This window comes from Streptomyces sp. NPDC090083, assembly GCF_044747445.1.
Lineage (GTDB): Bacteria > Actinomycetota > Actinomycetes > Streptomycetales > Streptomycetaceae > Streptomyces.
This window is the reverse complement of the sequence record NZ_JBIVED010000001.1, coordinates 859,516-1,090,201: the sequence shown is the minus strand read 5'-3', so window position 1 is coordinate 1,090,201 and position 230,686 is coordinate 859,516. Positions and strand designations below refer to the sequence as shown.

General features: G+C 71.9%; 188 protein-coding genes and 3 pseudogenes (2 of these 191 running past the window's edge). 78 read left to right on the top strand and 113 right to left on the bottom strand.

Features of this window, described 5'->3' with window-relative positions; translation table 11 throughout:
- The 6 genes from ACIPTO_RS04580 to zapE all read right to left on the bottom strand — a co-directional run.
- On the bottom strand, nt 1-344 hold the beginning of the coding sequence (locus tag ACIPTO_RS04580; RefSeq protein WP_401189427.1) for a polyphosphate kinase 2 family protein. The gene continues 610 nt to the left of window position 1, outside the view; only the first 344 of its 954 coding nucleotides appear in the window; its start codon is at nt 342-344; the stop codon falls past the left edge of the window.
- A gap of 81 nt (nt 345-425) precedes the next feature.
- Nucleotides 426-1,211, bottom strand: coding sequence for a slipin family protein (locus ACIPTO_RS04575; protein ID WP_366312314.1), 786 nt, complete (start codon nt 1,209-1,211; stop codon nt 426-428).
- 138 nt (nt 1,212-1,349) lie between these two features.
- Complete coding sequence (locus ACIPTO_RS04570) at nt 1,350-2,855, bottom strand: SulP family inorganic anion transporter (RefSeq protein WP_401189424.1); 1,506 nt, start codon at nt 2,853-2,855, stop codon at nt 1,350-1,352.
- Between the two features lie 8 nt (nt 2,856-2,863).
- Nucleotides 2,864-3,445, bottom strand: coding sequence for a carbonic anhydrase (locus ACIPTO_RS04565; RefSeq protein ID WP_366312310.1), 582 nt, complete (start codon nt 3,443-3,445; stop codon nt 2,864-2,866).
- A gap of 86 nt (nt 3,446-3,531) precedes the next feature.
- The gene (locus ACIPTO_RS04560) at nt 3,532-3,930 is read right to left on the bottom strand and encodes a hypothetical protein (RefSeq protein ID WP_401189422.1); all 399 of its coding nucleotides are present in this window, start codon (nt 3,928-3,930) and stop codon (nt 3,532-3,534) included.
- Between the two features lie 154 nt (nt 3,931-4,084).
- Nucleotides 4,085-5,188, bottom strand: a complete 1,104-nt coding sequence (zapE, locus tag ACIPTO_RS04555; RefSeq protein ID WP_401189421.1) for a cell division protein ZapE — start codon at nt 5,186-5,188, stop codon at nt 4,085-4,087.
- A 37-nt stretch (nt 5,189-5,225) separates the two neighbouring features.
- On the opposite strand from zapE, the gene ACIPTO_RS04550 reads away from it, so the two are divergent.
- The 4 genes from ACIPTO_RS04550 (at nt 5,226) to msrB (ending at nt 8,616) form a co-directional block, all read left to right on the top strand.
- Complete coding sequence (locus ACIPTO_RS04550; RefSeq protein ID WP_401189419.1) at nt 5,226-6,020, top strand: pyrimidine reductase family protein; 795 nt, start codon at nt 5,226-5,228, stop codon at nt 6,018-6,020.
- 155 nt (nt 6,021-6,175) lie between these two features.
- On the top strand, nt 6,176-6,649 hold the full coding sequence (locus ACIPTO_RS04545; protein ID WP_366312302.1) for an indole-3-glycerol phosphate synthase: 474 nt from the start codon (nt 6,176-6,178) through the stop codon (nt 6,647-6,649).
- Nucleotides 6,650-6,803: 154 nt separating this feature from the next.
- Nucleotides 6,804-8,195 carry a UDP-N-acetylmuramate--L-alanine ligase gene (gene murC, locus ACIPTO_RS04540; protein WP_401189417.1) on the top strand — a complete coding sequence of 464 codons (1,392 nt, stop codon included), beginning with the start codon at nt 6,804-6,806 and terminating at the stop codon, nt 8,193-8,195.
- Between the two features lie 13 nt (nt 8,196-8,208).
- Complete coding sequence (msrB, locus tag ACIPTO_RS04535; RefSeq protein WP_366312298.1) at nt 8,209-8,616, top strand: peptide-methionine (R)-S-oxide reductase MsrB; 408 nt, start codon at nt 8,209-8,211, stop codon at nt 8,614-8,616.
- Nucleotides 8,617-8,742: 126 nt separating this feature from the next.
- On the opposite strand, the gene ACIPTO_RS04530 is transcribed toward msrB, so the two are convergent.
- Entirely contained in the window at nt 8,743-9,492 is a 750-nt protein-coding gene (locus tag ACIPTO_RS04530; RefSeq protein ID WP_401189416.1) for an SDR family oxidoreductase, read from the bottom strand.
- Between the two features lie 198 nt (nt 9,493-9,690).
- Nucleotides 9,691-10,596, bottom strand: coding sequence for an AraC family transcriptional regulator N-terminal domain-containing protein (locus ACIPTO_RS04525; protein WP_401189414.1), 906 nt, complete (start codon nt 10,594-10,596; stop codon nt 9,691-9,693).
- Nucleotides 10,597-10,747: 151 nt separating this feature from the next.
- Between ACIPTO_RS04525 and ACIPTO_RS04520 the strand changes: the two genes are divergently transcribed.
- A complete protein-coding gene (locus ACIPTO_RS04520) occupies nt 10,748-11,065 on the top strand; it encodes an antibiotic biosynthesis monooxygenase (RefSeq protein ID WP_366312292.1) in 318 nt (105 codons plus the stop codon).
- Nucleotides 11,066-11,200: 135 nt separating this feature from the next.
- Entirely contained in the window at nt 11,201-12,154 is a 954-nt protein-coding gene (locus ACIPTO_RS04515; RefSeq protein WP_401189413.1) for an alpha/beta hydrolase, read from the top strand.
- Between the two features lie 96 nt (nt 12,155-12,250).
- On the opposite strand, the gene ACIPTO_RS04510 is transcribed toward ACIPTO_RS04515, so the two are convergent.
- Nucleotides 12,251-12,673, bottom strand: coding sequence for a VOC family protein (locus ACIPTO_RS04510; RefSeq protein WP_366312288.1), 423 nt, complete (start codon nt 12,671-12,673; stop codon nt 12,251-12,253).
- A 122-nt stretch (nt 12,674-12,795) separates the two neighbouring features.
- Between ACIPTO_RS04510 and ACIPTO_RS04505 the strand changes: the two genes are divergently transcribed.
- Nucleotides 12,796-13,797: a helix-turn-helix transcriptional regulator gene (locus ACIPTO_RS04505; protein WP_401189411.1), complete on the top strand. Its 1,002-nt coding sequence runs from the start codon at nt 12,796-12,798 to the stop codon at nt 13,795-13,797.
- A 100-nt stretch (nt 13,798-13,897) separates the two neighbouring features.
- On the opposite strand, the gene ACIPTO_RS04500 is transcribed toward ACIPTO_RS04505, so the two are convergent.
- A complete protein-coding gene (locus ACIPTO_RS04500; RefSeq protein WP_401189410.1) occupies nt 13,898-14,926 on the bottom strand; it encodes a thaumatin family protein in 1,029 nt (342 codons plus the stop codon).
- Nucleotides 14,927-15,105: 179 nt separating this feature from the next.
- Between ACIPTO_RS04500 and ACIPTO_RS04495 the strand changes: the two genes are divergently transcribed.
- Both ACIPTO_RS04495 and ACIPTO_RS04490 read left to right on the top strand, forming a co-directional pair.
- Entirely contained in the window at nt 15,106-17,016 is a 1,911-nt protein-coding gene (locus ACIPTO_RS04495) for a sigma-70 family RNA polymerase sigma factor (protein WP_401189408.1), read from the top strand.
- A gap of 375 nt (nt 17,017-17,391) precedes the next feature.
- Nucleotides 17,392-18,654 carry an alpha/beta hydrolase-fold protein gene (locus tag ACIPTO_RS04490; protein ID WP_366312280.1) on the top strand — a complete coding sequence of 421 codons (1,263 nt, stop codon included), beginning with the start codon at nt 17,392-17,394 and terminating at the stop codon, nt 18,652-18,654.
- A gap of 80 nt (nt 18,655-18,734) precedes the next feature.
- Here ACIPTO_RS04490 and ACIPTO_RS04485 read toward each other — a convergent pair whose 3' ends face one another.
- The gene (locus ACIPTO_RS04485; RefSeq protein WP_401189705.1) at nt 18,735-21,530 is read right to left on the bottom strand and encodes a LuxR C-terminal-related transcriptional regulator; all 2,796 of its coding nucleotides are present in this window, start codon (nt 21,528-21,530) and stop codon (nt 18,735-18,737) included.
- A gap of 271 nt (nt 21,531-21,801) precedes the next feature.
- On the opposite strand from ACIPTO_RS04485, the gene ACIPTO_RS04480 reads away from it, so the two are divergent.
- The 3 genes from ACIPTO_RS04480 (at nt 21,802) to ACIPTO_RS04470 (ending at nt 25,346) form a co-directional block, all read left to right on the top strand.
- The gene (locus ACIPTO_RS04480; RefSeq protein ID WP_401189406.1) at nt 21,802-22,470 is read left to right on the top strand and encodes a LuxR C-terminal-related transcriptional regulator; all 669 of its coding nucleotides are present in this window, start codon (nt 21,802-21,804) and stop codon (nt 22,468-22,470) included.
- A 177-nt stretch (nt 22,471-22,647) separates the two neighbouring features.
- Entirely contained in the window at nt 22,648-23,331 is a 684-nt protein-coding gene (locus ACIPTO_RS04475; protein WP_366312275.1) for a DUF4255 domain-containing protein, read from the top strand.
- Nucleotides 23,328-25,346: an ATP-binding protein gene (locus tag ACIPTO_RS04470; protein WP_401189405.1), complete on the top strand. Its 2,019-nt coding sequence runs from the start codon at nt 23,328-23,330 to the stop codon at nt 25,344-25,346. The genes ACIPTO_RS04475 and ACIPTO_RS04470 overlap by 4 nt, the downstream gene beginning before the upstream one ends.
- Nucleotides 25,347-25,359: 13 nt before the next feature.
- Here the strand turns inward: ACIPTO_RS04470 and ACIPTO_RS04465 are convergent, their stop codons facing one another.
- On the bottom strand, nt 25,360-26,781 hold the full coding sequence (locus ACIPTO_RS04465) for a hydrolase (protein WP_366312271.1): 1,422 nt from the start codon (nt 26,779-26,781) through the stop codon (nt 25,360-25,362).
- A gap of 259 nt (nt 26,782-27,040) precedes the next feature.
- Between ACIPTO_RS04465 and ACIPTO_RS04460 the strand changes: the two genes are divergently transcribed.
- The 4 genes from ACIPTO_RS04460 (at nt 27,041) to ACIPTO_RS04445 (ending at nt 29,822) form a co-directional block, all read left to right on the top strand.
- Nucleotides 27,041-28,633 carry a phage tail sheath family protein gene (locus ACIPTO_RS04460; RefSeq protein ID WP_401189404.1) on the top strand — a complete coding sequence of 531 codons (1,593 nt, stop codon included), beginning with the start codon at nt 27,041-27,043 and terminating at the stop codon, nt 28,631-28,633.
- 78 nt (nt 28,634-28,711) lie between these two features.
- On the top strand, nt 28,712-29,155 hold the full coding sequence (locus ACIPTO_RS04455; RefSeq protein WP_266773613.1) for a phage tail protein: 444 nt from the start codon (nt 28,712-28,714) through the stop codon (nt 29,153-29,155).
- Nucleotides 29,155-29,667, top strand: a complete 513-nt coding sequence (locus ACIPTO_RS04450) for a hypothetical protein (protein ID WP_366312266.1) — start codon at nt 29,155-29,157, stop codon at nt 29,665-29,667. Before ACIPTO_RS04455 ends, ACIPTO_RS04450 begins: the two co-directional genes overlap by 1 nt.
- Nucleotides 29,664-29,822 carry a DUF6760 family protein gene (locus tag ACIPTO_RS04445; RefSeq protein WP_200716683.1) on the top strand — a complete coding sequence of 53 codons (159 nt, stop codon included), beginning with the start codon at nt 29,664-29,666 and terminating at the stop codon, nt 29,820-29,822. The genes ACIPTO_RS04450 and ACIPTO_RS04445 overlap by 4 nt, the downstream gene beginning before the upstream one ends.
- Nucleotides 29,823-31,420: 1,598 nt before the next feature.
- On the opposite strand, the gene ACIPTO_RS04440 is transcribed toward ACIPTO_RS04445, so the two are convergent.
- Entirely contained in the window at nt 31,421-31,879 is a 459-nt protein-coding gene (locus ACIPTO_RS04440) for a hypothetical protein (protein ID WP_401189401.1), read from the bottom strand.
- Nucleotides 31,880-32,957: 1,078 nt separating this feature from the next.
- Here ACIPTO_RS04440 and ACIPTO_RS04435 point away from each other — a divergent pair.
- The 8 genes from ACIPTO_RS04435 to ACIPTO_RS04400 all read left to right on the top strand — a co-directional run bounded on the left by ACIPTO_RS04435 (nt 32,958) and on the right by ACIPTO_RS04400 (nt 41,092).
- Nucleotides 32,958-33,416: an extensin gene (locus ACIPTO_RS04435; RefSeq protein WP_401189399.1), complete on the top strand. Its 459-nt coding sequence runs from the start codon at nt 32,958-32,960 to the stop codon at nt 33,414-33,416.
- A gap of 65 nt (nt 33,417-33,481) precedes the next feature.
- Entirely contained in the window at nt 33,482-33,904 is a 423-nt protein-coding gene (locus ACIPTO_RS04430) for a phage tail protein (protein WP_366312260.1), read from the top strand.
- A gap of 18 nt (nt 33,905-33,922) precedes the next feature.
- Nucleotides 33,923-34,645: a peptidase M23 gene (locus ACIPTO_RS04425; protein ID WP_401189397.1), complete on the top strand. Its 723-nt coding sequence runs from the start codon at nt 33,923-33,925 to the stop codon at nt 34,643-34,645.
- Nucleotides 34,645-36,552, top strand: a complete 1,908-nt coding sequence (locus tag ACIPTO_RS04420; RefSeq protein ID WP_401189395.1) for a VgrG-related protein — start codon at nt 34,645-34,647, stop codon at nt 36,550-36,552. Before ACIPTO_RS04425 ends, ACIPTO_RS04420 begins: the two co-directional genes overlap by 1 nt.
- An 85-nt stretch (nt 36,553-36,637) precedes the next feature.
- Nucleotides 36,638-37,081 carry a GPW/gp25 family protein gene (locus ACIPTO_RS04415; protein WP_366312255.1) on the top strand — a complete coding sequence of 148 codons (444 nt, stop codon included), beginning with the start codon at nt 36,638-36,640 and terminating at the stop codon, nt 37,079-37,081.
- A 3-nt stretch (nt 37,082-37,084) separates the two neighbouring features.
- Complete coding sequence (locus ACIPTO_RS04410; protein WP_366312253.1) at nt 37,085-39,043, top strand: putative baseplate assembly protein; 1,959 nt, start codon at nt 37,085-37,087, stop codon at nt 39,041-39,043.
- 31 nt (nt 39,044-39,074) lie between these two features.
- Entirely contained in the window at nt 39,075-39,641 is a 567-nt protein-coding gene (locus ACIPTO_RS04405) for a phage tail protein (RefSeq protein ID WP_366312251.1), read from the top strand.
- The gene (locus ACIPTO_RS04400) at nt 39,638-41,092 is read left to right on the top strand and encodes an NADase-type glycan-binding domain-containing protein (protein WP_401189392.1); all 1,455 of its coding nucleotides are present in this window, start codon (nt 39,638-39,640) and stop codon (nt 41,090-41,092) included. The genes ACIPTO_RS04405 and ACIPTO_RS04400 overlap by 4 nt, the downstream gene beginning before the upstream one ends.
- A gap of 43 nt (nt 41,093-41,135) precedes the next feature.
- Here ACIPTO_RS04400 and ACIPTO_RS04395 read toward each other — a convergent pair.
- A pseudogene (locus tag ACIPTO_RS04395) lies at nt 41,136-41,420 on the bottom strand (cupin domain-containing protein); the annotation flags it as partial.
- A 209-nt stretch (nt 41,421-41,629) separates the two neighbouring features.
- Here ACIPTO_RS04395 and ACIPTO_RS04390 point away from each other — a divergent pair.
- Nucleotides 41,630-42,244: a TetR/AcrR family transcriptional regulator gene (locus ACIPTO_RS04390; protein ID WP_401189390.1), complete on the top strand. Its 615-nt coding sequence runs from the start codon at nt 41,630-41,632 to the stop codon at nt 42,242-42,244.
- A 104-nt stretch (nt 42,245-42,348) separates the two neighbouring features.
- Here ACIPTO_RS04390 and ACIPTO_RS04385 read toward each other — a convergent pair whose 3' ends face one another.
- Complete coding sequence (locus ACIPTO_RS04385; RefSeq protein ID WP_401189388.1) at nt 42,349-43,380, bottom strand: YbhN family protein; 1,032 nt, start codon at nt 43,378-43,380, stop codon at nt 42,349-42,351.
- A gap of 304 nt (nt 43,381-43,684) precedes the next feature.
- Between ACIPTO_RS04385 and ACIPTO_RS04380 the strand changes: the two genes are divergently transcribed.
- Entirely contained in the window at nt 43,685-45,163 is a 1,479-nt protein-coding gene (locus ACIPTO_RS04380; RefSeq protein ID WP_401189386.1) for a glycoside hydrolase family 3 N-terminal domain-containing protein, read from the top strand.
- 30 nt (nt 45,164-45,193) lie between these two features.
- Here ACIPTO_RS04380 and ACIPTO_RS04375 read toward each other — a convergent pair whose 3' ends face one another.
- A complete protein-coding gene (locus tag ACIPTO_RS04375) occupies nt 45,194-45,316 on the bottom strand; it encodes a hypothetical protein (RefSeq protein WP_401189385.1) in 123 nt (40 codons plus the stop codon).
- An 8-nt stretch (nt 45,317-45,324) separates the two neighbouring features.
- Here ACIPTO_RS04375 and ACIPTO_RS04370 point away from each other — a divergent pair, with 8 nt between their 5' ends.
- On the top strand, nt 45,325-46,323 hold the full coding sequence (locus tag ACIPTO_RS04370; protein WP_401189383.1) for an N-acetylglucosamine kinase: 999 nt from the start codon (nt 45,325-45,327) through the stop codon (nt 46,321-46,323).
- A gap of 63 nt (nt 46,324-46,386) precedes the next feature.
- Here ACIPTO_RS04370 and ACIPTO_RS04365 read toward each other — a convergent pair whose 3' ends face one another.
- A complete protein-coding gene (locus ACIPTO_RS04365) occupies nt 46,387-47,271 on the bottom strand; it encodes a MurR/RpiR family transcriptional regulator (protein ID WP_366312239.1) in 885 nt (294 codons plus the stop codon).
- 118 nt (nt 47,272-47,389) lie between these two features.
- Between ACIPTO_RS04365 and ACIPTO_RS04360 the strand changes: the two genes are divergently transcribed.
- Nucleotides 47,390-48,154 carry a sugar isomerase domain-containing protein gene (locus ACIPTO_RS04360; protein ID WP_401189381.1) on the top strand — a complete coding sequence of 255 codons (765 nt, stop codon included), beginning with the start codon at nt 47,390-47,392 and terminating at the stop codon, nt 48,152-48,154.
- Nucleotides 48,155-48,361: 207 nt separating this feature from the next.
- Here ACIPTO_RS04360 and ACIPTO_RS04355 read toward each other — a convergent pair whose 3' ends face one another.
- The 6 genes from ACIPTO_RS04355 to ACIPTO_RS04330 are packed head-to-tail and all read right to left on the bottom strand — an operon-like array spanning nt 48,362 to nt 63,234.
- Nucleotides 48,362-49,459, bottom strand: coding sequence for a class I SAM-dependent methyltransferase (locus tag ACIPTO_RS04355; protein WP_401189380.1), 1,098 nt, complete (start codon nt 49,457-49,459; stop codon nt 48,362-48,364).
- The gene (locus tag ACIPTO_RS04350; protein ID WP_401189378.1) at nt 49,456-50,655 is read right to left on the bottom strand and encodes a glycosyltransferase; all 1,200 of its coding nucleotides are present in this window, start codon (nt 50,653-50,655) and stop codon (nt 49,456-49,458) included. Before ACIPTO_RS04350 ends, ACIPTO_RS04355 begins: the two co-directional genes overlap by 4 nt.
- Nucleotides 50,652-51,461: an alpha/beta fold hydrolase gene (locus ACIPTO_RS04345; RefSeq protein ID WP_401189376.1), complete on the bottom strand. Its 810-nt coding sequence runs from the start codon at nt 51,459-51,461 to the stop codon at nt 50,652-50,654. The genes ACIPTO_RS04350 and ACIPTO_RS04345 overlap by 4 nt, the downstream gene beginning before the upstream one ends.
- A 3-nt stretch (nt 51,462-51,464) precedes the next feature.
- Nucleotides 51,465-51,767 carry an acyl carrier protein gene (locus ACIPTO_RS04340; protein WP_401189375.1) on the bottom strand — a complete coding sequence of 101 codons (303 nt, stop codon included), beginning with the start codon at nt 51,765-51,767 and terminating at the stop codon, nt 51,465-51,467.
- Entirely contained in the window at nt 51,764-56,314 is a 4,551-nt protein-coding gene (locus ACIPTO_RS04335) for a beta-ketoacyl synthase N-terminal-like domain-containing protein (RefSeq protein ID WP_401189373.1), read from the bottom strand. The genes ACIPTO_RS04340 and ACIPTO_RS04335 overlap by 4 nt, the downstream gene beginning before the upstream one ends.
- Before the next feature lie 2 nt (nt 56,315-56,316).
- The gene (locus ACIPTO_RS04330) at nt 56,317-63,234 is read right to left on the bottom strand and encodes an SDR family oxidoreductase (protein WP_401189371.1); all 6,918 of its coding nucleotides are present in this window, start codon (nt 63,232-63,234) and stop codon (nt 56,317-56,319) included.
- 366 nt (nt 63,235-63,600) lie between these two features.
- Between ACIPTO_RS04330 and ACIPTO_RS04325 the strand changes: the two genes are divergently transcribed.
- Nucleotides 63,601-64,206, top strand: a complete 606-nt coding sequence (locus ACIPTO_RS04325) for a GPP34 family phosphoprotein (protein WP_366312222.1) — start codon at nt 63,601-63,603, stop codon at nt 64,204-64,206.
- Between the two features lie 144 nt (nt 64,207-64,350).
- Here ACIPTO_RS04325 and ACIPTO_RS04320 read toward each other — a convergent pair whose 3' ends face one another.
- Together ACIPTO_RS04320 and ACIPTO_RS04315 are read right to left on the bottom strand one after the other, a co-directional pair.
- Nucleotides 64,351-65,802: a sensor histidine kinase gene (locus ACIPTO_RS04320; protein WP_401189370.1), complete on the bottom strand. Its 1,452-nt coding sequence runs from the start codon at nt 65,800-65,802 to the stop codon at nt 64,351-64,353.
- Nucleotides 65,799-66,488 carry a response regulator transcription factor gene (locus tag ACIPTO_RS04315; RefSeq protein WP_401189369.1) on the bottom strand — a complete coding sequence of 230 codons (690 nt, stop codon included), beginning with the start codon at nt 66,486-66,488 and terminating at the stop codon, nt 65,799-65,801. Before ACIPTO_RS04315 ends, ACIPTO_RS04320 begins: the two co-directional genes overlap by 4 nt.
- Nucleotides 66,489-66,638: 150 nt before the next feature.
- Between ACIPTO_RS04315 and ACIPTO_RS04310 the strand changes: the two genes are divergently transcribed.
- Genes ACIPTO_RS04310 through ACIPTO_RS04300 form a run of 3 tightly spaced genes read left to right on the top strand, consistent with a single transcriptional unit; the run spans nt 66,639 to nt 69,172 of the window.
- Nucleotides 66,639-67,976, top strand: coding sequence for a ferric reductase-like transmembrane domain-containing protein (locus ACIPTO_RS04310; RefSeq protein WP_401189703.1), 1,338 nt, complete (start codon nt 66,639-66,641; stop codon nt 67,974-67,976).
- 10 nt (nt 67,977-67,986) lie between these two features.
- Entirely contained in the window at nt 67,987-68,430 is a 444-nt protein-coding gene (locus ACIPTO_RS04305; protein ID WP_366312213.1) for an FMN-binding protein, read from the top strand.
- Nucleotide 68,431: 1 nt separating this feature from the next.
- Entirely contained in the window at nt 68,432-69,172 is a 741-nt protein-coding gene (locus tag ACIPTO_RS04300; protein WP_401189367.1) for an FAD:protein FMN transferase, read from the top strand.
- 76 nt (nt 69,173-69,248) lie between these two features.
- Here the strand turns inward: ACIPTO_RS04300 and ACIPTO_RS04295 are convergent, their stop codons facing one another.
- From ACIPTO_RS04295 to ACIPTO_RS04235, 13 genes are all read right to left on the bottom strand, one after another.
- Nucleotides 69,249-71,327 (bottom strand): ArnT family glycosyltransferase, encoded by a 2,079-nt coding sequence (locus ACIPTO_RS04295; protein ID WP_401189365.1) that lies wholly within the window; start codon nt 71,325-71,327, stop codon nt 69,249-69,251.
- Nucleotides 71,324-71,770: a hypothetical protein gene (locus ACIPTO_RS04290; RefSeq protein WP_401189363.1), complete on the bottom strand. Its 447-nt coding sequence runs from the start codon at nt 71,768-71,770 to the stop codon at nt 71,324-71,326. Before ACIPTO_RS04290 ends, ACIPTO_RS04295 begins: the two co-directional genes overlap by 4 nt.
- 153 nt (nt 71,771-71,923) lie before the next feature.
- A complete protein-coding gene (gene fxsT, locus ACIPTO_RS04285; RefSeq protein ID WP_401189361.1) occupies nt 71,924-75,256 on the bottom strand; it encodes an FxSxx-COOH system tetratricopeptide repeat protein in 3,333 nt (1,110 codons plus the stop codon).
- A complete protein-coding gene (locus tag ACIPTO_RS04280) occupies nt 75,253-76,554 on the bottom strand; it encodes a CHAT domain-containing protein (protein ID WP_366312203.1) in 1,302 nt (433 codons plus the stop codon). The genes fxsT (ACIPTO_RS04285) and ACIPTO_RS04280 overlap by 4 nt, the downstream gene beginning before the upstream one ends.
- 113 nt (nt 76,555-76,667) lie before the next feature.
- Entirely contained in the window at nt 76,668-78,581 is a 1,914-nt protein-coding gene (locus tag ACIPTO_RS04275) for a magnesium chelatase (RefSeq protein WP_401189359.1), read from the bottom strand.
- On the bottom strand, nt 78,578-79,519 hold the full coding sequence (locus ACIPTO_RS04270) for an AAA family ATPase (RefSeq protein WP_401189358.1): 942 nt from the start codon (nt 79,517-79,519) through the stop codon (nt 78,578-78,580). The genes ACIPTO_RS04275 and ACIPTO_RS04270 overlap by 4 nt, the downstream gene beginning before the upstream one ends.
- Nucleotides 79,516-79,887, bottom strand: coding sequence for a CU044_2847 family protein (locus tag ACIPTO_RS04265; protein WP_366312197.1), 372 nt, complete (start codon nt 79,885-79,887; stop codon nt 79,516-79,518). Before ACIPTO_RS04265 ends, ACIPTO_RS04270 begins: the two co-directional genes overlap by 4 nt.
- A gap of 78 nt (nt 79,888-79,965) precedes the next feature.
- Entirely contained in the window at nt 79,966-81,171 is a 1,206-nt protein-coding gene (locus tag ACIPTO_RS04260; protein ID WP_401189701.1) for an FxsB family cyclophane-forming radical SAM/SPASM peptide maturase, read from the bottom strand.
- A 5-nt stretch (nt 81,172-81,176) separates the two neighbouring features.
- The gene (locus tag ACIPTO_RS04255) at nt 81,177-81,386 is read right to left on the bottom strand and encodes a YxD-tail cyclophane-containing RiPP peptide (protein WP_366312193.1); all 210 of its coding nucleotides are present in this window, start codon (nt 81,384-81,386) and stop codon (nt 81,177-81,179) included.
- Between the two features lie 107 nt (nt 81,387-81,493).
- Nucleotides 81,494-84,478 carry an FxSxx-COOH system tetratricopeptide repeat protein gene (gene fxsT, locus ACIPTO_RS04250; protein ID WP_366312191.1) on the bottom strand — a complete coding sequence of 995 codons (2,985 nt, stop codon included), beginning with the start codon at nt 84,476-84,478 and terminating at the stop codon, nt 81,494-81,496.
- Nucleotides 84,479-84,568: 90 nt separating this feature from the next.
- Nucleotides 84,569-85,828, bottom strand: a complete 1,260-nt coding sequence (locus tag ACIPTO_RS04245; RefSeq protein WP_401189355.1) for an FxsB family cyclophane-forming radical SAM/SPASM peptide maturase — start codon at nt 85,826-85,828, stop codon at nt 84,569-84,571.
- Between the two features lie 35 nt (nt 85,829-85,863).
- Nucleotides 85,864-86,103, bottom strand: a complete 240-nt coding sequence (locus ACIPTO_RS04240) for a YxD-tail cyclophane-containing RiPP peptide (RefSeq protein WP_401189353.1) — start codon at nt 86,101-86,103, stop codon at nt 85,864-85,866.
- A gap of 11 nt (nt 86,104-86,114) precedes the next feature.
- Nucleotides 86,115-87,146 (bottom strand): hypothetical protein, encoded by a 1,032-nt coding sequence (locus tag ACIPTO_RS04235; RefSeq protein ID WP_401189352.1) that lies wholly within the window; start codon nt 87,144-87,146, stop codon nt 86,115-86,117.
- A gap of 256 nt (nt 87,147-87,402) precedes the next feature.
- Here ACIPTO_RS04235 and ACIPTO_RS04230 point away from each other — a divergent pair, with 256 nt between their 5' ends.
- Genes ACIPTO_RS04230 through ACIPTO_RS04220 form a run of 3 tightly spaced genes read left to right on the top strand, consistent with a single transcriptional unit; the run spans nt 87,403 to nt 89,905 of the window.
- Nucleotides 87,403-88,533, top strand: a complete 1,131-nt coding sequence (locus ACIPTO_RS04230; protein ID WP_401189350.1) for an ABC transporter ATP-binding protein — start codon at nt 87,403-87,405, stop codon at nt 88,531-88,533.
- Complete coding sequence (locus ACIPTO_RS04225) at nt 88,530-89,240, top strand: ABC transporter permease subunit (RefSeq protein ID WP_366312183.1); 711 nt, start codon at nt 88,530-88,532, stop codon at nt 89,238-89,240. Before ACIPTO_RS04230 ends, ACIPTO_RS04225 begins: the two co-directional genes overlap by 4 nt.
- Nucleotides 89,237-89,905: an ABC transporter permease gene (locus ACIPTO_RS04220; RefSeq protein ID WP_366312181.1), complete on the top strand. Its 669-nt coding sequence runs from the start codon at nt 89,237-89,239 to the stop codon at nt 89,903-89,905. Before ACIPTO_RS04225 ends, ACIPTO_RS04220 begins: the two co-directional genes overlap by 4 nt.
- A 70-nt stretch (nt 89,906-89,975) precedes the next feature.
- On the opposite strand, the gene ACIPTO_RS04215 is transcribed toward ACIPTO_RS04220, so the two are convergent.
- Genes ACIPTO_RS04215 through ACIPTO_RS04200 form a run of 4 tightly spaced genes read right to left on the bottom strand, consistent with a single transcriptional unit; the run spans nt 89,976 to nt 94,034 of the window.
- Entirely contained in the window at nt 89,976-90,575 is a 600-nt protein-coding gene (locus ACIPTO_RS04215) for an ATP/GTP-binding protein (protein ID WP_366312179.1), read from the bottom strand.
- Nucleotides 90,562-91,017 (bottom strand): DUF742 domain-containing protein, encoded by a 456-nt coding sequence (locus tag ACIPTO_RS04210; protein WP_401189347.1) that lies wholly within the window; start codon nt 91,015-91,017, stop codon nt 90,562-90,564. Before ACIPTO_RS04210 ends, ACIPTO_RS04215 begins: the two co-directional genes overlap by 14 nt.
- Nucleotides 91,018-91,053: 36 nt before the next feature.
- On the bottom strand, nt 91,054-91,530 hold the full coding sequence (locus ACIPTO_RS04205) for a roadblock/LC7 domain-containing protein (RefSeq protein WP_366312175.1): 477 nt from the start codon (nt 91,528-91,530) through the stop codon (nt 91,054-91,056).
- Complete coding sequence (locus ACIPTO_RS04200; protein ID WP_401189345.1) at nt 91,527-94,034, bottom strand: ATP-binding protein; 2,508 nt, start codon at nt 94,032-94,034, stop codon at nt 91,527-91,529. Before ACIPTO_RS04200 ends, ACIPTO_RS04205 begins: the two co-directional genes overlap by 4 nt.
- A 364-nt stretch (nt 94,035-94,398) precedes the next feature.
- Here ACIPTO_RS04200 and ACIPTO_RS04195 point away from each other — a divergent pair, with 364 nt between their 5' ends.
- A complete protein-coding gene (locus tag ACIPTO_RS04195; protein WP_366312171.1) occupies nt 94,399-95,361 on the top strand; it encodes an ABC transporter substrate-binding protein in 963 nt (320 codons plus the stop codon).
- 79 nt (nt 95,362-95,440) lie between these two features.
- Here the strand turns inward: ACIPTO_RS04195 and ACIPTO_RS04190 are convergent, their stop codons facing one another.
- From ACIPTO_RS04190 to ACIPTO_RS04165, 6 genes are all read right to left on the bottom strand, one after another.
- Nucleotides 95,441-96,838 carry a glycoside hydrolase family 43 protein gene (locus tag ACIPTO_RS04190; RefSeq protein ID WP_401189343.1) on the bottom strand — a complete coding sequence of 466 codons (1,398 nt, stop codon included), beginning with the start codon at nt 96,836-96,838 and terminating at the stop codon, nt 95,441-95,443.
- Nucleotides 96,839-97,039: 201 nt separating this feature from the next.
- A complete protein-coding gene (locus ACIPTO_RS04185) occupies nt 97,040-97,975 on the bottom strand; it encodes an ROK family protein (protein ID WP_366312167.1) in 936 nt (311 codons plus the stop codon).
- Nucleotides 97,972-99,633, bottom strand: a complete 1,662-nt coding sequence (locus tag ACIPTO_RS04180) for a dipeptide ABC transporter ATP-binding protein (RefSeq protein ID WP_401189340.1) — start codon at nt 99,631-99,633, stop codon at nt 97,972-97,974. The genes ACIPTO_RS04185 and ACIPTO_RS04180 overlap by 4 nt, the downstream gene beginning before the upstream one ends.
- Nucleotides 99,630-100,451 (bottom strand): ABC transporter permease, encoded by an 822-nt coding sequence (locus tag ACIPTO_RS04175; protein WP_401189700.1) that lies wholly within the window; start codon nt 100,449-100,451, stop codon nt 99,630-99,632. The genes ACIPTO_RS04180 and ACIPTO_RS04175 overlap by 4 nt, the downstream gene beginning before the upstream one ends.
- A 77-nt stretch (nt 100,452-100,528) precedes the next feature.
- Nucleotides 100,529-101,488 (bottom strand): ABC transporter permease, encoded by a 960-nt coding sequence (locus tag ACIPTO_RS04170; RefSeq protein WP_366312160.1) that lies wholly within the window; start codon nt 101,486-101,488, stop codon nt 100,529-100,531.
- A gap of 3 nt (nt 101,489-101,491) precedes the next feature.
- Nucleotides 101,492-103,249 (bottom strand): peptide ABC transporter substrate-binding protein, encoded by a 1,758-nt coding sequence (locus ACIPTO_RS04165; RefSeq protein ID WP_401189338.1) that lies wholly within the window; start codon nt 103,247-103,249, stop codon nt 101,492-101,494.
- A 180-nt stretch (nt 103,250-103,429) separates the two neighbouring features.
- Here ACIPTO_RS04165 and ACIPTO_RS04160 point away from each other — a divergent pair, with 180 nt between their 5' ends.
- A complete protein-coding gene (locus ACIPTO_RS04160; RefSeq protein WP_401189336.1) occupies nt 103,430-104,629 on the top strand; it encodes an ROK family protein in 1,200 nt (399 codons plus the stop codon).
- Between the two features lie 74 nt (nt 104,630-104,703).
- A complete protein-coding gene (locus ACIPTO_RS04155) occupies nt 104,704-106,212 on the top strand; it encodes a M81 family metallopeptidase (RefSeq protein ID WP_401189334.1) in 1,509 nt (502 codons plus the stop codon).
- Here the strand turns inward: ACIPTO_RS04155 and ACIPTO_RS04150 are convergent.
- From ACIPTO_RS04150 to ACIPTO_RS04125, 6 genes are all read right to left on the bottom strand, one after another.
- Nucleotides 106,193-106,810, bottom strand: a complete 618-nt coding sequence (locus tag ACIPTO_RS04150; RefSeq protein WP_366312152.1) for an ATP/GTP-binding protein — start codon at nt 106,808-106,810, stop codon at nt 106,193-106,195. The genes ACIPTO_RS04155 and ACIPTO_RS04150 overlap by 20 nt on opposite strands.
- On the bottom strand, nt 106,797-107,156 hold the full coding sequence (locus ACIPTO_RS04145; protein WP_366312150.1) for a DUF742 domain-containing protein: 360 nt from the start codon (nt 107,154-107,156) through the stop codon (nt 106,797-106,799). The genes ACIPTO_RS04150 and ACIPTO_RS04145 overlap by 14 nt, the downstream gene beginning before the upstream one ends.
- A 1-nt stretch (nt 107,157) precedes the next feature.
- Nucleotides 107,158-107,589: a roadblock/LC7 domain-containing protein gene (locus tag ACIPTO_RS04140; RefSeq protein ID WP_266773724.1), complete on the bottom strand. Its 432-nt coding sequence runs from the start codon at nt 107,587-107,589 to the stop codon at nt 107,158-107,160.
- Nucleotides 107,590-107,600: 11 nt separating this feature from the next.
- Entirely contained in the window at nt 107,601-109,973 is a 2,373-nt protein-coding gene (locus ACIPTO_RS04135; RefSeq protein ID WP_401189331.1) for a nitrate- and nitrite sensing domain-containing protein, read from the bottom strand.
- A gap of 39 nt (nt 109,974-110,012) precedes the next feature.
- Nucleotides 110,013-111,020: a substrate-binding domain-containing protein gene (locus ACIPTO_RS04130; protein WP_366312145.1), complete on the bottom strand. Its 1,008-nt coding sequence runs from the start codon at nt 111,018-111,020 to the stop codon at nt 110,013-110,015.
- A 263-nt stretch (nt 111,021-111,283) separates the two neighbouring features.
- A complete protein-coding gene (locus ACIPTO_RS04125; RefSeq protein ID WP_366312143.1) occupies nt 111,284-111,739 on the bottom strand; it encodes a TerB family tellurite resistance protein in 456 nt (151 codons plus the stop codon).
- Nucleotides 111,740-111,899: 160 nt separating this feature from the next.
- Between ACIPTO_RS04125 and ACIPTO_RS04120 the strand changes: the two genes are divergently transcribed.
- Both ACIPTO_RS04120 and tatA read left to right on the top strand, forming a co-directional pair.
- Nucleotides 111,900-112,256 carry an ArsR/SmtB family transcription factor gene (locus ACIPTO_RS04120; RefSeq protein WP_401189328.1) on the top strand — a complete coding sequence of 119 codons (357 nt, stop codon included), beginning with the start codon at nt 111,900-111,902 and terminating at the stop codon, nt 112,254-112,256.
- Between the two features lie 130 nt (nt 112,257-112,386).
- Nucleotides 112,387-112,629 (top strand): Sec-independent protein translocase subunit TatA, encoded by a 243-nt coding sequence (gene tatA / locus ACIPTO_RS04115; protein ID WP_366312139.1) that lies wholly within the window; start codon nt 112,387-112,389, stop codon nt 112,627-112,629.
- Between the two features lie 66 nt (nt 112,630-112,695).
- Here tatA and ACIPTO_RS04110 read toward each other — a convergent pair whose 3' ends face one another.
- Together ACIPTO_RS04110 and ACIPTO_RS04105 are read right to left on the bottom strand one after the other, a co-directional pair.
- Nucleotides 112,696-113,136: a DUF6114 domain-containing protein gene (locus tag ACIPTO_RS04110; RefSeq protein WP_401189326.1), complete on the bottom strand. Its 441-nt coding sequence runs from the start codon at nt 113,134-113,136 to the stop codon at nt 112,696-112,698.
- Nucleotides 113,136-113,819, bottom strand: coding sequence for a DUF6230 family protein (locus tag ACIPTO_RS04105; protein ID WP_366312135.1), 684 nt, complete (start codon nt 113,817-113,819; stop codon nt 113,136-113,138). The genes ACIPTO_RS04110 and ACIPTO_RS04105 overlap by 1 nt, the downstream gene beginning before the upstream one ends.
- Nucleotides 113,820-114,514: 695 nt before the next feature.
- Here ACIPTO_RS04105 and ACIPTO_RS04100 point away from each other — a divergent pair.
- Complete coding sequence (locus tag ACIPTO_RS04100; RefSeq protein ID WP_401189324.1) at nt 114,515-115,168, top strand: Tat pathway signal sequence domain protein; 654 nt, start codon at nt 114,515-114,517, stop codon at nt 115,166-115,168.
- A gap of 69 nt (nt 115,169-115,237) precedes the next feature.
- On the opposite strand, the gene ACIPTO_RS04095 is transcribed toward ACIPTO_RS04100, so the two are convergent.
- Nucleotides 115,238-116,188 (bottom strand): lytic polysaccharide monooxygenase, encoded by a 951-nt coding sequence (locus ACIPTO_RS04095; RefSeq protein ID WP_401189322.1) that lies wholly within the window; start codon nt 116,186-116,188, stop codon nt 115,238-115,240.
- Between the two features lie 304 nt (nt 116,189-116,492).
- On the opposite strand from ACIPTO_RS04095, the pseudogene ACIPTO_RS04090 reads away from it, so the two are divergent.
- From ACIPTO_RS04090 to ACIPTO_RS04080, 3 genes and pseudogenes are all read left to right on the top strand, one after another.
- Nucleotides 116,493-117,971, top strand: a pseudogene (locus ACIPTO_RS04090) (S8 family peptidase); the annotation flags it as partial.
- A gap of 336 nt (nt 117,972-118,307) precedes the next feature.
- Nucleotides 118,308-118,955 (top strand): ScbR family autoregulator-binding transcription factor, encoded by a 648-nt coding sequence (locus ACIPTO_RS04085; RefSeq protein WP_401189321.1) that lies wholly within the window; start codon nt 118,308-118,310, stop codon nt 118,953-118,955.
- Between the two features lie 22 nt (nt 118,956-118,977).
- On the top strand, nt 118,978-120,153 hold the full coding sequence (locus tag ACIPTO_RS04080; RefSeq protein WP_401189319.1) for a damage-control phosphatase ARMT1 family protein: 1,176 nt from the start codon (nt 118,978-118,980) through the stop codon (nt 120,151-120,153).
- 56 nt (nt 120,154-120,209) lie between these two features.
- On the opposite strand, the gene ACIPTO_RS04075 is transcribed toward ACIPTO_RS04080, so the two are convergent.
- A complete protein-coding gene (locus ACIPTO_RS04075; RefSeq protein WP_401189317.1) occupies nt 120,210-121,457 on the bottom strand; it encodes an endonuclease/exonuclease/phosphatase family protein in 1,248 nt (415 codons plus the stop codon).
- A gap of 168 nt (nt 121,458-121,625) precedes the next feature.
- Here ACIPTO_RS04075 and cyc2 point away from each other — a divergent pair, with 168 nt between their 5' ends.
- Nucleotides 121,626-123,779, top strand: a complete 2,154-nt coding sequence (gene cyc2, locus ACIPTO_RS04070; protein WP_401189315.1) for a germacradienol/geosmin synthase Cyc2 — start codon at nt 121,626-121,628, stop codon at nt 123,777-123,779.
- 41 nt (nt 123,780-123,820) lie between these two features.
- Here cyc2 and ACIPTO_RS04065 read toward each other — a convergent pair whose 3' ends face one another.
- Together ACIPTO_RS04065 and ACIPTO_RS04060 are read right to left on the bottom strand one after the other, a co-directional pair.
- Nucleotides 123,821-125,353: a hypothetical protein gene (locus tag ACIPTO_RS04065; protein WP_401189313.1), complete on the bottom strand. Its 1,533-nt coding sequence runs from the start codon at nt 125,351-125,353 to the stop codon at nt 123,821-123,823.
- Between the two features lie 229 nt (nt 125,354-125,582).
- Nucleotides 125,583-126,296 (bottom strand): annotated as a pseudogene (locus tag ACIPTO_RS04060) (hypothetical protein); the annotation flags it as partial.
- Between the two features lie 117 nt (nt 126,297-126,413).
- Between ACIPTO_RS04060 and ACIPTO_RS04055 the strand changes: the two are divergent.
- From ACIPTO_RS04055 to ACIPTO_RS04040, 4 genes are all read left to right on the top strand, one after another.
- Nucleotides 126,414-127,280, top strand: a complete 867-nt coding sequence (locus ACIPTO_RS04055) for a LysR family transcriptional regulator (protein ID WP_401189311.1) — start codon at nt 126,414-126,416, stop codon at nt 127,278-127,280.
- 197 nt (nt 127,281-127,477) lie between these two features.
- On the top strand, nt 127,478-128,062 hold the full coding sequence (locus tag ACIPTO_RS04050; protein WP_401189309.1) for a PDZ domain-containing protein: 585 nt from the start codon (nt 127,478-127,480) through the stop codon (nt 128,060-128,062).
- A 177-nt stretch (nt 128,063-128,239) separates the two neighbouring features.
- Nucleotides 128,240-129,367 carry a M24 family metallopeptidase gene (locus ACIPTO_RS04045; RefSeq protein ID WP_401189307.1) on the top strand — a complete coding sequence of 376 codons (1,128 nt, stop codon included), beginning with the start codon at nt 128,240-128,242 and terminating at the stop codon, nt 129,365-129,367.
- Nucleotides 129,368-129,410: 43 nt separating this feature from the next.
- Entirely contained in the window at nt 129,411-130,379 is a 969-nt protein-coding gene (locus ACIPTO_RS04040; protein WP_401189306.1) for a phosphotransferase family protein, read from the top strand.
- A gap of 181 nt (nt 130,380-130,560) precedes the next feature.
- On the opposite strand, the gene treZ is transcribed toward ACIPTO_RS04040, so the two are convergent.
- The gene (treZ, locus tag ACIPTO_RS04035) at nt 130,561-132,306 is read right to left on the bottom strand and encodes a malto-oligosyltrehalose trehalohydrolase (RefSeq protein WP_401189304.1); all 1,746 of its coding nucleotides are present in this window, start codon (nt 132,304-132,306) and stop codon (nt 130,561-130,563) included.
- A 173-nt stretch (nt 132,307-132,479) separates the two neighbouring features.
- Between treZ and ACIPTO_RS04030 the strand changes: the two genes are divergently transcribed.
- The 3 genes from ACIPTO_RS04030 (at nt 132,480) to ACIPTO_RS04020 (ending at nt 135,188) form a co-directional block, all read left to right on the top strand.
- On the top strand, nt 132,480-133,031 hold the full coding sequence (locus ACIPTO_RS04030) for an FHA domain-containing protein (RefSeq protein ID WP_401189302.1): 552 nt from the start codon (nt 132,480-132,482) through the stop codon (nt 133,029-133,031).
- Nucleotides 133,032-133,224: 193 nt separating this feature from the next.
- Nucleotides 133,225-134,706, top strand: a complete 1,482-nt coding sequence (locus ACIPTO_RS04025) for a M14 family zinc carboxypeptidase (protein ID WP_401189698.1) — start codon at nt 133,225-133,227, stop codon at nt 134,704-134,706.
- Complete coding sequence (locus tag ACIPTO_RS04020; RefSeq protein WP_401189300.1) at nt 134,703-135,188, top strand: SSI family serine proteinase inhibitor; 486 nt, start codon at nt 134,703-134,705, stop codon at nt 135,186-135,188. Before ACIPTO_RS04025 ends, ACIPTO_RS04020 begins: the two co-directional genes overlap by 4 nt.
- A 42-nt stretch (nt 135,189-135,230) precedes the next feature.
- On the opposite strand, the gene ACIPTO_RS04015 is transcribed toward ACIPTO_RS04020, so the two are convergent.
- A complete protein-coding gene (locus ACIPTO_RS04015) occupies nt 135,231-136,523 on the bottom strand; it encodes a M14 family zinc carboxypeptidase (RefSeq protein WP_401189299.1) in 1,293 nt (430 codons plus the stop codon).
- Between the two features lie 433 nt (nt 136,524-136,956).
- Between ACIPTO_RS04015 and ACIPTO_RS04010 the strand changes: the two genes are divergently transcribed.
- Nucleotides 136,957-138,051, top strand: a complete 1,095-nt coding sequence (locus tag ACIPTO_RS04010) for a cytochrome P450 (protein ID WP_401189297.1) — start codon at nt 136,957-136,959, stop codon at nt 138,049-138,051.
- Here the strand turns inward: ACIPTO_RS04010 and treY are convergent.
- Nucleotides 138,048-140,405, bottom strand: coding sequence for a malto-oligosyltrehalose synthase (gene treY / locus ACIPTO_RS04005; RefSeq protein WP_401189296.1), 2,358 nt, complete (start codon nt 140,403-140,405; stop codon nt 138,048-138,050). The genes ACIPTO_RS04010 and treY overlap by 4 nt on opposite strands.
- Nucleotides 140,406-140,482: 77 nt before the next feature.
- A complete protein-coding gene (gene glgX / locus ACIPTO_RS04000; protein ID WP_366312098.1) occupies nt 140,483-142,600 on the bottom strand; it encodes a glycogen debranching protein GlgX in 2,118 nt (705 codons plus the stop codon).
- Nucleotides 142,601-142,797: 197 nt separating this feature from the next.
- Here glgX and ACIPTO_RS03995 point away from each other — a divergent pair, with 197 nt between their 5' ends.
- The 4 genes from ACIPTO_RS03995 (at nt 142,798) to ACIPTO_RS03980 (ending at nt 147,162) form a co-directional block, all read left to right on the top strand.
- Nucleotides 142,798-143,607 (top strand): Tat pathway signal sequence domain protein, encoded by an 810-nt coding sequence (locus tag ACIPTO_RS03995; protein ID WP_366312096.1) that lies wholly within the window; start codon nt 142,798-142,800, stop codon nt 143,605-143,607.
- A 59-nt stretch (nt 143,608-143,666) separates the two neighbouring features.
- Nucleotides 143,667-144,983 (top strand): copper amine oxidase, encoded by a 1,317-nt coding sequence (locus ACIPTO_RS03990; RefSeq protein ID WP_366312094.1) that lies wholly within the window; start codon nt 143,667-143,669, stop codon nt 144,981-144,983.
- A gap of 104 nt (nt 144,984-145,087) precedes the next feature.
- Nucleotides 145,088-146,329, top strand: coding sequence for an SAV2148 family HEPN domain-containing protein (locus ACIPTO_RS03985; protein ID WP_366312092.1), 1,242 nt, complete (start codon nt 145,088-145,090; stop codon nt 146,327-146,329).
- A 110-nt stretch (nt 146,330-146,439) separates the two neighbouring features.
- Nucleotides 146,440-147,162, top strand: coding sequence for a 3'-5' exonuclease (locus tag ACIPTO_RS03980; protein WP_366312090.1), 723 nt, complete (start codon nt 146,440-146,442; stop codon nt 147,160-147,162).
- Between the two features lie 137 nt (nt 147,163-147,299).
- On the opposite strand, the gene ACIPTO_RS03975 is transcribed toward ACIPTO_RS03980, so the two are convergent.
- Complete coding sequence (locus tag ACIPTO_RS03975; RefSeq protein WP_401189294.1) at nt 147,300-148,163, bottom strand: phosphotransferase enzyme family protein; 864 nt, start codon at nt 148,161-148,163, stop codon at nt 147,300-147,302.
- Nucleotides 148,164-148,346: 183 nt separating this feature from the next.
- Here ACIPTO_RS03975 and ACIPTO_RS03970 point away from each other — a divergent pair, with 183 nt between their 5' ends.
- The 3 genes from ACIPTO_RS03970 to ACIPTO_RS03960 are packed head-to-tail and all read left to right on the top strand — an operon-like array spanning nt 148,347 to nt 151,398.
- Nucleotides 148,347-149,282 carry a carbohydrate ABC transporter permease gene (locus tag ACIPTO_RS03970; protein ID WP_401189292.1) on the top strand — a complete coding sequence of 312 codons (936 nt, stop codon included), beginning with the start codon at nt 148,347-148,349 and terminating at the stop codon, nt 149,280-149,282.
- Complete coding sequence (locus ACIPTO_RS03965) at nt 149,279-150,112, top strand: carbohydrate ABC transporter permease (protein WP_401189290.1); 834 nt, start codon at nt 149,279-149,281, stop codon at nt 150,110-150,112. The genes ACIPTO_RS03970 and ACIPTO_RS03965 overlap by 4 nt, the downstream gene beginning before the upstream one ends.
- On the top strand, nt 150,112-151,398 hold the full coding sequence (locus ACIPTO_RS03960; protein WP_401189288.1) for an ABC transporter substrate-binding protein: 1,287 nt from the start codon (nt 150,112-150,114) through the stop codon (nt 151,396-151,398). Before ACIPTO_RS03965 ends, ACIPTO_RS03960 begins: the two co-directional genes overlap by 1 nt.
- A 38-nt stretch (nt 151,399-151,436) precedes the next feature.
- On the opposite strand, the gene ACIPTO_RS03955 is transcribed toward ACIPTO_RS03960, so the two are convergent.
- Nucleotides 151,437-152,327: a helix-turn-helix transcriptional regulator gene (locus ACIPTO_RS03955; RefSeq protein WP_401189286.1), complete on the bottom strand. Its 891-nt coding sequence runs from the start codon at nt 152,325-152,327 to the stop codon at nt 151,437-151,439.
- 187 nt (nt 152,328-152,514) lie between these two features.
- Here ACIPTO_RS03955 and ACIPTO_RS03950 point away from each other — a divergent pair, with 187 nt between their 5' ends.
- Complete coding sequence (locus ACIPTO_RS03950) at nt 152,515-153,276, top strand: SDR family oxidoreductase (protein WP_401189284.1); 762 nt, start codon at nt 152,515-152,517, stop codon at nt 153,274-153,276.
- 132 nt (nt 153,277-153,408) lie between these two features.
- Here ACIPTO_RS03950 and ACIPTO_RS03945 read toward each other — a convergent pair whose 3' ends face one another.
- The gene (locus ACIPTO_RS03945; protein ID WP_366312076.1) at nt 153,409-155,655 is read right to left on the bottom strand and encodes an MMPL family transporter; all 2,247 of its coding nucleotides are present in this window, start codon (nt 155,653-155,655) and stop codon (nt 153,409-153,411) included.
- 413 nt (nt 155,656-156,068) lie between these two features.
- On the opposite strand from ACIPTO_RS03945, the gene ACIPTO_RS03940 reads away from it, so the two are divergent.
- The 3 genes from ACIPTO_RS03940 to ACIPTO_RS03930 all read left to right on the top strand — a co-directional run bounded on the left by ACIPTO_RS03940 (nt 156,069) and on the right by ACIPTO_RS03930 (nt 158,058).
- The gene (locus ACIPTO_RS03940; protein WP_401189282.1) at nt 156,069-156,617 is read left to right on the top strand and encodes a DUF1697 domain-containing protein; all 549 of its coding nucleotides are present in this window, start codon (nt 156,069-156,071) and stop codon (nt 156,615-156,617) included.
- A 108-nt stretch (nt 156,618-156,725) separates the two neighbouring features.
- A complete protein-coding gene (locus tag ACIPTO_RS03935) occupies nt 156,726-157,349 on the top strand; it encodes a TIGR03086 family metal-binding protein (RefSeq protein ID WP_401189280.1) in 624 nt (207 codons plus the stop codon).
- 79 nt (nt 157,350-157,428) lie between these two features.
- Nucleotides 157,429-158,058 carry a DsbA family protein gene (locus ACIPTO_RS03930; protein ID WP_366312070.1) on the top strand — a complete coding sequence of 210 codons (630 nt, stop codon included), beginning with the start codon at nt 157,429-157,431 and terminating at the stop codon, nt 158,056-158,058.
- 231 nt (nt 158,059-158,289) lie between these two features.
- Here the strand turns inward: ACIPTO_RS03930 and ACIPTO_RS03925 are convergent, their stop codons facing one another.
- From ACIPTO_RS03925 to ACIPTO_RS03830, 20 genes are all read right to left on the bottom strand, one after another.
- Complete coding sequence (locus tag ACIPTO_RS03925) at nt 158,290-159,024, bottom strand: sirohydrochlorin chelatase (protein ID WP_401189696.1); 735 nt, start codon at nt 159,022-159,024, stop codon at nt 158,290-158,292.
- Nucleotides 159,025-159,038: 14 nt separating this feature from the next.
- On the bottom strand, nt 159,039-159,917 hold the full coding sequence (locus tag ACIPTO_RS03920) for an ABC transporter permease (protein ID WP_366312066.1): 879 nt from the start codon (nt 159,915-159,917) through the stop codon (nt 159,039-159,041).
- A complete protein-coding gene (locus ACIPTO_RS03915; protein WP_366312064.1) occupies nt 159,904-160,710 on the bottom strand; it encodes an ABC transporter ATP-binding protein in 807 nt (268 codons plus the stop codon). Before ACIPTO_RS03915 ends, ACIPTO_RS03920 begins: the two co-directional genes overlap by 14 nt.
- A gap of 13 nt (nt 160,711-160,723) precedes the next feature.
- A complete protein-coding gene (locus ACIPTO_RS03910) occupies nt 160,724-161,830 on the bottom strand; it encodes an aliphatic sulfonate ABC transporter substrate-binding protein (RefSeq protein ID WP_366312062.1) in 1,107 nt (368 codons plus the stop codon).
- Between the two features lie 235 nt (nt 161,831-162,065).
- Entirely contained in the window at nt 162,066-163,400 is a 1,335-nt protein-coding gene (locus tag ACIPTO_RS03905; RefSeq protein ID WP_401189277.1) for a sulfate adenylyltransferase subunit 1, read from the bottom strand.
- Between the two features lie 2 nt (nt 163,401-163,402).
- Nucleotides 163,403-164,341 carry a sulfate adenylyltransferase subunit CysD gene (gene cysD / locus ACIPTO_RS03900; RefSeq protein WP_401189275.1) on the bottom strand — a complete coding sequence of 313 codons (939 nt, stop codon included), beginning with the start codon at nt 164,339-164,341 and terminating at the stop codon, nt 163,403-163,405.
- Nucleotides 164,338-164,874, bottom strand: a complete 537-nt coding sequence (cysC, locus tag ACIPTO_RS03895; RefSeq protein WP_401189274.1) for an adenylyl-sulfate kinase — start codon at nt 164,872-164,874, stop codon at nt 164,338-164,340. Before cysC ends, cysD begins: the two co-directional genes overlap by 4 nt.
- A gap of 23 nt (nt 164,875-164,897) precedes the next feature.
- Entirely contained in the window at nt 164,898-165,608 is a 711-nt protein-coding gene (locus ACIPTO_RS03890; protein ID WP_366312054.1) for a phosphoadenylyl-sulfate reductase, read from the bottom strand.
- Nucleotides 165,605-165,784, bottom strand: coding sequence for a hypothetical protein (locus ACIPTO_RS03885; protein ID WP_033281522.1), 180 nt, complete (start codon nt 165,782-165,784; stop codon nt 165,605-165,607). The genes ACIPTO_RS03890 and ACIPTO_RS03885 overlap by 4 nt, the downstream gene beginning before the upstream one ends.
- Before the next feature lie 30 nt (nt 165,785-165,814).
- Complete coding sequence (locus ACIPTO_RS03880; protein WP_366312052.1) at nt 165,815-167,512, bottom strand: nitrite/sulfite reductase; 1,698 nt, start codon at nt 167,510-167,512, stop codon at nt 165,815-165,817.
- A gap of 129 nt (nt 167,513-167,641) precedes the next feature.
- Nucleotides 167,642-167,725, bottom strand: coding sequence for a putative leader peptide (locus ACIPTO_RS03875; RefSeq protein WP_309500612.1), 84 nt, complete (start codon nt 167,723-167,725; stop codon nt 167,642-167,644).
- Nucleotides 167,726-167,866: 141 nt separating this feature from the next.
- Nucleotides 167,867-168,439, bottom strand: a complete 573-nt coding sequence (locus ACIPTO_RS03870; RefSeq protein WP_366312050.1) for a GNAT family N-acetyltransferase — start codon at nt 168,437-168,439, stop codon at nt 167,867-167,869.
- Nucleotides 168,440-168,484: 45 nt separating this feature from the next.
- Nucleotides 168,485-169,744, bottom strand: a complete 1,260-nt coding sequence (locus ACIPTO_RS03865; protein ID WP_366312048.1) for a hypothetical protein — start codon at nt 169,742-169,744, stop codon at nt 168,485-168,487.
- A gap of 200 nt (nt 169,745-169,944) precedes the next feature.
- Nucleotides 169,945-171,246 carry a GAF domain-containing protein gene (locus ACIPTO_RS03860; RefSeq protein WP_401189271.1) on the bottom strand — a complete coding sequence of 434 codons (1,302 nt, stop codon included), beginning with the start codon at nt 171,244-171,246 and terminating at the stop codon, nt 169,945-169,947.
- Nucleotides 171,247-171,452: 206 nt separating this feature from the next.
- Nucleotides 171,453-173,087 carry an acyl-CoA dehydrogenase family protein gene (locus ACIPTO_RS03855; protein WP_401189269.1) on the bottom strand — a complete coding sequence of 545 codons (1,635 nt, stop codon included), beginning with the start codon at nt 173,085-173,087 and terminating at the stop codon, nt 171,453-171,455.
- Nucleotides 173,088-173,177: 90 nt separating this feature from the next.
- Nucleotides 173,178-174,161: a 2,3-diaminopropionate biosynthesis protein SbnA gene (gene sbnA, locus ACIPTO_RS03850; protein ID WP_401189268.1), complete on the bottom strand. Its 984-nt coding sequence runs from the start codon at nt 174,159-174,161 to the stop codon at nt 173,178-173,180.
- A 32-nt stretch (nt 174,162-174,193) separates the two neighbouring features.
- Nucleotides 174,194-175,222 (bottom strand): 2,3-diaminopropionate biosynthesis protein SbnB, encoded by a 1,029-nt coding sequence (gene sbnB, locus ACIPTO_RS03845; protein WP_366312040.1) that lies wholly within the window; start codon nt 175,220-175,222, stop codon nt 174,194-174,196.
- A complete protein-coding gene (locus tag ACIPTO_RS03840) occupies nt 175,219-176,223 on the bottom strand; it encodes a TauD/TfdA family dioxygenase (protein WP_401189265.1) in 1,005 nt (334 codons plus the stop codon). The genes sbnB and ACIPTO_RS03840 overlap by 4 nt, the downstream gene beginning before the upstream one ends.
- 55 nt (nt 176,224-176,278) lie before the next feature.
- Nucleotides 176,279-178,366: an amino acid adenylation domain-containing protein gene (locus ACIPTO_RS03835; protein ID WP_401189264.1), complete on the bottom strand. Its 2,088-nt coding sequence runs from the start codon at nt 178,364-178,366 to the stop codon at nt 176,279-176,281.
- A 43-nt stretch (nt 178,367-178,409) separates the two neighbouring features.
- Nucleotides 178,410-180,860: a Pls/PosA family non-ribosomal peptide synthetase gene (locus tag ACIPTO_RS03830; RefSeq protein ID WP_401189263.1), complete on the bottom strand. Its 2,451-nt coding sequence runs from the start codon at nt 180,858-180,860 to the stop codon at nt 178,410-178,412.
- Nucleotides 180,861-181,388: 528 nt separating this feature from the next.
- Here ACIPTO_RS03830 and ACIPTO_RS03825 point away from each other — a divergent pair.
- Nucleotides 181,389-182,561 carry a YihY/virulence factor BrkB family protein gene (locus ACIPTO_RS03825; protein ID WP_366312034.1) on the top strand — a complete coding sequence of 391 codons (1,173 nt, stop codon included), beginning with the start codon at nt 181,389-181,391 and terminating at the stop codon, nt 182,559-182,561.
- 97 nt (nt 182,562-182,658) lie between these two features.
- Here ACIPTO_RS03825 and ACIPTO_RS03820 read toward each other — a convergent pair whose 3' ends face one another.
- Nucleotides 182,659-183,501: an NmrA family transcriptional regulator gene (locus ACIPTO_RS03820; protein WP_401189261.1), complete on the bottom strand. Its 843-nt coding sequence runs from the start codon at nt 183,499-183,501 to the stop codon at nt 182,659-182,661.
- 81 nt (nt 183,502-183,582) lie between these two features.
- On the opposite strand from ACIPTO_RS03820, the gene ACIPTO_RS03815 reads away from it, so the two are divergent.
- Both ACIPTO_RS03815 and ACIPTO_RS03810 read left to right on the top strand, forming a co-directional pair.
- Nucleotides 183,583-184,518 carry an AraC family transcriptional regulator gene (locus tag ACIPTO_RS03815; protein WP_366312030.1) on the top strand — a complete coding sequence of 312 codons (936 nt, stop codon included), beginning with the start codon at nt 183,583-183,585 and terminating at the stop codon, nt 184,516-184,518.
- Nucleotides 184,519-184,560: 42 nt separating this feature from the next.
- Entirely contained in the window at nt 184,561-185,250 is a 690-nt protein-coding gene (locus tag ACIPTO_RS03810) for a helix-turn-helix domain-containing protein (protein ID WP_401189259.1), read from the top strand.
- On the opposite strand, the gene ACIPTO_RS03805 is transcribed toward ACIPTO_RS03810, so the two are convergent.
- Both ACIPTO_RS03805 and ACIPTO_RS03800 read right to left on the bottom strand, forming a co-directional pair.
- A complete protein-coding gene (locus tag ACIPTO_RS03805) occupies nt 185,230-185,640 on the bottom strand; it encodes a VOC family protein (RefSeq protein WP_401189258.1) in 411 nt (136 codons plus the stop codon). The two genes, ACIPTO_RS03810 and ACIPTO_RS03805, sit on opposite strands and share 21 nt — an antisense overlap.
- Before the next feature lie 77 nt (nt 185,641-185,717).
- Nucleotides 185,718-186,353 (bottom strand): VOC family protein, encoded by a 636-nt coding sequence (locus ACIPTO_RS03800; RefSeq protein WP_401189256.1) that lies wholly within the window; start codon nt 186,351-186,353, stop codon nt 185,718-185,720.
- A gap of 207 nt (nt 186,354-186,560) precedes the next feature.
- Between ACIPTO_RS03800 and ACIPTO_RS03795 the strand changes: the two genes are divergently transcribed.
- Nucleotides 186,561-187,214: a ThuA domain-containing protein gene (locus tag ACIPTO_RS03795; RefSeq protein ID WP_401189254.1), complete on the top strand. Its 654-nt coding sequence runs from the start codon at nt 186,561-186,563 to the stop codon at nt 187,212-187,214.
- A gap of 24 nt (nt 187,215-187,238) precedes the next feature.
- Here ACIPTO_RS03795 and ACIPTO_RS03790 read toward each other — a convergent pair whose 3' ends face one another.
- The 7 genes from ACIPTO_RS03790 to ACIPTO_RS03760 all read right to left on the bottom strand — a co-directional run bounded on the left by ACIPTO_RS03790 (nt 187,239) and on the right by ACIPTO_RS03760 (nt 195,697).
- Nucleotides 187,239-188,303, bottom strand: coding sequence for a LacI family DNA-binding transcriptional regulator (locus ACIPTO_RS03790; protein ID WP_401189253.1), 1,065 nt, complete (start codon nt 188,301-188,303; stop codon nt 187,239-187,241).
- A 220-nt stretch (nt 188,304-188,523) separates the two neighbouring features.
- Nucleotides 188,524-190,116 (bottom strand): family 43 glycosylhydrolase, encoded by a 1,593-nt coding sequence (locus tag ACIPTO_RS03785; protein ID WP_401189251.1) that lies wholly within the window; start codon nt 190,114-190,116, stop codon nt 188,524-188,526.
- Nucleotides 190,113-191,018 carry a carbohydrate ABC transporter permease gene (locus tag ACIPTO_RS03780; RefSeq protein WP_401189249.1) on the bottom strand — a complete coding sequence of 302 codons (906 nt, stop codon included), beginning with the start codon at nt 191,016-191,018 and terminating at the stop codon, nt 190,113-190,115. The genes ACIPTO_RS03785 and ACIPTO_RS03780 overlap by 4 nt, the downstream gene beginning before the upstream one ends.
- Complete coding sequence (locus ACIPTO_RS03775) at nt 191,018-191,902, bottom strand: carbohydrate ABC transporter permease (RefSeq protein WP_401189247.1); 885 nt, start codon at nt 191,900-191,902, stop codon at nt 191,018-191,020. Before ACIPTO_RS03775 ends, ACIPTO_RS03780 begins: the two co-directional genes overlap by 1 nt.
- A 10-nt stretch (nt 191,903-191,912) precedes the next feature.
- Nucleotides 191,913-193,244 (bottom strand): ABC transporter substrate-binding protein, encoded by a 1,332-nt coding sequence (locus ACIPTO_RS03770; RefSeq protein WP_401189245.1) that lies wholly within the window; start codon nt 193,242-193,244, stop codon nt 191,913-191,915.
- A gap of 219 nt (nt 193,245-193,463) precedes the next feature.
- Nucleotides 193,464-194,564 (bottom strand): LacI family DNA-binding transcriptional regulator, encoded by a 1,101-nt coding sequence (locus ACIPTO_RS03765; protein WP_366312010.1) that lies wholly within the window; start codon nt 194,562-194,564, stop codon nt 193,464-193,466.
- A 119-nt stretch (nt 194,565-194,683) separates the two neighbouring features.
- On the bottom strand, nt 194,684-195,697 hold the full coding sequence (locus ACIPTO_RS03760; protein WP_401189243.1) for a hydroxyacid dehydrogenase: 1,014 nt from the start codon (nt 195,695-195,697) through the stop codon (nt 194,684-194,686).
- Between the two features lie 341 nt (nt 195,698-196,038).
- On the opposite strand from ACIPTO_RS03760, the gene ACIPTO_RS03755 reads away from it, so the two are divergent.
- Both ACIPTO_RS03755 and ACIPTO_RS03750 read left to right on the top strand, forming a co-directional pair.
- Nucleotides 196,039-197,637, top strand: a complete 1,599-nt coding sequence (locus ACIPTO_RS03755) for a carboxylesterase/lipase family protein (RefSeq protein ID WP_401189241.1) — start codon at nt 196,039-196,041, stop codon at nt 197,635-197,637.
- Nucleotides 197,638-197,824: 187 nt separating this feature from the next.
- Nucleotides 197,825-198,877, top strand: coding sequence for a LacI family DNA-binding transcriptional regulator (locus ACIPTO_RS03750; protein WP_401189239.1), 1,053 nt, complete (start codon nt 197,825-197,827; stop codon nt 198,875-198,877).
- A 16-nt stretch (nt 198,878-198,893) separates the two neighbouring features.
- Here the strand turns inward: ACIPTO_RS03750 and mmuM are convergent, their stop codons facing one another.
- Nucleotides 198,894-199,823: a homocysteine S-methyltransferase gene (gene mmuM / locus ACIPTO_RS03745; RefSeq protein WP_401189237.1), complete on the bottom strand. Its 930-nt coding sequence runs from the start codon at nt 199,821-199,823 to the stop codon at nt 198,894-198,896.
- A 52-nt stretch (nt 199,824-199,875) separates the two neighbouring features.
- A complete protein-coding gene (locus ACIPTO_RS03740) occupies nt 199,876-202,008 on the bottom strand; it encodes an autotransporter (protein ID WP_401189235.1) in 2,133 nt (710 codons plus the stop codon).
- 161 nt (nt 202,009-202,169) lie between these two features.
- On the opposite strand from ACIPTO_RS03740, the gene ACIPTO_RS03735 reads away from it, so the two are divergent.
- On the top strand, nt 202,170-203,582 hold the full coding sequence (locus ACIPTO_RS03735) for an RICIN domain-containing protein (protein ID WP_366311998.1): 1,413 nt from the start codon (nt 202,170-202,172) through the stop codon (nt 203,580-203,582).
- A gap of 114 nt (nt 203,583-203,696) precedes the next feature.
- On the opposite strand, the gene ACIPTO_RS03730 is transcribed toward ACIPTO_RS03735, so the two are convergent.
- Nucleotides 203,697-205,376, bottom strand: a complete 1,680-nt coding sequence (locus tag ACIPTO_RS03730; RefSeq protein WP_366311996.1) for a rhamnogalacturonan lyase B N-terminal domain-containing protein — start codon at nt 205,374-205,376, stop codon at nt 203,697-203,699.
- Between the two features lie 188 nt (nt 205,377-205,564).
- Between ACIPTO_RS03730 and ACIPTO_RS03725 the strand changes: the two genes are divergently transcribed.
- Entirely contained in the window at nt 205,565-206,608 is a 1,044-nt protein-coding gene (locus ACIPTO_RS03725) for a rhamnogalacturonan acetylesterase (RefSeq protein ID WP_401189232.1), read from the top strand.
- Nucleotides 206,609-206,686: 78 nt separating this feature from the next.
- The gene (locus ACIPTO_RS03720) at nt 206,687-208,393 is read left to right on the top strand and encodes a DUF2264 domain-containing protein (RefSeq protein WP_401189230.1); all 1,707 of its coding nucleotides are present in this window, start codon (nt 206,687-206,689) and stop codon (nt 208,391-208,393) included.
- Between the two features lie 17 nt (nt 208,394-208,410).
- Here the strand turns inward: ACIPTO_RS03720 and ACIPTO_RS03715 are convergent, their stop codons facing one another.
- On the bottom strand, nt 208,411-208,983 hold the full coding sequence (locus ACIPTO_RS03715; protein WP_366311990.1) for a WHG domain-containing protein: 573 nt from the start codon (nt 208,981-208,983) through the stop codon (nt 208,411-208,413).
- A gap of 124 nt (nt 208,984-209,107) precedes the next feature.
- Here ACIPTO_RS03715 and ACIPTO_RS03710 point away from each other — a divergent pair, with 124 nt between their 5' ends.
- Nucleotides 209,108-210,385 (top strand): YhgE/Pip domain-containing protein, encoded by a 1,278-nt coding sequence (locus ACIPTO_RS03710; protein ID WP_401189228.1) that lies wholly within the window; start codon nt 209,108-209,110, stop codon nt 210,383-210,385.
- Between the two features lie 39 nt (nt 210,386-210,424).
- On the opposite strand, the gene ACIPTO_RS03705 is transcribed toward ACIPTO_RS03710, so the two are convergent.
- The 10 genes from ACIPTO_RS03705 to ACIPTO_RS03660 form a co-directional block, all read right to left on the bottom strand.
- The gene (locus ACIPTO_RS03705) at nt 210,425-211,231 is read right to left on the bottom strand and encodes an ABC transporter permease (protein WP_401189225.1); all 807 of its coding nucleotides are present in this window, start codon (nt 211,229-211,231) and stop codon (nt 210,425-210,427) included.
- Nucleotides 211,231-212,034, bottom strand: a complete 804-nt coding sequence (locus ACIPTO_RS03700) for an ABC transporter permease (RefSeq protein ID WP_401189223.1) — start codon at nt 212,032-212,034, stop codon at nt 211,231-211,233. Before ACIPTO_RS03700 ends, ACIPTO_RS03705 begins: the two co-directional genes overlap by 1 nt.
- A 1-nt stretch (nt 212,035) precedes the next feature.
- On the bottom strand, nt 212,036-213,046 hold the full coding sequence (locus tag ACIPTO_RS03695) for an ATP-binding cassette domain-containing protein (RefSeq protein WP_401189220.1): 1,011 nt from the start codon (nt 213,044-213,046) through the stop codon (nt 212,036-212,038).
- Between the two features lie 34 nt (nt 213,047-213,080).
- Nucleotides 213,081-214,244, bottom strand: coding sequence for an MFS transporter (locus tag ACIPTO_RS03690; RefSeq protein ID WP_401189694.1), 1,164 nt, complete (start codon nt 214,242-214,244; stop codon nt 213,081-213,083).
- Nucleotides 214,245-214,249: 5 nt separating this feature from the next.
- The gene (locus ACIPTO_RS03685; RefSeq protein ID WP_401189218.1) at nt 214,250-217,117 is read right to left on the bottom strand and encodes a glycoside hydrolase family 2 TIM barrel-domain containing protein; all 2,868 of its coding nucleotides are present in this window, start codon (nt 217,115-217,117) and stop codon (nt 214,250-214,252) included.
- A gap of 29 nt (nt 217,118-217,146) precedes the next feature.
- The gene (locus tag ACIPTO_RS03680; protein ID WP_366311978.1) at nt 217,147-218,019 is read right to left on the bottom strand and encodes a carbohydrate ABC transporter permease; all 873 of its coding nucleotides are present in this window, start codon (nt 218,017-218,019) and stop codon (nt 217,147-217,149) included.
- Nucleotides 218,016-218,981: a sugar ABC transporter permease gene (locus tag ACIPTO_RS03675; RefSeq protein WP_366311976.1), complete on the bottom strand. Its 966-nt coding sequence runs from the start codon at nt 218,979-218,981 to the stop codon at nt 218,016-218,018. The genes ACIPTO_RS03680 and ACIPTO_RS03675 overlap by 4 nt, the downstream gene beginning before the upstream one ends.
- Nucleotides 218,982-218,997: 16 nt before the next feature.
- Nucleotides 218,998-220,263, bottom strand: a complete 1,266-nt coding sequence (locus tag ACIPTO_RS03670) for a sugar ABC transporter substrate-binding protein (RefSeq protein ID WP_366311974.1) — start codon at nt 220,261-220,263, stop codon at nt 218,998-219,000.
- A gap of 286 nt (nt 220,264-220,549) precedes the next feature.
- A complete protein-coding gene (locus ACIPTO_RS03665) occupies nt 220,550-221,833 on the bottom strand; it encodes an ROK family transcriptional regulator (RefSeq protein WP_401189215.1) in 1,284 nt (427 codons plus the stop codon).
- Nucleotides 221,834-221,948: 115 nt separating this feature from the next.
- Nucleotides 221,949-223,193 carry an FAD-binding protein gene (locus ACIPTO_RS03660; RefSeq protein ID WP_401189213.1) on the bottom strand — a complete coding sequence of 415 codons (1,245 nt, stop codon included), beginning with the start codon at nt 223,191-223,193 and terminating at the stop codon, nt 221,949-221,951.
- Between the two features lie 240 nt (nt 223,194-223,433).
- Here ACIPTO_RS03660 and ACIPTO_RS03655 point away from each other — a divergent pair, with 240 nt between their 5' ends.
- The 3 genes from ACIPTO_RS03655 (at nt 223,434) to ACIPTO_RS03645 (ending at nt 227,472) form a co-directional block, all read left to right on the top strand.
- On the top strand, nt 223,434-224,093 hold the full coding sequence (locus tag ACIPTO_RS03655) for a pyridoxamine 5'-phosphate oxidase family protein (RefSeq protein ID WP_401189211.1): 660 nt from the start codon (nt 223,434-223,436) through the stop codon (nt 224,091-224,093).
- A 336-nt stretch (nt 224,094-224,429) separates the two neighbouring features.
- On the top strand, nt 224,430-225,749 hold the full coding sequence (locus tag ACIPTO_RS03650) for a radical SAM protein (RefSeq protein ID WP_366311967.1): 1,320 nt from the start codon (nt 224,430-224,432) through the stop codon (nt 225,747-225,749).
- Nucleotides 225,750-225,963: 214 nt separating this feature from the next.
- On the top strand, nt 225,964-227,472 hold the full coding sequence (locus ACIPTO_RS03645) for a cellulose-binding domain-containing protein (protein ID WP_366311965.1): 1,509 nt from the start codon (nt 225,964-225,966) through the stop codon (nt 227,470-227,472).
- Between the two features lie 136 nt (nt 227,473-227,608).
- Here ACIPTO_RS03645 and ACIPTO_RS03640 read toward each other — a convergent pair whose 3' ends face one another.
- A complete protein-coding gene (locus ACIPTO_RS03640) occupies nt 227,609-229,048 on the bottom strand; it encodes a hypothetical protein (RefSeq protein ID WP_401189207.1) in 1,440 nt (479 codons plus the stop codon).
- Nucleotides 229,038-229,670, bottom strand: a complete 633-nt coding sequence (locus tag ACIPTO_RS03635) for a DUF4157 domain-containing protein (protein WP_401189205.1) — start codon at nt 229,668-229,670, stop codon at nt 229,038-229,040. Before ACIPTO_RS03635 ends, ACIPTO_RS03640 begins: the two co-directional genes overlap by 11 nt.
- Before the next feature lie 473 nt (nt 229,671-230,143).
- Between ACIPTO_RS03635 and rsgA the strand changes: the two genes are divergently transcribed.
- Nucleotides 230,144-230,686 carry the start of a ribosome small subunit-dependent GTPase A gene (gene rsgA, locus ACIPTO_RS03630; RefSeq protein WP_401189202.1) on the top strand. It continues 552 nt past the right edge of the window, so only the first 543 of its 1,095 coding nucleotides appear in the window; it begins with the start codon at nt 230,144-230,146; its stop codon lies beyond the right edge, outside the window.

Genomic DNA, 230,686 nt, shown 5'->3' with positions numbered 1-230,686 from the left:
TTGCCGCTGGTGTCCATGCCCTGGAGGACCAGGAGGAGACGTCGGCCGTCGCCGGCCGTGCTCGCCGCCCAGAGGCGTTCTTGCAGGTCGGCGAGGTGTTCGCCCATCCGGGCGGTGTCCTTGAGGCCGGCGGCCTTGTCGGCGGGGCCGGCCGGGGTGGCCCTCGGGTCGTAGGAGGAGAGGTCGACCGGGCGGCCGGCGGGGACGCGCAGCTCGGCGGCCAGCGCGCCCGCCTCGTCGCGGGAGGCGTGCGCCGTGCCCCGCTTCTTCCGGCCCCCGTCCTTCTCCGCGCCCTCGCCCCTGCTCTTCTTCCGGTCCGCGCTCTTCGAGGCCTTCTTGCTCATGGGCCGTCCCTTCCGGTCGGGTCCCTCGATCCTGCGGGGTGGGCGCGGGACTCGCCAGTCCGTGGCGGCCGGCACCGGGCGTCACTTCTCCACGGGCGGCGGGGGAGGAGGCGCGGCCCGCTCCAGGAACCGCAGCAGCTCGACCGGGAACGGCAGCACCAGCGTGGAGTTCTTCTCGGCGGCGACCGCCACCACCGTCTGCAGCAGCCGGAGTTGGAGTGCTGCGGGCTGTTCGGACATCTGCTCGGCGGCCTCGGCGAGTTTCTTCGAGGCCTGCAACTCGGCGTCCGCGTTGATGATCCGGGCCCGCCGCTCACGGTCCGCCTCGGCCTGCCGGGCCATCGACCGCTTCATCGTCTCGGGCAACGAGACGTCCTTGATCTCGACGCGGTCGATCTGGACGCCCCAGCCGACCGCCGGGCTGTCGATCATCAACTCCAGCCCCTGGTTGAGCTTTTCGCGGCTGGAGAGCAGATCGTCGAGGTCGCTCTTGCCGATGATCGACCGCAGCGAGGTCTGCGCCATCTGCGAGACGGCGAAGCGGTAGTCCTCGACCGTGACGATCGCGTCGGACGCGTTGACGACCCTGAAGTAGACGACCGCGTCGACGCGCACCGTCACGTTGTCGCGCGTGATGCCCTCCTGCGCGGGCACCGGCATCGTCACGATCTGCATGTTGACCTTGCGGAGCCGGTCCACGAACGGGACGACCATGGTGAAGCCGGGCGCCCGGACGTCACCGACCACCCGCCCGAGGCGGAAGACGACCCCGCGCTCGTACTGCTTGACCACCCGCGCCGCCGCGGCGACGTACACCAGGCACGCGGAACCGGCCGCCGCGCCCGCCACCAGCAGGTCCTGGAGCATCCTGACCCCCTCACAGAGAGGCCGTTCTGTCTACTTCTGCAAGGGTATGCCCGGCACCTGTCCTGAGGCCACGATCACGCCGGTGCCCGCCCCGGGGCCACCATCACCCCGGAGCGGGCACCGGCACCGCCGCCTCGCCTATGCCGTCCGCTGGGTCGCGGGGATCTTCACCGCCGTGACCTTCACCGGCTCGGTCCCGACCGCGCTGTGCCGCTCGGCCCAGTTCTCCAGCGCCGTACGGCAGGCGTGGTCGAGGTGGTGCAGACCGGAGAGGTGGAGTTCGACCGGGCGGTCCTGCGGGAGCGCCTCCAGGCTGTCGAGGATCTTCGGCAGCCGCAGGAAGGTCGCGTTGCCCGACAGATAGGCCTGGACCGGGCCGGCGCCCTTGTCGACGACCTCCAGCTTGATGTGGGAGGCCTCCCACGCCGTCTTCACGACGGCCAGCGCGAGGCCGATGAGGACGCCCTCGAACATGCTGACCGCCACGATCGACAGCGCCGTGACGACCAGGATCAGCGCCTCGCCCCGGTGCTCGCGCCACAGCGACACGATCGCCCGGACGGGGATGAGCTTGGCACCGGCGTGCACCAGGACACCCGCCAGGGCCGGGATCGGGATGTACGCGAGGACGCCCGGCAGCAGCGCCGCGAACAGCAGCAGCCACACGCCGTGCATGACCCGGGACGCCTTCGTCCGCGCACCCGCCTGCACGTTGGCCGCACTGCGCACGATCACCGCGGTCATCGGCAGCGCGCCGAGGATCCCGCACAGCGCGTTGCCCACGCCCTGCGCCACCAACTCCTTGTTGTACTCGGTGCGTCGGCCGGAGTGCAGCCGGTCGACTGCCGCCGCGCTGAACAGCGACTCGGCGGACGCGATCAGCGTGAACGCGACGATCGTGCCGAGCAGTCCGATCCGCGCCAGCCCGCCGAACTCACTCAGCGGCGGCGGCTGCAACGAGCCCAGCAGCCCCTGCACTTCGACCGTCGCCACCGGCAGCCCGAACACGAGCGCGGCGAGCGTCGCCAGTCCTACGGCGGCCAACGGACCCGGAACCGTACGGACCTTGGCCGGCAGCCGCTTCCACAGCACCAGGACGGCGACGGTGGCGGCGCCGAGCGCGAGCGAGGCCAGAGCCTCCGTCTTCCCGACGGCGTCGACGAGCGCGCCGGGCAGCCCGGCTATCTTGTCGACACCCGAGGCGGGGGCCTTCGCCCCCGCGACCGAGTACAACTGCCCCGCGATCAGAACCAGTCCGATGCCGGCCAGCATGCCCTCGACGACCGAGACCGAGATGGCCCGGAAGTAGCGCCCCAACTTCAGGACGCCCATGAGGACTTGGAGCACGCCGGTGATGAGCACGATGACGCCGAGGGCGGGCAGTCCGTACTCCCGCACCGCCTCGAAGACCAGCACGGTCAGACCGGCGGCGGGCCCGGACACCTGGAGGCTGCTGCCCCGCATGAGTCCGGTGACGATCCCGCCCACGATGCCGGTGACCAGGCCGAGTTCGGCCGGTACACCGGAAGCGACGGCCACGCCCACGCAGAGCGGGAGCGCGACCAGGAACACGACGAGCGAGGCGGCGAAGTCCTGCCGCAGATGAGGGAACCTGGTCTTCTTCGGGGTCAGGTCATTGTCCATGGCGCGACTCACAGGGACTCGAACTGGTCGGTGTCCGCGCTGTGTTCGAGCACGGCACCGGTGTGGACCTCGTAGTACCAGCCGTGCACCCGCAGCCGCCCGTCCGCCAGCCGCCGCTCCACACAGGGGTAGGAGCGCAGGCGCAGCAACTGGGCGAGTACGTGGTTCTGCACGGCTCCGGCGACCGTCGGGTCGGCGGTGTCGCTCGGCGCGGGTTCGTCGGCGGCGTGCGCGAGCCAGTCGCGTACGGCCGGCACGGCGGCGAGGTCGTCGCCGCGCACCAGGGCGCCGACGGCACCGCAGTGGGAGTGGCCGCAGACGACGACGTCCTGGACGCCGAGCACCTCCACGGCGTATTCGATGGTGGCCGCCTCGCTGGTGGGGTTGCCGGAGGCGTACGGCGGGACGATGTTGCCCGCGGTGCGCAGTTCGAAGAGCTGGCCGGGGCGGGCGCCCGTGATCAGGGCCGGGACGACCCTGGAGTCGGAGCAGGTGATGAACAGGACCTGTGGGGACTGGCCTGCGGCGAGTCCGGCGAACTCCTCAGGGCGTTGTCCGAACGTCCGGGCGTTGTCGATGAGGGGCTGCATGACGTGTGTATTCCTCCTGGCGCGCCCTCTGGGCGCGTCGGGCTTGCATGACAGTGTGGTGGGGGACGTGACTGCCTGCCGGTCTCTCAGCAGCGGAAGACCTGAAGTGCCGCCGGAGAGTGCGCTGTCGAGGATCTTGACGTGCGATGGTGCGCCGCGCCCGGCGCCACCGAGGTGCTGACGGCCGCCGGGTCCTGCGCCAGCAGGGGCCGCTCGGGCGCCTCGGGCCCGCAGTCGGCGACGCGGTAACGGTCGCGCAGGCGCAGCGGGGCGGTGGGGGTCCCGGCGGCGCCGCAGTCGCGGAAGGTGATGGTCTCGGTGCGCAGGGCCTTGCCGCCGAGCGTGAGCACCGGCTGTGCTTTGGCCTCTGCGTGACGCGCCGTATGCGCGGATGCGAAGGAAGTGGTGGGTGCGAAGAACTGGAGGGCGAGCAGGGCGGTGGTGATCAGTGCGAGCACGGTCCGTGCCGTCTTACCTCGCAACATGCGCCCCCCCTCAGACACTTCGCATCTCTTGTACAGACCAACGACTGGTCAATGGTTGGTCAAGAAGTACGGTAGCCCAGCTGAGTTGTTTGCAAGGTTAACGCAGCGTTTCCGATGAAAGAGAGCGTGAAAAGCGTGCCTGTGCTGGCGTGAACTAGGCGGTTTCGACGAGGCCCTTGGCGTCCCGGGCCAGCGCGGTGAGGCGGGAGATCGCGCGGAAGTACTTCTTGCGGTAGCCGCCGTTCAGCATCTCCTCGCTGAACAGCCGGTCGAAGGGCAACCCCGAGGCGAGGACGGGCACTTCACGGTCGTAGAGCCGGTCCGCGAGGACGACCAGGCGCAGGGCCGTCGACTGGTCGGGCACCGGCTGGACGTCGGTGAGGCAGACGGCCCTGAGGTCGTCGGTGAGGGCGCCGTAGCGGCTGGGGTGGACCTTGGCGAGGTGGGCCAGCAGGTTCGGGAAGTCGTCGAGGGAGGCGCCGGGGGTGGTGTACGCCGCCTTCGTCACCTGCTCGTCGGAGAACGGTGCCGGGGCCTCCGGGAGGCCGCGGTGGCGGTAGTCCTCGCCGTCGATGCGCAGCGAGCGGAAGTGCGCGGACAGGCCCTGGATCTCGCGCAGGAAGTCGACGGACGCGAAGCGGCCCTCGCCGAGCTTGCCCGGCAGCGTGTTCGAGGTGGCGGCGAGTGCCACACCGGCGTCGACGAGCTTGCCGAGCAGGGTCGAGACGAGGACGGTGTCGCCCGGGTCGTCCAGCTCGAACTCGTCGATGCACAGCAGGCGGTGGCCCGAGAGCGTCCGGACCGTCTGCTGGAAACCGAGGGCGCCGACCAGGTTGGTCAGCTCGACGAAGGTGCCGAAGGCCTTGAGCGCGGGCTCGGCCGGGGTGGCGTGCCACAGGGAGGCCAGGAGGTGGGTCTTGCCCACGCCGTAGCCGCCGTCCAGGTAGACACCGCGGGGTCGCGCCGGGGTCTTCGCCTTCCCCTTGCCGAAGCCCAGGAAGCCGCGCTTGCCGGCGCCGGCCGCGTGTGCCCCGCCGAGTCCGGCGGCGAAGGCCTCCAGGACGCCGACCGCCTCGGTCTGGCTGGGCTGGTTCGGGTCCGGGATGTACGTGGCGAAGCGCACCGAGTCGAAGCGCGGCGGCGGCACCATCTCGGCGACCAGCCGGTCTGCGGGGACGTACGGCTCGCGGGCGCACAGGGACAGCGGGGCCGCGTCTGCTATCGGGCTGGTCCCGGGGGCGGCTGAGGAGGACGACACGGTTCACCACTCTAAGGGCCGTGCCACACTGCACGACATGCGACGCCTGATCCCTGTGACCGACGAAACAGCAGCCCAGGCCTCGGACGGGGCCCCTGACGCGGGTGGGACGGACCGTGAGTGGGGACTCGCGGACCTCGCGGAGGCGTACGCCTACCCGGCCGCCGACGGCCCCTGGCTGCGCGCCAACATGGTCTCCACGCTCGACGGGGCCGGTCACCACGAGGGCCGCTCGCAGCCCATCTCCGGGGACGCGGACATGCGGATCTTCGGCACTCTGCGGGCGCTGGCGGACGTCGTGATCGTCGGCGCGGAAACGGTACGCCAGGAGGGCTACCGACCCGCACGCGCGCGTGCCGAGTTCGCGGAGGCACGCACGCGTGCCGGGCAGGGACCGGCCCCCGTGATCGCGGTCGTCACCGCGAGCCTCGATCTGGACTTCTCGCTTCCGCTCTTCGTCTCGCCCCTGGTGCCGACGCTGGTCCTCACGGGCGCCCAGGCGGCACCGGACCGGGTCGCGGCCGCGGAGAAGTCGGGCGCCCGGGTGGTCGTCGCCGGTGACGGCGTCGGCGTCGACCCCGCACGGGTCGTGGAGGCGCTCGCCGCGCTGGGGCACACCCGGCTGCTGACCGAGGGCGGGCCGCGGCTGCTGGGGCAGTTCGTGGCCGCCGGGGCACTCGACGAACTGTGTCTGACCCTCTCGCCGATGCTCGTCGCGGGGGAGGCGCAACGGATCGCGGGAGGGCCGTCGGTTAAGGTTCCCCAGCGCTTCGAACTGGTGTCCCTGCTGGAAGAGGCCGGGTTCCTGTTCGGTCGTTACCGTCGGTCGTGAAAACGGGGCGGAATCATCCGTTCCGTTTAGCTTTCGGCGGGCACACTAAAACCGGCAGTACCCGTGCGATCACGGGGCAGGATGGTTTCCGCAGGGCCTGGCAGGCCCACGGAGGAGAGAGGGCCCGAGGGCCCTCGAAGGAGAAAGGGCGCCTGGTGTTCACAAGCGTACTGATGATCGAGAAGGCCCTTACGTCCGCCGACGTGGAGTTCGTCACCACCTTGCACGGTGACGAGACCGTCTCCTTCCACGTATTGCTCCAGCCCCGCGGCGACCAGGCGGACCGCCTGCTGCGGGCCATCGACGACGTCGCCCTCGGCGAACTCGACGAGGCGGCGCACGAACGGGAGACCCCCGAGGGCAAGGACGCGGCGGCGCTCGGCGCACAGGCCCTCCAGGTGTCCCTGGACGCCCTGCGCGCCGCGGGCAGCGCGGCCGAGGGCCGGCTCATCGAGGACCACCCGCTGGACGCGCTGAAGACCCTCGTCGAGGAGACCGGCGCGGACGAGGTCATCGTGCTGACCGACCCGCACTACGTGGAGGAGTTCTTCCACCGGGACTGGGCGTCGCGCGCGCGTCACAAGGTCGGCGTACCGGTCCTGAAGCTGTTCTCGCACAGCAAGGAGTAGCGGGAACAGAGCGAGAAGCAGGGCGGGGAGCGGAGCGAGGCGCAGCGGCGGCGGGACGGCCGACGGCTGTCCGTGATTGTCGGTGGCACCGCATAGGCTTGCCGCTGAACGTCCGCCGTACCCGTACGGAACCAGCACGCACAGGGAGACACACATGGCACCCGGCCTTCCCACCGCCATGGACCGACCGCACTTCATCGGCATCGGCGGGGCCGGGATGTCGGGGATCGCCAAGATCCTCGCGCAGCGCGGGGCGAAGGTCGCCGGCAGCGACGCCAAGGACTCCGCGACCGCCGACGCCCTGCGCGCCCTGGGCGCCACGGTCCACATCGGACACGCGGCGGAGCACCTCGCCGACGACGCCACCTGCGTGGTCGTGTCGTCGGCGATCCGCGCGGACAACCCCGAGCTGGCCCGCGCGGCCGAGCTCGGCATCCCCGTCGTCCACCGCTCGGACGCCCTGGCCCGTCTGATGGACGGCCTGCGCCCGATCGCCGTGGCCGGCACGCACGGCAAGACCACCACGACCTCGATGCTCGCGGTGTCGCTCTCCGCCCTGGGCCTGGACCCCTCGTACGCGATCGGCGGCGACCTGGACGCCCCCGGGTCGAACGCGCTGCACGGCGACGGCGAGATCTTCGTCGCCGAGGCCGACGAATCGGACCGCAGCTTCCACAAGTACGCCCCCGAGGTCGCGATCGTCCTCAACGTGGAGCTCGACCACCACGCCAACTACGCGTCCATGGAAGAGATCTACGAGTCCTTCCAGACCTTCGCCGACCGGATCACCGAGGGCGGCACCCTGGTGATCTCGGCGGACCACGAGGGCGCCCGGGAGCTGACCCGGCGGGTCGCCTCGGACGCGCTGAGGACCGTGACGTACGGCGAGGCGGAGGACGCCGACGTCCGCATCCTGTCCGTCGTGGCACAGGGCCTGAAGAGCGAGGTGACCGTCCTCCTGGCCGGTGAGGAACTCACCTTCACCGTCTCGGTCCCCGGCCGGCACTACGCGAGCAACGCGGTCGCGGCCCTCGCCGCAGGCGTGGCGCTCGGTATCCCGGCGGCGGACCTGGCGCCCGCGCTGGCCGCGTACACCGGAGTCAAGCGACGCCTCCAGCTCAAGGGCGAGGCGGCCGGCGTCCAGGTGATCGACTCCTACGCCCACCACCCCACGGAGATGACGGCCGACCTGGAGGCGATGCGCGCGGCGGCGTCCACCTCGCGGCTGCTGGTCGTCTTCCAGCCCCACCTCTTCTCCCGCACCCAGGAGCTCGGCAAGGAGATGGGCCAGTCCCTCGCCCTCGCCGACGCCTCGCTGGTCCTGGACATCTACCCGGCCCGCGAGGACCCGATCCCCGGCGTCACCAGCGACCTGATCATCGAGGCCGCGCGCGCCGCGGGCGCCGACGTGACCCCGGTCCACGACAGGGCGGACGTGCCCGAGGCCGTCGCGGGAATGGCGAAGCCCGGTGATCTGGTTCTCACCATGGGAGCGGGCGATGTGACTGACCTCGGCCCGCGGATCCTGGACCGTCTCGCGAAGTAAGGGGCTGAGCTTCATGTCGTACGACGTCGAAAAGCCGGACGAGGAATGGCGTGCCGAGCTGAACCCGGCCGAGTACGCGGTGCTGCGACAGGCCGGCACGGAGCCGGCCTTCGTCGGTGAGTACACCGACACCAAGACCAAGGGCGTCTACGCCTGCCGCGCCTGTGGCGCCGAACTCTTCACCTCCACGGAGAAGTTCGAGTCCCACTGCGGCTGGCCGTCCTTCTACGACCCGAAGGACACCGACGCGGTCGAACTGATCCAGGACCGCTCGCACGGCATGGTCCGCACGGAGGTGCGGTGCGCCCGGTGCGGTTCGCACCTCGGGCACGTCTTCGAGGGCGAGGGCTATCCGACGCCCACGGACCAGCGGTACTGCATCAACAGCATCTCGCTGCGGCTGACACCCGACGAGAGCTGACCCGGGCACCTTGCCCACCGGGCAGGACGGCCCAGCGGCTTCGTCACAGGCCGGGAGCCGGCCTCGCGCACCTGCGCGGGGCCGGCTCCCGGCGTCGTGGCGGGGTTCCGTCCCCCGCCGGTCGGATCACTTCGCCTGCGCGAGCAGGACCGCGTCGGGACCTGCCGGGAAGCGCAGCTGGCCGGTCGTGTCGTGCGCGGCGCGCCACACGGTCTCGGCGACGTCGCTCTCCTCGGTGAACAGGTCCTGGTCCGTGAAGGAGTCCATGGGCCTCTTCGCCCAGGCCGCGTAGGGCGCCGGGACCAGCTCTTCCACCGGGGCGCCGTTGGTCGCGGAGGCGGCGAAGTTGGTCGTCAGACAGGCGCCCGGCTCGACGGTCTTCGCCTGCACGCCGAAGGGCGCGAGTTCGAGCGAGAGGGAGGCGGTGAACCCCTCGACGGCCATCTTGCTCGCCTTGTAGACGGCCGAGAGGGGCATGTGGCCCAGCACCACGCTGGAGGTCACGTTGATCACCACGCCGGAGCCCCGCTCACGGAACTGGGGCAGCACGGCCCGCGTCGTCGCCATCACCCCGAACGTGTTGGTCTCGAAGACCTCCCGCACCCGGTCCATCGAGGTGCCCTCGAACACGCCGATCGACGGGACGCCCGCGTTGTTGACCAGGACGTCGATGGGGCCCGCAGCCTCCAACGCGGCGGCGATGGTCCCGGGGTCGGTCACGTCCAGCGCGAGGACCCGCAGCCGGTCCGACTCGGGCAGGACGCCCGGGCGGGGCGTGCGCATCGTGGCGATGACGTGCCACCCCTGCGCGTGGAAGTGGAGGGCGGTCGCCCGGCCGTATCCGGATGAGGCGCCAGTGAGCAGGACTGTCTTCATGCTGAGATCCTCGCGAGGTCGTGGGAGCCGCATCGAGTAGGCATGTTCCTACTCGGCGGAAGAACTTCTGATCCCAGTACACGGCTCTCACCTGCGGATACGGTAGAGGCATCCTCTCCCGTACATGCACGATCCTCTACGGCGCCCTCATGTGCCTGCTCCGGTCCCGCTGCTCCCGGCCTGCTGCTCCGGTTCCGGTCAGGGCAGGACGCTCGCCGGGGTGAGCGCGATGTTCCGCAGACGGACCGCGTCCCGGCTCGGGGGCTCGCCGAACTGGCGGCGGTACTCGCGGCTGAACTGCGACGGGTTGTCGTAGCCGACGCGCTGCCCGACCCCCGTGACGTCCCCGGGGTGGGTGGCCAGCAGCAGCCGGGCCTCCTGGAGGCGGATCTGCTTCTGGAACTGGATCGGGCTCATCGCGGTCACCGCCTGGAAGTTGCGGTAGAACGCCGAGACGCTCATGCCGGACAGGCGGGCCACGTCCTCGACCCGGAACGGCTGCGCGTAGTGCTCGCGGATCCACCGCACGGCCCGGGAGACATGGCTGAGCCCGCTGTCGGCCAGACCGAGCTGCCGTACCGTCGCGCCCTGTTCGCCGGTGATCAGCCGCCACAGGATCTCGCGCTTGGCCAGCGGTGCCAGTACGGCCCGGTCGCGCGGTTCGTCGAGCAGGCGCAGCAGGCGGACCACCGCGTCGAGCAGGGCGGCCGGGGCGTCACTGACGGCGATCCCCGACGGCGTGGCTCCGCCGCCGCGGGGGAGGTCGCCGGAACCGGCCTGCAACAGGAGTTCGGCCACGGCGGACGGCTCCAGAGTGAGGCCGAAGCCGAGGGCCGGCCGGTCGGGGTCGGCCTGGGTGAACTGCCCGGTGACGGGCAGGTCGACGGAGGCGACCAGGTACTGCCCGGGGCCGTACTCGTAGACCCGCTCGCCCAGCGCGAGGCGTTTGGCGCCCTGGGCGATGACGGCGACCACCGTGCCGGACATGGAGGGCGCGGGCGGATCCGGCCGGTCGACCTTCGAGATCAGGACACCGTCGATGGCGGTGGTCCAGTCGGGCCGTGCGTGCCGGTCCAGCAGGGTTCGGAACTCATCCAGGGACATGCGTCCATTGCAGCACCTCGCTGCCACCCCGCTCCCGACATCGCGAGGATCGTGCAAGCACCCGCGAGCATCGATCTAACGTTTACGCAGGTCAGAAGCGTTGAATGGAATCAGTCCAGTCCACCGCTCCACCACCGCGAAGGAAGAATCCATGCGTGCCGACTACGGCTTCAACGCCACCCTGACCGCCAGGCCCGGGATGGGCACCCACCTGGTCGACCTGCTGTTGACCGGCCTGGACGAGGGCAGTCCCGGCGCGAGCGAACACTGCGTCGTCTACCTCGTCTCGCGTTCCGCGTCCGACCCCGACGTCGTCCACGTCACCGAGGGCTGGACCAGCGAGGAGGACCACCACCGGATCTTCGCCGGGGAGGCGGCCCAGGCCATCGTGGCGCGGATCGCCGGACTGCTGGCCAAGGAGTCCGAGTACACCGACTACGTCCCGGTCCTCGGCAGGGCGGCGTTCTGAACGTCCGGTCGATCGGCTCACCAGCTCACCGACTGACCGGTTGACCGGCCGGACGTCATCCGCCCGCCGCCCCCGTCCTCGTCGCCGCACTCGTCCTCCGTCCCACCCGGCACCACACCGCGAAAGGCCCACGCCATGACCCGTCCCGCTCTGGACCCCCAACTGCGCGAGCTGCTGGCCGACATGCCGCTCATGTCCCGGCTCACCCCGGAGATCCTCGCGCAGGTGCGACAACTCCCCACGGAGCCCGTCGACTTGCTCCTGGCCGGCCGGCGGATCGACAGGCGCGAGGTCACCGTGCGGGCCGAGGACGGTGCCCGGATCAAGCTGTCGGTCCTCAGCCCCGCGGACACCGGGCGCACGACGGCCGCCCCCTGCGTCTACTGGATCCACGGGGGCGGGATGGTCATGGGCGACCGCTTCTCACAGCTCGACATCCCGCTGGAGTGGCTCGACGGACTCGGCGCGGTCGTCGTCTCCGTCGAGTACCGGCTCGCACCGGAGGCCACCGGCACCACCCTCGTCGACGACTGCTACCAGGGCCTGCTCTGGACCGCCGAGCACGCCGAGGAACTCGGCATCGACCCCGCCCGGATCATCGTCGCGGGTGCCAGCGCCGGCGGCGGTCTCGCGGCGGGCGTCACGCTCCTGGCCCGCGACCTCGGCGCCCCGGCCGTCGCCGCGCAGGTGCTGATCTGCCCCATGCTCGACCACCGCAACACCACCACCTCCAGCCGCCAGTACTCCGGCGTGCCCGGCGTGTGGACCGGCGAGATGAACGAGTTCGGCTGGCGAGCCGTCCTCGGCGACCTCACCGACGACGAGGTGCCCGCGTACGTCTCGCCGTCCCGCGCCGAGAACCTCTCAGGCCTGCCGGCGACCTACATCGACACCGGTTCCGCCGAGGTCTTCCGCGACGAGGACACCGACTACGCCACCCGCATCTGGGCGGCCGGCGGTCAGGCCGAACTCCACGTCTGGGCAGGCGGGTTCCACGGCTTCGACGCCCTGTGTCCCCAGGCGGACATCTCGGCCACGGCCCGCCGGACCCGCACCGACTGGCTCACCCGGCTCCTGCGCGACAGCTGATCGCGGGACGGCGGCCGGGCGGCCGGTGGTGGGCGCCGTCGACGGGCCGGCCGCCGTCCTGGGGCCGGCCCGGAGCACCGTCGGCAGCCCGGCCGCTCAGCCGTTGTACGGAGCGGCGACGTCCAGCACCCAGGTGACCCCGAAGCGGTCGGTGAGCATGCCGTACAGCGGGGCCCACTGCGCGGGCGCCAGCGGGCTCACGATCGTCGAGCCCTCGGCGAGCCTGTCCCACAGGGCGCTGATCTCCTCGGTCCCGTCGCCGCGCACGGAGACGAAGAAGGCGTTCTCGCCCTGGTTCCACGGCAGTTGGGACGGCACGTCGTAGGCCATGACGTGGAAGCCGTTGTCTCCGGCCACCTCGCCCCACATCACCCAGTCCGCCTCGCTCTCGTCGCGTACGGCGCCCGCGTCCTTGTAGGTGACCGTGACCGTGCGTCCGCCGAAGACGGACTGGTAGAAGTCCAGCGCCGCGCGTGCGGTGCCCCGGAAGTTCAGGTGGGTGGTGGTCGTGACGGACATGACCTGCTCCTTGCCTCTGTGCCTCTGTGACACATGTGTGTCGACGCGTGTGCGTGACGTGGGACCACACTGGCAGCGGTAGAGGACAGGGTGTGTCCGCTACTTCCGGGAGGATGGGTGGCATGCAGAAGACGTCCGCCCGGTTGCTCGCGCTGCTCTCGCTCCTCCAGACGCCCCGGGACTGGTCCGGGGACGATCTCGCCGAGCGTCTCGGGATCACCTCGCGCACGGTCCGCCGGGACATCGACCGCCTGCGCGAACTCGACTACCCGATCAGGTCCGTCAAGGGACCCGCCGGCGGCTACCGCCTGGAAGCCGGTACCCGTCTGCCGCCGCTGCTCTTCGACGACGCGCAGGCCGTCGCCCTCGCCGTGGCGCTGCGGACCGGGGCCGCCGGTACCACCGTCGCCGAGGACGCCTCCCGCGCGCTGGCCACCCTCCGCCAGGTCATGCCGCCCCGGCTGCGCCACCGCATCGACCTGGTGCGGGTCACCGCGGTCCGCCCGCCGGCGGAGGCGGACGGCACCCCTCAGGCCGACGCCCAGGTCCTGATGGAGCTGAGCCGTGCCGTGCGCGCCCACGAGGAGCTCCGCTTCGCCTACGTCCCGGGGCCGGGCACCACGGGCGACGGCGTCCGCCGCGTGGAGCCCCATCACCTGGTCACCTGGCGTCACCGCTGGTACCTGGTGGCCTGGGACCTCCACCGCGAGGACTGGCGCACGTTCCGCGTCGACCGTATCCGGCCCCGCACTCCCACCGGTCCCCGCTTCGCCCCGCGCGACCTGCCCGGCGGCACCGTCTCCACCTTCGTCACCGGCCGGTTCCGGGGCAACGACGGCACCACCACCGACTGGCCGTGCCAAGGCGAGGTGATCCTCCACCTCCCCGCCACCGAGGTCGCGCCCCACGCCGGGGACGGGATCGTCGAGGAACTCGGGCCCCGCCGCTGCCGGTTGACCCTCGGCTCCTGGTCATGGAACGGACTCGCCGCCGCCCTCGGCCGCTTCGACACCGACATCGAGGTCGTCGGCCCGCCCCAACTGGCCACCGCCTTCGGGGATCTCGCCGCCCGCTACGCCCGCGCGGCCCGCCCCACGGAACCGGAGACCACCCCGGAGCGGTGACGGCGACGGGGCCGGCCTGAAGACACTGCTCGCCCAACCGAGCGCATCCGTAGGCCAGTTACTCGGACCCGCAGCGCGTGCTACGACACCGCACCGCGCGCTACGACCCCGTCGTCCCGAAGGTCACCCGGTAGTAGCAGGCCCCCTTGCACGGCATCGTCGCCCCGTCGTCGAAGGCGTACGAGTAGGCGTAGGGCGCCGCCCGCTTGAAGACCTGGGTGTAGTCGACCGGCCACTTCGCGGGGACGCAGTGGTCGCGGCCCGCCCAGGCGCCGCGACAGCAGTACGTGTCGCCGCCGAACGCCGCGCAGGGCGGCTCGCAGCCGACGACCTGCCCGCCCGAGGTCGCCCGCATCGCGGCCGGGCAGTCGACGTCCGAGGTGCAGACGCCCTTGTAGCAGCCCGAGGAGCTGACCGGGTCGACGGTCGTGGTGTGCGAGATGTTGATGTACATCGGCAGGTTCGAACCGTCGACCATGCTCACGTCGTAGAAGTCCATCCCGGCATACGCGTCGAACGTGAACTCCCCCAGTGTGGTGGGCGGGTTGGCGCCCTCGCACACGCTGGTGCAGTCGCCGGTCGCGCAGTGGCCGGCGGCTGTCGAGGTGCATCCCGTACGGCCCCAGATCCGGCCGCCCCAGTGGTCGGCCACGGTCACCGACACGCTCTGGCCCGGCGCGAGCCGGCGGCCCGCCGGGTAGAGGGCGGTGTCGGTGACGATCGCCCAGACCGTCTGCGGGGTGCGGTTGACGACCGTGATCAGGCGCTTGCCCGCGGGCGCGGTGCCGGGTTGCGGCGCGGGTGCGGCGGATGTCGTGGTCGGCTTGCGGGTGCTCCGCTGCGACGCCTCGGGGGTGGGGGAGGCGGTGGCACTGTGGCCCGACGAGGGCGACGGCGAGGGAGAGAGGGAGGGCGAGGGCGACGTGGTGCGCGAAGCCGACGGACGTGCGGCCGTGTCCGCGTCCTGGTGGGCCGTGGCGCGGCTGCCGGCCGTCCCCGACGGGGTCCACGCGCCGTAGGCGATCAGTACGGTCGCCGTCGTCGCGAGGGCGGCGAGCCCGGCGAACCACCACCGGCGGCGGCGCGGTGGTCGGGGTCCCGCGCCGAGTCTTCTGCGTCCTCGTGCCATCGTTCTCGTGCCTTCCTGATGCTCTCCGGATGTGTGCTCGCGTATCGGTGACCTTCTCGGCGGCGGCTCGACAACATAAATTCCGAGCCGACCGGCCGATTTCTGTAGTCCTCGCGCGCGTCGGCGGTCTCCGAATCAGGGACACAGCACGGCCCGACCACACGCGGAGGAACGACCAGATGCCCAAGAAGCCCAGAAGCGGACCCGATTCGGGCGTGGTGACGGCCGCGTGCGCGGGTGACCGGCAGGCCCTGGACCACCTGGTGACGCAGTGCCTGCCGCTGGTCTACAACATCGTCGGCCGGGCCCTGAACGGTCACGCCGACGTCGATGACGTCGTACAGGAGACGCTGTTGCGCATGGTGCGGGGACTGCCGAAGCTGCGGGATCCGGCCGCGTTCCGGTCGTGGCTGGTGGCCATCACCATCCGGCAGGTACGGGACCGCGAGCAGATACGGGCCGCCGACCGCGACCGCAGGGCGCACCTGGAGGACGCCGAGGCGATCACCGATCCCGCGCTCGACTTCGCCGGACTGACCATCCTGCGGCTGGGGTTGACCGAGCAGCGCCGCGAGGTCGCCGAGGCCACGCGCTGGCTCGACCCCGACGACCGGGAACTGCTGTCCCTGTGGTGGCTGGAGGAGACCGGCGAACTCGAACGCGCCGAGCTGGCCGGTGCGTTGGGGCTCTCGGACCGGCACGCCTCGGTCCGTGTGCAGCGGATGAAGAAGCAGATGGAGGTCTCGCGGGTCGTGGTGCGGGCGCTGGTCGCCGTCCCGCGCTGCGCGGAGCTGGACGAGACGGCCGCCGCCTGGGACGGAACCCCGAGTGCCCTGTGGCGCAAGCGGTTCGCCCGTCACATCCGCGGCTGCGCGGTGTGCGAGGGGATGGACGAGGGCCTGCTCCCGATGGACCGGCTGCTGAGCGGGCTCCCGCTGGTGGCGCTGCCCGGCGGGCTCGATCCGGCCCGGGTGCTCGACTTCGTGACGGGACACGGGGGTTCGGCCGCGCCCGCCGAGCACACAGCGGCGCCCGCACGGTCCGCGCGTCGCCGGCACGGCCGCCGCTCCGGCCAGGTCGGAAAGCAGGTCGTCGGCGGTTCGGCCGCGGTCGCCGTCGCCGTGGTGGCGGCGCTGGTCGCCCCGCGGCTGACCGGCGGTTCCTCCTCCACGGCGGCTGTCGCCTCCCCCTCCGTGTCGTCCTCCGCCGCCGCGTCGCACGCGCCGGTGGCGAGCGCCGCCCCGAGTCCCACTCCCAGCCCTTCGGTCCCGCCGAGCGCGTCCCCGACCCCGAAGGCCAAGCCGAGCCCCTCTCCGTCCCAGCACACCGCCGCGGCCCCCGCGCACATCGCCACGGGTGCCAAGAAGGGCGTCGGGGTGTGGTCGTTCGGCGGGGTCAGCCAGGCGCTGGCCGCGAGCGGGGCGAGCTGGTACTACACGTGGTCCACGCAGCACTCCGGCGTCACCACACCGTCGTCGGGGTCGTTCGTGCCGATGATCTGGGGTGCGTCGTCCGTCACCGACGCCTCGCTCGCGCAGGCGCGGTCGTACGGGCCGTATCTGCTGGGGTTCAACGAGCCGGACATGGCGCAGCAGTCCAACATGACCGTCGAGCAGGCGCTCGGGCTGTGGCCCCGGCTCATGGCGGCGGGCAAGGTCCTCGGCAGCCCGGCGGTCGCCTACGGCGGGGACACGGCGGGCGGCTGGCTGGACCGGTTCATGTCCGGGGCGCAGGCCAAGGGGTACCGGGTCGACTTCGTCACGCTGCACTGGTACGGCGGCGACTTCCGCACCCCGCAGGCCGTCGAGCAGCTGAAGTCGTACCTGGCCGCCGTCCACGACCGCTATCACAAGCCGATCTGGCTCACCGAGTACGCGCTGATCGACTTCTCCCAGGGGACCCGCTTCCCGTCCGCGCAACAGCAGGCCGACTTCGTCACCGCGTCCACCAAGGCGCTCGACGGGCTGCCGTACGTGCAGCGCTACGCGTGGTTCGGGCTGGGCGCCGACCCGGCCAAGCCGAGCAGCGGCCTGTTCACGGACGGTACGACGACGACGCCGGCCGGCCGGGCGTTCCAGTCGGCGGGCTGATCCACACCCCGCGGGGAACACCCCGGGGAACACCCGGGGGAGGCGGCCGTTTCCGGCCGATCTGCCGTGCCCGTCGGCCGAGTTGGCGCCCCTCCCCGGGCCGGACCGCGGGGCGGGGTCCGGCCGCCGCGAAACCTGCCGGGCAGGGTGGGGCCGGGCCCGGCGACGAGGCGTGGGGCGATCTCACGCGTGCGGGACGGACGCCCCGGCCGACAGCCGACGGGCGGTCGTAAACCTCGTATGAGCCCGTCCGTGGAAACCCGCACGGACCCGCTTCTTTGTCCTATTCGTGCTCGTTGAGGAACGCAGAAGGGTCCGTAGCCCTCCTTCTGTGTGAAGGAAACAGCACAGGCAAGAAACCGGGGACTGAGTGGCATGGGTTTGACCAGCGAGACTACCGTTTATGTGGTGGCGGCCGTGGCTGCCGTCTGCGTGGCGCTGCTGGTCTGGGTGTGGCCGCGGCTCGCCAGTCCGGGCGTGCGGCATGTGCTCGGGCGGCTCGCGGCCATTGGAGTGACGCAGGTCACCATCATCGCGGCCTTCGCGTGCTGGCTGAACTCCTCGTACCAGTTCTTCGGATCGTGGGGCGAGCTGTTCGGCAACGTCGACACAGCCCCGGTGGGCGTGACCCAGGCCGCCGACCACAACGGCGCGGGCACCGCGGCCGTCGCCGTGAAGGGCGCCCTGGTGCAGCCCGCGGGCGACGAGCAGCTGAGCCGGGTCAGCGGACTGCCCAGCGGCAACCCCGCGGTGAACGGCAAGGTGGAGTCCGTCAAGGTCATAGGGCGCCGCACGGGCGTGGTCGACCCGGCGTTCGTCTACCTCCCGCCGCAGTACTTCCAGAAGGCCTACGCCCGCCAGCGCTTCCCCGTCGTCGTCGCGCTCAGCGGCTACCCGGGCAGCATCTTCAACCTCGCGCAGTACCTGCGGGTGTCGCAGACCGCCGGGCAGCTGCAGAAGAGCGGACAGATGCAGCCGACCATCATGGTGATGATCCGGCCGACGATCGCCCCGCCGCGCGACACCGAGTGCGTGAACGTCCCGGGCGGCCCGCAGACCGAGACCTTCCTCGCCAAGGACCTCCCGCAGGCCCTCAAGTCCGTCTACCGCGTGGGCCACGACGCCAGTGCCTGGGGCGTCATGGGGTACTCCTCCGGCGGCACCTGCGCCCTCCAGCTCACGATGCGCAACCCGCACGTGTACACGACGGCCGGGGCGCTCTCGCCCGACTACAAGATCAAGGACGACCCCACCACCGGCAACCTCTTCGGCAGCGGACTCGGCCGTGTGAACCGGGTCAACGGGCATGACCTGATGTGGCGGCTGAAGCACCTGCCCGCGCCCCAGGTCTCCGTCCTGGTCGCCGACAGCAAGCACGGCGAGCGCGGCTACCCGCAGACCGTCGCCTTCATCAAGGCCGTCAAGGCCCCGATGCGCGTCGCGTCGATCCTGCCCGAGTCCGGCAGCCACAACTTCCCCACCTGGGTACGGGAGATGCCCGCGACCCTGAAGTGGATGAACCAGCAACTCACCTTCCCCCAGGACGTCGTGCCGCGCCACGTGCCCAAGAAGGGCCACAGCACGGTCCGCGCGGAGGGCACCGAGCCCAAGCCGACGGCCAGTACGCGGAAGAAGTAGCCGACGGCCGCCGCCACGCACAGGACGTGGCGGCGGCCGTCGTCGCGTGGCGGACGGGGTCAATGCCCGCCACGCGAAGGTCACTTCCCGCCCGTACGCCCCAGCACCCCGGACAGCTCGCCCCGCCGCTGGATGCCCAACTTCCGGTAGGAACTGGTGAGATGGGTCTCCACCGTGCGCCGCGCCAGGTGCAGCAGATCCGCTATCTCGGTGTTCGTCCGCCCCTCGGCGGCCAGCTCCGCGATCCGCCGCTCACTGCTCGTCAGCGACCGCGACCCGGTGCGCGCCGATGCCGTCCGCCGGGCACCGCTCTCGCCCAACGCCTCCTCCGCCAGGGCCCATTGGCGCGCCGCCCCCAGCCGCTCGGCCCGCTCGGCCGCCTCCCGCAGACAGGTCCTGGCCCGCCCCCGGTCCCCGACCGCGGTCAGCCCCCGCCCCTGCGCGATCAACGCCGACACCAACTCGGCCTCCGTCCCCGCCGCCCCGCCCCGCAGCAGCCGTACGGCCTCCTCCGCCAGCTCCAGGCCGCGCCTGCCGCCGGTCGCCTCGGCCAGCACGCGCAGCGAACGGCCCACCGTGCGGGGCGTGTTCCACACCCGGGCCAGCCGCAGCTCCTCCTCCGCCAGGGCGATGGCCTCCTGGGGGCGGCCCAGGGCCAGACGGCACTCGGCGGCGGCCGTCCGCCACGGGGTGACGATCGGACTGACCACCTCACGGGCCGACTGGCGGCGCCCGCACTCCAGGAAGTCGTGCAGCGCGCCCGCCGTGTCGCCGGTCGCGGCACGCGCCACCCCCCGCGCGTGGAGAAAACGGTTCAACTCCCAGGACTCGGGCGCCGACCGCAGATCGAGACCGTCCGCGAACCGCACGGCGCGCGCCTCCTCGCCGGTCGCCACGAGCGAAAGCACCATGTGGGCCTGCCGGTTGGAGGGCACGGAGCGCTCCGGGTCCCGCCCCCACGGCTCCGCCAGCAGCCGCGCGTGCTCGCCCCGGGCGGCCAGGATGTCGGCCCGTACGTTGGCCAGCGCCTCGTGCATCGGATGCAGCAGGTCCGGCCGCTGACCGACCAGGCCGGACTCCACCAGCCGCTCCGCTTCGGGGAGTTCGTCGGCCCACTGGGCGACCGCGGCGGCCGTACCGAGCAGGAACGGCTCGCTCTGCGGGTCGGCGGGCTGGGCCAGCAGCGCCCGCAGCCGTCCCATCGCCTCCGCGGCCGAGATCAGCCCGGCCGTCGCCTCGTGCCGTACGACCAGCGCGTGACCGGCCGTACCGACCAGCTCCGGCGCGTGCTCGGCGGCGTCGCACAGCCACCGGTACACCTCCTTGCGGACCGACGGGTCCTGCTCGGACAGCAGCACCGACGCGGTCTGGAGCGTACGGATCAGCTGCGGACGGTCCGTCAACTCGTCCTCCACCGTGCGCAGTACGTCCACGGCGGCCAGGGTCCTGCCCCGGCCGGCCAGTGCCGTACCGAGCGCGACGGCCGCGCGCACCGTGTCCTGCGGCGCGCCCGGCAGCCGTAACGCCTCGCTCAGGCGGGGGATTCCGGCCGAGGTCGCGTGCGCCTTGTACTCCAGGGAGCCCAGTTCGGTCAGCAGGCGCTGCCTGTGGGCGTCCGTCAGCGGCTCCCGCAGGGCGCGCCGCAGGAAGACGGCCGCGTCGTCCGTACGGCCGTCGCGCAGCGCGAGCGAGGCGGCCTCCTGGAGCGCGCTCGACGTCCAGGCCGCGCCCACGGGGTCGGACAGCAGCAACTGCCGGGCGACCGTGTCGGGTGAGGCGCCGTGCCGGTGCATCGTCTCGGCCGCCGCCGTGTGCGTGGCCCGCCGCCTGGCCGCGGGTACGCCGGTGAGGAACGCGTCGCGCAGGAGGGGGTGTGCGTAGCGCGGGCGTCCGTCGAGGTCGGGGCGCAGTACCCCGAGTCCGGTCATCGCGGTGAGCCAGCCGGTCACCCGCGCCGGGTCGGCGCCCGCCAACTCTGCCAGCAGGGAGGCCAGTTCATCGGAGGGTCGGGTCACGTCGGGGGCGGCGGCGCCGGTCGGCAGCTCTCTCGGGGCGTCCCCGTCCCAGCCCTCGTCCAGCGTGGCCAGCGCCCGCGCGACCTCACCCGTGCCGGGGCCCGCGCTGTCCAGCCACCAGGACACGGCGGCCGGATACGCGCCCGGGTACAGCGCGGCCGACGTCGTCGGTACGGTCGGATGCCGGCCGGCGCCGAGGTCGTCGAGCAGGGCCCGGAGAAGCGACGGATTGCCCGCGCCCGCCCGTACGCAGTCGTCGACCCAGGACGCGGAGGCGTCGGCGTGCGCCGAACGCACCAGCTCGGCGGCGGAGTTCGCGGTCAGCGGGGCCAGGGTGAGGGTGCGGACGAGGGCGGGGGACAGGGTGTGGGTCAGGCCCGGGGCCGGGGGATCGACGTCGTACTGGCTGCGCTCCGTGGCGACCAGCAGGATCCGTAATCGGTCGACGTGCCGGGCGGACTCGACCAGCCAGCGGTGCGAGGCCGGGTCCGCGAGATGGACGTCGTCCACCGCAATCAGCAGCGGCGCCCGGTCGGCGTACGCGTGCAGCACCCGCCGGAACAGCGCGGCACCCGCCCGGTCGTCCCCCGCGAACGACTCCTCCGTGAACTCCGGTAACGGCGCCATCAGTTGCAGCACGGTCGCGTACGGCGCCCCCCGGTCCCGCGGCGAACAGCGCGCCCGCAGCACCCGCATGCCGTGCGCCCGGGCATCCGCGACGGCCGCCTCCAGCACCGTGGTACGACCCGTCCCGGTGGCCCCGCGCAGCAGCACGAGCCGCCCGGCACCGGCCCTGGCCCACGCCGCCTCCACCGCCAACACCCGTGCCGCGTCGCGGTGTTCTGGCGGCAGCGCGGACATGGCGGCGTCCGACCTCGTCCCCGTCATCGTGGTCCCCTCGTCTGCGTCGTACCCGTCGTGCCCGTCGTGCCGATCGCTTCCGTCGTGCCGATCGCTTCCGCCGTTCCCACCGCTCACTCCGCGTGGTCCGCCGTACGTCCGATCTCGTGGTGCTGCTCGTGGTGCTCCACGATTGCGCGCACCCCGTCCGCCCCGTGAGGGTGAGGAGTACACGGCCGCCACCAGCGCGGCCGGGGCGGCATGTAGTTGGATGTGGATTCGAGGGAGAACGTTGCTCAGCTCATCGCGGCCCGCACACCCAGGTACGGGGGACCCCGCCGACCGGATACCCGTGGCGGTGCACGCCCCGGACCCGATCTCCCGCGAGGGAGCCCTCAGCCAGCTGCGCAGATACCCGGAGATCGACCTTCGCGAGGAGAGCGACACCGGCCCCGGCAGAGTCGCCCTGTTCATCGCCGACACCCTCGACGAGACCGCGCTCACCCGGCTGCGCCGCCTGGTGCGCAGCGAGGGCGGGCGGGCCGTGCTCGTCGTCGGGGCGCTGCGCGAGGCCGAGTTGCTCGATGTGATCGAGTGCGGGGTCAGCGCCATCGTGTGGCGCGGGGAGGCGACCGCACCGCGGCTGGTGCAGGCCGTGGTCGCCGCCGCGCGTGGTGACGGCGACCTTCCCGCCGACCTCATCGGACGGCTCGTCGAACAGGTCGGGACACTGCATCGCAGCGCGGCGGGCCGGTCCGGAATCCACCCCTCGGGGCTCGCGCCGCGCGAGGTGGACGTCCTGCGGCTGGTCGCCGAGGGGCTGGACACCGGAGAGATAGCCAGCAAGCTCTCGTATTCCGAACGCACCGTCAAAAACGTCATGCACGGACTGACCACACGCCTTCACCTGCGCAACCGGGCGCATGCCGTGGCGCATGCCCTTCGGGAAGGCTACATCTGACCGAACGGGCACTCGAAGGAGGACGCGCGGGCAGCATGTCGTGCCCCGCGTCCGTCCCCAAAACGCTTGCGGAGAACGGCGGTTCGGACGGGACGATCGGGGGACGGCCCACAGGGGCGTACCGGGCCCCGACGCGTACCGCGGGGCACGACAGCACGGCAGGGCGGGAGTTCGGCGGTGATCCACGAGGTGGACGAGGTCCTCAAGGACCTGATCGGCGGTGGCGCACTGACCGGTTCGGGCATCGAGGTCTCCTTCGACGCCCCGACCCGCGACTGGGCCGCCCGCCGCAACACCCCCACGATCAACACCTACTTGTACGACATCCGGGAGGACGTGGCCCGGCGCCAGCGCGGTCATCTCGCCGTACGCGACGAGCGGGACGTGATCGTCAAGCGCCGCCAGCCGCCGCGCTGGTTCCGGCTGTCGTACCTGGTGACGGCATGGACGAAACGGCCGCAGGACGAACACCGGCTGCTGTCCGCCGTGTTGGCCACCCTCATCCCGCGCGAACTGCTCGCCCCCGCCGAACTCCCCGGCTCACTCGGTGAGCTGGGCCTGACGGTGCCGATCTCGGTGGCCGGCATCCAGACCGAGTCACGCTCCCTCGCGGAGATCTGGTCCGCCCTCGGCGGCGAACTCAAGCCGTCCCTCGACCTCGTGGTCACCGCCCCCTTCCCGGCCTACCCCGAATACGACGCAGGCCCGCCCGTCACCGAGGGCGCCGCCGTCCGGCTCGGCGGCTTCGACGGCACCGAACCGGCACCGGAGGAGCGCACCCACCGCCCCCGGCAGGTCGCGGCGGTACGGCGGTCGCGCGAGGCCGCCCGGCGCAAGAGGACTCCGGGGACGCCGACATGACCGTCACGGACGAGGCGAGGAACACCGTGGGCCTCGCCGTGGAGCCGGAGACCGACGCCCTCCTCGCCCGCCTGGGCCGCCTCCGCGAGCGCGTCGCCCTGCTCGTCGACGGGCGGTCGGCCACCGACCCCACGGCCGGCGACCCGATGCGCGGCCTCTACCTCCCGGAAGAGGCGGTACGGCACCTGCTCCTGCGCACGACCGAACTCCCCGTGCCCGCACCGGAGTCGGGGCACGGCCCGGCCGACCGGCTCGCCGCCCTCCGGCTGACCGACCTCGACACCGCCCTTCTCCTCGTCGCCCTCGCCCCCGACCTGGACCGCACCTTCGAGCCCCTCTACGGCTACCTCAACGACGACGTCAGCCGCCGCCGCGCCACCGTAGGACTCGCCCTGGACCTGTGCGGCGTACCGGCCCACCGGGCCGACGGCCGGGCCAGGTTCCTCCCGGCGGCCCCGCTGTCCGCCCTCGGACTGCTCACCGTCGAGGAACCCGAACGCCCCTTCCTCAGCCGCTCGTTGCGCGTGCCCGACCGGGTCGTGGCCCACCTCCTCGGCGACGACGCCCCGGACACGGCCCTCACCGGGCACCTCCACCCGCTGCCCGCGCCCGGCGAGCCGTACGACGGACAAGAGACGCCCGGCGACCCGGAGTTCGCCGGATTCGTGGACCGGCTCGGCGCGCTGCTCGGCGAAGGCGCCACCCGCACCGTCTACCTGAGGGAACGTCACGAGGGCGACGGGCTCGTGTGCGTGGCCGCCGCGCTGCACGCGGCGGGGGTGGCCGCCGTCCGCTACTCCGGGCCCGTGGAGCGGGTGCCGGAGCTGCTGCGCGAGGCCCGGCTCACCGGCCGCGCCGTCGTCGTGAGCGGTCTGGCCGACCAACCGGGCCCGCTGGTGGCGGCGTTGACCGATGCCGCGGACGTCACCGTGCTGATCACCGGTGCACGACCGTACGACCCGCAGTGGTGCGAGAGCGATCCGCTGATCCTGGAGGCGCCCCGGCAGCGGGCCGCGGCGGTGCGGGCCTGGACGGACGCCGTCGGCGAGCAGAGCGGCTTCGACGTCCAGGCCACCGTCGCGCCCTACCACCTCGGCGCCGACCGGATCGCCCGCGCCGCCCGTGCGGCCAGGGGGCTCGCCCAGTTCGACGGGACCCCGCTGACCGCCGCCCATCTGCGGCTCGCCGCACGGCAGCAGTCGGCGTCGGGGCTCGAACAGCACGCCCGGCGGATCCGGCCCGCCGTCGACTGGCGCGACCTCGTCCTGCCCGACCGCTCCCTCGCCCAGCTGCACGAACTCGCCCTGCGCGCCCGGCACCGCGACCGGGTCCTCGGCGACTGGCGGCTCAGCGCGGGCGGCGGCCGGGGGCGTGGCGTGCTCGGTCTGTTCGCGGGGGAGTCCGGCACCGGCAAGACGCTGTCGGCGGAGGTCGTCGCGGCCGAACTCGGCCTGGATCTCTACGTGGTCCAGCTGTCGTCGATCGTCGACAAGTACGTCGGCGAGACCGAGAAGAACCTCGAACGGATCTTCACGGAGGCCGACCGCACCGACGCCGTGCTCCTCTTCGACGAGGCCGACGCCGTCTTCGGCAAACGGTCCGAGGTCAAGGACGCGCACGACCGGTACGCCAACATGGAGAGTGCCTATCTGCTCCAACGGCTGGAGTCCTTCGACGGGATCGCGCTGCTCACCACCAACCTGCGCGCCAACATCGACGAGGCGTTCACCCGCCGCCTCGACCTCGTCGTCGACTTCCCGTTCCCCGACCCGGTCCAGCGGCTCGCCCTGTGGCGGCACGGTCTGACCCATGTGCCGAGCGCATCGGACCTCGAACTGGCGCCGCTGGCCGACCAGTTCGAGCTGGCCGGAGGGTCCATCCGCAGCGCCGTGGTCACCGCCGCCTACCTCGCCGCCGGGCGCGGGGACACGGTCGGCGCGGCGGACCTCCTCGAAGGGGCCCGCCGCGAATACCGCAAGGCGGGGCGGCTGGTGCCGGGCGAGGGCACCTGGTAGCCGCCCCGGCGGGCTACACCGTGAACTTGACGGCCACCAGCCAGCGGGAGTTGTCGAGCGTGCCGCCGAAGATGAACTTGGGGCGCGCGTCCGTGCACCCCTGACCGCCCCAGTCCCAGCCGGTGTTGCGGGCCGTCTCGCAGACCTGGCCGCTGCCGATGTTGATGGCGAAGCCCGTCATGTACGGGGCGTCCTTCTTCGAGCTGCCGACGTAGTTGTCCTTGCTGTCGGCGATGATCGCCGACCACTGCGGTTCCCAGTGGCCGTTGCCGTCGGTCGAGTCGGGGTTGTGGATGAAGGCGTTGGCGGCCGAGCCGAGGGAACCCGACACCGCGATGTTCAGGGCCGTGATCTTCTTCGCGTCGTCGACCGTGCCGGTCGCGGCCCCGTCGCACACCGCGTCCGTCCAGCCGTCGCCCGCGATGAACGCGCGATAGCAGATGTGCCGCCCCGCGTCCTTCGCGGCCAGCTTCCGTACCGCGGTCGCCGCCGTCGCCGGTTTGGGCTTGGGCTTGGCGGACTCCTCCGAACCACCGCCTCCGCCGCCGCCCACCGCGGCGGCCGTCGAGGTCTCGGCCGCCGGCGGGGGAGCGGCGGCCGTCGCGACGGGCGGCGGCGGCACGCTGGCCGTCGGGGAGGGAGCGGGCGCGAGCGTGCTGACCCCCGCGTCCTTCAGCTGCTCGGTGGCGGTCGTCCGCACCTGCGGCTTGTACGCGATCCACAGCATGAGGAAGGTGAGGGCGAGCGCGGTGAAGACACCGAGGAAGGTCGCCAGCCAGCGCGGCAGGAACCCGCGCTGGAGGTAAGTCCCCTCCACCGGAAGGGGGTTGGCTCCGGACCGCAGCACGTTCAGCGTGTACGGCCGCTGCTCCTTCGGCCCGAACCAGATGATCTTCCGCGGCTTCAGCGACGCCTTGACGAACGCCGCCCGGCCCGGCTCGATCTGCACATTGCCCGGATGGATGTCGTACGACAGCTGGTCGCCGTTGTCGCTGCCGGTGATCGACGCCGTCAGCCTGGTGTTGCCGAGGTTGTCCACGGCGAGCTGCGGCCGGCCCCGGAAACGCCCCTTGACCGTCGGCGGCACCAGCTCCGCCCGCACCTCCGTGAACGGGGTGATGGTCAGATTGCCCTCGGGGACGGTGACCGCCTCCGGGTGCTCGGTCGGCGTGATCCGCACGGCGTACGGGTTCGGGCCCGCCGTCGCGTCCGGGGTGCGCGGCGGCGTGAACGTCAGGTCGACCGTGCCCGTCGTACCCGGATAGAGCCGCAGCGTCTGCGGCTCCACGGCGGTCCAGGGCGCGATGCCCCCGACCGGCTCGAAGCGGTACTCGTCCACGACGTCGCCGGTGTTGCGCAGCCGCAGCCGCACACGGGTACTGCCACCGGGATCGACGGTCGCGGACGCGGGCTCCAGGGAGGTCCACAGACTCATGGGCCGACGCTACGACGCATGGTGAGGGTGCGTCAGGAGTCGCCGGGGCAAGAGCGGTTGCCCAAAAGGGCCGCCCGCCAAACCCGCACCTGCCCCGCGACGACGGCGTCCGCCGCAGCGTGCCGCCCCTTCCGGGCGCCGGACTGCCCCTGAGGGCAAGAAAGTTGCCCCAAGGCAGGCACTCGGGGACGTTTCGGCGGCCGGGTCGCGCGCGTGACGCTTGAGGGCATCCTGTCTCGTACCCCGAGGAGAGCAGAGCATGCCGTCCTACCTGTCGCCCGGCGTCTATGTCGAGGAGGTGGCCAGCGGCTCGCGCCCGATCGAGGGGGTGGGCACCTCGGTGGCGGCCTTCGTGGGCCTGGCCCCGACCGGCCCGCTGAACGAGCCGACCCTGGTGACCAACTGGACGCAGTACGTCGCTGCCTTCGGTGAGTTCACCGACGGCTACTACCTCGCCCACTCGGTCTACGGCTTCTTCAACAACGGCGGTTCGGCCGCCTACGTCGTCCGCGTCGGCGGCACCGGCGAAGGCACCGCAGGGGAGACCAAGTCCCCCTCCGCGGTGACCGGTTCGGCCCCGCCGGCCGCGCTGACCGCGGGCGAGCCGGCCCAGCTCGGCACGTTCGCCGTGACCGCCCTGGCGCCCGGCGACCTGAGCGTCGAGGTGACCGACGCCGAGGGCGAGGGACCGGCCGAACGGTTCCGCCTGGTCGTCAAGGACGCCGGCAAGGACGTCGAGAGCTTCGACGTGACCGCCAAGAAGGGCGGCCGCAACTACGTCGTCACCCAGGTCAAGGAGCGCTCCAAGCTCATCTCCGTGGCCGAGACCGCGCCCGCCGCGCAGTTGGCCCGCCCGGAGAACCAGACGGTCGCCCTCACCGCGCCCGCCGCCGCCCCGGCCGCACCCGCCGTACCCGGCAAGGGAGATGACACCGCGTCACATCCCGGCCCGGCCACCTACCTCGGCGACTCCGCCGACCGCACCGGCTTCGGCGGCCTGGAGGCCGTCGACGAGATCTCCATGGTCGCGGTGCCCGACCTGATGGCCGCCTACCAGCGCGGCGCGATCGACCTGGAGGCCGTCAAGGCGGTCCAGCTCGGCCTGATCGCGCACTGCGAGCTGATGGGCGACCGGGTCGCCGTCATCGACCCGCCGCCGAGCCTGAACGCCCAGCAGATCCGCGGCTGGCGGCAGGACACGGCCGGCTACGACTCCAAGTACGCGGCCCTGTACTACCCGTGGATCAAGACCTTCGACCCGTCCAGCGGACAGTCCCGGCTGATTCCGCCGAGCGGCCACATCGCCGGCGTCTGGGCCCGCAACGACTCCGAGCGCGGCGTGCACAAGGCGCCCGCCAACGAGGTCGTACGCGGCGCGGTCGACCTGGAGACCCAGATCACCCGCGGCGAGCAGGACCTGCTCAACCCCATCGGCGTCAACTGCATCCGCGCCTTCCCGGGCCGCGGCATCCGCGTCTGGGGCGCCCGCACCATGTCCTCCGACCCGGCCTGGCGCTACCTCAACATCCGCCGGTACTTCAACTACCTGGAGGAGTCGATCCTGATCGGCACCCAGTGGGTGGTGTTCGAGCCGAACGACCACGCCCTGTGGGCCCGGATCCGGCGCAACATCTCGGCCTTCCTGGTCAACGAGTGGCGCAGCGGTGCCCTGTTCGGCCAGCGGCCGGAGGAGGCGTACTACGTCAAGTGCGACGAGGAGACCAACCCGCCGGAGTCGGTCGACGTCGGCCGGGTCGTCTGCGAGATCGGCATCGCGCCGGTCAAGCCGGCCGAGTTCGTGATCTTCCGGCTGGCCCAGTTCTCCAGCGGCAGCGGGGAGCTGGAGGAGTAGACGGGCCAGAGCCCGCCGCGGCTCCCGGTCGTCATCTCCCCAGGTCGTCTTCACCACCCCTAGAAGGACAGCGAATTCATGAGTCTCCAGCCGGGTGACGCCCTCACCTCACACAATTTCGGCCTGCAGATCGACGGCGTGATGGTCGAGTACCTCGCGGAGGTCAGCGGCCTCAGCATCGAGCAGGACGTCATCACCTACCAGCAGAACACCCCCAACGGCCAGAACGTGGTCAAGAACCTGCCGGGCGTGAAGAAGAACGGCACCTGCACGGTGGTCCGCGGCATGACCCAGTCCGCCTCGTTCACCCAGTGGATCAACGAGTCGATCTCCGGTCAGATGACCACCGCGCGCAAGAACGCGTCGATCATCATGATGGACTTCCAGAACAACCCGGTGAAGCGCTACCACCTGCGCAACGCCTGGTGCAGCAAGATCGACGCGAGCACGGTGAAGGCCGGCGAGGCCGCCGCCCTCACCGAGTCCGTGACCATCGTGTTCGAAGAACTGGTCATCGAATAATGCGCCGTTCGGGGGCTGCGGCGACGGTGCCGCCGGGTGCGGTCGCGACCGGCGCGGGCGCGGAGACGGCGGCCGTGGTGGGGGCCGGTCCGGTACCGGCTCCGGCCGCCGCCGCGGCGCCCGCACCGGCCGTCCGGCAGACGCTGCGGACCGAGTTCCCCTTCCAGCTGCCGCGCGGCTATGTCGACGAGTCCGGAACGGTCCACCAGGACGGTGTGATGCGACTGGCCACCGCACGCGACGAGTTGGTGCCGCTGCGGGACGTCCGCGTCCAGGAGAACCCGGCGTATCTGTCGGTGGTGCTGCTCGGCCGGGTGATCACCCGGCTGGGCACCGTCCCCATGGTCCACGACGGGATCGTGGAGAACATGTTCGCCTCCGACCTCGCCTTCCTCCAGGACTTCTACCGCCAGATCAACGCGGAAGGCCACACCCGGGCGACCGTTCAGTGCCCGCACTGCGCGGAGCCCTTCGAAGTGGAGCTCGGCGGGAGCCGCCTGGGGGAATCGTGACGTACGCGACCGACCGGCTGCACGAGGAGATCGCGTACGTCGCCTACCACTTCCACTGGAGCCTGGAGGACATCCTGGACCTCGAACACCACGACCGCCGCCGCTACACCGGCGAGATCGCGTCCCTGGTGACGCGGGCCGGGGCGGAGGGCTGACGCGTGGGGTTCTTGGACCGGTTGCGGGGACGGGCGCAGGGGCGGGAACCCTGGCCGGGCGAGGAGTCCGTCACCGGTGCGGACGTCGATGCCGGCGCCGGTGCGGGCACGGGCGCGGGCGGCGGTTCCGGCTTCGGTTCCGATGGGCCTGCGGTGGCCGTGGCCGCCTGGCCGGGGCTGCCGCCGATCCAGCGTGCCTCCGCCGCGCGGGGTACCGGAGTCGCCGACTCCGGGTTCGGCGCGCGGCTGCCCACGTGGCAGAACCCGTCGTTCACGGGGACCGGGTTCCGCTCGGTGCTCGACGCGGAACGGAGTGCCGGGATCGGGGGCTCGTCCGTGCCGCCGCCGTCTGCGGCACCGGCGCGCGCGGTATCGAGCCTTGGGCTGCCTGCGGGCGAACTCCCTGTGGCCGGACGGCCGTTGACCGCGCAGCAGGCGCCGGTCGTGCCCTTGCGGGCCAGTGGGAGTGCGGGGCCGGGGTCGGCTCCGGTCGTGCGGCGCGGGGGTTCCGGGTCCGTCGTGCAGCGGGCGGTGCGCCCTGTGGGTGCTGGGGCGGTACCAGCGGCCGATGCGGCCGAATCCGCTGGTGCCGTGGGTCCCGTTTCCGGGATCAGGGTCAGCGCGGTGACGTCGGAGCCGCCTCGGCCGAGGCCGGGGTCTGGATCGGGATCGGGATCGTTGACACGGTCGGGTTCCGTTGTCGCCGGGGTGCAGCGGCGGCTCGTCGCCCGGCCGAACTCCGGTGCTGCCCAGGGTGGTTCGGGGCAGGGTGCGGGTGGCGGCGCGAGTGGTGGACCCACGGTCGCGTCAACTGACGGGAACCGTGCGGAAGGTGAGCCGGCGGGGGCCGGTGAGGGTCCTCCGGCCGCGCCGTCGCCCGTCGCCCCTGCCGGTGCTCCGCTGACGGGCGTTACGCATGGCTCCACGGGAACTCCGCCTGCCGGGCCGGTCGTACAACGGCGATCGGTGACCGACGAGAGGCGAGCGCAGCCTCTTTCGGCTCAGCCCGCGACACAGCGGGCGGTGCCGAAGTCACTTTCGGCACCTGGTAGTTACGCACCCGCACTTCCCGGCGCACCCGAGCCGGAGAGCCGCCCCGGCGTACAGGGCGGCGAGCCTCCCGTCTCCGGTGACAGGACGGACGGCGTGCAGCGGGCGGTCGGCACGCCGTCGAGGCCGCACTCCGCGCAGCCGTCGGCCGAGTCGCCGTCCACGGTGAATCCCGTCCCCGCGCGGCCGACGACATCCGACACCTCCCGTGAAAGCGGCGCGGCCCGGTCGCAGTCCGCCGCACCGGACCTCCCTACCCGGACCGCCGACCCCCAGAAGAGCCCAACCCCCGCTCCTACGGCCCCTGCCGCACCCCAGATCCAACGCAGCGCCGCCCGACGCCCGCCCCGCGTACCTCTCGGTGCCCCCCTCACCACGCGCCCCGGCGAGACGCGGCAGGCCTCCACGCCGGTGCCCTCCGCGCGGGGCGGCATGCCCAACGCGGCTTCCCCGCAGGGCGGTTCGCTCCCCGCGCCGACAGCGGGCTCGCCGACAGCGGGCGGTCAGGCAGCGAGCGGTCAGGCAGCGAGCGGGCGGGCAGCGAGCGGTCAGGCAGCGGGTGCGCCGACATCCGCCCCGGCCACGCCCTCGCAGGCCTCCGGCTCTCCGACTCCGGCGCCCCCTGCCCGACGCCGTTCACCCCTGGGCGCCCCGGTCACCGCGATGCCTGCGGACGCGAGGCCCCTCGCCGGTGCCTCGGCGCCGCCGGACCGCGCTGGGCGTCGTACGGAACCGGGTGCGAGCCCGGTCCCGGGCGAGCCGCCGACGATCCAACGGAGCGTCGCCCGCAGCGCGCCTTCGCCGAGCCCGCTCACGCCCCCGGCCGCCCCGTACTCGCCGGGTGCGCCCGCGACCTCCGCGCACCCGACGGCCCCGTACCCGACCACCGCGCAGCCGCTGCCCACCCACCCGGCCGACGAGCACCTGCCCGCCGCGTCGCCCACGACGGTGCAACGGTCTGCGGCGACCCCGCCCACGGTTCCGTCATCGTCCGCGTATCCGACCACCGGGCATCCTCCCGCCGCGACCCCTGCCACCGGGCCCGAGCACCGAGCCGCCGCGGTGCAACGGTCCGCGGCGCAACCGTCCGCCGTGCACACGGCTGAGGGACACCGTCCCGCCGCCCGGTCGGCGACGGAGGGACGGCCCAGCGTCCGCCCGGCCACGGTTCAGCCTCCTGCCGAGCGTCCGGCCACCGAGCACGCGCCCGTCGCGCCCTCGGTCACGATGGAACGGTCCACCACCCGCCCCGCCACGGCCGAGTCGCCTGTCACGCGCCCGCCCGCCGTGTCGCCGACCGCGGTGCAACGCTCGGCCCTGCCCTCGACCGCAGCGCAGCCGCCTGTCACCGACCTGGCCACCGAGCAGGCGTCCACGGCGCTCCCCGCCCCTGTGCAACGGTCTGCCGCGCACCGGTCCACCTCGCAGCCGTCCGCCGCGCGCCCGGCCGACGAACATCGGCCCGCCGCGCCCTCGGTCACGGTGGAACGGCCCGGCGCCGGCCCCGCCCTGGCTGAGCCGCAGGCCACCCACCCGACCACCACGCTCCCGGCCAACGAGCACCAGCCGACCGGTTCGCCGGCCACGGCGGAACGGTTCAACGCGCCCCCAGCCACGGTTCAGCGATCCACCGAGCCTCTGTCCGCCGCGTACCCGCCCACCTCACCGCCGTCCACGGTGCAGCGCTCCTCCGCGCTCCCAACAGCCGTTCCCACACACGCCGTTCACGCCACGACCGCGCTTCCGCTCACCCCGTACCCGACCACCGCGCACCCACCAGGCACGCCCCGAACCGCCACAGGCCCCGCCACTCCCACGGCACAGACCGCCCCCGCGATGACGACGCCCCTCACCGCCACGACTCCCGGCGATGCCACGCCCCCGCCCGCTGCCGTGCCCCCGTCCAGCGCCTCGCTCCCGCGCCCCACCCCACCCCGAGCGCAACCCCTCACCACCCGGTCGCCCCTCGCCCCCGTACAACGTCACCCCCGTACGGCGCCTCTCACCCCCGCCGTCCGGACCACCCCATCCACCCAGGCCGCTCCCGCCACCCCCAACTCCCCATCGGCGAGCCCCACTCTGCCCGTGGCCCCCGTGACCCTCCCCACCATCCAGCGCAGCACCTACTCCTCCACGTCCCCCCTCCCCACGGTCCAGCGCAACGCCACCCCCGCCACGAACCCCGCCCCCCTGAACCACTCCCTCCCCACCTTCGCCAAAGCCCCGGCCGTCTCCGCGCCCTCCACGGTCGTCGCCCCCGCGACCCACCGCTCCACCTCGCCCCCGCCGTACACGCCTCCCACCTCCACCCCGCCTCCGGACCCGCCCCCTCCCTACTCCCCGCCGACGGCGTCCGCGCCCGGCACCCCGCCCCCGCCCGGCTACGAGGCCGTCCCCGCGGGCCAGTTCGACCCCCGTGACCTCACCGACTTCCAGCTCGACGAACTCGTGCACCGGATCATCGGCCGTATCACCCGGCTGATCCGCACGGAACTGCGCCTGGACCGCGAACGGATCGGCAAGCTCCGCGACCCCCGCCACTGACCGGAACCGGAACCGCACCGCGTCCCTTCAGCCCCTCCGCGCAACGAGAGAAAGGCCCACCTCCGATGTCCCGCCTCGACCCGGGCTCCACCATCTGGTTCACCCTCAGCATCGACGGCGAGAGCCTCGGCTACTTCAACGGGTGCGACGGGCTGTCGTCGACGGTGGAGGTCGAGCACCGGCAGGAGGGCGGCAACAACGGCTTCGTGTGGCAACTCCCCACCCGTGTCACCTTCTCCACCATCCGGCTGACCCGCCCGCTGACCCCGGACACCGCGAAGGTCGCCAAGTGGATCTCCTCCGTGCAGACCGGGATCAGACGGCCCACCGGGCAGATCGCGGCGCTGCGCGCGGACGGTTCGGAGGTCGCGCACTGGGGGCTGATCGACGTGCTGCCGGTGAGTTGGCAGGGGCCCTCCCTCGACCCGGCGGGGCCGGCGGTCGCCACGGAGGTCCTGGAGATCGCGCACCACGGATTCACGGACTGAGCGGGGCGGAGACCGACCATGGCCAGCAACAGCAGGGGCGCCGGCAAGAGCCTTGTCCGCGCCAGTCTCGCCATTCACGAGCCGCCGGTGGGAGGCAGCACCACGCCGGGCGGACTCATCAAGACGTTCGCCTTCGACTTCAACCCCGCGCAGCTCTCGCTCACCCGCCGCGCGCAGTGGAAGACCACCCCCGCGCAGATCGAACGCGACGGCTCCCTACCGGAGTTCATGGGATCGGAGCCCCGCCAGATGAGCGTGGAGATCTTCCTCGACTCCTCCGACGAACCGACCAGCAGCTCGGTGCTGAAGAAGGTCGAGTCGCTCCTCGCGTGCTGCGACGTGACCACCAAGTCCATTGCCGCCAAGCAGCCTTCACCGCCGTGGGTGGTGTTCCAGTGGGGGTCGTTCGCCACGGCCCGCTTCACTGCGTACGTCTCCTCCGTCGAAGCCGCCTACTCCCTCTTCGGGACCACGGGCGTGCCCATCCGCGCCACCTGCCGGCTGCAACTGCACGAGATTCCGAGCAACACCAAGGGCCAGAACCCGACGTCGGGCGCGCTCACCGCGCAGCGCGTCCACCGGGTGGTGGCGGGGGACTCGCTGCAGTCGCTGGCCTGGCGGGAGTACGGCGACTCGTCCGCGTGGCGCGCGATAGCCGAGGCCAACGGCATCGACGACCCGACCAAGCTCTCCAACGGTGTCGAACTCGTGCTGCCCGCCGCCGAGGAGGTGCGTTCCTGATGGTGAAGTCCGCGTTCTCCAACATCGTCGAGGTGAAGATCGGCGGCGCCAAACTCCCCTCGGAGTACGCCCGTTCGCTCGTCGACAGCTACGTCGACCAGGGCGTCGGCGTCCCGGCCGCGTTCCGGCTCACCTTCCGCGACCCCTACCGGCAGCTCCTCGGCAAGCTCGGCGTCACCTTCGGCACGAAGGTCGTCATCGCGCCGGTCGCCGACGGACAGGGCGCCTCCGATCCGCTGCTCACCGGTGAGGTCACGGGACTTGAGGCCGACTACGACGGCACCGGCACCTTCACCGTCGTCCGCGGCTACGACCTCGGGCACCGGCTGCTGCGCCAGCGCAGGGTCGCCGCCTACCGCAACCAGAGCGCGTCCGACATCGCCCGCAAACTGGCCGCCCAGGACGGCGTGCCGATCGGGAGCATCACCTCGACGCGGACGGTCTACGAGTTCATCTCCCAGTCCAACGTGTCGGACTGGGACTTCCTCGCCCGGCTCGCCGACGAGAACGAGATGGTGATGTCCGTCGACGCGGACGGCAGGTTCCAGTTCGTGGAGCCGAAGCCGTCCTCCGGCGCTCCCTCGCCCGAGACCGACGGCGACAAGAGCCCGTTCGTGCTCCAGGCCGGGCACGACATCCTGCGGCTGCGGGCCGCCGTGACCGCCGCGGACCAGGTCGGCACCGTCGAGGCGCGCGGCTGGGACGTCACCACGAAGAAGAAGCTCACCGCCACCTCGCCCGGCGACTCGAACCCGGCGATCGGCATCGGCACCACGCCGGGCGCCGCGGCCGGCAAGTTCAAGACGGCCAAGCTGGTCGAGACGGGCACGCCCTACGACAAGCAGACCGAGGTGAAGTTCGCCGCCGCCGCGCTCGCCGACGATGTGACGTCCTCCTTCGCCGAGCTGGAGGTCGTCGCCCGCGGAAATCCCAAGCTGCGCCCGGGAGTTCCGGTCGCGCTCGCGGATGTCGGCACGCCGTTCGAGGGCAAGTACACGGCCACCTCCGTACGGCACGTGTTCGGTGACGGCAAGCACTACGAGACGTGGGTGACGGTCAGCGGACGGCAGTGGCGTTCGCTGTACGGGCTCACCTCGGGCGGCTCGGAGACCGCGCCCCGGCTGCCCGGTGTCGCCAACGCCCTTGTCACGGACGTCAACGACCCGCTGAAGCAGGGGCGGGTGCGGCTGCAGTTCCCGTGGCTGGACGACACCTACGTCAGCGACTGGACGCGAACCGTCCAGTGGGGCGGGCTCGGCGGAGGCGGCATCTTCCCCATGGACGTCAACGACGAAGTGCTGGTCGCCTTCGACCGCGGGGCACTTGACCACCCCTTCGTGATCGGCGGGCTCTACAACGGCAAGGACAAGCCGACCGTGGTGGGCGATGTGCCGTTGCACGACGCCGTGCGGAAGAAGGCGAGCCGGCACACCGTCTCCGACCGGGACGGCAACCGGATGGACCTGCTCAGCCAGAAGACCGGCGGCCGCAAGCAGGGGGTCCGACTGGCCTCGGGGGACAAGCAGTTGACCATCACCCTGGACCGCACCAACACCGAGATCGTCGTGGACAGCAAGGGCGAGGTCACCATCAAGGGCAGCCGCTCGGTGTCCGTCGAGGCCGGTACCGACCTCACTCTCACCGCCCGGCGCAGCCTCTCCATCAAGAGCGGCGGGCCGCTGAACATCGAGGGCCGGGGGCTGGTCAACGTCAAGTCGACCACCGGCGCGGTCACGGTGGACGCGATGGGCGCCCTCACCATGAAGGCGCTCGGCAACGCGATGCTCACCGGCGGCGCCAGCGTGCAGATCAACTCCATCGCCAACGTGGGCATTCGCGCCGTGACCGTGCCGATCATGGGCGTGGTCACGCTCAACGGCCTGGTCCCGATGGTGATTCCGGCATGAGCCGCGCGACGGACCAGGACACGGGCAGCGCGGCGGGCCGGCACGTGCATGCCCCAACGGGCGGAGAAAAGGCGGGTGTTGCCTGATGGCCGAACAGTTCGTGGGCTCCGGCTGGTCGTTCCCGCTGCGCATCGGGCCGACCGGCGGCATCGCACTGGTCAGCGGCGAGCGCGAGGTCGAGGAGGCGATCCGGCTCGTCCTGTCCACGGCACCGGGCGAGCGGCCGATGCGGCCCGACTTCGGCTGCGCGATCCACGACCTGGTGTTCGCGCCGGTCAACGAGCAGACCGCGGGCCGCATCCAGCACGAGGTGCACGTCAGCCTCGACCGCTGGGAACCCCGTATCGAGGTCGACGACGTCGAGGTCACCGCGGGCGCCGAACAGAGCGTGCTGTACATCGACGTCCGCTACTCGATCCGCGGCACCAACAACCCGCGCAGCCTCGTCTTCCCCTTCTACGTCATCCCGTCCCACGACGAGCCGGACACCTCCGGCACGCCCGGCACGGCTGCTGAAAGCGACAACTGACCGATGGCCCTGCCCTCCCCGAACCTCGACGACCGCCGCTTCCAGCAGTTCGTCGACGACGCCAAGCGCTACATCCAGCAGCGCGCCCCGGAGTGGACCGACCACAACGTCTCCGACCCCGGCGTCACCCTCGTCGAGACGGTCGCCCACATGGCCGACCAGATCGTCTACCGCCTCAACCGGGTACCGGACAAGAACCACCTGGCCTTCCTCGACCTGGTCGGCATCACGCTCTTCCCGCCGTCCGCGGCCCGCACCGACGTCACGTTCTGGCTGTCGGCGCCCCAGGAGGAAGCGGTCCACGTGCCGTCGGGCACCGAGGTCGCGACCATGCGCACGGAGGGCGAGGAGGCGGTCGTCTTCGCCACCGAAGGCGAACTCACCGTCGTCTCCAGCGCGTTGAGGCATCTGGTCGTCCAGCACCGGGGCAAGCAGGTCGTCGACCGCACCCACGACCTCGCCGAGGGCAACCACGTCATGTGCTTCGCCGAATCGCCCGACCCCGGCGACTCGATGCTGTTCGGCCTCACCGCCGCCGTCCCGCACTGCGCCCTCGCCCTCGAACTCGACAGCCGTGTCGACGGAGTCGGCGTGGACCCGCGTCAGCCGCCCCTGGTGTGGGAGGCGTGGACCGCCGACGGCTGGCAGGCCTGCGAGGTGGACCGCGACGGCACCGGCGGCCTCAACCGGCCCGGCGCGGTCGTCCTGCACGTCCCCGCCGGCCACACCCTGTCCCGCAACGGCGGCCAGGAAGCGGGCTGGCTGCGCTGCCGCGTCACCGAGCCCCACCCCGACCAGCCCTTCTACACCACCTCGCCGACCGTCCGCTCCGCCGAGGCCTTCACCATCGGCGGCACCACCACCGTCGTCCACGCCGACACCGTCCACGACGAGGCCCTCGGCGAGTCCACCGGCCTCCCCGGGCAGCGGCTCCGCCTCGCCCACACGCCGGTCGTCGGCGACGCCGTACCCCTCCTCCTCCAGACCGCCGAGCACGACGGCTGGACGGACTGGCAGGTCGTCCCGCACTTCGCCGCCTCCGGCCCCGACGACCGCCACATCACCCTCGACGCGGCCACCGGCGAACTCGCCTTCGGCCCGGCCGTCCGCGAACCCGACGGCTCCCTGCGGCAGTACGGCATGGTCGCCCCCAAGGGCGCGGTGATCCGTGCCCGCCGCTACCGCACCGGCGGCGGCCGGGCCGGCAACGTGGCACGCGGCGCGGTGCAGATCCTGCGCAGCTCCATCCCGTACGTCTCCGAGGTCGTCAACCGCGAGGCCGCACGCGGGGGAGTGGACGGCGAGACCGTCCAGGAGGCCAAGACCCGCGCGCCGATCACCCTGCGCGCCCAGGAACGCGCCGTCACCCTCCGGGACTACGAGGAACTCTCCCGCCGGGCCGCCCCCGAGACCGCGCGCATCACCTGCCTGGAGGGCGACGAGGAGGAGCACGGGGCCTACGCGGTACGGGTGTTGGTCGTCCCGCAGGCCGTGCCCGACCCCGGTGGACGGCTGCGCTTCGAGCAACTGGTGCCCGGGGACGCCCTGTTGGACCGCATCACCCGGCATCTCGACGAACGGCGGCTGATCGGAACCCGGTTGGCGGTCGGCCCGCCGTTCTACCAGGGCGTCACCGTCGTCGCCACGGTCCACGCGTTCCGGGGCGTCGACACCGACCGGGTGCGCCGTCAGGCCCACGACGCGCTGTACCGCCATCTCGACCCGCTCGTCGGCGGAGCGGACGGCAAGGGCTGGCCGTTCGGGCGGCCCGTGCAGTCCGGGGAGGTGTTCGCGGTGCTCCAGCGCGTGCCCGGCGTCGAGCTGGTGGACGAGGTCGTACTGCACCCGGCCGACCCGCTCACCGGCAAGCGCGGCGACCCCACCGACCGGATCGACCTGGAGCGGCCGTCGCTGGTGTTCTCCTTCGACCACCGGGTCCGCGTGATCGGAGACGGCGCGTGAACATCTTCGACTCCTGCTGGGGAGGCTTGCGTTGAGAGGATCAGTGGACGGGCTCGGCTCGTCCGCGCCGATCGGCGCCATGCTGCCCGCCGTGTTCGCCGACGACGACCTCGCTCAGCGGTTCGTCGCCGGGCTCGACGAGGTCGTGGCGCCGATCCTGAGTGTGCTGGACTGCCTGGACACCTACTTCCGGCCGTCGCTCGCACCGCTCGACTTCGTTCAGTGGCTGGGGAGTTGGGTCGGCGCCGAGACCGACGGGACCGAGCCGGAGGCGCGGTTGCGGGCCGCCGTGGCGGCTGCCACGTATCTGCACCGCATCCGCGGCACCCGGCGCGGACTGGCCGAGGCCGTCCGGCTCGCGTTCGGTGCCGAACCGGAGATCACCGAGAGCGGCGCCGCCGACTGGAGCGCCCGCCCGCTCGGCCCGGTACCCGGCGAACGCACCCCCCGGCTCCACGTCCAACTGCGACTGCCCGCGCCGACCACCCTGGACACGCACCGCCTGGACGCCCTCGTGGCGGCCGCCCGCCCCGCCCACATGCCGTACACGGTGCAGGTCACCGCCGCCGTACCCGCCGAAAGGAACCCCGAGAGATGACGACCACCCAGAGCTGCGCCGAATGCGGAACCCGCGCGGAACCGGGCCAGTCGTTCTGCGACGCCTGCGGTGCCGTCCTGAGCTGGACGGACCGCGCGGGCGCCCGCACCGGAGCCCCTGCCGAGCGCGCCGAGGCGGCCGGCGGAGCCCCGGCCGCCGGCGGCGAGCCGGGCCGTGACGCCTTCTCCCCGTCCGGCGGCGCTGGCCTCCCGCACGCCAACCGCCCGCAGACACAGGCCAGGTCGGCCGACGAGGACCCGGCGGCCCGCCTCGACGCCCTGTCCCTGCGCCTGGACGCGCTGGCCGCGGGCGACTCCCACGAACCGGTCGGCGCGGCCACCCGCCAGGATTCGGCGCACGGCGACGCGTCCGCGAACGGCGCCACGATCCCGCTCACGTCCGGGAGTCCCACGACCCACCCCGCGCCCTACAGCACCGCGAACCCGGCCCCGCTCCCGGCCGCCCCCGCGCCCGACCCGAGGGCAGCTGTCCACACCCCCGCCACGACCGACACCGCCCCCACCGCACCGGTCCCCGCCGCCCCGGAACCGGAGTCCGAGGCCGAGCGTGCCCGGCGTCTCCTCGTCCCGGTCAACGACCCGGAGCCCCGCCAGGCACCGACCGTCGCGCCGGTGCTGCCCGGCCGCCCGGTCGCCGCGCGCCCCCAGTCCGTCCGGGCGCCCGGTGTCGACACCGGCGCCGTCGGCGGCATCCCGTGCCCCTGGTGCGCGACGGCCAACCGGCCCGACCGGCACTACTGCACCCGCTGCGCGATGCCCATGGCCGGCGAGGAGCGCACCCCCGGCCGACTGCCCTGGTGGCGGCGGCTCCTCGCCTACCGCACCGGCGAGATCCCGTGGGCGGGGGACCGGCCCCGGCTGCGCCGTACCTTCGACCGGATACTGACCTGGGTGGGCGCGGCGATCGTGCTGACCCTGCTGATCGTGCTCGCCGTGAACATCCCGCGGGGCGTCCAGGCGGCCAAGGACCACTTCGCCAAGCGGGCCCCGGTCTCGCCCGACCGCGTCACCGCGTCCCGGTCCTACCCGGGGCACAAGCCCGAGCTGGCGTTCGACAAGCTGAACAACACCTGGTGGGGGCCGGGGGTGAGCCAGTCCGGCGAGGGCCAGTGGCTGGAGGCGCGGTTCGACGAGCCGACCCGGCTGCTGGACGTGCTGATCACCCCGGGGGTCTCCACCCGTCCCGACCAGCTCGGCCAGTCGGCGCTCCCGCACCGGATCGAGGCCGAGATCACCACGGCCGACGGCAAGAAGACCGAGCGTCAACTGACCCTCGACCAGGGGGCGGGCGCCCAGCGCCGCGCCTTCCCGGTCGGCAAGGTCGTCGCCGTCCGCTTCACCGTCGAGTCGGCCTACGGGATCTCCGGGAAGAAGCAAGTGGCCATCGCCGAGATCGAGTTCTTCGGTCCGTCGAGCGGGGGCGGCTCCTGACGGACGGGACCCGGCGGCCACGGTCCCCTCGACTCGGCCTGGTTCAGGCGAAGTCGGTCGAGGGGACCGTGGCGTACCGGCTCATCACCTCGATCGTCGACCCGGCGTCGAGTTCCCGGCCGCCCGCGATCATGTCCCGCAGGTCACGGAAGTACCGCACGTACAGGTCGGGCGTGAAGGTGTTGATCATCACCGCGGGTTCGTCGCCGGGGTTGGCGAAGGTGTGCGGGGCGCCCGGCGGGATCATCGCGAGGGTGCCGGCCGGGGCGATGTGCACGGTCTCGCCGATGGTGAAGCGCACGGTGCCCGAGACGACGTAGAAGCCCTCGCCGGTCACCTCATTCAGCACCTCATTCGTCATCTCGTTCGTCACCTCGCTCGTCGCCGACTCCCCTCAGTTCGCGGCACGTTGTGGCCCTCCGGACCCCTAGGCCCGCACCTCTCGTCGTGCAAGTGGACTCTCATGACGAGAGTGTGGCGTGATAAAGTCGGCGGGACGGACGCCGACGACGAACGGGTACGGGGAGTGACGCACCGATGGCGACAGCGCAGACGGACACGGGCCGCAGCAACCAGAAGAAGCGCACCCGTACGGCGATCGTCGAAGCGGCCCGCGGCCTGATCGGCTCCGGCGGCGAGGTGACCATGCCCGAGGTCGCCCGCGCCGCCCTGGTCTCCGAGGCCACCGCGTACCGCTACTTCCCCGACCTGCCGTCCCTGATCGGCGAGGCCCTCGCGGGCGTCTGGCCCGACCCGATCGACGCGCTCGCCCCGGTCGCCGACTCCCGCGATCCGGTCGAACGGATCGCGTTCGCCTGCGAGTTCCTCCTCCGCGGCATACTGGCCCGCCAGGGCGGGGTGCGCGCGATGATGTCCGCGACGATCGTCCGCCCCGACACGGCGAACATGAGACCCGGCATCCGCTTCGGCCTCATCGACCACGCCCTCTCCCCCCTCGCGGCCACCCTTGGGACGACCGACCCGGACGCGCTCACCCAGCTCAAGCGGAGCCTCGCGGTGGTCATGGGCGCGGACGCCCTGTTCACCCTCACCGACCTGCTGGGCCTCTCCCCGGACGAGGCCGTCGCCAGCGCGGTCCGCACGGCGACGACCCTGACCGAGGCGGCCGTGCGGACGGCGGCGGAGTCCTGACACCGCGGTAGGGCCTCGCGAGGTGGAGCGGTCAGCTCGGACGTGCCATCAGACGTGCAACAGGCCCCTGCGCAAAGGGACTTCGACCTACCGGGGATTTCCGGTCACAGCACCTTCCGGTGCGCCAGTGCCGACAGCATCAGGGCTCCCGGCAGCAACGGCACCCACACCGTCAGGACCCGGTAGCCGATGACGCTCGCCGTGGCCAGTTCCATGGGCGCGCCGAACGCGACCATCGTGAACACGGTCGCCGCGTCCACCGGACCGATCCCGCCGGGGGCCGGCACCGCGCCGACCGCCGTGCTCGCGGCGAGGAACGCGAGGACGACCTGCGGCCAGGACAGCGGCATGCCGAGCGAGGCGCCGACCGCGAAGATCACGGTCGCCTGAAGCACCGGCGCGGCGGCGGCCCCGCCCCACAGGGCGAGAACACGGCTGGGCATGGTGTGCAGCTGCCGTACGTCGGTCAGGGCGGTCCGGAAGCAGCGCAGGACCGGGCGGCGCAGGGGGCGTACGACGGCCAGGAGCAGGGCGGCCGTGACGAACGCGGCGCCGAGGCCTCCGAAGGCGAGGACCAACGACCAGCCCTGGGGCACAAGTTGGCCGGAGCGCAGGATCTCGGGGAAGGACACCAGGAACACGAGCAGGACGAGCGTCTTCGCGATCGGTCTGACCAGGGAGTACAGGGCGAGCGAGGCGGTCGCGCGGGCGAGGGGGATGCCGCGGCCCTGGAGGAAGCGCAGCGTGACGGCGTGGGCGCCGATGCTGGCCGGAAGGGCGTGGTTGGCGGCACCGGCGGCGAACTGCGAGGCGATCAGCAGACCGGTCGGCAGCCGTTCCGGCACGGCACCCTGGCGGACCAGGGCGGCGGTGCCCCAGCCGAGGCAGGTGAAGAAGAACGCGGCCAGCAGCCACCAGGGGTCGGCGGAGGCGAGCCTGGTCGCGCCGTCGTACATGGCACGCCAGTCGACCGCCGCCCACACCGCGATCAGCAGCAGGGGCAGCAGGGTCAGCACCTTGGTGATGAGGCGTGCCGCGGACGGGAGCCGGAAGGGGGCGGGGGCAGGGGTGGGAGCGGGGCCGGCGGTGGAGGCGGGGAGCGGCCCGGGGATGTCTTCGAGCGGAAGCAGGGACACGAGGCGAAACGTTCCCCTCCGGTATGACGCCGCGGTGTCCGGAAGCGGAAGGCGCGCGGGCGGGTGGGCGACGCGGACGGCATACATGGCGTGAACGGCACGGTGGTCGCGGCGTGCGATGCGGGTGGGGCGTGGGGGAACACGCACCCGCACCACCTGTCCCGGCCCCGGGCCAGTCCTCTGTGTCATCCCCGCGCCGGGCCCGCGCCACTCCAGATCACCCGAGTTCATTCCAGTTCATTGCCTGAATCAACAATCCATCACTTTGTTGACTTCCGGCTTGTCGAACCATTTGAATTTCGTTATGACCCACGCCGAGCGTCCGTCCGCCGCCGCAGCCACCCTCCCCGTCGACCTCGACGAGGCGGCCCACCGCTGTCTGGTCGCCGGGTTCGACGGCACGACGGCCGTCCCGCACCCGCTCAAGCGGCTCATCGACCGCGGCCTCGGCGGGGTCATCCTCTTCACCCGCAACGTGCGCGACGCCGAACAGGTCCGCCGCCTCACCGACGAACTCCGCTCCATCCGCCCCGACCTGCTCGTCGCCATCGACAACGAGGGCGGCGGAACAGGCCACTTGGTGCGGGCCGACGCCCCGGAGGTCCCCGATTCCTACGCCCTCGGAGTCGCCGACGACCCGGCCCTGACCGCCCGTTGCGCCGACGCCCTCGCCGGCCATCTCGCCACGCTCGGCATCACCGCCTCCTACGCCCCCGTCGCCGACCTCCAGCACGAGCCGCGCAACCCGATCGTGCGCACCCGCTCCTTCGGCGCCGACCCCGTCCTGGCCGCCCGCCATCTGCGCGCCTGGATCGACGCCACCGACGCCCGCGGCGTCGCCTCGTGCGCCAAGCACTTCCCCGGCCACGGCGGCACCGTCACCGACAGCCACCACGGCATCGCGGTCGACGCGAGGCCCTACGACCGGCTCCTCGTCGACCTCGCCCCGTTCCGCGCCGCCATCGACGCGGGCGTGCCGATGCTGATGAGCGCCCACGTCGTCTTCCCGGCCCTCGACGCCAATCGCCCCGCCACCCTGAGCCGGCGCATCCTCGGCGATCTGCTCCGCCTCGAACTCGGCTTCGAAGGCGTCCTGGTGAGCGACGCCCTGGAGATGAAGGCCATCGCCGACGCGTACGGCGAGGCCGCCGGTGCCAGGATCGCCCTCGCCGCCGGAGCGGACCAAGTCATCGTCGCCGTACCGGACTTGGAGGTCACCCTGGCCTGCCGGGACGCCGTCCTCGACGCGCTGCACTCCGGCGCGCTGCCCGAGGAGCGGGTACGGGAGGCGGCCGGTCGTGTACGGCGGCTCGCCGAGCGGTACGCGACCCCGCGCCGGATGACCGCCCCCTGGGACGCGGACGCCGGCCTCGAAGCGGCCCGCCGCGCTGTACGCACCCGGGCCCTGCCCGCGCCGGTGCGCGGCGCCCACGTCGTCGACCTGTTCCCGGCCCCGCACCCCGCCCTCGACCGGCGCGGCGAGGACCTCCTCACCGAACTCCGTGCCTTCGACCCCGAGGCCACCGGCACGGCGCTCAGCGCCGAGCCGACGGACGAGGCCGCCCTCGTGGAGGGGATCGCGCGGACGGGCGCCCCGCTGGTCGTCGCCACCTCCGACGCCGGTCTGCACCCCTGGCAGGCCCGGCTGCGCGACACGCTGGCGGCCCGGCGGCCCGACGCCCTCCTGGTCGACACCGGCCTGCCGGAGGGCGGCGCCCTCTGCTCCTACAGGCGGGGAAAGGTCAACCTGCGTGCCGTCGCCGAGGTGTTGGCGGGCGCGTGAGCGCCGGACGCGGGACGGCCGCGCCGTTTGTCACTCCGGCCGTACGGCTTCCCTGAAGCCCCGCGCCGCCACGTACCCCGCGTCCGCCGCCCGTTCGACCGGCACCACCGCGGGCCGGAGTCCTTCCGTGCGCAGCCGCGTCCACTCCACCATGGTCAGCGATGAGCAATGATGTGAACCAGGAATGGGTGATCGGCCTCGACGCCGGAGGCACCCGCACCCGCGCCGTCCTCGCCACCGCCGAGGACGGCCGTCCCCTCGGCGAGGGCGCGGCCGGTCCCGGCAACGCCCTGACCGTGCCGGTCCCGCGCCTCACCGACCACCTGGCCGAGGCGATCGGCCAGGCCGTCCCCGAGGCGATGCGCTCCCGGGTGGTCGCCGTGTCCGGCGGCTTCGCGGGCGCCACGGCCGCCTCCACCGAGGATCCGGGACACGTCAACGCCCGCACCGCCCTCACGGCCGCGCTGCGGCGCCTCGGCGTCCCCACCGACCGGCTCCGCGTCTGCAGCGACATCGAGGCGGCCTTCGCCTCCGCCCCCGGCACCCCGGCCGACGGCCTCGCCCTGGTCGCCGGCACCGGAGCGGTCGCCCTGCGCATCACCGGCCGTCGCACCACGACCAGCGTCGACGGCGACGGCTGGCTCCTCGGTGACGACGGCAGCGGCTTCTGGATCGGCCGGAGCGCGGTACGCGCGGCCCTCCGCATGGCGGACGGGCGCGGCCCTGCGACCGTGCTGGCCAGGTCCGTCGGACAGGCGCTCGGAGTGCCGGCCGGCGAACTGCCCGGCGCCACCGACTGGACCCGCGCCCACCGCGAGGCCTACCGCATGCACGTCCTCCCCGCCGTCATGGCCGAACCCCCCGTCCGCCTGGCCCGGTTCGCCCCGCTGGTCGTCGCGGCGGCCGGGGACAAGGACCCCGTGGCGGAGGGCATCCTCGACGAGGCGGCGGAGCAACTGGCCGCCACCGTGCGGGCGTTGGGGCCGGACCCGGGCGAACGCATCGTCGCCACCGGCGGCCTGCTCGGTCCCCAGGGCCCGTTGACGGCCCGCCTCACCGCCCGCCTCCGCACCCTCGGTCTCACCCTCGACTGGGTACCGGACGGCTGCCGGGGCGCGGTCGCCCTCGCTCGCCTCGCCCACCACGGGGACGGCCGATGACCGACCCCACCGCCTCCCTCGACAGCCGGGTCCGCGGCCTCCTCGCCCGCCTGACCCCTGGGATCACCGGCCCCTGCGCTGCTTGGCCGTGTGCTCCCCGGCGATGTGGTCGGTCAGGGCGAGTGAGGCGCTCGCGCGCTGGTAGGAGAGCTGCGCGATGCGGACGTAGAGACAGTCGATGAGGACCAGGACGGAGTGGCGGGCGCCGATGATGCCGGTGGGGAAACTCGTCGCGGAGGACGAGGAGATGAGCCGGATGTCGGCGGCGCGGGCCAGCGGGGAGCGCGGGTCGGAGGTGAGCGCGACGGTGGTGGCGCCGCGCTCCTTGGCCAGTTCGAAGGGTTCGATGGTCTCGCGCGTCGAACCGGACTGGGAGATGCCGATCGCGACGTCCGCCGGGGTGAGCAGGGCGGCGGAGGTGGTGGCCGCGTGCACCTCGGTCCAGCCGCGCACCGCGCAGCCGATGCGGAACAGCCGGGTCTCGGTCTCCTGGGCGACGGCCCCGCTGCCGCCGATGCCGTAGACGTCGATCCGCCGCGCGCGGGCGGCGGCGGTGGCCGCGCGCTCCACCGCGTCGAGGTCGATCCGGTCGATCGTCTGCTGGACCGCTCGGAGGTCCGCGCTGCCCACGACCTGCACGACCCGTTCGAGATCGTCGTCCGGGGAGATGTCCGGGCCGATCTCGGCGGTGCCCCAGTCGGAGACCTCTCCCCGGCCGCGCTCCTGGGCCAGCTCGATCAGCAGGTGCTGGTACGAGTCGAGGCCGACCGCCCGGCAGAACCGGGTCACCGTGGCCTGCGAGGTGCCGGTGCGGCGGCCGAGTTCGGCGGCCGAGCAGTGGGTGACGGCGGCGGGGTCCTCCAGGATCAGTTCGCCGACCTTCCGCAGTGAGCCGGCCAGCCGGGGCAGCTCGGTGCGGATGAGGGCGGTGACGTCTGTCGGGGGCATGGGGAGAAGGTATCAGCCACCCCACAGGCCATCGGTTGAATACCAGGACCGCATATGGTTTATTGATTCATTGATCAAGAAGAAGAAGGTGGTTTGATCCACCGGTGGGGAGAGTCGCGTGTCCGCCGAGTCCGTGAGCGCCGAGACCTTCGCGCGCGAGAGCCTGGCCGTCCTCCGGCACATCACCGAGTCCAGCCGCGACACCGTGTCCCGCGCCGCCGAACTGATCGCGGACTGCGTCCGCACCGACGGCGTCGTCCAGGCCTTCGGCACCGGCCACTCCCAGGCCATGGTCCTCGAACTCGCCGGCCGCGCCGGGGGCCTGGTCCCCACCAACCGCCTCAGCATCGCCGACCTCGTCCTCTACGGCGGCGACGCCCCGAGCGTCCTCGACGACCCGCTGCTGGAGCGCCGGGCCGGGATCGCCGACCGCCTCTACGACCTCGCCGCGCCCCGCCCCGAGGATCTCTTCGTGATCATCTCCAACTCCGGTGTGAACAAGGTGATCGTGGAGATGGCCCTGCGGGTGAAGGAGCGCGGCCACCGGCTGCTGGCCATCACCTCGCTCGCCCACACCCGGGCCGTCCCCGCCGGTCACCCGAGCGGCAGGAAGCTCGCCGACCTCGCCGACGTCGTCCTCGACAACGCGGCCCCACCCGGCGACGCCCTCCTCGAACTCCCCGCCGGGGGTGCCGTGTGCGCCCTGTCCACGCTCACCGGCGCGATGCTCGTCCAGCTCACGGTCGCGGAGGCGGCGGCGCGGCTGATCGCCTCGGGAGACCGGCCGCCCGTGTACGTCTCGGCCAACGTGCCCGGCGGCTTCGAGGGCAACCTCGAACTGGAGAAGCGGTACGCGGGGCGAATCCGCCGTACCGCGAGCTGAGCCGGACCCTCGTGGGCGAGCGGCCGGAGCCCCCGGAACCGGGCCGCGGCTGCTCGCCGTCGCCACGCCCCCCGTCACGCCCACCGCCTTGGAGCGGAAGCCGGACGAGAATTGATGGAATCACCGAGTGATGCTAGACGCGGTGAATGCATCATTCAATGGGGGGACGGCCGGTACTCGGCCGGCCGGGTCCCGGAGCAAGGGGGCTCAGTCCCGTCGCGCCACCAGCCGGTAGGCGTTCGACACGCCCAGCCGGTGCGACAGCCGCTTCACGGCGAACCGGTCCAGGAGCGTGCCGAGGAGCAGTGCCGGGATGCCCGCGATCAGCACCGCCGCACGGCCCGCACGGGCCAGCCCGGTCGGCGGTCCCGGCAGCCACGGAAGGTCGTCGCGCGGAGCGGCCGTGTCCAGGGCCAGCCAGGTGCCGGCCAGCAGGTCGACCGGGTCGTGGGGTTCCGCGTGCTGCTCGGCCACGACCGTGAAGCCCAGGTCGGCCAGACGGCGGCGCAGGTTCCCGACCGGGATGAAGTGCAGGTGCTGCGGCTGGAGCCACGGCAGCCACCAGCGGCCGAGCAGCCGGGAGTAGCGGCTGTCGGGGTCCGGGACCTCGATCAGGAGGTGGCCGCCGGGACGCACGGCCCGGTGGGCGGCGGCCAGTTCGCGCTCCGGCTCGGTGCTGTGCTCCAGGTAGTGGAACATGCTGACGACGTCGTAGTGGCCCGCGAGATCCGGGGCCAGCTCCGGGAAGCTGCCCCGGTATCCGCGCTCCACCCGGCCCGCCCGCTCGGCGAGTTCGGCGCCGTCCGTGAAGTCGAGGCCGTCGAAGGTGGTGTCGGGGTAGACCGTGCGGGCCGACTCGCAGAAGTGGCCGTGGCCCGTTCCGACGTCCAGCCAGTTCTTCGGATCCGGCGCGTGCGGGAGCAGTGACTGCGCGCGCTGCTCGTACATCTTGGTACGGGCCGCGAACGTGTTGCCCAACTGCTTCTCGCCCAGGCCGTCGTAGAAGTCCCGGTAGTAGAACTCCAGCCCGGCCGGGCTCAGTCGGGGGTTCTGGAAGGTGTGCCGGCAGTCCTCGCACTGGTCCAACTCGAAGGTGCCCGGCTTGTGTTGGATCAGGTCCCTGGTGCGCAGCCTGGTGCGGAGCCGGGACGAGTCGCACCAGGGGCAGGTCTCGCGCCGGGGTTCGAAGAACCGGTCCACACCCTCGGCCAGGTCGGCCTGGTAGACGGGGCGCAGTGCGGCGACCTGTTCGGCGCGGCTCGGGGGCGTGGTCCGCCGCTCGTCGCTCACGGGCTCGTTGCTCACTGGTCCTCCTCGGGGGACGCGCCGGCCGCCAGCCGCTCCAGATGGTCCGCCGCCGTACGGGTGCCGCCGGCCGCGCGGAACGCCGTACGGACGCGGTCGGCGGCGGCGCGGTACGCGGGTTCGTGGAGTACGGCGTCCAGGGCCGCGCCGAGTCGGGTGGCCGTCACCCGGCCGAAGCGGACCCGGACTCCCGCACCGGCGCCGGTGACTTGGGCGGCCACGACGGGCTGGTCGTCGCGGATCGGGGCGACGACGAGCGGGACGCCGTGCCAGAGGGCCTCGCAGACCGTGTTGTGCCCGGCGTGGCAGACGACCGCGTCGACCCGTTCCAGAAGCGGGAGTTGGGGGACGGACGGGAGGACCAGCAGGTCCTTGTCCGGTCCGTCGGGTGAGCCCAGGGTCCGGCCCGGATCGACAACGACTGCCTGGGCGGTGTCGGTCCGGGCCCGCAGCGCCGTCACGCACTCGGTGAGGAAGCGCGCTCCCACGTCCGTGTTGGCGGTGCCGAGGCTCACCAGAACCGTGGCGCGGGACGGGTCCAGCCAGTCCCAGGGGAAGTCGGGCGTGGCCGGACGCGCGGCGATCGACGGGCCGACCCAGCGGATCGGAACCCCCGGCGGGCCCTCGGTCCCCGCGAGTTCGGGGGTGCTGAACGCCAGTACCAGGTGCGGGGAGAAGCGCGGGTCGGCGCTGCCCGTCGGGTCGCCGATGCCTGCCCGCAGCTCGCCGAGCAGCCCGTCGAGCCACTCCCCGACCTTGGGCATACCGGCCAGCGGGTCGGTGAACTCGGCCGTCGTGGTCGCCGAGGTCGCCCAGGGCACCCCCAGCCGCTCGGCCACCAGCCCACCGGCCAGGGCCTGTTGGTCGGCGACGACCACGTCGGGCCGGAACTCCGTCACGGCCGTCCCGACCCCCGGCGCCATCTCCACGGCCAGCGGCGCCAGGAAGCGTTCCCACAGGAACTTCAGCGCCTCCGGACCACGGATGTCCGCCGGGCGCGCGCCGGCCTGGTCACCCGGCACCGGACCGGCGCACGTGAACACGGTCGCGGCCTCGTCCGCGAGCCGCCGCACGAGTGCGGGGTCCGCGCACGCCCACGCCGACTCGTGGCCACGGGCGGTCAGTTCGGCGGCCACGGCGGCGGCCGGGTTGATGTGGCCCACCAACGGCGGGACGACGAACAGGAACCGGCTCACCGAGCCGCCGCCGCGGGCGTACTCGCCTGGATCAGGGACAGGACGTGGCCGCCGACCGTGCCCGCCGCCTCGACCAGCACGGAGTGCTCATGGCCGGGGACGACGACGGTCCGGCAGTCCGGCAGCGTGGACTCCAGCCACGGTGCGAGCAGGGCGAGGTCCGAGTCGCCGCCGTAGATGCCGAGCACCGGACAGCGCACCGCACGTATCTGACGATCCGTCAGCACCCGGCTGGCCGGGATGTCCTGGGAGAGGGAGGTCTCGCGGGCCAGGCGGGCGGCGCCCTTCGCGAGGCGGGCGGTGTTGTGGCCGCGGTGCGCGCTGATCCAGGCGATCGCGTCGTCCTCGTTGTGCGCCAGCTCGTGCAGCACACGGTCCAGGATGCCGCCGAGCTTCGGCGCCCAGGCCGTGGTCGCCGGTTCCGACTCGATCAGGGAGACACTGGCGGCCCGCTCCGGACGGCGGGCCGCGTAGCCGAACGCGACCGTCCCGCCGTAGGAGTTGCCGACCAGATGGACCGGTCCCGTCACCTCCAGGCGGTCGAGCAGCGCCTCCAGGTCGTCGATGTTGTCGTCGAGGGTGTAGCCCGTGGCCGGCCGCCCGCTGCGGCCGTGCCCGCGCAGGTCGTACATCACGACGTCGATGCCGGCCAGCGCGAACGGCGGCGCGACGGTGAAGTAGTAGCTGGCCAGGCTGTCGGTGAGCAGACCGTGCACGAGCACCGCCGTGGCGGTGACCGGACGGCCGTCGGGCGGGCCCATCCGCTGGACGTGCAGCCGGAGTTGACCGGTGTCGACCATCGCCATGGGTCAGCCCGCCTCGGCTGCCTTGAGGCTCTGCACGACGTACTCCACGAGCCGGCCGACGGTGAGTTCGATGATCTCGTCGAACTCCATCCCGGCCAGGAACTCGGCGAAGTTGACCTTCGTGCCGTAGTGCTCCTGGAGCAGCCCTGCCAGGGTCACCAGGTCGATGCTCTCCAGCTCCAGGTCCCGGTTGAAGGTCGTCGACATGGTGATCTCGGCGTCGTCCACGCCGTATTCGTCCTCCAGGAGCGTGCTGAGCATGCCGGTGAGATCGGCGAGGACGGTGTCCTCGGTGGTGGGGGTCATCGGTCGTACTCCTCCTCGTGCGCGGGTCCCGTCGTCCAGGCCACGACGTAGGTCCTGTCCGGCAGGCGGTGGGGACTGCCGGCCGGCTCGTAGTGCACGGTGTAGGCGCGTTCCAGCCGCCCCGACACCAACAGCCGTGACCCGGAGGCCACATGGAAGACGGCGAAGTCACGCGGGCGGCCCCGGAAGCCGGTGCCCTCCGCCTTGGCCACCGCTTCCTTCGCCGCCCAGAAGCGGGCGAACCACAGCGCCTCGGACTCACCGGTGGCCGCCGACTGCGCGCGCAGCAGCCCGAGTTCCTCCTCGCCGAGCGCCGTGCCGAGGGTGGCCGGGGGCCGGTCCACGACCTCCTCGATGTCGATACCGGGGCCGGGACCGGGCACATGCGGCCGGACGATCGCGACCGCCGCCTCGGCGCGGTGGGCCAGCGAGACGTCCAGCGGGGGCAGGGTCCGGCCGTGCAGACCGGTGACGTACGGGCGGCCCGACTCGTCGTTGTGGACCCGGATCTCCGCCGGGTAGACCGGTCCGGCGCCCTGGTCCCACAGCCACTGCCGTACCGCGTCCTTCACCGCGATCCGGCCCAGCAGCCACTGTCTGCGCCCGCGCGGCGGATGCTCCGCGTACTGCGAACGCTCCACGCCGCTCAGGGAGTTGCGCATGATGAGATCGCGGGAGGCGAGGTCGGGCCAGCGCTCGTGGAGCAGGGTCCGGCCGCCGGGGCGGGCCTCGGACAGGGTGTTGCGCTCGGGGAAGCGCTCGACCGGCCTGGTCTGCGGGTCGTTGTCGAAGCGCCGGTCCTGCCAGCCGGCCAGCTCCGCCCACACCACCCCGTCGACCGTGAGCTGGACGTCGGCTTCCAGCACGGTGTCGGTGAGCGAGGTGATCCGCACCAGGCACTCCACCTCCGTGCCGGGCCGCGGATGCGGGCCGTAGAAACGCATCTCGCGCATGCCGACCGGGAAGACGACGGTGCGTTCCGTGCGGGTCGCCATGATCCAGTAGCCCAGGATCTGGCCCACGTTGTCGAGCAGGGCGCCCGGCGCGGGCGGTGTGGTGATGACGCCGCGTACGTGACGGTCCCCGATCGCGGTGAGTTCGGTGACGCCCTGGAACGCCGGGCCGTGGAACATCCAGCGCTCGTCGTAGAGATGGGCCGCCGTGTGGTCGGGGACGCGCTCGGAGGCCGGATCGGGGCGGGGGTGCGGCGCGGGTGACGGGGCGTGCGCCGGGGCCAGTTCGACCACGCCGCGGGCGTGCGGCCCGAAGGAGACGGCGAGGCGGCCGGGACTGTCCGCGACCGCCCGTACCGGTACGTCGACCGACGGGGTCGCCGTCAGCCACCGGTCGAACCGCGCGTCGTGCACGGCGACCGCGCGCATACCCGGTGCGGCCTGCTCCGCCGTCTCGATGATGTGCTGCACGATCGTCGTCGCGGGCACCACCGGCCAACGGTCGGCGACATCGGGCCAGTCGGGACGCTGCGGGAAGAAGCAGTGGTCCATCAGGTACGGCATGGACTCGGGGGAGACATGGACCGTGGTCCGCCACTCCCGTGGGGGCGCGGGCGGAGCGGCCGCAACGCGCGGTGGAGGGACGGCTGTTGCGGTACGACCGGTGCCCGCACTGATGAGTCGGGCGGCCGTGTCGGCGGTGTCGCGCATGAGGGCGTGCAGTTCGGCGGCGGCCGGGAAGCGGTCGGTGAGGGCATCCAGGGGTGAAAGGGCGGCGAGGGCGGGGGTGTTGGCATGGGCAGGGGCCGTCGGGGTGCGCAGTCCGGCCCGCAGTTCCACCAGGGCCGGGGCGTCGAGGGAGACGAGGGCGCCGTCCATGTCGAGCCGGATCGGGGGCCGTTCCCGCCGTGGCGCCTGCTGCCGAGGGGTCAGTGTCACCGGGTCCGTCGTGGCGCCCGCCGACCACAACGCCACCGCCACGCGCCGGAGTTGGGCCAGGCCGGAGCGGTGCGGCGAGTTGGCGGCCACGACCAGGTGATCGCGTCCGCCGAGGGTGGCGTCGATGAGGGAGCCGAGCTGGCCCGTGCCGACCTGGACGAAGGCGCGGTGGCCCGCGGCGTACATGGCCTCGACGAGCTGGCGGAAGCGCACGGGCTCCAGGAGGTGGCGGATGAAGAGCGCGCGTACCGCCGACTCCTCCGCGGGATACGGCGAGGCGGTGGTCCCGGACCAGAGGGGGATCGTCGGCGGGTGGAGGCGGAAGCGGTTCGTGGCCTCCTCGATCGGAGCGAGGTAGGGCCTCAACATCGGTGTGTGGAAGCCCGATCGGAACGGCAGGACCTGGCTCAGCACACCCTGGGCGCGGAAGGACCGTACGAACGCGTCCACCGCCCGGTCCGGTCCGCACACCATCGACTGGCCCGGCGCGTTGTCGTGCGAGAGGACGATCCCGGCGTCCGGCCAGTCGGCGGCGAGTGCCGACAGGACGTGCTCGGCCGGAGCCCCGATCGCCCCGAAGGCGAGGCCCGGGACCGTCACCGAGTCGGGGTCGAACGCCGCCATGAAGTCGCTGACCTCGTCCGGCGCGTACACCCCGGCCGCCGTCATCGCGGTCCACTCGCCGACGCTGTGTCCGGCGACCGCGTCCGGCACCACCCCCATCGCGCGCAGTGCCGCGTCCAACAGCCGCCCGACGCCGACGACATCGAAACCGTGGCGGCCGACGTCCCCCACCCGCGCGGGAGCCGCGGACCTGGCCTCGCGCAGGCCGAAGTGCGCGGCCACGTCCTCGACCCGGGGAGCGAAGTCGCCCTCCAGACCCGGGAAGACGAACGCGAGCTTGCCCGCGCCGGGCCCGATGAGCGGCCCCGGCGTGAACCACACATCGCTACGGCCCTGCCAGGCACGCCCCTTGGCGACCGCCCGGCGGGCCAGCGCGAGGCGCTTGGCGTCGGGGGCGACGATGCCGAGCCGCGAACGGCCCACGGCTGTGGCCGGATCGGACGCGGAGAGGAGGGCGGAGTCGTCGGTGTCCAGCAGCGCGGCGAGGGCCTCGGGGCTGTCGGCCGCGAGGGTCAGGACCCGTTCCGGTTCGTCCACGGAAGCCGTACGGGCGCGGGTGTTCGGGCGTTCCGGTTCGTCGGCGACCGCCCTCGACGGACGTGCCGCGCGGGCTCCCGGCGCTTCCTCCAGCACCACATGCGCGTTGATGCCGCCGAACCCGAACGCGTTGACCGCCGCCCGCCGCACCGGCTGTTCGGACGTCGTCTCCCAGGGCGCCGCCTGTTCCAGCGGGCGGAACCGGGTGGCCGAGAGCGCCGGGTGCGGGTCGTCGCAGTGCAGGGTCGGCAGCAGCACGCCGTGGTGGACGGCGAGGGCGGCCTTGACCAGACCGGCGACCCCCGCGGCCGGCATCGTGTGGCCGATCATCGACTTCACCGAGCCGATGACCGCACGGCCGCCGGAGGTACCCCGGTCCCCGAACACCGCCGCCAGTGTGGCGAGTTCGGCCGCGTCACCGGCGGGTGTCGCCGTGCCGTGCGCCTCCAGCAGGCCCAGCGAACCGGGCAGCGCGGGATCGAGCCCCGCCGCGCGCCAGGCCTGTCGCACGGCATGCGTCTGGCCGGCCGGGTCGGGGTTGACGAGACTCGCGGCGCGGCCGTCGCTGGACACACCGGTGCCACGGATGACGGCGTAGATCCGGTCGCCGTCGCGTTCGGCGTCGGCGAGGCGCTTGAGGACGACGACTCCCGTGCCCTCGCCGATCAGGATGCCGTCGGCATCGCGGTGGAAGGGGCGGATGCGCTGGCTCGGGGAGAGCGCGCGCAGCTGGGAGAAGACGCTCCACAGCGTGATGTCGTGGCAGTGGTGGACACCGCCCGCGAGCATCACGTCACAGCGCTCGGCGGCGAGTTCGGTGACCGCCTGGTCCACGGCGATCAGCGAGGAGGCGCAGGCCGCGTCCACCGTGTACGCCGGGCCGCGCAGGTCGAGGCGGTTGGCGACCCGGGACGCCGCGAGGTTGGGGACCAGCCCGATGACCGACTCGGGACTGTCGGGGCCGAGCCGTTCGGTGAACGCGGTGCGGATGCGGTTGAGCTGGCCGGGGTCCAGCTCCGGCAGCAACTCGCCGAGGGTGTGCACGAGTTGGCCCGCCGTACGGACCCGCTGGTCGAGGCGGACCAGGCCGGGGGTGAGATAGCCGCCCCGGCCGAGCACGACGCCCACGCGCCGCCGGTCGGGCAGGCGGGACTCGCCGCCCGCGTCGGCGAGGGCGGCGGCGGCCACATGGAGGGCGATGAGCTGGTCGGGCTCGGTGCCGGGCACCGAGTTCGGCATGATGCCGAACCGGGTGACCTCGACCTCGGCCAGGCCGTCCACGAAACCACCGCGCCGGCAGTACACCTGGTCGGCGACGGCCGGACCGTCCGCGGAGTCCGGCCGGTAGTAGTCCGCGTCCCAACGCCCGTCCGGCACCTCACTGATGGCGTCCGTGCCGGCCAGCAGATTCCGCCAGTACGCGTCGAGGTCGGCGGCGCCCGGCAGCAGCACCGACATACCGACGATGGCGACCGGCGCTTGACGGTCCGTCACGGCTACCAGCCCGAGGCGGTGTAGACGACGGCCCCGGCCGATGCGTCGCCCCAGGCCAGTTCACGCAGCAGGGCCGCGGTGCCCTCCTCGGGGTCGATCAGCGAGATGCCGCGCCGGGCGTACTCGCGCCCCAACTCCGGTGTGACCATGCCGCGGTGGCCGCCGGTCGGCGCCCAGGGACCCCAGTGCACGGTGAGCGCGCGATGCCCGGTCCGGGCCGTCCAGTCGGCGCCCAGGCTCTGCAGCGCGTCGTTGGCGGCGGCGTAGTCGACCTGGCCGCGGTTGCCGAGGACGGCCGAGATCGAGCCGAACAGGACGGCGAAGGACGGGCCGTTGGGGAGTTCTTCCAGCGCCGACAACAGGGTCTCGGCGCCCTGGACCTTCGTGCCGTAGACCCGCTGGAAGGACTCGGTGGTCTTCTCGGCGATCAGCCGGTCCTCGATGATCCCGGCCGCGTAGACCACACCGTCGAGGCGGCCGTGTTCGGCGTGGATCTCCTTCACCGCCTGGAGCGCGGCGTCCGGTTCGCGGAAGTCGACGCAGTGGTAGCGGGCCCGGCTGCCGAGGGCGGCGAGTTCGTCGAGGGTGGTCGTGATCTCCCGTTGGGCGAGCAGGAGTTCGGCGGTGCGGTTGATCTCGGCGGGGGTGAGTCCACCGTCCCGCGCGGCGAGGGCGGCCCGCAGCGCGGCCGGGGTGTGCGCGCCCGCGGTCGCCGGGTCCTCGGGTCCCGCCGGCGCGGCGGTCCTGCCCAGCAGTTCGATACGGCAGCGGGAGGCCGCGGCGAGCGCGGCGGCGAACTTCGCGGTGATGCCGCGCCCGCCGCCCACCAGCAGCACCACCGCGTCACGGTCGAGCCCGATGGCCGCGGCCTCCGCCACTCCGTCCCCCGCGGGTCCGGCGCCGTTCGTCGCGAGGGCGCCGAGCGGTGCCTCGGCCAGTTCGAGTCCGTGGCGTCCGGCGGCGGTTCGGAGCACGACCGGCTCGGTGTCGGGTGCGAGGAGTTCGGCGATCAGCGCGTCGGTGACGGCGGCCGGTGCGGTGTCCGACAGTTCGACGACCCGGGCGATGGTGTCCGGGTACTCGCGCGCGACGGTGCGGAACAGTCCGTGCAGGCCCGCTGCACCGCCGTTCGCCTCGTGCGCGGCGAGGAGTTGGCGCGGGCCGCGTCCCAGGGCGGCCCGCAGCACGGGGAACGCGTCCGGCAGCACCGGTGCCGACGCGGTGAGCGGGGCGAGGTACAGGACGCCGTCCACCCGGCCGTCGGCGGCGGTGAGTTGGTGCTCGGGCGCGACGATCAGCGCGTCGGCGCCGTAGGAGGTGAGGCGGGCCGCGACCGTCCGCGCGATGGCGCTGTCCGCGTCGCCGTGGAGGACGAAGCGCCGGCCGTTCAGGACGGAGGCAGGGTCGGCCGGGCCGGCGCCGTCCTGGTGCGCCAGGAGTACCGGGCGCAGTTGGAGGCGCTTCGGGGCGACGCCGGTGACCTCGTCCTGCGGGGTGGCGGCGATCGGGGCGGTGACCTCAGGTGCGCCGACGGCCGCGGGAATCTCCTCCGTCGCCTCGGGGGCCGTCAGCCGGGCCGACAGCCAGGCCGTGACGGAGGCCGCCGTGCGGGCCTTCGCCAGCTCCTCCAGCTCGGCGTCGTCGAGCGTCACGACGTCCGTCCCGCCGCCGATGCCCAGCCGCCCGGCCAGTTCGCCGGCGATCTCGGCACGCTTGATCGAGTCGATGCTGAGGTCCGCCTCCAGGTCGAGGCCGGGCTCGATCATGTCGACGGGGTAGCCGGTGCGTTCGCTGATGATCTCCAGGACGACCCGGAGCACATCGGCCTCGGTGACGGTCCCGGGCGCCTGAGGCGCGGCCGACTGCGGTGCGGGCGCGGGCTGTTGAGGTGCGGGTGGCGCGGTGGCCGGCAGGGCGGGTGTCCGCGGGAGCGCCTCGATCGCGGCCGGTGCCGCCGGTGCGGGTATCCAGGTGCCCTGCGGTGCCGTGCCCTGTACCGCGCCGAAGTACGTCAGCAGCACATCCCGTTGCGCGGCCACCATCTCCCGGCTGGTGCGCAGGAATTCGGAGATGAGCGCGTCCCTGTTCGCCTCGGCGGGGGCACCGTCCTGAGGGTTCGTCGTCACAGTCGTCTCCACAACGCGTCGGGCCGGTGCGAGGGCACCGGGCAGGAGTGCTCCGGCGGCGGTGCGGACGAGCTGCCCGTCCACCGTCCAGCCGGGTCGCGAGGGCACGGGAGTCCGGGCGGCGTCGACGGCGTCGCGCCCGTGGAAGAGCCGGCCGGTGCGCACCGGGGCCCCGGCGACGGCCAGCTGGGCCAGTGCGTCGAGCCAGCCGCGCAGCCCGCTGTTCGGGGTGGGCTCGCAGGCGACGGTGCGGTGCGGGCGGTCGCCGAGGATCTGGCCGACCAGGCGGGTGAGCACGGAGCCGGGTCCGGCCTCGACGAAGACCCGGGCGCCCGCCTCGTACATCGCCTCGATCTCCGCGACGAAGCCGACCGGAGAGCCGATCTGCGCGGCGAGTTCGGACCGGACCGCGTCGGCGTCGTCGCCGTAGGGAGCCGCCGTGCGGTTGGACCACACGGGGAACTCGGGTGCGAGGAAGGGCTGTTGGGCGAGGGCCTGGGCGAAGCGGGCTCCGGCGTCCGCCACCAGCGGGCTGTGGAAGGCGCAGGCGACGGGGATGCGCTTGGCGCCGAGACCGGCTTCGCGCAGGAGTCGTACGGCGGTGGCGACCGCCTCCGTCGGGCCCGAGATGACGCTCTGGCAGGGGGAGTTGTGGTTGGCGACGACAACGGAGTCGGGTGCGTCGGCCGCCTTCAGGGCCTGTGCGACGTCCTCGGCACCGGCGGCCACGGCGGCCATGGTGCCCGGGTCGGCCGTGCCGGTGGCGTCGAGGATCGCCGCCGCGCGTTCGGTGCTCAGCTCCAGCAGCGCCTCCGGCGTGATCGCGCCGGCCGCGCACAGGGCGACCAGCTCGCCGTAGCTGTGCCCGGCCGCCATGTCCGGCCGTACGCCCGCCTCGGTGAGCAGGGCGTGGGCGGCCAACCCGGCCATGCCCAGGGCGGGTTGCGCGACCCGGGTGTCGGTGAGTCCGGCCTGCTGGCGGTCACGGGCGGTGTCGTCGAAGGCGGTCGGCGGGTAGAGCGCGTCGGCGTGGTCGCGGCCGAGGTGCAGATAGTGCTGGAGCTCGGGGAACGCGATGAAGACGTCGGCGAGCATGCCGGGCCGCTGGCTGCCCTGGCCGGGGAAGAGGAAGGCGACCTTGCCGGGGTCCGCGCCCGCCTCGCCGAGGTGGATACCGGCGCCCGGATCCCGCTCACCGTCCAGCGCCCGCCGCAGCTGTCCGGTCAGCTCCTCCACATCCCGTGCCACGACGGCCACTTGGACCGGTTCGAGCCGGGCGTCCGCCCGACGCGACGCACTCAGCGCGAGGTCCCGCAGCCTCCAGTGGCCGGTCTCGGCGAGCGTGAGGATCTCCTCGACGCCCCGCCGCGCCGCCGCCCGGTCCGCTCCCCGGAACGTGAACAGTTCGGCGGGCCAGGCGTCCAGTCCCTGGGCCGGCGGTACGGCCTCGTCGTACCCCCCGATCACCGCGTGGAAGTTGGTGCCGCCGAAGCCGAACGCGCTGAGCCCTGCGACACGTTCCCCGGCGGGGGCCGCCCACGGCCGGGGCCGCGCGTGGAAGACGAACGGGCTGCTGTCCTCCTGCCACGCCGGGTTGGGCGCCTTCAGATGCAGGGTGGGCGGCTTGACGCCGGTGTAGAGGGACAGCACGGTCTTGATGAGACCGGCGAGTCCCGCGGCGCACTTCGTGTGCCCGATCTGCGACTTGACCGAGCCGAGCGCGCAACGGCCCGTCTGCGCACCGGACTCGGTGAACACCGCGCTGAGGATGGAGAGTTCGGTGCGGTCGCCGACGACCGTGCCGGTGCCGTGCGCCTCGACGAGGCCGACCTCGGCGGGGGAGACGCCCGCGTTGCGGTACGCCCGTTCCAGCGCCGCCCGCTGTCCCTCGGGGCGCGGTGCCGTCAGGCCGAGCGAGCGGCCGTCGCTGGAGCTCCCGACTCCCTTGATCACGCCGTAGATCCGGTCGCCGTCGCGCTCCGCGTCCGCGAGCCGCTTGAGGACCACGCAGGCGACGCCCTCGCCGAGCGCGATGCCGTCCGCCGAGCTGTCGAAGGCGCGGGAGCGGCCGGTGGGGGAGAGGGCGTGCACGGAGGAGAAGAGGACGTAGTCGTTGATGCCGTTGTGGAGGTCGGCGCCCCCGCACAGCACGACGTCGCTGGTGCCGCCGACGAGTTCCTTGCAGGCGACGTCGACGGCGGCCAGCGAGGACGCGCAGGCCGCGTCGACGGTGAAGTTGGCGCCGCCGAGGTCGAGCCGGTTGGCGATGCGGCCCGAGATGACATTCGAGAGCATGCCGGGGAAGGAGTCCTCGGTGAGCGCGGGGAGCTGTTCCTCGACGCCGGGCGGGATCGTGCCGTAGTACGAGGGCAGGACCGCGCGCAGCGTCGTCGCGTTCGACAGGTCGCTGCCCGCCTCCGCGCCGAACACCACGGAGGTGCGGGCGCGGTCGAACTCCCGTCCCCGGTCGCCGTATCCGGCGTCCTCCAGGGAGCGCCGGGCGGCTTCGAGGGCCAGCAGCTGGACCGGTTCGATGCTGCCGAGGGAGGCCGGCGGGATGCCGTAGCGCAGCGGGTCGAAGGGGATGCGCGGGAGGAAGCCGCCCCACTTCGACGGGGTGGCGCCGCCCTTGTCCGCCGAGTAGTGCACGGCGGGGTCCCAGCGGTCGGGCGGGACCTCGTCGACGGAGTCGCGTCCGCCGAGGATGTTCGCCCAGAACGTGGGGAGGTCGGGGGCCTGCGGGAACATGCACGCCATGCCGACTACAGCGATGTCCAGCGGGGCCGGGGCCTCCGGCCCGGCCGTCTCCGCGACTCCCAGGCGGGCGCGGGCGGTTCGCGCGCCGTCGGCCAGGAAGTCGGCGGCGCCCTCGGTGACCGAGCGGTGCAGGGCGTCGATCGTGGTGGTCGCCGACCGCAGCACGGCGACCTCGCCGGCCATGAACATCCCCTCGGCGAGCTGCCGTTGCTCGTCGACGGAGGTCAGCGCACCGGCCGCGTCCCGCTCGACGCCCTTGCTGGCGATGCGGAGCCGGCCGACGTTGAGCCGTTCCAGCCTCTCCCAGATCTCCCGGTCCGGGACGCCCTGCTCGCGCAACTCGGCCTCGAAGAGCAGGTAGTCGTCGCTGAACGGGCTCGGCACGCAGCGGGTGGCGTGACCGGGCGCGGTCTCCAGCAACGCGGTCCGGGTGGCCCGGACCACCTGGTCCTGGAAGAGAGGCCGGACCGTGCCACGCGTCACCGCCTCCTCGGTGAAGAGGTAGGCGGTGCCCATCAGCATGCCGACGGCGGCGCCGCGTGCGGTGAGCGGTGCGGCGAGCGCGGCCACCATCGCCGCCGAACGCTCGTCGTGGACGCCGCCCGCGAAGAACACCTCGACGTGCTCCGCCGTGCCTGCCTCGGCCGTGGCCAAGAAGTCGTCCAGGACGGCGAGTTGGGCCTCCCACAGCGGGAAGCTGGCGCGCGGTCCGACATGGCCGCCGCACTCGGAGCCCTCGAACACGAACCGGCGGACACCGGCGTCCAGGAACTGCCGCAGCAGCCCCGGCGAGGGCACATGGAGGAAGGTGGCGATCCCGGACCGCTCCAGCGCCTCCGCCTGGGAGGGCCGGCCGCCCGCGATGATCGCGTGGGTGGGCCCGAGTTCGCGTACCGCTTCGAGCTGGGCGTTGCGCATCTCCTCGGGCGCGAAGCCGAGCACTCCGACACCCCAGGGCCGGTCGCCCACCGCGGCGCGGGTCTCCGCCAGCACCGTCCGCGACTGCTCGCCGGTCGACAGGGCGAGGGCGATGAACGGCAGCGCACCGGCGGAGGCGACGGCCGCGGCGAAGTCGGCCCGGTCGCTGACCCTCGTCATCGGGCCCTGGGCGAGAGGGAGCCGGGTGCCGAGGGCCCGGCTCATCGGGGAGCCCGCGCGCAGGGCGTCGGCCGGCCTCTCGTCCCGTACCGACTCCCGTACCGCGGCGGTGAGTTCGCGTACCGTGCGGCCCACGTCGCCCCAGCGCTCGGCGAACCGGGCGGCGAGGAAGCCGTCCTGGCCGACCGGCAGCAGCTGGGTGCGGGGGTCGCGGGCGCCGAGCAGTGCGGAGACCCGGTCGGCGGGGACCCGCGGGGCGTCGGGGCCGCGTCGCAGAAGCACGCGGTGACCGGCGACCACCGTGGTCTCGGAGCCGTCCATCGAGCGGAGCGCGGCAGCCGCCGTCTCCGGGAGGCCCGACTCCGCCAGCAGCGCGAGTTGGCTGTCCAGGACGACCCCGGCGGCGCCGCCCGCCACGGCCGCGGCCGCGGTACGGGGACCGATGCCGCCGCAGGCCCAGACCGGGACGTCCACGGCCGGTTCGGAGAGCAGCTGCTGCAGCAGTACGAAGGTGCTCAACTCGCCTGTCCTGCCGCCGCTTTCGGCGCCCCGGGCGATCAGTCCGTGCGCACCGGCCCGGACCGCCGTCAGCGCCTGGTCCAGGTCGGTGACCTCCACCAGCACCCGGTGCCGCGCGCCGACCTCGTCGACCCGCCAGGGCGCGTCCACCGCGAGGACGACGGTGTGCGGGACGGCTCCGGGGCCCGCGGTGAGGTCACCCGGACCGGTCCGGCAGTGCGGTCCGACCCGGACCCCGAAAGGGCCCGGGGACCAGCGCCGGACGCGCGCCAAGGCCTCCCCGGATCTTCGGTCGCCCTGTCCCAGGTCCAGTACGCCCAACCCGCCGGCACCGCTGACGGCCGCCGCGAGCCGGGCGTCCGGCTCATGGAACGGGGTGATTCCAATGATCAGTTCTTCGGCGTGCGCGACAGACGTCATGATTCTCCGAATAAACGGTGAAACTGCACGGTGGGGGGTTTTCGGCCGCAGCGCCGAATGGAATCACAAAGGCGCGGGATGGCTGATTGAAAGCTAGCCCTCAGTTACTCGTCGGTCAACAACGCCTAGGCAATCAACTGATGGACGGCAGTGATCCGGCCAGCCTGAATCGGCCCCCAAACACCCGAAAAACCTGCCAATTTCCTTCAGAGGGCACACCCGTCGGCCGCAGTGGCGCAAGCGGTCCAAAAGCCTCCGCAATTCATCCGGGGCTCACAGTCCCGAAACACCACTGACGGCGGGACAGGATTATGTAAACGTTGGGTGTCGATGCCTCCTCGCATAAGCCGCGCTAGGTTGGCACCCATGAGCACACCGCGGGACCTGATGATCGTCGCCATGGATGTCGCACCCGACCGCCCTGTCGAGACGGGTGACCTTTCGCTCGCACTCGCCGGCGCGGAGGTGGTCGACCTCCTTGCCGCCGAAGCCGTCGTACTGGACGGCGACCTGATCGTGCCGAACCCCCAAGTACCGCTGGAGGACGGCCTGTTGGACCAGGCGGCGACCGCCCTCGTACGGGAGACGCCGTACGAGTCGGTCGAGAACTGGCTGTGGCGGCGGGGGCGTGGCCTCTCCTCCGCCTATCTCGCCGCGCTGGAGTCGGAGGGGCTGGTGGCCCGGCAGCGCGGGCGCTGGATCCCGGTCCGCACCGCACGGACGGCCCTGGTCGACTCGCCGGCCCGCAGCCACGCCGCGGACCGCTGGGCCGAGGGCGAGCCCGTGCTCGCCCAACTCGCCTCCGCCGCCGGTATCCGCGAGGTGTCCGACGAGGACTCCGCGAAGCTCGCCGACGAGTCGCTGGACACGGTCATCGCCGTGGTCCACGACGCGGTGACCGAACTGGAGGCCGTACGGCAGCGGAAGACCGTCGAGGACGCGGCGTACGACAACGTGTGGCGCGGGATGTGACGGCGGCCTCTGGGCTACGGAGCGCGGTAACTGCCGTTGAAACAGAGTCAGTTGATGGTCCTGAGCCTCAGGTGACGACACGTCACCCATGGTAGGCACAAGCCCTTCAAGGAGCCAGAGCGAGCGACGGCACACCGTCCGCGGTCACCGCGCCGACGCGGCCCCCAGCGGGATCGTCACCGTGAAGACCGTCGCGCCGGGCCCGGACGCCAGCTCGACGGAGCCGCCGTGCGCCTTCGCCAGCGACCGGGCCACCGCGAGGCCCAGACCGCTGCCGCCCCGGTCGCGGCTGCGGGCCTTGTCGACCCGGTAGAAGCGGTCGAAGACCCGGGCCCGGTCGTCCTCCGGGATGCCGGGCCCGGTGTCGGCCACCCGCACCGACGCCGTGCCCGCGGCGGCCGACAGCGTCACCGACACCGCCGTACCGGCCGGGGTGTGCACGGCCGCGTTGGTCAGCAGGTTGTCCAGCACCTGCCGGATCCGGACCGGATCCACCCGCAGCCGCACCGGACGCTCCCCGACCGCCACCGTCAGCGGATGGTCCGGGTGCCCGGCGCGGAAGGCGTCCGCCGCCTGCTCGACCAGCTCCGCCAGGTCCGCGTCCTCCGGCCGCAGCGGAGTCTCCACGTCGGCCGCGTCCAGCCGGGCCAGCAGCAGGAGGTCGTCGAGGAGGACGCCCATGCGGGCGGCCTCGGCCCGCAGCCGGGCCAGGTGCCGCTCCCGTTCCTCGGGCACGTTGGCCGCCGCGTACTGGAACAGGTCCGCGTAGCCGCGCACCGACATCAGCGGCGTCCGCAGCTCGTGCGAGGCGTCCGCCACGAACCGGCGCAGCCGCTGCTCCGCCTCCGCGCGCACCGCGAGCGAGTCGTCGATGTGCTCCAGCATCGTGTTGAACGCGGTGCGCAGCTCCTCGACCTCCGGGCCGCCGCCCCGCTCGTCCGCGCGCAGCGGCAGCCGGGCCGCCGACTCGGTCAGATCGTGCGAGGCGATGCCGTGCGCGGTGTGCGCCATGTCGCTCAGCGGCTGCAGCCCGCGCCGCAGCAGCCTGCGGCCGAGCACCACCAGGGTCAGCAGGGCCAGCCCGAAGGCCACCACCTGGATGATCACCAGCTGCCGTACCGTGTCGTCGATCGCGTCCATCGGCGCGCCGCTGACCAGCACCACCCCGGGTTCGACCGCGCAGCCGCGCAGCCGGAACTCGCCCTCGCCGGTGAGGTCGCTGGTGCGCAGCACCTCCGTGCCCGCGGCGATCTGGGCCCGCGCCACGGCGGTGAGGTCGCCGATGTCCGCCGGCAGGTCCGAACTCTCCTCGGGCTCGCGGAGCACCGGGGTACCGTCCTTGACGTCGTACACGGCGTAGTACCAGCGGTAGTACTTCTTCCCCTGGAGCGTGCCGTTCGCCACGATGGACTTCGACTGCGCGCTCTGCGCGAGCCCGAGCTGGTCGTCGAGCTGGGCCGACAGATAGTCCCGCATGTAGGTCGTCAGCGCGGTGCCGACGACGGCGAACACCACCAGGGCCAGCGCCCCCAGCCCGAGCGCGAGCCGCGTGCCCAGCCGCAGCCGGCGCCAGTTCTCCCGCAGCCGCCCGATCACCCGGCGGCCTGCCGGATCACGTAGCCGAAGCCGCGCACGGTGTGGATCAGCGGTTCGTGCCCCTCGTCGAGCTTGCGGCGCAGCCTGCTCACCACCAGCTCCACCACATTGGACCGGCCGCCGAAGCCGTACTCCCACACATGGTCGAGGATCTGCGCCTTGGTGAGCACGGTCGGCGACTTGCGCAGCAGATAGCGCAGCACCTCGTACTCGGTCGGGGTGAGCGTGACGAGCCCCTCGCCGCGCCGCACCTCGCGGGTGTCCTCGTCCATCGTCAGATCCGCCACCCGCAGCACGGAGCGCGGGAAACCGGGCCCGGCGCTGCGCCGCAGCACGGTCCGCAGCCGCGCCATCAGCTCCTCCACCGCGAACGGCTTGACGAGATAGTCGTCACCACCGCGCGTCAGCCCCGCGACCCGGTCGGCGACCGCGTCCCGCGCGGTGAGGAACACCACAGGGACCATCGTCCCGGAACGGCGCAGCCGGTCCAGCACACCGAAGCCGTCGAGGCCGGGCAGCATCAGGTCGAGCACCACGATGTCCGGCTGGAACTCGGCGGCCAGGGTCAGCGCCTCCTCACCGGAGTACGCGCACGCGGCCTCCCAGCCCTCGTACCGGGCGACCGTCGCGACGAGGTCGGCGATCGGCGGGTCGTCGTCCACGACGAGGAGTCGTACTTTGTCCACCCGCTCATACTGCGCCACACGCCGCAGGACACCAGACCCGCGTCACCGTCCCACCCACATCGACAGCCACTTGAAAGTCGTACGACAGGAAAACGACAGCCCCGCGAGGTGAAGCTCGAATCCCAGGACCCGATCAAGGAGCTGCCGTCCGTGACGACCGTCCAATCACCCCCTGCGCCCCCCACGGCGATACGCCCCAGGGTGGTGGCCCGCACGGGCCTGTACGCCGTGCTGGCCGCGAACGTCGCCGTGGTGACCGTCTTCTTCGTCCAAGCAGGCTTCGCCTCCAACACCCTCATCGTCATCGGCCGCGTACTGGGCCTCTACGGCGCCCTCGTCATGGCCTTCCAGCTGCTGCTGGTGGCCCGGCTGCCCTGGCTCGACCGCCGGATCGGCATGGACCGGCTGACCTCCTGGCACCGCTGGACGGGCTTCGCCCTGCTCTGGACGCTGCTCGGACACCTCGTCTTCATCGCCTTCGGCTACGCCCAGGGCATCGGCACCGGGCCCGTCGGCGAGGTCGTCGACCTGGCCGAGACCACCGAGGGCATCCTGCGCGCGCTCGTCGCGTTCGCCCTGATCCTCGTCATCGGCGCCACCTCCGCCCGCTACGCCCGCCGCCGGCTCGCCTACGAGACCTGGCACTTCATCCACCTCTACACCTACGTCGCGGTGGTCCTCGCCTTCACCCACCAGGTCGCGGTCGGCACGACGTTCACCGCGTCGTCCGCCGCCACCGCCTACTGGTACGCGGTGTGGGGCGTCGCGCTCGGCTCGGTGGCCCTGGGCCGCGTGATCCTCCCGCTGTGGCGCAACCTCCGCCACCGGCTCCGGGTCGAGGCGGTCGTCCCCGAGTCCGACAACGTCGTCTCGATCTACATCACCGGCCGCGACCTCCACCGGCTCCCGGCCCGGGCCGGCCAGTTCTTCCTGTGGCGGTTCCTCACGAAGGACCGCTGGTGGCAGGCCAACCCGTTCTCCCTCTCCGCCGCCCCCGACGGCACCCGCCTGCGCCTCACCGCGAAGACGGCCGGCGCGGGCACGGCCGCCCTGTGCCACCTCAGGCCCGGCACCCGCGTCTTCGCCGAGGGCCCCTACGGCGCCTTCACCACCCTGCACCGCACCAGGCCGGAGTCACTGCTCATCGCGGGCGGCGTCGGCGTCACCCCGATCCGCGCCCTGCTGGAGGACCTGGAGGGCCACGCCGTCGTCATCTACCGCGTCGCCACCGACCGCGACGCCGTCCTCTACGGCGAACTGGCCGAACTCGCCCACGCCAAGGGCGCCCAGCTCCACCTGGTCACGGGTCCGCCCGTCCCCGACAAGCTCGCCCCGCGCGAACTAGCCCGGCTGGTACCGGACATCGCCGACCGCGACGTCTTCCTCTGCGGACCGCCGCCGATGATGAACGCGGTGCTGCGCAGCCTCGGCGACCTGGGCGTGCCCAAGCGGCAGATCCACTTCGAACGCTTCAGCCTGGCGGGATGAGAGACATATCGTGAAGCGAGTCATACCTGTTCTGGTGCTGTCCGTCGCCGGGCTGATCCCCGTGTGGCGCTACGAGCCGTCCATCGGGACGACGACGAGTTCGGCGAGCCCGCCGGCCACGGTGACGACACCGACCCCCACGGCCACCTCCCCGGCGCCGTCGGGCTCCGCCACCGCGCCGTCCACGTCCTCGAAGACGGTCGTGCGGGGCACCGCGATCAACACCTCCAAGGGCACCGTGCAGGTGCAGGTGACCTTCGAGGGCGACACCATCGGCTCGGTGAGCATGCTCCAGCAGCCGGACCACCCGCAGACCAGAGCGGCGGTACCGGTGCTGATCGAGGAGACCCTCACGGCACAGAGCGCGAAGATCGACACGGTGTCCGGCGCCACGATCACCAGCGACGCCTACGTCCGGTCGCTCCAGGCCGCGATCGACGCCAAGGGCGCCTGAGATGCGCCGAGTCGAGCACGTGATGGGTTTCCCGGTGTCGCTCCGCGTCGACGACGAGGGCATCGGCCAGGAGGTGGCGGACGCGCTCTTCGCGTGGCTGCGCGAGGTCGACGCCCGCTTCAGCCCGTTCCGCCCGGACAGCGAGGTCTCCCGGTACGACCGGGGCGAGCTCGAACTCGCCGACCTCAGCGCGGACCTGACCGAGATCCTCGGCCTCTGCGAGCGGTACCGTGCCGCGACCGGCGGCGCCTTCGACGTCCGCCTGCCCGGCCGCCCCCTCGACCCCTGCGCGGTCGTGAAGGGCTGGTCGGTGCAGCGCGCGGCGGAACTCCTCACCGCGGCCGGGGCCCGCCGCTTCGTCCTCAACGCCGGAGGCGACGTCGTCGTGTCCGGCGGCCCCTGGCGCGTGGGCATACGGCACCCGGAACACGCCGACCGGCTCTGCACGGTCCTGGAGCTGACCGACGGCGCGGTGGCGACCTCCGCCCGCTACGAACGCGGCGACCACATCCTCGACGGCCGCACCGGCACCCCCGCGACCGGCCTCCTGAGCGTCTCCGTCGTCTCCGCCTCCCTCACCGAGGCGGACGCCACCGCCACCGCGGCCTTCGCGCTGGGCCCGAAGGGCGTCGACTGGGCCGCGTCCAGGCCCGGTTGCGAGGTGTTCGCGGTCGACACCGGGCGACGGGTCCGGCGTACGGCGGGGTTTCCGGTCGTACGGGAGGACGCGGCTGCCGCCTAGCGGGGCACGGCACGCGGAAGGGCCGCCGGGGTCACCGGCGGCCCTTCCTGTCGGGACAGGCGGTCCGGGGAGGGGATCAGCTGACGTCGGAGGCGTCCAGGCGGTACAGGCCGCTGTACGCGGAGACCGCCGTGCCGTGTGCCTCGACCCAGGTCGTGATCGCGGAGTTGGTGCCCTGGCCGCCGTCGCTGCTGACGACGATGTAGTGCAACTTCCCGGACTTCACGAGGGACTTGAGCTTGGCGAGGGTCATCGCGTTGTCGCTGCCGGACCAGCCGCCCATGGAGATCACGGGCTGTCCCGACTCCAGGATGATCGAGGACGCCGTCTGGTCGGTGGACACCGCCAGCAGCCACGTGGCGCCGTCCTGGTGCTTCTTGAGGTACGTGATCATCGCGGAGGAGACCTGCGTACCGCCGCCCGTACCGCCTCCACCGGTGGAACGCGTACCGGACTCCGAACCGCTGGGCCGCGTACCCGAGGGGGCCGAACCGCTGGGCTTCGAGCCGGAGTCGGTGCCGGAGGGGGCCGAACCGCTCGGCTTCGTGCCGGACTTCATGCCGCCCGGGGCGCCACCGCCGCCCATGCCGCCACCGCCGCCGCCCATGCCGCCGCCCGAACTGGGCCCGGCCGTCGGGTTGGTGCCGTTGGTCGACGATGTCGCCGCCGAGACCGAGTAGGCCGCGGGACCGGCCAGGAGGGCGACGACCGCGGCCAGTGCCGCGAGGCCCAGCAGGCGGTGGCGCCCGGTGAACCGGCCCACCAGCAGCCCGAGCACGGACGCGACGCCCGCCGCGGCGACCACGATCTCCGCGACCGTGTACACCGTGCCGGAGCCGGAGACCCGCTGGAGCAGGACGACCGCCCAGACGGAACTCGCCGCGATCGCCGCCGGGAGCACCCAGGCCCACCTGGCCGCCTGACCCTCGCGGAAGGCGCGGTACAGCAGGACCCCGCCCGCTCCGGCCAGGGCCGCGATACCGGGGGCCATGGCGGTGACGTAGTACGGGTGGAACGTGCCCTCGGCCAGCGAGAAGGTCAGGAAGTGGAGGACGAACCAGCCGCCCCAGAGCAGCAGGGCCGCGCGCCGGGCGTCCGTGCGAGGAGCACGGCCGCGCAGCACCAGTCCGCCGATGAGCGCGATGGCCGCGAAGGGGATCAGCCAGGAGATCTGGCCGCCCATGATCTCGTTGAACATCCGGTACAGGCCCGAACTGCCGCCGAACGAGGCCCCGTTGCCCTGCGAGCCGACCGACGAGGAGGCGCCGAAGATCCGGCCGAAGCCGTTGTAGCCGATGACCAGGTCCCACACCGTGTTGTCCGTCGAGCCGCCGATGTAGGGGCGGGAGGAGGCGGGGATCAGGTCGACGACCACCATCCACCAGGCGCTGGAGACGACCAGCGCGACGGTGGCGACGGAGAGGTTGCGGAGGCGCCTGCCGAGGGAGACGTTCGCGGCCCAGAGGTAGACGAGGAAGAACGCGGGCAGGACGACGTACGCCTGCATCATCTTGGTGTTGAACGCGAAGCCGATCGCGACCGCCGACCACACCAGCGGCAGCAGCCTTCCGTTGCGGACGGCCTTCATGAGGGCCGCGGCGCCGAGCATCATCAGCAGGACCAGGATCGGGTCCGGGTTGGTGTCACGGGTGATGGCGACCGTGATCGGGGTGAGGGCGAGGACCAGCGCGGAGACCGTGCCCGCCACCGCCCCGAAGTCCCGCTTCACCTGGCGGTACAGCAGGGCCACCGAGCCCGTGCCCGCCGCGACCATCGGCAGCGTCAACTGCCAGCTCCCGTAGCCGAACACGCGGGCGGAGAGGCCCATCACCCAGAGGGCGAAGGGCGGTTTGTCGACCGTGATGAAGCTGCCGGAGTCGAGCGCGCCGAAGAAGAACGCCTTCCAGCTCTTGGTGCCGCTGTAGACGGCCGCGTCGTAGAAGGTGTTGCCGGTGATCGAGGTCAGGTTCCACGCGTAGAGGGCGGTGGCCAGCAGCAGGATCGCCCACAGGGCCGGGCGGGCCCAGCGCGGGTCGTCCTCGGGGCCCGTGAAGAGCCTTCTGGCACGGGAGTTCAGGCCGCCGTCGGCCGGCGGGCCCGCGCGGTGCGAGCGGTGGGTGCCCTCCTGGCGGGAGGGCGGGGCGAGGGTCGTCATGACGCGTACTCCAGGTGTTCCGCGGAAGAGGCGGGCGCCCCGACGGGCAGGACAGGGGTGGTGGTGCGGGTACGGCGGGGTACGGCGGCGATGCGGGCGCGGCCGGTGACGGACGTCCCGAACATCCGGCGCATGCCCCTGAGGTCGTCGAGGGCGGTGCGGACGATGTCGACCCGGCTGTCCGGGTCGTCGGTCCGGTCGACCGGGACCTCGTGGATACGGAGTCCGTTGCGCTGGGCGAGCGCCAGGAACACGTCGGTGCGGACGGCCTCGAAGCCGCACCGCGCGTCCGAGAAGCGGGCCGCGAGGCCTGCCTTGAGGAGGAGGTCGGAGGAGCGCGAGACGAACTCCCGCCTGGCGCCCCGCCGTACGGCCGGCTGTCCGGGCGGCACCACGATCTCGACCGAGCGCTGCCGGACGCCTCCCGCGTTCTGTGCGTTCATGACGGTGACTCTCCGGTCCCCGCCTGTGCCGTCGCTGAGCCTTTACTGAGCGGCCGATGAGAATCAGCGGACTCACAGGGTGCGCACAGCGCACTGAGGCCGGGCCCCGATCTCCGGGCCCGGCACGGCGGTTCCGGCCGGGTGAAGCGGGCGTCAGATGGGCTGGGGCTCGAAGTCCCAGCCCGGCGGCGCGTCCGCTCCCGCCCCCGACGCGTCCTCGCAGGCGCGGACGAGCGGATGGTCGCGGCCGACGGCCTCGCGGGCCCGCAACAGGGTCTCCCGGCGCAGCTCGGCCGCCTCGTCGGGCCGCCCGGACAGCCGGCGGACCGCCGCCGCGTTCAGGGCGCAGCCCAGGGTCCACGGATGGTCGGCGCCCACCGTGTTCGTCATGCCCCGCAGCGCCTGCTCGATCAGCCGCGCCCCGGCGGCCCGGTCGCCGCCGAGCCACAGCAGCAGGCCCCGGTTGCCGAGGACTCCCACCGTGTACGGGTGGTCGTCGCCGAGGAGATGCCGGTAGCCGTCGGCGACCGCGTCCGTCAGCTCCGCGGACTCGGCGAGGTCGCCGTGCGAGCGCAGGAAGGAGGCGTGGTCGGCCTGGACCATCAGGGTCATCGGATGCCGGACACCCTGGAGGTTCCGGCACCGCTCGACCAGACTGCGCAGCAGGTCGGCGGCGGCCGGGACGTCGCCCGAACGACGCAGGCACAGCGCCTGGTTGTGCAGGGCGGCCAGGGTCTGCGGATGGTGGTCGCCCATGGTCTGGCGGTGCAGCAGGGAGTTGACGCCCTGGAGCGCGGTGGCGTCCTGGTGGCGTCCCAGCAGGCGCAGCGAGCGCGCGTAGGTGAGGCCGCAGAGCAGGGTCGACTGGTGGTCGGAGCCGAACGACTGCCGCCGCAGCACGAGAAGTCGGGCGTGGACGTCGGCCGCCTCCTGGTAGCGCCCGAGGAGGCCGAGGGCGACGCCGAGGTTGCTGAGGCAGGCCTGGGTGCGGGGCGCCTCCGGGCCGTCGAGGACGTCGTAGGCGCGCCAGACGTCCTCGAAGAGCTGGTGGGCCTCCTTGAAGAGGCCGAGGGCCATCAGGGAACCGCCGAGGCCCGCCTCGGCCCGCAGCAGGTCGAGGTCGTCGGAGGGCCGCTCCTCGGCGAGTTGCTCGACGACGGCCCGGCCGACGGCCTCGGCCTCACGGTAACGGCCGCACCGGCGCAGCATGTTGGCGTGCTGGTGGACGAGGACCAGCATCGACGGATGGGTCGGCGCGAGCCGGATCCGCCAGCGGGCCAGCACCTGTTCGCACAGGGTGAGTCCGGTGCTCTCCTCGTCGCGCAGCCGCAGGTACTCGATGCAGTTGAGGACGAGCTCGCGCACCGCGGCCTCGGAGCTCTCCAGGGCGCCCGACGGGTGCAGATGCGGCAACAGCTCCGCGTACACGGGCCAGTTGGCGACCTCGGACGGCGAGCGGGGGTCCGCCGAGACCAGCACCCGGCAGGCGACCGCCGAGAGTTCGTCGCGTTCGCCGGGGGTGAGGGTGCGGCGCAGGAAGCGGTGGTAGAGGCGGTGCATCTCCACGCTGTCCACGTAGCCGACGCTGTCCGAGGGCTGGACGTAGTCCATCCGTACGGCCGTCGACTCCGACAGACGGCGGAGCGCACCCAGCCAGTGGGCCGGGTCGGCGGCCAACTCGGCCAGGAGCGTGGGGAGATCGCCGGGGCGGGCGCGCTGGAGCTGGCGTACCGGGATGGAGCCGGGGGAGAACATCGCGAACAGGCGCAGGAGTTCGGTGGCCTCGGGGCTGTCCTGCTCCAGCGAGTCGAGGGTGAGGGCCCAGCTGGCCTGGAAGCCGATCGGGTAGTCCGGCAGGGTCTGGATGCCGATCTCGTCGGCGTCGCCCCGGCGCAGCAGCCCGATGTACTCGGCCGCCGACATCCGGTTCGCGTCCAGCCACGCCGTCGTCTGGGCCAGCAGCAGCGGGAAGTCCTCGACGGCGTCGGCGAGTTGGTCGGCCTCGTCCTCGGTGAGCCGCTCCACGTGCCGCCGCGCGTAACTGATGCTCTCCGCCCGGGTGAACCGCTCCACCTGTACTTCGGCGACCCCGTCGGACGCGGCCCAGCCCTGCGTGAGGGTCGTCACCGCGACATGGCCGCCGGCCTCGGGGAGAAGGTCGTAGACCTGTTCCAGGTCGTCGGTGCCGTCGAGGACGAGGAGCCAGCGGCGGTGCGGGCGGCCGGTGCGCAGCGCCTCGCGGACCGCGCGGACCCGCTCCGGCAGCGCGCTGCTGTCGGCGAGGCCGAGCGGTTCGGCGAGGTCGGCGAACTGCTGGCGGGCCGTCGCGCGGAAGCTCGCGCTGATCCACCACACCACGTCGTACTCGTTGGCGAACCGGTGCGCGTACTCGACGGCGATCTGGCTCTTGCCGACGCCCGAGATACCGCGCAGGGCGACCCGGGCGCCCGACGGCGGGCCGTTCTCGAACAGGGCCCGGAGTTCCTCCAGGACCGTGTCGCGGCCGGTGAAGCGGAAGTTGCGGCGCGGCACGTTCCACACGGCGGGCGGCGCGTCCGGGAAGCGGGGGGCGACGGACTCGTCCTCTGGTTCCGCGCGGGCGTCCTGGAGGTCGAGGGTGGTCAGCAGGCGGCGCAGCGCCTCGGCCGGGTCCAGTTCGCGCAGACCGACCGGCCCCAGTACGGCGGTCGAGGGGGGCAGGGTGCGGGCGGAGAGGTCCACGGCGGCGAACCGGTCCGGGTCCGCGCCGACCACCGTGCCCAGCGCCTCGCTCCACTCCGGCTCGGTGCGCCGGCCGAGCCGCAGGTACTCCTCGTCGAGCAGCAGCAGCACCCGGCCGGGCGCGGCGAGGAGATCGGACAGCAGCCGGGTCAGCGGCACACCGGGCGGCGGGTCCCAGCGCAGCAGGAACGTCTGGCAGCCGTGCCGCTCCAGCTGCCGCGCCGTCCACACGGCCCATGCCCGGTCGGTGCCGGCGTAGCTGATCGTGATGTGGTGCGGCGACCAGACGCCGGACACGGGACGGCGTCCGGTGCGCCGGCCGGGGACGGTGTGCTCGGCGGGCAGGGCGGCGGTCCTGCCGTTCAGCGCGGGCACGACGACATGTCCCTGTCCTGTGACGGCGTCCGCGACGATCTCGCTGGGCAGTTCGACGGTGCGGACCGGGACACCCCAGCGGTTGCTGATCGTCAGCCAGATCGTGCCCGGGCCCGGCGCGCGGCTCGCCTTGATCACGAAGCGGGCCGGGCCGTAGGTGCCGCCGAAGCGGTGCAGGACCACGCTCGGTTCGTTGAGCGCCTCGCACACGAAGCGGCGGGAGCCGTCCAGGGAGATACCGAAGTCGAACTCCTCCTCGTCGTACGGCCAGTCCTCGGGCGCCGCCGGGCCGTTGAGGTCGACGGTGACGAGATAGCTCTGCCCCGCCTGGGCCTTGCGGGGCCAGCCCACCAGGGGCTCGATCATCAACGCAGCGGGGTCGCCGCTCATGTCCTCGCCTCCTGCGCGCGGACGCTGAGCCGCAGCGTGGTCAAGGGGTGTCCGAAGTAGAGGAACATGAAGCTGTAGAGGATCGGCAGAATCTGCCGCTGCCCCTCGGCGTCGAACCGGTCGTCGTCACCGTAGACGTACGGCAGCGGATCGGGCAGCCGGGCGACGGCGGCGGCCCGGAAGTCGCGCAGGGCGCGGGCGACGGGCAGTTCGGGATCGGCGCAGAGGCGGCCGACGAGTTCGCGGATCAGGGTGTGCGCCACGTCGTCGCCGACCTTGCCCGAGGTGGCGATGCAGCCGCCCGCGCCCTTGCGGAGGAACAGCTCCGCGAAGCCGCGCAGGGCGTTCTCGCCGAGCGGCCGGTTGTTCACGAACCGGGCGGAGTGGCAGGCGTTCAGGCACACCAGGGTGCGGCGGCCGTCCAGTGCGGACATGTCCAGGTCGTTGAGTTCGTTCCAGGTGACCGTGCCGAGCTTGAGTTTGTAGAGGTTCGGGCCGTGGGTGGCGTGGCAGCCCATGTAGACGAGACCGGCGCCGAGGCTCGGGCGGGCGAGTTCGGTGAGGAAGGTGCGGGTGGTGCCGAAGTGGCCCCGGTGCTCGAAGTTCTCGAAGACCGCGGCGTCCCGGCGCATCTCCTCCGCGTAGTAGCCCAGCACATGGCCCGAGCAGACCGCCGGTTCGTTGAAGGGGGTGCGGCCGGCCTCGCGGATGGTGGTCCAGCGGACCACGGTCACCAGGGCGCCGAGGATGCCGTCGTCCACGCCGAGGTCCCGGCCGCCGGTGAGGCGCAGCATCTCCCACGGGATGTCGTAGTCGGTGTCGTCCCAGATCACCAGGTGCAGGTCGGGGCCGAAGCGGGCGCGGAGTTCGTTGATCCAGCGCACGACGTCCTGCTGGTGGCCGGACCATTCGGCGACCGCCCGGAAGATCTCGGTGGGCGGGAAGCCGTCGGGACGGAGATTGCTGAGCGCGAGGCCGCTGGGGCGCAGGCGGGTGTCGTCCGAGTCGAGGGAGAGTTCCAGGTCGCCGCTGTGGCCGGTGAGCCAGAAGACCTCCTGGCCGCTCTCGTCGTAGGCCCGGTTCACCGCCAACTTGGCGAAACCCGGCGGGAGTTGCGCGTTCGGGTCGACGGGGGCCGCGGCCAGGGGGACGGGTTCGTAGGGCTCCGTCACATGTTCGGGGACGCCCGCGGTGCGGGGCGCGGGGAGGGGTTCGGGGGCGGGTCTGCGGGCGGGGGTGCCGGGGCCCAGCGGGACGGCTCCGCCGAGGGGACGGGGGCCGGGGGGTTCAGCGGGCATGCGTCACCCCCGGTGCGAGGCCGTGGGCCGGGCGCGGGCCGGTGGGGGCCGGTCGCGCGGTTCCCCGCGTCCCGCCGGGGCGCCGGTTCCCGGGGTGCTGGAAGGGCACGCGTTCAATGGACATGGGGCATCGCCCCTCGCGTCGTGCGGCCCGCCACCGTCACTCCGCCCAGGGCGTCCGCCAACAGGAACGGAAGGTCCGGGTGGGGCTGGCGGGCCGCGTCCACGACCACCGAGTGGAGGCGCATGCGGCCCATGGCGCCGATGTGGGCGGCGGCCGTGATCGCGTCGTCGATGCCCGCGCGGCGGACCGGGCCCAGGAGGCGTCCGCCCGCGCTGGCGTCCAGAGGGACGTTGCCCCGGCCGTCGGAGACGACCACCAGCCAGGCCTCGACCAGGTTGGAGCGCTGCTGGAAGGCTCGGCGGAGCAACTGGTCGGTGAGCGTGAGCCCGTGGGCCAGGGGAGTGCTGCGGCCGGGCCGCCGGTGCAGGGCGCTGCCCACTCTCGGGTCCAGGACGCTGCGGGCGATGAAGTGGTCGGCGCGCAGTTCGTGGGCCGCGTCCCTGCTGCCCACCTCGACCAGGCAGACCGAGGCCCGTCCCGTGTAGGCCCACTGGAGGTAGGGGGCGAGCGCCGGCTGCCAGTCCCAGCCCCGGCGGCAGGTGTGGTCGAGGAGGAGGACCAGCATGCGTTCGGCCACCGGGAGCCGGGCGTAGCTGCGGAAGTCCCCCGGCAGGACCATCAGTTGGCCGTCACCGGCAGCCCGTAGCGCACGGCGGCCCGGCAGGTTCTGGTGCTTGGCCGCCTCCACGACGGTCGCGACGACCGCCAGGTCCCGCAGGGTCGTCGCGGAGCGGACGCCGATGACCGGGCCCCGGGCGGAACTCGGCTCCGGCCGCCGCTGCCAGGGGATGCGCAGCGGCGCGAACTCCCGCAGGAACCGGGCGTCGTCCTCCGGGAACGGGGAGCCCTGCCCCTCTCCCGTGTCGGCCGTGAAGGTGTCCAGGGCCTCGGCGGGCCCCGCGGGGAGCGCCATCGCATTGCCCGGCTGGCCCGTCGGCGCGGTCTCCTCGGGCACCGGGTCCGGCTTCGGCTGTTCCGGCGGGGGCGGGCTGCCGGCGGTGCCGTCGCCGGTGGCGAGGGAGGTGCCGTCGGCGGAGTGGCCGGTGCCCGCCGGGGCCCCCGGCGGCGCGGCCACCCCCAGCAGCCGGGCGGCCTCGTCGACGCGGTCGGGGCCGCAGGTGTCGGCGCCGTTCACCACCGCAAGGACCCGGGCCAGCCGGGCCAGCCCGATCGCCCGCCGCCCGCTGGTGTCCCCGCGGAACAGGCCCACCACGTGCGCCGCCGCCTCCTCCGTCAGGGTGCACGCCGGGCGGGTGCGGGCCGTGAGCGCGCTGCGCCAGGACGGCGGCAGCTCGCCGAGCCCCGGCTCGGGCCCACGTCCGTCGAGCGCGTCCAGCACCCGGTCGGGGCCGCTGCTGGTCCGCCGTAGACCGGCCGCGTTGAGGCGGATCGGGAAGCGGTCCAGGAGGTGGGGGGAGAGACGGCCGATCTCCGCCTCCTGGCAGGCGGCCAGCCAGCGGGCGCGGGGGCGCCAGCGGGCCCGGAAGCCGGACCGCTCGACCGCCGCCACGTCCGCGCCGAGCAGCTGGACGGCCGCCCGCATGCCCGGCAAGCTCAGGCGGACCAGGTCGGGGACCACGACGACCAGCGCGGAGTCGGCGGAGTCGTCCACCAACGGGCCCGGTGACAGAGAGAAGTTGACACCGTTGCCGTCGTGGCCCAGCGTCGGCCGCAGCCACAGTTCGTCGTCACCGGTGACCGAGCCGAGCGTGGCACGCCGTACGGGACGCTGCTCGCGGAGCTGGAGCAGGGCGGCGAACGCGTCCGTCACCGGAGCGACCATCTCGGGCTCCAGGTCGAACAGCAGTACCCCGTCGAGGCCGGGGCCCAGCGCGGAGCAGGCCAGGACCTGCAACAGGCGCTGCCGTGGCCCGACCGGGCGCGCCGGTGCGGGCGCGCTCACCCCAGCAGCCCGTCGAGCAGCTCCGACTCCTCCGCCGTCCACTCGACCGGACCGCCGTGCGCGGCCTCGGGCCGCCGGTGCCGCAGGGACAGCGGGACCACCCGCCGCACATGGTCGGCGGTCACGGCGTCCGCCTCCTCGAACGCGGCCAGCGCGCGGGCGGCCCACGCGGTGACCACCTCGCCGCGATGGCCCACCGCCCGCAGCCGGGTGGCGACATCGGCGCACAGCTTCGCGATGTCCTCGCTCAGCCGCACGTCCTGGACGCCGTCCCTGGCCCGGTCCAGCCGCTCGCGCAACTCCCGGTCCCGGTCGAGGCCCTCGGCCAGCCAGGGGGAGTCCGTGCCGGCCGCGTCGTCGAAGCGGAGCACGGCCAGCACCATGGCCCGGCGCTGCTCCTGGTCCAGTTCGGAGACGGCGACCATCAGACCGAACCGGTCGAGCAACTGCGGCCGCAGACCGCCCTCTTCGGGGTTCATCGTGCCGACCAGACCGAAGGCGATGCTCCGGACCGTGTCGATGGCCTCGCGCTGCACGGACAGCACACCGGTGGAGACGACGTCCAGGATGATGTTCACGATGTGGTCGTCCAGCAGGTTGACCTCGTCGATGTACAGCATCCCCTTCTCGCCGGCCTCCTCCAGCAGTCCCGGCTGGGTCCGCGCCTCGCCCCGCATCAGCGCGTCCAGCTCCCAGCCGCCCAGCACCCGGTCGTCGGTCGCGTTGATCGGCAGGGTGACCGGCAGCTCGCCCCCGGTCAGCAGCGAGAAGGCCCGTACCACCGTGGACTTGGCGGTGCCGCGCTGCCCGCTGATGAGGACCCCGCCGATCCGCGGCGCGATGTAGTTGAGTTCCAGCGCGAGCTTCAGCTCGGCCTGCCCGACCACATGGCTGTACGGCAGGATGTGCACCTCCGAGCCGCCCGGCCCACCGGTCACGACGCGCTGCCCGGGGTCCAGCGGAAGGTCACCTGGAGCTGCGCCTCGGCCCCCGACTTCACCAGGAACGCGCCGAGTTCGGCGTCGAGCTTGATGGACAGCTGCAGTTCGATCTCGTCCGGGGTCAGCCCCTCACCGAGGTCGTGCAGCCGGGTCGCCGCCTGCCGGGCGCAGCGCCGGGCCAGCTCCAGACCGTCGCCGTAGACGTCCCGGGCCACCGCCAGCACGCGGTCCGCCGCGTTCTCCCGGGTGTCGATCCCGTCGTAGAGGCCGTCGAGACCATCCGGTGCGAGCGGGGTGTCGACCTCCACGTAGAGCGGCACCTGCCGGTCCTGGCCGTCCGCGGTCACCCTCGTCACGATCGCCATGCAGCACTTCCCCCGTTGCAGAGCCGGAATCCTCCCCTTACCTTCCCCAATTCTGGCGCGCCATCAACAGCCTTGTGGTCAACCGGCGTTGATCGCTTCGCGCGGGAAGTCGGCGTCGGCGGCGCTGCGCACCCGGCGGGCGATGTGCGGGATGAGGAGGCGCAGGTCGGCGCAGTACACGGACGGGTTGCGGAAGCCCTCGACCGGGCGGTAGCGGTGCGCGTAGTTGCCGCCGCCGCACACCTGCGCGAGCGGACAGGCGAGGCAGGTGGGGGAGAGCGCGTCGATGCCCAACTGCCGTGCCACCACGCCCGGATGGTCCAGGGCGTCGTCGAAGGTGTGGTCGAAGACGTTGCGTCCGGTCGCGGGCGCCCCGGCGTAGGCGGTCTTCAGCGAGTCGACCTGCTCGATGGTGCCGTCGGTGTCGACGACGACGGCGACGACGGGCGCGTTGCCCACCGCCTCGGCACGGGCCGGCACTCCGAGCAGCAGGGCGATGATCTCGTGGAACAGCCGTACGGGCACGGCCCGTTCACCGGCGTCGAACCACAGGTCGAAGAGGCGGACCAGCCAGTCGCCGTAAGGATGCGGGCCCTTCGCGGCCGGCGGGAAGGCGTGGTTGGCGTGCGGCAGCAGGAGATCCATCGAAGGAGGTTCGAACGCGGTCAACGACGTGTAGACCTCGGCCGGATCGGAGTCCGGGTCGATCACGCTGAGGATCCCCGCGTACGCGTCGGGACGGCCGCGCAGCACCCGCAGTCCGGCCACGGTCGCCGCCCAGGAGGAGCGGCCCGCGTGGTCGACCCGGCGCCGGTTCAGCGCGGCGGTGCCGCCGTCCAGGCTCACCCCGATCCGTACGCCGGCGTCGGCCAGCCGGTCCACGGCGCGCTCGGTGAGGAGCGTGCCGTTGGTCTGCACCGAGGCGTCAACAGTGCAGCTTCGGCCACAGCGCTCGCGGACCGCCTCGCGCACCGCGCTGACCTGGCCGATCAGCCGCGGGACGCCCGCCAGTAAGGGTTCACCGCCGTGCAGGTTGATCTGCAGGGAGGTGAGGCGGTGGGTGGCCGCGTGCTCGGCGATCCGGGCCGCGGTGCGCCGCACGACCTCCTGGGAGACCCGGTTGGGGCGGTCCCGCCAGCTGCTGTCGGCGCCCTCGTAGACGTAGCAGTAGCTGCACGCGAGATTGCAGCGGCCGTTGACCTTGAGGACGAACTGCCGGAAGGGCACGGGCCGGACCCCGGACCGCCGTAACGCCGCGACGTCGAGTTTCTCGAGGGGCCACAGGGCGGTCACAGTTGGTAGGGGCCGTCCTCGTAGAAGGCCATCGCGGGCTCGCCGCGCAGCATCCGGGGCAACAGGCCGCCGGCCACCGCCGCGAGCACCGGATGCGATGACTGGCCGGACAGGGCCCTCAGATCCAGATCCGCGAAGTCGGGCAGCACGCCGTCCGGCCCCCGCTCTCCCAGCCTGGAGGGGCCGTCCCCTTCTCTTCCCCGCACGATCTACCTCTCCAGGAAGGCCGAAGTCCCCCTTGGGCCACGGAACTCGGCCATGCTAGCGGCCCTGGGGCCCCGGCGACTCCCGTTGCGGGTGGGTCTCACGGGAGTCACGTCGTCAGCGGCTCGAAATCCCAGTACGGCCGCTCCCTGCGGCGCACCGACAAGGTGTGCGGATGCTGTGGCCCGAGGGTGTCCGAGAGCTGCTGGAGCGCCTCGTTCTCCAGTTTGGTGGCCTCCTGGCCGCGGCGCAGGGAGCGCTGGTCACCGGCGAGCGCCGCCTTGCACGACAGGGTCAGCGGATGGGTCTCCCCGAGAGCGGCACGCGCCGACTCCAGGACGGCACGGCTGAGTTCGGCCGCACCCTCCTCGTCACCGGCCAGGCTCCGCGCACCGCTCGCGTTCAGCGCCGCGCCCAGGGCCCACGGGTGGGCGGGACCGACCGCGGCCCGCATCCGGGTCAGCGCCTCCTCGGCGATCCGCAGCGCCTCGTCGCGCTCCCCGTACTCCCACAGCGCGAGCCCGACATTGCCCAACGTGCCTACGGCATAAGGGTGATCGGGGCCGACGAGACGGGCGTAGTCCTCCGCGACGGTGGCGGCCATCTCGCGGGCCTGCTCCAGGTTGCCGTGCTCGCGGTTGAAGGTCGCGAAGTCGGCCTGCACGAGCAGCGCGTCCGGGTGGCGCGGTCCCTGCCGCTGCACGAACCGCTCGACCACGCTGCGCATCAGCGACTCGGCGCCCAGCAGATCGCCGGTGCGCCGCATGCACAGCGCGAGGTTGTGCTCGGCGAACAGCGTCTGCGGGGTGAAGCGGTCCATCGCCTGCCGGTGCGCGCGGACGTTGAGTTCCTGCCGCGAGGTGGCCTCCGCGTACCGGCCCAGCAGCCGGAGCATCCAGGCGTAGAACATGCCGGAGCGCAGGGTGAGATGGTGGCGCGGGTTCAGCAGCCGCTCGCGGATCAGCAGGATGTCGCGGTGCAGCAGGAGCGACTCCTCGTAGCGGCCGAGCAGGCTGGTGACGACGGCGAGGTTGCCGCGGTCCTGGAGGGTGCGCGGGGCCTCGGAGCCCAGGGTGTCGGAGTAGGCGTGGACGCACTCCTCGAACATCTGGTGGGCCTCGTCGTAGCGGCCCAGGGACACGAGGGTGCCGGCGAGTCCGTTCTTGGCGCGCAGCAGATCGGGGTCGTCGTCGGCGCGGGTCTCCGTGAGCTGGTCCAGGACGGCACGTCCCACGGCCTCCGCCTCGCGGTAACGGCCGCTGCGGCGCAGCATGTTGGCGTGGTCGTGGGTCAGCACCAGCATGTCCCGCTCGTCGGGCTGGAGCCGGGTGCGCCAGCGGGCGACGGTCTGCTCGCACAGGCGCAGGGCCGCCCGGTTCTCGCCCCGCACCCGCATGTAGTCGATGCAGTTCAGGACGAGCTGCCGGACCACGGGCTCCCGGCTGTCCAGTGCCCCGGCGGTCTCCAGGTGCGGGATCAGCTCCGCGTAACGGGTCCACTCACGCGTGTCGTTGGGCCGCCGCGGGTCGGCGCCCGCGAGCAGGGTGCAGGCGATGGCGGACAGCGCCTCGCGGCGGTCCTCGGTGAGGGTGCTGAGCAGGAAGCTGTGGTAGAGCCGGTGCATGGACACGCGGTCCACGGCCGGCTCCGCCTCCGAGGACTCGACGTAGTCGAGGCGGACCGCGGTCGACTCGGAGAGCCGGCGCAGCGCCGTGTGCCAGCGGATCGGGTCGCCGGCGAGCGCGGCCAGATGCGCGGGCAGGTCGGACGGGTGGGCCGCCTGCATCAGCCGGACCGGGATGGCGTCCGGCGAGAACAGCGCGAAGAGGTGCAGAAGCTCCACCGCTTCGGGGTTGTTCTCCTGCAGCGTGTTCAGCGTTATCGACCAACTGGTCTGGAATCCCATCGGGTAGTCCGAGGAGATCCGGATCCCGATCTGGCTGGCCTCGCCGCGCCGGATCATCGCCACGTAGTCCTTCGCGGGCATGACGTTGGCGTCCAGCCAGGCCGCCGTCTGCGCGAGCAGCAGGGGCAGGTCCTGGACGGCGTCGGCGAGGTCGTCGGCCTCGTGCTCGGTCAGGCGCTGCGCGCGGCGGCGGGCGTAGGCCACGCTCTCGGGGCGGCGGAAGGGCTGCACCTCGATCTCGGTGACGCTGCCCGAGGTGGCCCAGTCCTGGGTGAGGGTGGTGATCAGGACATGGCCGTTGCCCTCCGGGAGGAGGTCCTCGATCTGCTCCATGTCGTCGGCGCTGTCCAGCACGAGCAGCCAGCGGCGGAACGGCCGGCCGGTGCGCAGCGCCTCGTGGACCGCCCGGATCCGCTCGCCCAGCTCCTGCCCGACCGGCAGTTCGAGCCGGGGCGCCAGCTGGGCGAACTGCTCACGGGCCGGGGCCCGGAAGCGCGCGCCCACCCACCACACGATGTCGTAGTCGTTGCCGAACCGGTGCGCGTACTCGATCGCGATCTGGCTCTTGCCGACGCCCGAGATCCCGCGCAGGGCGACCCGGGCACCCCCGCGACCGCCCTCCTCGAAGCGGGCGTGCAGCTTCTCCAGGATGGCGTCGCGGCCGGTGAAGCGGACGTTGCGGCGGGGCACGTTCCACACGGCGGGCGGGTCGTTCGGGAAGCGCGGGGCGGTGCCGGAGACCGGTCCGGGGGAGATCGTCGCGTCCAGGTCGAGGCGGCGCAGGATACGGCGCCGGGCCTCGCGCGAGTCCAGGTCGCGCAGGTCTACCGGGCGCAGCGGGGCGGCGGTCGCGGGCAGCGCCCGTGTGGCCACGCTGACCGCGGAGAACCGGTCGACGTGCGGCGGGACCACCTCGTGCAGCGCCTGGGTCCACTCGGCGTCGGTGCGCGGGCCCAGCGAGAAGTACCAGTCGTCGAGGACCAGCAGGACCCGGCCGGGCGCCTGGAGCAGACTGCGCAGCGCCTCGGCGAGCGACATCCGGCGCGGCGGGTCCCAGCGCAGCAGGGTCGTCTCGTGCCCCAACTGCTCCAGCTGGTGGGCGATCCAGGTGGCCCACGGCCGGTTGAATCCCGCGTAGCTGATGGTGAAGTGCTCGTGGGACTCGGCGCCCTTGGACTTGTCGGTCATCCGGCCGTCTCCCCCTGCACCCAAAATAGGCAACTGAGCTGTTTTCTCATGGTTCTACCGGTTTTCGCGAGCACGATAGTCGATGCGGAGTCACTCCTCGGGCATTACCGCGCTCAGCCGTCGGGCCGCGTGCCGCACCAGTTGTTCCAGATCCGCGCAGTAGACGGAAGGGTGCAGGAAGCCGGTTCCCGCGGAGTACCGGTGGCCGTAGTTGCCGCCCCCGCACACCCGGCCGACCGGGCACGCCCGGCACTCCTCCGCGAGCCCCTCGGCCCCGAGCTGCCGGGCCACGATCCCGGGGTGGTCGAGCGCCTCGTCGAAGCTGTTGCCGAAGACGTCGAACCCGGTGGCGGTGGCCCGGTCGTAGGCCAGGTTGAGGGAGTCGATCTGCTCGACCGCGCCGTCCGTGTGCACCACCACCGCGCAGGTCGGGGACAGGCCCACGGACTCGGTGGCGCTGGGGACGCCGAGCAGCAGGGCCACGATCTCGGTGAACAGGCGCACCCGCGGCCGTGTCCCGTCCGGCGGGCCGTCCCACCACAGGTCGAAGGCGTCCGCCAGCCAGTCGCCGTACGGGGTGGGGACCCGGGCGCGGGTGTGGCGCGGCGGGCGGACGGCCAGCCCGGGCGGCGGGTGGGACCAGTTGGCGTGCGGCAGCAGCAGGTCCAGGCGGGGCGGGCGCAGGGCGGCCAGCGACGCGTACACGTCCTTCGGGTCGCTGGTGATGTCGATCGCGCACAGGATCCCGGCGTACAGCTCCGGGCGGTCCGCCAGCAGCCGGGCGGCGCGGGCGGCGGCCGGCCAGGAGGAGCGGCCCGCGTGGTCGACCCGGCGGCGGTTCAGCACGGCGGTGCCGCCGTCCAGGCTCAGCCCGACCCGGATGTTCGCGTCGGCGAGCCGGTCCAGGGTGCGCCCGGTGACCAGCGTGCCGTTCGTCTGCACGGTGGTCCGCAGCGCGGTACCGGCGGGCAGCGCGGCCCGCACGGCGGCCGTGTAGGCGAGCGCGGTCTCGGGCCCCGACAGCAGCGGTTCGCCGCCGTGCAGATCGATCCGCACCTCCGACAGCCGGTGCGCGACGGCGTGTTCGGCGATCCGGCGCGCGGTCTGCCGCATCACCTCCGGACCCACCCGCGCCGGCCGCTCGCGCCAACCGGCGTCCTGGCCCTGGTAGATGACGCAGTACGTGCAGTCGAGATTGCAGCGGCCGTGCACCTTGAGCACGAACTGCCGGAAGGGGAAGGGCCGTCTGCCCGCGCGCCGCAGCGCCGCCACATCGAGCACGGCATGCGGCCACGGCGCGAGCCGCCGGTCCCTCGCCGTCCTTGAGGTGTGCTCCGGTGCCCTGTGCACAGCGTCGCCTCCCGTCGGACGGCGCTCTGCCGCCCCTATCGTTCTGCCCCGGGGGAGTCCTCGTGATACGCGACAAGGCCCCCGTCGGGATGGCAGGACCGGGCCAGCAGCGTCGCGAGCACCGCGCCCAGCACCGGATGGTCCACCCGCGCCCGCAGCGCGGTCAGATCGACCCCGGTGTAGTCGGGCAACGGCCCCCGCTCACCGTCCGGCGCGTACCCGGCCGGTTCCGCCACCGCGTACTCCTGCACGTCGTAGCGCGCCAACTCCGACACCCTGCACTCCTCTACGTCGTCGCCCCGAGCGCCGTCATGCGCTCGAACGTGGACCGGGCCTGCGGCCCCTGTGCCGCACCGGCGCGCTGCCACAGCTCCCAGGCCGCCCGGTACGACGTCAGCGCCCGCACCGGACCCGCCGTCCGCTCCAGCACCGCGCCGCGCTGATGGTGCGCCTGCGCCGCGAGCAGCGGCTCGCCGGCCCGCAGCGCGCTGCGCACCCCGTGGTGGTACGACTCCGCGGCCAGGTCCAGCCACTCCGGCGCCCCGGTCGCCCCGGCCAGGGTCAGCAGCACCTCGCCGCGCTCCAGCCAGGCCAGCGCCGCCGTACGGTCCGCCCGGGCGCCGCGGGCCGCGCGGGCCAGGATCCACTCGGCCTCGTGCAGATCGGTCGCCGCCCCGCCCGCCGTGTGGTGCCGGTGCAGGGCCCGCCCGAACAGCAACTGCCGCTCCGCCAGCCGCAGTTCACCGCTCGCCGTCAGTGCGAGGGCCGCGCGCAGTTCGCGTACGGCCTCGGCGGCCACCGCCAGTCCCGCGCCGCCGTCGGCACGGGCGAGCAGCACCTCGCCACGGCCCGCCAGCAGCTCCGCCCGCACCGGGTCGTCGCGCTGCACCAGCCCCTGCGCCTGCGCGAACACCCGGTCGGCGGCGTCGAGTTCGGCCGGGTCCGCGGTGTAGCGGTAGCGGGCGCCGTGCGCCTCGGCGAGCCTGCGCAGCGCCAGCACCCGCAGGTCCGGACTCACGTCCCGCACGTCCTCGACCGCCTCGTGCAGCGCCTCCAGCACCCCGGTCGCCCCGCTGTCGGCCGCCGCCACCGCCCGCGCCTCGGCCAGGTCCAGCAGGGCCCGGCAGCGTACGGCGGAGGGCGCGCCCGCGCCGCCGGTGAGCCGTACCCCGCGCTCCAGGTCGGCCGCCGCGCGCAGGGCCAGCGTCCGCGCCTCCTCGGCCGAGTCACGGCCGCGCGCGTCCCCGGCGAGGGCCAGCAGCCGGCGTCCCCGGGCGAGCACGGCGGCGTCGGAGGGGGACGTACCGCCGTTCGTCACGTCGCCCTCCTCGTCATCGGACGGCCGGATGCGTGCGTATGCGGTCGAGAAGGGTCGGGAACCGTCGGGTCACCGTCCATGACAGTACGCGGCCACCGGCCGGTCAACAGTGCTTTCCGGCCGCCGGGTTCCGGCTCCGCCGAGTCGGAACCCGCCAAGTTTCCGCAACATCGGCGGTCTAGACTCTGCCCCCAGTGGCCTGCGACCGTGGCCGAGAACGGGCAGATTCTGCCAAACCCGAAGGGTATTCGGCGTTTTGATACGGATAGATTCAGTCACCAAGCGGTACCCGGACGGCACGGTGGCGGTCGATCAACTGTCCTTGGACATACCGGACCGCTCGATCACCGTCCTCGTCGGCCCCTCGGGCTGCGGCAAGACGACCACCCTGCGCATGATCAACCGGATGATCGACCCCAGCGAGGGCACGATCTCCCTGGACGGCGCCGACATCACCAAGCAGCCGGTCAACACGCTGCGCAGGTCGATGGGGTACGTCATCCAGAACGCCGGACTCTTCCAGCACCGCACGATCGTCGACAACATCGCGACGGTGCCCCGCATGCTCGGCTGGGGCAAGGAGAAGGCCAGGGCGCGGGCCACCGAACTCATGGAGCGGGTGGGCCTCGACGCCGCCCTCGCCAAGCGGTACCCGTACCAGCTCTCCGGCGGCCAGCAGCAGCGCGTCGGCGTCGCCCGCGCACTGGCCGCCGACCCGCCCGTCCTCCTCATGGACGAGCCCTTCTCGGCCGTCGACCCCGTGGTCCGCAAGGGACTCCAGGACGAACTCCTGCGCCTCCAGGACGAGTTGGGCAAGACGATCGTCTTCGTCACCCACGACATCGACGAGGCGATCAAGCTCGGCACGATGGTCGCGGTGCTGCGCACCGGCGGCAAACTGGCCCAGTTCGCCCCGCCCGCCGAGCTGCTCTCCGACCCGGCGGACGCCTTCGTCGAGGACTTCCTCGGCACCGACCGGGGCATCCGCCGTCTCTCCTTCTTCTCCTCGGCCGACCTCGACCTCAAGACCTCCCCGATCGTCGCCGTCGACTCCACCGCCGAGCAGATCGCCGAACGCACCACGCCCGACGCGCCCTACCTCCTGGTCACCGACCTGGACGGCAGGCCGCTGGGCTGGAGCGAACCCGGCGCCCTCACGGCGGGCCGGATCGACCCGTCCCGGCTCCTCGCCCACGGCCGCCCGTTCGAGGCCGGCAAGGACTCGCTGCGGGCCGCGCTGGACGGGGCGGTGCTGTCGCCGACCGGGTGGGCGGTCGGCGTCGACGGGACCGGGCGCGTGGTCGGGGTCGTCTCGCAGGGGGCCGTCGGCGAGGCGATCCGCACGGCGCACGCGGCGGGCCGCGACGGCACGAAGGCCGCCGGATGAACGACTGGTTCCGCATCCCCAGCGACCTTCAGAACACCTACCTCGGTCTGATCGGGCTGCATCTGCGCGAGGCCGTGATCCCGGTCCTCGTCGGCCTGGTGGTCGCGCTGCCGATCGCCCAGCTCTGCGTGCGGCTGCGCTGGTTGTACCCGCCGGTGCTGTGGGTGACGACCGTGCTCTACGCGATCCCCTCGCTGGCCTTCTTCGTCGTCCTCATCGACTACACCGGCCAGACCGAGACCACCGTGATGATCCCGCTCGGCGTCTACAGCCTCGTGGTGTTCGTCCCGGCGATCGTGGACGGCGTCCGCTCGGTGCCCCAGGAGACCCTGGACGCGGCCACCGCGATGGGCCTCGGACCCGTACGCCGGTATCTCCAGGTCCAGTTGCCGATCGCCGTACCCGCGATCATCGCCGGACTGCGGGTGGCGACCGTCTCCAGCATCTCCCTGGTCAGCGTCGGCATGCTGATCGGCAACCAGGGCGCGCTGGGCAACCTCCTCAACGACGGTCAGATCTACCACCAGCCGCGGCTGATCTGGCTCTCCGTGATCACCACGGCCGTCCTCGCCATCGTCGTGGACGCCGTCCTGGTCGGCGTACGACTGCTCCTCACCCCCTGGATGCCGCGCGGCACCCGCAAGGCCCGCCCCGCCGAGGACCGGCCCGAACCGGCCGAACCCGCACTGGAGGGCGCAGCCCGGTGAACGTACTCCACTACATCAACCTGTTCTTCAGCGACAACAGCCACTGGCACGGCTACGACGGCATCCCCACCCGGCTGCGCGAGCACGTCCAGTACTCGCTGATCGCACTCGCCATCGCCGCCGCCATCGGCCTCCCCGTCGGCCTGGTGACCGGCCACACCGGCCGGGGCGGCAACACCCTGGCGCTCATCGCCACCGCCGCCCGTGCCCTGCCCAGCTTCGGCCTGCTGGTGCTGATGTTCGTGCTGATCGGCTTCGGCCTGGTCCCGGTGATGATCCCGCTGGTCGTCCTCGCCGTACCGCCGATCCTCGTCACCACGTACGAGGCGATGCGCTCCGTGGACCCGTCCCCGGTCGACGCGGCCCGCGGCATGGGCATGAACGAGACGAACATCCTTCTCCAGGTGGAACTCCCGGTCGCCCTCCCGCTGATCCTCAGCGGCCTGCGCTCGGCCGCCATCCAGATCGTCTCCACGGCCACCATCGCGGCCTACGTCAGCCTCGGCGGCCTCGGCCGCTACATCATCGACGGCCTCTACCAGAAGAACTACGAGAAGGTCGTCGGCGGCGCCACCCTCGTCGCCGGCATGGCCCTGGTGACCCTGGGCCTGTTCTGGGGCATCGCGCGCCTCGCGGTGTCACCCGGGGTCCGCCGGAGCAACTGAACACTCCGCCGGGCAAAGGGAGATGGGGGAGGGTCGCCGTGACCCTCCCCCATCTCCCTTCGCGCGGGCGTCAGTTCTGTGTGCGCGCCAGTGCCAGCTCCAGCACGACCAGCAACGCGTCCCGCACCGAGCCGCGTTCGCGGGCGTCGAAGGCCAGGACCGGGACGCGTTCGTTGACGTCCAGGGCCCAGCGGACCTCGTCGAGGGAGTGCTCGATCTTGCCGTCGAAGGCGTTCAGGGCGACCGCGAACGGGATCTGCCGGTGCTCGAAGTAGTCCACGGCCGCGTAGCAGTCGTCGAGCCTGCGGGAGTCGACGATCACGAGACCGCCGACCGCGCCCTCCACGATGTCGTCCCACATGAAGCCGAACCGGTCCTGCCCGGGCGTACCGAACAGATACAGCTTCAGCGTCGGGTCGATGGTGATGCAGCCGAAGTCCATCGCGACCGTGGTGGTGGTCTTGCGCGGGGTGTGGGACAGGTCGTCCACGCCCGCCGCGACCTCGGTGATGGCGGCCTCGGTGGTCAGCGGCTCGATCTCGGAGATCGCGCCCACAGTGGTGGTCTTGCCCACGCCGAAGCCGCCCGCGACGACCATCTTGACCGGCAGCGGCGGTCGTACGGCGGTCTGTGCAGCCGCACCGCGGGCGACCGGTTCAGTCGGTGTCACGGAGTACTCCCCGGGAGTTGGGGATGGCGCGGAGGCCATCGATGACCCTTCGCAGGACGGTTGCGTCATGGGTGATGTCGGTGTTGGGCACGTGCACCGTCAACTGCCCGGCGGCCCGCAGGTCCTCGGCGAGGACCCGCACCACGTTCAGGTGCAGCCGCAGCCGGGCCGCGATCTCCGCGAGGGACTGCGGCTGCCGGCAGGCGGCGATGATGTCGTGCTGCTCGAAGGAGAGCCGGTCGAGCACCTCCAGCCCGGCGGCCGTGGCCACCACCTGGGTCTCGACCGGGATCGGCCGCCCGGAGTCGTCCGCTCCGGCGCCCGCCACCCGGCCGGCGGTGACCAGGAACGGCCGTACGGCGGAAGGCGTGCGCACCGGATCGCGACCCGGGGGTGTGGCCCCGTCCGCGCCGGCACCGCTCGGAGTGCGGCCGTCGGGCATGAGTGGCTGTTCCTCTCTCGACCGGTCGGGGACCGGTCACCGAGCCGAAGCGGCGCCGACGCTGTTCTTCAGCTGGAGCACCAGCTGCGGGTTGAGCGCGGAACCGGCACGGTTGGCGAACAGCGTCATCTCGTAGGCGATGTTTCCGAGCTTGGCCTCCTTGTCGGTGACGACGCCCAGGACGGCGCCGCTGCCGATCGCGGAGACGAGGACGTGGCCGCCCTCCAGGTCGATGATGACCTTGTTCAGGCCGCCCAGACCGTAGTTGCCGGAGGCCCCGGCGGCCAGGCTGGTGATGCCGGAGACGATCGCCGCGAGCCGCTCCGAGTGGGCGCGCTCACGGAGTTCCGCGACAGCGATCAGCAGACCGTCGGAGGACACCGCGATGGCGTCGACGACACCCGCGGTCTCCGTCGCGAAACGGTTGAGCAGCCAGTTGAAGTCGGCCGCGGCTGCCTGCAGATCGGTCGGCGTGGTGCCTCCCGTGGGAGTTTCACCTGTCGACGTACTCACTGCTCCGCTCCTTTCGGGAGGTGGTCTGGGTCGTGCGGGTGGTTCCCGTCCGGTGCGCGCAGGCCCGTGAGGGTGTCGCTGTCGCGATGCGCTTGTTCCACGGCTGCCTCGAACTCCTCGAGGGCCGAGCGGACGGCGTCCGCGTCGGCGGGCCGGGTGGCCTGCCGCGCGGCTTGCTGGGCGGCGTCTTCGGCGCCCGTACGAAGGGTGGCCCCGCGCACCCGCCGCCGCAGCGGACGGGATCCGCCGGGCGCGCTGTCGGGACCCTCGGCGGATTCCTCCACCGGGAAGTGCGAGGGAGCCGGTTCCGTCACGACGCCGGCCTGGGCCGTGTCGTAGCGGGAGACCCGGCGGGGCAGCGGGGCGGGCTCGTCGGCGCGCATGTGCTCCTGGGCGACCGGCTCGGGCGTGTTCAGGGTGATCGACGGCCGGGGCCCGGAGTCCGAGGTGGCCCAGGACGGTGCCGGACGGTGGTCGTGAGGTGCGACGGCGGGCGGCTCGACGGCCGCGGGCGCCGCGGGAGTCGGCTCGGCCGCAGATCCCGGATCGGTGTACCCGCCGCCTGCCGCGCCGGTGGCGGCCAGGGCGCTCATGCGCAGCAGCAGCGTCGCCGGGATCGTGATCTCGGAGGTCACACCGCCGCCCGGGGTACGGGCGAGCGTGACGTCGATGTCCCAGCGGCGGGCGAGCGTACCGACGACGAACAGGCCCAGCACCTTCGTCGGCACCAGGTCGAGACGCTCACGGCGGATCAGCCGCGCGTTCTCCTCGGCGATCCGCTCGGCGCTCATCCCGAGACCGTGGTCGGCGACCACGATCAGCGCGTCGTCGCCGTCGGACCGTACGACCACCTCGACGGGGCTGCCGGCGGGCGAGAACGAGACCGCGTTCTCCAGGAGTTCGGCCACCATCAGGGTGAGGTCGCCGATGATGTCGGGCTCCACCATGACCTCGGTGTCGGCCCGCAGGCCCACCCGCTGGAAGCCCTCGATCTGGCCGAGCGCGGCCCGTACGACGTTGGTGAGTTCGGTGGGTCCGCCGTCCAGCACGGTCTCGCGGATGCCGGCGAGCAGCATCAGGCTGTCCGCGTTGCGGCGCAGACGGACGGCGATGTGGTCGATGGAGTACAGCCGCTCCAGGAGTGCCGGGTCGGTCTCCCCGCGCTCCACCGCGTCGATCAGCGCGAGCTGACGGGTCGTCAGGTTGCTGACGCGGCGGCCGACGTTGCCGAACATCTCGGCGACGTTGCGGCGGCTGATCACCTGGCGGGCCAGCAGCGCGGCGGCCGTGGTCTGCACATGGTTGAAGGCCTCGGCGAGATCCCCGATCTCGTCCTTCGCGGTGACCGGCATGTCCCGCAGCATCGGCGGACCGTCGTCCTCGGCGTCGTCGTCGGCGACGCGGGCCAGCTCACGGCCCGCGACCTCGGCGACCTGCTTGGCGGCGCCGGTGAGGGCCTGCACCGGGCGGACCACCGAGCGGCGCACGACCACCACGAAGAACAGCCACAGCGCGAAGCCGATCAGCGCGAGGTTCAGCAGCAGCCCGGCGCGCCAGGAGGCGTCGCTGGACGCGCTGTCGGCGCGGCTCGCGATCTGGCCGATCAGCGAGTTGGTGATCTTCAGCCGGCTCGCGGCCTGCTGCGGGTAGGCGGGGTAGTCGCTCATGGCGTCCGCGAAGGCCTTGCGGACGGCGGTCGGCGTCGACGCCTGGAGTCCGCTGGGGTCGATCTGCAGCTCGGCGTAGGCCTCGGCGATCAGCCGCTGCGATGGGGTGTGCTCGATGCCGGCGAGCTGGTCGGCCTGCTCCTCGGTGGCGAACCGGGCGAACCTGGCCGCCTGGTACGTGTAGAGGTCGTAGGAGCCGACCGCGTTGGTGAACTCGATCAGCGCGTTGCTGTCGCCGGTGGTCGCCGAGAACACGCTGGTCTCGAACGAGCTGTGGGCGGCGTCGGCCCGCAGCACGGAGTCCAGCAGGTTGCCGGTGAAGCTGGTGGAGAGGTTCGCGTTGTGCTCCAGGTCCAGCCCGTCGATCAGGCTGTCCGAGGCACTGGTGTACGCCGGGTCGATGTTGTCGGCGGGCAGATAGCTCTGCTCGACGGTGTCGCGCAGGGTCTCCAGGCCGTTGATCTCCCGCAGCGCCTGGGCCTCGTTGTCCGGGAGCCGGTCGCCGAAGGTGTCGCGCACCTTCTCGACCTGGGCGTCCACGGCCTTCTGGGCCGCCCGGTAGGCGCTCTGCGAGGGGGTGCCGCCGTCGTTGGTGGCCTCGAAGCGCACGGAGAGCAGGATGGCCTGCTGATGCTCCGCCTCCACGAGGTTCACCAGCTTGGCGACCTGCCCGCTGTCGCGGACCAGCTGAGCCGCGTCGCTCGCATCCATCGACTGGCCGATCTCATCCGCGATGAGATACGCGAGCAGCGCCGCGACCACCGCGAGCGGGACGCCGACCAGCAGATTGAGCTTGCGCCTGAAGGGCCAACGGTCTGCGAAGCCCCGTATGGACACCAGGCCTCCTTCGTGGGGTGTTGTCACGGTATGCGCAGTGACGCGTGTGACTGTTTTTGATCCAAGCGGCCCCCGCACACCGCTGTGACCGACGCCAACTCCGGGGAGACTACCGCCTCTTCGAACGATCAAGGGCGTCGCCCTACGTCAAGAATCAATTACAAAGCGCCCGCGTTCGTGACCGGTCTGTTTACGTTGCCTTCACAACTGGGCACTCATTGAAGCCAATCGGTGACCGGACTTCTCTTGACTCACCAAGAACCGGCTGGATTGGATCAGCGGAGTGCGGTGTTCACGCCCCGCGCGTGGACGCCACAGCCATGCCTGCACGCCTGTGCCAACATCCAAACCCGGAACGGGAATTGTGACTTCTAAAGCGAAGAACAGCTGGTCCAGTACTAGGTACCCCGGCGCGGCCGCCCTCGCGCTCGCCGCGACGGCTGCGCTGGTCACGGGATGTGGTTCGTCCTCCGACAGCAAGTCCGACAACCCGCTCTCGGGTGACAAGGCGAGCGGCGACACCGTCGTCGTCGGCTCGAACAACTTCGCCGAGAGCATCCTGATCGCCGACATCTACGGCGAGGCCCTCAAGGCCAAGGGCGTCAAGGTCACTTACAAGCCGAACATCGGCAGCCGTGAGACGACCTACGGCCTCCTCAAGAACGGCTCCATCACGGTGCTGCCCGAGTACAACGGCGCACTGCTGGCCTACCTGGACGCCAAGGCCACCCCGACGACGGAGGCGGCCACGACGGCGGCGATCAACGCCAAGCTCGACTCCAAGCTGTCGCTGCTCGACCCGTCGCCCGCGCAGGACAAGGACTCGGTCACGATCAACGCCGAGACCGCGAAGAAGTACCACCTCACGTCCGACTCCAGCATCGGTGACCTCAAGGACATCGCGAAGGACCTGGTCATCGGCGCCTCGCCGGAGTTCCAGACCCGGCAGCAGGGCCTGGTCGGCCTGAAGTCCGTCTACGGCCTGGAGTTCAAGTCCTTCAAGGCGCTGGACGCGGGCGGCCCGCTGACCGCCGCCGCGCTGAAGAAGAACACCGTCCAGGCGGCGGACCTCTTCACCACGGACCCGACCATCGTCAAGGAGAAGCACGTCACGCTCCAGGACCCGAAGAACCTCTTCGGCTTCGAGAACGTGCAGCCCCTCGTCTACAAGAGCGGCCTCTCCTCGGCCGGCGTCGCCGCCCTCAACGCGGTCTCCGCCAAGCTCGACACGGCGACCCTGCTGGACCTCGACACGCAGGTCCAGTCGCAGAACAAGGACCCGCTGGACGTGGCGAAGGCCTGGCTGAAGACGGCCGGCCTGGACTAGGACCTGTCCGGCCGACGCGGGTGCCTCCGTTTCTCCGGGAGGCACCCGCGTCGTGCTGTGCGGATCACGCGGCCGGCCCTCAGTAGCCGACGCGGAAGGTGGCGTCCTGCTGGTCCGTCGCCGTGGAGACCGGGTCGATGCGCAGGACGTAGTTCGAGTGCCGGATGTAGCGGGTCGGGTTGTTGTACGACCGGAACGACGACCAGGCCGAGTCCGCGAGCCCGGCGGTCCGGTAGAACGTGGCGTCCCCGGCGAACGTCGACGTGCCGTCGTTCACGTCGAGCCGGAGCGCGTAGTCGTAGTGCCGCAGATAGCGGGTCGGGTAGTTCACCGACTGGAAGGACACTCCGGCCGAGTCGGCCAGACCCGGCACCAGCGTCCACTGCGAGTCGGTGTACGGGTCGAAGGCGTACTCGTCGATCCGCCCGACGAAGTTCGCGTGGCGGACGTAACGGGCCGGATAGTTGTACGACTTGAGGCGGTTCCAGGCCGGAGTGCCCCACTTGGCCAGGAGGTTGGTGTACTCGGCGGCGGTGATCGGCTGGATGCCGCAGTGCTTGGAGTTGAGCGGCTGCGTGTAGAGCTTCTGGTCGACGGCGGTCCAGGTGCCGGCGGCGAGGCTGCTGGTCTGCCAGGCGTAGAAGACGCCGTTGGGGTCCCAGGTGTCGCCCCAGAGGTACCAGGTGCTGCTCGACGTCAGGGACTTGACCAACTCCGGTGCCTCGGTGCCGTTGTGCGAGACCGCCGTGCTGAACTCGGTGAAGCTGCCCGGGTCCAGCGACGTGGACTTCGCGCCGACCAGCGTCGAGTTCTTCTTGAAGTAGAGGTAGTTGACCCCGTTCACGCCGACGGCCAGGTCGCCGTCGATGACGTCGTAGCCGGGATCGAAGAACACCTGAGGATCACCGGCGGTCACGAAGTCGCTGGTGTAGTTGACCATGATGACGTTGTGGCCGCTGTCGTCGACGGCCGAGTAGATCACCCCGTACTGCCCGCGCCCCGCGTCCCAGAACGACTCCGGCGCCCAGGCGTGCGTGTTCATGTCGTGCAGCTTCATCCGCCGGTAGCCGGTGAAGCTGCGCAGGTCGGTGGAGTCCCAGACGTGGATGTACTGGCTGACGTACGACCAGTCGGTGCCGTTGAGGTCGGTGGCGATGACGACGAACGTGCCGTCCTGCTTGCGCACGATGAAGGGGTCGCGCAGGCCGAGCGAGCCTGCCGTGGGGGTGGCGACGGGGGCGTTCTGGTTGAGCGGGGTCCACTCCAGCCCGTCGGGGCTGACGGCCAGGTGCAGACCGTAGTTGGCGCCCAGGAAGGTCGGCGACTCGGTGAAGTAGCACATGACGTAGGCCGAGTCGGCGGCTGCCCGGGCGCTGCCCGCGCCGAGCGTGAGCGTGCCGGTGGCCGCGAGGGGGACGGTCGCGGCCATGCCGAGGAACAGGCGGCGGGACGGGTGGGGGAGCGGAGGGACGGCCATGGGTTCTCCAGGGGTACGTGCGGCCCGATAGTCCTGCGTGTCCAAATAATCGTCCGGTATACCGAACGTGGTTCGGTAAGCCGATCAGAAGGTAAGGAGGGGGCGCGTGCACGTCAATCTCACGGCCGCGCTTGGCCGGTTCTTTCCGTTCACGCAGGCGCCCCCTGAGCACCTCCTGTGTGGATCAGCGCCCCCGGTGCCTCACCCGCCCACGCCCACCCCGAGCTCCGCCCGCGCCCGCGCCGCCGCCCCGACCGCCACCGCGTCGCCCCCCAGCAGCGCCGGCAGCACCCGCACCGGATGCCCGCTCACCGGCGGCTCCAGGGCCAGCGTCTCGCGGACACCCGCCTCGACCAGGTCCCACGCCCCGGCCACACCCCCGCCGATCACGCACGTCGTGACATCGAGCAGCCCCGCCGTGATGAGCAGCGCACGGGCCACACCGCGGCCGAGCGCCGCGTACACGGCCCGCGCGTCCGGATCGCCCGCCCTGGCCGCCTCGGCGACCTCACGGGCGGTCCGCTCGCGCCCCGTCCGCTCCCCGTACCGCGCCGCGACCGACCGCCCCGACGCCAGCGTCTCCAGATGCCCCCGGCCGCCGCACGTGCAGGGCAGTTCGCCGAAACCGGGCACGTGCCCGATCTCGCCCGCCGCCCCGCGCGGCCCGTCGTACAGGGCGTCTTCCAGCCACAGCGCGCCGCCCACGCCCGTGCCGAGCGTCATCCCGAGGACGTCGGCCTCACCGGCGACCGCGCCCCGCGCCACCTCGCCGCGCAGGAACGCGTTCACGTCGTTGTCGAGGAACGCCGGTACGCCCAGGGCCTGTTGGACCGCGGCCGTCACCTCGAACCCGGCCCAGCCGCGGAAGGAGTCGCTCGCCACCAGGATCCGCCCGGCCCGCGCGTCCACCACCCCGGCGGCACCGACCCCCACCCCGGCCAGCCGGGCGGCGGGCTCGCGGTCCAGCAGCGGCCGTAGCGCGGAGAGGGCCGCGGCGAGCATCGCGGCGCCGCCCTCGCCCGCCGGGGTCGGCACCTCCGCCCGGTCCAGGACGTCGAGCCGGGGCGTGCACAGCACGACCTGGGTGGTCGTGCCGCCGATGTCGACGCCGGCGACCACCTGGCGAGGGTCGCTCACGCGCCCGCCCCCGTCCCGAGCGCCAACCGGCTTTTCCTGCGCTCCCGTTGGAGCACCGGATCGGGCACGGGCACGGCGGCGATCAGCCGGCGCGTGTACGCGGTCTCCGGATGCAGCAGCGTGCTCATCGTCGGCCCCTGCTCCTCGACCCGTCCGCCCCGCAGCACGACGACCCGTCCCGCGAACCGCTGCACCACCGCGAGGTCGTGCGACACGAAGAGACACGCGAACCCGAGTTCGGCCTGCAGTTCGGCGATCACCTCCAGCACGGTCCGCTGCACGCTCACGTCCAGCGCGCTCGTCGGCTCGTCCGCGACCAGCAGCCGCGGCGCGAGGACCAGCGCCCGCGCGAGACTCACCCGCTGCCGCTGCCCACCGGACAGCTCACGCGGCCCGCGCCGCGCCAACTCCTTCGACAGCCGCACCCGTTCGAGCACCTCGGCGACCCGCTCGCGCCGCTCGGCGGCACCCATCCCGCGCCGGTGCACCCGCAGCGGCTCGGCCACGCACTCCGCGACACTCATCCGCGCGTCCAGCGAGGCCACCGGATCCTGCAGCACCACACCGACCCCGGCGAGCAGCGCCCGCCGGGCCCGCCCCCGCGCCCCGCGCAGATCGGTCCCGAAGAGCGAGACGCTCCCCGACTCCGGTGCGACGAGGCCGAGAGCGACCCGGGCCGCGGTCGACTTCCCCGACCCGGACTCCCCGACGAGCCCCACCGTCTCACCGGCCCGCACGGTCAAGGACACCTCCTCCAGCGCCCGCACGGCACGCGGCCCACGCCCGAACCGCACGCTGACGTCCCGGAGTTCGACCACGGGAGCCGTCTCGGCAGCCCCGGTCTCCGGTACGGCGGCATCCGCCGGAGCGCTCACCGCCAGCCGGGGCACGGCGGCCAGCAGCCGGCGCGTGTACGCATGGGTGGGCCGCAGCAGCACGTCCTCCACCGCCCCCGTCTCCACCACCTCGCCCTCCAGCATCACGGCGACCCGGTCGGCGAAGTCGGCGACGACCCCCATGTTGTGCGTGACGAGCAGCACCCCGGTCCTGGAGTCGGCGGCCAACGCCCGCAGCAGATCGAGGATCTCGGCCTGCACGGTGACGTCGAGCGCGGTGGTCGGCTCGTCGGCGACCAGCAGCCCGGGCGAGTTGGCGATGGCCATCGCGATGACGACCCGCTGCCGCTGCCCACCGGACAACTGGAACGGAAAGGCGGACGCCCGCCGTTCGGGCTCGGGTATCCCGACCCTGCGCAGCAGGGCGACCGCCTCGGCGGCGGCCTCCTGCCGGGAGACGTCCCGGTGGTTCCGTACGACTTCCGCTATCTGTCTGCCGATCCGGGTCAGCGGATCGAGCGCGGTGGCCGGCTCCTGGAACACCATCGAGGCCGTACGTCCCCGCAGCCGGGCGAGTTCGGCCTCGCGGGCCTCCACGACATCCGTGCCCCCGACCGAAACGCCCCCGGACGCACGGGCGTTGCCGGGCAGCAGGCCGAGCGCGGCCAGGGCCACGGTCGACTTCCCGGAACCGGACTCGCCGACGAGGGCGAGTGTCTCCCCGGGCTCCACCCGCAGCGACACCCCGCGCACGGCGGGCACGTCACCGCTCTCGGTGGAGAAGGTGACGCTCAGGTTCTCCATCTCCAGGATGCTGTTCATCCCCGTCCCTTCACGTCGAAGGCGTCCCGAAGCCCGTCACCGATCGCGTTGAACGCGCACACGACGAGAATGATCGCGAGGCCGGGTGGAACGATCAGCCACCAGCGCCCCGAGTAGGCGGCCGTCAGCCCGGCCGAGAGCATCCCGCCCCAGTCGGTCGCCGGTGGCTGGACTCCCAGCCCCAGATAGGACACGTAGGCGACGAGCAGAATCGCGTCGGCGACCTGGAAGGTGGCCGCGACGACGATCGTCGACACCGAGTTGGGCAGGATGTGCCGGGTGATGGCCCGGCTGTGCGAGCCGCCGATGGCCCGCAGCGTCAGCACGTAGTCCCGGCTCTTCAGGGTCAGCGTCTCCGCCCGCACCAGCCGTGAGGGCACCAGCCAGGACACCAGCCCCAGGATCAGGATCAGCCCCCCGGTGTCCGGCGTGGTGATGGCGGACACGACCAGCAGGATGAAGAGGGCCGGAATGGCGATCCCCGCGTCGACCACCCGCATCATCACCGCGTCGACCCACCCCCCGGCGTACCCGGCGACGGCCCCCCACAGGGTCCCGATCACCGTGGCGAGCACCCCGGCCGCGAGCCCGACGAGCAACGACACCTTCCCGCCGTACATGAGCCGCCCCAGCTCGTCGTGCCCCACGGCGTCGGTACCGAGCGGGTGGGCCCCGCCGGGCCGGAGGTTGACCTGCGTGAGATCGGTGTGGATCTGATCGGTGGAGTGGAGGAGCGGCCCCACGAAACAGAACAGGAAGAAGAGGGCGACGACGACGAGCCCGCCGACGGCAAGCCTGTTGCGGGCGAAGCGAGCCATCAGGAGCGCGGCGCTCTGCCGGTCCGCGGCTCCGCCGCGCGGCGCGACCAGCCCTCGCCGGCCGGCACTTCGCACACTCATGTCCGACCAGCCTTCACTCGGGGATCCACGATCCGCTGAACGACGTCGGCAAGAAGCGTCCCCACCACCGTGGCCACGGAGATGACCAGCACGCAGCCGAGGAGCACCGGGTAGTCGGAGGACTGGGCCGCACTCCAGAACAACAGCCCCATCCCCGGGTAGTTGAAGAGCTGCTCGACCACCAGCGCTCCGCCGAACAGCACCGGCACGTAGTACCCCAGCATCGCGATCACCGGCGTCAGCGAGTTGCGGAACACGTGCTTGAAGAGCACCGACCGCTGCCGCGAACCCCCCGCCCGAGCCGTACGGACGTAGTCCTCGGAAAGGTTCTCCAGCGTCGAGGCCCGCATGTACCGGCTGAACACGGCGACCATGGAGGCCGCCCCCGTCACCACCGGCAGCACCAACGCCACCGGATCGGCGAAGACTTGGGCCACCGTGTCCCCCTGCGGCGCCTGCGAGGGGAACCAGCGCAGCAGCTGCGTGAAGACGAGCACCAGCACAAGTCCCAGGAAGTACACGGGAGTCGAGTACGCCACGAAGCTCAGCGTGGTGATGACGTAGTCCGCGGGCTTGTTCCGCCGGACCGCCTGCCACATGCCCAGGGGGATGGCGAGCACCAGCCCGACCACCGCCGAGAGCACGGTCAGCACCAGGGTCTTCGGCAGCCGTTGTGCGATGAGCTGCGACACGGCCTCGTTCAGCGTGTACGACGTGCCGAGGTCACCGTGCAGCAACTGCCGCAGGTAGTACAGGTACTGCACGGGCAGCGGCCGGTCGAGCCCCTGGTCGTGGTTGAACAGCGTGATCTGCTGGGGCGTGGCCTGCGGGCCGAGGATCCCGCGCGCGGGACCCCCGGGCAGCGCGTGCAGCAGACCGAACACCACGACCGTCACGATGAGGACGACGACCAGTGCCTGGGCGATCCGCCGGGTCAGATACAGGAGGGTGTCCATGCCTCAGCCGGTCCACTTCCACTGGGCCGGGTGGAAGTTGGCGAGCGGGTCCTGCGAGAAGCCGCCGAGGCCGTTCTTGACCACGGAGATCTGGTAGTCGGGCTCCGGCAGCCAGATCACCGGCAGGTCCTTGGCGAGGGCCGCGCTGTAGTCCTGGATCGCCTGGTTCGAACTCGACGTCGTGGACGCGGAGATGAGCTTGTCGACGTCCGCGTTGTAGTAGTTGCCGAAGTTCGCCCCGCCCTTGGACTGGAACAGGGAGTCGCCGGTCGGGAAGGCCGGGAAGTACCAGCTGCCCGCCGTACCGAAGAAGGACAGTTGCCACTTGCAGATCGACTGCGAGGCCGTGCACTGCGGGGTCTGCGACAGCACGGAGTTGACCGGCGCGGTCTTGATGGAGAACTTGATGCCGGTCTTCGCCAGCGAGGACTGGATCGCGCTCATCATGTTGTCGGTCACCGTCGAGCCGGACTGCGACAGCACCTGCATCTGGAACCTGGTGCCCCGGGCGACCCCCGCACCGCACTGCGTGGCGCCGGTGCCGGGAGCGGTACAGGTCATCACTCCGCCCTGTTCGGTCCAACCGTGGCCGCTGAGCAGGGACTTGGCGGCCGAGGTGGAGAACGGGTACGGGTCGGACTTCTGCGTGGCCGACAGGAACGACGAGGTCTGCGCCTGCGGGACCGGCCCGTATCCGGGCACCGCCGTGCCGTTGAAGATGACCTTCGACAGACCGGCCTGGTCGATCGAGCGCTGCACGGCCTGCCGGGCGTAGAGCTGCTTGAACACGGCGCCCATGGAAGGGTTGTTGAAGTTGTACGGCATGTAGGTGATCGCCCAGCCCGACCACGGCTTCACCGTGTAGCCCTGGGCGGTGAAGCTCGCCTTCTGGTCGAGGTCGGTCGCCTCGATGTAGCCGTAGTCGACGGACCCGGACCGCAGCGCGTTCTTCTCCGCGTCCGCCGTCGTGAAGGGGAGGAGGTTCACGGTGGGGATGCCGGGCTTCTCGCCGCCGTCGTACTTCGCGTTGGCGGTCAGCACGACCTTGCCGGCCGTGGAGAAGGACTTCACGCCGTAGGGACCGCTGATCGTCTTCCACAGGGCGTTCGTGGCATAGCCGTTGATGTTCTTCGCCGCGCTGTTGAGGTACGTCCAGTCCTTCTTGGCGTCCCCGGCCTTGTCCCAGACGTGCTGGGGGAGCGGGGTGATGGAGCTCAGCTCGTTGGCCAGCATCCACTGCGGGTTGTAGGCCTTGTCGAACGTGATCGTGAAGTGTGTGGTGTCGACGGTCCTGAAGGACGTCCAGTTGTCCGGCGCCTTGCCCGGGTTGTAGCCCGCCCACTGCGCCTTGTTCGCCTTGATGAGGTCGAACCAGAACTTGACGTCGGCGGAGGTGATCGGCTTCCCGTCGCTCCAGTGCCGGTCGCCGAGGGTGATCGTGACGCTCTTGTCGTCGGCCGCGAAGTCGGCGGCGGTCGCCACCGAGCCCTTCTTGTTCCAGCCCATGGTCCCGGTCGAGCCGTCGTAGGCGATGAGCGGCTCCCACAGCGAGTTCGCGATGGAGATGTTGTTGGTGTTGAGGTGGGCCGCGGTGCCGACCGGCAGGATCCAGTTCGGGGTGAAGTTCGCGGGCAGCGCGTAGTCGATCGAGTCGTGGGACCCGGACGACGACGTGCCGCTCGACCCGGAACAGCCCGCGAGCAGCAGCGTGGCCGTGGTCAGGGAGGCACCGGCGAGGAGTCTCGAGCGAACAGGGGACATGGTTCTCCTCGGAAAAAGAGGGACGGAGGCGGGGGTGAGGACAGTCAACGACCCCTACCGTCGAAGAAACAGGCGTGCGTCTGTAAAAAGCCTGTTACTGCCGTTCTGAAAAAAGCCGACAGGGCACGTGGGTGACTTACGCTCGTCGCCTCGTTCGCCGATCCGGAAGTAACTTCCTTCATGGTTGAAAAAAGTGCGCACCGTCGGAAGAGCACCTCGGGCGTCTCCTCACTGGCCGAGCACGTCCTCGAACTTCTCGCCTCGGGCCAGGCCGCGACCCGCACCGAACTCACCGAACTCCTCGGCGCCGCGCCCTCGACGATCTCCCTCGCCGTCGGCCAGCTGGTCTCCCTCGGCCTGGTCGCCGAGCACGGCACCCGCTCCTCCACCGGCGGCCGGCCGCGCAAGGTGCTCCGGCTGGGAGGCAGCGACGGCTTCGCGGTCGCGGCGGAACTCGGCGGCAAACACGCGCACGTCGGGGTCGTACTCCCCGGTGGCGGCCTGACCGACGTGTCGACCGTGCCGTTCCCCACGGCCGAGGGACCGGAGGCCGCCCTGCCGGGTCTGGCCGACACCCTCCAGGGCCTCGCCGAGCGCCGCGGGCCGGAACTGCTGCGCGGGGTCGGACTCTCGCTGCCGGGCCCGGTCGACGTCACGAACGGCGTCGTCACCCTCCCGTCGCGCATGCCCGGCTGGAACCGCTTCCCCGTCCGGGCCTGGCTGGAGGACCGTTTCGCCGTCCCGGCGGCCATCGAGAACGACGCCAACTGCATGGCCGTGGGCGAACACACCGTGCAGCCCGCCGAGCGACGCCAGTCGATCATGGTCAAGACGGGCACGGCGATCGGCGCGGGCGTCATCGCGGACGGCCGCCTCTACCGCGGCGGGACCGGCGCGGCGGGCGAGATCACCCACGTCCGCGTCGAGGCCGCCCACGACATCCCCTGCTCCTGCGGCAACACCGGCTGTCTGGAGACGGTCGCCTCCGGCGCCGCCCTGGTCCGCATCCTGCGCGACCGCGGCCTCGACGTGACCTCCACCGAGGACGTCGTACGCCTTGCCACCGACTCCCACCCCGAGGCGACCCGGGCGGTCCGCCAGGCCGGCCGCTACCTCGGCCAGGTCCTCGCGGCCAACGTCAACTTCTTCAACCCCGACGCCGTCTACCTGGGCGGCATCCTCTCCACCCTGGAACCCTTCGTCGCCGCCGTCCGAAGCCAGCTCTACGAGGGCTGCCACCCCCTGGTCACCGAGCACCTGGTGATCGAGCGCGCCAGCCTCGGCGCGGACGCGGGGCTCGTGGGCGCGGGTCAGTTCGCCCTGCAGAGAGCCCTGGCACAAGCGCTCCAGACGGTCACGGACCAGTCGGGGACGCGGTGATGCCCCTTCAGGGGCGCGGGAACTGCGCGACCAGCCACAACGAATCCGCGGACGACACACGACTGGGAGAACCCGTGCCAACACCCCGCCCCACCATCGCCATCGCCGGCCTGGGCATCGAATCCTCGACGTTCTCCCCGGCCCGCACAGAAGCCCCCGCCTTCCACCCCCAGCGCGGCCCGGAAGTCCTCACCCGCTACCCCTTCCTCGCCCCCGGCACCCCCCTCGGGGAATCCGCGACCTGGCAGGGCGCCCTCGTCGGCAAGGCCCTCCCCGGCGGCACGGTGACGGCGGCCGCGTTCACCGAACTCTCCGACGAACTCATCGCCCGCCTGGCCGAGTTGGGGCCGGTGGACGGCCTCTGGTACGACATCCACGGCGCGATGACCGTCGAGGGACTGGACGACGCCGAATCCCTCCTCCTCGCCCGCGTCCGGGACACCGTCGGCCCGGACACCCTGATCTCCACCTCCATGGACCTGCACGGCAACGTCTCCCGCGAACTGGTCCACCGGAGCGACCTGATCACCTGCTACCGCATGGCCCCGCACGAGGACGCCATGGACACCAAGGAACGCGCCGCCCGCAACCTCGTGGACCTCCTGTCCAGCGGCGGCTCCCGCCCGGCCAAGGCCTGGATCCCGGTCCCCGTCCTGCTCGCGGGCGAACAGACCTCCACCCGCATCGAACCGGCGAAGAGCGTCTACGCGGCCGTGGCGGACGTGGCGGCGGCCGAAGGCGTCACCGACGCGGCGATCTGGGTCGGCTACGCCTGGGCGGACGAGCCCCGCAACCGGGCGGCGGTCGTCGTCACCGGCCCGTCGGAACCGCAAGTCGCCGCGGGCGCCGAGCAGTTGGCCCGGGGCTTCTGGGAAGCGCGGCGCGACTTCGCGTTCGTCGCCCCCACCGGCACCCTGGCCGACTGCCTGGACGAAGCCCTCGCCTCCACCGCCCGCCCGTACTTCATCAGCGACACCGGCGACAACCCCACCGCGGGCGGCGCGGGCGACGTCACCTGGGGCCTCCAACACGTCCTGGAACGACCGGAGTTCAAGGACGAACACGGTCCTACGGTCATCTACGCGTCGCTCCCCGGACCGGCCGCCGTGGACACGGCAGCGGCGGCGGGAGTCGGCGCCACCGTCACCGTCACGGCGGGCGCCGAGGTCGACGACCGGCACGCGGGCCAGCTCACCCTCACCGGCGTCGTGCACTCCGTGCGGCACGGCGACCGGGACGCGGAGACCGAGGTCGTCCTCAGGGTCGGCAGCGTGCACGTGATCCTGACCCGGCTGCGGAAGCCGTACCACCACGAACACGACTTCACCGACCTGGAGCTGGACCCGCGCTCCGCCGATCTGGTGCTCGTCAAGATCGGCTATCTCGAACCCGAGCTCTTCGCCATGGCCGCCGACTGGAAGATGGCCCTCACCCCGGGCGGAGTGGACCAGGACCTCGAACGGCTCGGGCATCACCGCATCCGGCGGCCCATGTTCCCCTTCGACCGGGACCTGCCCGACCCGGACCTCACGGCCCGGATCATCGCCCCCTCGAACGAGCCGCTCACCGGGGCTGAGGAGTGAGCCCGCCGCCCCCGCCGTTCTCGACGGCCGCCTCGATCAACTGGTCGAGCAGCGCGATCAGTACGTTCCGGCACGAGTCGCGCTCCCGCGCGTCGCAGAGCAGCACCCGGACGTCCTCCGGGAGGGCCAGCGCCTCGCGCACCGCCTCCGCGGGATACGGGTGCTCGCCGTAGAAGCCGTTCACGCCCACCACGAACGGGATGCCCCGGCGTTCGAAGAAGTCGACGGCCGCGAAGCTCGACTTCGGGCGGCGCACGTCGATCAGGACGACCGCGCCGAGAGCGCCGAGGGCCAGGTCGTTCCACATGAACCAGAAGCGCTGCTGGCCCGGGGTGCCGAAGAGATAGAGCACCAGGTCCTGGCCGATGGTGATGCGGCCGAAGTCCAGGGCCACGGTGGTGGCCCGCTTCTCCTCGATGCCGTCGAGGTCGTCGACGGCGAGGCCCGCCACGGTCAGTGGCTCCTCGGTGCGCAGCGGCGCGATCTCGCTCACCGAACCGACCATGGTGGTCTTGCCGACGCCGAAGCCCCCCGCGATCAGGATCTTGACCGTCTCGGGCGGCGCGGGTGCCGGAGCGATGGTGTCAGAGCCGGTCAAGGCCCTCCCTCACTTTCTGCAGCAGGTCCAGGTCCGGGCTGGTACGGGAGACCGGGTGCGGCGGCCGGGCCGTGATCAGGCCCGCCTCCAGCAGATCGCAGAGCATGATCACTACCACGCTCACCGGAAGATCGACAAGAGCGGCGACCTCCGCCACCGCCAGCGGCTCGGCGCACAGCCGCAGGATGCGGGACTGCTCCGGCTGCGGCCTGGGCGCGCGCAAGGGCGCCGGCTCGACCGCGGTCACCGTCGTGATGAGGGTGAAATCGGCGCGGCTGGGCCGGGTTCTCCCACCGGTCAGCGTGAACGGCCGTACGAGCCGCCCCGCCGCGTCGCCACCGCTCACCTCACTCGCCGGAGCCGGCCGCGGGGCCGACACCGGCCCGCGGCGCGGCGCTGAGATGCTCGCCGATCTTCTTCACCAGCATGTTCATCTGGTACGCCACGACCCCGACGTCCGCGCCGGGACCGGTCAGCACGACCAGGTGGGCGCCGGGACCCGCCGAGGTGAGGATCAGATAGCTGTTGGCCATCTCGATCAGCGCCTGGCGCACCGGCCCGCCCCGGAAGTCCATGCTGACGCCCTTGCTGAGGCTCATCAGCCCGGACGCGGTGGCCGCGAGCCGCTCGGCGTCGTCGCGCAGGAACCCGGTGGACTTGCTGACGACCAGGCCGTCCTCGGACAGCACGACGGCCTGGTTGACCTCGGCCACCCGGTCCACGAGTCCGGTGAGCAACTGGTCGAGCTGGGTGTGCGTGGCGGGGACGGGACGTGTCATGGCGGAGTCCTTCATGAGCGGTCGGCGGGCGGATTCGAGGAGGCTGCGGCTTCCTCACGGTCGTACTGCGATGGCGCGTCGTCGTCGATGGCGTCTCGCGCCTGGAACGTGCCGCGCTGGAACCCGGCCAGCGAGGAGGCCGCGCGTTCCGCGGTGAAGTCGTCCAACTGCCCGTCCTCCTCGGCCGGTCCGGCCTCCTCCCGCAACTCACTGGCCAGACTGGTCTGCGGCACCCGCCGCGGCAACGGGGCGAGCCCGCCCAGGTCGACGGGCGCGGCCGGCTCGGGCGACCGCGCCGGCGGAATGACGGGCCGCACGGCGCGCACGGCGTCCGGCTCGTCAACCGCCTTGTCCTTGGGCGTGGTTGGGGTCCTGGCCGCCTTCTCCGCCCCGACCGCCCCGGCCGTCCCGTCCTCGGCGTCGGCCGAGGCCTCCGGCGCGGACTCCTCGACCGGTTCGGGTACGACGATCTCGTGCGGGATGAGCACGATCGCGGTCGTGCCGCCGTACGGCGAGGAGCGCAGGGTCACCGCGATGCCGTGCCGGGTGGCGAGCCGGGCGATCACGAACATGCCGAGGCGGAGGTCGTCGGCGAGGGCGACGACGTCGAACTGCGGGGCCACGGTCAACTGGGCGTTGAGGGAGGCGTAGTCCTCGTCGGACATGCCGAGGCCGCGGTCCTCGACCTCGATGACGAGGCCCTTGGCGACCATCGCGGCCCGCACCCCGACCGGGCTCGGCGCGGGGGAGTACACCGTGGCGTTGTCGATCAGCTCGGCCAGCAGATGGATGACGTCGGCGACCGCGGGCGGCGCGAGGCACACCTCCTCGTCGGTGTGCACCTCCACCCGCTGGTACTCGGCGACCTCACCGACGGCGCTGCGCAGGATGTCGATCAGGGCGACCGGCTCGGTCCAGCTGCGCCGGGGCTGCTCGCCGCTGATGACGACGAGGTTCTCCTCGTAGCGGCGCAACTGGCTCGCCGTGGAGTCCAGTTCGTACAGGCCGCGCAGGACCTCGGGGTCGTCGTGGCGGCGCTCCAGCTGGTCGAGCTTGGTGAGCTGGAGGTTGACCAGGTTCTGGCTCTGCCGGGCGATGCCGAGGATGACCTTCTGGAAACCCCGTCGGGTGTCGGCGAGTTCGACCGCGGTGTGCACGGCGGTGCGCTGCGCCGCGTTGAACGCCTGCGCCACCTGGCCGAGTTCGTCGTCGCCGTAGTCCAGGGGCGGGGTCGCCGACTCCACGTCGATCTTCTCGCCCCGGTTCAACCGGGCCACCACATCGGGCAGCCGGTCCTCGGCGAGGCTCAGCGTGGCCGCCTTCAGACCGCTCAGCCGGCGGGACAGCGAGCGGGTGATCCGCCAGGACATGCCCACGCACAGCAGCAGGGCGGCGAGTCCGCCCGCGCTCAGCGAGGCGGCGGTGACGAGCAGGTTGTGCGCCTTGTCGGAGCTGCGGTCGAGGAGTCCGGACGTCTGCTGCCTGATCAACGTCGTGTACTGGTCGGCGACTTCGGCCAGTGCCGCGTTCCACTCCTTCTGCTCGGCGGGCAGCGCGATCTGGCCCGCCGTGTCGTTGTCCGCGGTGCCGGACGCGAGCACCGCGTCCTCCACGGACTCCAGGGTGCTCCACTCCGGGCTCTGCAGGACGTGCTCGATCCTCGTCTTGGCGGTGCCCTGGAAGGCGGTGACGATCTGGTCCTGGACCAGCCAGCGCCGCGCGTGCACGACCTCGGCGAACTGCTCCCACGACTTGTCGTCGAAGTGCCCGGCGCGCCAGGCCAGCGTCAGCTGGGCGTCCTCCTGGGAGACCAGTTCGGCGCCGTGCTCCAGCGCGACGAGCGGTTCGGCCTGCGAGGTGAGGTCGCCGTCGTCGACCTGGGACAGCTCCTGGAACGCCTGGATCTGGTCGTCGATGATCGCGGTGTACTGGTCCAGCACCTGCTGGGCGGTGATGTCGGTGGGCTTGTCGACCTGGTCGCGGTAGTACTCCAGGCTGTCCACGGACGCGACGACCGAGTACATCCGGTCCTTGATGCGGGACGGCGCCTTCTTGATCGACCCCGACTGGCCCACGAGCTTGGCCACCGCCTTGTCCGTCGCCGCGCGCTGGGTCTCCAACGCGGCCTGGGAGCCGTGCGGGTCGGCCATCCACGCGGCCGAGAGACTGCGTTCCTTCTGGAGGGCGAGCGCGGCCTCGGTGCCCATGGCGCCGGTCGAGCGGCTCAACTCCGTCTGGGAGCGCAGCCGTAGACCCTCGGTGAACATCTGGGTCGTCGTCACGCCCCACATCGCGGCCAGCGTGACGCTGGGGACCAGGGCCAGCAGGATCAGGGAAAGTCGTATGGAACCGACGCGGCGCCGGGCACCTGTCCGTGGAGACATCGTGGTCGTCCTCGCTACATCCTCGTACGAAGTGTCCGGTCAGCGCGTTCCGTTGGCCGCGAACTTCGCGACCGCGCCGACGTTCGTCTTCGTCACGAACGCCGGGCCGGTGAGCACGGGAGCCGCCCCGCCGCCACTGATGTTGCCGTTGGTCTTGTAGAGCCACAGCGAGTCCACGGCCAAGTAGCCCTGGAGGTAGGGCTGCTGGTCGACGGCGAACTGCACGTCCCCGCTCTGCACGGCCTTGACCAGGTTCTGGTTGAGGTCGAAGGTCGCTACCTTGGCCCTACTGCCCGCCGCCTTCACGGACTTGACCGCGGCGAGGGCGAAATCGGCTCCCATCATGACCACTTCGTCGATGCTGGGGTCCTGCTTCAGCCGGTCCGTGACCCCCGCGGACACGGCGTCCATGTCGGTGCCGTCCACGTAGAGCATGTCGGTCGCGCCGGTGAACGTCTTCTTCACGCCCGCGCAGCGCGCCTCCAGGGCCACATTGCCCCGCTCGTGGATCACACACAGCGCGTGCTTGGCCTTGAGAGCGTCCAGTTTCTCACCGACGGCCCGGCCCGCGACACTCTCGTCCTGGCCGAAGAACTCCAGGACGCCCTCCGACTGCCATGAGGCGATCCCGGAGTTGAGGCCGACCACCGGGATGTCGGCGGCCCTGGCCTCCTTGATCGGCCCCTTCATCGCGTCCGGTTTGGCGAGTGTCAGCGCGATGCCGTCGACCCCGTCCTTGACCGAGTCACGCACCAGCTCGGCCTGCCCGGTGGCGTCCGGGTCGCTGGCATAGGTCAGATCGACGCCGTCCTTGGCCGCGGCGGCCTCGGCGCCCTTCTTCACCAGGAGCCAGAAGGCGTCGCCCTTGCCCGCGTGGGTGACCAGCGCGAGTTTGAGGCGGCCGGTGTGCGCGGCACCGGCCGCGTCCTTGCCGGATCCCCCGGTCCCGGAGCAGCCGGAGACCAGCACGCACGCGGCCACGGCGAAGGGCAGCGCCGTGACGCGTATGAGACGGGAGGAGGGATGAGGTGAGGAAGGAGTGGTCATGGGGGGTGCGGCACCTCGCTGTGCGGCCGAGCTCGTGGACGGGGAGAGTGCGCCCGGAGCCGTATGAGGTGCGCCGACCGGGTTACTCCCGTTGAGCCGGAGCCAATCGTGTGTGACCGCTGGTAGTCAAGTGAGCAGCGACATGGAGTGAGTTGTTGCTGCCGCATCGTGATCATCGCGACGCCGCACAGGAGTTGCCGAGGATGTGAAGGTTACATAAGAGCAGACGGTGAAGTGTCCCGGACGTCGGTATCGACGGCCGGTCAGAGGTCGAACTCGTGCGGCGGGAGGTCGAGGGCGAAGCACGCCTCGCGGACCACGGCCTGCTCGGTCTTGTCGAAGTCGCCGTCGGCGCCGCCGATCACGATGCCGATCTGGATCACCGCACGCGCCTCGGCGGGCTTCTTCTTCGCCTTGCCGACCTCCTGCAACACGCTCACCTTGCCGAACGCGAAGTCGGCCGTCAGCTTGTTCAGGTTCTCGTCGAAGCGGCGCTGGAGGTCCGTCGCGTCGAAGTTCTTCAGCACTTCGTTGCTCGCGATGAGCTGGGCGACGCGCTGCCGCTCGGACGGGTCGACCGATCCGTCGGCGGCGGCGACGAGCGCGCACATCGCCATGCTCGCGTCGCGGAAGGCCCCGCTCTTCAGGTCGTTCTTCTTGGCGACGAGCTGGGTCTGCATCGTCGACGCGGACTCCTTGAAGCGGTCCCACAGGGCCATGCGAACTCCAGGTGTAGTAGGTGGGCGGCACGCACCGGTCGTCCGTCCGCACCGCCCTGTCTGCAAGCACCGTGGAAACTCCCCGCACCGGGGAGAAGTTCCGGCCGCCTAGACTGGTGCGGTCCGTGCGAAGGACCGGCCAGGGCGGGAGGCGACGACGGTGACGGCAGCCGGCAGCGGTTCCGACGACCCGTCCGCCGAGGTGCTCGCGGACGCCGCCGCGGCCTTCGGCCTGCTGGCCTCGCCCGCGCGGCTGCACATCGTGTGGGCGCTGGCCCAGGGCGAGAGCGATGTCACCGGGCTCGCGGCGCGGGTCGGCGGCGCGCTGCCCGCGGTCAGCCAGCACCTCACCAAGCTGCGGCTCGCCGGACTGGTCCGGGCCCGCCGCGAGGGACGCCACCAGGTGTACTTCGTCGACGACCCCGACGTGGTCGACGTCGTGCGGCTCGCGGTCACCCGCCTCGGCGCCCGCGCCGACCGGACCGACCTGCCCGTGCCCCGCCTCCGCGGACTCTGACACCGCTCCCACGGGCACGGCCCCTCCATGCCCGATGACGGCCGGGTCCTGGGGGTCTGTCCGCCACCTCCGGGTTGTACAGTTGCGCAACATAGCAACTGTTTTCGGTGAAGAGAAGAGAGGCGAGGTCATGCTCCGCAACGGACTCGAACCATGGCACCTGCTGATCGTGGTGACCCTGGCCATCCTGCTGTTCGGCTCGAAGAAGCTCCCGGAGGCGGCCCGCGGACTGGGCAAGTCCATGCGCATCCTCAAGAGCGAGGCGAAGGCCATGAAGGAGGAGAGCGGCACGGGGGAGCCGGGCACGGTGCACACCACCGTGACGGAGTCCCCGGTGGCCACCGCCGCGGAACCACCGGCGACCGCCCACTGACCCCGCCGAGCGCGACGCGGGGCGGAACGCGTCGAGCCCCGGCGATCGCCGGGGCCGAAGGGTTCGTCAGGCCTGCTGCTGGAGTGATGTCGTCGTGCTCTTCGCCTCGCGCTTGCGGCGCCTGCGCTCCGAGCGCGGCTCCTGGTCCGGCAGCCAGCCGAACGTCATGCAGCTGCCGACGATGCCCAGCAGCAGCCCCACGAAGAAGCCGCCGAGGTTCGAGGTGAGCCAGCTGCCGAGGCTGCACAGGATCCCGACGAGCGAGTAGAAGAGGCGCTGGCCCGGGCTGAAGAGGATCAGCAGTCCGCAGAGCACCATCACCACGGGCAGCAGATAGCCGGTCATGCCCTGCATCCCGATGTGCATCGCGACCTTGAGCGACACCTTCTCCGTGACCAGGATCTCCGCCCCGCCCAGGGCGAGCAGCAGCCCGCCCCAGAACGGGCGGCGGGCCCGCCACCCTCGGAAGGCGGGCCGCATCCCCTGCCGTGACAGGTCGTCCGACATCAGCAACCCGAGTCGCTGAAGCTGAGCTTGAGGCCCGGCAGCTTGAACACGCCTGCCGTGGTCGCGTAGTTGGTCTGCCGCAGGTTGTCGATGTGCACGGTGTCGGCCTGCTGGCTGAAGACGCCCTTCTTGCCCTGCACCCCCGCCTTGGTGAGCGTGCTGGCGTCGTTGCCGATCTCGATGTTGTTGAAGGACGCGTTGCCCGACATCTCCGTCGAGTCCGTCGTCAGGTCGGTCGCCGTCACCTTCGTCGCTCCGCTGCCCGCCTTGATCAGCAGGTTGATGCCGCCCAGGTCGACGCTCTGGCAGAGGCTGTCCAGCGTGGCGTTCTTGATGGCGGAGGTGACGATCAGCTCCTGGCCGCCGGTGTCGCCCGCGTTCGGGCTGTCCGGGATCATGTTGTCCAGGTCGCCGAACTGCTCGAAGCCGGTCCCGTCCATCGACTTGGCGGTGACCGTGAACGGCATGCCGGAGATGGAGAACTGCACCCCCAGCGCGCCCTGGGCGGTAAGCACCGCGAGGGTCGCGGCGGCCAGGGTGGCCGGCACCGCCATGATCGCGGCACGGCGCAGTCGGACCTGACCGCGTCGCTCGGTCCCCCCGGTGCTCTCCGGTGCGGAACCGCTTTCCGGCTGCTCAGGGGTGTTTCCGTTGGACGGGGTGGCGTCCGAGGGTGAAGCCATGTCTGCTCCCAATGTGCTGCTCTGGTTCAACGCGGGTCGGATTCGAGATGGCGCGTCGTCCTGGCGCGGACAGCGGGTGCGGCGCAGCCCTCCTCACAACTCCCGGCGGGTGCAAGGGCTTTCAGGTTACGCAGCAGTAGCCGTCCAGGAAGTTACCGGGGGTTACATTGAAGGGTCAAGGGAGTTGTGAAAAAAGAGTGTTGATGATGCCCCACCTGTGAGGCAAGCCTTTCCCGCCCCTCGACGCGCCCTCGACTTGTACATCAACTTGCCCTGAATCTCTTGACGTTGACGGACACTCAGGTCTACAACTCTCCCTTGTTCGCGGGATCCGTGGCGCCGGATCCCGCCGCGCGGCAGGAGCCGCGTTCCCGGACTTCCCTTTCCGCAGGGGCAGTTGACGCCCCCTCAGAGTCCGAACCCCGCGGCTCGGCACGGCCGCTTCCCCCTGGTCCGTGCCGTCCGCCCCACCGCCCCGGCCCGGCCGGAGACCCCCAACCCCCGCGGGCCTCCGGCCGGTCACCGGCCGACCGCCGCTGTTGGTCCGTCGCGTACGGAGAAGGCGTGACGGGCCGGCGGCGGCGACGCGCACAAGCCGGGCGGCGGCGAACTCGCGCCCCCGACCCTCAGTTCCCCCACCCCCCGGAGAACCCCCAGGGTTCGACCGTCCACTTCGGAAGAAGAGGTACACCCGCATGCGTACTCGCTCCGTCCTCACCCTCGTCGGCTCCGTCGCCGCGCTCACCCTCCCCTTCAGCGTCCCGGCCTCGGCGGACGGCACCGCCGTGCTCACCACCGGCAGCCTCGGCGGTCCGGCCGTCGCGGTCGGCGACGTCCTCACCGCGCCGCTGGCCTCCGGCACCTCCGCCACCCTGTACTCGAGCGCGACCGGCACCAGCGGCATCAAGTGCACCTCGTCGCAGTTCACCGCGACCGTCACCGACAACCCGACCGCGCCGGGCACCGCCACCGAGTCCGTCTCCGGGCAGACCTTCACCAGCAGCAGCTGCACCAGCAACGTCCTCGGCGTCACCGGTGTCACCAGCATCACCGTCGACAACCTGCCCTACAGCACGGCGGCGGTCTCGGACGGCACCCTGACGGTCACCCCGGCCAGCGGCTCCACCATCCAGACCACCGTCAAGCTGTCCACCCTGCTGGGCAGCATCACCTGTGTGTACCAGGCGCCCAGCCTGAGCGGCACGTCCAGCAACACCGACACCAGCATCAACTTCGTCAGCCAGGCCTTCACCAAGACCTCCGGCTCGTCCCTCTGCTTCAGCGCCGGCTACTTCACCGCGAAGTACGCCCCGGTGACGGACGGCGGCGCGGCGGTCTACACCAACTGAGAGAAACGGGCCGAGGAGTTCCGGCCACGTAGCACGTCACGTAGCAAGTAGAGCCTGTGCGCGCCGAGTTCAGCGTCGGCGCAGTCGCAGGGCCAGGGCGGCGCCCCCGGTGAGCACCAGCACCGCGGCGGCGCCGCCCGCCATCATGGGCGCCGAAGGACCGCCGGACGCGTCGGTGTCGGACGCCACCGGACTGGTGCCCGGCGCGGTGCTCTCCTCGGCGGGAGACGCCTTCTGCGCGGTGGCGGAAGCCGGGGCCTTCGCCGAACTGCTCGCCGCAGTAGGCGACTTGACCGCCGACGACGACGGGCTCGCCGACGTGCCCTTCGAGGCGGCCTTCCCCGCGGAGGAGGCGGACGAGGGCGTGGCGGCGGTGGCACCGCCCGGGAACACCACGTCCGAGCACGAGTAGTAGGTGTCCTCCGTGCTGCTGTTCTGCCAGATGGTGTAGATGAGCTGGCGCCCGGTGCGGCCCGTCGGCAGCGTCGCGCCGATACGGTACGCGCCGCCCGTCAGCGGCGGGTCCTTGACCTCGGCGAACGGTGTCGTCGGCAGATCGGACCAGGTCAGCGGCTTCGCGGGGTCGTAACCCGCCTTCGTCAGGTACAGCTTGAACGTGCCCGTGTGCGCGATCGTCGACGCGTACGTCATCGTCAGCTTCGCCCCCGGGGTCAGACGGGTGGCCGGCCAGTCGGTGCGGGCGAGATCGAGCCCCTTGTAGGCGGCGAGTCCACCGCTGCACAGCTTCCCGTCGGGGATCAGCCGGCGGTCCTGGCCGTTGATGTCGGGGACACGGAGGTTGTCCCAGTAGGTGAACGGCGCCCCGTTCGCGGCGACCGCCGCCTTGCACGCGGCCGAGCCTGCCTGGCTGCCGCCCTGCGGCGAGCAGGCGTAGACACGGCTCACCGGATAGGTCGGCGCGCCGTGCGCCTGCGCCGGACCGGCCGCCCAGACGGTGAGCAGCAGCGGGGCCAGGGCGGCGCCCGCCATGGCGGTGCGGTGTGCGGTCATCCGGGACATCCGGAACGTCTCCTCGGCCGGGGGCGGCAACGGTCTGTTCGTGCAATACGGGAACGAGGCCCGGCGTGTTCAGTCCGCCCCCTCGCCGTGAACCAGGACGTTCCCGGTCGACCGCCCGACAGTCGGGGGTGGGTTCCGGCCCGATCGAGGGTTTCCCCCGTATCCCCATGGCCCTCCCTTTGCCTATCGTTTGACCACGGCTGACCCATGGGCGACCCCTGTCACCGCCGCCCGCGCCCGGCGCTCTCGGCTCGACCCCCCACCGCTTCGACGGCGAAGCGCATCGACAGCCGCTCCGCGCCGCATGGAGTCAGTCACGAAAGGCAAGCCCTTGCGCACTCCCACGGCGTCTCCCGCCGGACGGGCCCTGATCTCCGTCGCCGCGGTCTCCGCGGCGCTCCTCGTCACGGCCGCGACCTCGGCGGCCGTCGCCCAGGAGCCCCCTGTCCGGGCCGCCGTGCCGACTCTGCCGGGACAGACCGAGTCCGCGCCCGGCACGCTCGCCGAACGCCTCATCGTCGGCTACACGTCCGGCGCCGCCGAGGCGAGTTCGAACCGCGCGGCCGAGGCCGACGCCTCCGCCAAGGGGGAAGCGGCCGGCGAGCGCGTCGACTTCGAGCGCCGCCTCGGCACCGGCGCCGCCCTCGTCGGCCTCGGCGACGCCCGCAGCACCACCGAAGTCGCCGACGTCATCGCCGAGTTCAGATCCGACCCGCGGGTCTCCTACGTCGTACCCGACCGGTTGAACACCCCGCAGGCCGACCCGAACGACACCGGGTACGGCAGGCGGCGGGACCACTTCGGGACGACAGCCGGGACGAACGCGCCCGCCGCGCGGCCGACTTCGGCCGGCAGCGGGGTCACCGTCGCCGTCCTCGACACCGGCTACGTCAGCCACTCCGACCTCGCCGCGACCATCGTCGCCGGTTACGACTTCATCTCCGACACCGCCGTGTCGGGCGACGGCGACGGCCGCGACGGCAACCCGGCCGACCCCGGCGACCACCACGCCGCGAACGAGTGCGGCGCGGGCGTCCCGGCCGGCCCCTCCTCCTGGCACGGCACCCATGTCGCGGGCACCGTGGCCGCGGTCACCGGCAACGGCAGAGGCATCGCGGGGATCGCCCACGGCGCGAAGATCTCCCCGCTGCGCGTCCTCGGCACGTGCGGCGGCTACGACTCCGACATCATCGACGCCCTCACCTGGGCGTCCGGCGGCAGCGTCTCCGGAGTGCCCGCCAACGCCGACACCGCCCAGGTCGTCACCATGAGCCTGGGCGGCGACGGCGCCTGCACCCCGGCCACCCAGAGCGCGATCACCGCCGCCGTGCACCGCGGCACCACGGTCGTCGTGGCCGCCGGGAACGACGGCGACAACGTCGCGAACCACTCCCCGGGCAACTGCGACGACGTCATCTCCGTCGCCGCCACCGACCGCGCCGGGGCGAGGGCGTCCTCCTCCGACTACGGCTCCGGCGTGGACGTCTCGGCCCCCGGCGACCAGGCCGGCACCGGAGTCGCCGACGGCGTCCGCTCCGCGCCGAAATCCGGCAGTGGGACGCCGTCCACCGAGCCGTACGCCTCCTACCGGGGCACCAGCATGGCCGCCGCGCGCGTCGCGGGCCTGGTCGCGCTGATGAAGTCGGCCGACCCGGCGCTGACCCCGGCCCGGATCGAATCGGTCATCAAGGCGAACGCCCGTGCCCTGCCCGGCCGTTGCTCCGGCGGCTGCGGTGCCGGGCTCGCGGACGCGGCCAGGACGGTCCGGGCCGTGCGCGCCGGTTCGTAGCGCATCTTCCCGTAACACCCCTGGTCGTACAGGGGAAACACGGAAACAGACCGACTGACCCGTAGGACGGGGCGCGTTCACGAAGGCGTCCGGCCGGGCCGGTCGGTCCGCTGTTTGGCCGGGAAACGGCGCTGACACGTGACACAGCCACCGAAAGTGGTCAAGAGTCGGGACACGGGTGACACAGAGATGCAAGTGATGGGAACGTGAGGGGTGTTGGTGGTCTTCGGGTGCAAGGTCGACGCCGCCACAGGGTGAGCTACTGTGTACAGGGGGTAAGAAAAAACGGCATGGGCCGTTGTTTTTCCTTCATCGGGAGTGTTTCAGTCGATGGTGAGGCAGCTACGGGCCGAACAGACCCGCACGACGATCATCACGGCCGCCGCCGAGCTCTTCGACCGGCAGGGCTATGAATCCACCAGCCTGAGCGACATCGTCGACCAAGCCCAGGTCACCAAGGGTGCCCTGTACTTCCACTTCGCGGCCAAGGAGGACCTGGCCCACACCATCCTGGAGATGCAGGCCAAGGCCTCGCGCCAGATGGCCGAGGAGATGGACAGCAAGGGGTACTCCTCACTGGAGACGTTGATACGTGTCACGTTCGGCATGACACGCCTCGCCGTCGAGGGCCCCATCCCGCGCGCCGGACTCCGGCTCGCCGCCGGGGAGATCGACGTACGGCCCCCGGTGCCGCACCCCTTCACCGAGTGGCTGGACCTGGCCTCCCGCAAACTCGCGGGCGCCGTCGCCGAAGCCGACGCACACCCCGACACCGACGTGGACGCCATGGCCCGCACCCTCGTCGGCCTCTTCGTGGGCATGCGCGTCCTCGGCCGCACCCTCGAACCGGTCGCCTTACAGCCGCGCCGGACGACCCAGATGTGGCACCTCGTCATCCGCGGCCTGGTCCCCGTCCCGCGCCGCGCCCGCTATCTCAGCCTCGCCGCGCGCCTGGAGCGGGAGATCGAAGCCGACTGACCCGCCCGGTACGGTGAGCCGCATGCCCGACACCCCCGCCGCGCCCGTGATCCTCGGCGACGAGCCCGGCTCGTTCCCCCGCAGCGTGCTGGCCGAACGGCACCCCGCGATCATCCACCAGGTACGCGACGCCTTCCCCTACGGCCCCGAGCAGCACCGCGCCCTCGACGCCCTCCTGAAGAACTGCACCGAAGGCACGATCGAACCCCTCCCTCGCGACGCCCCCGACCATGACCGATGGGCGGCGTGGGGCACCGACCGGTACGCCGGACAGTCCTGGTACGACGTGCCCTGGCTCTGGTCCGAGAGCTACTTCTACCGCCAACTCCTGCACGCCGTCGGCTACTTCGAACCCGGCGCCTGGCAGGGCATCGACCCGTTCCGCCCCTTCAAGCGCGCCGAACTCGACGCCCCCGAGACGGACCAGGAACTCGCCGCACTCGACGCGCTGGCGGACAGCTCACCCGAGGAACGCGCCAACTCCCTGCTGCACGGCTCCCTCTGGGGCAACCGCGCCGACCTCGGCTTCCGCCTCTCGGCGGCCGGAGCGGAGTCGGCGGCACAGGCCCCGGTGCCGGCCCTGGTCGCCGACGACAGCGAACGGCTGTGGTCGCTCCTCTCCGGCACGCTGTGCCTCGTCGCCGACAACGCGGGCCGCGAACTCATCCCCGATCTCCTCCTGTTGGCCCACCTCCTGGACCAACGGCGCATCGAGCGCGCGGTGTTGCACATCAAGCCGCATCCGTACTACGTCTCCGACGCCACGACCGCCGACGTCGTCGACGCCCTGCACCGGCTCGTCGCCGCGCCCGGTGCGGCGGCGACGTACGGCCGCGGCCTCTGGTCGGCCATGGCGGACGGCCGCCTCACTGTGCGCGCCCACCCCTTCTCCTGCGCCCCGCTGCCGTACGCCGACATGCCCGCCGACCTCCGCGCCGAGTTCGCCGCCGCCACCCTGACGATCGTGAAGGGCGACCTCAACTACCGCCGCCTGGTGGGCGATCGGCGGTGGCCGCCGACGACACCGTTCGCGGACGTCACCGCCTTCTTCCCCGGTCCGGTGGCCGCGCTGCGCACCCTGAAGTCCGATGTGATCACCGGTCTCGACGCCCGCACGGAGACCGCGCTGGACGAGGCGGAGGGGCAGCGCTGGCGTACCGGGGGTACGCATGCGCTGATCCAGGTGCGGGGCGTGTAGACGATGCCGGTGGCCGCCGAACCGGGCGCGGCGGCGCGCTCGGCTCCGGCGCGGTGTCAGGCCAGCCGGACGTCCTGCCACACCATCCGGTGGTCGGAGGTGACGACCGTCGTGCCGTCGCCGACCAGGCGGTGGAGCGGGTCGTCCGAGGTCGGCCAGAAGACTCCGTTGCGGCCGGGGAGCAGACCCCTGGACGGCAGGACGTGGTCCACGCGCAGATTGCCCGGCGTCGTGTCGCCGAAGTCGGCCGTGTCGTAGGCCGGGTCGCCGAGCTGGCCGGTGTTCGCGCCGCCCTGGAGCTTCGCGGCCTCGACCCCGCCCGCGCTGGCCGGCGGCTTCGCGGGGAGGTGGATCGCCGGGTGGTCGAGGAGCTGGAGCACGGCGTGGTCGTAGCTGTCGCCGTCGTACGGATCGGCGTTCTGGTCGCCCGCGATCACGAACCGCGAGCCCGGCCGCAGCCCGCCCCGGACGCCCTTGTCGTCGTAGAGGTAGGCGCTGCGGGAGTGGCCGCCGATGTAGTCGGCCCACAGGCGGATCTCGTCGTGGTTGCGGCGGCCGTTGCGGTCCTCCGGGCCGTCGAAGCTCGGCGGTGTCGGGTGCGAGACCAGGAAGTGCACGGTCTCGTGGCCGAGCCGGACCGGCACGTCCCAGTGGCTCTTCGAGGACAGCCGCAGGACCGCGCGGGCCGCGTCGCTGTAGTAGTCCGGCGGGATCACGTTGCCCGGCATGTCCTTCCACAGGAAGTGCTGGAAGGTGCGCACCGCGCGGGTGTCGACCGGGAACTTGGAGAGCACGACCATGCCGTACTGGCCCGGGAAGAAGCCGTAGCCGAAGGCGTCCTGGCCGTACGCGTCCGAACCCGGCGTCGTCACCACGCCGTTCTTCCCGTCGAGGTCGACGCCCGAGGGGACGCCCGTGTTCACCGGGCCGGTGAAGTGGTGCGGGAAGTGGATCGGGCGGGCGCCGCGCTGCCCCCGGGACAGGTAGTTGTCGACGAACAGGCGGACCGCCGCGCCGCCCGCGATGTAGTCGAACTCGTTGATCAGCAGGATGTCGGGGTTCACCCGCTGGATGGTTTCGGCGACGTTGCGCGCCTGGGCGTTGTCCGGAGTCGACAGATCCGTGACCAGCGCGCCCTCGGTGCCGCGGTTCAGCGAGGCGTTGAACGTGGCGAACCGCACGGTCCGCCCGTACCGCCCGTGCTGCCCGGATGCCGACGCGCGGATCGTGGCGGTACCGGCCAGCGCCGCCCCGGCCAGCGAGGCCAGCGTGGCGCGGCGGGAGAAGGTTCGGGAGTGGTTCATCGGGACTCCGGCCATGGAGGGGACACGTGAACCCCCGTAGTCTGCGCGCGTAGAAGTGAACGTCACAAGAGGCCGCCGGAACGCATGGGTTCACCGGCGATTCACGCGATGGTGTGATCATGTCCCCTGCCCGGGATGGGTGTTGAGGGCCACGGGTAGGGCCCGGCCATGACGCAGCCGTTCGAACTCCCGCACTTCTACATGCCGTATCCCGCGCGCCTCAACCCGCACCTGGACGAGGCCCGCGCCCACTCCTCCGTCTGGGCGCGCGAGATGGGCATGCTGGAAGGCTCCGGGATCTGGGAGCAGGCCGACCTCGACGCGCACGACTACGGCCTGCTCTGCGCCTACACCCACCCCGACTGCGACGGGCCCGCCCTGTCGCTGATCACCGACTGGTACGTGTGGGTGTTCTTCTTCGACGACCACTTCCTGGAGACCTTCAAGCGCAGCCAGGACCGCGCGGGCGGCAAGGCCTACCTGGACCGGCTGCCGCTGTTCATGCCGCTCGACCTGGCGACCCCCGTACCCGAGCCGGAGAATCCGGTCGAGGCGGGGCTCGCCGACCTGTGGGCGCGCACGGTCCCCTCGATGTCCGTCGACTGGCGCCGCCGCTTCGCCGTCTCCACCGAGCACCTGCTCAACGAGTCCCTCTGGGAGCTGTCCAACATCAACGAGGGGCGGGTCGCCAACCCCGTCGAGTACATCGAGATGCGCCGCAAGGTCGGCGGGGCGCCCTGGTCGGCGGGGCTCGTCGAGTACGCGACCGCCGAAGTGCCCGCCTCCGTCGCCGAGGAGCGACCGCTGCGGGTGCTGATGGAGACCTTCTCCGACGGCGTCCACCTGCGCAACGACCTCTTCTCCTACCAGCGGGAGGTCGAGGACGAGGGCGAGCTGAGCAACGGCGTGCTCGTCCTGGAGTCCTTCTTCGGCTGCACCACCCAGGAGGCCGCCGACACCGTCAACGACGTGCTGACCTCGCGACTCCACCAGTTCGAGCACACCGCGCTCACCGAAGTGCCCGCCGTGGCCCTGGAGAAAGGTCTCACCCCGGACGAGGTCAGGGCGGTGGCCGCCTACGCCCAAGGTCTGCAGGACTGGCAGTCCGGCGGCCACGAATGGCATCTGCGATCCAGCCGCTACATGAACGAAGGCGCCCTGGACGACTCGCCGTTGAACGGCCCGACCGGCATCGGCACCTCCGCCGCCGACGTCGGCGCCCTGCTCGCCTCGGCCGGCGCCGAACGGCTGCGCGCCTACACCCACGTGCCCTTCCAGAAGGTCGGCCCCTCCCTGCTCCCCGACTTCTACATGCCGTTCACGGTCGAACTGAGCCCGCACCTGGATGGCGCCCGCCACCGCCTCGTCGACTGGGCGCACGCCATGGGCATCCTCCAGGAGGGCGTCTGGGACGAGGGGAAACTCGCCGCCGCCGACCTCCCGCTCTGCTCCGCCGGCATCGACCCCGACGCCACCGAGGCGGCCCTCGACCTCAGCTCCCGCTGGCTGGCCTGGGGGACCTACGGCGACGACTACTACCCCCTCGTCTACGGCGTCCGTGGCGACCTCGCCGCCGCCCGCGTCACCACGGCCCGCCTCTCCGACTGCATGCCCATCGAGGGACCGGCGGTCATCGTGCCGGTCAACGCCATGGAACGCGGACTCGTCGACCTGTGGGCCCTCACCACCGCCGAGATGCCCGTGGACGACAGGCGCATCCTGAAGACCGCGATCAACACGATGACCGAGAGCTGGGTCTGGGAGCTGTCCAACCAGATCCAGCACCGCATCCCCGACCCGATCGACTACCTGGAGATGCGCCGCGCCACCTTCGGCTCCGACCTCACCCTCAGCATGTGCCGCATGGGCCACGGCCCGAAGGTGCCGCCCGAGGTCTACCGCACCGGTCCCGTCCGCGCCCTGGAGAACGCGGCCATCGACTACGCCTGCCTCCTCAACGACGTCTTCTCCTACCAGAAGGAGATCGAGTACGAGGGCGAGGTCCACAACGCCATCCTTGTCGTCCAGAACTTCTTCGGCATCGACTACCCGACCGCACTCGGCGTCATCCACGACCTGATGACCCAGCGCATGCGCCAGTTCGAACACGTCGCCGCGAACGAACTGCCCATCGTCTACGACGACTTCGGCCTCTCGGACGAGGCCCGCGAGATCATGAAGGGCTATGTGACCGACCTCCAGCACTGGATGGCGGGCATCCTGAACTGGCACAGCCAGGTCGACCGGTACAAGGCCGAGCATCTGGCGAGCCGGTCGCACGGGTTCGTACCGGATCGCGTGCCCGCACTGCGGTTCGGCTGACCCTCCGCCGAACCGAGCCCCGGGCTCGCCGGGACAGCCGCTCAGTCCGGATCCCGCGCGTCCGCCACCCGCTCGGCGACCTCGACGGCGAGCTCTCGTACGGCCGTCGCGGCGGCCCCCGAGAGCTCGCCGCGTATCTCCTCGGCGGCGGCCAGGGTCGCGCGGGCCTCCTCCGTGAGGTTCACGTCGGCCAGGGCGCGGGTGAGGGTGTAGTGCTCCGCTGCGATGAAACGGCCGAGGTTCACCCGCTGCCAGTGCCGGAGGGAGTCGTCGGCGGGGTCGGCGAGGAGGCCCCGCAGTCGGGTCAACGACCGCTCTGCTTGCCCAAGGTGACCCGTCTCGCGCTCCAGGCGGGCCTGTGTGAGCAGGGCGGAGACGCGATTCCATGCCGTGTCCTGGAGCGCGGTGTACAGACGCTGGGCGCGCAACGCCTGGACCCGGTCGCCCAGTTGCTCCAGCTCATGGGCCAGCGTCCACAGGGGAGACGGGTCGAGGGCCTTCGGGGCGCCCTGCCGCCGCAGGCTGCTCTGATCCAGCTCGATCTCGTCCAGTCTGCGGATCAGGGCCGTCCTGGCCAGCTCGACGAGCCCCTGGTCGGCCGCCAACTCGGTCCAGGTGGAGAGGGGTTCGTCGGACGGGTCCGTACCGAAGAGCGACTCGTCCAGGCCCACGGCCCACTCCCGCAGGGCCGCGCCGTCCGCGTCGGGACCCGGCATCTCGCTCAGCCCGCACGCCGTGTCGAAGTCCGTGCCCCGCACCTCGTCGAGCAACGGCAGGTCCTCGGCGTGCCCCCGCAGCCCCACCAGCACGGCGGCCAGCCGCAGTTCGTCCGTCATCGACGACTCCGCCTCATGGCGGACCAGGTGCCGCAGCAGCTCCAGATCGCCGTCCGCGCGGTCGAACTGCGCGGCCCGCAGCGCGAGTCGACGCCGTACGGGGTCCACGGCCGTCGCGTCCCACGCCGTGCGGTCGCCCGCGCGCAGCGCCGCGAGATCCGTCCGCCCCGCCGCGAGCACGGGCTCCCACAGGGGGCGGCGGGGGGTGCGGTCCAGCAGGCTGTAGGCGCAGCCCTCCTCGGCGTTCAGAAGCAGGAAGTCGGGCTCGGTGCGCAGCAGGGCGGTGTGCAGCATGCCGACCAGCTCGACGGGGGAGCGCTCGGGCAGGCCCAGGGCGGCGCGGAGTCCGGCCCCGGCCTCGTCGATGCCGTGGTCCTCGCGGAACTCCTCCTCCGCCTCCGCCACCCGGGCCATGATCCGCTCCGGGCCGTCGGCCGGGGACAGGTCCACATGGTCGCGCCAGCACGGCAGACCGATCACCGTCTCCAGCGCCTCGTCGACACTGGAGCCGATGATCCCGGCCGAGCCCTCGGAATCGGCGTACAGCACGGAACCGTCCGCGCACACGAAGTACGTACCGCCCGACCCGTCGCCCGCGACCGGACGCAGCGGGCCGCCCGAGGCCAGCCGCACCGGCTCGACGTGGTCGGCCCGGTCCAGGTCGAAGTCGAAGACGGACGCGGCCAGTTCGGCCAGATGCGCGTGCTGCCGGAGCAGCCGCAGAGCGTGATCGGTCATGTCACAGAACGTAACAGGCGGCACTGACAACGGGGTCGGGAGGCAGAACGCGGATGGTTCTCCGGCGCCGGCGGTTCGGCTCTCCGGTGTCGGGAGTCTGTTCTCCGGCGCCGGCACTCGTTTCTCCGGCGACGGCACTCGTTTCTCCGGTTCCGGGAGTCTGGTCTCCGGTTCCGGCGGTCGTGCCGGCCGACAGGGCTGCGCGCGGTCGGACGGTCGCTTCCTGGTTCCGCCCCGCGTGGTCCACCGCCGCCCGTGCCAGGGCCCGGACCACCGGGTGCGGGCGGGAGCCGTCGCCGGACAGTTCGGGCTGGAAGAGGGTGGCCAGGAAGAAGGGATGGCCGGGGAGTTCGGCGATCCGGACGTGGCCGTCCTCGTCGTGGCCCGAGAAGCGCAGGCCGTGCGCGCGCAGGGTGTCGAGATGGCGGGTCGGGCCGTAGGAGCAGAAGTAGCGCTCGACCGTGCGCTCCGAACCGATGGACGACTCGGCGAGCGATCCCGGTTCGATCGTGACGGCGGACTCGTGGCCGACGAGGGAGCAGGCGAGCGGTTCGATGAGGAGGTCGTCGGCGTCGGGGTCGTTCTCGGCGTGCGCGACCCGGGTCAGCCCGCACACGTCACGGGCGTACTCCAGCAGCGCGTGCTGGAAACCACCGCAGGTGCCCAGGAACGGAATGCCCTCCACGCGCGCGGTACGGATCGCGGACAGCACGCCCGCCTCGCTGCGGTAGGGGCTGCCCGGCAGCACCCACACGGCGTCGAACCCGCGCACCGCGTCCGCCGCCTCCGCGTCCTCGGACGGGATCCAGTAGGCGTCGAGGACGAGCCGGTCGTGCTCGGCGAGGGCGTCGAGGATGAGCGGCAGGCGGGTGTGCGAGACGACGTTGGGGGAGCGGTCGCCGACCAGGGCGATACGGGCGGTCCGAGCTGCGGAGTTCGTCATGGCCTTCATCCTGGGCGCGGCCCGTTGTTCACGTCCAACGATGATTTCTGGACCTCCGATAAGCAGAGCTGATGCAAGGTGCGTGGAGAGCCTCTTCCGTGCGGCATCCTGTCCCGCATGGACCCGCACCTCCTGCGTACGTACGTCACCGTGGCCAGGCTCGCCTCCTTCTCGGAGGCCGCGCGCGAGCTGGGCTACACCCAGTCCGCGGTGTCCCAGCACATCGCCGCCCTGGAACAGGACCTCGGCGCCCCGCTGCTCACCCGCCGCCCCGTCACGCCCACGACGGCGGGCGAGCGGCTCCTCGAACACGCGGGCCCGCTGCTGCTGCGCCTGGACGCCGCCCGCGCGGACGTCGTCCGGATGGCCGCCGCCCCCGAACGCGGGCTCACCCTCGCCACCGCACCGACCGCGCTCGGGCCCCGCGTCCTGAACGCCCTCCCGCGCGCGGGCGTGACGCTCCGTGTCCTCACCCGGGACGAGGTGCCGGTCGCGGTCGCCACCGGCACCGCGGACCTCGGCCTGGTCGACGGGATCGCGGCCCCCAGCGACCCGCTACGGCTGCCCGACGTGGCCCCGCTGACCACCCACGGCGTCGCCGAGGAACCCGTCTGCGTCGTGCTCCCCGACACGCATCCCCTGGCCGGCCGCCCCGCCCTGCGCCTCGGCGACCTCGCCGCCGCCCGCTGGCTCGACGCCCCCGACGCGGGCGTACCCCTCGCCCGGCTCCGCGCGGCGAACGGCGGCGGCGCCTTCCGCCCTGCCCTGCGCTACGACGGCACCGACGTCCGCGTCCTCACGTCCCTCGCCGCGGCGGGCCACGGCCTGACCCTGCTGCCCCGCTCGGCGGCCACGGGGGTGCCCGGCGCGGTCGCCGTCCCACTGACGGAACCGCGCGTCGTGCACCGTACGGAACTGGTGTACGGGGGCGCGCCGCAGGGAGCGGCGGCGCGCTTGGCGGGGCGGCTGGTGGAACGAGGATGAGGGCGACGACATCGACGACGCCGAGGTGAAGGGCCACGCGCGCGTGTGCTGCCGTCGGCTCGCGCTCCCGCCGTCGCGCTGCCCGCAGCTTCCCTCTGTTCCCCTCCGGTTCCCTGCCCTGACCGCCGGTCAGTCTCACTCGTTCGTGGCACGTCGGGCGCCGGTGCGCCGGGTAGAGCATCTGCCGGAGGCGATCCATGGAACAGACTGCGTTGCGTCCCAAGCCGATGCCCGGTCAGGAACCCGGCGACGGCACCAGGCCGGGCGGGCCACGGCGCCCGCACGCCGCGCGGCGCCGCGGCCGACGGCTCATCACCCTGCTGTTCAGCGTGTTCGTGGGGACCGTCCTGGTGCTGTCCGGGGTCGGCCTCGGCACGGTCGGCGCCACCGTGATCGGCATGAACAAACTCGCCGAGACGCAACGCCAGGCGGGCCGTCGACCGGGGCCCGCGGCGGAGTCGTCCGGCAAGCCCGCAGCCTCCGGGAGTCCTGCGCCGACACCGTCGTCCACGGCCGCCGCCGCGACCCTCGGTGTGGAGGCGGTGGACGCCGAGAAGGCGGGCGCCCTGATCGTCGGCGTCCATATGCCGGGGCCCGGTTACACCGCTGGTCTGATCCGCGGCGACGTACTGCTCACCTTCGGCGGCGACCGCGTCGACTCCGCCGCCGACCTGGCCCGGGCCGTCGCGCACGCCCGCCCCGGGGACGAGGTCACCGTCACGGTCCGCCATCGCAGCGGCGGCTTCCAGCAGTTCACCGTGGTCCCCGGGTACGTCCTCTGACGCCTGGAGCAGGTCTCCGGAGGCGTGCCGCCGCTCCCGGGCGTGCGCATCGCCCAGGAGAGCCGGCGTCGCGACCTCGTCCGGGACGGAAAGAGCGGGCGATCGGCTCGCGTGGCCTCCCGGGTGCGGGCAGGATGCTGACCGTAGCTCCCTTTCGTCCGCTCTCGGAGGCCCTGCATGACCGGTAGCCCGCCCGCGCCCTTCACCGCCGACGACTACAGGGCCCGCATGGACCGCGCCGCCCGGGCCGCCGCCGACGCCGGTCTCGCGGGACTGCTGGTGGCTCCGGGACCGGACCTCGTGTGGCTCACCGGCTACGCGCCCACGGCGATCACCGAACGGCTCACCGTCCTCGTCCTGGCGCCCGGACGCTCCCCGGTCCTCGTCGTCCCCACCCTGGAGGCCCCCGACGCCGCGAAGGCGGCCGGAGCCGACGCCCTCACCCTGCGCGACTGGACCGACGGCAAGGACCCCTACGCCGCCACCGCCGCGCTCCTCGACGCCACGGGCCGCTTCGGGATCAGCGACAACGCCTGGTCCATGCACCTGCTCGGTCTGCAGAAGACGCTGCCCGACACCACCTACGCCTCCCTCACCGACGCGCTGCCCATGCTGCGTGCCGTCAAGGACGCGGCCGAACTGGACCTCATGGCGGCGGCCGGCGCCGCCGCAGACGCAACGTACGAGGAGATCCGGAAGGTTCCCTTCGCCGGCCGTCGCGAGTCCGACGTCGGGGCCGATCTCGCCGATCTGCTGCGGCAGTTCGGGCACTCCCAGGTCGACTTCACGATCGTCGCCTCGGGTCCCAACGGAGCCAACCCGCACCACGAGGTGGGCGACCGTGTCATCCAGCAGGGGGACATGATCGTCCTCGACTTCGGCGGCCTCAAGGACGGCTACGGCTCCGACACCTCGCGCACGGTCCACGTCGGCGAACCCAGCGACGAGGAGCAGCGCGTCCACGACCTCGTCCGCGAGGCCCAGGAGGCCGGCTTCCGCGCGGTACGCCCCGGGGTCGCCTGCCAGGAGGTCGACCGCGCCGCCCGCGCGGTCATCGACTCCGCCGGGTACGGCCCCTACTTCATCCACCGCACCGGCCACGGCATCGGCGTCACCACGCACGAGCCGCCGTACATGATCGAGGGCGAGGAACAGCCCCTCGTGCCCGGTATGTGCTTCTCCGTGGAGCCCGGCATCTATCTGCCCGGCCGCTTCGGGGTACGTATCGAGGACATCGTCACGGTGACCGAGGACGGCGGTCGCCGGCTCAACAACACGGCCCGAGAGATGGCCCTGGTGGACTGACGACGACCAGGAGCCCCGACCCCCGAACGGCGACGGCGCGACCATGACCCAGGAACCGACACCCACCGCGGACACCGTCCGACAACTGGTCCGCACCCTGCTCAAGGACAGTGCGGCCGACGGTGCAGGACCCGAGATCCGGCCCGTCGCCGAGGGCGGCGAGCACGCCACCTGGTGGGTCGGCTCCCGCCATGTGCTGCGCCTCGCCCCGAACCGCGAGGCCGCCCTGCGCCAGCGCCGTGAACTGCGCCTGCGCGACCTCGTGCGGCCGACCCTCCCGGTCGCGGTCCCGACGAGCGTGGCGTACGGCGAGTGGGCGCCCGGGCTCACCTACACGCTGGACACCAAGGTGCCCGGGCGTTCCGGCGAGGACCAGGACGTCTCCGCCGTCGGCGAGGCCGACCTCGCCGGACTGCTCACCGGGCTGCGCGAGGTGCCCGCCCGGCAGGCCGAGACACTCGGTGTCCCGCGCACCGCGCCACGCTCCCTGGAGTCGCTGCGCCGCGCCGCCGAGCGGGCCGCCGAACGGCTCGCCGCCGCCGACGAGTTCGACCCCGCCCGCCTCCACCAGCTGACCCCGCCCGGCGCGGTCCAGCTCGCCGCGCAGTCCGGTACCGCCGTCCTCGTCCACCACGACCTCAAGGGCGAACACCTGGTGGTCAGCGCCGACGGCCGCGTCCGCGGAGTCCTGGACTGGACCGACGCGGTCGTCGGCGACCCCGCCGAGGACATCGCCGGGCTCGCCCTGGCGGTCGGTTCCCCCGCCGCCGTACGCGCCGCGACCCTCGCCGGCTACGGCGCCCGCCCCTGCCTGCGCGGCCTCTGGCTCGCCCGCTGCGACACCGTCATCCGCCTCGCGGACCACCTCAAGGGCCGCGACACCGGCCCCCTGCCACTCCTCAGGACCCAGCTCCGACGCACCTGGGAGGCGATCCTGCTGGAACGGGTGACAGAGCTGCGGGACGCGGGCGGGGCCGGGACCGGGCACGGGCACCAAGACGCGGAACTCTAGGACGTAAACGCTTGCGCAAGCGTCTGCGCAATCCTTTACGCAAGCGTTTGCGTAAAGGATTGCGCCAGCGCTTGCGTGGTCCGCGCGCAAACGCTTACGCGAGCGTTTGCGCGCGGCCCCACCCAGACGACTGCGCGAGCGTTTGCGCGGCCGTCCGCAAACGCTCGCGCAAGCGATTACGTCACCCCTGCGCCAGCACCACGCACGACTCCCCGGGCACCCGCAGCAAGCCGTCCGCGCCCGGCGCCTCCACCGGCTCCCACGCGGCCAGGATCTCCGCCTGGCGTGTGCCCAAGGGGATCTCGGCGGGTTCCTTGCCGAGGTTGACGGCGACGCGGACGTCGCCGCGGCGCAGCGCGAGCCAGCGGGCGTCCTCGTCGTAGGCGACCTTCGTGTCGGTGAGGTCGGGGTCGGTGAGGTCGGGCTCCTGGTGGCGGAGTGCGATGAGCCGCCGGTACCAGGCCAGTACGCGCGCGTGGGGCTCGCTCCGCGGTTCCGTCCAGTCGAGGCACGAGCGGTCGCGGGTCGCCGGGTCCTGCGGGTCGGGCACGTCCTCCTCGGCCCAGCCGTGCGACGTGAACTCCCGCCGCCTGCCCCGCCGTACGGCCTCCGCGAGGTCCGGGTCGGTGTGGTCGGTGAAGAACTGCCAGGGCGTGCCCGCGGCCCACTCCTCGCCCATGAACAGCATCGGGGTGAAGGGCCCGGTCAGGGTCAGCGCGGCGGCGCAGGCCAGCAGGCCGGGGGAGAGGGAGGCCGAAAGGCGGTCCCCCTGGGCGCGGTTGCCGATCTGGTCGTGGGTCTGGCTGTAGCCGAGCAAGCGGTGGGCGGCCACGCGCGTGCGGTCCAGACGGCGGCCGTGATGACGGTCCCGGAAGCTCGAATAGGTGCCGTCGTGGAAGTAGCCGCCCGTCAGCGTCTTGGCGACGGCGGAGAGCGGGGCCCGCGCGAAGTCCGCGTAGTAGCCCTGCGACTCACCGGTCACCGCGGTGTGCAGGGCGTGGTGGAAGTCGTCGTTCCACTGTGCGTGCAGCCCGAGGCCGCCCTCCGCGCGTGGGGTCACCAGGCGCGGGTCGTTCAGGTCCGACTCGGCGACCAGGAACAGCGGCCGGTCCGTCTCGGCGGCCAACGCGTCGACGGCGGACGACAGTTCCTCCAGGAAGTGGCACGCGCGCGTGTCCTGCAGCGCGTGCACCGCGTCCAGCCGCAGCCCGTCGATCCGGTACTCGCGCAGCCAGGCCAGCGCGCTGCCCAGCAGGAACGCGCGGACCTCGTCGGAGCCGGGCGCGTCCAGGTTGACGGCGCTGCCCCAGGGCGTGTGGTGCGTGTCCGTGAAGTAGGGGCCGAACGCGGGGAGGTAGTTCCCGGACGGGCCGAGGTGGTTGTGCACGACGTCGAGCACGACGCCCAGGCCCAGTTCGTGGGCCCGGTCGACGAACCGCTTGAGTCCCTCGGGGCCGCCGTAGGGCTCGTGCACGGCCCACAGGGAGACGCCCTCGTAGCCCCAGCCGTTGCGGCCGGGGAAAGGGCACAGGGGCATCAACTCGACGTGTGTGATGCCCAGTTCGACGAGATGGCCGAGCCGGTCGGCCGCCGCGTCCAGGGTGCCCTCGGGCGTGTACGTGCCGACGTGCAGCTCGTAGAGGACCGCTCCGGGAAGCGGGCGTCCGGGCCAGGATGCCCGCCAGGTGTACCGCTCGTGGTCGACGACCGCGCTCAACCCGTCCGGTCCGTCCGGCTGCCGGCGCGAGCGCGGGTCGGGCAGCGGCGGGCCGTCGTCCACCGCGAACCCGTACCGCGAGCCGTCGCCCGCCTCCGCCTCCCCGCGCCACCATCCCGCGCGCTCGGGATCGCGCTCCAACGCGCGCGTGGCGCCCTCGCAATGGAGCGTCACTCGGTCTGCCTCTGGTGCCCACACCTCGAACTGCACGGACGGTTCCCCTTCGTCTGCTCACCGGGATGTAGCCCGTCCATCGTGCGTCAAACGAGATCAATCCGCTTTTGAATCCACCCCTTTGGCGCAGGTGTCGTCAGGTTCGCGCGCGTGCGGGCCGTTTCCGCTTCTTCTGGACACCCGGGGTTCACTGCCCGACAATCACGAACGTGACGTCGTCCTTCGAGTTCCACACGTACCCCGCGCGGCTGTCCGACGCGGAGCGCGACAAGGCGCTCAAGGTCCTTCATGACGGTGTCGCCATGGGCAGGCTGTCGCACGACACGTTCATCCGGCGCATGGAGCTGGCGCTCGCCGCCCGCCGGTCCGAGGACCTCGCGCTGCTCACCGCCGACCTGCCCACCGAAAGCCGCCTCTCCAGGCTGCTGTTCGGCAGCGTGGAGGCCGTCTCCGGCTTCACCGTGCGGCTGCGCAGGGCCTGGCAGGCCGAGCGGCTGCCCAAGCTGCTGCTGCCCCACCCGGGCAACGGACATCCGCTGCGCATCGGCCGCGACCCCGCCAACGGACTGCGCCTGACCCACGAGACGGTGTCCCGGGTGCACGCCGAACTCAGCCGCCAGGGCGGCATGTGGGTGCTGCGCGACCTCGGTTCGACCAACGGCACGACGGTCAACGGCCGGCGGGTCATCGGGGCGGCCGTGGTCCGGGAGGGCGACCAGATCGGCTTCGGACGGATGGCGTTCCGGCTCGCCGTCGCCTGAGCCCGGACGCCGTCCGGCGACGGCCGACCGCGTCTCCGCCTCACCTCCACCTCACCTCTGGCCTGGGCATTACCCGATGTGGCGATCTTGGTGGGCGTGAAATCCCGGTGTGCGCCGCGGTGTTGACGTACCCCGTAGGCCGTGACTGACTGTGCGTACACCATGCACACCAGGTGAACCGACGGCACCAGATCTGTGGAGGTGCACCCTGCCGCCACTCCTCCGCTACCCGTCCGTGGACGAGTTGGGCGCCCAGGCCGCCGCGCTCGTCGCCCGCCACCCCCGGGACGCCCGGCTGCGCCGCGTAGGGACCTCCCGGGCCGGTACGCCCCTGTGGCTGCTCTCCGTGGGCCACGGCAGCCGTCAGGCACTCGTGGTCGCCGGACCGCACGCCAACGAGCCCGTGGGCGGCGCGACGGTGCTGCGACTGGCCGAACGGGTCCTGGCCGACCCCCGGTTGACCGAGGGCGCCGACGCCACCTGGAACCTGCTGCTGTGCCTCGACCCCGACGGCTCGCGCCGCAACGAGGGCTGGCTGTCCGGCCCGTACAGCCTCGGCCGGTACTTCCGGAACTTCTTCCGGCCCGGCTTCCTGGAGCAGCCCGAGTGGCTCCCGGACGGCGCGGCCGGGGCCCGACTCCCGGAGACGCGGGCCCTGTTGGCGGTCCAGGACGAACTGCGGCCGTTCCTCCAGTGCTCCCTTCACGGCGTCGACGTCGGCGGCGGCTTCGTGGAACTCACCCACGACCTCCCCGGCCTCGCCCGCCGCGTCGCCCACACCGCGGCCCGCCTCGCCGTCCCGCGCGAACTCGGGCCGTACGACACGCTGTACTGGCCGAGCCTCGGCCCCGCCGTCTACCGGATACCGCCGCCGCGCCCGGGCGACCTGGCCGCCGCCATCACCGAGGCCGCCGTCGAGTCGACCTGGTACCACCCGCACCGGTACGGCACCGTCACCGCGGTCGTCGAGGCGCCCATGTGGGGCGTGGCCGGCGTCGAGGACGGCACCCGGCCCGCCGACGCGGACGCGTTCCTCCGCACCGTGAGCCGCACCCTGCGCCACGACACCCGCATCCTGGAACAACTCCTCGCGCGAATACGGCCGTTCGTCGTGAGCGGCGCGGAGCCGGGAGGACTCTCCAGGGCGGGCCTGGAGCCGGGCGGACTCGCGAGGACCGGTGGACTGGTGCCACCGTCCACCGTGCCCGGCGCGCGGCCGCGGACCCTCGTCCTGTCCGAGGCCGCACGGCTGCTCGCACCGGTCGACGACTATTTACTGGTCTGCCCCGGCCTCGCCGACGCGTGGGACCCCGATGTCGACACCGGCTCCGCCCGCCCGCTCCCGCCCCTCGACACCGCGCATCTGACGGCCCTGCGGATCTCCGGCCGACGGCTGGCGCTGCGCACGGCGGGACTGCTCTACCAGCTCGTCGTCGCCTCAGGGCGCGATCAGGCCGGAGTCCTCCCTGAGTTGGACCGGCTGATCGACCAGTGGTGCGCCGACTACCGCGACGGCTGCGGGGCGCGCTGGATCTCGGTCGCACGCCAGGTCGAGTACCAGTCGCGCGTGGTGCTCAGCGCGTTCGAACTGGCCCACCGGCACGCCCCCATGGGTTCCCGTTCGGGTGAGCAGGGGTGGGGTACGGAGACCGCGGTGCCGATGCACCGGGAATGACGCACACCACCTCCGGGCCGCACACCCCGAAGACCCCCATCGCCGAAACTGGCCTCCTCAAGACCCGCACCAGGAAAGCCACCGCTCTGCGGAGTGCCCTGCTCGCGGCGGCCCTCGTGCTCCTCGCCGGGCAGGCACCGGCCCGGGCGACCGCACCCCACCACGGTGTCCGCGGCGACTGGCTCTACCTCACCGTCACCCGCGGCGACAACCGGTCCAGCGACACGCGCGGGACCCTGCTGCTGTGCGACCCGCCCCAGGGGCACGCCCACGCGGCCGACGCCTGCACCGAACTGGCCGCGGCGGACGGCGACATCGACGCGCTCCCGGCCAGGAGCGCCTTCTGCCCGATGATCTACGCCCCGGTGACCGCCCACGCGCGCGGGGAGTGGCAGGGACGCCCGGTCGACTACAGCAGGACGTTCTCCAACGCGTGCTCCATGGCGGCACGCACGGGAGACGTCTTCGCGCTGGACGGCTGAGGCGCGGCCGGACCGGGCCGGGCCGGGGCAGGCTGGGCGGGGTCAGGCCGAGCGTCGGGCACGCGCACGGGAGACGTCGTCGAACCCGCCCGCGCTCTCGCGCGCGTGCAGCGCTGCCGCCACGACCGTGCGGGCCTGGTGCTCGACCTGGTTCTCCAGGGGCACCCAGCGGGCCCGGAAGCGTTCCTCGAAGGCGTCGCTCCAGGACGCCACGAGGTGCTCCAGCAGGGGCGCCGCGCGGTCGTCGGTCTCCCGCAGGACCCGCAGCAGCATCGCCGCGGCCCGCAGCGGCAGCCGGCGTCCGAACGCGTCCACGCTGCCCACGTACGCCATCGTCGTGCCGGCGGGCTCGGTGTGCGTCCAGTCCGCCGCGAGGCCCGGCACCAGCTCCAGGGCCCACTTCGCGGCCCGCAGCAGCGGCCCGTCGACCCCAGGGAGCCGCGGCAGCGCCTCGGTGAGCACCCGCTCCACCTCCAGCCCGTCCCGCAGCAGGCGGCGTGCGATCCGCTGTATCGCCGCCGCGGGGGCCGGATGCTGCGCCGGGTCGTCCACCAGGTCGCTGGCCCACATCGGGACCTCCACGACCGCCGTGAGGCCGCCGTACCGGTGCGCGTGGAACCAGGTGCTGTGCCGTGCATCGTCCGGCATGCTCGGGTAGGCCACGTCCGAACCGGGCGCCGGCATCACATGCACCCCGGGCCCCGACGCGGGCCAGCCCGCCGCGTCGGATGCGCCCGTCTCCACCGGTATGTGCAGCTCGGCCGCCGACTTGGCGAACGGCTCGGCCAGCCCCGGTATGTCCTTCGTCAACTGCACCCAGGAGCCGCCCAGATCGGTCCCGTGCAGCGTCACCTGGAGGTAGGGCCGCAGCTCGTCGATCACCCGGGTCAGCGCCCGCGTCTCGGGCGGCAGCCGGTCGGGCGGCAGCACGGACGGCGACCACTCCGGCTGCTCGGGCCCGGCCGGACGGAAGAACCCCAGGTGGTAGTCGAACAGACTCCTCGGCGCCGGCGTCACATGCAGGCTCGCCCCGTCCGGATCCGCGCAGAGCAGAAAGTGCCAGGACGTGTCCCACCTCAACTCCCGTTCCGCCAAGACCCGTTCGGCCAGGGCGAGGAGAGTGGAGCCGCCGGTCGGCTCATTGGCGTGGGCGCCCGCGACCACCAGGACGGCGCGCCGGGCGTGCCCCACGGACAGCAGCTGCAGCGGTCTGCCCGCGCGCGAGACCCCCACCTGCCTCAGGGCGCACAGGCCCGGCCGATGCGCGGCCAACGCCCTTGCGGACGAGATCAGTTCGGTCACACTGAGGTACCGCAATTCCGGCAGGAGACTCACCCCCGACTAGTCCGCCCCGGTTTCGCATCCGCAGTACCCCACGGCCTCTGGGAACTGTCAAGGAGACCGCGGGGGAGGCTACCGGGGGCGCCCAGGCGCATTTACCGACAGCCGGTAAGGGCGTGGGTGCCAGCAGGGGGCCGGGGTTCTCCGGGGGCCGCGCGGGCCCGGTGTGCACTGCCCGTGACGCCCACCGGGGCACACGCGCGTGCCCCCGCACCGGGACCTCCTCACGCCGTCCCCGTCACCGCACGCCCCTGTCAGCGCACACCCCCGGTCCGCCTCACCCGAACGGCCCTACGGGAGCTGCGCCCCGCGCGGTGCGGTGGTCGGCTGGAGGCAGCCGCGTGGACCCATCGCATCGCGCGGACGACCGGCCGTGTGCCCCCTGGGCGGTACGCGGCGGAGCGACGACCCACGGGAGCGGACGGCGGTGCTGTGTCTCACGGACGTCCTCGTCGCGCGGACCGCGGGCACCCCGGCCCGCCCAGCGGCCCCGCCGAGCCTGCGGACGGCCGTACGGGACCCGTACCCGCTCTACCGCACCCTCCGCACGCACCACCCCCTGGTCTACGACGAGCCCTTCGGCGCCTGGCTCGTCAGCCGCTACGACGACGTCCGCGCCGCGCTCGCCGACCCCCGTCTCGTCCCTCTGCCCGGCGAGGGGACGTCGGAGGCCGATCAGCGCCTCGAACAGGCACTGGCCGGGCCCGCGTCGGCCGCGCTGACCGCCGCCGTCGAACGCGGTGCCCATGTCCTCGCCCGCCGGCTCGCGGCCCGTGAAGAGGCCGACCTGGTGGCCGAGTTCTGCGACTGGCTGCCCACCGCGACGGTCGTGGCGGCGCTCGGACTGCCGTACGAGGAGACCGCGCGTGTGCACTGCTGGTGCCGTACGGGGCTCGGCCCCTCCGGGGGCGGCCACACCGAACTGGGCGTCTTCCTGCGCCCGTTGACCGCTCGGCGCCGCGCCCACCCGGGCGGCGACCTGCTCTCGGTGCTGTGCGCCGGGCGGACCGACGAGGCCGTCACAGGACTGTTGGGCACGCTGCTCGGCGCGGCGGGCGAGACCACCGCGCGGGCGCTGGCGTCCTTCCTCGCCAACCTCCTCGACCACCCGCGGCAGCTGGCGGTGCTCCGCGATCGGCCCGACCTCACGGCCGGCGCCTGGGCGGAGTCGCTGCGCCGTGACCCGCCGCTGCACATCGTGCGGCGCCGGGCCGTCGAGCCCGTGGGCGCGATCCCGGCCGGAGCCACCGTCGCCTGCCTCCTCGGCGCCGCGGGCCGCGACCCGGAACGCTTCACCGACCCCGACCGCTACGACGCGTTCCGCCCCGACCCCGCCCCGCTCGCCCACGGCACCGGGCGCCACGCCTCCGCCGAGGCCCTCCTCGCCCGTCTCACGGCCGAACACGGCCTGCGGGCGCTCCTGGCCGCCCTGCCGGGCCTGCGCCGCGCAGAGGGCGTCCAGGCGGCGCCTGAGGACCTGGTCCGGCGTTCGCCCAAGATCCTCGGCGTCCGCACCCGCTAGTCGCCGTCGCCCACCCGCTCCAGCAGCACCGCGGGCGACGACCCGAAAAGGTCCGCCACGCGTGCGTGCCCCGTGAACTCCCGCTCCGGAGCCAGCACATCGGCCCATCGCCCCGGCGGCAGCGGCAGCACCGTGTCCCGCCAGCCGCCCGCCTCCGCGAGCCGCGACGACAGCCGGGTCACCGCCGTGACCACGCTCCCGGAACGCGCGAACGCCACACAGTGCGCCGCCGCCGGACCCTCCGCCGACAGCGGGGTGTACGTCGCCGAGTCGCCGAACACCTCGGGCCGCCCGGCCCGCAACCGGAGCGCGGCGGCCGTCAGCGCGCCCTTGTCCCCGGGACGCGGCGGCGGGAACGGCACCGGGCGGCGGTTGTCCGGGTCGACCAGCGCCCGGTACTCGGTCTCCGTGCCCTGATAGAGGTCCGGTACGCCGGGCATCGTCAGCTGGACCAGGGCGGCACTCAGCATGGTGGCCCGGATGTGCTCCTCAAGTGCCGTGCGGAAGGCGGCCACCCGCTCGCCCGGAGCACCGCACGGGCCCGCGGCGACGAACGCCGCCACCGCCTCCTCGTACGGCGGCTCCTGCTCCGTCCAGCTCGTGTACAGGCCCGCCTCGCGCACATGCTTCAGCAGGGCCTCCTGGACGCGCTCCGCGTCCGCGGGGCCGAGCCCGAACACCGTCTGCCAGGCCGCCCACGCCAGTTGGGCGTCCGGCACGCCCTCGCCGCCGCGGGTCACCTCGGTCAGCACGTCCGCCCACCGCTCCGGCACCTCGGTGAGCACGGCCAGCGCGGCCCGTACATCGGCGCTGCGCTTGGTGTCGTGGGTCGACAGCACCGTGCCCGTGGCGGGCCAGTCGCGCTGCACGCGCGCGCAGAACGCGTGGAAGTCCTCCGGGGACACCGCCGGGCTGCCCGGGTTCCCGCCGACCTCGGTCGCCGACAGCAGCGGCACATACCGGTAGAAGGCCGTGTCCTCCACGGACTTGGCCCGCAGCGCGGACGCGGTCTGCGCGAACCGCGTCCGGAACTCGACCTGGTCGGGCCCGTCCCCGTAACCCCCCAGCAGCAGCTCCCGTACGACGTCGACGGCACCCGCCTCCTCCGGGACGACGAACGCCTGCCGGGCCTCGGCCGCCGCCTCCTCGGTGACGACGGCGGCGGTGTCCCCCGAGGTGTAGGGCCGGTACACCTCCAGGCGGACCAGCAGCTCCAGCAGCGCGGTCCGCAGCGCCCAGGGGGCCCGGTCGCGCAGCGCCGGCTCCGGGGAGGCGGCGCACAGCCGCACCGCGACCCGGGTCAGCCGGTCCGTCTCGGCGACCAGCTCGTGCGTGAGCACCTTGTACGCCGCCCGCCGCACCGTCGCCTCCCACTGGCCGCCGCGGTCGGTCTGCGGGGCCGCGAACCGCCGGTACTGGCCCAGCAGCTCGCCCACGCCCGCCGGGTCCGTGAACAGCCCGTCGACCTGGCGGAGGGCGTCGTAGCCCGTGGTGCCCGCGACGGGCCAGGACGCCGGCAGGTGCTCCCCGTCCGCGAGGATCTTCTCCACGACCGTCCAGCGGCCCCCGGTGGCCTCGTGCAGCCGCGCGAGGTAGCCGTCGGGGTCGGCGAGGCCGTCGGGGTGGTCGACGCGCAGCCCGTCGACGACGCCCTCGCGCAGCAGCTCCAGGATCTTCGCGTGCGTGGCGTCGAAGACCTCCGGGTCCTCGACGCGCACCCCGATCAGCTCCGAAATGCTGAAGAAGCGCCGGTAGTTGAGTTCGGTGCGGGCCAGCCGCCACCACACGGGGCGGTACCACTGCGCGTCCAGGAGCCGCGGCAGCGGCAGCTCCGCGGTGCCCTCGCGCAGCGGGAAGACGTGGTCGTAGTAGCGCAGCACGTCACCGTCGACCTGCAGGTGCTCCAGCTCGCCGCCGACGGGACCGCCCAGCACCGGCAGCAGCACCTGCCCGCCCCCGGCCTCCCAGTCGATGTCGAACCAGCGCGCGTACGGCGACTTGGGGCCCTCCCGGAGGACCTCCCACAGGGCGTGGTTGTGGCGCGGGGACATCGCCATGTGGTTGGGCACGATGTCCACCACGAGGCCGAGACCGTGCTCCCGCGCGGTGCGCGCGAGGGCCCGCAGCCCGTCCTCGCCCCCGAGTTCGTCCCGCACGCGTGCGTGGTCGACGACGTCGTAGCCGTGCGTGGAGCCCGGGACGGACTCGAGGACGGGGGACAGGTGCAGGTGCGAGACGCCGAGCGACGCCAGGTACGGCACGGCCGCGGCTGCCGCCGAGAACGGGAACTCGGGCTGCAGCTGCAGCCGGTAGGTGGCTGTGGGCACTGCCGGGTCGGGTCGCTCAGGTGTCATGCAGACCTACGTACCCGCCCGGCCGTCTTTCGTGTCATCGACCCCGCATCCGGTGCTCTGATCGGCCGACCCGCCTCCTAGGTGGGCCGTTGCAGCACGGTCATGCTGCGGTCCACCAGCGTCAGCCGGTCCCCGGCCTTCACCTTCGCGCCCGTGCCCGCGGGCACCCCCTCGGGGCGGCCCGTGTCCACGACCACCTCCCACTGACGGCCGTGATTGACCGGCACGACGAATTCCAGCGTCTCCGGGGAGGCGTTGAACATCATCAGGAAGGAGTCGTCGGCGATCCGCTCCCCGCGCTGACCGGGCTCCGAGATGGCGTTGCCGTTCAGGAACACCGACAGCGCGGACGCCTGCGCCGAGTCCCAGTCCCGCTGGGTCATCTCCTTGCCCTCCGGGGTGAACCAGGCGATGTCCGACAGCTCGTCGTGGGTGCCCTCGACGGGCCGCCCGTGGAAGAACCGCCGGCGCCGGAACACCGGATGCTCCTTGCGCAGCCACACCAACGCGCGCGTGAAGGCCGCCAGCCCCGCCGGTTCGGACTCGCCCTCGGGCCACGTGACCCACGCCAGCTCGCTGTCCTGGCAGTAGGCGTTGTTGTTGCCTCCCTGGGTGCGCGCGAACTCATCCCCGTGACTGATCATCGGTACGCCCTGGGACAGCAGCAGCGTGGCGACGAAGTTGCGCATCTGGCGGGCGCGCAGCTCCAGGACGGCGGGGTCGTCGGTCTCGCCCTCGGCCCCGCAGTTCCAGGACCGGTTGTGGCTCTCGCCGTCCCGGTTGTCCTCGCCGTTGGCCTGGTTGCGTTTGTCGTTGTACGACACCAGGTCGTGCAGCGTGAACCCGTCATGGCAGGTCACGAAGTTGATGGACGCCAGGGGACGGCGGCCGTCGTCCTGGTAGAGGTCGGACGAGCCGGTCAGCCGGGACGCGAACTCCGCGAGCGCCCGGCCCTCGCCCCGCCACATGTCCCGCACGGTGTCGCGGTACTTGCCGTTCCACTCCGTCCACAGCGGCGGGAAGTTACCCACCTGGTAGCCGCCCTCGCCGACGTCCCAGGGCTCCGCGATCAGCTTCACCTGGGAGACGACCGGGTCCTGCTGCACCAGGTCGAAGAACGACGACAGCCGGTCCACCTCGTGGAACTGCCGGGCCAGGGTGGCCGCCAGGTCGAAGCGGAAGCCGTCGACGTGCATCTCGGTGACCCAGTAGCGCAGCGAGTCCATGATCAGCTGGAGCACGTGCGGGGACCGCATGAGCAGCGAGTTGCCCGTCCCCGTGGTGTCCATGTAGTAGCGGGGGTCTTCTGTCAGCCGGTAGTACGACGGGTTGTCGAGGCCCTTGAAGGACAGCGTCGGCCCCAGGTGGTTGCCCTCGGCGGTGTGGTTGTAGACGACGTCCAGGATGACCTCGATACCGGCCTCGTGCAGCGCCCGTACCGCGGACTTGAACTCCAGGACCTGCTGGCCGCGGTCGCCCCAGGAGGCGTACGCGTTGTGCGGGGCGAAGAAACCGATCGTGTTGTAGCCCCAGTAGTTGTTCAGCCCCATGTCGACCAGCCGGTGGTCGTTCACGAACTGATGCACCGGCATCAGCTCCAGGGCCGTCACGCCCAGCTCCACCAGGTGCTCGATGACCGCCGGATGCGCGAGCGCCGCGTAGGTGCCGCGCAGTTCGTCCGGCAGCCCCGGGTGCAGCATCGTCAGGCCCTTGACGTGGGCCTCGTAGAGGACGGTCTCGTGGTAGCCGCGCCGGGGCAGCCGGTCGTCGCCCCAGTCGAAGTACGGGTTGACCACGACCGACGTCATGGTGTGCGGCGCCGAGTCCATGTCGTTGCGCTCGTCGGGCGCGTCGAAGTGGTAGCCGTACACCTCCTCGCCCCAGGCGATCGATCCGCTGACCGCCTTCGCGTACGGGTCGAGCAGCAGCTTCGCGGAGTTGCACCGCTGCCCGCGCTCGGGCGCGTACGGTCCGTGCACGCGGAAGCCGTACCGCTGCCCGGGCATGATGCCGGGCACGTACGCGTGCCGCACGAACGCGTCGCTCTCCCGCAGTTCCACCGCCGTCTCCGAGCCGTCGTCGTGCAGCAGACACAGCTCTACTCGGTCCGCGGCCTCGGTGAAGACCGCGAAGTTGGTGCCGGCGCCGTCGTACGTGGCACCGAGTGGATACGCCTCTCCAGGCCAGACCTGCATGGTCACGACTCTTTCAGCCGGGCCCCGCCACCGGGGCGCCTTGGGCATGAGTCTCCCCGAAAGTGAGGGAACCACCTATGACTTACGTCCCTCTTACCAAATGACCGGTGGATACGACGGATGCCGTATCCCGAACCGAGCAGGACAGACACCGCTCCCGACGGTCCGGGGAGGACCCAGGGGGAGTAGGGGGAAATGTGCGAAGGACAGTGCACCGCCACCTGGGCAAAGTGGTGGCCGGTGCGGCCATAGCGGTCGCCGGGACCGCCGTGATGGTCGCCGTGACCCTGCCGGGCACGGCGGGGGCGGACGAGTCGGGCGGCACCGGACAGGCCGCCGGATCGGCCGGGCAGCAGGCCGGGGACACGCTCGGCGCGGCACCCGGAGTGGTCCAGCAGGTCCCCGCCGAGGGCGAGAAGGGCAAGGGCCGCGACCCGCTGACCGACGACGAGACCAAGCGCGTCGAGCAGATAGCGGTGAACCAGCAGCTGTTCAACTCCATGAAGAACGTGGACGGGAAGCGCGGCCCGCAACGCCTCGACGTCGAACTCGCCGACCCCGAGCCGAGCGAGCTGGACAACCCGAACGCGCCGCGCCGCGCGGACGTGACGTTCTACGACTACAAGGACGACTCGGTCGTCACCAAGACCGTCAACCTCGACACCGGCAAGGTCGAACAGACCGGCACCCAGCACGGAGTGCAGCCCCCGGCGAGCAACGCCGAGGACGTCGAAGCCGCCGAACTCCTGCTCGCCAGCCCGCTGGGCGCGGGCCTGAAGGCGGACTACAAGGACGCCACGGGCAACCAACTCACCTCGCCCGACCAGCTGTTGCTGACCGCCATGATCTACAAGGCCACTCCGGGCAGGCAGTCGGGCGACCTCGACAAGTGCGGCGAGCACCGCTGCGTACGGCTGTTCCCGAAGGTCAAGAACGGGCCGTGGATCGACGCCCGCGACTTCGTCATCGACCTGAGCGCCCGCACGGTCGGCAAGCTCACCGGCTGAGCCGTCCGTCCTTCGTCCACCGTCCCAACTTGCTTCTCCTGTAAGGGAGTCACCTCTTCATGCGCGTCAACAGAATCAGCCGTGCCCGCAGGCGGGGAGCCGTCGCTCTCGCGGTCGCCGCCCTGGCCGCCGGTGCCACCGCGGGCGCGGGTCCGGCCGTGGCCCAGCCGAAGGCCGCCCCGAGCGCCGCCGTTCCCGGCTGCAGCGCCGCCTACACCATCGAGCAGAAGCTCTCCACCGGCACCACCTGGCGGATGTGCTGGCACTACGAGCGCGAGGCCGGCCTCGTCCTGGAGAACATCTCCTACCAGCCGCCCGGCCAGGCCACGCCCATCAAGGTGCTCGCCGACGCCAAACTCGCCCAGATCCACGTCCCGTACGACGACGGCAAGAACGAGTACAGCGACCTCACCCAGTACGGCTTCGGTACGGGCCTGATGAACATGGCGCCCGGCGAGTGCCCCGGCGGCACCATCAAGACCGTCAAGGTCCCCGACGCCTTCGACCCGGCCCACCCGAACGTCAAGGGCCTCTGCACGACCACCCGTTCACGCGGCCACGCCTTCCGCATGCAGGGCGACACCGCCAACAAGGTCTTCCAGACCCAGGGCAAGGACTTCCTCGTCTACACGGTCAACCAGGTCGGCTGGTACGAGTACATCACCGAGTGGCGCTTCCAGGACGACGGCACCATCAACATGAACGTCGGCGCCACCGGCAGCCTCTCGCCCTACGACTACGACGCCGGCGACGGCCGCGGCTGGCCGCTCGGCAAGGGCGCCAAGGCATACGCGACGAGCCACCAGCACGACGTCTTCTGGAAGTTGGACTTCGCGCTCGACGGCTCCTCCAAGGGCCGGGTCGAGCAGTACGACTCCAAGGTCACCACGCACGGGGCCAACACCCCGACGAACAAGACCACGTTGACCAAGGTCACCAAGGAACTCGCGGGCGACGCCAAGAACATGCGCTGGTGGCGCATCGTCAGCGCGACCGGCAAGAACAAGGACAACCACGCCCGGTCCTACGAGATAGTCCCCGGCCCCAGCACCAAGTACCCGGGCCGCAGCTTCACCCAGCACGACGTGTACTTCACCCAGTACAACAAGTGCGAGCAGTTCGCCAGCGACAACCTGCCCAACTGCGGTGCGGGGCATCCGAAGTCGGTCGACAAGTGGGTCAACGGCCAGACCCTCACCCAGCCCGTGGTCTGGGTGAACGTCGGCTTCCACCACATCGCCCGGGACGAGGACCAGCAGCCGATGCCGGTCCACTGGCAGGGATTCTCGATCGCCCCGCGCGACGTCACCGCCATGAATCCGCTCACTCCGGCCGCGCTCGCCAACCAGAACGGCAATGTGCTCGGCGGAAGTTGAGAAACGACCCTGTCCATCCGGCTGCACCGCCGACCGGTCCCGGAGTACCCTTCCTTGATCGTTGAGACTGGGGAGAGCTCGGGGGAGCGGAAGGCGGTGCACGGGTGGGCTCGGGAGGGCTGGAGTTGCCCCCTGGTGACGAGGGTCACGAGGGGAACTCCGCAGAAGTCCCGCCCGGCGCGGTGTCCCTGGCACGTCCGATGGACGCGGCTGGTTCCATTGGGCCGGAGTTGGACTGGGACGCCGACGCCTGGCGCGAGGTGCGCACACGCGCCCAGCGAGCCGGCCGCGCCTACATCTGGCTGAACCTCGTCGAACAGCGGCTGCGCGCGGTCGTGGCCGCTGTGCTGCGTCCCATCTACGAACCCGTCCACGGCGACGAGTGGGTGGTCGCCGCGGCCGGGCCGGCCGGCCAGGAGTGGGTGCAGCGCGCGGTCGCCGTCCGCGAAGTCAGCCGCCGCAAGGGCTACTTGCTGGACCCGGCCGACGACAACGTCCTCAGCTTCCTGACCCTGCCGCAGCTGCGCGAGCTGATGGTGCAGCACTGGCCGTGCTTCGAGCCGTACTTCGACGAGCGCCGTGACGTCGAACTGGCCCTGGACGAGCTGGAGGTGACTCGTAATGTCGTCTCCCGCAACCGCGCCCTGTCCGAGGCCGTCCTCAACCAGGCCGAGCGGGCCTCCGCGAAACTCCTGGAGACCCTCGGCGCGGGCAGCGACGTGCCCTCGGCGCGGCGGCTGCCCGTCGACGCCGTCGAGGAGCTCATCGGCGACCGCTTCGCCGACGTGGTCGCCGTGCACCCCGACCGGGTGCGCCTCATGCGGCAGTTCCCGGCCGAGGACATCTTCGGCGGGGCCCGCCGCGTCGACGCCATCGGCATCGGCCTCAACCTCCTCGTGCAGAACTTCTCCGGCCGCCGGCTGGTCCGGCTCGCCGAGTCGGGCTGCCGGGTGCGGCTGCTGTTCCTCAACCCCGCCTCCAGCGCGGTCAAACGGCGCGAGCGCGAACTCGGCCTCAAGCGCGGCGAGTTGAGCCGCGCCGTCGAGATGAACATCCTGCACATGCGGCGGGTCCGCTCCCGGCTGCGCGACCCGGACGCCTTCGAGATCCAGGTCTTCGACGAGACGCCCCGCTTCACGGCGTACCTGGTCGACGGCGACGGCTCGGACGGCATCGCCGTCGTGCAGTCCTATCTGCGCCGCAGCCGCGGCATGGAGGCGCCGGTGCTGGTGCTGCGGAACGGCAGCCGACTGGTCAAGTCGGACGAAACGGATGACAGCGCGCTTTTCCCCACCTATCGCGATGAGTTCGAGCAGATGTGGGCGGATTCGCGGCCGGTGTCCTGACTGTCCCTGACCCGTCCGGGCGGTAAGCGGAACGCGGTCATCGGATTGTCAGTGGCTCATGCGATCGTGGAGACCACTGGGGGAAAGCACCACCGAGAAGGGGGGCCGTCATGGCCTGGCACCAGGAGCTGCTCATCGGCTTCGACCTGGAGACGACGGGGACCGAGCCGCGCGAGGCGCGCATCGTCACGGGCGCGGTCATCGAGGTCAGAGGCGGACGCCCGATAGGCCGCAAGGAGTGGCTGGCGGATCCGGGCGTGGAGATCCCGGCGGACGCCGTCGCGGTGCACGGCATCACGAACGAACGGGCCACCACCGAGGGCCGCCCCGCCGACCAGGTCGCCGACGCGATCGCCGACGTCCTCGTGACGTACTGGAAGACGGGCGTCCCGGTCGTCGCGTACAACGCGGCCTTCGACCTCACCCTGCTCTCCGCGGAGCTGCGCCGGCACGGACTGCCGTCCCTGCGCGACCGGCTGGGCGGCACCGATCCCGCCCCGGTCATCGACCCGTACACGATCGACCGCTCCGTCGACCGCTACCGCCGGGGCAAGCGCAACCTCGAGGCGGTCTGCCAGGAGTACGGCGTGGTCCTCGACTCCGCCCACGACGCCTCGGCCGACGCCCTCGCCGCCGCCCGCCTGGCCGGCGCGATAGCCGACCGCCATCCCAAGGTCGCCGCCCTCGGCCCCGCGGACCTGCACCGCCGCCAGATCGAGTGGTACGCGGAATGGGCGGCCGACTTCCAGAGCTTCCTGCGCCGCAAGGGCGACCAGGACGCGGTGGTGGACGGCGACTGGCCACTCCGCGAACTGGCGGACGAACCGGTCTGACCGACCCCCGCCGAAAGCACCTCAGGGGCCGGCACCCCAGGGGCCAGCGCCCCAAAGGGGTGCGGGGAACGGCGCGACCAGCCGCAACGGACCCGCAGCCGCCCGACAGACACCAGCCGACCCCCTTCGTCAGGCGCTCAGAACGGATACCACCGCACCGTCTCGTCCCCGTCCCGCAACGACCCCACCCGCCGCCGGAACTCGACCAGCGCCTCGGGGTTGCTCGGCGCGTGCTGAGCAACCCAGGCACAGCTGGCCGTCTCCCGCGCCCCGCGCAGCACCCCGCACCCGTCCCACTCCCGCACATCCCACCCGTACGCCTCGACGAACGCGTCATAGTCCCGGGCGGGGAACGCGTACCGGTCACGCGAGAGCGCCATCACCACCAGGTCGTGCTCACGCAGATCCGAGGAGAAGGTCTCCAGATCGACCAGCACCGGCCCGTCCGGCCCGACATGGACATTGCGGGGCAGCGCGTCACCGTGGATCGGCCCCGGCCGCAACCGGGGCGTGAGCGCGGCGGCGGCCGCCGCGAACCCGTCCCGCCGCTCGCGCAGATACGCCGCGTCCGCCGGATCGATCGCGTCACCGGCCAGACGCAGCCACCGCTCCACACCGCCCAGCAACTCACGGGGCGGCAGGCCGAACGAGGGGGCGGGGAGGGCGTGGACGAGGCGTAGCAGTCCGGCCAGATCCCGGGCGTCGGCGGGACGTACGGAATCGGCCAACCGGTGCCACACCGTCACCGGGTGTCCTTCGACCAGGCGCGCCTGCGGCTCGGCGGCCCGCACCGCGGGCACCCCCGAATCGGCCAGCCACCGCGCGACATCCAGCTCGCGCCGCGCCCGGCCGAGGAGTTCGGCGTCGCGGCCGACCTTGACGACCAGGTCACCGGCGGCGAACACGGCGTTCTCGCCGAGGGCCAGGAGCCGGGCGTCCCGAGCCCCATCCGGCAGCACGTCCGCCGCGGCCAGTACGTCCCGGGCCCGTGCCTCGTCCATCGTCCGCCTCCGTGTGATCCCCGCGCCGGTGTCTGTGCGTGTGCGGACGGCGTCGGGTTCCCGCCATCCGACGGCCAGTGTCGCATTCGTACAGGTGGGACGGCGTGCGAGGTGCCTTGACGCGGTACGACGTGTTCACGACCATGACGGGGCCCGACCGGGCCGCGCAAAGGGGCTGATTCCATGACATCGGTGACGGAGGCGAGGAGGCCGTCGAGCCGCGCCCCGCACCGGGACCGCCGCAGCCGCGCACCCGACCACGCGGCCTGGTTCCTGGTGCTGCCCGCCCTGATCCCGATCCTCGTGCTCAGCGTCGGCCCCCTCCTCTACGGCGTCCTGCTGGCCTTCACCGACTCCCAGTCGGGCCGCACCGCGCCCACTCAGTGGATCGGCGGTCTCAACTTCCGGGACCTGCTGCACGACACGCTGTTCTGGGAGTCGTTCCGGATCGGCCTGGTGTGGGCGGTCGGCGTGACCGTGCCGCAGTTCCTGCTCGCCCTCGGCCTCGCCCTCCTCCTCGACCAGGACCTGCGGCTGCGCTGGCTCGCGCGGGCGCTGGCGATCGTCCCGTGGGCGATGCCCGAGGTCGTCGTCGGCATCATGTGGCGCATCGTCTACAACCCGGACGCGGGCATCCTCAACGAGACCCTGCACGACCTCGGTCTCGGCGACGGCCGGGACTGGCTGAGCAGTCTGACGACCGCGCTGCCCGCCGTGATCGTCGTCGGCGTCTGGGCCGGCATGCCCCAGACCACGGTCGCCCTCCTCGCCGGACTCCAGAACACCCCGCGCGAACTCCATGAGGCGGCGGCCGTCGACGGCGCCGGAGCCTGGCGCCGCTTCCGCACGGTCACCTGGCCCGCCCTCAGACCGGTGGCACTGGCGATCACCGCCCTCAACCTGATCTGGAACGTCAACTCGTTCGCCCTGGTCTACGTCCTGACCAACGGCGGACCCGGCGGCCGGACCCGGCTGCCCATGCTCTTCGCCTACGAAGAGGCCTTCCGCTACGGCCAGTTCGGCTACGCGGCGGCGATGGGATGCGTGATGGTCGCGGTGATCTCGGTGCTTCTGGCCGTCTTCCTGGTGGGCCGTATCGGGGGAGGGGACACGACATGAGGACCAGCGCCGGAGCCCGTGCCGGACAGTACGCCGCCCTGCTCGCCTATCTCGTCTTCCTCGGCTTCCCGCTCCTCTGGCTGATCTCCACCGCCTTCAAGTCCCCGCGCGAGCTGGGCAGTCTGCACCCCACCTGGATCCCCCGGCACCCCACGCTCGACAACTTCCGCCAGGCCTTCGACGAACAGCCGCTGCTGCACGCCGCGTCGAACTCGCTGCTGGCCGCGCTCGGGGCCGCGCTGATCGCCGTGGTGATCGCGACCCCGATGGCATGGGTCGTGGCCCGGCGCCGCACAGCGCTCGCGCGGGCCGCGACCGGGTGGGTGGTGGTCAGCCAGGCGTTCCCGTTCGTGCTGGTGATCATCCCGCTGTTCCTGGTGCTGAAGAACCTGCGGCTGATCGACTCCCTGGCCGGGCTTGTCCTCGTCTACGTGGTGTGGTCGCTGCCGTTCGCGCTGTGGATGCTCGTCGGCTATGTCCGGGCGGTGCCCGCGGAGTTGGAGGAGGCGGCGGCCGTCGACGGCGCGGGCAGGGTGCGGACGCTGGTGTCGGTCACCGCACCGCTGCTCGCGCCGGGCATCGTGGCGACGGCGCTGTTCGCCTTCGTCACCGCGTGGAACGAGTTCTTCTTCGCCCTGGTCCTGCTCAAGACCCCGGAGAAACAGACCCTCCCGGTCGTCCTCACCCACTTCATCGGCGCCGAGGGCGTGGCCGACCTCGGCCCGCTGGCCGCCGCCGCGTTTCTCGCGACCCTGCCCTCGCTCCTCGTCTTCGCCCTGATCCAACGCCGCATCACCGGCGGCATGGTGACCGGGGCGGTGAAGAGCTGATGCGGACCCGTCGGCTCCTCGCCCTCGCCTTCGCCCTGACCCTGCTCCTCACCGGCTGCACCGGTGACGCGGGCACCTCCGGGGACGGCCGGATCACCCTCCGCTTCCAGTCCCTGGCCTGGCAGGACGAGTCCGTCACCGCCAACAGGGAACTGGTGAAGGAGTGGAACACCACCCATCCCGACATCAAGGTCGAGTACGTGCAGGGCAGTTGGGACAGCGTCCACGACCAGCTCCTCACCTCCTTCGAGGGCGGCGAGGCCCCCGACATCATCCACGACGCCTCCGACGACCTCGCGGACTTCGCCTACGGCGGCTACCTCGCCGACCTCCGCGACCTGCTCCCCGCCCGCCTCAAGTCGGAGATCCCGCAGCGCAGTTGGGACACGGCGACGTTCGGGAACGGCGTCTACGGCGTCCCGTTCCTCCAGGAGCCCCGGGTGCTGATCGCCAACGCCACCTGGCTGAGGAAGGCGCGGGTACGCATCCCGACGCCCGAACACCCGTGGACCTGGACCGAGTTCAGGGACATCACCCGGCGGCTCAGCGGTCACGGCAGGTACGGCGTGGCCTGGCCGCTCAAGGAGCCGGTGTCCGCGACGCTCAACCTCTCCCTGTCGGCGGGCGGCGCGATGTTCCACCGGGGCGCGGACGGCAAGGTGACCGTCCGCTTCGGCAAGGGCGACCAGGTCGTCCCCCGCACGATCCACGACCAGGCCGGCATCGACCACAGCGCCTCGCCCACCACCCTCGGCAGCGGCGGCTCGGACACGCTGCCCGGCTTCTTCGGCGGCCGGTACGCGATGATCCCGCTCGGCTTCTCCTACCGCCAGCAGATCGTCCAGCAGGCCCCCAAGGGCTTCGACTGGCAGGTCCTGCCCGCCCCCGCGGGCGCCGACGGCCTCACCCAGGGCGTCAGCCCGCAGACCCTCTCCATCGCTCAGGACAGCCCCCACAAGAAGGAAGCCGCCGAGTTCATCGCCTTCCTCCTCCGGCCCGGGAACATGGTCCGCCTGGCCCTCGGCGACTGGATGCTCCCCACCGCCACCCAGGCCCTGCGGTCCCCGGCCCTCCGCACCGCGAAGAACGACTGGTCCACCGGCACCGCACTGGCCGCCGACCTGGTCCCGGCCCCCGCCCAGTCGGTACGCGGCTATCCCGAGTGGAAGGACAAGGTGGCCACTCCGGCCTTCCAGGAGTACTACAGCGGAGGGATCACGCTCACCGAGCTGCGCCGGCGTCTGGAGAGGGACGGCAACCTGGTCCTGGCGCGATACCAGCGCTGACACCTTCCCGGAGTCTGACACCTCCCCGGAGTCCGGAGTCAGGAACGGTGGGTGTCCGCCGGTCCGTCCGGCACGGTGTCGGCGGTGTCGGCGGTGTCGGCGGTGTCGGCGGTGTCGGTGTGGGCGAGTGCGGCGAGGAGGCGCAGTCTCTCGTCGCTGTCGCTGTTCCTGTCGGGGTAGTAGACGACGAGGATGACGTCGTCGACGGGAAGCTTGTCGCGGTGGAGGCGCAGGTCACCGACGACCGGGTGGTGGACGGTGGTCGTGCCGCCGTCGAGACCGCGGACGTCGTGGCGGGCCCACAGGGTGCGGAACCGATGGCTGGACAGCGCGAGTTCTCCGACGAGTTCGACGAACCGGGGGTTGTCGGTGTCGTCCCCGACGGTGGTGCGCAGGGCGGCGACGAAATCGGCGGTGGCTTTCGTCCAGTCCTGCTGGAAGGCCTGCTCCTCGGGATCGAGGAGGAGGGACCGCAGCCGGTTGTGGCCGGGCCGCAGCCGCGGGGAGAGCGCGACGGCCAGGGGGTTGGAGGCCAGGACGTCGAACGCGCGCCCTTCGACGAGCGCGGGGATCGGCAGCTGCGCGAGCAACTCGTGCACCCGCGCCGGCACGTGCTCCGGCCGCATGCGGCGCGGCGCACGCGGCCGTGCCGCCGCGAGGCCGAGCAGATACGTCCGCTCGACGTCGTCGAGCCGCAGCACCCGCGCGAGTGACGCGAGCACCTGGGGCGAGGGGTTCTTGTCGCGGCCCCGTTCCAGGCGCAGGTAGTAGTCGGGGCTGATCCCGGCGAGCAGGGCGACCTCCTCGCGGCGCAGACCGGGCACCCGGCGGTTGCCGCCGGACGGGATTCCCGCCTGCGCGGGGGAGACCAGCTCACGCCGGGCACGCAGATAGCCGCCGAGCCGGTTGCCGGATTCCTCGTCCTTCATGACCACACCGTAATCCGGTGCGCGCGGTTCAGCGGGGGCCCTGTCAGGACCAGGGAGGACGGGGGCCCTGCCGCACCGGACGCCTGCCGCCGAGACTGCGGTGACACCGTTCCGGGAGGGACGGGGAACCTCGCTGTCCGCGCCGGGCCCGCACGCCGTCGGCGCCCTCACCTGAAGGGAAGATCCCGTGGATCTCTCCAACCGCACCGTTCTCGTCGTCGGCGGCACCTCGGGCATCGGACGGGAGCTGGCCCGCCGGTTCGCCGCGGCCGGCAGCACCGTGGCCGTCGGCGGCCGTAGCCCGCGGGCGCTCTCGGAACTCGCCGGGGAGGGGTTCGGCACGTTCGGCATCGATGTCACGGACGGCGCCTCCGTCGCGGCCGCTCGTGATGCCGTGCTCGACCGCTACCCCGGTCTGGACACCGTGGTGACCATGTCGGGGGTCATGCTCATGGAGGACCTGCGCGACCCCGCGCACTTCGAGGCGGCGCGGACGATGATCGACACCAACCTGCTCGGCACCGTCCGAGTCGTCGACGCCTTCACTCCCCACCTGGTCGGGCGGGGCGCCGGCACCTTCGTCACCGTCACCTCCGGGATCGCCTTCCTGCCGTTCCCGCCCATGCCCGGCTACGCCGCCTCGAAGGCCGGGGTGCACGCCTACTCGGAGGCACTGCGGGCGCAGCTCGACGGCACCGGTGTCGACGTCGTCGAGCTGGTCCCGCCGGCCGTCGCCGCGGCGGGCCAGGAGAAGGTGAACCCGCACGCGCTGCCCCTCGACGACTTCGCGACCGAGGTCATGCAGCTGCTGGCGGAGAACCCCACCCCGCACGAGGTGCTCGTGCGGGGCGTCCTCATGCACCGCTGGGCCGAGCGCGACGGCACCTACGACGACCTCGTCGCGCAGCGCTCCCAGGCGCTCGCCATGCTCCCCGGCCGCGACGGCTGACGTCCGTCGCCGCCGACGGCCTCCGCGCTCGTCGCCCCCGCGCGGCCGAGGGGCGGACACCGGAAGGTCCGCCGAGTCGGGCGACTCGGCGCACCTCTCCACACCCGTCAACAGGCCCTGGGCCGAGGGGAGTCAGACCCGGACGGGCTCGCCCCCGCCGGTCACCGCGGGCGGTGCGATCTCCTCCGACGACTCGTCGTGCGTGAGGTCGGGGAGGCGGTGGAGCCACTTCGGCAGGTACCAGTTGCGCTCGCCGAGCAGGGCCATCACCGCGGGGAGCAGGACACCCCGGATGACCGTGGCGTCGATGAGGACCGCCGCCGCGAGGCCGACGCCCATCTGCTTCATCGACTGCATGGACAGCGTCCCGAAGATCGCGAACACGGCGACCATGATGACCGCGGCACTGGTGACGACACCGGCCGTGGTGACCACCCCGTGCTGGATCGCCTCCCGTGTCGTACGGCCGCGCAGCCGTGCCTCGCGGATCCGGGAGACGACGAACACGTGGTAGTCCATCGACAGCCCGAACAGGATGACGAAGAGGAACAGCGGCAGCCAGGTGACGATCGCGCCGACCCCCTCCGCGCCCACCAGCGAGGCGCCCCAGCCGTGTTGGAACACGGCGACGAGGATGCCGTAAGCGGCGCCCACGGAAAGGAGGTTGAGGGCGATCGAGGTGATCGCGACCGTCAGCGAGCGGAACGAGAGCAGCATCAGCAGGAAGGCGAAGACCACCACGAACGCGAACACCGGCACCACGGAGCCCAGGAGTTGGTCGTTGAAGTCCTTCGATCCCGCGACGTTCCCGGTGATCGGTGCCTGCACGCCGTCGACCTTGCCGAGGGTGGCGGGCCGTACGTCGTCGCGCAGTTTCTCCAGGCTCTTGGCCGCCTTGTCCTGGTCGGAGCCGCCGACGAGCGGGACGTAGACGAAGGCGACGTTCTGACCGTCGTGCAGCTTGATGTCGACCGGGCCGCGCGAGGCGCCCGAACTGACCGCCCGCGCCTTGAAGTCGGCCAACGCCTGCTTCACGTCGGGTGCGTTGATGTCCTTGGCCTTGACGACCACCTCGGCCGGCTCGGAGCCGCCGGGGAAGGCGTCGTTGACGCGGTTGTACGTGCCCACGATCGGCAGGGAGTTGCCGAACTCCTGGTCCAGCGTGAGGTTCTGGGTCTTCATGCCGATCGCGGGAGCGGCGACGGCGAGCAGCGCGCAGGTCGCGACCAGGACGGAGACCAGGGGCCTGGCGAGCACGCCCTTGAGGACGGCGGTCCAGAACCGGCTCTCCCCGTTGCCCCGGCGGCTGCGCCGGCGCAGGAACGGGATGCGGCCCTTCTCGACCCGCTCGCCCAGCAGCGAGAGCAGCGCGGGCAGTACGGTCACCGAGCCGACCATGGCGACCGCGACGACCATCAGCGAGGCGAGGCCCATCGCCTCGAACTCGGCGAGCCCGGTGAACAGCATGCCCGCCATCGCCACGCACACCGTGACACCCGAGACGATGATCGCGCGGCCACTGGTCGCGGCGGCGATGCGCAGCGCGGCCCCGGCGTCACGGCCGGCCTCGCGCTCCTCGCGTTCGCGGCGCAGATAGAACAGGCAGTAGTCGACACCGACGGCCAACCCCACCAGCAGCATCACGGAGTTGGCGGTGTCGCTCATCGGCTGCACATGGCTGACGAGGCCCATCAGACCCATCGTCGCGATGATCGCGGTGATGGCCAGCGCCACCGGCAGCAGGGCCGCGACCAGCGCGCCGAAGGCGATCAGCAGGATGCCGAAGGCGACGGGCACGGCGGAGTACTCGGCCTTCTGGAAGTCGTTGCCGAAGGCGTCGTCGTACTGCTTCGCCATGCTGGCGCCGCCGATCTCCTCGATCCGCAGCGAGCCGTGGTCCTTCTGCACCCCGGCGACGGCCTTCAGCACCGGTGCCACCCGGTCGCCCGCGGTGTCCGCGTCGCCGCGCATGTCGAACTGGACGAGCGCGCTGCGGCCGTCCTTCGAGATCGTCCTCGTGTCGTACGGGGAGGACACGTCCGTGACCCGGCCCGTCCCCTCGACGGCCTTGACCACGGCGGTGACCGCGGTGCGGAACTCACTGTCCGTGGCCGTGACCGACGCGTCCTTCGACTGGATCAGGACGGTCTCACTGGCCGGTTCCTTGATCCCCGCGTCGTCGATGATCGTCGCGGCGGTGTGGGTCTCGCCCTTCAGCTGGTCGCTCTCGTTGACGTCGACGCGGCCCGCGGCCGAGCCGATCCCCATCGACAGCACCACGAACAGCACCCAGATGCCGACCGCGGCCCAGCGGTGCCGGGCGCTCCAGCCGCCGGCCCGGGCGGCGAGCCCCCGTACCCGCGAATCTCCGTTCCCCATGACGGGCTTGCCCCCTCGTGCACGGTGCCGACCCCCTGCCGCCACCTCATGGTTCGAAGGTATGCGCGGAATAAGAACGTCCCCTCGTGCTCACCGGTGAAGTACCGGGCGCCCGGCTCCTCCCGACGGACCGCGGGCCCTCCGCACTGGGGAGGACGGCGGCCCCCTACATCTATCCGGTCGGCTCGGGGGTGGTGATCAGGGTGCGGCAGGAGAGGCGGTGTCCGATCCGTCGGCCCGGACCCGCTTTGTCATTACGAAACCTTGTTGAACAAGTCACAGCTGCCTGTCGGTGGGCGTGTACGTGTTGATCCCGGCCCACCTCATCCGCGAGAGTTTCCGCGCACCCGCACTCCTGAAGCGGCCGTCGTGCCCACCCCCACGGGGCACGAAGGCCGCTTTATGGTGTCCGGATGACGACGACGTATGCGGCGCTCCTGCGCGGGATCAATGTGGGCGGCAACAAGAAGCTCCCGATGGCGGACCTGCGCGCGCTCCTCGAAGGCCTCGGGCTCGACGGCGTCCGCACCTACCTCCAGAGCGGCCAGGCCGTGTTCACCAGCGGCCACGGCGACGAGGAGTCCCTCGCGGCGGACATCGCGCGGGCCGTCGAGGAGCGGTTCGGCTTCACGGTCGACGTCCTCGTCCGTGACCACGCCTACCTGGCGGCGATCGTCGCCGACTGCCCTTTCCCGGCAGCCGAGTTGGAGGCAAAACAGCTCCACGTCACCTACTGCTCGGTGCCCCTCGCGGACGACCGCTTCGCCGCGGTGGACCAGGCCGCCTTCCTCCCCGAGGAGTTCCGCCTCGGCGACCGCGCCCTGTACCTCTACGCCCCCGACGGCCTCGGCCGCTCCAAGCTCGCCGCCGAACTCGCCCGCCCCCGCCTCACCAAGGGGATCGTCGCGACGACCCGCAACTGGAACACCGTCGTCAGACTCATGGAGATGACGGCCGGCTGAGCGCCCTCCCGTCGCGGAGGAGAGCCCGAGCGGGTGCCGCGACGGCCCGCCGACGAGCCTGTCGCGTTTGTTCAAGAGTCCTGACGGCGCCCTCCCTAGCGTGGGGGCATGAGCGACGACGACCTGAACCCGCAGCCGAACGACCTGTACCCGTACCTGACCGAATGCGCGGCCGAGGCGGCCCGTGTCGCCCGCGGTGTCGGCGCGGACCGGCTCGACGACCCCACGCACTGCCCCGACTGGGACGTCCGCGCGATGGTCAACCACTGGGTCCTCTACACCTCGCACGGACTGGAGCACCGCGCCCGGCGCGCCCAGCTCCCCGAAGAGCTGACCACCCGCGACTTCACCGCCGATCCGGACTGGGCGGAGGCCTACGCCGCCCAGCTGGACCGGGCCGTCGCCGCCTGGGCCGACCCGGCGGTGTGGGACGGCGAGGTCGACCTCGGCATGGCGAAGATGCCCGCCGACGAACTCGCCTCGATGATCATCAAGGAGCTGGCGGTGCACGGCTGGGACGTGGCCACCGCCACCGGCCAGAAGTACCGCGTCTCGGACGGCGCCGCCCGCCTCGTCCTCGCCGTGGTCGAGAAGCACGGCGACCTCTACCGCCAGTACGACGGCTTCGCGGACCCCGTCCCCGTGCCGGCCGACGCCCCCGCCTTCGACCGCGCCCTCGCGGCCAGCGGCCGCGACCCCGAGCAGCGGGCCGTGCGGGCGGCGGACCACTGAGAACCCGGCGAAGTGGACCACCAGAAATCCCGCGCATTGGGTCGTTCCTTTGCGCCACCGGGCGGCTAACGTTCCCGGTATGAGCCAAGACAGCGGCCACGCCACCCCCGTCCGGGTCGACTTCTACTTCGACCCCGCCTGCCCCTTCGCCTGGATCACCTCCCGCTGGCTGCTGGAGGTCGAGCGCGAGCGCCCGCTCGACCTCCGCTTCCACGCGATGAGCCTCCTCCTCCACAACACGGGCAACGAACTCCCCGACTGGTACCGGGAGTTGGTGGACAAGTCGATCGGTCCGGTGCGCGTCGCGGTGGCCGCTGCCGACCAGCGGGGCGACACGGTCCTGCGCGACCTCTACACCGCCTTCGGCGTCCGCATCCACGAGCGGCGCCAGGACGACTTCGACACCGTGATCGCCGAGTCCCTCGCCGAACTCGGCCTTCCCGCCGACCTGGCCGCCGCCGCCCACGATCCGTCGTACGACGACGCCGTGCGCCGCAGCCACGAGGCGGGCGTGGAGGAGGAGTCGGGCGGCTACGTGGGGACGCCGACCCTGCACGTCGACGGAACGGTGTGGTTCGGACCGGTGCTGCGGGCGATTCCGCGCGGAGCGAAGGCGGCCGAACTCTTCGACGCCTTCCGGGTGCTGGCCACCAACCCCGACCTCTTCGAACTGAAGCGGACCCGCACCGGAGGCCTGTCCTTCGACTGACCGGGCCCACCGGGCCCACGCGGGACCGACCCTCACTGACCCGGAGTGACCGGGGTGTGACAAGAACGCCGGAGCAGGCGCAGTACAGAAAGCGGCCCCCCGTAAAGCCGCATGCCGACCGGGGTGGCACCGCGCCGGACGGTCGTCCGGGGTCCGGCAGCGCAGGGGAGTGCCGGAAACCGGACGGCTTCTGCGTGTCCCAGGACCAACACCCCGCCTTGGACAGGGGCGTTACGCGCCGACGGCCGCCAACGCCGGTGTCAGGGCGGCGTCGTAGCGCTCCAGCAGGACCCGCGCCACCTCGGGGGCCGGACCCAGCACCTCGGCGAGGACGTCCGCCTCCGCCGCGCCCCGCGCGATACGGTCGGGCAGGAAACCCGGGGCGAGGACATAGGGCGCCACGGCGACCCGTTCGCAGCCCAGGGCCCGGAGTTCACGGACCGCGTCCTCGGTGCGGGGGAGCGCCGCCGAGGCGAACGCGGGCCGCACGGCACGCCAGCCCGTGCGCCACCACTCCCGCGCGAGGCCGTCGATCACCGCGATGGCCTCCGGGTCGGTGGACCCCGCCGAGGCCAGCACGATCCCGGTCGAGGACCTGTCGGCGGGCGTCAACCCGGCCTCGTGGAGCCGCCGTTCGAGCGCGCGCACCAGCAGGGGCGAGGGGCCCAGCACCTCCGCCTGCCTGATCCGCAGCCGCGGCGGCGCGTCCCGCAGGACCGCGGGGATGTCCGCCTTCGCGTGGAACGCGCGGGTCAGCAGCAGCGGGAGCGCCACGACGTCCTGGACGCCCTCCGCCGCGAGGGACTCCAACACGCCTTGTACGGACGGGATGTTGAAGTCCAGGAAACCGGTCTCCACGCGCAGCCCGGGCCGCCGTGACCGGATCCGGCGCACCAGGGCGTGGACGGTCGCGGCGTGCCGCGGATCGCGGCTGCCGTGGGCGATGACGAGGAGGACCGGTTTCATGTCGTTCATGGACCTCAGCCCTTCACCAGCAGACCGCGGCTGCGCAGGACCCACCGCTCCAGCGGGCTGAAGATCAGCAGGTCGATGGCGATACCGACGAACAGGATCAGGACGATCGCCTCGAAGACTCCCGCCATGTCGCTGTTGGTGCGGGCGTTCTCCAGCAACTGGCCCAGGCCCACGCCGAGATCGGGGAAGCTCGCGATGATCTCCGCCGCCATCAGCGAGCGCCACGAGAACGCCCAGCCCTGCTTGAGGCCCGCCACATAGCCGGGGAGCGCCGCCGGCAGGGTGACGTGCCGGATGCCCTGGAGGCCGGTCGCGCCCATCGTGCGGCCCGCCCGCAGGAACAGCGGCGGCACCTGGTCCACGCCGGACACCAGGCCGTTGGCGATCGAGGGGACCGCGCCGAGCAGGATGACCGTGTACATCATCGAGTTGTTCAGACCCAGCCAGATCACGGCCGGCGGCACCCACGCCACCGACGGCAGCGACTGGAGACCGGACAGGATCGGGCCGATCGCCGCGCGCACGAACTTCACCCGCGCCACCAGCAGCCCCAGCGGGGTGCCGATGAGCAGCGCGAAGAAGAAGCCCAGCAGGCCGCGCGAGACGCTGGTCCAGACGTAGCCGAGGAGATCTCCCTTCAGCCAGGCGTCCTTGAACTCGGCGCCCACCGAACCCAGCGAGGGCAGCTTGGTCGGATCGTCGACGATCGGGGTCAGGATCGCCCAGACCACGAGGACCACCGCGATGGCGACGAGCGGCGGGAAGATCTTGCTGACGAAGGTCTGCCGCAGGCTCGGCCGGCCGGTGGCCGTGAACTCCAGTGCGTCCAGGCCGGCTTCGACGCTGCCGCCGTCCTTGACCGTCGTCGTCTCAGTGCTGGCCATGACGGCGGATCTCCCCACGCAGTACATCGGTGATCTCAAGGGACAGTTCGGCCACGGGCGCGTCCTCGATGCGGCGCGGCTGCGGGATGCCGACCGTCCACTCGCGGGCGATCCGGCCGGGCCGCGAGGACAGCAGGATCACCCGCTGGGCGAGCCGTACCGCCTCGCGCACGTTGTGCGTGACGAACAGGACGGAGAGGCCCGTCTCGCCCCAGATCCGGGTGAGTTCGTCGTGCAGGACGTCCCGCGTGATGGCGTCCAGCGCCGCGAACGGCTCGTCCATCAGCAGGATGCGGCTCTCCTGGGCGAGCGCGCGGGCCATGGCGACACGCTGGCGCATACCGCCGGACAGCTCGTGCACCCGCTTGCCGTACGCGCCCGGCAGCCGGACCAGGTCGAGCAGCTCCTCGGTCCTGCCGCGCCGCTCCTCCTTCGGAACTCCCCTGAGTTTCAGGGCGAGTTCGATGTTCTTGCCCGCGGTGAGCCAGGGGAACAGGGCGTGCTCCTGGAACATCAGCGCGGGGCGGCCGTCCGTCGTGATGGACCCGGTGGTGGGCTTGTCGAGGCCCGCCACCAGGTTCAGCAGGGTGGACTTGCCGCAGCCCGAGGCCCCCAGGAGGGTGACGAACTCGCCCGGCGCGACATCGATGCTGATGTCGTCCAGGACGAGCTGCTGCCCGCCCGGCGTCGCGAAGGACTTCGAGACATGCTCAAGGCGTGCCGCGTGGTCGACCGACGCTGTGGTCTCGTCGGCGAGGGCCGTGGCCATGGTCGTCACCTCCTGGGAAGTCATCGGGATCCCTCGGTCAGTTCGTGCCGAGGCCGGCGGCGTCGACGGCGCTGTCGCCGTCGGCCTTGAGGACCTTGTTGAGGAGCGTCAGGTCGTAGATGCCCTTCAGGTCGGGCTTCTCCAGCAGGCCGGCCTTGACCGCGTGGTCCGCCTCGGTGGTGAGGGTGGCGGCCAGCGGGTCGTTGGTGAACTGGATCGAACTCCACGCCGGGTCGAGGACGTTGGCGGGCAGCGCCTTGCCGGAGTCGGCCTCCAGCTGCTTGTTCGCCGCGGCCTTCGCCTCCGTCGGGTTGGCGTTGATCCACTTGTTGGCCGCGACCGAGCCCTTCAGGACGGCCTCGACGACCTTCGGGTGCGCCGTGAGGAACTTCTGCGACACGATGATGTTCGTGATCACGAACTTCTTGTCCGGCCACAGCGTCGACTCGTCCAGGATCGCCTTGCCGCCCTCGGCGACCAGCTTCGACGCGGTCGGCTCCGGTACCCAGGCGCCGTCGATCGAACCGGACTTGAAGGCGTCCGGGGTGATCTTGTTGTCGGTGCGGACGACGGTCACATCGCCCTTGCCGCTCTGCGCGTCGACCTTCCAGCCCTGCTCCGCGATCCAGTTGAGGAACGCCACGTCCTGCGTGTTGCCCAGCTGAGGAGTCGCGATCTTCTTGCCCTTGACGTCCTTCAGGGACGTGATCTTCTTCGGGTTGACGACCAGCTTGACGCCGCCCGACGCCGAACCACCGATGATCTTCAGGCTCTTGCCGTCGGACTTGGTGTAGCCGTTGATCGCGGGGGAGGGGCCGATCCAACCGATGTCGATGGAGCCCGAGTTGAGCGCCTCGATCTCGGACGGGCCCGCGTTGAAGGTCGCGTACTCCGCCTTGGTGGCGCCCAACTCCTTCTGGAAGAGGCCCTGTTCACGGCCGACCAGCGCGGTCGCGTGGGTCAGGTTGCCGAAGTAGCCGATCTTCACGGAGTCGAGACCCTCGATCTTCGAGGAACCGGCGGCCACCTTCTCCTTGGTGTTGTCCTTGGCGGATTCCGACCCGTAACCGCAGGCGGCGAGGGTCAGCAGCGGCAGCGCGGCGACGACCGCGAGGGTACTGCGGAGGGCGTTTTTGGCAGGCACGGGAGGTGTTCCTCTCGTTGGCCCGGCGGTCACGGTCTCATGTCGTGGCCGGGAGGTCGGCAGGTCTTCGTTTTCGTCGCGTCCGGGACGGCGGGTGGGGGGACAGGGCGCGCAAGCGGTGCGCGTACGTCAGCGCGCACATCGCGCCACCCCGCCCTGCCCGCTGCCGAGGGCGCCGCTGCCGACGCGGCCGCCCTCCTTCGCGAACGTGGAGTAGAAGTCCGTGGACGTCATGTCAGAAGTCCCAACCGTCGTCGTCCGTACCGTCCTTGACCGGCTCCGGCGCGGCGAACGACTCGCCGACCATGCCGGCGGTGAGCGTCGTGCCGTCCGCCGGGTCGATCAGGATGAAGGAGCCCGTACGGCGCGAGTCCGCGTACGAGTCGACCGGCAGCGGCTCCGCGGTGCGGATCTTCACCCGGCCGATGTCGTTGGCGACGAGCTGTCCCGGGTGCGGGTGCAGGGACAGGTCGTCGAGCGTGAGCCGGGACGGGATGTCCTTGACGATCGCCTTGACCGTGCGGGTGCCGTGCTTGAGGAGTACCCGGTGGCCGACGGTGAGCGGCGCGTCGGCGACATGGCAGACGGTCGCCTCGATGTCCTGCGTGGTCGCCGGGGCGTCCTTGCTGGGCACGATGAGGTCGCCGCGCGAGATGTCGATGTCGTCCTCCAGGAGGAGGGTCACCGACTGCGTGGTCCACGCGGCCCGCACCGGCTTGCCGAGCAGGTCGATGCCGGAGATCTTCGTGGCCCGCCCGGACGGCAGCACCGTCACGGACTCATCGACACGGAACGTACCGGCGGCGATCTGACCGGCGTACCCGCGGTAGTCCGGGTGCTCCGCGTTCTGCGGCCGGATCACGTACTGCACGGGCAGCCGCGCGTGGCAGTGGCTCAGGTCGTGCGCGACCGGCACCGACTCCAGGTGCTCAAGGAAGGTCGGCCCGCCGTACCAGTCCATGTGCGCGGACGGTTCCACGACGTTGTCGCCGGCCAGCGCGGAGATCGGGATCGCGGTGATCTCCGGGACACCCAGCTCGCTCGCGTACGCCGTGAACTCCTCGGCTATCGCGGCGAACACGGACTCCTGGTACTCGACCAGGTCCATCTTGTTGACCGCGAGCACCACGTGCGGGACGCGCAGCAGCGCCGCGATGGCCGCGTGCCGCCGGGTCTGCTCGACGACGCCGTTGCGCGCGTCGACGAGGATCACCGTCAGCTCGGCGGTGGAGGCGCCGGTGACCATGTTGCGGGTGTACTGCACGTGGCCGGGGGTGTCGGCGAGGATGAACCGTCTGCGGGGGGTGGCGAAGTAGCGGTAGGCGACGTCGATGGTGATGCCCTGCTCGCGTTCGGCGCGCAGTCCGTCGGTGAGGAGGGCGAGGTCGGGGACGTCCTGGCCGCGATTCGCCGACGCCCGTTCCACGGCCTCCAGTTGGTCGGTGAGGACCGACTTGGAGTCGTGCAGCAGCCGTCCTACGAGCGTGGACTTGCCGTCGTCGACGGAGCCCGCCGTGGCGAACCGCAGCAGCGTGGTGGCCGCGAGCTCCTCGGTCGTGATGGTGCTCATGGTTAGAAGTACCCCTCGCGCTTGCGGTCTTCCATCGCGGCCTCGGACATCTTGTCGTCGGCCCGCGTCGCGCCCCTCTCGGTCAGCCGGGAGGCGGCGATCTCGGTGATGACCTGTTCCAGGGTCACCGCGTCGGAGTCGACGGCACCGGTGCACGACATGTCGCCGACGGTCCGGTACCGGACGAGCCGCTTCTCGACGGTCTCGCCCGCCTTCGGCCCGCCCCACTCGCCGGCGGTCAGCCACATCCCGGCCCGGCTGAACACCTCGCGCTCGTGCGCGAAGTAGATCTGCGGCAGCTCGATGCCTTCGCGGGCGATGTACTGCCAGACGTCGAGTTCGGTCCAGTTGGAGAGGGGGAAGACGCGGACGTGTTCGCCGGGTGCGTGGCGGCCGTTGTAGAGGTTCCACAGTTCGGGGCGCTGGCGGCGGGGGTCCCACTGGGAGAACTCGTCGCGGAGGCTGAAGACGCGTTCCTTGGCGCGGGCCTTCTCCTCGTCGCGGCGTCCGCCGCCGAAGACGGCGTCGAAGCGTTCGGTCTGGATCTTCTCGGTGAGCGGCAGGGTCTGGAGGGGGTTGCGGGTTCCGTCGGGGCGTTCGCGGAGCACACCGCGGTCGATGTAGTCCTGGACGGAGGCGATGTGGAGGCGCAGTCCGTGGGCGGCGACCACGCGGTCGCGGTAGTCGAGGACTTCGGGGAAGTTGTGTCCGGTGTCCACGTGCAGGAGGGAGAACGGTACCGGCGCGGGTGCGAACGCCTTGAGTGCCAGGTGGAGCATGACGATGGAGTCCTTGCCGCCGGAGAAGAGGATCACCGGCCGTTCGAACTCGCCCGCCACCTCGCGGAAGATGTGCACCGCCTCGGACTCGAGAGCGTCCAGATGCGAGAGGGCGTACGGCGTGTCCGTACCCTCGTCGGCCGTGGCCACGGTCGTCGTCATGCCAGTCCCCTCTCGGTGAGCAGCGCGTGGAGTGCCGCCGCGGACTCCCGCACGGTCTGGTGCTGCGACTCGATCCGCAGGTCCGGCGACTCGGGCACCTCGTACGGGTCGTCGACCCCGGTGAGCCCGGTCAGTTCACCGGCGGCCTGCTTGGCGTAGAGACCCTTCACATCGCGTACGGAGCACACGTCGACCGGGGTCGCCACATGCACCTCGACGTAGGCGGTGCCGCTCTCCTGGTGCCGTTTGCGGACGGCCTCGCGGCTGTCGGCGTACGGCGCGATGACCGGGACGAGCGCCAACACACCGTTGCGGGCGAGGAGTTCGGCCAGGAAGCCGATGCGCTGCACGTTGGTGTGCCGGTCCTCGCGGGAGAAGCCGAGGCCCGCCGAGATGAACTCGCGGATCTCGTCGCCGTCGAGCACCTCGACGAGGCGGCCCTCCTCGCGCAGCCGGCCCGCCAGCTCGTACGCGATGGTGGTCTTGCCGGCGCTCGGCAGACCCGTGAGCCAGACGGTGGCTCCGGTCGTCACGTGCAACTCCTTGTCGCTGATGGTCATTCGTGCAGCCCGCACTCGGTCTTGCCGCGTCCCGCCCAGCGGCCGGCGCGCGCGTCCTCGCCCTCCAGCACCCGGCGGGTGCAGGGCGCGCAGCCGACGGACGCGTAGCCGTCCATCAGCAACGGGTTGGTGAGGACGCCGTGTTCGGCGACGTAGGCGTCCACGTCGTCCTGGGTCCAGCGGGCGATGGGGGAGATCTTGACCTTCTGGCGCTTCTCGTCCCAGCCGACGACCGGGGTGCCCGCGCGGGTCGGGGACTCGTCACGGCGCAGTCCGGTCGCCCAGGCCGCGTACGTGGTCAGGCCCTGCTCCAGGGGCTGGACCTTGCGGAGCTTGCAGCACAGGTCCGGGTCGCGGTCGTGCAGCCGGGGGCCGTACTCGGCGTCCTGCTCGGCGACGGTCCGGCGCGGGGTGAGCGTGATGACGTTGACGTCCATCACGGCCTCGACCGCGTCACGGGTGCCGATGGTCTCGGGGAAGTGGTAGCCGGTGTCGAGGAACACCACGTCGACGCCGGGCAGCGCGCGGGAGGCGAGGTGGGCGACCACCGCGTCCTCCATCGAGGAGGTCACGCAGAACCGTTTGCCGAAGGTGGCGACCGCCCACTGGAGGATCTCCAGCGCGGAGGCGTCCTCCAGGTCGCGGCCCGCCTGCTCGGCCAGGGCTTTCAAGTCGTCGGTGGGGCGCGCTTTCTGAGTCGTCGTCATATCTCGTCTCCCCCTGCGTCGGTCTGCCGAAGGCCCCGGGCGAGGAGCCCGAGGAACTTCAGCTGGAAGGCCCGATTGCATGCCGCGCATTCCCATGCGCCATGGCCCTGCTCGCTGGGACGCAGGTCCTCGTCACCGCAGTAGGGGCAGTAGAAGGGGGCGGCCCGCTCACTCATGGCCCCTCCTTCCGCGGTCGTCGCCGCCGCTCACGACAGTGCCTCCTCGGAGGCGCGCGTCGCCCATGCGGCGAACCGCTCACCGTCCTCGCGCTCCTGCTGGAACCGGGTGAGCACCCGCTCGACGTAGTCGGGCAGTTCCTCCGAAGTGACCTTCAGGCCGCGGACCTTGCGGCCGAAGCCGGCCTCCAGACCGAGGGCGCCGCCCAGGTGCACCTGGAAGCCCTCGACCTGCTCGCCCTGCTCGTTGAGGACCAACTGCCCCTTGAGACCGATGTCCGCGACCTGGATGCGGGCGCAGGCGTTCGGGCAGCCGTTGATGTTGATGGTGATCGGCTCGTCGAACTCCGGGATGCGGCGCTCCAGTTCGTCGATGAGCGTGATGCCGCGCTGCTTCGTCTCGACGATCGCGAGCTTGCAGTACTCGATGCCGGTGCAGGCCATCGTGCCGCGCCGGAAGGGGGAGGGCTTCGCGGTGAGGCCGAGCGCTTCGAGGCCCTCGACGAGGGAAGCGACCCGGCTCTCCTCGACGTCGAGCACGATCATCTTCTGCTCGACCGTCGTGCGCAGCCGGCCGGAGCCGTGCGCCTGGGCCAGCTCGGCGATCTTCGTGAGCGTGGTGCCGTCGACACGGCCGACGCGCGGGGCGAAACCGACGTAGAACAGGCCGTCCCGCTGGCGGTGGACGCCGACGTGGTCGCGCCAGCGCTGGACGGGCTGCGCGGGGGCGGGGCCGTCGGCGAGCCTGCGCCGCAGGTACTCGTCCTCCAGGACCTGGCGGAACTTCTCCGGGCCCCAGTCGGCGACGAGGAACTTCAGGCGGGCGCGGGTGCGCAGCCGCCGGTAGCCGTAGTCGCGGAAGATGCCGATCACGCCGGCCCAGACGTCCGGGACCTCGTCCAGCGGGACCCAGGCGCCGAGCCGGACGCCGATCTTCGGGTTGGTGGACAGGCCGCCGCCGACCCACAGGTCGAAACCGGGGCCGTGCTCGGGGTGGTGCACTCCGACGAACGCGATGTCGTTGATCTCGTGCGCCACGTCCAGCAGCGGGGAGCCGGAGATCGCCGTCTTGAACTTGCGCGGGAGGTTGGAGAACTCCTTGTTGCCGATGTACAGGCGGTGGATCTCGTCGATCGCGGAGGTGCCGTCGATGATCTCGTCCTCGGCGATGCCGGCGACCGGGGAGCCGAGGATGGTGCGGGGCGTGTCGCCGCAGGCCTCGGTGGTGGAGAGGCCGACCGCCTCCAGGCGGTTCCAGATCTCGGGCACGTCCTCGATCCGGATCCAGTGGTACTGCACGTTCTGCCGGTCGGTGAGGTCGGCCGTGCCGCGCGCGAACTCCTGCGAGACCTCGCCGATCACCCGGAGCTGGTCCGTGGTCAGCCGGCCGCCGTCGATGCGGACGCGCAGCATGAAGTACTTGTCGTCCAGCTCCTCCGGCTCCAGGATCGCGGTCTTGCCGCCGTCGATCCCGGGCTTGCGCTGGGTGTACAGCCCCCACCAGCGCATCCGGCCGCGCAGGTCGTTCGGGTCGATCGAGTCGAACCCGCGCTTCGAGTAGACCGTCTCAATGCGTGTCCGCACATTGAGACCGTCGTCGTCCTTCTTGAACTGCTCGTTGCCGTTGAGCGGGGTGAAGTGCCCGGCTGCCCACTGACCCTCACCGCGGTGACGGCTCACCTTGCGGCGGGGCGCTGCGGCTGCGGGGTTCTCAGGGGTGGCGGCCATGGTTCTACGTCCTCCGGGACAGGCGGGTGATCGGCTCTGACCTGCGCGTACGGGCGCATGCGGGCATACGTGCGCATCATTGCGCAAGGTGAGGCAGATACGGGGAAATCCGGCGGTGCTGCGGCTCGGCTAGCCCGCGGGACAGATGGCGCTGGACATGCGGCCGAGGTCGACGTGCCGCCGACTCACCAAGGCAATTCCAGTTCCGGACATGACGGAAGCGTGTCACGGCGTTCTGGACACAGTCCAGCTTCGTCCGTCATGCGGACACCCTTGTCCCGCTATCTGAGACAAGGGTGTCATCGGTCACACGCCGCGCACGCCGTCCTGCCGACGCGGGGCGGACAGGCCAGGTCAGGCCTGGTGGGCCCCCGGCCAGGGGCCCGGCGTGGGGACCAGCCGCACCTCCTCGACCTGTGTGTCGAAGAGCTTGAAGCCCCGCCGCTGGTAGTTGTCCATCGCGTGCACCCCGTCCAGGCTGCACGTATGCACCCAGACCCGCCGAGTGGGGGCCCGGCCGGGCCAGCGGTCGGCGAGGTCCCAGGCGCGGGCGGCGCCGTAGGAGAGGAGGTGGCCGCCGAGGCGGCGGCCGCGGAAGGCGGGGATCAGGCCGAAGTAGACGATCTCCACGACGCCGTCGTCCTGCGGCTCCAGTTCCACGTACCCGCCGGGCGTGCCCCGGTCGTACACGACCCAGGTCTCCACACCCGGCCGGTCCAGATGCTCCCGCCACCGCGCGAACGTCCAGTGCAGCCGGTCGATCCAGAGGATGTCCCCGCCCACGGACGCGTACAGAAAACGGCTGAACTCGGGGGAGGGCAGCTCGGAGCGGACGATCCGCACGTCCCCGTCCGGCGCGATGGCCGGGAGGAGGTCGCTCGGGTCGGTCTGCTCCAGGGACCAGGTGGTCACGGGCGTGTTCGTCATGCCCGTCAGGGAATCATCCGGCCCACGGATCTGTCGATCAGGTGATCATCCGAGCGAGCTGTCGATCGAGTTCAGCGGCAGGGCGAACAGCATCCGCCCGGACACCGACCAGACCTCGCCGGTCTCCTGCCAGTAGGAGAGGGAGTCGGTCTGCGCGCTCCAGCACCGGTGCGAGTCGTCGGCCCCGCACTCGGTGGCCTTCGCGTCACTGGTGTTCTGACGCCACAGCGAGCCGCGCGTGTCGTGCTTCCCGGGTGTGCCGCCCACATACCAGGCGGACCCGTTCGCGAGCACGCCCCCGGTACCACCGGCCTTCGTCGCGTACGCCTCCTCGGGCACCGCGCGCCCCGCCGAGTCGGTGGCGAGCAGCCCCGGCCGCGCCGGATCCCGGCTGAAGGGATAGCGCCACAGCCGCTTCGCGCCGCTCGCGACCAGACTGTCCGGCACGCTGCTGCGGTCCAGCGAGAGACCCACCGGCCGCACGGCCGCCGCGCCGCCGCTCAGCCGGTACGACCCGACGGCGGGCAGCACGTACCGGTACCCGGCGGCCGACCAGCCCTCGCGCACCCGGCCGACCGTTCCGGCTGTCACCGTGGTCCGCTGGATGCGGTTCATGTCGTACACGTACAGCGCGTCGCGCGTCCCGCCGGTCGTGGTGACCAGGAGTTTGTCCTGGTACCAGACCATGCCGGAGATCGTGGAGACGAGGGCGCGGTAGTCCCGTCCGCCGTCGGTCGGCACGGCGAGGAGGGCCCAGGTGTAGGTGAGGCGGGCGGGGTCGTCGGCGTTCACGAAGGCGACCCGGGCCAGGCCGCGGCTGTTCGCGGTCCAGCCGGAGAGGATCACCCGGTTCGAGCCCCACCAGCCGTCCTCGTCGGCGTCGCCCGAGGTGGTCACCGAGCGGGGCGTCCAGGCGGGGTCGGCCGCGTCGCCGCTGTCCCAGCAGTACGCGTGCGTGGCGGCCGGTTCGACGGGCAGCGCGGACTTCTCGTCCGTCGTGCAGTCGGCGGCGTCGCGCAGGGTGTGGTCGGCGCTCTTCAGGACGGCGTCGACACCGACCGGCCGGCCCATCGCCGACGCGAGCCGGTCCAGGGACTCCTGTGGCTCAAGACGCTCCCTCAGCTGCAACGCGCCCAGGTCGGAGGCCGAGGTCAGGGGCTTGAGCGCCCCGGGATCCGATCCGACCGTGGCCTGCGAGGCGCTGATCATCGTCGCGGCCGCGGTGAGGCCGAGCGCGGCCCCGGTCAGCACGGCGCGCAGCGCCCTGCCCCGCTTGCGCCGGCGATGTCGCCCACGTGCACTCATAGTGTCCTCCCGAGGCGAGCCAACTGCGCCTGGTGATTCATGCGTTGACCAGGGAGCAGGTGGGGTGGCCCGTAGAGGGATGCTACGGCAGTCATGGCCCCCGCATGGGTAAGACCCTGCAAATATGCGGAAGATGCCGCCGGACGCGTCTTTTGCGCCACCTGTCCGGGCCGGCGCCCTGACCCGCGTCTCCGTGTCCGCTACGGCACTTGGGCCGACGCCCGCCCCCGGGCCACCCCGGGTGCCGTGGAGTGCGGCAGCAGCCCGCGCGGGTCGTCCGGCAGCACCACCTCCACCTCGGCGTCCTCGCGGAAACGGTACGGCCGGTGTTCGAGGACCGCCCCGAGATAGCGCCGCACCCGCGACAGCTCGGCCCGTACCGTCACCGTGCGGCCCGGGTCGCCGAACATGTCCTCGGCGAGGTCCGCGGCGCTGCGGCCGGTGCGGTGCAGCGCGAGGAGGTAGAGCAACTCGGCATGCCGCGGGCTCAGTTCATGGGTCCAGGAGCCCGCGCTGCCGGAGACCGTCACCGACCAGTGCCGCGGCAGGGCCAGGTCGAGCACGATCCGGGCCGCGGCGGTCACGGGCGCCGGGTCGTCGGAGACGCGGATCAACCAGCCCCCGGCCAGCGGCTCCAGCGAGCACAGCCCGAGCGAGGGCACCCAACGACGTCCCTCCGACGGCGACTTGGGCAGCGCGATCCGTCTCGCGTACGGCATGCCGGTGACCGCCGCCGTCCAGCCGTCCCGGTCCACCACCAGGGCCTGCCCGCCGATCCGGGGCAGGATCGGCGCCGCCACCGCGCGCAGCCGCTCCAGCGAGGTCATGTGCAGTTCCCGCAGCCGGGCCTCGGCGAGCTTGGCCACCGAGTCGACCCAGGCCAGCGTCGCCGGGTGCATGGTCTCCAGCGGGCCGCTGACGTCGACGACGCCGATCAGCCGGCCGTCCCTGGGGTCGGTGATCGGGGCGCCCGCACAGGTGAACGCGGCCAGCGCGTGCGAGAGATGCTCACCGGCGAAGACCTGCACCGGCCGCCGTACCACCGCCGGGGTGCCCACGCCGTTGGTGCCGATGACGTCTTCGCGCCAGTCCGTGCCGACCTCGATGCCCACCTCGTCGGCCTTGCGCAGCACGGCGGGACTGCCCTCCCGCCACAGCGCGCGGCCCTCGGCGTCGGCGACCAGCACGATGTGGTGGGCGGCATCCGCCACCGACACCAGCCCCTCGCGCAGCACCGGCAGCACATGCCGCAACGGGCTCGCGCCGCGCCGCCGTTCCACCTCCTCCAGGGAGAGCAGCCCGGTGCGCAGATCGTGGTCGGGGCGGGTCCCGCCGCGTAACGCGCGCTCCCAGGACTCCTCGATCACCGGGCGCGGCGGGGTGCGGGCGCGCTGTCCGGGGAGCCCGGAGAGCCCGGAGTGCCGGGCGTCGCTGAGCATCCGGGCCGTCCGTGCCGCGTCGACAGTGGTGCGCCACGTCCGACCGGCCGGCGGGTTCGCCATGGGTCCTTCTCTCCGGTCCCGTATCGACTGTTGTTCTCATAGTGCCGCTCCACGGTGACGGAGGGAGACAGTCCGGACACAGAAGCGGCCAAGTTGCAACCCTCTGCAACCCTGGTGAACAGCCGTACGGTGTCTGAAACTTGTCCCACGCTGCGAGGGTGGTGCCGTGTCGGCGCAGCACCACCCTCGCGTTGTGCCGGTCCGTCTCAGACCGCCGGCCGGGCCCGCTCGACGATCGACGCGAGGTCCAGGCTCGGCGGCAGGGTGCCGAACGCGGCGCCCCAGTCGCCGCCCAGCCGGGACGCGCAGAAGGCGTCGGCGACCTCGGGCGGCGCGTACTGGACGAGCAGCGCCCCCTGGAGCACGAGCGCCATCCGCTCGACCAGGCGCCGGGCGCGGCCCTCGATGCCCTCCAGGTCGGCGAACTCGGCGAGCAGGTTCTTCATCGCCCCGTCCAGCCGGTGATCGGCGCCGCGCACCCGGCCGACCTCGATCAGGAAGGCGTTCAGCGCCTGCGGTTCACGCCGCAACGCCCGCAGCACGTCGAGGGCCTGGACGTTCCCGGCGCCCTCCCAGATCGAGTTGAGCGGCGACTCCCGTACCAGGCGCGGCAGTCCGGACTCCTCCACATAGCCGTTGCCGCCCAGGCACTCGGCCGCCTCGACCGCGACCGGTGAACAGCGCTTCGTCACCCAGTACTTGGCGGCCGGGACCGCCAACCGCAGGAACGCGGCCTCCTGTTCACCGCCGTCGTCGTAGGCCGCCGCGAGCCGCAGCCCGAGGGCGGTGGCCGCCTCCGACTCCAGGGCGAGGTCGGCCAGCACGTTGCGCATCAGCGGCTTGTCCATGAGCGGGCCGCCGAACGCCTCGCGGTGGGCGGCGTGATGGACCGCCTGCGCGACGGCCTGCCGCATCAGCCCGGCTGAGCCGAGCACACAGTCGAGCCGGGTCGCCGCGACCATCCCGATGATGGTGCGCACCCCGGCCCCCTCCTCGCCGACCCGGCGCGCCCAGGTGCCGTCGAACTCGACCTCGGCGGAGGCGTTCGACCGGTTGCCCAGCTTGTCCTTGAGGCGTTGGAGGAGGAACACGTTGCGGGTGCCGTCGGCCAGCACGCGGGGGACGAGGAAACAGGTGAGCCCGCCGGGTGCCCGCGCCAGCACGAGGAATCCGTCGGACATGGGCGCCGAGCAGAACCACTTGTGGCCGGTCAGCTCGTACGTCCCGTCCTCGGCGAGCGGGCGGGCCTCGGTGGTGTTGGCGCGGACGTCGCTGCCGCCCTGTTTCTCCGTCATGCCCATCCCGAGGACCGCACCGGCCTTCAGCCGCGCGGGCCGCAGCTCACGGTCGTAGACCACGGACGTCAGCCGCGGCTCCCACTCGGCGGCGAGCGCGGGGTCGGCGCGCAGGGCGGGCACGGCCGCGTGGGTCATCGACAGGGGGCAGCAGTTGCCCGCCTCGACCTGGGTCCAGACCAGGAACCCGGCGGCCCTGCGGACATGGCCCGCCGGGCGGTTCCAGGCAGCGGTCAGCCCGGCGGACACGCCCTTGCCGAGCAGCCGGTGCCAGGCCGGATGGAACTCGACCTCGTCGGTCCGGTGGCCGTAGCGGTCGTGGGTGCGCAGGACCGGGGGGTTCTCGTTGGCCTGCGCACCCCACTCCTGGAGCTGGGCCGAACCGGCGGCGCGGCCCAGCGCGGAGAGGTCGTCCCGGACCTCGTCCAGCAGTCCGGGCGGTGTGTGCCGTTCGACCGCCTCCGTGAGGACGCGGTCGGCGGTGAAGACGTCGTAGCCGACCAGTGGGGGAGTCTGGTTCGTCACGGTGTGGGTGGTGCGTGCCATGGCTGGAACCTACCCGGGGGGACGGCGGCGGTCTGGAGATCCACCCTGCGGTGCGCGGGATCTCACCCTGACACGCCGCCGCCCCGGACGTCAGGCCGAGCGGGACATGGCCGCCAGCATCGCCGTCTCCGGCGCCGCTGCCTCCTCTTCCTCCAGCCAGCCGGTGCGGTAGACCGTGTCCAGATAGCGTTCGCCGAGGTCGGGGGCGATGGCCACCGCGGTGGTGCCGTGCCGTCCGTTGCGCGCGAGCCACTGCTCGGCGCCGCGGACGACCGTGCCGGTGGAGCCGCCGAACAGGAAGCCCCGCGCGGCCAGCCGGCGGCAGGTCCCCACGGTGTCCGGCTCCGCCACATGGATCACGTCGTCGATGTACGACGTGTCGAGGAAGGGCGGCGCCACGCTGGTGCCGAGCCCCGGGATCATCCGCAGCCCGGCCTCCCCGCCGAACGTGACCGAACCGGCCGCGTCCACCGCGACGATCCGCACCCGGCGCCGCCACTCCCAGAACCAGCGCGCGCAGCCCATCAGCGTCCCGGTGGTCCCGGCCCCGACGAACAGCACGTCGAGCCGCGGGAACCGGCGGGCGATGGCGGGTGCCGTGGTGCGGTAGTGCGCCCGCCAATTCCCCTGGTTGGTGTACTGGTTGAGCCATACGTACCGCTCGTCGGACGCGCACAGCGCCCGCACGTACCCGATCCTGGCGCCCAGGAAGCCGCCGTGCGGGTCGGGCTGGTCGATGACGTGGACCCGGCTGCCGAGCGCCTCCATCAGCTGCACCGTCGGCACGTTGCAGCGTCTGTCGGTGACGCACAGGAACCCGTAACCGCGGCTCGCCGCGAGCACGCTGAGCGCCACGCCCAGATTCCCGGACGACGACTCGACGAGCACCGAGCCGGGCCGCAGGATCCCGGCCCGCTCGGCGGCGTTCACCATCTCGGTGGCGGCCTTGAGCTTGACCGAGCCGGCGAAGTTGAAGCCCTCGCACTTCAGATAGAGCGGCAGCTCCAGCGCGGCCCGCAGGTCGACGTAGAGGTCGTCCTCGTTGAACTCCGCGGGATCGGAAATAACAGCCATGTTCTCCCCCTGGTGGTGCGCCACGATCGCCGTCAGCCGTGCCGGCGCAGCTCGTGGAAGAACCCGTCGACGACGTGGAGTTCACCCCGTCGTACCACTTCGTCATGGACGAACCGGCCGACCGCCAGATCGAGCACCCCGAGCCCGAACGGCGAGAACACCACGGTCCGGTCGGCCGGTACGGTCACCCGCCCGGTCAGCACGTCGTCCAGCGTGCCGTCGATGAACTCGCGTCCCCCGGTGGCCTGTTCGGCGAGATGCGGTGAGGTGTCGGCCTTCAGACAGTGCTCCACGTCGTCCACGAAGTTCGCGGACGCGAGCAGGACCGCCGGGTCGAGGTCCCGCAACGACACGTGCAGCACCAGCGGATGGTGGTCGAACCAGGACGGATCGTGCACGTGCGGGGTGCCCGCGATCGTCGCGAACACCAGCAGATCGCTCGATCGGACCAGGCCTTCGAGCTTGTCGTGCACGGTGATCCGCCCCGGCGCCTGCGACCGTTCCAGATACCCCCGGAACCCCTCCGCGCTCTCCGCGGACAGGTCGTACACGCCCGTCTCCTCGAACTCCCAGCCGGTGGCGCGGAGATGAGTGTGGATGTAGCGCGCGATCAGGCCCGTCCCCACGAACCCGACCCGAGCCGGCCGGGTCCGTCCCTGGCTGAGCCTGTCGGCCGCGAGCGCCGCCGAACTCGCCGTACGGGTCGCGCTGATCACCGAACTCTCCAGGCAGGCGTACGGATAGCCGGTGTCCGGGTCGTTGAGGATCAGCACCGCCGAGGCCCGGGGCAGCCCCGACCCGGTGTTCTCCGGGAAGCTGGAGATCCACTTCAGCCCGTCCACCCGCGACGGCCCCCCGAGCGACGCGGGCAGCGCGATGATCCGGGACGACGGACGGTCCGGGAAGCGCAGGAAGTACGACGGCGGGTTCACCGAGTCGCCCGCGCCGTGCAGCCGGTAGGTGGCCTCCACGAGGGCGCGGATCTCCGGCTCCCGCCCGGCGAGGGCCAGGTGGACCTGCTCGCCGCTGATGACCGAGAAGGAGGGTGTCCCGATGCTCATGCCGCCCTCCCGCCGGCCGACGGGGCGAGGTCGCCGAGCCGCACCGGATCGCCGAGCCCGGCGAGCACCTCGCGCGGCCCCGCGAACGGCTCCCTGCCGTGCGCGGTACGGATGTTGTCCACCAGCAGCAGATCCCCCGAGCGCCACGGCTCGCGCCGCACATGACGGTCGTAGGCCTCGTTGATGGCCGTCACGATGCCCGCGTCGATCGGATCGCCGTTCCCGAAGCGGGTGTTGAAGGGGAGCGCGTCGGCGCCGTAGACGTCGACGAGGTACTCGCGGACCTCGGGTTCCATCGTCCACTCGTTCAGGAACGCGATCTGGTTGAACCAGCAGGGGCGGCCGGTGACCGGGTGGCGGAGCACGGCGGCGCGGCGCTGGCGGGTGCGCAGCGAACCGTCGTGCTGCCAGGCGAACTCGATGCCCTGGGCGTGGCAGTAGCGCTCCACCACGGCCCGGTCGTCGGTGCCGAAGGCCTCGGCGACCGACGCCCCGATCTCCTCGTGGTACGTCCGCGTCAGCATCCAGCCCTCCCGCTCGAACCGTTCCACGAGTGGCGCGGGCAGCGACCGCAGGACGGCCTCGGCATCGGCGACCGGGGTCGCGCCGCCCTCCGTCGGCGCCTCCAGACAGGCGAAGAGCAGCAGCCCCGGGAGCTCCAGGGAGTAGCTCAACTCGTGGTGCTGGCACATCGGTTGGTCGGTCGGCCACTTGGTGGCGGAGTACACGCCCTCGGCGTACGTACGGCGGGGCGCGAACGGCTCCCGGTCGGCCATCAGGGAGTTCGCGAGCCGCCGGAAGACGGCCTCGGCGCCCGCCGGGTCGGCGAGGCCGAGCCCGCGGACCAGGACGCAGCCGTGCTCGGCGACGACGGCCCGCAGCGCGTCACGGTGTCCGGCGACCCAGCCGGCCGGGTCCGCGCCGGCGTCGGCCGCCAGCAGCGGCGGACGGTCCGGGCCCAGGGCGACGGAGTGGAGCAGCGTCGCGGATGAGAGCGACATCTCGGTGTTCCTTTCGGTGGTGCTGTCGTTCGTTCGGCCGGGGGTGCGGCTGGGCTCAGGAGGAGACCGGCGGGTCCAGCAGTCCGGCCAGGTCCGCGAGGACCGGGTGGCGCGTGACGTCCTTGAGGCTGATCGCCCGGTCGAGGGCGACCGCCAGCTTCACCGCGGCCAGCGAGGTGCCGCCGCGGTCGAAGAAGTGGTCCTGGCGGCCGATCCGGTCGGCCGGGATGCCGAGGACCGTCGCCCAGGCCGCCGCGAGCCGCCGCTCGGCGGGCGTGTCCGGCCCGTCCCCGACGGCGTCCAGGTCACCGGCGAGCGCGGTGAGCGTCCTGCGGTCGGTCTTGCCGTTGGCGGTCAGCGGCAGCGACGCCCGCCAGTGCACGACCGACGGCACCATGTACGCGGGCAGCGACGCGGCGAGCCGCTCCCGCACGGCGTCGGCCGTCACGGGCCGCGGGCCGGTGCAGAACGCCACCAGCTGCGTCCCGCGCACGACGACCACCGCGCCGTCCCGCACCCCGTCCACCCGCAGCAGCGCGTTCTCGATCTCGCCGATCTCGACGCGGAACCCGCGGATCTTCACCTGGTTGTCCCGGCGCCCGAGGAACTCCAGCTTGCCGTCGGGGCGCCAGCGCCCGTGGTCCCCGCTGCGGTACAGCCGCTCACCGGGCCGGTACGGGTCCTCGGTGAACGCCGCCTTCGTCCGCTCGGGGTCGTTGACGTACCCGCGGCCCACGCAGACCCCGGAGAACACGATCTCGCCGGGCGCGCCCAGCGGCACGGGCACCAGGTCCTCGTCGACCACGTACACCCGCACATTGGAGACGGGCCGGCCGAGCGGGACGCGGTCGCCGTCCGGTGCCCGGTCCATGACCTCGTGGTTGGTGTCGTCCGAAGTCTCCGTCAGACCATAGGCGTTGACGAGCCGCACCCCGGGCCGCGCGGTGAACCAGCGGTCCACCAGCTCCTTCTTCACGGCCTCCCCGGTGACCGACACGCAGCGCAGGTCGGGGAGGTGGCGCGGCTGCCGCTCCAACTCGGCGAGCACCGCCTCCAGATACGACGGCACGACCTGGAGGACGTGTACGCGCCCCGCCTCGACGGTGTCGACGAACCGTGCCACGTCCAGGATCACGTCCTGCTCCACCAGCAGCGTCCGCCCGCCCACGAGCGGCGCGCAGACCAGCTGCCACAGGGAGATGTCGAAGCACTGCGGCGCGGTCTGCGCCACCACCTGCCCGGCGCCGATCCCCAGGTCGTCGAGCTTGGCGTACACGTGGTTGAGGAAACCCGCGTGCTCGCACATCGCGCCCTTGGGCTCACCGGTGGAGCCCGACGTGAAGTAGATGTAGGCGAGTTGGCCCGGCGTGACCGTGATGCCGAGGTCACCGTCCGGGTGGCCCTCGGCGTACACCTCGTCGACGTAGAGCGTCCGGTCGGAGGGGTCGCCGAGCGAGCCGTCGCTGCCGTGCTCGGTCAACACCAGGGCGCATCCGGCGCGTTGGAGCACTCTCGCCACCCGGTCGGCCGGGAAGTGCGGCTCGACGGGCAGATACACCCCGCCCGCCTTGAACACGGCGAGCACGGCGGCCATCCAGTCCAGGTTCCGCTCCAGCACCACGGCGACGACACCCTCGCGGGCGAGGCCCCGGGAGAGCAGGCCCCGGCTCAGCTGGTTCGCGCGGGAGTTGAGCTCCCGGTACGTCCACTGCCGGTCGCCCTGCACCGCGGCGACCGCGTCCGGACACACCGCCACCATGTCCTCGAACAGCTCGTGCACCCGCCGGTCCGGCAGTTTTCGTCGCGGGCCCGCCAACTCGTCGAGCTGGAAGCGGAGTTCGGCGTCCGACAGCAGTACCGGCCGGTCCGGCTCGGCGAGGACGGTCAGGTGGTAGCCCGCGACACGGGCGGCTGCCTCCGCGTCGAGGACGTCGGTGCGGTACCGCAGCCGCAGCGTGCGCCCGGTGACGCTCACCTGCAGCGCCGGGTCCTCGTCGGCGGGTTCGCCCGACAGTGCGCCGAGGACTGCGGCGTGCGCGGCCTTCAGTGCGGCGGGCTCGGCCGACACCCCGTCGGGCAGGGGCACTTCGTGCTCCGCCACACCGGGCACCGGAGTGAGCGTCCACCGCGGAATGATCTCCATCGTTCTCTTTCCCCCTGTTTCCTTCTCCCTGTGGCACGAGCCGTCAGGGAGCCATGTGCTGTCCGGCGCGCCGTGGCGCCACCGCCGGATTCCCGCCCCACCGGGACCGCGCGGGCATCTCCTCGCCCTTCATCAGGAAGGAGTCGGCGGCCAGTTCGGCCCCGTCGCCCATCGAGACGCCGTAGTGGACGAGCGCCCCCACCCCGAGGGTGCAGCCGGCCCCGATGGTGATCATTTCGGACTTGAAGGTGCCGTCCTCCTGCGAGTGCGACTGCACCTTGGTGTGCGCCGACAGCGTGCAGTCGTCGCCGATCGCGGTCAGCGTGCGCTCGGTGATGTAGGCGCCGTCGTCGAAGACCCGCCTGCCCATGCGCACACCGAGCAGCCGCCAGAGCACGTTCTTGAACGGCGTGCCGTTGAACACCTGGAGATAGGTGTCCGGCACCTTCCACAGTCGCTCGTGCCACCAGAAGTACGGGTCGTAGATCGAGCACAACTTCGGCTCCAGCGGCCGGAATCCGCCGACCAGCCGTTCCACCAGCACGTAGTACCCGGCGGTGAAGCCGAGTCCGAGCATCAGGGACGCGCCGATCAGCAGGCCGCCGGTGATGCCCTCGCCGCCGTACAGGTCGACGGCGCCGAAGCCGACCACCGTGAGCACGAACCAGTGCAGCCAGCGGACGAACAGGTACAGGCCCATCGAGCGCAGGTTGGAGCGGTTCTTCGCGGCCAGCCGGCGCTTCAGCTCGTCGCCCTCGCGGAGATGGTCGAAGCGGCTGTCGCGCTCCACCGAGCGCGGGATCTCGAAGCAGGGCGAGCCCAACAGGCCGACGCCCTCGCGGATTTCGCCGTCGATCGGCACCATCACCTTGGTGGCGAGCAGGCAGTTGTCGCCGGTGCGCCCGCCCGAGGGGTAGGCGATGTTGTTGCCCAGGAAGTTGCGCGGTCCGATCGTGGCGCGCGAGAGGCGGAACGACGTGCTGGAGAAGTCCGCGTTGACGATCGACAGCCCGTCCGCGACCATCGTGCCGCTTCCGACCGTGGCGAGATACGGCGTCTCGTGCTGCACCTCGGTACCGAAGTTGGAGCCCGTCTGCTCCACCACGCCGAGGTCGTAGCCGATCGCCTTGAGGTAGCCGACGACGTAGGAACTGTCCCCGAACAGCCACTTGAAGAACTTCAGGTTGGTCATCCGGGCCACCGCGCGCTGCACCGAGTAGTGGAAGCCGTACAGCGGATACACCCGGTCCGGGCGCAGCAGCGGACGCAGCAGCCTCGGCACCAGTGACACGGCGGCGAAGCCGAGCACGACGAACGCGGCGAACGCGGCGAGCGACAGCGCGAGTGCCTCGCCGTAGAACCGGGCGGAGCCGAGGTCATGGGTGTCGGGATCCAGCAGGTGGTCGAGGGCCGGGACCACGGTCAGCAGCATGTAGCTGCCGCCGATCGCGAGCGGCACGTAGACCAGCAGCATCTGCAGGATCGCGGCCAGGCCGTAGCCGAAGCGGCGCAGCGCGGAGCAGGGCGCGTGCGGGACGCGGACGTAGTCGACGTCCGTGGGCTGCGCGGGGGAGCCGTGCGCGCGTCGCCCCGCCGGGACGTGGGCTCCGTCGTACAGGGCGGAGGAGTGGCCGAGTTGGGACCCGTCGCCCATGACGGTGCCGATGTCGAGGACGGTCTTCTCGCCGACGTAGACCCCGCTGCCGAGGGTGACCCGGCCGGTGCGGATGCGGCCGGCCCGTGCCTGGTAGCAGAGGAAGAAGGTGTCCTTGCGGATGACCGTGCCGTCCCCGATGGTCAGCAGGTCGGTGCAGACCGGGACCGAGTGGGTCAGGATCGTGACGCCCTTGCCGATGCGGGCGCCGAGCGCGCGCAGGTAGAGGACGTAGACCGGGTTGCCGGCGAACAGGATCATCGGGTTGGCGTGCAGCAGGGCCTTGACCGTCCAGAACCGGACGTACGCGAGGCCCCAGACCGGGAACTCGGTCTCCTTCCAGCGGCCCACGAGAACCCACTTGGCCACCACCGGCACCGTGCACACACCGACGAACACCGCGCCGCCGAATATCGCGGAGCGCAGATAGACCTGCACCACGCCGTTACCCGAGGAAACCCATTCGTAGCCCTGTCCGGTGACGATCCCGGCGAGCGCGCAATACAGCGCGAAAACCAGGAACTGAAGCACCCCGCACAGCAGATAGCGGTTCGTGCTCCCGGCCGGCGGTGCCTCCGCCTGAACCGGCGCGGCGGGCTCGGGTGTGTCGGCGAGTGCGGCCGCGAGACTGCGGATCGTGGGATATCCGTAGACGTCCCGCATCGATACCGACGGCAGATCCTCGCGTTTTCTCACCCGGGCGCAGAAATGTGCCATGACCAACGAGTTGGCGCCCAGGTCGTCGAAGAAGTGACTGTCGAGGGGTATCGCTTCCTTGCGTACGACACCGGCCAGGACCTCCGCGAGGACGGTCTCGGTCACGGTGCCGGGTTTTCCCACCACGTGGCTCCTTGATACTGATCGTCGCCTTTGAATGTGCCAGAGGCGAATACGGCGGAGTCGCACCCGGAGTTCACGGCGGGAAAATGTCGAAAGGCACGCGAAACGGATGGGATGAATGGGAATTCATGAGAATGGAGTTCCGCATTGTGTACAGAGTTGCCATGTGTTCGAGACCCCGGTCATGGGCCTGTGTGATTCCCCCGAGTCGTGTGCGCTGACGTCCCCACGCGCGCAACGAATGCAGTCCGGATTATTTCTGGACATTCTGGAACGGGTCAAGGCTCTTTCGGTCAATGGCGCTTTTTCGTCTTCGCCGGCCGGGGTGCTGGTCAACAGAAATTGACGGTCGAAGTCCCCACCGGGACACTCTCCGGAACGACCGGGAAAGTATCGAATGCGGCTTCGAATGCCGGGGCGATTGTTTTCGGCCAGCGCGCGCATGACACGACCGCCTCCGAGGGCGTCCCGCCCGGCCGACGGCCCCGGGGGATGAGTGCATCCCGGCGCGGCGGATACCTTTAGGGCGTGCAGTCAGCAAGTGAAACCCCCGAGCGGCCCACCAGCCGGTTCCACCGGGCGCGTGCCCTCTACCGGAACGTCTCCAAGCGCAGGACCGCCTGGCTGCTGGTCAAGGACACCGTCAACTCCTGCATGGAGTACCGCATTCTGGGCCTCGCGGCCGAGGCCGCGTTCTTCACGCTGCTGTCCGTCCCGCCGCTCCTGCTGAGCCTCATCGGCCTGCTCGGCTACGTCGACAGCTGGACCGGCGCCGACAGCATCGCCGGGCTGGAGAACAACATCCTGGAGGCGTCCCGCACGGTCCTGTCCGACAAGGGCGTGCACGAGATCGCCCAGCCGATCCTGCACGACGTGATGAAGGGCGGCCGGCCCGACGTCATCTCCATCGGCTTCCTGTTCGCCCTGTGGTCGGGCTCCCGCGCGGTCAACGTCTTCATCGACACCATCACCGTCATGTACGGCCTCGACGGCGTGCGCGGCATCGTCAAGACCCGCATCGTGTCCTTCGCCCTGTTCGTCGCGGCCCTGCTGATCGGCTCGGTCGCGCTGCCGCTCATGGTCGCCGGGCCGGACGCCGTGGTGAACGTGGTGCCGTGGTCGGAGACGGTCGTCCAGGTCCTGTACTGGCCGGTCGTCATCGTCCTGTCCGTCGTCTTCCTGACGACGCTGTACCACGTGTCAGTGCCCGTCCGCTCCCCGTGGATCGAGGACGTCCCCGGCGCCCTGGTCGCCCTCGCCATGTGGGTCCTCGGCAGCTACCTGCTGCGCATCTACCTCACCAGCACGGTCGAGGGCCCCACCATCTACGGTTCCCTCGCCGCGCCCGTCGCCGTGCTGCTCTGGATCGGCGTCTCCGCGTTCGCCGTGCTCGTCGGCGCCGCCGTCAACGCGGCCATCGACCGCGTCTGGCCCGCCGCCGCCACCGCCGCGGCCCGCGCCGCCAACGAACGCCGCCAGGAGGAGCAGGTCGCCGAGTACGTCGCCCGCAGGGCCGCGGTCCGCGCCCGGGACGACGAGGACGACGACGACCCCGACGACTCCTACATGCCCTCCGAGTTCCCCGAGCGCTGGTCCCGCTTCCTCCCCCCGGAGGACGTCACCTCCCGCCTCCGCACCCACGCGAAGAGCACCCACAACCACAAGGGCACCGGCGACTCCTCGCAGTCACCGGACAAGTGAGCGCACCGCCGGTGGCGCGGGGAACCGCGCCACCGGCCACGACCGCCCGCGGCCGGCGCACGGGCCCGACGCGCCCCGGCCACGACGGCCCCGCGGCCTACGAACAGGCCGTCCACACCCCGGCCGCGGCCGCGTCCCGCACGAACTCCGAGAAGTCCCGCGGCTCCCGCCCGAGCACCTCCCGCACCCCCTCGGAGAGATACGCGTTCCGCCCGTCCAGCAGCGACCCGAACAACTCCACCAGGAACTCCACCTCCTCCGCCGGCACCCCGAACCCCGCGAGCACGTCCCCGTACTGACGGGCCGACACCGCCCGGTACCCCAGCGCACGCCCCGTCACCGCGGCGATCTCCCCGACCGCCTCCCCGAACGTCAGCAACCGGGGCCCGGACACGGTGATCACCTGCCCGGCATACCGGTCCCCGGCCGTGACCGCCGCCACCACCACATCCGCGATGTCCCGCACGTCGACGAACGGCTCCCGCACCTCACCCCCGGGAAACACCAGCTCCCCAGTCTCCCGGAACCCCTCCACCAAGGGCCCCTCGCTGAAGTTCTGCGCGAACCACGACGCCCGTACGACGGTCCAGTCCGCACCGGACGCCCGCACCGCCTCCTCCGCCGGCCGAGCCCGCTCCTCACCCCGGGACGACAGCAGCACCAGCCGCCGCACCCCCAGCCCGACCGCCTCCCGCGCGAGCAACCCCACCGCACGCCCCGCGTCCGGCGCCCCCACGTCCCCCGGATGCACGAGATACGCCGCGTCCGCGCCCCGCAGGGTGTCCGCCCAGGTGGACCGCTCCGCCCAGTCGAACCCCCACGCGCGCGAGGCCTCCCGCACGGTCAGCCCCGCCTCCCGCGCCGCCTGCGCCACCCGCCGCCCGGTACGCCCCGAAGCGCCGGTGACCACCATCGTCGTGTTCCGCGCGTTCTGTGTCATGCCCAACAGTCAACGCCCGCGCGCCGGCACCGCCCATCGCTGAACGGCTCATTCCCATAAGCGCCCGTCTACGCTGGCCGCATGGACGCCCTGGCAGGCCTTCTGGAGGGCCCACGCGCGCGTGGCGCCTTCATGATCCGCGCGTGCTTCGACCCGCCGTGGGCGGTACGCATCGAGGACCGCGCCCCGCTCACGGTCATGCTCATGGTCCGCGGCGACGCCTGGATCACCCCGGACACGGGGGAGCGCGTACGGCTGCGGCCCGGTGACCTCGCCATCGCCCGCGGCCCCGACCCGTACACCTGCGGAGACACCCCCGACACCGCCCCGCAGGCCGTGATCCTCCCCGGCGGCGCGTGCCACTACCCCGACGGCACACCGCTCAACGGCTCCATGGACCTGGGCGTCCGCACCTGGGGCGACCGCCTCGACGGCTCGACGGTCATGTTCATCGGCACGTACCTCATGCGCGGGGAGATCAACGGCCGCCTCCTGGACGCCCTCCCGCCGCTGCTGACGCTCCCCTCCGAGGTCTGGGAGTGCCCGCTCACCCCGCTCCTCATGGAGGAGACCGTCCGCGACGAACCCGCCCAGGAGGTCGTCCTGGACCGCCTCCTCGACCTGCTGGTCATCGCCGCGCTGCGGGCCTGGTTCTCCCGCCCGGAGGCGGAGGCCCCGGCCTGGTACCGCGCACAGTCCGACCCGGTCGTGGGCCGGGTCCTGCGCCTCCTCCAGGACGACCCCGCCCACCCCTGGACGGTCGCCTCCCTGGCCGCGAAGGCGGGCGTCTCGCGCGCGGCCCTCGCCCGCCGCTTCACCGACCTCGTCGGCGAACCCCCGATGTCCTACCTCACCGCCTGGCGCCTCGCCCTCGCCGCCGACCGCCTCCGCGACACCCAGGACACCATCGGCGCGATCGCGAGACAGGTCGGCTACGGCAGCGCCTTCGCCCTGTCCACCGCCTTCAAACGGGTCCACGGCGTGAGCCCGCAGGAGCACCGCACACGGCCGGGATGACCACTCCGCCGGCCGTCAGGCCGTCGGCGTAGCCTTGTGAGCGTGTACGTGGAGAGGGCGTCGCGGCTGCCGGGCGCGGTGGTCTGGAGCCGAACCGTCGAGAACCCCACCACGGGGCCGGTCCTCCCCGACGGCTGCATGGACCTCCTCTGGAACGAGGACCGCCTATTGGTCGCTGGGCCGGACACCCGCGCCCACGCCTCCGGCGGCGAACCCACCCGCTGGGCGGGCATCCGCTTCGCCCCCGGCACCGCCCCCACCTATCTCGGCGTCCCCGCACACGAACTCCGCGACCGCCGCGTCGACCTCACCGACCTCTGGCCCACCGCGACGGTCCGCCGCCTCCACGCCCGCCTCGCCAAGTCCCCAGACCCGACAGCCGAGTTGGAGCGACTGGCACTGGAACGCGCGACCCGCACCCCGGCCCCCGACCCCCTGCTGCGCCACCTCGTCGCGGCCCTCGGCGCCGGCCGACCCGTCGCCGCCACCGCCGACGAACTCGGCCTGGGCGCACGCCAGTTGCACCGCCGCTCCCTGACCGCCTTCGGCTACGGCCCCAAGACGCTCGCCCGGGTGCTCCGCCTCCAGCGCGCCCTCGCCCTGGCCCGCGCCGGAGTCCCCTTCGCGGAGACGGCGGCCCGGTCCGGTTACGCGGACCAGGCCCATCTCGCCCGGGACGTCAGGGAGTTGGCGGGGATGCCGCTCGGCGAACTACTCGGCAGAGCCGGCTAGCGGGGCGAAGAGGTCCACTCCGTTGCCGTCGGGGTCGTGCAGGACGGCGTACCGCTGCCCCCAGAAGGCGTCCCACGGCTTCAGCTCGCCGTGGTGCCCGGCACCGACCAACTCCTCGTAGACCCGGTCGACTTCGGCAGGGTCGTCGCAGAGCAGGGCGAGCGCGGCCCGGCTGCCGCTGCCGCCCCCGGGTGCCCGCCACCCCGGATGGAACGAGCGGACCGTGTCCTCGGTGTCCAGCAACAGCCGCAGCCCACCGGGCAGTCCGGCCTCCGCGTGCGGCAGGCTCTCGGCGCCCTCGGGAAACGCGAACCCGAGCCGGCGGTAGAAGGTGACAGAGGCGGCCATGTCGGAGACGACCAGGCCGATCGCGTCGCATCGTGGAGTCATGGGAGCAACCGTAGGCGGGCCGGGCGGGCCGGTCTTGAACGAATCGGACACGTGGTGGGGCGTGTGCGGCCGGCCGCTCAGCCGAAGGCGACCGGCCCGCGCGGGGTGTCCAGCGTGAAGGAGAGACGCACCGGCCCGCTCGTCACCGCCAGCTCCACCCCCACGGCCGACAGCAGCGGGCGGATCTCCTCCGGCACCGGCGCCGTCGCGGACAGCTCCAGCAGCGGAGCGACGGGCAGATCCGGCGTGGTCGTCGGATGCGGCGAGGAACACCAGTCGATGAGAAACGGCACCAGACCGGACGGATGCGCGGTGTTCCCGTCGGTGAGCCGCCACTCCAGCAGTGTCCCGTCGGGCCGGCGCCGGCTCATCGCCCGCACCGGCCCGGGGTCGTACCCCCGCGCCCGGGCCGCCGCCACCGCCGCGTCCAGATCGGGAGGGGAGACCGCCCAGGTCACCGTCCGGGCGGCGGCCAGCCCGTCGACCCCGAAGGGCCGCGGACCGGACGTCTCCGGCTGTTCCGGGTCCGGCCCGAGGATCTCCAGATAGCGCGAACCACCGAGGGAGACAAGGCAGTTGCGGGTGCCGAGCCCGACATGGGCTCCGCCCGCGACCGGCGCGATCCCCGTACGCCCGGTGAACTCGGCGACCGTGGCCGCGAGATCGGGGGTCGCGAGGACGAGATGATCGAGAAGTGCGGGAAGGGCATTCATCCCCACCGAGGCTACGCGGCGGAACCCCACCACAGCAGGGGAAAGCACCTCAATTCCGGTGCGCACGACGGAATACCCGGCGCCACATCGACGAAGACGGCCGCTCATGTCGGCGAAGGCGCCGGCTCCATGTCGACGATGGCGCCTGCTCCATCGCCCCGCCGCCGGAGAGAGACCGCGCCCCCGGCGTGAAATAGGCTGGCCCGCATGGCTGCCGCGCCCCGTCTCCTCGTCTACACCCGGACGACCGCCTACCGCCACGACTCCATCCCGGCCGCCGTGGCGGCCGTCCGCACCCTCGGCCCCTTCGAGGTCACCGCGACGGAGGACCCGGCCGCCTTCGAACGCCCCCTGACCGACTACGCCGCCGTCGTCTTCCTCTCCACCAGCGGCGAGGTCCTGACACCCACGGGCCGCCGACACCTGGCCGCCCACGTCGAGTCGGGCGGCGGCTTCGTCGGGGTCCACGCGGCGGCCTGCACGGAGTACGACTGGCCGTACTACGGCGACCTGCTGGGCGCCCGCTTCGCCGGGCACCCCGCCTACCAGCCCGGCAAGGCCGTCGTCGAGGACGACACCCACCCGGCCACGCGACACCTGCCCGCCGTATGGCAGTTCACGGACGAGTGGTACGACTTCCGCACCAATCCCAGGAGTTCGGTGCACGTCCTCGTCACGGCCGACGAATCCTCCTACCAGGGCGGCCGGATGGGTGCCGACCACCCCCTGGCCTGGTGCCAGGAGAAGGGCGCCGGACGGGTCTTCTACACGTCGCTGGGCCACGCCTCCGAGGCCTACGAGGACCCGGCCTTCCGCGCACATCTGCTCGGCGGCATCAACTGGGCGGCGGGACTGGCCTAGAGGCGCCGCCCCCCGCCGCCACGGTCACGAACTGCGGTTCGCGTACCGGCCGCCCGGAACCCCGGTGCTCGCGCGCTCCACCAGCCGCGTCGACAGCTCCGTCCGCGTCCCCTCCGGCCGGTCCCCGTCCATCAGCCGGACCAGTAACCGCAGCGCCGTCGCCGCCATCTCCGACAGCGGCTGCCGGATCGTGGTCAGCGCCGGCGTCACCCAGCGGGCCTCGGGCAGGTCGTCGAAGCCGACCACGCTGATGTCGTCCGGAACCCTCAACCGCCGTTCCGCCAGCGCCTCGTAGACGCCCAGGGCCATCCGGTCGGAGCAGACGAAGACCGCCGTGGGCGGCTCGGGCAGGTCGAGGAGTTCGCGCGTCCGGGTGCGGGCCGTCGCCTGGTCGAAGCCGCCGTGGCGGATGTGGTCGGGGCGGATCGGAATCCCCGCCGAGGTGAGCGCGGAGCGGTATCCGGCGACGCGGGCCGCACTGCACATCTTGTGCCGGTGACCGGCGATGACGGCGATGCGTTCGTGGCCCAGGGCGAGCAGGTGCTCGGTCGCGGTCACCCCGCCCTGCCAGTTGGCCGCGCCGACCGACAGCACGCCCGGCGGCGGCTCGTGCACGGGGTCGATCATCACGAACGGGATGCGGTGCTGGTCGAGCCAGGCGTACTGGGACGGGGTCAACTCCGCCAGATTGAACAGGACTCCGGACGAACCCCGGCCGACCAGCCTGTCCAGCCAGCCCCGTTCGGGCCGGTCCGCCCGCGTCCGGCTGAGCCCGGCCGAGACCACCACCTCGTACCCCGCTTCGTACGCCGCCGCCTCCACCCCGTGCAGCACCGCCCCCGACCAGGAACTGTCCAGGGAGTGGACCACCAGGTCGACCATTCCCGGAGCCCTGCCCGCGTCGAACCTCGGCCTGCGTACGTACCCGAGCCGTTCCAGCGCCTCCGTCACCCGCCGCCGCGTCCCCGGCGCCACGTCCTCCCGGCCGTTGACCACCTTGGACGCCGTCGGCACGGACACCCCCGCCTCCCGGGCCACGACCGCCAGCGTCGGCCCCGCAGGCCCGCCCGCGCTCCCCGTACGGACCATCGGATACCGCCTCTCCAGCCCGCCCGAGGGCCCTCGAAAGTTTCCGACCAGCGCCGCTTCCCGCGACCGGCCACCCGTCGATCAGAAAGCGCTTCCTACGATAGGCGTGCCTCAACACGGCGGGAAGACCAGGGAATTCACCTGATGGCACCGACCCGATCTTTCGAAACCCCGGACAGGGGAGAAAGCGCCACCTTCGGACCGGTCGGACCCACACGTCTCAGCCGGGCCGGCACGTCAGCCGGAAACCTGCGAAGTCCGCCGTGAACCCGTCCCCGACCGGATCCCACGCATGGACCCCTGCCATCGCCCCCGTGAACCGCAGCCGCGACCCGTAGTCGTCGGACAGCCGACTGAAGTCCAACTCCGGCCCGACCGGCGTCCGTTCCCCCTCCCGCAGCCACCAGAACCTCGCCCCCGCCCCCTCGACCGTCACCCCCAGCGTCAACGGCCCACCGGCATCCACCGCTACGACCGCCACCTGCCGTGTCCCGCTCTCATCCCGTTCCACCAGGCTCAGCACCGTACGGCCACCCCCCGCCCACTGCTGCCCCCGCTGCCCCTCGCCCTCGGGCTCCGCCCATGTCAGATGCAGGCTCAGGTATGCCTCGGTCCCGTACCAGAGCACCAGCCCGGCAGCTTGCGTGAAGGTCAACGGCCGCGCCTCGACCGTCACTTCGGCCTCCGCGCGGTGCTCCGTGATCCGCTGGGCCAGCAGACTGTGCGCCCACCGCGACTCCGGCCCGTGCCGCCCGCGCAGCCGGATCCAGCCGGGACGGGTGCCGACGTCGGCCCAGGACGGGTCCGGGTACCCGCGCGGACTGCTCCACGGCCAGCCCAACGGTCCCTCGGAGTGCGGGAGTTGCTCCAGTAGGGCGGGCCGTGTGGGTACGTCCACCTCGACCGCCGGATGCCAACCGCCCTGCCGCAGCCTCGGCCGGCCGTCCTCGTCCCAGGTCACCGCCTGGATCGCGGTCTCCCGGCCCAGGGTGCAGCGCGGCCCGTCCGGAGTGGCGACCGGGCGGGCCGCCAGATGGCTCAACACCCACTCCCCGCCCGGCAGTTCGACCAGTTCGCCGTGTCCCGCCTTCTGCAACGGCACCGACGGATCGTCTCGGGACGTCAGCAGCGGGCGCTCGTCCACCTCGTAGGGATCGGTGACCGTACGGGCGCGTGCCGCCAGCACGCCGTGCTCGAATCCCGTGCCGCCCTCCGCGAGCAGCAGGTGGTACCAGCCGCCGCGCCGCACCAACTTCGGCCCCTCCACCAGCCGTTCACGCTGGAGCAACAGCCGTGTGGGGCCGATCGGGGCGAGCGTGTCGCGGTCCAGTTCGGTGGCGACGATGCCCGCGAAGCGGCGGGCCCCGGGGCGGCAGTCGTTCTGGAGGTTGAGCAGCCACAGCCGGCCCTCGTCATGGAACAGCGCCGGGTCGAAACCGTGGCTCACCACCCGCCGCGGAGCCGTCCACGGCCCGGCCGCGTCCGTCGCCGTCGTCACGTACACGTCCAGGTCGAAGTACGGCGTGCCGACCGAGCGGACCACCGCGTACGTCAGCCAGAACCGCTCCCCGTCCCAGCTCAGCGAGGGTGCCCAGACACCGCCCGAGTCGGGGACCCCGGCGAGGGAGTCACCGGGGATCGCGCCCCGGACATGGCCCGCGTACCGCCAGTCGGCGAGATCGCGGGAGCGGTGGATCGGGATCGTGGGAAACCACTCGAAGGAGCTCGTGGCCACGTAGTACCAGTCGCCGACCCGCACCATCGACGGGTCGGGGGCGAAACCACGGACAACGGGGTTGCGCAGCACGGTCACTTGAGGGCTCCCAGGGTGACGCCGGTGCGCCAGTAGCGTCGCATCGCGATCATCATCACGGCCATGGGGATGATGGAGAGGAGTGCGCCGGTCAGGACCAGGCCGGTGAGGTCGACGCCGGATTCGAGGCGTTTGCCGGTCCAGTTGTAGAGGCCGATGGTGAGGGTCCAGTTGGTCTCGCCGCGCAGGACGGTCAGGGGGAGGAAGAAGGCGTTCCAGGTGTTGACGAAGGCGAGCAGGAAGACGGTTGCTGCGCCGGTGGTCATCATGCGCAGGACGATGCTGAGGAAGATCCGCAGTTCGCCGGCGCCGTCCAGTCGTGCGGCTTCGAGGAGTTCGAAGGGGATGGTGGCCTCGGTGTAGACCTTGGCGAGGTAGACGCTGAAGGGGTTGATCAGGCAGGGGATCAGCATGGCCCAGGGGGTGTCGACCAGGCCGATGGTCGAGAACATCAGGTAGAGCGGCAGGGTCAGCAGGGCGATGGGGATGAGGAAGGAGCCGATCACGCAGGCGAAGACCGTGCTGCGGCCGGGGAAGTCGAAGCGGGCGAGGCCGTAGCCGGTGGCGAGGGCGATGAGGGTGCCGCCGAGGGAGCCGATGCCGGCGTAGAGGAGGGAGTTGGCGGTCCAGCGCAGGAAGATGCCGTGGTCGTAGGTGAAGACCTGGCGGATGTTCTGCCAGAGGTGCATGCCGGAGAACCAGAGGCCATTGCTCTGGTAGAGGCCTGTGCGGTTCTTGGTGGCGGCGACGATCAGCCACCACACGGGGAAGAGGCTGTAGGCGCTGGCCAGGGCGAGGCCGGCGAGGAGGAAGCGCTGGCCGCCGCGTGAACGGGCCGCCGGATCGGGTGTGTTGAGGCGGCGGAGCTGGCGGGTGCCGCGGCGTTCTTCGGTGAGGGTCATCAGTGGGCCTCCTTCGCGGTGAGCCGGTAGAAGAGGAAGGAGGCGAGACCGAGGAGGAGGGCGAGGAGGACCGAAAGCGCTGCCGCGTAGTGGTAGTTGCCGGCGTTGAAGGCCTGGTTGTAGATGACCATGATCGGTGTGAAGCTGTCGTCGACGGTCTGCGGGGTGACGTTGCGGAACAGCGCGGGCTCGTTGAAGATCTGCAGCATCTGGATGATGGACAGCATCCCGGTCAGCACCAACGCGCCCCGTATGTAGGGGATTTTGATGCTTGTTGCGATGCGGGTCTCGGAGGCGCCGTCCAGCCGGGCCGCCTCGAACAGCTCGCGGGGGACGCCCTGGAGCGCGGCGTGGATGATGACCATGTTGTAGCCGATGCCGTGCCAGGTCAGCAGGTTGCCGATGGACGGCCACACCATCGACGGTGCGAAGAAGTCCCAGGACAGGCCGAAGACTCTGCCCAGCGGTGTCAGCGGTCCGACGTCCGGGCTGTAGAGGTTGATCCACACGATGGCCGCGACCACCCCGGGGATCATGTACGGCACCAGGAGAAGGATCCGGAAGCGGCCCGCCGCCCTGGCGGACAGTGCGTCGAGGAACAGGGCCAGGAGCAGGCTGGCGAGCAGCATCAGCGGGATCTGCACGCAGGCGAACACCACCACGCGCAGGACCGCGTTCATGAACGCCGCGTCGGTCAGGCCCTGCTGGTAGTTGTGCAGGCCGGAGAACGTGTCGGTGCTGCCGCCCAGGCCGAGTCCGGAGGACTGCGCACGGTACAGGGACTGGTAGAGGGCGTAGCCGATCGGGATCAGGTAGAGGAAGACGAAGCCGAGCTGGAAGGGCACCGTGAACGCGGCGCCCTTCCAGCGCTGGGAGCGGATCATCGGTGCCGCCTCAGCCCTTGACGCTGATACCGCGGGACTTCAGGTCCTGGACCGTCCACTCCTGCATGTGCGCCAGCAGATCGGTGACCTTCTCCTGCTTGCCGACCACCTTGCCCCACTGGGTCTGCAACTCCGTGAACATCGCGGTCCAGTCCGGGCCGAACACCCAGTCCGACGTCACGGTGCCGAGGCTGTCGGTGACGACCTTCTTCGCGGGCTCGTAGTTCGTCCCGAGGAGCTTGTCCGAGATCGACTCGGCGACGTACGCGTCGCTGTCGGCCAGCGCCGGCATCACCCCGTTACCGGTGGTCGGGCTCGCCATCGTCCGTACCGCGCCCGGGTTCGTCGACAGCCACAACGCGGCCTCGGCGGCCTGCTGTTGGTGCGCGCACTGCTTGGTCACCAGCGTGACGCCACCGCTCTGGTTCGTCCCGGCGGGCGTCTTCGCGGCCTCGCCCGCGAACGTCGGCCAGGGCGACAGCGCCCACTTGCCGTCGGACTTGGTGAAGTTCTGCACCATGCCCGCCATCTGCCAGGTGGAGATCTGCCGGGTCGCGGTGCCGCCGTTGTCGAAGTTGCGCTGCACGGCCGCGTAATCGGCGAACGACAGCGTGGAGTTGAGGTCGTCGTCGATGATGTCCTGGATCACCTGGGCGGCCTTGAGGCTGCCCGCGTCCTGGAAGTCGACCTTCCAGGCGTCGCCGTCGATCGCGTACCAATGGGCGCCCGCCTGCATCGCAAGCACTTCGAGGGTGCTGGGGTCCTCACCGGCATAGTTGGTGATCTTGATGCCGTGCTTCGTGAGAACCTTGCCCGCGGCGATGAACTCGTCCCACGTCGTCGGCGCCTTGAGACCGTACTTCTTGAAGACGTCGGTACGGTAGATCGTGAACGCCGGGGCCGAACTCGTCGGCACGCCATAGGACTTGCCCTGAACCTGGGCACTGGACCACGCGCCCGCGTTGAACTTGTCCCGGTCCGCTGAGACATACTGCGAGATATCGGCCAGCGCGCCCTGCGAGACCCAGGTGGTCACGTACTCCGCCGTGTTCTGCACCAGGCAGGGCGCGTTGCCCGCCTTGACCGCGTTGGTCAGCTGCTTCTGCATCGTCAACTGGTCGGTGACCTTGGTGTACTTGAGCCTGACGTCCTTGTGCGCGGCGTTGAACGCCCGCACGACCGCGTCCTGACCGTTGGCCCAGCCCCAGAAGGGGAGGGTGACGGGACCGGAGGACGCCTTGTCCTCCGAGCCGGATCCGCCGCAGGCGGAGAGCAGACCCGTCAGCGCGAGGCCCGCGACTGCTGCGCGAGCGAACCTTCTCCTGGGGCTGGTGGAGTTCATCAGACCGTGTTCCTTCGGAAGCGATAAGGTAGAAACCGGTTGCTGGGAAGGTAGGCAGGATGGACTGTTCGGAGCAAGAGGTGTGCAGCACCTTGTTTCGACGGGCCTGTACAGACCCCGTCTGACCTGCGGATGTGGAAGGAAACCGGTTACGTAACAGAGGATCTTCCGAGCGCTCCGGCCGCTTCGGCAGCTCCCCTGGGGCCCGTGGCCCCGGTCCTACCGGCCCTGGTCGTGCCGTGCGGGCGGCCGGACCGAGTTCCGTACGACGACATGCGTGCCCAGCACCAGATGGTCGCCGTCGCCGCCCCTGCGCCGGCCCGCGCCGCCGCCCTCCCGCCGGTCCGCCACCGCGCGCAGCGCGACCCGGCCCATCTCCTCGTACGGGACGTGCACGGTGGTCAGCTGCGGGGTCAGCTGGGACGCCAGCGGGATGTCGTCGTAGCCGACGATCGACACGTCCTCCGGGACCCGCAGGCCCGCCGCGCGCAGTGCCTGCATGGCGCCCGCGGCGACCACGTCGGTCCCGGCGAGCACCGCGGTGAAGTCCACGCCCTCCTTCAGGGTGTCCTCCACCGCCTCGTACCCGTGCTCGTAGTCGTACGGGCCGTGCCGCACCATCCCCGGGTCGAAGGGCAGGCCGTACGCCTCGAAGGCCCGTTGCGCCCCCTTCAACCTGCCCTGTGCCGTGGTGAGTTCGGCATGTCCGGGGAGCACCAGGATCCGGCGGTGGCCGGCCGAGAGGAGGTGGCTGGCCATGGCGTAGGCGCCGCCCTCGTTGTCGTAGTCGACCGTCGTCGCCGGGACGTCGCCCTCCAGCGGCGGGCGGCCGACGAGCACGAGGTGCGAGCCCGCCGCGTCGAGGGAGCGGGCGAAGCGGGCCATGCGCAGGCGGTACTCGTCGAGGTCGTACGCGCCGCCCAACAACACCACGGCGGCCACGCCCTGTTGGCGCATCAGGTTCACCAGCGCGAGCTCGCGCTCCGGGTCGTCGCCGGTCGTGCCGACCAGGGAGAGCCAGCCGCGCAGGGTGGCCGCGCCCTCGACTCCCTTGGCCACGTGGGCGAACGCGGCGCCGGTGATGTTGTTCATGAGGATCGCCACCGTGGGCGTGCCGCCGCCGGCCAGGGAGCGGGCGTGCGCGTTGGTGACGTAGTCCAGGTCGCCGACGACCTTCAGCACCCGGCGGCGCAGCTCCTCCGACACCGGGTAGTTGCCGGACAGCACGCGCGAGACGCTCGCCACGGAGACCCCGGCGCGCTCCGCCACGTCCCGGATCGTCGCCCGGCCGGTGTCGCCCGACGCCCTGCGCTGACTCACCGTAGCGACTCCTTCGTCATGACCATGTCTCCAGCGGATGCCTGAGGCGTGCCCCCGCGCCGGTCCGGAAACCGTATCCCAAGGCCATGCCCGGTGCAGCGGCCTGTGGACGGCGTGGATCAGGCGACACGGGCCAGGTCCGCGTGCCGTACCTCGTGGGCCGGCGGCAGGCCCGCGGCCAGGCGTTCCAGCTCGTCGACGACGATGCCGCCGAGCCGCGCGAGCTCGTTGCCGAGGGAGCCCGCGATGTGCGGGGTGAGGAAGACGTTGGGGAGCTTGTAGAGCGGGGACGCGGGAGGCAGCGGCTCGGGGTCCGTCACGTCGAGGATCGCGGTCAGCCGGCCCGACAACAGCTCGTCGGTGAGGGCCTCGTGGTCGATCAGGGCGCCCCGTGAGGTGTTGATCAGCACGGCGCCGTCCCGGATGAGCGCGAGCCGCCCGCGGTCCAGCATGCGCTGCGTCTCGGGGATGTCGGGGGCGTGCAGGCTGACGATGTCGCTCCGGCTCAACAGGTCGTCCAGCGAAAAGAGTTCGGCCCCCAGCGCGGTGGCCTCGGTGACGCTGACGTAGGGGTCGTGCAGGAGGACCTCGAAGTCGTACGGCCGCAGCAGTTCCAGGAGGCGGCGGCCCACGCGGGAGGCGCCGATGACGCCGATCCGGCGGCCGAGGTTGCCGATCGGCGCGGTCTCGGCGGGAGTCGGACGGGTGTGCGTGTGCCGGAAGCGCTCCCGCTGGGCGAAGGTGTCCTTCCCGGCCAGCAGGATCATCGCGAGGGTGTACTCGGCGACCGGGAGCGCGTTGCCGGTGACCGCGCTGGACACGGTCACTCCGCGCTCCCACAGGGCCTCGCCGACCAGTGAACGGACCGAGCCCGCCGCGTGCAGCACGGTGTGCAGCCGGGGTACCGCCGCCAGCGCGTCCGCGTCGAGGTGCGGGCAGCCCCACCCGGTGATCAGCACCTCGGCACCCGCCAGGGCCTCGGCGGCCTCGGGAGCGCCGAAGTCCCGTACGACCAGGCCGGGTTCGATCTCGGCCGTCCGGCGGAGGCGGTCCAGCAGGGGCGGGGGGAAGAGCAGGGGCAGGTGCACCGGATCCATGGCGAACACGGTCCTGGGTTGCTGGGCGCTGGGCATGACCCTCCAGAGGCGCGACGGAAGTGCGACGCGAGTGCGACGGAAATGCGAGGGGAGTGCGGCGTGGGAGTGCGATGGGGGAGCGGGGTCGGAAACTGTTTCTGAAAGCGTCTTCTACCGTAGGTCTGCCGTGGAGCGGGGGTCAATCGGTGGGAACGGGCGCGGAGCGCGGAGACAGGGCGGCCGTCGCCGGGCCCGCAGCCGCCGCGGAGCGACGCGGCCGGCCTCCGGGAGCCCGCCGTGACCCGTCCAGCCGCGCTCGTCCGCCGGAATAGCCGCGCGCGATGTGATGCTCTGATGAGCAGCATGGTTCACGAGCGTGGTGAGGAGCTGGTGGGCGGATGACGGCTACGACGCAGACGGCAGAGCGGACGGCCCCCGTGGTGGGAACCCCCTACGGGGCGGTGCGCGGCCGGTACGAGAACGGGATCGCGGTCTTCCGGGGCATCCCCTACGCGGCACCCCCCTTCGGACAGCACCGCTTCCGCCCGCCCGTCCCGCCCGAGCCCTGGACCGGGGTGCGCGACGCGCTCGACTTCGGCCCCACCGCGCCGAAACCGCCGTACTCCGACGCCTTCGCCAAACTGCTCTCCGACCCCGTCGTGCCCGGCGACGACTGCCTCAACCTGAACGTGTGGACCCCGGAGCCCGGCCGCGGCGCCCGGCTGCCGGTCATGGTGTGGCTGCACGGCGGCGCGCTGACCCGGGGTTCGTCGGCCGTCCCGGTCTACGACGGCCACGCCTTCGCCCGCGACGGTGTCGTCATGGTCTCGGTCAACTACCGCCTGGGCGTGGAGGGTTACGGCCTCTTTCCGGACGCCCCCGCCAACCCCGGCCTGCGCGACCAGCTCGCCGCGCTGCGCTGGGTGTACGAGTCCATCGCGGCGTTCGGCGGCGATCCCGACCGGATCACCCTGTTCGGGCAGTCCGCCGGCGCGATCAGCATCGGCGCCCTGCTCGCCGTACCGCAGGCGCAGGGGCTGGTCCGGCGGGCCGTGCTGCAGAGCGGGCCCCCGGAGGCCTTCGACCGCGACAAGGTACGGCGGATGGTGCGCCGGATGGCGACCAGGCTGAAGATCCCCGCCACCGCCGAGGCCTTCGCCGCCGTCGACCGCGAGCTGCTGCTCCGCACCCAGGCCGACGTGGGCAGACTCAGCAGCCCGGTGCTCGGCGGACCCACCTTCGGGATCGTCATCGACGGCGAAATGGTGCCCCGCGATCCGCTGGAGGCGCTCGTCGACGGCGAGGTCGCCCGGGACGTCGACCTGATGCTGGGCTGGACCCGCGACGAGTACCGGCTGTGGCTGGTCCCCGGCGGACTCCACGAGCGCGTCGACCGGCTCGGCGCGGTCGCCCTGGCCGGTGCGATGGCCCGCTGCCACTGCGGTGTCGAGGTTCCGCGCGGCTACCGCGCGCTGCACCCGGGGGCCGGCACCGCCGAGACCGTCGGCCAGCTCGTCACCGACCACCTGCTCCGCTACCCCCTGCACCGCCTCGCCGACGCCCGCCCCGGCACCGCCCACGTCTACGAGTTCGCCTGGCCCTCCAACCTCCCCGACCTCGGCTCCTGCCACGCCCTCGAACTCGGCTTCGTCTTCGACACCGGGGACATCCCCGAGTCCGCCAGACTCGCCGGTCAGGGCGCGCCCCAGTCGCTCGCCGACGCCATGCACGGGGCGTGGGTGCGGTTCGCGGTCGACGGCGACCCGGGCTGGCAGGCCTGGGACGACACGCATCCGGTCCGGATCTTCGGCGAGGGCGAGCCGTACGTCGCGCACGGAGCGCGGGACCCCGAGTTCGCCCTGTGGGCGACCGACGCCGTGGTGAAGGAGATGGCGGCCCGGGCCGAGAGCACGCCGACCGTGCGCAGCGCCACCGAACTGCGGTCGGTCGTACGGCGGCGGCTGCGGCGGACGGGAGACGTGCGCAGGTCGTCGTGAGAGCGGCCGGGAGGAGTGGATGCGGAAACCGGTTGCCCGGAGACGGCGGTCGACCGTCTTCCCGCTGACGTAGTAGGCGAAGTGGCCGATACACGCCCCTCCTCCCCGCCGTCGCCCGCTGCTACCCTCCGCGCAGGGAACCGGTTGCCGGAGTGTTTCCACCGGCCGCGGAGGGGCGGGGCGGCAGATGACGAGGAAGAGCCCGGACGCGAGCGGGAGCACCATCCGGGACGTGGCGGCCCGCGCCGGGGTGTCCGCGTCCACGGTGTCGCGGGTGCTCGGCGGCGACTACCCGGTGAGCACGGCGACCCGCACCCGCGTGCTGCGGGCGGTCCGCGACCTGGACTACGTGGCCGACGCGCGCGCCAAGGCGGTGGCCGGGGTCGGGACGCCGACCCTGGCTTTCGTCCTGGATGACATCACCGGACCCTCGTTCGCCCTGATGGCACACGGTGTGGAGCGTGAGGCGACCCGGCTCGGGCATCTCTGCCTGGTGTGCAGCACCGAGGGCGACATCCAGCGCGAACTGGACTTCATCGAGACCATGCGCGCCCAGCGCACCGCCGCCGTGATCCTCGTCGGCGGCACCGCCGACACCCCCGAGTACCGCGAGCGCACCCGCCGGATCGCCGACTCGCTCGCCGCGGCCGGCTCCCGGCTCGTGCTCTGCGGACGCCCGCCGCTCGGCCCGGGAGCGCCGGTCACGGTCATCGAGTACGACAACGAAGGCGGCGCCTACGCCCTCGTCGCGCACGTCCTGGCCCAGGGCCACCGGCGGGTCCTGTTCCTCGGCGGCAGGCCGGACCACACGACCGCGCAGGGACGTGCACGCGGTTACCTCGCCGCGCACCGCGCCCGCGGCCTCGAACCCGACCCCGGCCTGCTGCTCCACGGCGACTTCACCCGCGACTCGGGCCACCGCCTGATGCGCCACGCGCTGAGCCGGGAACTGGAGTTCACGGCGGTGGTCGCGGCCACCGACATGGTCGCCGCGGGCGCGCTCACCGCCCTGCACGAGGCGGGCCTCGACGTACCCGGCGATGTCTCCCTGGCCGGGTACGACGACATCCCCTTCGCCCGCGACCTGCACCCCGCCCTGACCACGGTCCACGTCCCCTACGAGGAACTCGGCCGCCTCGCCGTCCGCACCGCGCTGGGCCGCACCCCGGAGTTCCCGGACGAGCACCTGCTGCTGGGCACCCACGTGGTCGTGCGGAACTCGGTCGCAGACACGACCTAGACCGGGGCATGGACGTTCAGGCGACCTCGTCCAGCGTCCGCGCGATCGACGTGATCGCCCCCGGTCCCACCCGGCAGCACCCGCCGATCAGCCGGGCGCCGGAGTCCCGCCAGCCCTCGACCTGCTCGGCGGCGAAGGTCGTACGGCCGGTCCACGCGCGGGCCCCCGCGTCCCAGGTCTCGCCGCTGTTGGGGTAGACCACGACCGGCTTGCCGGTGACCCGGGCCGCCGTCTCGACCGCGCCCTCGACGTCCTCGGGGGCGCAGCAGTTGACGCCGACCGCGACGATCTCGTCGGTCTCGGCGGCCAGCGCGAACGCCTCCTCCAGCGGCTGGCCTGCGCGGGTGCGTTCCCCCGCGATCGAGTACGACAGCCAGGCCGGCACCCCGAGGCCGCGTGCCGCCCGCAGCAGGGCCTCGGCCTCGACGGTGTCCGGGATCGTCTCCAGGGCCAGCACGTCCGGGCCGACGGCGGCCAGCGCCTCCATACGGGGCCGGTGGAACCCCTCCAGCTCGGCCACGCTCAGCCCGTACCGCCCCCGGTACTCGGAGCCGTCCGCGAGCATCGCGCCGTAGGGCCCGACCGAGGCGGCCACGTACAGGCGCCGCCTGTCGCCCCGCCGCTCCGCCTCCACGGCCGCGCCGCGCGCCAACTCGACGCTCAGGGCGATGAGTTCGGCCGCCCGGTCGGGTGTGATGCCGCGCTTGGCGAAGCCCTCGAAGCTGGCCTGGTAGCTGGAGGTGATCGCCACGTCGGCGCCCGCCTCGAAGTACGCGAGGTGCGCCTCGGTGATCGCCTCGGGCCGGTCCGCGAGGAGCCGCGCCGACCACAGCTCGTCGCTCAGATCGTGCCCGGCCGCCCCGAGCTGGTTGGACAGCCCGCCGTCGAGGACGAGCGTCCCGGCGGCGAGGGCGTCGGTGAACGGGGCAGAGGCATGGCTGGTCATGTCATGACGTTAGTCTATACGGCCGGTCGGCCGGACGGGAGGGCCGTCGCTTCTAGCCGGCCTGCCGCCCGCTCCCGCCCCGGCTGCCGCGCCTGCTCCCGGTCCCGCGCCCGCCGCTGCCCCGGGTGCGTCTGGCTGCCGGGCCCAGCAGGCCGCCGAGTAGGCCGAGACCGAGGGCGCAGGGCCACCAGCCGAAGCCGTCGCCGCGGGCGGTGTCCGTGGTGCCGGTTTCGGCGAGGGCCGTTCCGGACGGTGTCCCTGGCCGGGCGGTGGGGGAGGTGCTGTGCCTGGTCGCGGTGGTCAGGACGACGTCGTTGCCGTCGCCGCCGCGGTAGCTGATGCGGTACGTCGTGTCGGCGAGCTGGACCTCGGCGCCCTCGCGCAGTCCCCTGAAGGCGCCCGTCGTCGGTGCGTGACCGGTGTGGTCGAGGACCGTGACGGTCCGTGCCGGGTGGGCGCCGGCGGCCGAGAGGTCCAGGTCGCCCGCGAGGCCGACCGCGCCCGCCACCTTCAACGGCTCGGCGCCCAGGACGAGTTGACCCCGCGCGCTCTGCGCGTAGTCGCCGGCCACGGAGAGGCCGGTCGTCACCAGGCCGTCGTTCGTGAGCGAACCCTGCACGGTGCCCGCACCGGTCAGTTCCGTCGGCACCCGCAGACCGGCCGACCCCACGTCGAGCCGCGCGCCCGCCGAGGTGAGCCGGATCGCCCTGCTGCGGGCGAGCGTCGCCCCCGACCGCAGCGCCAGCGTGCCCTTCGAGACCGTCGTCGTCCCCGTGTACGTCACCTCGGGGCCCGACAGCGTCGTCGTCGCGGTGCCGGACTGTACGAGGGAACCCCGGCCGCCGATGTGCGACAGCCGGACGGCGAGTGCCGCGTTGCGGACGACGAGGGTCCCGTCGTCGACGATCCGCCGCTGCTCCGTGCCCGTCAGCACTCCGCCGTCGCCGCCCGTCCTGCCGGACCCGATCCGCAGCACCGCCCCCTTCTCCACGGTCGTCGACCCGTCGTAGAACTGCGGCGCCGCGAAGGTCACGTCGTTGCCGCGCGTCCCGGCGACGACGATGTCCCCGGCGCCGGGCGCGGCCAGCGTGTCGTGGTACCTGCCGCCGCCGATCGGTGCGCCCAGGGTGACCGGGCCGTCGTAGGCGAAGGTGAGCCGGGAGCGGACGCCGCTCGCCTCGTGGAGGTTGATGTAGACGGTGTCCCTGGTGCCCGGCATGAAGATCCGGTGGGTGGTGCCGTCGCCCCACTGGACGTCCGCGCCCTCGATGTTGGTGCCGCGCTTGTTCGACCGGTGCGGTGTCGCACGCCAGTTGAGGCCGGGGTCGCTGAGCGAGGGGTCGGTGTCGCCGCCCCGGTCGCTGTAGCTGTACTGGCCGGTGAGGACGACCTTGCTGCCGGGGCGCGAGTGGACGTTGACGTCGCTGCCGTACTCCCGCTCGTAGAAGTTCTGGCGCAGGGTGATCGTCCGGTCCAGCGGGGTGTCGATGATCCAGGAACCCTGGTTGAGGATCGCGCGGGCGTGCGGGAGGGCGACCGGGTACTCGGGGCGGCCGGCCGCCGTGCCGGTGCCGTTGTCGAGGACGCCCGAGAACGGGTGGGTTCCGGCCAGGTCGAGGGTCCCCCACATGCCGCGCGGCTGGGTGACCAGGCCGGAGCCGCTGATCGTGCCGATGTTGAAGGTGCGGGTCAGGGAGAGGCGCAGGGTGCCGTCGACCCGGACGTTGAGCTGGTTGAGCCGGTAGCCGGGTGTGCCGTAGGGGAAGTGGCCGATCAGTCCGGTCCCACCACCCGTGCCGTACTGGAGAGTTGTGCCGCGGGCGACCGTGATCGCGGGCGGGTCCGGGTCGCTGACGGTGGTGTACGGGTGGTTGCCGCCCCGGGTGGTCACTCGCTGCCGCTGCCGGGCCGCCGGGAGGGTGAAGTCGCTGTCCTCGGTGAGGATCAGCGTGCCGCCGCCGCGCACGGTCAGCGTGCCCCGGCCGCGGAACACGCCGTCGTACGTCGTCGTCCCGGACGGCACGGTGACCACCGTGTCGCCGGTGAGCGTCACATCGCGGCCCGCGAGGACGTCGGCGGTGGCGTCACGGGGACCGGCGGCCGAGGCGGGGGGAGCGCCGACGAGGAGGGCGACGGTCGCGAGGGCGCCCGCGGCGGCTGAGGTCTTGCGGGTTTGGCTGCGCACGTCTCCGGAGACGCCCGCCGACGGCTGCGGACAACAGAAATCTCGCGACCTTCTTTGTCCCGCACGAACCGTTGACCTTCCCGTAACACACCCTTACCTTTTCGGCGTTCGTCATGACAGATGCCGTACGAGATTTCGAACTCCCTTCGGAGAGGCGTCAGATGAGACGTGTGTACGCAATCCTCGTCGCCCTGTGCTGCGCGCTCGCCGCGGCACTGGTGACCGCCGGACCGGCGCAGGCCGCGGCCCAGACCATCACCAACGGCACCCAGTTCACGGATACTTCGGGCAACGCCGTGCACGCGCACGGCGGCGGGGTGATCAAGGTCGGCAGCTACTACTACTGGTTCGGCGAGGACCGTAACGCCGACAACACCTTCAAGTACGTCGACGCGTACCGCTCCACGGACCTGAAGAACTGGGAGTTCCGCAACCACGTCCTGACCCAGTCCAGCGCGGCCGAACTGGGCACCGCGTACATCGAGCGGCCGAAGGTCGTCTACAACGCGTCCACCGGCAAGTTCGTGATGTGGATGCACAAGGAGAACGGCGTCGACTACAGCGAGGCGAAGGCCGCCGTCGCCGTCTCCTCGACGGTGGACGGCAGTTACACCTACCAGGGCAGCTTCCAGCCGCTCGGCGACAACATGTCCCGGGACATCACGACGTTCGTCGACACCGACGGCACCGCCTACATGGTCTCCGCCGCCAACGAGAACTACGACCTGCACATCTACCGGCTCACCGCCGACTACACCGCCATCGACAGCCTGGTCGCCAACCCGTGGGCCGGCGGACACCGCGAGGCACCGGCCCTCTTCAAGCGCAACGGCGTCTACTTCATGCTGACGTCGGGCGCCACCGGCTGGAGCGCCAACCAGCAGCAGTACGCCACCGCCACCAGCATCACCGGCCCGTGGACGGCGTTCACCAACGTCGGCGACTCGACCGCGTACAACTCGCAGACCGCCTACGTCCTCCCGGTCCAGGGGACTTCGGGCACCTCGTACCTCTACATGGGCGACCGCTGGGGCAACTCCTTCGGCGGCACCGTCAACGACTCCCGTTACGTGTGGCTGCCGTTGACGTTCCCGACCACGACCTCGATGTCCATGGCGTCCTGGTACCCGGAGGTGTCCATCGACACGGCCGCCGGCACGGTCACCGGCACGAGCGCGACGTACAACACGCTCGTCTCCCGCAACAGCGCCAAGTGCGCCGACGTGGCGAACCAGTCGCTGTGGCAGGGCGTCGCGATCAGCCAGTACACCTGCAACGGCGGCACCAACCAGAAGTGGTGGTTCAAGGACCTCGGCACCGGCTACTACGAACTCATGGGCCGGGGCAGCTCGTTGTGCCTCCAGGAGAACGCCGCGAACGTGACCCAGGAGAACTGCACCGGCGCCACCACCCAGCAGTGGAGCCTGACCACCTCCGGCAGCTACGTCCTCGTGAAGGCCAGGACGAGCGGCGAGTGTCTGGACGTGTCGGGCGCGTCCACCGCCAACTCCGCCGCGATCATCACCTACGCGTGCAGTGGTGCGACCAACCAGCAGTGGACGCGCGGTAGTTGACAGCAGGCTGCCCACCGCGTCCGCCGTCGGACGCGAGGGGCGGCCCAGGCAGTACGGGCGGGCCGCCGCCGGAGTCGGTGCGACCGGCGGCGGCCCGCCCCGGAGCCGCCGCCCTCAGGCGAGCAGATCGATCGCGTCGACGGACGTGCCCGCGCTCAGGAACGACGTCGTGCCCGACCCGCTCGCCACATGGATCTTCAGCGTGTTGTAGGCGCTGGCGTCCGTCAGCCAGGCCGACGCCGGAACGCTGTAGCTGAACGTGTAGTTGTTGCCCCGGTACGACCCCACGGTCAGCGACCGGGTGCTCGGCTGGGTCGGCGGCGAGGGGACGGCCGAGGTCCAGGTGTCGTTGACGACGACCTGCGGACGGCCGTTCGCGTACGCCGTCGTCACCCCGATGCGCAGGGTGTGCGCGGCGGCCGACTGGGCCGCCGTCAGCCGGAAGTAGACGATGATCCCGCTGTTGACGTCCTTCCACAGATAGCAGGGGAACGCCGAGGTCTCCGTCCCGCTGCCGACGACGACGTTCCCCGTCCAGGAGGCGGCCCGTACGTCCGAGGGGTGCGCGTACGTCATCAGGTCGGCGTTCTTGAACCCGCTCGGCGAACCGTCCCAGTTGCCGATCCGCCAGATCGCGCTCGCGTTGGACGGGTCGTTCGAGGCCGGGATCGCGATGCTGTTCAGCGTCGTCGTCCCGCCCGCCGTGACCGCCACCGAGGCGGTGTGAACGGCGAGTTCACCCTTGAACACGGTCAGGGTGTACGTCCCCGGCAGCACCCCGGTGATCGAGAAGTAGCCGTCCGAGGCACGCGCCGAACCCCAGTACTGCGCGGCCGAGTTGGCGAGTCCCACCGTGTACGCGTAGGCCGTGTCCCGCCCGGTGATGCCCACGCCCGCGACCCGGCCCCGCGAACTCGCCGCCGTGTAACCGGAGATGCCGAGTCCGTCGGCCCACGAGGTGGTGAGGTTGGCGTGGTAGAGCGACGAGGAGGGCGCGCCGCCGTCCGTGAACGCGATGACGTACGGACCCTGGAGGCCGAAGCGCTGCGCCTCGGTCTGGTTCTCGCCGTAGTACAGGATCTCGTACAGCCCGCCGCCGTCCGCGCTCTGATGGCGCAGCAGCGAACGGTAGAACGGGCCGCCGGACGCCTTCTCGTGGTTGCTGCGCACGACCCACAGGCCGACGCCGCCGGTGCTCCAGCCGACGTAGTCGTAGTCGATGACCCGGTTCTTCGCGTAGTGCTTGGAGCGGGTCTGGCCGTCGGACTTGGCGAAGACGTCCGCGGACTCGATGGTCGTCGGCGCGTACGTGTAGGAGTCCGGCTGGTCGTTGAGGAACATGCCGGCCTTGACCCGCACGATGTAGCGGGTCGCGCTGACCGAGGTGTCGGCCTTGTTGGTCCACAGATAGACGTTGTTCTCGCCGCTGCGGGCCGCGTAGTAGTGCTTCAGCGTGCCGTGCGTGACGGAGACCAGGATCGTCGTGCCGGACTGCGCGATCGTCACCGTGGACGCGCCGAGCCCGGACTCGACATGCGAGTTCATGCCGCCGTAGCCCTGGTACTCGGTGCCCTTGTAGACCAGCGAGGTCAGATCGCCGTTGGTCTTGCTGACCTTGAAGACCAGGCTCGCGCCGGTGTCCACGACGTAGTTCGAGCCGTCGTCGGTGTAGCCGAAGCCCGCGGCGGACGCGCTCGGGGCGAGCGGCCCGGCGAGGGCCGCCGAACCGGCGGCGACCGCCGTGCCGAGGACGAAGGTGCGACGGCGAACCGGTCTGTTCACAGAACCGGACATGGGGGGTGCCTCCTTCGGGAGGTGGGGGTGCGGGTGCTGTGGAGCGTGGCAGTTGAATCGATTTCGCGAAAGGCCTTTCGCATTGCTGGAGTTGGCAAGTACGCGAAAATCGGCCGAGTACTAGAAAGCGCTTGTCCGGAGCGGTACGGTCCTCCGCCAGGCCTTGTCGTCGGACGGAGGAGCCACGCATGAGACGTTTCACCCTCGCCCTGCTGGCCGCACTGACCCTGAGCAGCGCCGTGCCGGCCGCACCCGCCCAGGCGCACGACCGCACACCCCCGCCCGGCCTCGACCACTGCACGGCCACCGCCTGCCACTTCGACGTCCCGCCCGGCACCTACGACGTCACGGTCCGCCTCGGCGGCACGGCGGCGGCGAGTACGGCCGTCACCGGCGAGACCCGGCGCTCCCTCCTCCCCGAGACGGCCACCGCCGCCGGCCACCCGGTGACCCGCGGCTTCACGGTCGACGTCCGCACCCCCGAGGGCGAACCCACCGGCCCCGACGGCACCCCAGGCCTCGACCTCGCCCTCGGCGGCACGGCGCCCGCGCTCGCCGGCATCCGCGTCACCCCCGCGCCGCACGCCCGCCGGATCATCCTGATCGGCGACTCCACGGTCTGCGACCAGCCGGGCGACCCGTACTCGGGCTGGGGTCAACAGCTGCCGCAGTTCCTCCGGAAGGGAATCTCGGTCGCCAACTACGCCGATTCCGGGGAGAGTACGGTCACCTATCTGGCAAGTCCCCTGCTGTGGGGGAGAGTCGGGCAACTGATCCGCCCCGGCGACCTCGTCCTCGTCCAACTCGCCCACAACGACAAGACCACCGACGAGGCGACGTATCGCGCGAACTTGGAAACGTTCGTCCGGGGTATTCGTGACAGGGGAGGCCGTCCGGTACTCGTGACACCGATCGTCCGCCGCTGGTTCAATGCCGACGGCACACTGGACAACGACACCGCGCTGCTGGTGAACGGGCTCGGCGTCGACCTTCCGGGCGTCGTCCGCTCGGTCGCCGCCGCCGAGGGGGTAACGCTGGTGGACCTCACGGCGCAGACCAAGGCGCTGGCGGAATCGCTGGGAGTGGAAGGCTCGAAGGCGCTCTACCTCTACAACGAGAAGAAGGACAACACGCACACCTCCGCGCACGGCGCCACCGTGTACGCGGGCCTGGTCCGCGACGCACTCGTCGCCCGGCATCTGCTGCCGGAGGGCCGGGTACGAGTGGGGTGAGACCCGAAAGACCCCTGGGGCGTTCCGACCGGAACCGGGGCGCCCCAGGTTCCACCCCTCCAGCGTGGGAGCGAGCCGATGCACCTGCCGTCCGACGACCGCGTGTCGAGCCCGCGCACCGGCTTCACCCGCGCCCACTGGGAGAAGGCGGCCGACACCCTCCTCGCCGCCGTGGAGCCGTACGCGACCGAGGACCGCGCGCTCTACCACCTCCCCGGCACCCGCACCAGTTGGTCCGGCAGGCTCTCGGACGGCCTGGAGGGCTACGCCCGCACCCTGCTGCTGGCCGCCTTCCGCCGCGACGAGACGGCACTGGAGCGCTACGCCGACGGCCTCGCCGCGGGCGTCGCGGGCGTCTGGCCGCGCATCGAGGACCGCAGCCAGCCACTGGTCGAGGCGGCCTCGGTCGCCCTCGCCCTGCGTCTGACCCGCCCCCTCCTCTGGGACCGCCTCGACGACCCCGTACGACAGCGCGCGGCGGCCTGGCTCGCCGACGCCCTCACCGCCGAACCCTGGCCCTGCAACTGGGAGTTGTTCCCCGTCACGGTCGGCGGCTTCCTCCAGGACGTCGGCCACGAGCCCGACGCGTCCCGCAAGGCGATCGACCGGGGCCTGTCACGCATCGAGGACTGGTACGCCGGCGACGGCTGGTACACCGACGGCGACGGCCGCAAGTTCGACTACTACAACGGCTGGGCCATGCACCTCTACCCGGTCCTGCACGCCTGGCTCGCCGACGACCCGCGGCTCCTCGACCTCTACGGCGGCCGGCTGGAACGCCATCTCGCCGACTACGCCCGTCTGTTCGGCGCCGACGGCGCGCCCATGCTCCAGGGCCGCTCCCTCACCTACCGCTTCGCGACGACGGCCCCGCTGTGGCTCGGCGCGCTGACGGGCCGTACGCCACTCGCCCCCGGGGAGACCCGGCGGCTGGCGTCGGGCGCCCTGAAGTACTTCCTGGAGCGCGACGCGGTCGACGCCGACGGCCTGCTCACCCTCGGCTGGCACGGCCCCGACGAGGCCTTCCTGCAAGGCTATTCGGGCCCCGCCTCCCCGTACTGGGCCAGCAAGGGCTTCCTCGGCCTGCTCCTCCCGCCGGACCACGAGGTGTGGACGGCACCGGAGGAACCGGGCCCGGCCGAACGGCAGGACGCGGTCACCCCGGTCGCGCCCGCCAACTGGCTGCTCCAGTCGACCCGTTCGGACGGCCTGGTCCGCCTCCACAACCACGGCAGCGAGGACGTCCGCTACGACCCGTACTACACGCGCCTCGCCTACTCCACGGTGACCGTGCCCTCGTCGTCGTACGACAACAGCGTGATCGTCGGCGGCGATCCGAGCCGTACGGAGATCGTGCCCCTGGGGGTGGGGGAGGGCTGGGCCGCCTCGCGGCACACGGCGGCCCACGGGGCCCAGGTGGTCAGCCTGGTGGTGGCCGAGGGGGCGGTGGAGGTGCGGGCCCATCTGGTGGTGGGCGCGCCCGCGGGGACGACCGTACGGGTCACCGGGTGGCGGGCTGGCGACTCGGCGGTGGCCGAACTCGTCGCCCTGCACGGGTTGTCGGAGGGCGAGGGGGTGCTCGGCGACGGGCCCACCCTGTTCGTCGCGCTGGCCCGGCTCACGGCCGAGCCCGACCCCCGTCCCCTCGCGGAGACGGTCTCCGTGGAGGCCGACGGGGATCACGGAGTCCTTGTCCGGTGGCCCGACGGCAGGCGGGCGGGCTTCCGGTTCACGGAGTCGGCCGGGCCGTCCGGAGTCTCGTCCTGGTCCGTGACGCGCCGCTGAGCGAGCCCGCGCCCGCGTCAGTCCTCTCCCGGCCACCGGGTCAGCGCCACGTGCAGCGCGTCGACCGCCCGCTCCCACGACCGCTGCACGTCACGCGGCGCGCCGAAGCCGCCGGTGGACTCCAGGGCGCAGTAGCCGTGGAACGTACTCCTCAACAGCCGTACGGCATCGGTGAGATCGGGTTCGTCGAGGCCGTAGGCGCGCAGCATGCCGTAGGTGATCTCGGCGGTGCGGCGCAGGGCCGGGGAGCCGGCGACCAGGGACTGGTCGACGCGGATCTGGGTGGCCGCGTACCGGCCCGGGTGCTCCAGGGCGTAGGAGCGGTAGGCGTCGGCGAAGGCGCTCAGGGCGGCCTTGCCGGTGCGGCCGGCGACCGCGACGGCGATACGGTCGATCAGTTCGCCGCCCGCGAGGAACGCGACCCGGGTGCGCAGATCCTGGAGGTTGCGGACGTGCGAGTACAGGCTCGCGTCCTTCACACCGAACCGGCGGGCCAGCGCGGACAGGCTGACGTTCTCGAAGCCGACCTCGTCGGCGAGGTCGGCGGCCGCCGACACGACCCGGTCGGCGGTGAGTCCCGCGCGCGCCACGGCCCACCACCCCCTCTCCGACCTGCGGCGACCCGACCTGAGGACAATAGCCAATGAGCAAGACGGGTGCCCGGCGCGTTTCACCGCTGTCCCCCGCCCGGTCCCGACTCCAGACTTGACCACCATGGACGACGACTCCGGCACCCCCGCCCCCACCGGCCTCCGCGCCACCGCACTGCTCGGCCGCCCCAAGCTGTGGCTCATCCCCACCGTGCTCACCGGCCTGCTCGCGTTCCTGCTGTCCCTCCTCTACATGGGCGGCATCGTCAACCCCAACCGCGAGCTGAACGCGCTGCCCATCGCCCTCGTCAACAGCGACACCGGCAGACCGCTCCCCGGGCAGCGGCAGAACCTCGGCACCCAGATCGCCCACTCCATCGTCACCGACTCCGCCGGCCGCGCGGCCGGCTGGCGCCCGCTCAGCAGAGCCCAGGCGCAGGACGAACTCGACGCCGGAAAGGTCTACGGCGCCCTCGTCGTCCCCGCCGGATTCACGGACTCCGTCGCCGCGCTCACCACCGCGAACGCCACCAGCCGCCCCACGATCACCGTGCTCACCAACCCCGGCAAGGGCAGCCTCGGCTCCTCCCTCGCCGCCCGGATCAGCACGACCGCGGCCCAGCAGGCGTCCCTGGCCATCGGCAAGCAGCTCACGGCGGCGGCACCGAAGGCCGACGGCACGCAGAAACTGCTCCTCGCGGACCCCGTCGCCGTCACCACCCAGGTCGGCCACCCCATCGGCGACAACAGCGGCATCGGCCTGACCGCCTTCTACTACACCCTGCTGCTGGTCCTGGCCGGATTCATGGGCGGCAACGTCATCAGCAACGGCGTCGACACCGGCCTCGGCTACGCCGACAACGAGATCGGCCCCTGGCACACCCGCCGCCCCACCGTCCCGATCGACCGCACCCAGACGCTGATCCTGAAGATGGCCATGACCGCCGGGATCACCGTCCTCAGCGTCTCCCTGATCATGCTCGCCAGCGTCAGCATCCTCGGCATGGACGCGACCCACATCCCGCTCCTGTGGATCTACTCCTACTGCGCCGCCCTCGCCGTCGGCCTCGGCGTCCAGGCCATCAACGCCGCGTTCGGCGGAATTGGCCAGCTCATCTCCATGTTCGTGTTCATCGTCCTGGGCCTCCCGTCCTCCGGCGCGACCGTCCCCCTCCAGGCCGTCCCCGGCTTCTACCGCTTCCTCTCCCACTTCGAGCCCATGCGCCAGCTCAGCGACGGCGTCAGGGCGATCCTCTACTTCGACGCCCGCGGCGACGCGGGCCTCACCCGCGCGTGGACCATGATCGGCGTCGGCGCGGCGATCGGCCTGCTCTTCGGCTTCGCGATGGTCCAGTACTACGACAGGAAGGGCCACAGGCGTCTGACACCGCAGCCCGCCTGAGCCGGTCGGCCGGTCCGGGTCACGACTGCCGTGCGGTGCTCACCCGTTCACCCCCGTGTAGTGGGCGAGGCTCCACCGCCACAGCAGTCGTGAGGCGAGATACGCCAGCACGCCCACCAGCGGTGAGACCGCCGCCAGCCAGTACGGGACGCCCGTGTCGTGGCCGTGGCCGGTCAGGACGGCGGCCGGGAGGTAGGCGACGAAGGCGAGCGGGAGGGCGTAGGTGAGGAAGCCGCCGACCGCGCGGGGCAGGACGTTGAGGGGGTAGCTGCCGAAGGTGCCGAGGAGGTCCTCCAGCCAGCGGCTCCAGTAGTCCGCGGACGGGAAGCGGAGCGAGGCGCCGGCCACGGCCGTGAAGAGGGCCGCCTCCAGGAGCATGCCGCCGATGAGCGCGGCGACCAGATAGGCGATCCGGCCCGGTGTCCAGTCCAGATGGCTGCGGCCGAGCGCGCCGATCATGAGACCGGTGGCCACCGTCAGGTCGCCGATCGCGTTGGTGGGGAAGTACTCCAGCTGCGCCTGGCGGTGGACCGGCATCGGGCGCACCAGGTAGATGTCGATCCGGCCCTCCTGGATGTACCGGCCGATGCCGTGCATCCGGCCGAGGACCAGCACCATCAGGCCGTGCGCCATCATCCGCGTCGCCGGGATCAGCAGCACGTCCGAGCTGTCCCAGCCGCCCATCCCGGCGAACCGGGTGAGCAGCACCGTCGCGAACACGATCACCGACACCTGCCAGATCGCGCCGATCGCGATCATCAGCAGGAACTCGGTGCGATATTCCAGCTGGGCACGGAAGTTGAGGCGCGTGACGCGCCAGACGATGCGGACGGCGTTCACGGACATCACCCTCCTTGGGCCACGACCCGGCGGGCGGCGCGCCGCCACAGGAACCGGGTGAACAGGGACAGGGCCACCACCCAGGCGGCCTGCAGGGCGAGTTGGGCCCCCGCGTCGGTCAGCGGGACCCGGCCGACGTAGATCGACAGCGGCACGCTCAGCGTCGCCTGGAACGGCAGGAACCGGCTCATCGTGATGAACCAGTCCGGGAAGAACCACAGCGGCGCGTACACCCCGGACAGCAGGTTCTGCGCGAAGATCAGGATGAGCATCGCGGCGCCGTTGCGGAGCGTCCAGAAGCACAACTGGTCGATGACGAGCATGACGTAGTAGAGGACGAGCTGGCCCAGCAGCATGCTCAGGGCGAACACCCCCGCCGCGGCAGCCGACTCGGGCGGTTCGACGACACCGGCGGCCAGACAGACGACGTAGCCCGTCAGGGCCCAGGCCAGCCCGTACACCTGCTCGCCGAACGCCCGCAGCGCGTAGTAGCGCTGAGGCGGCAGCGGGCGCAGATACCAGTAGACGATCGTGCCGAAGTGCATGTGCTGCAGCACCGTGTCCCGGCCCGCGTACTGGTCCAACTCCCGCAGCCGGGAGGCGAGTACGGCCAGCACGGCGTACGTCACCGCCTGCTCGCGGGTGAGTCCCGCGGTGGGGCCGGTGTGGGCGTACAGGCCGCGCCACAGGGACGCCACCAGCACCACCTGCACGGTGAGGCGGAGCAGGGCGGCCGTGATGCGCGGCGGGGCGAGCAGTTCGCCGAGCGGGGTGACACGGGCGGCACGCCAGGCGTGCGGGGCGGCCATGTCAGGCCTCCTCGGCCGGCGGCCCGGCCTGGACGTAGGCGGCCCGCATCACGTCCTCCAACTCGGCCTCGTCCATGGCGACTTCGGTCACCTCGTAGCGCTCGATGACCTGCTTCAGCGCCTGATGGACGGTCGGCCCCCCGGTCCCGTCGGGACCGAACACCACCTGCGGGCCGTCCCGCCGTACCAGGGCGATGCCCGGCAGGCCCACGACCTCGGCGTGCGCGTCGGCCAGCGTCGCGCGGATCTGCCAGGTCGAGCCGAACCTGCGGCGGATCTCGTCCAGGGTGCCGTCCAGGACCAGGCGGCCGTGGTTGATGAGGACGACCCGCTCGGCGAGCCGGGCGACCTCCGTCATGTCGTGCGTGGTCAGCAGGACCGTACGGCCGCGCTCCTCGACCTGGTGCCGCAGGAACTCCCGCACCTGCTCCTTCACGACCACGTCCATGCCGATGGTCGGCTCGTCGAGGAAGACGACCGGCGGATCGTGCAGCAGGGCGGCGGCCAGGTCGCAGCGCACCCTCTGGCCCAGGGAGAGATGGCGGACGCGGGTGTCCCAGAAGGCGGACAGTTCGAGGATGTCGTCGAACTCCCGCAGCCGGGCCGCGTGGCGGTCTTTGGGCACCTCGTAGATGTCCCGCAGGATCGCGAACGACTCGCGCACCGGCAGGTCCCACCACAGCTGGGTGCGCTGCCCGAACACCGCCCCGATGTTGCGGGCGTTGCGCTCCCGCTCCTCGTACGGCACCACGCCCGCGACCCGGGCCTCGCCGGAGGTGGGCCGGAGGATGCCGGTGAGGATCTTGATGGTGGTGGACTTGCCGGCGCCGTTCGGGCCGAGCAGGGCCAGGAGTTCACCCGGGGCGACGTCGAACGTGACGTCCGAGACGGCGTACTTGGGCACGCGCTCCGGGTTGACCAGGGAGCGCAGACCGCCGACCAGGCCCGGCCGCCGGACCGTCGTGTGGAAGGTGCGGGAGAGCCCCCGGACCTCGATGCCGCTCTCGCTCACTGGATCAGCCTTCGGGTGAGCCGGAACAGTGCGTTCATGGCGTGGACCTCCTCGTCAGTCGCATCAGCCGGAGCGTCGCCAGCAGCGACGCGCCCGACAACAGGGTCAACAGCAGGGGCACCGCGTGGATCCCGGAGGCCTCGATCCCGACCCCGAGCAGCGGCGGGGCCGCCACTCCGCCGACGTTCGAGGCCGCGATCACCCACGCCCCCGCCCGCCTGGCCCGGGGGAGCGCCGAGTTGAGCCAGGCGAGGCCCGTCGGGAAGACGGGCGCGATGAACAAGCCAACACCGGCGTACGCCACCGGTGCCACTCCTTTGATCAGCGTCAGCAGCAGACACACGGTCATCCCCGCCGCGCACACCGCGAGGATCCGCTCGGGGGCGTGGCGCAGCGTGATCGGCACGACGAGGAAGCGGCCCGCCGTCATCATCAGCCAGTAGACCGAGGTCGCCGACGCGGCCACGGTGGCGGTGTAGCCGACCGTCTCCAGATGCGTCGGCTCCCAGCCGCCGACGCCCGCCTCCACGGCCACGTTGAGGATGTAGAGGACGAGGAAGCCGACGAGGACCCGGGACACCCCGAGGGACCGCGATCCCTTCGTCGCTGGTGGGGCGTCAGATACACGTGTACGTACGCCACTTGAGCCCGCGAACACCAGCACCATCGCCAGCACCGCGCAGGCGCCGAACGCGTACGGGTAGGAGTCCGGGCCGAGCCAGGCGATGAGCGCCGGGCCGAGCACCGCGCCGATGCCGAAGTGGGCGTTGAGCACGTTCAGCATGGCGGTGGAACGGTCGCCGAAGCCGACGGCGAAGAGCTGGTTGAGGCCGTAGTCCACCCCGCCGAAGCCGAGACCGGCGAGGAACGCGGCGGCGAGGGCGAGGGGCCAGTCCGGGGCGAGCGCGAAACCCGCGCCGCCCGCCGCCATCAGGGCGTAACCCCCTGCCAGGAGCGCCCTGTTGCTGATCCGGGAGTGGATCGCGTTGAAGACGAGGACTCCGGCGACCCCGCCCGTGAAGTGCAGGCTCAGACCGAGACCCGCACCGGAGGGGGAGAGGCCGAACTCGTGGCGCAGGCCAGGGACCGCCGGGCCGTAGAGGGCCTGGAGCATGCCGATGAGGACGAAGCCGACGCAGGACGCGACCGCGGCCGGCCGGGTGAAGAGCCGGTCGGCCGCGGGCGGATCCGTGATCATGCCGGTCAACTGGTCTCCGGGCTTTCCGAGAACACGAAGGAGAACTCCGTCGGTCGGGCGTTCAGGAAGTACCGCGGGAGCGGGCCGGGGCCGCAGGACTGCGAGCCGATGCCGTGCTGGCCGTGGTCGAGGTTCACCCAGACGGTGTCGCCGGGGGTGAGGTCGGTGCGGTGGGCGGCCGCGTCCAGGTGCTCGGTCGTCCAGCGGCGGGCGGTGAACCAGAACTCCGGATCACCGTCGACGCGCAGCCCGCCCAGCTCCGCCCAACGGACGTCCGGGCGGGCGCCGTTCTCCTGCGGGCGGAGGTAGGGGGTCTGGAGGGCGTCGACCGTGGACTCCCAACGTGCCAGCAGTGACGCGGACTTGGTGTCGGGATAGCCCTCGCCGGGACCGCCGCCGAACCAGCGCACCCGGTCGGCGCCCGCGTCGAGGCCGAACCGGATGCCCAGCCTCGGCAACGGGAAGGTCCAGTCGCCCTCGGGCGCCACGGACACGGTCAGCCGCAGCCGCGTACCGTCCGAGGTCCAGCGGTACACCGTCGCGAGCCCGATCTCCCGGCCGGCGGGCGCCACCCGGGTGCGGACCGTCAGCGCGTCCTCGCTCACCTCGACGCCGTCCAGCCGGTGCCGCATCCGGTGCAGGCCCAACGTCCGCCAGAGCGGGCCGTACCGGGTGTCGGTCTGCCAGGACGCCCCTTCGTCGTTGTCGGTGGGCGCCCGCCATATGTCGAGGCGCAGACCCGTGACGTCCACCGCGCCGATCGACCTCAACTCCCCGGTGCGGGCGTCGAAGGCGGCCGGACCGAGCGTGGTCCGCCGTTCACCGGCCACGGGTCCGGCGTGCGCGGACAGGGCCGGGACCGTGCGCGCGGTGGCGGGGAACTGTCCCCAGCCGACCACATGACCTGCCGGGCCCCAGGCGGTGTCGGCCGCGAGCGACGCCCGTACGGTCCAGTGGGATTCGGCGCCGTCGGACCGCGCGGGAGGCTCGGGCAGTGTGACGTCGGCGGACTCGCCGGGGCCGAGCGCCGGCACGGCGAGCGTGCCCGACCCGACCGTCTCGCCGTCCACGTGGTGGGCCCAGGTGAAGGCCAGCGCGGAGAGGTCGGCGAAGTCGTACGTGTTGGTGACGCGTACGGTGCCGTCCGCGCCGTCGCCGGTGATGCGGACCGGCTCGATCACCTTCTTGTACTCGACCAGCCCGGGGGAGGGCGTGCGGTCGGGGAAGACCAGGCCGTCGCAGACGAAGTTCCCGTCGTGCAGCTCCTCGCCGAAGTCACCGCCGTACGCGAAGCCGAAGCGCTCGTCCTTGATGCCGTGGTCGATCCACTCCCAGACGAAACCGCCCTGGAGCCGGTCGTACGACTCGAAGAGCCGCTGGTAGTCGGCGAGTCCTCCGGGGCCGTTGCCCATGGCGTGGGCGTACTCGCAGAGGATGAAGGGGAGGCGGCGCCGCCGCTCGGTGCCGCCGTCCAGCCCCTGCCCGATGCGTTCGACCTCGGTGTGGCCGGCGTACATCCGTGAATAGACGTCCGTGTCACGGCAGTCGATGTCGCCCTCGTAGTGCACGAGACGGGAGCTGTCGCGGGCCCGGATCCACTCGGCCATCGCCGTGAGACCGCGCCCGGTGCCGGCCTCGTTGCCCAGCGACCACATGACGATCGACGGATGGTTCTTGTCCCGCTCCACCATGCGGGCCGCGCGGTCCAGCAGGGCCGGGGTCCAGCGGTCGTCGTCAACGGGGTTGTCGCGCCAGGCCTGTTCGGTGAACCCGTGGGTCTCCAGGTCGCACTCGTCGATGACCCACAGGCCGTACTCGTCGCACAGGTCGAGGAAGTCGGGGTGCGGCGGATAGTGCGAGGTGCGGACCGCGTTGATGTTGTGCCGCTTCATCAGCAGCACGTCCTCCCGCATGGTCTCCGGATCGAGGGCGCGGCCCTTCTCCGGGTGCCATTCGTGCCGGTTGACGCCCTTGAAGAGGATCGCCCGGCCGTTGACCCTGATGAGCCCGTCGGAGAGTTCCACGGTCCGGAAGCCGATCCGGAGCGGGACGCGTTCGCCTTCGGTGGTGAGCAACCCGTCGTACAGGGCCGGGAGTTCGGCCGACCACGGCCGCACCGGCACGGTGACCGACTCGCCCGTCGCGACATCGATGTCGAGAGCGGGCACGGTGACCCGGCCGTCGACGTCGGAGTCGACGCGGAGGGTGCCCGCGCCGCCGACGTGGTCGTAGGAGGCGTGCACGAAGAAGTCGAGGGCGCTGCCGGGCGGGCGGTGCAGCAGGGTGACGTCACGGAAGATGCCGGGCAGCCACCACTGGTCCTGGTCCTCCAGGTAGGAGCCCGCGGACCACTGGTGGACGCGGACGGCCAGGACGTTGCCGGCGGGCTTCAGCAGGTGGCCGACCGCGAACTCGTGCGGCAGCCGCGACCCCTTGAACTCTCCGATGTCCGTGCCGTTCAGCCAGATCCGCGCGCAGGACTCGACGCCGTCGAGGCGCAGCACGGCCCCGCCGTCCGAGGGCCACTCGGACGGCAGGTCGAAGGTGCGGAGGTGGTCGCCGGTGGGGTTCTCCGTCGGGACGCGGGGCGGGTCGACCGGGAAGGGGTAGAGGTGGTTGGTGTAGCTGGGGGAGCCGTGCCCCTGGAGGACCCAGTGGCCGGGGACCGTGACCTCGGCCCAGTCCCCGGCGTCATAGCCCTCCGCGGCGAACGAGTCGTCCTCGGCGTCGGCCGTCGCCGACACCCGCAGACGCCAACTGCCGTTCAACGACAGTGACATCGCGTCCGAGGACGCGTAGCGGGCGCGGGGCGGGAGGGCTCCGCTGCCCGGGGAGACGTCTTCGAGACGGTCGGCGGCGGTGCTGGGAGTCATCGGTCTCCTGGTCGTGAGTGGCGGGTGGGTCAGCCCTTGATGCCGGTCTGCGCGATTCCCTGGACCAGCCAGCGCTGGAGGAAGAGGAAGACGAAGACGAGGGGGAGGATGGAGATCGCGGTGGCCATGAAGATCTGGTGGAACACGACGGTCTGGTTGGTCATGTACGAGGACAGGGCGACCTGGACGGTCCAGGCTCCCGGGTCCTGGCCGATGACCAGCGGCCACAGGAAGGCGTTCCAGCCGCTGATGAAGGTGATCGTGGCGATGGCGGCGAAGAAGTTCAGCGAGTTGGGCACCACGACCTTCCAGTACGCGCCCCAGTAGCCGAGTCCGTCCACGCGTGCCGCCTCCTCCAGCTCTTTGGGGAACCCCAGGAAGTACTGCCGGAAGAGGAAGCAGGTGAAACCACTGAACAGGCCCGGGATGATGAGACCCCGATAGGTATCGACCCAGCCGAGGGACGAGACGAGAACGAAGCTGGGCACGAAGGTGACGGCCGTGGGAACCATCAGGGTGCCGAGGACGAGATAGAAGATCTTGTTGGAGTGCTTGTACGGGATGCGGGCCAGGGCGTAGCCGGCCAGCGAGCAGATCAGCAGGATGCCCGCGGTCATGGAGACGGCGACGACCAGCGAGTTCCACATCGACCGGGCGAAGTCCACCGAGGTGTCGTCGAAGAGGTCGCCGACGTTGCCCCACCGCAGATGCGTGGGGAAGAACTTCCAGTGCTCCCCGGTGATCTCGGCGTCCGTGGAGAGCGCGTTGCGGACCAGCAGGTAGAACGGGACGAGGAAGAGGAAGGCGGCGACGCCGGTCGCGAGGTACAGACCCGTGCTGCTGAGGACACCGCCGCGCTTCTTGCCGCGTGGCTTCCTCAGCTGCGGTGCCGTGGTGGTCACTTGGCCTCCTCTCCGCGGCCGAAGCCCATGAGCTTGCCCTGGAACAGGGTGACGATGACGATCAGCACGGTCAGGATCACGGCCCCCGCGCTGCCGGCGCCGTAGTCCTGGTTCTCGCCGAGGGCCGTGTAGTACAGCTCGACGAGGGGCGGGCGGCCCCAGGTGGTCTTGGACAGGAGGTTGAAGAACTCGTCGAAGGCCTGGTAGGCGGCGATGAGCAGCAGCAGGATCACCGCGGTCGAGGTCGCCCGCAGCTGAGGCAGGGTGATGTGCCGGAAGGTCTGCCAGCCCGGCTTGGCCCCGTCGATCGCGGCCGCCTCGTACAGCTCCGCCGGGATGTTCTGCAGCGCGGCCAGGAAGAGGATCATGTAGAAGCCGGACTGCAGCCACAGGCGGGCGGTGACGATGACGAACCAGTACCAGGGCGGGCTGGGGTTGGACAGCCAGGCGATGTTCTCGGCGCCGAACCAGCCGATGACCGTGTTCATCAGGCCGAAGCGGACGCCGCTGAAGATGGACATCTTCCAGATCAGCGCCGCCGCGACATAGCTGCACGCGGTCGGCAGGAAGAACACGGACCGGAAGAAGGCCCGCATGAACCGGAGCCGGTTCACCAGCAGGGCCAGGCCCAGGGACACCGCCCAGGTGGTGGGCACGATGAACGCGGCGAAGACGGTGAACGTGCCGAGCGAGCCGACGAAGTCGGGGTTCGTCAGCATGTAGGTGTAGTTGTCGAAGCCGACGAACGTGCTCGGTGTGACGGTGAAGCGCGCCTCGAAGAAGCTGAGGTAGATGCTCCAGCCGATCGGGACGTAGACGAAGATCATCAGTCCGGCGAGGAACGGGCCGATGAAGAGCCAGAAGTTGAAGGTGCGGCTGCCCCGCAGGGCCCGCCGCGGCCTGGCCGGAGTGGCCTCGGCCGGGGCGGGGCTCGCGAGGTCGCGTGTCGTGGTCGTCGACATGTCCGGTCCGCCCGGCCTATCCGAACAGCTTCTTGAGCTCGCGGTTCACGGCGGTGTCGGCCTTGTCGAGCGAGGCCTCGGGGTCACCGCCCTTGCGGACGGAGTTGGCGAAGACGTCCTCCAGCGCGGTGATCATCGCCTGGGTCCAGCCGATGTTGTCGAAGTGGCCGAACTCGTTGAAGAGCTTGACGCCCTCGGCCGGCAGACCGGACTTGAGCTTGGTGGCCTCGGCCGCGATCGACGCACGGGGCGGGATGTGGAAGCCGTAGGAGGTGGCCCAGTCCTCCTGGTCCTTCTTCTGGTCGATCCACAGCCACTTCACGTACTCCTTGGCCGCGTCGACGTTCGCGCCCTTGGCGTTGACGAACATCGACCAACCGCCGTTGTAGACCGACTGCTTGCCCGAGTCGATGGTCTTCGGGAACGGGAAGACGCCGATGTCGTCGCCGAGCGCCTTCTGGAACTGCGGCATCGCCCACATGCCGCAGAACTGGATGGCGCACAGGCCCTGGTTGAGGGCGGACGGGTCCCAGTAGTCGGTCGGGGCGTCGAGCAGCAGGTCGCCGCTGGTGAACAGTTTGCGCATCTTCTTGATGCCCTCGACGACACCCGGCGTGTGGTACGCGATCTCGTTCTTGTCGTTGAGGGTGTCGGCGCCGGCCGACCAGATCATCGGGTTGATGACGGCGTGCAGGTCGTTGCCGAGGTACAGGCCCTTGACCTTGCCGGTGGTCAACTTCGCGGCGGCCTCGATCAGTTCGTCGAGGGTCTCCGGAACCGGCACGCCGGCCTTCTTGAGCAAGGAGGGCCGGTAGAAGAAGAACTGCGGGTCGTCGATCATCCGGACGCCGTAGATCTTCCCGTCCACGGTGTGCGAGGCGATGTCGGCCGGGTTGAAGTCGGACTTGACCGGCTCGATGATGTCGCTCAGGTCGGCCACCTGACCGCTCTTCACCATCTGGATCTGCGGGTGGAACTCGAAGAGGTCGGGGGCGTTCTTGGTGAGCAGCGTGGCGAAGAGCTTGCTCTCGTAGTCACTGCTGGTGATCCACTGCGTGGTCACGTTCGCCGCGGAGTACGCCTTCGCGTAGCGCTTGATGGCCTGTTCCGTGCCGGCCTCGCCGTACGCGTGGAACATCTGGGTGAGCTGCTTGCCCGAACCGCCGCCGGTGCCCCGCCCGTTGTTGCCGCCGCAGGCGGCCAGCGTGCCCGCGGCCGCCATCCCCGCGGCCGCCCGGAATATCGAGCGGCGGGACCAGTTGCTGTTGCTCATTGCCGACATGGTGACGTCCTTGTCTCTCGCGCGGCTGCGGCTCCACGGCTCTGCGGCCCGTGGCCTGAATCGAGGTGCGGAGCGGGACGTTAACCTTCGCCTAAGCCTTCGGCAAGGGGTTGGACGAAGTCTGTTCGAAGCGTTGCGTAGCGTTCGGGATACCGGACGTGACGATGGTGCGGGCCGCCGCGAAGGCGACCCGCACCCGGCATTCAGATGGTCAATACACCTTTGACCAGGCCTGGTTGGCCCCGCCGTCGCGGCCGTGGAGCGGCCGAGGTCCCGCGCGCCGTCGTCACGAAGGCGGCGCGGTACGGCTCCTGGCCGACGTCGCGCGCCTGCCCGGCCGTGCCTTCTCCGCGGAGGCGCGGCGCTGGCCGACGGACTGAAGTGCCCCTTCCAGCGCGAACGTCGCCGCGCCCAGGCACGCCGGGTCGGTGAGGATGGGGGAGAGGACGATCTGGGTGGCGGCGAACGGCCTTCTCAGCGCGTGCCGTTGGACGGCCTCGCGCACCTCGTGCAGCAGCGGTTCGCCGAGCGTGCGGGCGACCCAGCTGCTGAGCACGACGACCTCGGGGTTGAGGATGTTGACCAGGTTGGCGATGCCCGCGCCGACGTAACGGGCCGTCTCCCGTACGACGTCGAGCGCCACCGGGTCGTGCGCGGCCACGCCCCTGGCCAGCGCGTCGATGGTGGCCGTCTGGTCCTCGGGGTGCAGCAGCGGGCTGCGCGGGCTCAACTCCCGCAGATTCAGCATGATTCCGGGCGCCCCGGCATACGCCTCGACACAGCCGTGGTTGCCGCAGCGGCACAGCCGGCCGTCGAGGACCAGCGTCGTATGACCCCACTCGCCCGCGCTGTTGCTCACCCCTCGGTACAGCGCCCCGCCGAGCGCGAGGCCCGCGCCGACGCCGGTCCCGAGGTTGACCACCACCGCGTCCCCGCGTCCGCGCGCCGCCCCGAACCACATCTCGGCGACCGCGCAGGCGCGCAGCGGGTTGTCCAGGTACAGGGGGTAGGCGATGACCTCGGACAGCAGGTCGAGCAGGGGCACGTCGTGCCAGTCCCAGTTCGGCGCGTACTCCGAGACGCCGGTGTCGCGGTCCACCTGCCCCGGCACGCTCACCCCGACGCCCAGCACCCGCGCGCCCTCGACACCGGCCTGCGCGACCACCGAGCCGACGGCGGCGGCCACATGGCTCACCACCTGCTCCGGCAGGCTCTCGCCGGGCCGCATGTCCTCGTCGGCGCGGGCCAGGACGTTCAGCGCGAGGTCGAAGAGCTCGACATGGACGTACGTCTCCGCGATGTCGACCCCGATCAGCGCGCCCCCCGACGCGTTCGCCGCCACGAGCCCCCGGGGACGGCCCCCGGCCGAGTCCTCGAAGCCGACCTCGGTGATCATGCGGAGGTCGAGCAGCTCCCCGACGAGCGTGGCCACCGTGGCCAGGCTCAGCCCGGTGGCCGCCGCCAACTCCTGCCGGGACGTGGGTGATTCGGCGATGATCTGGCGCAGCACCTCGTAACGGTTCGCGGTTCGGATGTCCCGTGATGTGCGCTTCACCGGAGTGACCGCCATCCCTCCCCCTCGCATCAAGCCGAGGCACGACGGCACCGGCGCGCGGCAAGGCTATGGCCAGGGAGCGAGGTTCGACAAGGGGTTAGGAAAGGGGCTGAACAAAGTCGGCCGCCGCTCAGCCGCCGAGCACGTCCCGGACGAAGGCGTTGGTGAACTTGCCCTCCGCGTCGAGGCCCCGCGCGAGCGCCGCGAAGTCCCCGAGCCGTGGATAACGGCCGCGCAGCACCTCCGCCGGGGTCGTGAAGACCTTGCCCCAGTGCGGCCGTGCGTCGAAGGGGTCGAGCGCCTCCTCCAGGCGCCGCACCACGGGCAGGACCGCCTCCGTGTCCTCGATCCAGGTGAAGTGCAGGGCGACCGTGTCCCGGCCGTACGAGGGGCTCAGCCACTGCGCGTCGGCGGCGACCGTCCGCACCTCGCAGGTCTGCAGCACGCTGGAGACCGTCTCCCGGATGCCGTCGACCGCGGCCAGCGCGTCGAGCGCCGCGGAGCGCGGCAGCAGGTACTCCGACTGCAGCTCCGCCCCGCTGCTCGGCGTGAACTCCGCCCGGAAGTGCGGCAGTCGCTCGTGCCACGGCCCCGGCACCCCGAACTGCTCGGTGGTGTTGACCGCGGGCATCCCCGGCACCGGGTGCAGCGCCACCGTCGCGGGCGCGGCCCAGGGGAAGTCGACCTGCGGTCCGTCGGTGCGGCGCTTCAGCCACACCTGCCGGAAGCCCGGCGCGCGCCAGTCGGTGAACAGGCTCACGCTGTACGCCGATGCCGCCACCGTCTCGAAGTCCAGCCCGGCGAGCGGCAGTTCGGTGAAGACGTGCTGTTCGACCTCGAAGGCGGGCTCCAGGTCGAGGGTGAGGAAGGTGACGACACCGAGCGCGCCGAGGGAGGTCACGGCACCCGCGAAGCGGTCGTCGCCGCGCGCGACGGTGACCGTGGTGCCGTCCGCCGTGACGATCTCGACCTCGCGCACGGCCGACGCGAGCGAGCCGTTGCCGACGCCCGAGCCGTGCGTGCCGGTCGCCACCGAGCCGGCCACGGAAATGTGCGGCAGGGAGGCCATGTTGGGCAGCGCGAGTCCCTGCGCGTCCACCCGGCGGGCCAGTTCGGCGTACCGGACGCCGCCCGAGACCCGTACCGTACGGGCCGTCGTGTCGATGTCGAACTCGGGCGGCAGCGCGGCGGTCGTCAGCAGGGTGCCGTCGGGGCCCGGCTCGGCGATGTCGTTGAAGGAGTGGCCGCTGCCCAGCACCCGGACCCGCGCGCTGTCGGCCACGAGGACCCTGAGGGCGTCGAGTGTGCGCGGGCGGTGGAGTTCCTTCGCCGCGTAGGTGATGTTGCCGGCCCAGTTGGTGACCGTCTCCGTCATGCCTGCCGTCCCTCCGGGAGCGTGCGTTCGCGTGTTCTGCCCCAGGGGTCGGTGCGCCCCGGCCGGGCGTGGATCGGCCCGGCGAGGAGGACTCCTGCTGCTGCCGCAGCATAAGTCGGCACCCGACGGCAGCGCGCCCACCGTCCACCGCCTGCGGATTTCGTTGCCCATGCATCGTACGGCTGCCGTATTCGTTGCAAGTGTGGCCATTGATCTACGGCATCGGTAGTCTCCGGCGGTATGACCGACCGCCTCCCGCAGACCGACCGCACCCGCCATCGCCGCCTCGCCGACCAGGGCAGCCTCGACCGTGCCGACCTGGACGCGATCCTCGACGCCGGGTTCGTCTGCCACCTCGGGGTCGTGATCGACGGGCGGCCGGTCGTCGTACCCACGGTGTACGGGAGGCACGGGCGGGAGCTGTACCTACACGGCTCCGTCGCGAGTCGCAGTCTCGCGGGCGGAACCCCGGTGTGCGTCACCGTCACCCATGTCGACGGGCTGGTGCTGGCGCGGTCCGTCTTCGAGCACGGGGTCAACTACCGCAGCGCGATGATCCACGGCGTGCCCCGCAAGGTCACCGACCCGGACGAGAAGTCGGCCGGGCTGCGGCGCCTGACCGAACACGCGACGCCGGGGCAGTGGTCGTACGCCAGGCAGCCGAGCCGCAAGGAACTCGCGGCCACCACCCTCCTCGCCCTCTCCCTGGACGAGGCGTCCGTCAAGATCCGCGCCGGCGCGCCCGACGACGGTGACGGACCCGACGCGGAGCTGGGCCTCTGGGCAGGCACCCTCCCCCTGACCTCGACCTGGGGCACACCCGTCCCGGACCCCGCCCTCCCCCCTGACACCCCGCTCCCCGCCCACATCGCCCACCGCGAGGGCACAAGCCAAGGCTGACCCGCATCCCACCCCGTCCCCCCCCAGGGGCGCGAGGAACCGCGCACCCAGCCACAACACCCTCGCGCCTCACACACACCCGAGCCCCCACCCGCAACACACCCGCACCCCGCAGCCAACCCCGAGCGCCCACCCGCAACGCACCCGCACCCCGCAGCCAACCCCGAGCGCCCACCCGCAACGCACCCGCACCCCGCAGCCAACCTCGAGCGCACCCCCGGCCCGCCCACCCCACCCACTCACCCAAACCGCACCACACCGCCCCCCCGCTCCCTCCGCCCGACCGCCGGGGGCATACCGTGAGGAGTCGTACGCCTAGCCAGGAGGAGAAACGGGATGGGCAGCCGCACCGCGCTGGTCGAGGATCTGATGGAGCGCTTTCCGCATGTGCCGCGGGAGGCCGTCTTCAAGGAGGACCTGCTCCGCGGAGGTGTCGCCTTCGACCCGTCCGCGCTCAGCGACAACGAGGGCGGTGAGGTCAAGCCGAAGTCGTACTTCATCTTCTCCTTCGACCACGGCACCCTGCCCGAGCTGGGCGAGGCCGCGCTGCGCCGCCCGCCTGAGGAGATCATCCTCACGGGAGGCCCGTACGACCTGCGCCGGACCGTCGTCTCCGTGCGGGTGAACCCGACCTCGCCGTACCGCGTGGCCGCCGACGACGACGGGGTCCTCGGGCTGTACCTCGACGGGAAGCGGATCGCGGACGTCGGCGTGCCGCCGATGCCGGAGTACTACCGGCACAAGCTCGCCAACGGGAAGTCCGTCATGGAGGTCGCCCCGACCATCCAGTGGGGCTACCTGATCTACCTGACGGTCTTCCGGGTCTGCCAGTACTTCGGCGCCAAGGAGGAGTGCCAGTACTGCGACATCAACCACAACTGGCGCCAGCACAAGGCCGCCGGGCGCCCGTACACGGGAGTCAAGGACGTCGAGGAGGTCCTCGAAGCCCTGGAGATCATCGACCGGTACGACACCGCGAAGGCCTCCACCGCCTACACCCTCACCGGCGGCGCGATCACCAAGACCGTCGCCGGGCGCGACGAGGCCGACTTCTACGGCCACTACGCCAAGGCCATCGAGGAGCGCTTCCCCGGCCGCTGGATCGGCAAGGTCGTCGCGCAGGCGCTGCCGAAGGACGACGTGCAGCGCTTCAAGGACTACGGGGTGCAGATCTACCACCCCAACTACGAGGTGTGGGACGAGTACCTGTTCAAGCTGCACTGCCCGGGCAAGGAGCGGTACGTCGGCCGCGCCGAGTGGCACAAGCGGATCCTCGACTCCGCGGAGATCTTCGGCGCGCGCAACGTGATCCCCAACTTCGTGGCCGGCGTGGAGATGGCGGAGCCGTTCGGCTTCAAGACCGTCGACGAGGCCATCGCGTCGACGACCGAGGGGCTGCGCTTCTTCATGTCGCAGGGCATCACGCCCCGCTTCACCACCTGGTGCCCCGAGCCCACCACCCCGCTCGGCAAGGCCAACCCGCAGGGCGCCCCGCTGGAGTACCACATCCGGCTGCTGGAGGCCTACCGCGCCACGATGGAGGACTTCGGGCTCAAGTCCCCGCCCGGCTACGGCGAACCGGGCCCCGGCCGTGCCGTGTTCTCCGTCAGTTCCTTCATGGACAGTCTCCCTGCCGAGGAGCCCGCGCCTTTGTAAGGTAACGGTGTGGCCAACTCCTGCGACGGCTGAGCCTGGAGGGGCTCGGACACGTACAACTGCACAGAGGCGACCGACAGTCACCGTAATTGAATACGCGGCTTGTCAGTTGTGTGGGATGCGTGAAAGGCTCTGGCCCTGTCACGAGGCAGCCCCCCTCCAACTCGCTTACTGTCGAAGCTAGTTGGCCGTCATTCGTGGATGCAGGAGACCCATGCCCGACCTGCCGACTCCTCAGGACGCCGCTGAGGCAGCACTGTTCACCGAGTGCTGGGACGCCGTGCTGTCCTACGCCGACCTGTGCACGTCCGGAGCCGCCTCGGCCACCGAACTGGCCGGGGAGGCGTTCGCGCTCGGCATCCAGGAGGCCCGGTCCGCCGGGACCGGCCTGATGCGCGGACCGGCCCGCCGGGTGCTGCCCGTGATACCGCTGCTGCTGACCGCCGTGCGCACCACGGCCGCGGCGTGGGAGCTGGCCGGGCGCGGGCACCGGCTCGACCCGGACCTGCGGCTGTGGCTCAACTCCGAGAAGGCGGCCCGCTATCACGGCATGCCGCTGCAGCGCCCGATCGCCCTGCGCGGACTGCGGGACCTCCAGGAGGCGGACGCGTCGCTGCTGTGGCTGGCCGAGGTGGAGGCACTGCCGTTGCCCGTCGTGGCCCGCCGCCTCGGCCTCGACCCGGCCGCCGTCTCCACCGAACTCGCCCAGGTGCGGGCCCTGTTCCGGGACCGCTGCCACCGCAGCCACCTCGACACCCCGATGGACGCGGAGTGCCGCAGCTACGCCCGGCTGCTGGACGCGGTGACCCGTTCGCCCGCCGCCGACACCCCCGAGGACCTCTCGCGACACCTCGCCACCTGCGTGCAGTGCGCGGAGGCCGCCGCCTGTCTGCGCCTCGCGGGCGGCGGACTGCCCGCGGCCCTCGCGAGCGGCGTCATCGGCTGGGGCGGGCTCGCCTATCTGGAGCGCCGCCGCCGGGCCGCCGAGGTACGACTGGGCGCGGGGCGTCCCGTCGCCGAACTGGAGGCGGGCGAGCCGAAGGAGGGCGCGAGCAAGGCGCGCCTCGTGCGCAACGGACTGCTCGCCGCGGCCGTGCTGCTGTCCCTGGTGGCGCTCGGCCTGTCGATGATGCCGATGGGCGGCTCCGGCCACGACAACGCGGCCCGCGACGACGCCGACCGCCAGCCGGTGGCCGACCCCGGCCCCACCCTGTCGTCCGTCGGCGCCCACCCCTCGCGCACGTCCTCGGCGTCCTCCCGGCCCACGGCCGGCAGCACGGCGACCGCCGCGGGGGACAAGAACCCCGACACCGAACCCCAGGGCACCGCCTCGACGACGGCGGGCAACTCACCGGCGCCCACCAACAGTTCGGGCTCGGGTTCGGGTTCGGGATCTGGCACTTCCGCGGCGGCGGGCTGCGACGTCACCTACGACCTCGTCAACCAGTGGCCCGACGGCTTCCAGGCCACCGTCACCGTCACCACCACCAAGGCCCTCGACACCTGGCGCGTCGCCTGGTCCTACCGCGACGGCCAGCAGGTCACCCAGATGTGGGACGCGACCGTCGCCCAGGACGGCTCCCGGGTCTCCGCCACCGCCGCCGACTACAACAAGAACGTCGCCGCGGACGGCAGCTTCACCTTCGGCTTCCTCGGCACGTGGAACAACACCAAGAACTCGGCGCCGTACGACTTCACGCTCAACGGCGCGTCCTGCAAGTAGCCCGGCCCCTGCCCCACGCTCCCTGTCCCGTGCCCGTCCCGCCGCCCGTCCGGCACCCGCTCCGAAAGCATCGCCGGGCGGGTGACGGACGAGGGCCGACTACCGGCTCACTGGCGGCCGTAGGCCAACCGCCGGCTCACTCGCGGACGTTGCTGCGCTTGCCGATCAAGTCCCGGTACAGGGCGGCGCGTTCCTGGTCCGTCCTGGCCTTGGCCAGTTCCGCCTTCCAGTCCTTCTCCAGGTCCTTCAGCCGCTGCACCCAGTCGCCGAACTCCTTCAGGTCGACGTGGCGTTGACTCGAACTGAGCGGGGCGCCGGCGCCCAGCTTGTCGTCCTTGTGACCGCCGAACTGGCTCACCGGGTTGCTGTTCTTCTCGCTGCTCGTGATGCCGTGCTGGTAGCCGTCGGGAGTCCTGCCGCCGGGCCCCGCGGTCTCCAGGCCCACCTGAAGTCCCCCGTCCCGCTTGTCTGTCGGCGGCTTGTAGCCCATGAACATGTGCCCGTACGACTCGTTCGGGAGGATGGTGTCGCCGTGGTAGTCGGTGTTGCCCATGCCCCCGGCGGCCAGGGGCAGGCCGTAGAGGTGGCTGTGGGGGTCGGCCCAGTTCTGCACGGTGGCCCCGAACTCGCCCTTCTCCACGAACGTGCCGGGCGTGCCGTCCGCGCTGTTGTCTCCGATCTCCAGGTGGTGCGTGCCGAACATGCGCCGGTACACCGGCTTCTCGGGGGCCGACCGCATCTCCCAGGGCTTCCGGTTCTCCTTGGTGATGTGCAGCCACTGGGGCAGCTCGTAGCCGTGCTGGCCGTCCGCGAGCTGCGGGATGCGGATGTTGACGCGACCGCCGTAGGCCAGGGCGTGGGCGACGTCGTCCTTGAAGTCCTCGTGCATGCCCGCCTCGGGGTTGAAGACCTTCAGCCCCTCCTTCAGGATCAGGAAGATCTTGGTCAGCACGTCGGTGCCGCGCTGGACCCGCTCGCGGTGCTTCTCCGCGTCCGCCACGTCGTCGCTGATCCCCGGCGGGAGCATGGTGCTGACGAAGGTCTGGAAGATCTGGTCGTTCCGCTCCCCGGTCAGCCGGTCCTTCTCCGACCGCGGGGTGTCCTCGGCGTGCATGGCCATGTGGCGGCCGAGCTGGTAGTCGGAACGGCCGGGCTTCTCCGGCTCCTTGCCCTGCCCGCGCTCCTCGACGTTCTGGTGCCAGCGCAGGGTGGCCACGAGGAGCCGCTTGCCCTCCGGCTGCTGGAGCCAGCTGCGGAAGTCACCCGCCTTGAGGTAGGCGTCGGCCTCGGTGAGCGTGCACAGGCCCATGGTCTTCAGCCACTTGGGGTCCTCCGACTCCACGGCCCTGATCGCTTCCAGCTCCTCGCCCGTGAAGCTCGGGCCGCTGCGCACCCGCCGGTGGATGACCGCTCGCACGTCCCTGTTGCGGATCTGCTCGTCCGTGCCGACCAGCAGGCGCGCCAGCCGGGCGATGGCCGGGGGAGAGGCCGCGATCGGCGGTGATACCGAGGGCCGGGGCGGAGTCGTGGCCGGTCCGGGCCGGTCCGCGCGCTGGACGGCGACATCACCGTCCACGCTGCACCGCCCCGCCGGGCACGGACATCCCGGGCAGCGACAGGTCGGGGGCGCCGCCCCGGGCCAGCCTGCGGCCGTTGGCACCGGCGCTCCGCTCGAACGGGTCGTCCGGGTGGGAGACCTTCTCGCCCCGGCCGTTGTCCGTACCGGGGACAGGCCCCAGCGCCTGCTGCCGGATGTGGTCGACCTCCTCGAACATCACCTCGTCCTCGACGCCGCTGCCGCCGAGCACGATGTGCGAACCGGTGGTGTAGGCGAGCGCCCCCAGCTCCTCGGCGGAACGCTGGGCGACCGGCCCGTTGTGCACCCGTACATGCCCGAAGTCCATGCCGTACGCCGTCTCGGCGCGCTGCAGGATGCGCGGCTCCAGCGGGCTGCCGGGCGAGCCGACGGCGTCCACGACCGACGCCCGCTGCACCGGCACGGCCTCCGCGGGCTCGGCTGGCTCGGCGTGCTGTTCCTGGGCGTCCCTGGCCCGCTGGATCGCCCGGGTCACCGCGGCGTTCCCCGCGGCCTGCTGGAGAGCGGTCAGCGGAGGCAGGGCGGCGGCCGACCGGGGCCGGGCCACGGGGTGCCCGCCGGCCCGGTCACCGCTCGACCGGTTCTCTCCCTGGATCCGCATACACCGTTCCCCTTTGCTCGACGGGCGCCCTCCCCGTTCCGGATGCCCCTCCCTCTTACGCGACAGGGGACAGGGCGTGCAAAGGCCGAACGGGCAGAGCCGGGGGCAGAGTTGGGAACGGAGCTGCGAGCAGAGTTGCGAACAGAGGGGGCAGGGCGGGGGGCGGCTTCGGCGGATGTCGAGGGGCGCCGGACTCCCGGGCTCGGCGCGGTAAATGGGGTGGCGCGGTGGCCGCGCACCTTCTATGGTTCCTGATGTTCGAGCTCCCGGACTCGGGCTGTTCGAGCGGTGACGGTGTGTCGCCGCAGGTGAAGTGGCGTATGCCGAGGGAGGTGTGACCGATGGCTGTTCCTGCGACGGGCGTGACCCACATCCAGAAGCGCATCAAGTCCACCTCCGTGGCCACCGGCTGACCTTCACCTTCCACCGCGCCCGAGTGCGCGCGCCGGGGCCACCCTTGTGAAGGGTCTCCCTTGACTTCCACCTCTGCTTTCCTCGCGCTCGCCCGCTACGGCTGGGACGACGCGTGGGCGGACGCGTTCGCCCGTCACGACGCCGCAGGGCTGCTGCCCGGCCGGGTCGTCCGGGTCGACCGGGGCCAGTGCGACGTCGTCACCGCCGACGGCACCCTGCGCGCCGACACCGCGTTCGTCACCCCGAACGATCCGCTGCGCGTCGTCTGCACCGGCGACTGGGTCGCCGTCGACCCCGACGGCGGCACCCCGCGCTACGTACGGACGTATCTGCCCCGCCGTACCGCCTTCGTGCGCTCCACCTCCTCCAAGCGGTCCGAGGGGCAGATCCTCGCGGCCAACGTCGACCACGCGATCGTCGCGGTGCCGCTGACCGGGGAACTCGACCTCGGCCGCATCGAACGGTTCCTCGCGCTCGCCTGGGAGTCCGGAGCCCGGCCCGTGGTCGCGTTGACCAAGGCCGACCTCGTGCCGGACGCGGTGACGCTGTCGTATCTCGTCCAGGACGTGGAAGCGGCGGCGCCCGGTGTGCCGGTGCTGGCC

Bases quoted from the DNA above. Each gene is read 5' to 3' on its own strand.
- ACIPTO_RS04020 (WP_401189300.1), top strand. From the start codon at position 134,703: ATGACGCACACCACCTCCGGGCCGCACACCCCGAAGACCCCCATCGCC.
- ACIPTO_RS04140 (WP_266773724.1), bottom strand. From the start codon at position 107,589: ATGACACGTCCCGTCCCCGCCACGCACACCCAGCTCGACCAGTTGCTC.
- ACIPTO_RS04420 (WP_401189395.1), top strand. From the start codon at position 34,645: ATGGTGAAGTCCGCGTTCTCCAACATCGTCGAGGTGAAGATCGGCGGC.
- ACIPTO_RS04095 (WP_401189322.1), bottom strand. From the start codon at position 116,188: ATGTCCCGGATGACCGCACACCGCACCGCCATGGCGGGCGCCGCCCTG.
- ACIPTO_RS03940 (WP_401189282.1), top strand. From the start codon at position 156,069: ATGACGACGACGTATGCGGCGCTCCTGCGCGGGATCAATGTGGGCGGC.
- ACIPTO_RS03710 (WP_401189228.1), top strand. From the start codon at position 209,108: ATGGACGACGACTCCGGCACCCCCGCCCCCACCGGCCTCCGCGCCACC.
- ACIPTO_RS04325 (WP_366312222.1), top strand. From the start codon at position 63,601: ATGAGCACACCGCGGGACCTGATGATCGTCGCCATGGATGTCGCACCC.
- ACIPTO_RS04180 (WP_401189340.1), bottom strand. From the start codon at position 99,633: ATGAACAGCATCCTGGAGATGGAGAACCTGAGCGTCACCTTCTCCACC.
- ACIPTO_RS03775 (WP_401189247.1), bottom strand. From the start codon at position 191,902: ATGATCCGCTCCCAGCGCTGGAAGGGCGCCGCGTTCACGGTGCCCTTC.
- ACIPTO_RS04330 (WP_401189371.1), bottom strand. From the start codon at position 63,234: ATGACGTCTGTCGCGCACGCCGAAGAACTGATCATTGGAATCACCCCG.
- murC (WP_401189417.1), top strand. From the start codon at position 6,804: ATGGCACCCGGCCTTCCCACCGCCATGGACCGACCGCACTTCATCGGC.
- ACIPTO_RS03795 (WP_401189254.1), top strand. From the start codon at position 186,561: ATGGCTGCCGCGCCCCGTCTCCTCGTCTACACCCGGACGACCGCCTAC.
- ACIPTO_RS04455 (WP_266773613.1), top strand. From the start codon at position 28,712: ATGAGTCTCCAGCCGGGTGACGCCCTCACCTCACACAATTTCGGCCTG.
- fxsT (WP_401189361.1), bottom strand. From the start codon at position 75,256: ATGAGCGGCGACCCCGCTGCGTTGATGATCGAGCCCCTGGTGGGCTGG.
- ACIPTO_RS03665 (WP_401189215.1), bottom strand. From the start codon at position 221,833: ATGGCGGTCACTCCGGTGAAGCGCACATCACGGGACATCCGAACCGCG.
- ACIPTO_RS04040 (WP_401189306.1), top strand. From the start codon at position 129,411: ATGACCCAGGAACCGACACCCACCGCGGACACCGTCCGACAACTGGTC.
- ACIPTO_RS03655 (WP_401189211.1), top strand. From the start codon at position 223,434: ATGACCGACCGCCTCCCGCAGACCGACCGCACCCGCCATCGCCGCCTC.
- ACIPTO_RS04225 (WP_366312183.1), top strand. From the start codon at position 88,530: ATGAACGACTGGTTCCGCATCCCCAGCGACCTTCAGAACACCTACCTC.
- ACIPTO_RS03885 (WP_033281522.1), bottom strand. From the start codon at position 165,784: ATGAGTGAGCGGGCCGCCCCCTTCTACTGCCCCTACTGCGGTGACGAG.
- ACIPTO_RS03720 (WP_401189230.1), top strand. From the start codon at position 206,687: ATGCACCTGCCGTCCGACGACCGCGTGTCGAGCCCGCGCACCGGCTTC.
- ACIPTO_RS04050 (WP_401189309.1), top strand. From the start codon at position 127,478: ATGGAACAGACTGCGTTGCGTCCCAAGCCGATGCCCGGTCAGGAACCC.
- ACIPTO_RS04135 (WP_401189331.1), bottom strand. From the start codon at position 109,973: ATGTCTCCACGGACAGGTGCCCGGCGCCGCGTCGGTTCCATACGACTT.
- ACIPTO_RS03660 (WP_401189213.1), bottom strand. From the start codon at position 223,193: ATGACGGAGACGGTCACCAACTGGGCCGGCAACATCACCTACGCGGCG.
- ACIPTO_RS04465 (WP_366312271.1), bottom strand. From the start codon at position 26,781: ATGAGTCTGTGGACCTCCCTGGAGCCCGCGTCCGCGACCGTCGATCCC.
- ACIPTO_RS04365 (WP_366312239.1), bottom strand. From the start codon at position 47,271: ATGCCCCCGACAGACGTCACCGCCCTCATCCGCACCGAGCTGCCCCGG.
- ACIPTO_RS04550 (WP_401189419.1), top strand. From the start codon at position 5,226: ATGCGACGCCTGATCCCTGTGACCGACGAAACAGCAGCCCAGGCCTCG.
- ACIPTO_RS04170 (WP_366312160.1), bottom strand. From the start codon at position 101,488: ATGGACACCCTCCTGTATCTGACCCGGCGGATCGCCCAGGCACTGGTC.
- ACIPTO_RS03780 (WP_401189249.1), bottom strand. From the start codon at position 191,018: ATGACCCTCACCGAAGAACGCCGCGGCACCCGCCAGCTCCGCCGCCTC.
- ACIPTO_RS03725 (WP_401189232.1), top strand. From the start codon at position 205,565: ATGAGACGTTTCACCCTCGCCCTGCTGGCCGCACTGACCCTGAGCAGC.
- tatA (WP_366312139.1), top strand. From the start codon at position 112,387: ATGCTCCGCAACGGACTCGAACCATGGCACCTGCTGATCGTGGTGACC.
- ACIPTO_RS04130 (WP_366312145.1), bottom strand. From the start codon at position 111,020: ATGACCACTCCTTCCTCACCTCATCCCTCCTCCCGTCTCATACGCGTC.
- ACIPTO_RS03760 (WP_401189243.1), bottom strand. From the start codon at position 195,697: ATGCCCAGCGCCCAGCAACCCAGGACCGTGTTCGCCATGGATCCGGTG.
- ACIPTO_RS04370 (WP_401189383.1), top strand. From the start codon at position 45,325: ATGAGCAATGATGTGAACCAGGAATGGGTGATCGGCCTCGACGCCGGA.
- ACIPTO_RS04560 (WP_401189422.1), bottom strand. From the start codon at position 3,930: ATGTTGCGAGGTAAGACGGCACGGACCGTGCTCGCACTGATCACCACC.
- ACIPTO_RS03925 (WP_401189696.1), bottom strand. From the start codon at position 159,024: ATGAAACCGGTCCTCCTCGTCATCGCCCACGGCAGCCGCGATCCGCGG.
- ACIPTO_RS03880 (WP_366312052.1), bottom strand. From the start codon at position 167,512: ATGGCCGCCACCCCTGAGAACCCCGCAGCCGCAGCGCCCCGCCGCAAG.
- ACIPTO_RS03815 (WP_366312030.1), top strand. From the start codon at position 183,583: ATGGACGCCCTGGCAGGCCTTCTGGAGGGCCCACGCGCGCGTGGCGCC.
- ACIPTO_RS04450 (WP_366312266.1), top strand. From the start codon at position 29,155: ATGCGCCGTTCGGGGGCTGCGGCGACGGTGCCGCCGGGTGCGGTCGCG.
- ACIPTO_RS03770 (WP_401189245.1), bottom strand. From the start codon at position 193,244: ATGAACTCCACCAGCCCCAGGAGAAGGTTCGCTCGCGCAGCAGTCGCG.
- ACIPTO_RS03915 (WP_366312064.1), bottom strand. From the start codon at position 160,710: ATGACTTCCCAGGAGGTGACGACCATGGCCACGGCCCTCGCCGACGAG.
- ACIPTO_RS04530 (WP_401189416.1), bottom strand. From the start codon at position 9,492: ATGAAGACAGTCCTGCTCACTGGCGCCTCATCCGGATACGGCCGGGCG.
- ACIPTO_RS03875 (WP_309500612.1), bottom strand. From the start codon at position 167,725: ATGTCCGGAACTGGAATTGCCTTGGTGAGTCGGCGGCACGTCGACCTC.
- ACIPTO_RS03935 (WP_401189280.1), top strand. From the start codon at position 156,726: ATGAGCGACGACGACCTGAACCCGCAGCCGAACGACCTGTACCCGTAC.
- msrB (WP_366312298.1), top strand. From the start codon at position 8,209: ATGTCGTACGACGTCGAAAAGCCGGACGAGGAATGGCGTGCCGAGCTG.
- ACIPTO_RS04125 (WP_366312143.1), bottom strand. From the start codon at position 111,739: ATGGCCCTGTGGGACCGCTTCAAGGAGTCCGCGTCGACGATGCAGACC.
- ACIPTO_RS03905 (WP_401189277.1), bottom strand. From the start codon at position 163,400: ATGAGCACCATCACGACCGAGGAGCTCGCGGCCACCACGCTGCTGCGG.
- ACIPTO_RS04470 (WP_401189405.1), top strand. From the start codon at position 23,328: ATGACCGTCACGGACGAGGCGAGGAACACCGTGGGCCTCGCCGTGGAG.
- ACIPTO_RS04525 (WP_401189414.1), bottom strand. From the start codon at position 10,596: ATGTCCCTGGATGAGTTCCGAACCCTGCTGGACCGGCACGCACGGCCC.
- ACIPTO_RS03855 (WP_401189269.1), bottom strand. From the start codon at position 173,087: ATGGCACGCACCACCCACACCGTGACGAACCAGACTCCCCCACTGGTC.
- ACIPTO_RS04295 (WP_401189365.1), bottom strand. From the start codon at position 71,327: ATGACGACCCTCGCCCCGCCCTCCCGCCAGGAGGGCACCCACCGCTCG.
- ACIPTO_RS03670 (WP_366311974.1), bottom strand. From the start codon at position 220,263: ATGTCGGCAATGAGCAACAGCAACTGGTCCCGCCGCTCGATATTCCGG.
- ACIPTO_RS03700 (WP_401189223.1), bottom strand. From the start codon at position 212,034: ATGGCCGCCCCGCACGCCTGGCGTGCCGCCCGTGTCACCCCGCTCGGC.
- ACIPTO_RS04485 (WP_401189705.1), bottom strand. From the start codon at position 21,530: ATGTCCGCGCTGCCGCCAGAACACCGCGACGCGGCACGGGTGTTGGCG.
- ACIPTO_RS03820 (WP_401189261.1), bottom strand. From the start codon at position 183,501: ATGACACAGAACGCGCGGAACACGACGATGGTGGTCACCGGCGCTTCG.
- ACIPTO_RS03870 (WP_366312050.1), bottom strand. From the start codon at position 168,439: ATGACGAACACGCCCGTGACCACCTGGTCCCTGGAGCAGACCGACCCG.
- ACIPTO_RS03955 (WP_401189286.1), bottom strand. From the start codon at position 152,327: ATGAAGGACGAGGAATCCGGCAACCGGCTCGGCGGCTATCTGCGTGCC.
- ACIPTO_RS03645 (WP_366311965.1), top strand. From the start codon at position 225,964: ATGCCCGACCTGCCGACTCCTCAGGACGCCGCTGAGGCAGCACTGTTC.
- ACIPTO_RS04085 (WP_401189321.1), top strand. From the start codon at position 118,308: ATGGTGAGGCAGCTACGGGCCGAACAGACCCGCACGACGATCATCACG.
- ACIPTO_RS04565 (WP_366312310.1), bottom strand. From the start codon at position 3,445: ATGCAGCCCCTCATCGACAACGCCCGGACGTTCGGACAACGCCCTGAG.
- ACIPTO_RS03755 (WP_401189241.1), top strand. From the start codon at position 196,039: ATGACGGCTACGACGCAGACGGCAGAGCGGACGGCCCCCGTGGTGGGA.
- ACIPTO_RS03675 (WP_366311976.1), bottom strand. From the start codon at position 218,981: ATGTCGACGACCACGACACGCGACCTCGCGAGCCCCGCCCCGGCCGAG.
- ACIPTO_RS04400 (WP_401189392.1), top strand. From the start codon at position 39,638: ATGACGACCACCCAGAGCTGCGCCGAATGCGGAACCCGCGCGGAACCG.
- sbnA (WP_401189268.1), bottom strand. From the start codon at position 174,161: ATGGCTGTTATTTCCGATCCCGCGGAGTTCAACGAGGACGACCTCTAC.
- ACIPTO_RS04210 (WP_401189347.1), bottom strand. From the start codon at position 91,017: ATGCCCGACGGCCGCACTCCGAGCGGTGCCGGCGCGGACGGGGCCACA.
- ACIPTO_RS03930 (WP_366312070.1), top strand. From the start codon at position 157,429: ATGAGCCAAGACAGCGGCCACGCCACCCCCGTCCGGGTCGACTTCTAC.
- ACIPTO_RS04045 (WP_401189307.1), top strand. From the start codon at position 128,240: ATGACCGGTAGCCCGCCCGCGCCCTTCACCGCCGACGACTACAGGGCC.
- ACIPTO_RS04390 (WP_401189390.1), top strand. From the start codon at position 41,630: ATGGCGACAGCGCAGACGGACACGGGCCGCAGCAACCAGAAGAAGCGC.
- ACIPTO_RS04100 (WP_401189324.1), top strand. From the start codon at position 114,515: ATGCGTACTCGCTCCGTCCTCACCCTCGTCGGCTCCGTCGCCGCGCTC.
- ACIPTO_RS04075 (WP_401189317.1), bottom strand. From the start codon at position 121,457: ATGAACCACTCCCGAACCTTCTCCCGCCGCGCCACGCTGGCCTCGCTG.
- ACIPTO_RS04065 (WP_401189313.1), bottom strand. From the start codon at position 125,353: ATGACCGATCACGCTCTGCGGCTGCTCCGGCAGCACGCGCATCTGGCC.
- ACIPTO_RS04375 (WP_401189385.1), bottom strand. From the start codon at position 45,316: ATGGTGGAGTGGACGCGGCTGCGCACGGAAGGACTCCGGCCCGCGGTG.
- ACIPTO_RS03865 (WP_366312048.1), bottom strand. From the start codon at position 169,744: ATGAGTGCACGTGGGCGACATCGCCGGCGCAAGCGGGGCAGGGCGCTG.
- ACIPTO_RS04500 (WP_401189410.1), bottom strand. From the start codon at position 14,926: ATGGCACGAGGACGCAGAAGACTCGGCGCGGGACCCCGACCACCGCGC.
- ACIPTO_RS04165 (WP_401189338.1), bottom strand. From the start codon at position 103,249: ATGTCCCCTGTTCGCTCGAGACTCCTCGCCGGTGCCTCCCTGACCACG.
- ACIPTO_RS03805 (WP_401189258.1), bottom strand. From the start codon at position 185,640: ATGACTCCACGATGCGACGCGATCGGCCTGGTCGTCTCCGACATGGCC.
- ACIPTO_RS04265 (WP_366312197.1), bottom strand. From the start codon at position 79,887: ATGGCGATCGTGACGAGGGTGACCGCGGACGGCCAGGACCGGCAGGTG.
- ACIPTO_RS03965 (WP_401189290.1), top strand. From the start codon at position 149,279: ATGAGGACCAGCGCCGGAGCCCGTGCCGGACAGTACGCCGCCCTGCTC.
- ACIPTO_RS03960 (WP_401189288.1), top strand. From the start codon at position 150,112: ATGCGGACCCGTCGGCTCCTCGCCCTCGCCTTCGCCCTGACCCTGCTC.
- ACIPTO_RS04345 (WP_401189376.1), bottom strand. From the start codon at position 51,461: ATGGCGATGGTCGACACCGGTCAACTCCGGCTGCACGTCCAGCGGATG.
- ACIPTO_RS04280 (WP_366312203.1), bottom strand. From the start codon at position 76,554: ATGCCCGCTGAACCCCCCGGCCCCCGTCCCCTCGGCGGAGCCGTCCCG.
- ACIPTO_RS03750 (WP_401189239.1), top strand. From the start codon at position 197,825: ATGACGAGGAAGAGCCCGGACGCGAGCGGGAGCACCATCCGGGACGTG.
- mmuM (WP_401189237.1), bottom strand. From the start codon at position 199,823: ATGACCAGCCATGCCTCTGCCCCGTTCACCGACGCCCTCGCCGCCGGG.
- ACIPTO_RS04380 (WP_401189386.1), top strand. From the start codon at position 43,685: ATGACCCACGCCGAGCGTCCGTCCGCCGCCGCAGCCACCCTCCCCGTC.
- ACIPTO_RS03975 (WP_401189294.1), bottom strand. From the start codon at position 148,163: ATGGACGAGGCACGGGCCCGGGACGTACTGGCCGCGGCGGACGTGCTG.
- ACIPTO_RS04080 (WP_401189319.1), top strand. From the start codon at position 118,978: ATGCCCGACACCCCCGCCGCGCCCGTGATCCTCGGCGACGAGCCCGGC.
- ACIPTO_RS04575 (WP_366312314.1), bottom strand. From the start codon at position 1,211: ATGCTCCAGGACCTGCTGGTGGCGGGCGCGGCGGCCGGTTCCGCGTGC.
- ACIPTO_RS03685 (WP_401189218.1), bottom strand. From the start codon at position 217,117: ATGACTCCCAGCACCGCCGCCGACCGTCTCGAAGACGTCTCCCCGGGC.
- ACIPTO_RS04495 (WP_401189408.1), top strand. From the start codon at position 15,106: ATGCCCAAGAAGCCCAGAAGCGGACCCGATTCGGGCGTGGTGACGGCC.
- ACIPTO_RS03945 (WP_366312076.1), bottom strand. From the start codon at position 155,655: ATGGGGAACGGAGATTCGCGGGTACGGGGGCTCGCCGCCCGGGCCGGC.
- ACIPTO_RS04515 (WP_401189413.1), top strand. From the start codon at position 11,201: ATGACCCGTCCCGCTCTGGACCCCCAACTGCGCGAGCTGCTGGCCGAC.
- ACIPTO_RS04340 (WP_401189375.1), bottom strand. From the start codon at position 51,767: ATGACCCCCACCACCGAGGACACCGTCCTCGCCGATCTCACCGGCATG.
- ACIPTO_RS04160 (WP_401189336.1), top strand. From the start codon at position 103,430: ATGGTTGAAAAAAGTGCGCACCGTCGGAAGAGCACCTCGGGCGTCTCC.
- ACIPTO_RS03890 (WP_366312054.1), bottom strand. From the start codon at position 165,608: ATGACGACGACTCAGAAAGCGCGCCCCACCGACGACTTGAAAGCCCTG.
- sbnB (WP_366312040.1), bottom strand. From the start codon at position 175,222: ATGAGCATCGGGACACCCTCCTTCTCGGTCATCAGCGGCGAGCAGGTC.
- cysD (WP_401189275.1), bottom strand. From the start codon at position 164,341: ATGACGACGACCGTGGCCACGGCCGACGAGGGTACGGACACGCCGTAC.
- ACIPTO_RS04105 (WP_366312135.1), bottom strand. From the start codon at position 113,819: ATGGCTTCACCCTCGGACGCCACCCCGTCCAACGGAAACACCCCTGAG.
- ACIPTO_RS04430 (WP_366312260.1), top strand. From the start codon at position 33,482: ATGTCCCGCCTCGACCCGGGCTCCACCATCTGGTTCACCCTCAGCATC.
- ACIPTO_RS03840 (WP_401189265.1), bottom strand. From the start codon at position 176,223: ATGTCGCTCTCATCCGCGACGCTGCTCCACTCCGTCGCCCTGGGCCCG.
- ACIPTO_RS04290 (WP_401189363.1), bottom strand. From the start codon at position 71,770: ATGAACGCACAGAACGCGGGAGGCGTCCGGCAGCGCTCGGTCGAGATC.
- ACIPTO_RS04055 (WP_401189311.1), top strand. From the start codon at position 126,414: ATGGACCCGCACCTCCTGCGTACGTACGTCACCGTGGCCAGGCTCGCC.
- ACIPTO_RS03860 (WP_401189271.1), bottom strand. From the start codon at position 171,246: ATGGCGAACCCGCCGGCCGGTCGGACGTGGCGCACCACTGTCGACGCG.
- ACIPTO_RS04510 (WP_366312288.1), bottom strand. From the start codon at position 12,673: ATGTCCGTCACGACCACCACCCACCTGAACTTCCGGGGCACCGCACGC.
- fxsT (WP_366312191.1), bottom strand. From the start codon at position 84,478: ATGACCGACAAGTCCAAGGGCGCCGAGTCCCACGAGCACTTCACCATC.
- ACIPTO_RS03990 (WP_366312094.1), top strand. From the start codon at position 143,667: ATGCGCGTCAACAGAATCAGCCGTGCCCGCAGGCGGGGAGCCGTCGCT.
- ACIPTO_RS04415 (WP_366312255.1), top strand. From the start codon at position 36,638: ATGGCCGAACAGTTCGTGGGCTCCGGCTGGTCGTTCCCGCTGCGCATC.
- ACIPTO_RS03835 (WP_401189264.1), bottom strand. From the start codon at position 178,366: ATGGAGATCATTCCGCGGTGGACGCTCACTCCGGTGCCCGGTGTGGCG.
- ACIPTO_RS03735 (WP_366311998.1), top strand. From the start codon at position 202,170: ATGAGACGTGTGTACGCAATCCTCGTCGCCCTGTGCTGCGCGCTCGCC.
- ACIPTO_RS03635 (WP_401189205.1), bottom strand. From the start codon at position 229,670: ATGCGGATCCAGGGAGAGAACCGGTCGAGCGGTGACCGGGCCGGCGGG.
- ACIPTO_RS04460 (WP_401189404.1), top strand. From the start codon at position 27,041: ATGCCGTCCTACCTGTCGCCCGGCGTCTATGTCGAGGAGGTGGCCAGC.
- ACIPTO_RS04410 (WP_366312253.1), top strand. From the start codon at position 37,085: ATGGCCCTGCCCTCCCCGAACCTCGACGACCGCCGCTTCCAGCAGTTC.
- ACIPTO_RS04570 (WP_401189424.1), bottom strand. From the start codon at position 2,855: ATGGACAATGACCTGACCCCGAAGAAGACCAGGTTCCCTCATCTGCGG.
- ACIPTO_RS04175 (WP_401189700.1), bottom strand. From the start codon at position 100,451: ATGGCTCGCTTCGCCCGCAACAGGCTTGCCGTCGGCGGGCTCGTCGTC.
- ACIPTO_RS04505 (WP_401189411.1), top strand. From the start codon at position 12,796: ATGCAGAAGACGTCCGCCCGGTTGCTCGCGCTGCTCTCGCTCCTCCAG.
- ACIPTO_RS03970 (WP_401189292.1), top strand. From the start codon at position 148,347: ATGACATCGGTGACGGAGGCGAGGAGGCCGTCGAGCCGCGCCCCGCAC.
- ACIPTO_RS03790 (WP_401189253.1), bottom strand. From the start codon at position 188,303: ATGGTCCGTACGGGGAGCGCGGGCGGGCCTGCGGGGCCGACGCTGGCG.
- ACIPTO_RS04520 (WP_366312292.1), top strand. From the start codon at position 10,748: ATGCGTGCCGACTACGGCTTCAACGCCACCCTGACCGCCAGGCCCGGG.
- ACIPTO_RS03705 (WP_401189225.1), bottom strand. From the start codon at position 211,231: ATGTCCGTGAACGCCGTCCGCATCGTCTGGCGCGTCACGCGCCTCAAC.
- ACIPTO_RS04490 (WP_366312280.1), top strand. From the start codon at position 17,392: ATGGGTTTGACCAGCGAGACTACCGTTTATGTGGTGGCGGCCGTGGCT.
- ACIPTO_RS03920 (WP_366312066.1), bottom strand. From the start codon at position 159,917: ATGGCCAGCACTGAGACGACGACGGTCAAGGACGGCGGCAGCGTCGAA.
- ACIPTO_RS03690 (WP_401189694.1), bottom strand. From the start codon at position 214,244: ATGATCACGGATCCGCCCGCGGCCGACCGGCTCTTCACCCGGCCGGCC.
- ACIPTO_RS03800 (WP_401189256.1), bottom strand. From the start codon at position 186,353: ATGAATGCCCTTCCCGCACTTCTCGATCATCTCGTCCTCGCGACCCCC.
- ACIPTO_RS03980 (WP_366312090.1), top strand. From the start codon at position 146,440: ATGGCCTGGCACCAGGAGCTGCTCATCGGCTTCGACCTGGAGACGACG.
- ACIPTO_RS04425 (WP_401189397.1), top strand. From the start codon at position 33,923: ATGGCCAGCAACAGCAGGGGCGCCGGCAAGAGCCTTGTCCGCGCCAGT.
- ACIPTO_RS04110 (WP_401189326.1), bottom strand. From the start codon at position 113,136: ATGTCGGACGACCTGTCACGGCAGGGGATGCGGCCCGCCTTCCGAGGG.
- cyc2 (WP_401189315.1), top strand. From the start codon at position 121,626: ATGACGCAGCCGTTCGAACTCCCGCACTTCTACATGCCGTATCCCGCG.
- ACIPTO_RS03650 (WP_366311967.1), top strand. From the start codon at position 224,430: ATGGGCAGCCGCACCGCGCTGGTCGAGGATCTGATGGAGCGCTTTCCG.
- treY (WP_401189296.1), bottom strand. From the start codon at position 140,405: ATGACACCTGAGCGACCCGACCCGGCAGTGCCCACAGCCACCTACCGG.
- ACIPTO_RS03730 (WP_366311996.1), bottom strand. From the start codon at position 205,376: ATGTCCGGTTCTGTGAACAGACCGGTTCGCCGTCGCACCTTCGTCCTC.
- ACIPTO_RS04300 (WP_401189367.1), top strand. From the start codon at position 68,432: ATGCGCCGAGTCGAGCACGTGATGGGTTTCCCGGTGTCGCTCCGCGTC.
- glgX (WP_366312098.1), bottom strand. From the start codon at position 142,600: ATGCAGGTCTGGCCTGGAGAGGCGTATCCACTCGGTGCCACGTACGAC.
- ACIPTO_RS04190 (WP_401189343.1), bottom strand. From the start codon at position 96,838: ATGGCCGTCCCTCCGCTCCCCCACCCGTCCCGCCGCCTGTTCCTCGGC.